Annotated in this window: 148 protein-coding genes, 1 pseudogene and 1 riboswitch; of the genes and pseudogenes, 66 read left to right on the top strand and 83 right to left on the bottom strand. The window is 74.6% G+C overall.

The features are described from left to right. Positions 1-360 precede the first annotated feature (360 nt). Both ACIQVD_RS27515 and ACIQVD_RS27510 read left to right on the top strand, forming a co-directional pair. Positions 361-1,038 carry a phosphatidylserine decarboxylase gene (locus tag ACIQVD_RS27515; RefSeq protein WP_400690072.1) on the top strand — a complete coding sequence of 226 codons (678 nt, stop codon included), beginning with the start codon at positions 361-363 and terminating at the stop codon, positions 1,036-1,038. A 13-nt stretch (positions 1,039-1,051) separates the two neighbouring features. Then, positions 1,052-1,903 carry a phosphatidylcholine/phosphatidylserine synthase gene (locus ACIQVD_RS27510; RefSeq protein ID WP_100840185.1) on the top strand — a complete coding sequence of 284 codons (852 nt, stop codon included), beginning with the start codon at positions 1,052-1,054 and terminating at the stop codon, positions 1,901-1,903. A 142-nt stretch (positions 1,904-2,045) separates the two neighbouring features. Here the strand turns inward: ACIQVD_RS27510 and ACIQVD_RS27505 are convergent, their stop codons facing one another. From ACIQVD_RS27505 to ACIQVD_RS27490, 4 genes are all read right to left on the bottom strand, one after another. After that, positions 2,046-3,485 carry a hypothetical protein gene (locus ACIQVD_RS27505; RefSeq protein ID WP_282202863.1) on the bottom strand — a complete coding sequence of 480 codons (1,440 nt, stop codon included), beginning with the start codon at positions 3,483-3,485 and terminating at the stop codon, positions 2,046-2,048. Positions 3,486-3,867: 382 nt separating this feature from the next. Then, positions 3,868-4,995 (bottom strand): alpha/beta hydrolase family protein, encoded by a 1,128-nt coding sequence (locus tag ACIQVD_RS27500; RefSeq protein WP_400690067.1) that lies wholly within the window; start codon positions 4,993-4,995, stop codon positions 3,868-3,870. Between the two features lie 929 nt (positions 4,996-5,924). After that, entirely contained in the window at positions 5,925-6,242 is a 318-nt protein-coding gene (locus ACIQVD_RS27495) for an NIPSNAP family protein (protein WP_400690064.1), read from the bottom strand. Between the two features lie 79 nt (positions 6,243-6,321). Continuing rightward, positions 6,322-6,690: a VOC family protein gene (locus ACIQVD_RS27490; RefSeq protein WP_402292012.1), complete on the bottom strand. Its 369-nt coding sequence runs from the start codon at positions 6,688-6,690 to the stop codon at positions 6,322-6,324. A gap of 63 nt (positions 6,691-6,753) precedes the next feature. Between ACIQVD_RS27490 and ACIQVD_RS27485 the strand changes: the two genes are divergently transcribed. The 6 genes from ACIQVD_RS27485 to ACIQVD_RS27460 all read left to right on the top strand — a co-directional run bounded on the left by ACIQVD_RS27485 (position 6,754) and on the right by ACIQVD_RS27460 (position 14,354). Next, positions 6,754-7,269, top strand: a complete 516-nt coding sequence (locus ACIQVD_RS27485; protein WP_402292011.1) for a MarR family winged helix-turn-helix transcriptional regulator — start codon at positions 6,754-6,756, stop codon at positions 7,267-7,269. Between the two features lie 127 nt (positions 7,270-7,396). After that, a riboswitch (cobalamin riboswitch) is annotated at positions 7,397-7,479 on the top strand. A 53-nt stretch (positions 7,480-7,532) separates the two neighbouring features. Beyond that, the gene (locus tag ACIQVD_RS27480; RefSeq protein WP_400690056.1) at positions 7,533-8,471 is read left to right on the top strand and encodes a cobalamin biosynthesis protein; all 939 of its coding nucleotides are present in this window, start codon (positions 7,533-7,535) and stop codon (positions 8,469-8,471) included. A gap of 280 nt (positions 8,472-8,751) precedes the next feature. Beyond that, complete coding sequence (locus ACIQVD_RS27475; RefSeq protein WP_400690053.1) at positions 8,752-10,299, top strand: cobyric acid synthase; 1,548 nt, start codon at positions 8,752-8,754, stop codon at positions 10,297-10,299. 35 nt (positions 10,300-10,334) lie between these two features. Continuing rightward, on the top strand, positions 10,335-12,368 hold the full coding sequence (locus ACIQVD_RS27470) for a putative cobaltochelatase (RefSeq protein ID WP_402292015.1): 2,034 nt from the start codon (positions 10,335-10,337) through the stop codon (positions 12,366-12,368). Between the two features lie 5 nt (positions 12,369-12,373). Continuing rightward, positions 12,374-12,970, top strand: coding sequence for a cob(I)yrinic acid a,c-diamide adenosyltransferase (cobO, locus tag ACIQVD_RS27465; RefSeq protein WP_282206615.1), 597 nt, complete (start codon positions 12,374-12,376; stop codon positions 12,968-12,970). Positions 12,971-12,983: 13 nt separating this feature from the next. Then, on the top strand, positions 12,984-14,354 hold the full coding sequence (locus tag ACIQVD_RS27460; protein WP_400690242.1) for a cobyrinate a,c-diamide synthase: 1,371 nt from the start codon (positions 12,984-12,986) through the stop codon (positions 14,352-14,354). Positions 14,355-14,450: 96 nt separating this feature from the next. Here the strand turns inward: ACIQVD_RS27460 and ACIQVD_RS27455 are convergent, their stop codons facing one another. Further along, positions 14,451-16,166 (bottom strand): DUF4190 domain-containing protein, encoded by a 1,716-nt coding sequence (locus ACIQVD_RS27455; protein WP_402292010.1) that lies wholly within the window; start codon positions 16,164-16,166, stop codon positions 14,451-14,453. Between the two features lie 148 nt (positions 16,167-16,314). Between ACIQVD_RS27455 and ACIQVD_RS27450 the strand changes: the two genes are divergently transcribed. The 5 genes from ACIQVD_RS27450 to ACIQVD_RS27430 all read left to right on the top strand — a co-directional run bounded on the left by ACIQVD_RS27450 (position 16,315) and on the right by ACIQVD_RS27430 (position 22,637). After that, positions 16,315-16,965 carry a GntR family transcriptional regulator gene (locus tag ACIQVD_RS27450; protein ID WP_400690047.1) on the top strand — a complete coding sequence of 217 codons (651 nt, stop codon included), beginning with the start codon at positions 16,315-16,317 and terminating at the stop codon, positions 16,963-16,965. 5 nt (positions 16,966-16,970) lie between these two features. Continuing rightward, on the top strand, positions 16,971-17,453 hold the full coding sequence (locus tag ACIQVD_RS27445; protein WP_100840195.1) for an OsmC family protein: 483 nt from the start codon (positions 16,971-16,973) through the stop codon (positions 17,451-17,453). A 170-nt stretch (positions 17,454-17,623) separates the two neighbouring features. Continuing rightward, complete coding sequence (locus tag ACIQVD_RS27440; protein ID WP_400690045.1) at positions 17,624-18,349, top strand: WXG100 family type VII secretion target; 726 nt, start codon at positions 17,624-17,626, stop codon at positions 18,347-18,349. Then, the gene (locus ACIQVD_RS27435) at positions 18,346-22,149 is read left to right on the top strand and encodes an RHS repeat-associated core domain-containing protein (protein WP_402292009.1); all 3,804 of its coding nucleotides are present in this window, start codon (positions 18,346-18,348) and stop codon (positions 22,147-22,149) included. The genes ACIQVD_RS27440 and ACIQVD_RS27435 overlap by 4 nt, the downstream gene beginning before the upstream one ends. Next, positions 22,146-22,637, top strand: a complete 492-nt coding sequence (locus ACIQVD_RS27430) for an SUKH-3 domain-containing protein (protein ID WP_400690039.1) — start codon at positions 22,146-22,148, stop codon at positions 22,635-22,637. Before ACIQVD_RS27435 ends, ACIQVD_RS27430 begins: the two co-directional genes overlap by 4 nt. Here the strand turns inward: ACIQVD_RS27430 and ACIQVD_RS27425 are convergent. From ACIQVD_RS27425 to ACIQVD_RS27410, 4 genes are all read right to left on the bottom strand, one after another. After that, positions 22,634-22,846 carry a hypothetical protein gene (locus tag ACIQVD_RS27425; protein ID WP_402292008.1) on the bottom strand — a complete coding sequence of 71 codons (213 nt, stop codon included), beginning with the start codon at positions 22,844-22,846 and terminating at the stop codon, positions 22,634-22,636. The genes ACIQVD_RS27430 and ACIQVD_RS27425 overlap by 4 nt on opposite strands. A 66-nt stretch (positions 22,847-22,912) precedes the next feature. Continuing rightward, a complete protein-coding gene (locus ACIQVD_RS27420) occupies positions 22,913-24,016 on the bottom strand; it encodes a TolB family protein (RefSeq protein WP_400690034.1) in 1,104 nt (367 codons plus the stop codon). A 102-nt stretch (positions 24,017-24,118) separates the two neighbouring features. After that, on the bottom strand, positions 24,119-25,420 hold the full coding sequence (locus ACIQVD_RS27415; protein ID WP_400690031.1) for an MFS transporter: 1,302 nt from the start codon (positions 25,418-25,420) through the stop codon (positions 24,119-24,121). Positions 25,421-25,426: 6 nt separating this feature from the next. Continuing rightward, positions 25,427-26,314 (bottom strand): alkaline phosphatase family protein, encoded by an 888-nt coding sequence (locus ACIQVD_RS27410; RefSeq protein WP_402292007.1) that lies wholly within the window; start codon positions 26,312-26,314, stop codon positions 25,427-25,429. 269 nt (positions 26,315-26,583) lie between these two features. Here ACIQVD_RS27410 and ACIQVD_RS27405 point away from each other — a divergent pair, with 269 nt between their 5' ends. After that, positions 26,584-27,009 (top strand): cobalamin biosynthesis protein, encoded by a 426-nt coding sequence (locus tag ACIQVD_RS27405; RefSeq protein ID WP_402292006.1) that lies wholly within the window; start codon positions 26,584-26,586, stop codon positions 27,007-27,009. Continuing rightward, positions 27,006-28,049, top strand: coding sequence for an Rv2231c family pyridoxal phosphate-dependent protein CobC (cobC, locus tag ACIQVD_RS27400; protein WP_400690022.1), 1,044 nt, complete (start codon positions 27,006-27,008; stop codon positions 28,047-28,049). The genes ACIQVD_RS27405 and cobC overlap by 4 nt, the downstream gene beginning before the upstream one ends. Here the strand turns inward: cobC and ACIQVD_RS27395 are convergent. From ACIQVD_RS27395 to ACIQVD_RS27380, 4 genes are all read right to left on the bottom strand, one after another. Further along, positions 28,015-28,248: a hypothetical protein gene (locus tag ACIQVD_RS27395; RefSeq protein ID WP_100840202.1), complete on the bottom strand. Its 234-nt coding sequence runs from the start codon at positions 28,246-28,248 to the stop codon at positions 28,015-28,017. The two genes, cobC and ACIQVD_RS27395, sit on opposite strands and share 35 nt — an antisense overlap. Positions 28,249-28,426: 178 nt before the next feature. Then, a complete protein-coding gene (locus ACIQVD_RS27390) occupies positions 28,427-29,203 on the bottom strand; it encodes an MOSC domain-containing protein (protein WP_402292005.1) in 777 nt (258 codons plus the stop codon). Continuing rightward, positions 29,200-29,736 (bottom strand): hypothetical protein, encoded by a 537-nt coding sequence (locus tag ACIQVD_RS27385; RefSeq protein ID WP_402292004.1) that lies wholly within the window; start codon positions 29,734-29,736, stop codon positions 29,200-29,202. Before ACIQVD_RS27385 ends, ACIQVD_RS27390 begins: the two co-directional genes overlap by 4 nt. After that, positions 29,733-30,893 carry a M48 family metallopeptidase gene (locus tag ACIQVD_RS27380; protein WP_402292003.1) on the bottom strand — a complete coding sequence of 387 codons (1,161 nt, stop codon included), beginning with the start codon at positions 30,891-30,893 and terminating at the stop codon, positions 29,733-29,735. Before ACIQVD_RS27380 ends, ACIQVD_RS27385 begins: the two co-directional genes overlap by 4 nt. Positions 30,894-31,858: 965 nt before the next feature. On the opposite strand from ACIQVD_RS27380, the gene ACIQVD_RS27375 reads away from it, so the two are divergent. Next, positions 31,859-32,620, top strand: a complete 762-nt coding sequence (locus ACIQVD_RS27375) for a GNAT family N-acetyltransferase (protein WP_402292002.1) — start codon at positions 31,859-31,861, stop codon at positions 32,618-32,620. A 97-nt stretch (positions 32,621-32,717) separates the two neighbouring features. Here the strand turns inward: ACIQVD_RS27375 and glnII are convergent, their stop codons facing one another. Beyond that, the gene (gene glnII, locus ACIQVD_RS27370; RefSeq protein ID WP_111552892.1) at positions 32,718-33,740 is read right to left on the bottom strand and encodes a glutamine synthetase; all 1,023 of its coding nucleotides are present in this window, start codon (positions 33,738-33,740) and stop codon (positions 32,718-32,720) included. A gap of 231 nt (positions 33,741-33,971) precedes the next feature. Further along, positions 33,972-34,919: an SCO1860 family LAETG-anchored protein gene (locus ACIQVD_RS27365; protein WP_402292001.1), complete on the bottom strand. Its 948-nt coding sequence runs from the start codon at positions 34,917-34,919 to the stop codon at positions 33,972-33,974. A gap of 457 nt (positions 34,920-35,376) precedes the next feature. On the opposite strand from ACIQVD_RS27365, the gene ACIQVD_RS27360 reads away from it, so the two are divergent. Continuing rightward, positions 35,377-35,673 carry a WhiB family transcriptional regulator gene (locus tag ACIQVD_RS27360; RefSeq protein WP_400690003.1) on the top strand — a complete coding sequence of 99 codons (297 nt, stop codon included), beginning with the start codon at positions 35,377-35,379 and terminating at the stop codon, positions 35,671-35,673. A 71-nt stretch (positions 35,674-35,744) separates the two neighbouring features. Here the strand turns inward: ACIQVD_RS27360 and ACIQVD_RS27355 are convergent, their stop codons facing one another. Further along, a complete protein-coding gene (locus tag ACIQVD_RS27355) occupies positions 35,745-36,422 on the bottom strand; it encodes a uracil-DNA glycosylase (RefSeq protein WP_111552895.1) in 678 nt (225 codons plus the stop codon). Positions 36,423-36,643: 221 nt separating this feature from the next. Further along, complete coding sequence (locus ACIQVD_RS27350; protein WP_402292000.1) at positions 36,644-37,729, bottom strand: amidohydrolase family protein; 1,086 nt, start codon at positions 37,727-37,729, stop codon at positions 36,644-36,646. 151 nt (positions 37,730-37,880) lie between these two features. Here ACIQVD_RS27350 and ACIQVD_RS27345 point away from each other — a divergent pair, with 151 nt between their 5' ends. Beyond that, on the top strand, positions 37,881-38,960 hold the full coding sequence (locus tag ACIQVD_RS27345) for a pyridoxal-phosphate-dependent aminotransferase family protein (RefSeq protein ID WP_402291999.1): 1,080 nt from the start codon (positions 37,881-37,883) through the stop codon (positions 38,958-38,960). Positions 38,961-38,967: 7 nt separating this feature from the next. Here the strand turns inward: ACIQVD_RS27345 and ACIQVD_RS27340 are convergent, their stop codons facing one another. Continuing rightward, positions 38,968-39,720 carry an SMI1/KNR4 family protein gene (locus ACIQVD_RS27340; RefSeq protein WP_402291998.1) on the bottom strand — a complete coding sequence of 251 codons (753 nt, stop codon included), beginning with the start codon at positions 39,718-39,720 and terminating at the stop codon, positions 38,968-38,970. Between the two features lie 150 nt (positions 39,721-39,870). Between ACIQVD_RS27340 and ACIQVD_RS27335 the strand changes: the two genes are divergently transcribed. Continuing rightward, on the top strand, positions 39,871-41,460 hold the full coding sequence (locus ACIQVD_RS27335) for a TauD/TfdA family dioxygenase (protein ID WP_402291997.1): 1,590 nt from the start codon (positions 39,871-39,873) through the stop codon (positions 41,458-41,460). On the opposite strand, the gene ACIQVD_RS27330 is transcribed toward ACIQVD_RS27335, so the two are convergent. Next, positions 41,457-43,715 carry a SpoIIE family protein phosphatase gene (locus ACIQVD_RS27330; protein WP_402291996.1) on the bottom strand — a complete coding sequence of 753 codons (2,259 nt, stop codon included), beginning with the start codon at positions 43,713-43,715 and terminating at the stop codon, positions 41,457-41,459. The two genes, ACIQVD_RS27335 and ACIQVD_RS27330, sit on opposite strands and share 4 nt — an antisense overlap. Before the next feature lie 113 nt (positions 43,716-43,828). Here ACIQVD_RS27330 and ACIQVD_RS27325 point away from each other — a divergent pair, with 113 nt between their 5' ends. Then, complete coding sequence (locus ACIQVD_RS27325) at positions 43,829-44,032, top strand: hypothetical protein (RefSeq protein ID WP_402291995.1); 204 nt, start codon at positions 43,829-43,831, stop codon at positions 44,030-44,032. Here the strand turns inward: ACIQVD_RS27325 and ACIQVD_RS27320 are convergent. Further along, positions 44,029-44,436, bottom strand: a complete 408-nt coding sequence (locus tag ACIQVD_RS27320; RefSeq protein ID WP_400689981.1) for a RidA family protein — start codon at positions 44,434-44,436, stop codon at positions 44,029-44,031. The two genes, ACIQVD_RS27325 and ACIQVD_RS27320, sit on opposite strands and share 4 nt — an antisense overlap. A 55-nt stretch (positions 44,437-44,491) precedes the next feature. Continuing rightward, positions 44,492-45,259, bottom strand: a complete 768-nt coding sequence (locus ACIQVD_RS27315) for a GntR family transcriptional regulator (protein WP_400689978.1) — start codon at positions 45,257-45,259, stop codon at positions 44,492-44,494. 290 nt (positions 45,260-45,549) lie between these two features. Between ACIQVD_RS27315 and ACIQVD_RS27310 the strand changes: the two genes are divergently transcribed. From ACIQVD_RS27310 to ACIQVD_RS27280, 7 genes are all read left to right on the top strand, one after another. Continuing rightward, the gene (locus ACIQVD_RS27310) at positions 45,550-46,722 is read left to right on the top strand and encodes an ABC transporter substrate-binding protein (RefSeq protein ID WP_400689975.1); all 1,173 of its coding nucleotides are present in this window, start codon (positions 45,550-45,552) and stop codon (positions 46,720-46,722) included. 8 nt (positions 46,723-46,730) lie between these two features. Beyond that, positions 46,731-47,690 carry an ABC transporter permease gene (locus ACIQVD_RS27305; protein WP_402291994.1) on the top strand — a complete coding sequence of 320 codons (960 nt, stop codon included), beginning with the start codon at positions 46,731-46,733 and terminating at the stop codon, positions 47,688-47,690. Next, the gene (locus tag ACIQVD_RS27300; protein WP_400689969.1) at positions 47,678-48,505 is read left to right on the top strand and encodes an ABC transporter permease; all 828 of its coding nucleotides are present in this window, start codon (positions 47,678-47,680) and stop codon (positions 48,503-48,505) included. Before ACIQVD_RS27305 ends, ACIQVD_RS27300 begins: the two co-directional genes overlap by 13 nt. Before the next feature lie 22 nt (positions 48,506-48,527). Continuing rightward, complete coding sequence (locus ACIQVD_RS27295) at positions 48,528-49,622, top strand: ABC transporter ATP-binding protein (RefSeq protein ID WP_400689967.1); 1,095 nt, start codon at positions 48,528-48,530, stop codon at positions 49,620-49,622. A gap of 166 nt (positions 49,623-49,788) precedes the next feature. Then, positions 49,789-50,451 carry an HAD family phosphatase gene (locus ACIQVD_RS27290; RefSeq protein ID WP_100840221.1) on the top strand — a complete coding sequence of 221 codons (663 nt, stop codon included), beginning with the start codon at positions 49,789-49,791 and terminating at the stop codon, positions 50,449-50,451. Further along, entirely contained in the window at positions 50,451-50,771 is a 321-nt protein-coding gene (locus ACIQVD_RS27285) for a DMT family transporter (RefSeq protein WP_400689962.1), read from the top strand. Before ACIQVD_RS27290 ends, ACIQVD_RS27285 begins: the two co-directional genes overlap by 1 nt. Before the next feature lie 53 nt (positions 50,772-50,824). Further along, positions 50,825-51,397, top strand: a complete 573-nt coding sequence (locus ACIQVD_RS27280; protein ID WP_400689959.1) for a DUF6584 family protein — start codon at positions 50,825-50,827, stop codon at positions 51,395-51,397. Between the two features lie 10 nt (positions 51,398-51,407). Here ACIQVD_RS27280 and ACIQVD_RS27275 read toward each other — a convergent pair whose 3' ends face one another. The 5 genes from ACIQVD_RS27275 to ACIQVD_RS27255 all read right to left on the bottom strand — a co-directional run bounded on the left by ACIQVD_RS27275 (position 51,408) and on the right by ACIQVD_RS27255 (position 56,256). Beyond that, complete coding sequence (locus ACIQVD_RS27275) at positions 51,408-52,658, bottom strand: glycoside hydrolase family 3 N-terminal domain-containing protein (RefSeq protein ID WP_402291993.1); 1,251 nt, start codon at positions 52,656-52,658, stop codon at positions 51,408-51,410. A gap of 122 nt (positions 52,659-52,780) precedes the next feature. Then, positions 52,781-53,464 (bottom strand): phosphonatase-like hydrolase, encoded by a 684-nt coding sequence (locus tag ACIQVD_RS27270; RefSeq protein WP_400689953.1) that lies wholly within the window; start codon positions 53,462-53,464, stop codon positions 52,781-52,783. A gap of 76 nt (positions 53,465-53,540) precedes the next feature. Beyond that, positions 53,541-54,662, bottom strand: coding sequence for a TIGR03364 family FAD-dependent oxidoreductase (locus tag ACIQVD_RS27265; protein ID WP_402291992.1), 1,122 nt, complete (start codon positions 54,660-54,662; stop codon positions 53,541-53,543). A 201-nt stretch (positions 54,663-54,863) separates the two neighbouring features. Further along, positions 54,864-55,376, bottom strand: a complete 513-nt coding sequence (locus ACIQVD_RS27260; protein WP_402291991.1) for a pyridoxamine 5'-phosphate oxidase family protein — start codon at positions 55,374-55,376, stop codon at positions 54,864-54,866. A gap of 241 nt (positions 55,377-55,617) precedes the next feature. After that, entirely contained in the window at positions 55,618-56,256 is a 639-nt protein-coding gene (locus ACIQVD_RS27255; RefSeq protein ID WP_402291990.1) for a phosphatase PAP2 family protein, read from the bottom strand. A gap of 185 nt (positions 56,257-56,441) precedes the next feature. Here ACIQVD_RS27255 and ACIQVD_RS27250 point away from each other — a divergent pair, with 185 nt between their 5' ends. The 3 genes from ACIQVD_RS27250 (at position 56,442) to ACIQVD_RS27240 (ending at position 59,397) form a co-directional block, all read left to right on the top strand. Further along, positions 56,442-56,810, top strand: coding sequence for a BlaI/MecI/CopY family transcriptional regulator (locus tag ACIQVD_RS27250; protein WP_400689945.1), 369 nt, complete (start codon positions 56,442-56,444; stop codon positions 56,808-56,810). Continuing rightward, positions 56,807-57,805, top strand: coding sequence for a M56 family metallopeptidase (locus ACIQVD_RS27245; RefSeq protein ID WP_402291989.1), 999 nt, complete (start codon positions 56,807-56,809; stop codon positions 57,803-57,805). Before ACIQVD_RS27250 ends, ACIQVD_RS27245 begins: the two co-directional genes overlap by 4 nt. Before the next feature lie 194 nt (positions 57,806-57,999). Then, on the top strand, positions 58,000-59,397 hold the full coding sequence (locus tag ACIQVD_RS27240; RefSeq protein WP_402291988.1) for a transcriptional regulator: 1,398 nt from the start codon (positions 58,000-58,002) through the stop codon (positions 59,395-59,397). On the opposite strand, the gene ACIQVD_RS27235 is transcribed toward ACIQVD_RS27240, so the two are convergent. Beyond that, positions 59,316-59,816: an SsgA family sporulation/cell division regulator gene (locus tag ACIQVD_RS27235; RefSeq protein WP_400689937.1), complete on the bottom strand. Its 501-nt coding sequence runs from the start codon at positions 59,814-59,816 to the stop codon at positions 59,316-59,318. The genes ACIQVD_RS27240 and ACIQVD_RS27235 overlap by 82 nt on opposite strands. A 303-nt stretch (positions 59,817-60,119) precedes the next feature. Between ACIQVD_RS27235 and ACIQVD_RS27230 the strand changes: the two genes are divergently transcribed. Next, positions 60,120-61,091 carry a hypothetical protein gene (locus ACIQVD_RS27230; protein ID WP_402291987.1) on the top strand — a complete coding sequence of 324 codons (972 nt, stop codon included), beginning with the start codon at positions 60,120-60,122 and terminating at the stop codon, positions 61,089-61,091. A gap of 97 nt (positions 61,092-61,188) precedes the next feature. On the opposite strand, the gene pepN (ACIQVD_RS27225) is transcribed toward ACIQVD_RS27230, so the two are convergent. Beyond that, positions 61,189-63,687 (bottom strand): aminopeptidase N, encoded by a 2,499-nt coding sequence (gene pepN, locus ACIQVD_RS27225; RefSeq protein ID WP_402291986.1) that lies wholly within the window; start codon positions 63,685-63,687, stop codon positions 61,189-61,191. Positions 63,688-63,825: 138 nt separating this feature from the next. Between pepN (ACIQVD_RS27225) and ACIQVD_RS27220 the strand changes: the two genes are divergently transcribed. After that, entirely contained in the window at positions 63,826-65,061 is a 1,236-nt protein-coding gene (locus tag ACIQVD_RS27220; RefSeq protein ID WP_402292014.1) for a TerD family protein, read from the top strand. A gap of 232 nt (positions 65,062-65,293) precedes the next feature. Here ACIQVD_RS27220 and ACIQVD_RS27215 read toward each other — a convergent pair whose 3' ends face one another. The 8 genes from ACIQVD_RS27215 to pruA all read right to left on the bottom strand — a co-directional run bounded on the left by ACIQVD_RS27215 (position 65,294) and on the right by pruA (position 71,020). Beyond that, on the bottom strand, positions 65,294-65,497 hold the full coding sequence (locus tag ACIQVD_RS27215) for a hypothetical protein (RefSeq protein WP_400689928.1): 204 nt from the start codon (positions 65,495-65,497) through the stop codon (positions 65,294-65,296). After that, complete coding sequence (locus tag ACIQVD_RS27210) at positions 65,494-65,778, bottom strand: hypothetical protein (RefSeq protein ID WP_400689925.1); 285 nt, start codon at positions 65,776-65,778, stop codon at positions 65,494-65,496. The genes ACIQVD_RS27215 and ACIQVD_RS27210 overlap by 4 nt, the downstream gene beginning before the upstream one ends. Then, positions 65,775-65,957 carry a hypothetical protein gene (locus tag ACIQVD_RS27205; RefSeq protein ID WP_400689923.1) on the bottom strand — a complete coding sequence of 61 codons (183 nt, stop codon included), beginning with the start codon at positions 65,955-65,957 and terminating at the stop codon, positions 65,775-65,777. The genes ACIQVD_RS27210 and ACIQVD_RS27205 overlap by 4 nt, the downstream gene beginning before the upstream one ends. Then, positions 65,947-66,141: a hypothetical protein gene (locus ACIQVD_RS27200; RefSeq protein ID WP_400689920.1), complete on the bottom strand. Its 195-nt coding sequence runs from the start codon at positions 66,139-66,141 to the stop codon at positions 65,947-65,949. Before ACIQVD_RS27200 ends, ACIQVD_RS27205 begins: the two co-directional genes overlap by 11 nt. Before the next feature lie 55 nt (positions 66,142-66,196). Next, on the bottom strand, positions 66,197-67,381 hold the full coding sequence (locus ACIQVD_RS27195) for a helix-turn-helix domain-containing protein (protein ID WP_402291985.1): 1,185 nt from the start codon (positions 67,379-67,381) through the stop codon (positions 66,197-66,199). 66 nt (positions 67,382-67,447) lie between these two features. After that, complete coding sequence (locus ACIQVD_RS27190; RefSeq protein WP_402291984.1) at positions 67,448-68,086, bottom strand: HAD family hydrolase; 639 nt, start codon at positions 68,084-68,086, stop codon at positions 67,448-67,450. Between the two features lie 287 nt (positions 68,087-68,373). Beyond that, positions 68,374-69,303: a proline dehydrogenase family protein gene (locus ACIQVD_RS27185; protein ID WP_400689911.1), complete on the bottom strand. Its 930-nt coding sequence runs from the start codon at positions 69,301-69,303 to the stop codon at positions 68,374-68,376. 88 nt (positions 69,304-69,391) lie between these two features. Further along, positions 69,392-71,020, bottom strand: coding sequence for an L-glutamate gamma-semialdehyde dehydrogenase (gene pruA / locus ACIQVD_RS27180; protein ID WP_402291983.1), 1,629 nt, complete (start codon positions 71,018-71,020; stop codon positions 69,392-69,394). A 360-nt stretch (positions 71,021-71,380) separates the two neighbouring features. Here pruA and ACIQVD_RS27175 point away from each other — a divergent pair, with 360 nt between their 5' ends. After that, positions 71,381-72,982 carry a PucR family transcriptional regulator gene (locus ACIQVD_RS27175; RefSeq protein ID WP_402291982.1) on the top strand — a complete coding sequence of 534 codons (1,602 nt, stop codon included), beginning with the start codon at positions 71,381-71,383 and terminating at the stop codon, positions 72,980-72,982. 93 nt (positions 72,983-73,075) lie between these two features. Here the strand turns inward: ACIQVD_RS27175 and ACIQVD_RS27170 are convergent, their stop codons facing one another. The 3 genes from ACIQVD_RS27170 to ACIQVD_RS27160 form a co-directional block, all read right to left on the bottom strand. Further along, positions 73,076-74,557, bottom strand: a complete 1,482-nt coding sequence (locus tag ACIQVD_RS27170) for an alkaline phosphatase PhoX (protein ID WP_400689902.1) — start codon at positions 74,555-74,557, stop codon at positions 73,076-73,078. Positions 74,558-74,820: 263 nt separating this feature from the next. Beyond that, the gene (locus ACIQVD_RS27165; protein WP_402291981.1) at positions 74,821-75,930 is read right to left on the bottom strand and encodes a hypothetical protein; all 1,110 of its coding nucleotides are present in this window, start codon (positions 75,928-75,930) and stop codon (positions 74,821-74,823) included. Positions 75,931-76,091: 161 nt separating this feature from the next. Next, entirely contained in the window at positions 76,092-77,690 is a 1,599-nt protein-coding gene (locus ACIQVD_RS27160) for a hypothetical protein (protein WP_402291980.1), read from the bottom strand. 378 nt (positions 77,691-78,068) lie between these two features. Here ACIQVD_RS27160 and ACIQVD_RS27155 point away from each other — a divergent pair, with 378 nt between their 5' ends. Then, complete coding sequence (locus tag ACIQVD_RS27155; protein ID WP_400689894.1) at positions 78,069-79,394, top strand: MFS transporter; 1,326 nt, start codon at positions 78,069-78,071, stop codon at positions 79,392-79,394. Positions 79,395-79,420: 26 nt separating this feature from the next. Here ACIQVD_RS27155 and ACIQVD_RS27150 read toward each other — a convergent pair whose 3' ends face one another. The 9 genes from ACIQVD_RS27150 to ACIQVD_RS27110 all read right to left on the bottom strand — a co-directional run bounded on the left by ACIQVD_RS27150 (position 79,421) and on the right by ACIQVD_RS27110 (position 86,948). Then, on the bottom strand, positions 79,421-80,005 hold the full coding sequence (locus ACIQVD_RS27150) for a hypothetical protein (protein ID WP_402291979.1): 585 nt from the start codon (positions 80,003-80,005) through the stop codon (positions 79,421-79,423). A gap of 149 nt (positions 80,006-80,154) precedes the next feature. Next, positions 80,155-80,442: a metal-sulfur cluster assembly factor gene (locus tag ACIQVD_RS27145; protein ID WP_051817190.1), complete on the bottom strand. Its 288-nt coding sequence runs from the start codon at positions 80,440-80,442 to the stop codon at positions 80,155-80,157. 139 nt (positions 80,443-80,581) lie between these two features. Next, positions 80,582-81,034, bottom strand: coding sequence for a Fe-S cluster assembly sulfur transfer protein SufU (sufU, locus tag ACIQVD_RS27140; RefSeq protein ID WP_100840242.1), 453 nt, complete (start codon positions 81,032-81,034; stop codon positions 80,582-80,584). A gap of 10 nt (positions 81,035-81,044) precedes the next feature. Then, positions 81,045-82,307, bottom strand: a complete 1,263-nt coding sequence (locus ACIQVD_RS27135) for a cysteine desulfurase (protein ID WP_100840243.1) — start codon at positions 82,305-82,307, stop codon at positions 81,045-81,047. Then, a complete protein-coding gene (sufC, locus tag ACIQVD_RS27130) occupies positions 82,304-83,068 on the bottom strand; it encodes a Fe-S cluster assembly ATPase SufC (RefSeq protein WP_400689886.1) in 765 nt (254 codons plus the stop codon). The genes ACIQVD_RS27135 and sufC overlap by 4 nt, the downstream gene beginning before the upstream one ends. Positions 83,069-83,074: 6 nt before the next feature. After that, a complete protein-coding gene (locus tag ACIQVD_RS27125; RefSeq protein ID WP_111552928.1) occupies positions 83,075-83,392 on the bottom strand; it encodes a non-heme iron oxygenase ferredoxin subunit in 318 nt (105 codons plus the stop codon). Further along, positions 83,389-84,621, bottom strand: a complete 1,233-nt coding sequence (gene sufD / locus ACIQVD_RS27120; protein ID WP_400689883.1) for a Fe-S cluster assembly protein SufD — start codon at positions 84,619-84,621, stop codon at positions 83,389-83,391. Before sufD ends, ACIQVD_RS27125 begins: the two co-directional genes overlap by 4 nt. Positions 84,622-84,681: 60 nt before the next feature. Next, entirely contained in the window at positions 84,682-86,094 is a 1,413-nt protein-coding gene (gene sufB / locus ACIQVD_RS27115; RefSeq protein WP_100840246.1) for a Fe-S cluster assembly protein SufB, read from the bottom strand. Continuing rightward, entirely contained in the window at positions 86,091-86,948 is an 858-nt protein-coding gene (locus ACIQVD_RS27110) for a helix-turn-helix transcriptional regulator (RefSeq protein ID WP_400689878.1), read from the bottom strand. Before ACIQVD_RS27110 ends, sufB begins: the two co-directional genes overlap by 4 nt. 124 nt (positions 86,949-87,072) lie before the next feature. Here ACIQVD_RS27110 and ACIQVD_RS27105 point away from each other — a divergent pair, with 124 nt between their 5' ends. The 3 genes from ACIQVD_RS27105 to ACIQVD_RS27095 all read left to right on the top strand — a co-directional run bounded on the left by ACIQVD_RS27105 (position 87,073) and on the right by ACIQVD_RS27095 (position 89,807). Further along, entirely contained in the window at positions 87,073-87,990 is a 918-nt protein-coding gene (locus ACIQVD_RS27105; RefSeq protein WP_400689875.1) for an ABC transporter ATP-binding protein, read from the top strand. Next, positions 87,987-88,757 (top strand): ABC transporter permease, encoded by a 771-nt coding sequence (locus ACIQVD_RS27100; RefSeq protein WP_402291978.1) that lies wholly within the window; start codon positions 87,987-87,989, stop codon positions 88,755-88,757. The genes ACIQVD_RS27105 and ACIQVD_RS27100 overlap by 4 nt, the downstream gene beginning before the upstream one ends. 84 nt (positions 88,758-88,841) lie before the next feature. Continuing rightward, positions 88,842-89,807 (top strand): heme A synthase, encoded by a 966-nt coding sequence (locus ACIQVD_RS27095; RefSeq protein WP_400689869.1) that lies wholly within the window; start codon positions 88,842-88,844, stop codon positions 89,805-89,807. Between the two features lie 232 nt (positions 89,808-90,039). On the opposite strand, the gene ACIQVD_RS27090 is transcribed toward ACIQVD_RS27095, so the two are convergent. Further along, a complete protein-coding gene (locus ACIQVD_RS27090) occupies positions 90,040-90,372 on the bottom strand; it encodes a hypothetical protein (protein ID WP_282202815.1) in 333 nt (110 codons plus the stop codon). A gap of 9 nt (positions 90,373-90,381) precedes the next feature. After that, entirely contained in the window at positions 90,382-91,641 is a 1,260-nt protein-coding gene (locus ACIQVD_RS27085; protein ID WP_402291977.1) for an FAD-dependent monooxygenase, read from the bottom strand. Positions 91,642-91,764: 123 nt separating this feature from the next. Here ACIQVD_RS27085 and ACIQVD_RS27080 point away from each other — a divergent pair, with 123 nt between their 5' ends. Next, the gene (locus tag ACIQVD_RS27080) at positions 91,765-92,409 is read left to right on the top strand and encodes a DUF2461 domain-containing protein (protein ID WP_400689863.1); all 645 of its coding nucleotides are present in this window, start codon (positions 91,765-91,767) and stop codon (positions 92,407-92,409) included. 24 nt (positions 92,410-92,433) lie between these two features. Here the strand turns inward: ACIQVD_RS27080 and ACIQVD_RS27075 are convergent, their stop codons facing one another. After that, complete coding sequence (locus ACIQVD_RS27075) at positions 92,434-93,378, bottom strand: heme o synthase (RefSeq protein WP_400689860.1); 945 nt, start codon at positions 93,376-93,378, stop codon at positions 92,434-92,436. A gap of 401 nt (positions 93,379-93,779) precedes the next feature. Between ACIQVD_RS27075 and tkt the strand changes: the two genes are divergently transcribed. The 5 genes from tkt (at position 93,780) to pgl (ending at position 100,646) form a co-directional block, all read left to right on the top strand. Beyond that, the gene (tkt, locus tag ACIQVD_RS27070) at positions 93,780-95,876 is read left to right on the top strand and encodes a transketolase (RefSeq protein WP_400689858.1); all 2,097 of its coding nucleotides are present in this window, start codon (positions 93,780-93,782) and stop codon (positions 95,874-95,876) included. Between the two features lie 99 nt (positions 95,877-95,975). Beyond that, complete coding sequence (gene tal, locus ACIQVD_RS27065; RefSeq protein WP_400689855.1) at positions 95,976-97,118, top strand: transaldolase; 1,143 nt, start codon at positions 95,976-95,978, stop codon at positions 97,116-97,118. A gap of 71 nt (positions 97,119-97,189) precedes the next feature. Next, positions 97,190-98,749: a glucose-6-phosphate dehydrogenase gene (gene zwf / locus ACIQVD_RS27060; RefSeq protein WP_282206612.1), complete on the top strand. Its 1,560-nt coding sequence runs from the start codon at positions 97,190-97,192 to the stop codon at positions 98,747-98,749. Then, positions 98,746-99,909 carry a glucose-6-phosphate dehydrogenase assembly protein OpcA gene (gene opcA, locus ACIQVD_RS27055; RefSeq protein WP_402291976.1) on the top strand — a complete coding sequence of 388 codons (1,164 nt, stop codon included), beginning with the start codon at positions 98,746-98,748 and terminating at the stop codon, positions 99,907-99,909. The genes zwf and opcA overlap by 4 nt, the downstream gene beginning before the upstream one ends. Continuing rightward, complete coding sequence (pgl, locus tag ACIQVD_RS27050) at positions 99,906-100,646, top strand: 6-phosphogluconolactonase (RefSeq protein WP_402291975.1); 741 nt, start codon at positions 99,906-99,908, stop codon at positions 100,644-100,646. The genes opcA and pgl overlap by 4 nt, the downstream gene beginning before the upstream one ends. A gap of 74 nt (positions 100,647-100,720) precedes the next feature. Here pgl and ACIQVD_RS27045 read toward each other — a convergent pair whose 3' ends face one another. The 11 genes from ACIQVD_RS27045 to uvrA form a co-directional block, all read right to left on the bottom strand. Beyond that, positions 100,721-101,008, bottom strand: a complete 288-nt coding sequence (locus tag ACIQVD_RS27045) for an RNA polymerase-binding protein RbpA (protein ID WP_014138616.1) — start codon at positions 101,006-101,008, stop codon at positions 100,721-100,723. Between the two features lie 162 nt (positions 101,009-101,170). Next, positions 101,171-101,404 (bottom strand): preprotein translocase subunit SecG, encoded by a 234-nt coding sequence (gene secG / locus ACIQVD_RS27040; RefSeq protein WP_100840258.1) that lies wholly within the window; start codon positions 101,402-101,404, stop codon positions 101,171-101,173. A gap of 87 nt (positions 101,405-101,491) precedes the next feature. After that, positions 101,492-102,277 carry a triose-phosphate isomerase gene (tpiA, locus tag ACIQVD_RS27035; protein ID WP_400689846.1) on the bottom strand — a complete coding sequence of 262 codons (786 nt, stop codon included), beginning with the start codon at positions 102,275-102,277 and terminating at the stop codon, positions 101,492-101,494. Positions 102,278-102,284: 7 nt separating this feature from the next. Next, complete coding sequence (locus tag ACIQVD_RS27030) at positions 102,285-103,490, bottom strand: phosphoglycerate kinase (RefSeq protein ID WP_400689843.1); 1,206 nt, start codon at positions 103,488-103,490, stop codon at positions 102,285-102,287. Between the two features lie 164 nt (positions 103,491-103,654). After that, entirely contained in the window at positions 103,655-104,662 is a 1,008-nt protein-coding gene (gene gap, locus ACIQVD_RS27025; protein ID WP_100840261.1) for a type I glyceraldehyde-3-phosphate dehydrogenase, read from the bottom strand. Positions 104,663-104,892: 230 nt separating this feature from the next. Beyond that, positions 104,893-105,873: a DNA-binding protein WhiA gene (whiA, locus tag ACIQVD_RS27020; protein ID WP_014138611.1), complete on the bottom strand. Its 981-nt coding sequence runs from the start codon at positions 105,871-105,873 to the stop codon at positions 104,893-104,895. Further along, positions 105,864-106,895: a uridine diphosphate-N-acetylglucosamine-binding protein YvcK gene (yvcK, locus tag ACIQVD_RS27015; protein ID WP_100840701.1), complete on the bottom strand. Its 1,032-nt coding sequence runs from the start codon at positions 106,893-106,895 to the stop codon at positions 105,864-105,866. Before yvcK ends, whiA begins: the two co-directional genes overlap by 10 nt. An 86-nt stretch (positions 106,896-106,981) precedes the next feature. Further along, positions 106,982-107,860: an RNase adapter RapZ gene (rapZ, locus tag ACIQVD_RS27010; RefSeq protein WP_100840262.1), complete on the bottom strand. Its 879-nt coding sequence runs from the start codon at positions 107,858-107,860 to the stop codon at positions 106,982-106,984. Between the two features lie 2 nt (positions 107,861-107,862). Beyond that, positions 107,863-109,866, bottom strand: coding sequence for an excinuclease ABC subunit UvrC (gene uvrC, locus ACIQVD_RS27005; protein WP_402291974.1), 2,004 nt, complete (start codon positions 109,864-109,866; stop codon positions 107,863-107,865). Between the two features lie 52 nt (positions 109,867-109,918). Further along, complete coding sequence (locus ACIQVD_RS27000; protein WP_402291973.1) at positions 109,919-110,365, bottom strand: Rieske (2Fe-2S) protein; 447 nt, start codon at positions 110,363-110,365, stop codon at positions 109,919-109,921. 107 nt (positions 110,366-110,472) lie between these two features. Continuing rightward, entirely contained in the window at positions 110,473-113,352 is a 2,880-nt protein-coding gene (gene uvrA / locus ACIQVD_RS26995; protein WP_400689832.1) for an excinuclease ABC subunit UvrA, read from the bottom strand. Positions 113,353-113,603: 251 nt separating this feature from the next. Between uvrA and ACIQVD_RS26990 the strand changes: the two genes are divergently transcribed. Both ACIQVD_RS26990 and ACIQVD_RS26985 read left to right on the top strand, forming a co-directional pair. Further along, complete coding sequence (locus ACIQVD_RS26990; protein ID WP_400689829.1) at positions 113,604-114,416, top strand: maleylpyruvate isomerase family mycothiol-dependent enzyme; 813 nt, start codon at positions 113,604-113,606, stop codon at positions 114,414-114,416. Positions 114,417-114,483: 67 nt separating this feature from the next. Then, on the top strand, positions 114,484-115,137 hold the full coding sequence (locus tag ACIQVD_RS26985) for an MBL fold metallo-hydrolase (protein WP_400689826.1): 654 nt from the start codon (positions 114,484-114,486) through the stop codon (positions 115,135-115,137). Between the two features lie 79 nt (positions 115,138-115,216). Here the strand turns inward: ACIQVD_RS26985 and ACIQVD_RS26980 are convergent, their stop codons facing one another. The 4 genes from ACIQVD_RS26980 to zapE all read right to left on the bottom strand — a co-directional run bounded on the left by ACIQVD_RS26980 (position 115,217) and on the right by zapE (position 120,410). Further along, on the bottom strand, positions 115,217-116,203 hold the full coding sequence (locus tag ACIQVD_RS26980) for a TerC family protein (RefSeq protein ID WP_402291972.1): 987 nt from the start codon (positions 116,201-116,203) through the stop codon (positions 115,217-115,219). A gap of 224 nt (positions 116,204-116,427) precedes the next feature. Continuing rightward, complete coding sequence (locus ACIQVD_RS26975) at positions 116,428-117,012, bottom strand: TerD family protein (protein ID WP_400689820.1); 585 nt, start codon at positions 117,010-117,012, stop codon at positions 116,428-116,430. 222 nt (positions 117,013-117,234) lie between these two features. Beyond that, on the bottom strand, positions 117,235-119,325 hold the full coding sequence (uvrB, locus tag ACIQVD_RS26970; RefSeq protein WP_402291971.1) for an excinuclease ABC subunit UvrB: 2,091 nt from the start codon (positions 119,323-119,325) through the stop codon (positions 117,235-117,237). A gap of 38 nt (positions 119,326-119,363) precedes the next feature. Continuing rightward, the gene (zapE, locus tag ACIQVD_RS26965) at positions 119,364-120,410 is read right to left on the bottom strand and encodes a cell division protein ZapE (protein WP_402291970.1); all 1,047 of its coding nucleotides are present in this window, start codon (positions 120,408-120,410) and stop codon (positions 119,364-119,366) included. Positions 120,411-120,635: 225 nt separating this feature from the next. Here zapE and ACIQVD_RS26960 point away from each other — a divergent pair, with 225 nt between their 5' ends. From ACIQVD_RS26960 to ACIQVD_RS26940, 5 genes are all read left to right on the top strand, one after another. Further along, a complete protein-coding gene (locus tag ACIQVD_RS26960; protein WP_400689814.1) occupies positions 120,636-121,424 on the top strand; it encodes a pyrimidine reductase family protein in 789 nt (262 codons plus the stop codon). Between the two features lie 121 nt (positions 121,425-121,545). Continuing rightward, positions 121,546-122,010, top strand: coding sequence for an indole-3-glycerol phosphate synthase (locus tag ACIQVD_RS26955; protein WP_100840273.1), 465 nt, complete (start codon positions 121,546-121,548; stop codon positions 122,008-122,010). 98 nt (positions 122,011-122,108) lie between these two features. Continuing rightward, positions 122,109-123,515 (top strand): UDP-N-acetylmuramate--L-alanine ligase, encoded by a 1,407-nt coding sequence (murC, locus tag ACIQVD_RS26950; protein WP_402291969.1) that lies wholly within the window; start codon positions 122,109-122,111, stop codon positions 123,513-123,515. Between the two features lie 26 nt (positions 123,516-123,541). After that, positions 123,542-123,946 (top strand): peptide-methionine (R)-S-oxide reductase MsrB, encoded by a 405-nt coding sequence (gene msrB, locus ACIQVD_RS26945; protein ID WP_400689807.1) that lies wholly within the window; start codon positions 123,542-123,544, stop codon positions 123,944-123,946. A gap of 96 nt (positions 123,947-124,042) precedes the next feature. Then, positions 124,043-126,112 carry a restriction endonuclease gene (locus ACIQVD_RS26940; protein ID WP_402291968.1) on the top strand — a complete coding sequence of 690 codons (2,070 nt, stop codon included), beginning with the start codon at positions 124,043-124,045 and terminating at the stop codon, positions 126,110-126,112. Between the two features lie 34 nt (positions 126,113-126,146). Here ACIQVD_RS26940 and ACIQVD_RS26935 read toward each other — a convergent pair whose 3' ends face one another. Next, positions 126,147-127,064: a GNAT family N-acetyltransferase gene (locus ACIQVD_RS26935; RefSeq protein WP_400692307.1), complete on the bottom strand. Its 918-nt coding sequence runs from the start codon at positions 127,062-127,064 to the stop codon at positions 126,147-126,149. Positions 127,065-127,264: 200 nt separating this feature from the next. Here ACIQVD_RS26935 and ACIQVD_RS26930 point away from each other — a divergent pair. From ACIQVD_RS26930 to ACIQVD_RS26920, 3 genes and pseudogenes are all read left to right on the top strand, one after another. Then, positions 127,265-128,543, top strand: a pseudogene (locus ACIQVD_RS26930) (DUF692 domain-containing protein). A 34-nt stretch (positions 128,544-128,577) separates the two neighbouring features. Further along, positions 128,578-129,621: a TIGR04222 domain-containing membrane protein gene (locus tag ACIQVD_RS26925; RefSeq protein ID WP_400692310.1), complete on the top strand. Its 1,044-nt coding sequence runs from the start codon at positions 128,578-128,580 to the stop codon at positions 129,619-129,621. A gap of 80 nt (positions 129,622-129,701) precedes the next feature. Further along, positions 129,702-130,463, top strand: a complete 762-nt coding sequence (locus ACIQVD_RS26920; protein ID WP_402291967.1) for a TIGR04222 domain-containing membrane protein — start codon at positions 129,702-129,704, stop codon at positions 130,461-130,463. A 52-nt stretch (positions 130,464-130,515) separates the two neighbouring features. Here ACIQVD_RS26920 and hemQ read toward each other — a convergent pair whose 3' ends face one another. Together hemQ and hemG are read right to left on the bottom strand one after the other, a co-directional pair. Then, on the bottom strand, positions 130,516-131,226 hold the full coding sequence (gene hemQ / locus ACIQVD_RS26915) for a hydrogen peroxide-dependent heme synthase (RefSeq protein ID WP_100840281.1): 711 nt from the start codon (positions 131,224-131,226) through the stop codon (positions 130,516-130,518). Continuing rightward, positions 131,223-132,626, bottom strand: a complete 1,404-nt coding sequence (gene hemG / locus ACIQVD_RS26910) for a protoporphyrinogen oxidase (RefSeq protein ID WP_402291966.1) — start codon at positions 132,624-132,626, stop codon at positions 131,223-131,225. Before hemG ends, hemQ begins: the two co-directional genes overlap by 4 nt. A 184-nt stretch (positions 132,627-132,810) precedes the next feature. On the opposite strand from hemG, the gene ACIQVD_RS26905 reads away from it, so the two are divergent. Further along, positions 132,811-133,812 (top strand): DUF4349 domain-containing protein, encoded by a 1,002-nt coding sequence (locus ACIQVD_RS26905; protein WP_402291965.1) that lies wholly within the window; start codon positions 132,811-132,813, stop codon positions 133,810-133,812. A gap of 304 nt (positions 133,813-134,116) precedes the next feature. Here ACIQVD_RS26905 and hemE read toward each other — a convergent pair whose 3' ends face one another. Next, positions 134,117-135,196 carry a uroporphyrinogen decarboxylase gene (gene hemE / locus ACIQVD_RS26900; RefSeq protein ID WP_402291964.1) on the bottom strand — a complete coding sequence of 360 codons (1,080 nt, stop codon included), beginning with the start codon at positions 135,194-135,196 and terminating at the stop codon, positions 134,117-134,119. 185 nt (positions 135,197-135,381) lie between these two features. On the opposite strand from hemE, the gene ACIQVD_RS26895 reads away from it, so the two are divergent. The 5 genes from ACIQVD_RS26895 (at position 135,382) to ACIQVD_RS26875 (ending at position 142,245) form a co-directional block, all read left to right on the top strand. Continuing rightward, entirely contained in the window at positions 135,382-136,035 is a 654-nt protein-coding gene (locus ACIQVD_RS26895) for a DUF3000 domain-containing protein (RefSeq protein WP_100840285.1), read from the top strand. Positions 136,036-136,442: 407 nt separating this feature from the next. Then, positions 136,443-137,183, top strand: a complete 741-nt coding sequence (locus ACIQVD_RS26890) for a response regulator transcription factor (RefSeq protein ID WP_100840286.1) — start codon at positions 136,443-136,445, stop codon at positions 137,181-137,183. 302 nt (positions 137,184-137,485) lie between these two features. After that, positions 137,486-138,724, top strand: coding sequence for an HRDC domain-containing protein (locus tag ACIQVD_RS26885; RefSeq protein WP_400692327.1), 1,239 nt, complete (start codon positions 137,486-137,488; stop codon positions 138,722-138,724). 174 nt (positions 138,725-138,898) lie between these two features. Further along, positions 138,899-140,116, top strand: coding sequence for a thiolase family protein (locus ACIQVD_RS26880; RefSeq protein ID WP_400692330.1), 1,218 nt, complete (start codon positions 138,899-138,901; stop codon positions 140,114-140,116). A 2-nt stretch (positions 140,117-140,118) separates the two neighbouring features. Continuing rightward, positions 140,119-142,245 (top strand): 3-hydroxyacyl-CoA dehydrogenase NAD-binding domain-containing protein, encoded by a 2,127-nt coding sequence (locus ACIQVD_RS26875; RefSeq protein ID WP_400692333.1) that lies wholly within the window; start codon positions 140,119-140,121, stop codon positions 142,243-142,245. A 135-nt stretch (positions 142,246-142,380) separates the two neighbouring features. Here the strand turns inward: ACIQVD_RS26875 and ACIQVD_RS26870 are convergent, their stop codons facing one another. From ACIQVD_RS26870 to ACIQVD_RS26840, 7 genes are all read right to left on the bottom strand, one after another. Further along, the gene (locus ACIQVD_RS26870) at positions 142,381-142,848 is read right to left on the bottom strand and encodes a hypothetical protein (protein WP_402291963.1); all 468 of its coding nucleotides are present in this window, start codon (positions 142,846-142,848) and stop codon (positions 142,381-142,383) included. Between the two features lie 4 nt (positions 142,849-142,852). Beyond that, the gene (locus ACIQVD_RS26865; protein ID WP_400692339.1) at positions 142,853-144,370 is read right to left on the bottom strand and encodes a glycosyltransferase family 39 protein; all 1,518 of its coding nucleotides are present in this window, start codon (positions 144,368-144,370) and stop codon (positions 142,853-142,855) included. A 187-nt stretch (positions 144,371-144,557) separates the two neighbouring features. Continuing rightward, on the bottom strand, positions 144,558-146,459 hold the full coding sequence (dxs, locus tag ACIQVD_RS26860) for a 1-deoxy-D-xylulose-5-phosphate synthase (protein WP_402291962.1): 1,902 nt from the start codon (positions 146,457-146,459) through the stop codon (positions 144,558-144,560). A gap of 204 nt (positions 146,460-146,663) precedes the next feature. Then, complete coding sequence (locus ACIQVD_RS26855; protein WP_402291961.1) at positions 146,664-147,923, bottom strand: sugar ABC transporter permease; 1,260 nt, start codon at positions 147,921-147,923, stop codon at positions 146,664-146,666. After that, positions 147,920-148,708 (bottom strand): ATP-binding cassette domain-containing protein, encoded by a 789-nt coding sequence (locus ACIQVD_RS26850; protein ID WP_199528041.1) that lies wholly within the window; start codon positions 148,706-148,708, stop codon positions 147,920-147,922. The genes ACIQVD_RS26855 and ACIQVD_RS26850 overlap by 4 nt, the downstream gene beginning before the upstream one ends. 153 nt (positions 148,709-148,861) lie before the next feature. After that, positions 148,862-149,956 (bottom strand): substrate-binding domain-containing protein, encoded by a 1,095-nt coding sequence (locus ACIQVD_RS26845; protein WP_100840295.1) that lies wholly within the window; start codon positions 149,954-149,956, stop codon positions 148,862-148,864. 192 nt (positions 149,957-150,148) lie between these two features. Beyond that, on the bottom strand, positions 150,149-151,318 hold the full coding sequence (locus ACIQVD_RS26840) for an ROK family protein (RefSeq protein ID WP_400692349.1): 1,170 nt from the start codon (positions 151,316-151,318) through the stop codon (positions 150,149-150,151). A gap of 163 nt (positions 151,319-151,481) precedes the next feature. On the opposite strand from ACIQVD_RS26840, the gene pepN (ACIQVD_RS26835) reads away from it, so the two are divergent. Next, positions 151,482-154,046: an aminopeptidase N gene (gene pepN / locus ACIQVD_RS26835; protein WP_400692352.1), complete on the top strand. Its 2,565-nt coding sequence runs from the start codon at positions 151,482-151,484 to the stop codon at positions 154,044-154,046. A 74-nt stretch (positions 154,047-154,120) separates the two neighbouring features. On the opposite strand, the gene ACIQVD_RS26830 is transcribed toward pepN (ACIQVD_RS26835), so the two are convergent. Next, positions 154,121-155,566, bottom strand: a complete 1,446-nt coding sequence (locus tag ACIQVD_RS26830; RefSeq protein ID WP_402291960.1) for a sensor histidine kinase — start codon at positions 155,564-155,566, stop codon at positions 154,121-154,123. Continuing rightward, positions 155,563-156,276 carry a response regulator transcription factor gene (locus ACIQVD_RS26825; protein WP_400692358.1) on the bottom strand — a complete coding sequence of 238 codons (714 nt, stop codon included), beginning with the start codon at positions 156,274-156,276 and terminating at the stop codon, positions 155,563-155,565. The genes ACIQVD_RS26830 and ACIQVD_RS26825 overlap by 4 nt, the downstream gene beginning before the upstream one ends. A gap of 174 nt (positions 156,277-156,450) precedes the next feature. Here ACIQVD_RS26825 and ACIQVD_RS26820 point away from each other — a divergent pair, with 174 nt between their 5' ends. Genes ACIQVD_RS26820 through ACIQVD_RS26810 form a run of 3 tightly spaced genes read left to right on the top strand, consistent with a single transcriptional unit; the run spans position 156,451 to position 159,001 of the window. Further along, on the top strand, positions 156,451-157,806 hold the full coding sequence (locus tag ACIQVD_RS26820) for a ferric reductase-like transmembrane domain-containing protein (protein WP_402291959.1): 1,356 nt from the start codon (positions 156,451-156,453) through the stop codon (positions 157,804-157,806). An 11-nt stretch (positions 157,807-157,817) separates the two neighbouring features. Continuing rightward, entirely contained in the window at positions 157,818-158,285 is a 468-nt protein-coding gene (locus ACIQVD_RS26815; RefSeq protein WP_400692363.1) for an FMN-binding protein, read from the top strand. A 23-nt stretch (positions 158,286-158,308) separates the two neighbouring features. Next, on the top strand, positions 158,309-159,001 hold the full coding sequence (locus ACIQVD_RS26810; protein WP_400692512.1) for an FAD:protein FMN transferase: 693 nt from the start codon (positions 158,309-158,311) through the stop codon (positions 158,999-159,001). Between the two features lie 122 nt (positions 159,002-159,123). Here ACIQVD_RS26810 and ACIQVD_RS26805 read toward each other — a convergent pair whose 3' ends face one another. Then, positions 159,124-159,345 carry a hypothetical protein gene (locus tag ACIQVD_RS26805; RefSeq protein WP_400692366.1) on the bottom strand — a complete coding sequence of 74 codons (222 nt, stop codon included), beginning with the start codon at positions 159,343-159,345 and terminating at the stop codon, positions 159,124-159,126. 21 nt (positions 159,346-159,366) lie between these two features. After that, on the bottom strand, positions 159,367-161,520 hold the full coding sequence (gene malQ, locus ACIQVD_RS26800) for a 4-alpha-glucanotransferase (RefSeq protein WP_400692369.1): 2,154 nt from the start codon (positions 161,518-161,520) through the stop codon (positions 159,367-159,369). 380 nt (positions 161,521-161,900) lie between these two features. On the opposite strand from malQ, the gene ACIQVD_RS26795 reads away from it, so the two are divergent. Next, on the top strand, positions 161,901-165,728 hold the full coding sequence (locus ACIQVD_RS26795; protein ID WP_402291957.1) for a beta-N-acetylglucosaminidase domain-containing protein: 3,828 nt from the start codon (positions 161,901-161,903) through the stop codon (positions 165,726-165,728). Positions 165,729-165,866: 138 nt separating this feature from the next. Here ACIQVD_RS26795 and ACIQVD_RS26790 read toward each other — a convergent pair whose 3' ends face one another. Beyond that, positions 165,867-166,478 (bottom strand): HNH endonuclease, encoded by a 612-nt coding sequence (locus tag ACIQVD_RS26790; RefSeq protein WP_033212661.1) that lies wholly within the window; start codon positions 166,476-166,478, stop codon positions 165,867-165,869. Positions 166,479-166,777: 299 nt separating this feature from the next. Here ACIQVD_RS26790 and ACIQVD_RS26785 point away from each other — a divergent pair, with 299 nt between their 5' ends. Further along, complete coding sequence (locus ACIQVD_RS26785; RefSeq protein WP_402291956.1) at positions 166,778-167,848, top strand: mechanosensitive ion channel family protein; 1,071 nt, start codon at positions 166,778-166,780, stop codon at positions 167,846-167,848. Positions 167,849-168,157: 309 nt separating this feature from the next. Here ACIQVD_RS26785 and ACIQVD_RS26780 read toward each other — a convergent pair whose 3' ends face one another. Next, positions 168,158-169,036: a LysR family transcriptional regulator gene (locus ACIQVD_RS26780; RefSeq protein WP_402291955.1), complete on the bottom strand. Its 879-nt coding sequence runs from the start codon at positions 169,034-169,036 to the stop codon at positions 168,158-168,160. 90 nt (positions 169,037-169,126) lie between these two features. On the opposite strand from ACIQVD_RS26780, the gene ACIQVD_RS26775 reads away from it, so the two are divergent. Next, positions 169,127-169,897 (top strand): SDR family oxidoreductase, encoded by a 771-nt coding sequence (locus tag ACIQVD_RS26775; RefSeq protein ID WP_402291954.1) that lies wholly within the window; start codon positions 169,127-169,129, stop codon positions 169,895-169,897. Positions 169,898-170,009 lie beyond the last annotated feature (112 nt).

Here is a 170,009-nt window from a genome sequence, read left to right as displayed (position 1 = left end):
GGGGGGGGGGGGGGGGGGGGGGGGGGGGGGGGGGGGGGGGGGGGGGGGGGGGCGGCCCGCCCCCCCCCCCCCCCCCCGCCTCCGCACACCGCGTGTCACACCGCCGTCACTGAGACGTGAATCACCCGTGACCCGGCACCTCTTGGGGAACCGGCTCCGCTCCGGTTACGGTCGTATGCATAGCAGGCGCTCGGCCGAGCAGGCAGGCGCAGTTCGACTAGCAGGCGGCTTGCCCATATACGGGCAGGTCCCGATAGCATCCACCCGGACAGCAGCCGTCCACACAACTCGATCCCCGCGGTGGCCCCCAGTCCAGGGGCGATTCACTGTCCCCGCGCGGGCCGCGACTAAAGGTCCTCGATGCCCATCAGCCCGTCCCCTCACACCTCCGCCCAGGGTCCCGGACCCGAGGGTCGGCGTCCCCGCGTGACCATCGCGCGCGGTGCCACCCCCTGGTTCGTTCCCACGCTGGCCACCGCCGCCGTGACGACCGCCCTCACCCGGCGTTCCGGCAAGTGGGCCCTGGCGGCCGTGCCCGCCTGCGCCCTGAGCGCTGGCATGCTGTGGTTCTTCCGCGACCCGGAGCGCGAGATCGGCGCCGGCCGAGTCATCTCCCCGGCCGACGGCGTGGTCCAGTCCATCGACGAGTGGCCGGACGGGCGCACCCGCGTCGCCATCTTCATGAGCCCGCTCAACGTCCACGTCAACCGGGCGCCGCTGGCCGGCACCGTGACGTCCGTCGAGCACATCGCCGGTGGGTTCGTCCCGGCGTTCAACAAGGACAGCGACCGCAACGAGCGCGTCGTGTGGCACTTCGACACCGAGCTCGGCGACATCGAGATGGTGCAGATCGCGGGTGCTGTGGCCCGCCGCATCGTCCCCTACATGGACGCCGGCACCAAGGTCGAGCAGGGCGAGCGGGTCGGTCTGATCCGCTTCGGCTCCCGCGTCGACACCTACCTGCCGGCGGGCGTCGAGGTCGGCGTCACGGTCGGCCAGAAGACCACCGCCGGGGTGACTCGCCTTGACCGTGACTGATCCGGAAACCCTCATGGAGCTCGACGACGAAGAGTCGACCGAGCTCCGCCGTCGACGCTGGGCCCGGGACCGCGAACTGCGCGCCCCCCGCTCCCCCCAGCACCTGTCCACCGCCGACTTCCTGACCCTCGGCAACGCCGTCTGCGGCTTCCTGGCGATCTACTCGATCACCACGGGCATCCTGATGCCGCACCTCACCGACGAGTCGACCGCCCCGGTCAAGCACAGCGCCGCCACCGCGGTCACCCTGCTGCTGATCGGCTCCATGTGCGACCTCTTCGACGGCCTGGTGGCGCGCAAGCTGCGCTCCTCCGCGCTCGGCGCCGAGCTCGACAACCTGGCCGACCTGATCAGCTTCGGCATCGCGCCGGCCTACTTCGTCGCGGTGTGGGGCCTGGTCTCCCCCGGCTCCAACCAGCAGCTGTCCGCGTTCATCGCGCTGACCGTGCTGCTGGCCGTGGTGCTGCGGCTGGCCCGCTTCTCGGCGGTCAAGATGCGGCCCGGGATCTTCCAGGGCATGCCCTGCCCGATGGGCGCGATGACCGTGCTGGCCATCGTGCTGCTCGACCCGCCGTTCGTCCCCGGCCTGCTGATGATCTTCGGCGTGGCCTACCTGATGGTCAGCCGGATCGAGTACCCCAAGCCGCAGGGCCTGCTCGCCACCGCGACGCTGGCCTGGATCGTGGTCTCCATCGGCTGCCTCGCCTCCTGGGCGGCGGGCCTGCCCGGCGGCGACACGCTGATGCACATCGGCGCGGTCGCCCAGATCGCGCTGGCCGCGATGGCGCCGCTGCTGGTCATCCGCCGCAAGGTCGGCGAGAAGGTCGGCGTGGTGCGGGCGCGACGGGCCGAGAACCGGGGCTGACGCCCCCCGCGGTACGCGAAGAGAGCCGCCCTCCCGGAGAACTTCCGGGAGGGCGGCTCTTTCCGCTGTGGCGTTCCGCGCTGTGTCGTTCCGTGCTCTGGCGTTCCGCGCTGTCGTCGCGTTCCCCTTCGCGGAGAGGCGGCTACGCGCCGCCGTTGTGCACCGAGAAGGCGCTGCGGCGGGCGGCCCGGGCCACCGCCGGGTCGGGGTGGACCGAGGCGACGGCCGTCAGGACGCTCGCGGCGCGCGGGTGGCCGGACTGGCGGGCCCGGTGGAACAGCCGGACCGGCTCGCCGGCCGACGCGCCCTCGACGTGGCCGACCAGCAGCGCGGTCTCGCCGTGGTCGAGCACGGCGGCGGCGGTGTCCACCCACAGCCAGGCGGCGTCCTCCGCGCCCAGCACGTCGGCCGGGGACACGCCCTCCTCGTCCAGCTGTTCGGCCAGCCAGAGCAGCGCGTAGGGGCGCAGAACGGCCTCCTCGACCGCGCCCCGCACGCCCTGCTCGGCGGTGGAGCCGGCCACCACCCGCAGCGCCTCGAAGGCGAGGCCGCGGACCAGCGCGTCCTCGCCGCGGGCGGCTTCCAGCAGTTCGGCGACGGCGCGGTCGGCGGGGCGGGCGGCGACCCAGGCCCGGAACTCGGCGCGGGCCGGGCCGGGGCTGTAGTCGGCGCAGGCGCTGAGCAGCTCGGCGGCGCTCTGCTCGATGTGGCCGGCGGCGGTCTGCGCGACGGTGCAGATCTCCTCCAGCTTGGCCCGGACCGCCCAGTGGCCGAGCGGGGAGAGCTCGGCGGCCTCGTCGCGGCGGCCGAGCGCGCCGACGGCGGCCAGGCCGTCGAGCATCCAGTCGAGCACGGCGGCGACGTCGGCGGGCGAGTGCGGGGTGTCGATCTGCGGCTCGCGGCAGGTGCCGCGGACGGCGGAGACCGCGAACGCGGCGTGCGGGACGGGCGACAGCGGGAAGGTGCCGGAGCTGGGGCCGAGGCGGCGCTCGTCGAGGCCGCGGCGGAGCAGTTCGAGCAGTTCGCTGTCGGCGACCGGGCCGTCCACCAGGTGCAGGAAGGACAGCAGCTGGGGGGCCTGGTCGACGGCCTGCCCGGCCAACTGGGCGAAGACGCCGCGCAGCGCGGCGGGCGGGACGGGGGCGAGCAGCGTCCAGGCGTCGAACAGCGCGGACCAGCCGCGGACCACCGCCTCATCGTCGTGCTCCCAGGCGTGCAGCCGCCAGCCGGGGCCGGCACCGCCGTCGCGGAGTTCGACCAGGCCGACCAGCAGGGCCTGGCCCCAGGCGTTGGCGGCGGCGCCCACGGTCATCGCCAGGGCGCGCCCGGCGGCGCGGGCGTCGTCGGGGAGCAGTTCGCCGCGCTTGTCGACCTCGGAGAGCTCGCCGGCCCAGCGGGCGACGCGGACGGCGTCGGCCAGCATCCGGCGGGCCAGCGGGGCGAGCTCGGAGGGGGCGGGGAAGCCGTCCGGCACGGGCGCCCGGCCGCGCCCCGGCTTCGCGGGGACCCGGCGGCGGGTGGCGGCGGCGGGTGGGGTGCCCTCCGCACGACCGACGGCCGCCGTTCCGGGCAGACGGGTCACCGTCGCACCGGTGCGGTGGGGCGGGTGCGGGGCATCACGGTCGCGCGGGTTCCGAGACGTCACGCCGTGCAGTCTTCCCCTTGTACGGGCCTTCTGTCACATCGACTGCCGCGCTGTCTCGGCCCGATGTCCGAACGACTCGAACGGTGGGGGGACGAGTCGCCGCGAAACGGGAGGAATCACTCCGCTTTTCGGCGTGGACATGGCGGATATCGTGACCGCTCCGAGACGGAGACGCGGGGGGCGGCGCTCCGGTTCCCGCCCGCGCGACGGGGTCGCGGCGGGGTCGCGGCGGCGGCGTTCGGCGGGGCTGACGGGGGCTGACGGGGGCTGGCTCACCGGCGGCGAGGGCGCACGGGAGCAGGGCTCAGAGCAGCGGGGCTCAGAGCAGCGGGGTGAGGAAGCGGCGCAGCGCCTCGGTGTACCCGTCCGGGTCGGCGTTCCACAGCGCGGCGTGCTCGGCGTGCGGCACCGGGTGCAGGCTGACCAGGTCGTCGCGGCCCTCGGCCAGGCGCCGGGCGGCGCTCCACGGGGCGACCGGGTCGTCGGGGCTGTGCAGCAGCAGCGCGGGCGAGGCCAGGTCGGCGCCGGAGGCGATCCGGGCGAAGTCGGCGAGGTCGACGCCGGTGCGGCCCTGGGCGGCGAGGGTGCCGAGTTCGCCGAGCGCGGGGGACGACCAGCTGCGGGTGGTGCCCCGGCGGACGGTCTCGGACCAGTCCAGCACCGGGGAGTCCAGCACCAGTCCGGCGATCCGGTCGCGCCAGGTGGAGCGGGCGGCGGTGTGCAGGGCGATGGTCGCGCCGACCGACCAGCCGTACAGCACCACCTTGTTGGCTCCCTGGGCGAGCGCGTACCGGACGGCGACGTCGACGTCCTGCCACTCGGTCTCACCGAAGTGGCCCAGGCCGTCGGGCGGGGCGGGCGTGCCCGCGTCGCCGCGGTAGCTGACGGACAGCGTGGGCAGCCGCAGCGCGTGCAGCAGCGGCAGCACCGGCAGCGTCTGCTCGCGGTCGGCGCCCGGGCCGTGCACCAGGACCACCCAGGTGCCGCGGATGCCGGCGGTGCGCCAGGCCGGGAGGTCGCCGAGCTCGCCGGCCACCGCGACCTCCGCGTAGTCCAGGCCGAGGGCGGTGCGCGGGTCGCCGAGCAGCACCCGCGGGGTGACCCGGACCTCGGTGCCGACCGCCAGGGTGCCGCCGTCGGCGCGCTCCAGCCGCCGGACCACCCGGTCGCCGGCGGCGTCCAGCACCTCGCCGACCACGGCGTGGCCGCCCTCTCCCCACTCCAGCGCGTAGTGGCCGGGGCGCAGGGTGTCCGGGGTCGCGGTCAGCACCACCCGCCCGGGCCCCAGCGCGTGCACCTTCACCTTCACCGGCGCGGGCCCGAACCCCCCGCGCGCCGGGCCGGGGCGCACCACCCGGTCCGACACTCTCCGGCCGAGCAGCAGGAAGGCCGCCGCTCCGGTTCCTGCGGCGGCGGCTGCGACGACGGCGGCGGTTCCCCAACGCATGGCGGTCTCCCGGGTCCTGGCGGTCCTGTCCTCCCAGTCCACCTGCCCGCAGGACGGACGGCGAATCGGGGCGGCGCGGCGGGTGACGGGACGGCGCGGTCGTCGCACCCGGGATTCACCGGGCGCGGATGACCTTCGGGTCCGGCGCTTGGCTGCTGTACGCGGTTCGCGCGGCAAGAGCGCCCGGTGGTCGAGCGGACGTGGTCGCACGGGTGGCGGCCGTCGAGCGGATCACGGCCGGCGACCGCACCCACGGGGAGGGGAGGCCGCCGGTGAACGCCCTGGAGGACGTCGCCCGGGTGGCGGTCCTGCGCGGGAAATTCGACCTGGCTCGGCGCTTCCGGCGCTTCCGGCGCGCATGCCCGCGACGGCGTGTTCCTCGACGCCCTGGAGCTGTACCACGACGAGGAATCCCGGCTCCGGCAGCGCAGCGGGGAATTCACGAAACGGACGATCGCCCACGGCGCCGACCGGGCGGCGTCCGTCCCGGACGCACGGTGCCGGGACGGTCCCGGGGCAAGCGCCGCCGCTGCCCGGGACCTCTTTCGCGGGCCGTCCGGACCGGTTGCCGAGCCGGGGGTGGCAGCTGGGGAACGGCATCCGGATGTCCAGCAAAGACGTGCGCCGGTTGCGGCAGCACGGCCATCCGGAGGTGTTCCTCCGCAGTCTGCCCCGCCTGTCCTCCACCGGCCTCGAACCGGCCTCGAACCCGCCTCGAACCTGCCTCGAACCGGCCCAGGAGATCCTCGCGGATGCGGGCGCGGACACCGGGCTGCCGGCGACCGCCCCGGTCGGATCGTGGACGGTCCGGCCGGTGGGGCGGCCGGGATCTGTCAGTCCGTCGGGCAGGAGCGGCACCGGCCGAGGCCGGCGGTGCGCCGGCGCCGGGCCGTGCGGCTGCGGGGACGCGGGAGGACGTCCGTCCCGGGTCACGGGGAGGGGTCGGGCAGGAGCGGGCGCATGAAGGTGCGTTCGTAGCGCAGGACGCAGCCGCTGTCGTCTCTGATGTGGTCCGCCTCGATGAAATCGGGATCCTTGCCGAACAGGGTCCGGTACTGCTCGTAGGCTGCGAGGCTGGGGAAGCTGAAGAGGGCGAGCGCCTTGTCGCTGGCGCCCTCCGCCGGCAGGAAGTAGCCGTGGTGCGTGCCGCCGTGGCGGTTGACCAGCTCCATCCAGCGACGCCCGAACCTCTCGAATGCTTCGATCTGCGCCGGATCGATCACGTACTCCACTACGCAGGTAATCATGCGTCGAGGCTAGCGAGTTGGCGTGTGGGGGCCATCCCCCGCTCCCGCCGGATCAGCCGCCGGCCGGTCGGACGCGGTCTCAGGTGCGGTCGTGGAGGGTGACGTGGTAGCCGTCGGGGTCGGCGAAGGTGAAGGTCCGGCCGAAGGGGCCGTCGATCGGCGCGGAGACGATGGTGTGGCCGTCGGCGGCGAGGGCGTCGTGGACGGCCTGGACGTCGGTGGCGTGCAGCCAGATCGCGGTGCCGATGCCGGGCCGGGCGGCGGAGTCGAGGTCGGTGCCGGGGACGACCTCGCGGAGGGCGAACGCGATCGGCCGGGTCGCGAAGACGACGGCGTGCGGCGGCCCGGCGGGTGAGCGGACGAGGCCGAGGTAGCGCTCGTAGAACGCCTGCGAGGCGGCGAGGTCGCGGGCCTGCAGCGAGATGAAGTCGGGGCCGGTGGCGGGCATGGCGGTGCTCCTTCCCTTTGTGTCAGATTCCTGACACGCACCAACGTATGTCAGACTGCTGACATGAGTCAAAGCGGCACCGGCCCCGGCATCGACCTGGACAGCTCACTGGGCTACCTGCTGAAGGAGGCGTCGAGCGTCCTGCGCTCGGCCATGGAGGAGGTGCTGCGGCCGCTCGGCATGACGGTGACGCACTACTCCTGCCTCGAACTGCTGGCCCAGCGGCCGGGCCTGTCCAACTCCGAGCTGGCGCGCGGCGCGTTCGTGACCCGGCAGTCGATGAACGTGCTGCTCCAGAACCTGGAACGGGACGGCTACGTGACCAGGCCCGCGGAGCCCCCGGTCGGGAAGGCCCTGCCCGCCCGGCTCACCCCCCGGGGGCGGCGGAGCCTGGAGCGGGCGAGCGCGGCGGTCCGGTCCGTCGAGGTCAGGATGCTGGCGGGCATGACCGAGGCCGAGCGGTCGGACGCGTTCCGGAGCCTGCGGAGCATGGTCCGCTCGCTGCGCGACGGCCCGGACGGCCCGGACGGTCCGGGCGACCAGGACAGCGGCGGCGCGCCCGCCGCGCACCCCGCCTGAGCTGGCGCCTTGGCCCCGGCGGCCCGTCCGGCGGCGCCCGGTGCGGGGTGTGACCAAACCCTCCGCCGGCTCGGTTGACTGCCCCGAAGCGGGCGTGGTGGGATCTTCGGGCCAAACGGAGGCAAGCAGAGGAAGCCGGTGCGAGTCCGGCGCGGTCCCGCCACTGTGACCGGAACACCCCGCGCGGGGTGACCGGAAGTCAGGAGACTCTGGCCCCCGTTCCGTCGATCCAGGGCGCGGACCCTGAGTGAGGACACAACGCCATGGGGGCAGCCCCGTACCTGGTGGGCGCGGCCGCGGGATACCTCGCGGACGCCCGGTTCGGAGATCCCCGGCGCGGCCACCCCGTCGCCCTGTTCGGCACCGCCGCGGCCCGGCTGGAGCGCCGCCTGTGGCGCGACCACCGCGGGGCCGGGGCGCTGCACACCGCGCTCGCGGTCGGCGCGGTCGCGGGCGGCGCGGGGCTGGCCGTCCGGGCGGTGCGGCGCTCGCCGCTCGCGGCGGGGGCGCTGGCCGCCGCGGCGGCCTTCACGGTGCTGGGCGGAACGTCGCTGACCCGGGAGGCCCGGACGATCGGGCGCTCGCTGGCGGACGGCGACCTGGCCGGGGCCCGGGAGCGGCTGCCGCACCTGTGCGGGCGCGACCCGTCCGGCCTGGACGAGCGGCAGGTGGCCCGGGCGGTGGTCGAGTCGGTCGCCGAGAACACCGCCGACGCGGTGGTCAACGCCCTGGTGTGGGGCGGCGTCGCGGGCGTGCCGGGGCTGCTGGCCTTCCGGGCCGTCAACACGCTGGACGCGATGGTCGGGCACCGGTCGGCGCGCTACCGGCGCTTCGGCTGGGCCGCGGCCCGGCTGGACGACGTCGCGGGCTGGCCGGGCGCCCGGCTGACCGCGCTGCTCACCGTCGCCGCGTCCGGCGCGCCCGGGCGGACCTGGCGGGTCTGGCGGCGGGACGGCTCCGCGCACCCGAGTCCCAACGCGGGCCAGGCGGAGGCCGCGTTCGCGGGCGCGCTGGGCGTCCGGCTGGGCGGGACGCTGCGCTACGGCGAGCGGGTCGAGCACCGACCGGTCCTCGGCGCGGACCTGCCGCCGGTCGGCGCCCCCGACATCGAACGGGCCTGCCGCCTCTCGCGCCGGGTCGGCGCGCTCGCCCTCGCCACGACGCTCGCCGCGCGGGCCGTCCTGGCCGGGCGGCGCGGGTGAGCCCGAGCGCGCGGGTGAGCCCGAGCGCGCGGCGCGCGCGGGCGGTGCGACCGGCTCCGGCCCCGGCACGTCTCGGCGGACCGCCCGCCTCCCCCGCCTCCCCCGCCTCCTCGGGGCGCCGGAGGGTGCCCGCTTCCCGCGGTTCCTCGCACCCCCGGCCCGTGCCGGACGAGCCACCGCGCCGCCGGCGGCCCGCGGCCCCGGCCGCCGCGGCCCGGGACTCCGGCCGACCGCCCTCCCCTCTTCCCCTCCGTCCCCTCCGTTGTGAAGGAGTCCTGCCGTGAACGGCGCGCTGCTGGTGGCCGGTACGACCTCGGATGCGGGGAAGAGCGTGGTGACGGCGGGGATCTGCCGGTGGCTGGCCCGGCAGGGGGTGCGGGTGGCGCCGTTCAAGGCGCAGAACATGTCGCTGAACTCCTTCGTGACGGTCGACGGGGCGGAGATCGGGCGGGCGCAGGCGATGCAGGCGCAGGCGGCGGGGGTGGCGCCGGAGGCGGCGATGAACCCGGTGCTGCTGAAGCCGGGGGCCGACGGGCGCAGCCAGGTGGTGCTGCTGGGGCGGGCGGTCGCGGAGGTCGGGGCGCTGGACTATCGGGAGCGCAAGCCCGTCCTGCTGGAGCGGGCGCTGGAGTGCCTGGCGGACCTGCGGTCGCGGTTCGACGTGGTGGTGTGCGAGGGCGCGGGCTCCCCGGCGGAGATCAACCTGCGGGACCGGGACATCGCCAACATGGGGCTGGCCTCGGCGGCCCGGCTGCCGGTGGTGGTGGTCGGGGACATCGACCGCGGCGGGGTGTTCGCGTCGATGTTCGGGACGCTGGCGCTGCTGTCGCCGGACGACCAGTCGCTGGTCGCGGGGTGGCTGGTCAACAAGTTCCGCGGGGACGCCCGGCTGCTGGCGCCGGGCCTGGAGATGCTGCGGCAGCTGACCGGCCGCCCGGTGCTGGGGACGTTCCCGATGCTCCAGGGGCTGTGGCTGGACGCGGAGGACTCGCTGGACCTGGCCTCGGTCGCGGCGCGCCCGGCGGCGGGCGCCCCGGTGGGGGCGCAGGTGCTGCGGGTCGCGGTGGTGCGCTTCCCCCGGCTGTCGAACTTCACGGACGTGGACGCGCTGGCGCAGGAGCCGGGCGTGCTGGTGCGCTGGGCGACCCGCCCGGAGGAGCTGGCCGACGCCGACCTGGTGGTGCTGCCGGGCACCCGGGCCACCGTCGCGGACCTGGCCTGGCTGCGGGCGCAGGGGCTGGCGGAGCCGCTGGCGGACCGGGTCGCGGCGGGGCTGCCGGTGCTGGGGGTGTGCGGCGGGTACCAGATGCTGGGGCGGGAGATCCTCGACGAGGTGGAGTCGAAGGCCGGTGCGGTGGACGGCCTGGGGCTGCTGCCGGTGCGGGTGGTGTTCGGCGCCGAGAAGGTGCTGGCCCGGCCGTCGGGGGTGGCGCTGGGCGAGCGGGTGGAGGGGTACGAGATCCACCACGGCGTGGTGGCGGTGGAGGGCGGCGAGCCGTTCGTCGCGGACGCCGCCGGCCGGCCGCTGGACGGCTGCCGCACCGGCGCGGTGTGGGGGACGACCTGGCACGGCGTGCTGGAGAACGACGCGTTCCGGCGGGCGTTCCTGGCCGAGGCGGCCCGCGCCGCCGGGCGGTCCTTCGTCCCGGCGCCGGACACCTCCTTCGCCGCCGCCCGCGAGCGACGGCTGGACGCGCTGGGCGACTTGGTCGCGGAGCACGCCGACACGGACGCGCTGTGGAAGCTGATCGAGAACGGGGCACCGGCGGGTCTGCCGTTCGTGCCGCCCGGGGCTCCGGCCCCACTGGAGATGGGGAGTGCCAAGTGACCGAGGCCCGTTATCCGTTCACGGCGATCGTGGGCATGGACGACCTGCGGCTGGGGCTGCTGCTGAACGCGGTCTCGCCGGCCGTGGGCGGGGTGCTGGTGCGCGGCGAGAAGGGGACCGCGAAGTCGACGATGGTGCGGGCCCTGGCGGGGCTGCTGCCGTCGATCGACGTGGTGGCGGGCTGCCGGTTCGCCTGCGACCCGGCGGCGGTGGACCCGCAGTGCCCGGACGGGCCGCACGCGGGGGCGGGCGAGGACGAACGGCCGGCGTTCCTGGTGGAGTTGCCGGTGGGCGTCTCCGAGGACCGGGTGGTCGGCTCGCTGGACCTGGAGCGGGCGCTGGCCGAGGGCGTGAAGGCGTACGAGCCGGGCCTGCTGGCGAAGGCGCACCGCGGGGTGCTGTACATCGACGAGGTGAACCTGCTCCAGGACCACCTGGTGGACCTGCTGCTGGACGCGGCGGCGATGGGCCGCTCGTACGTGGAGCGCGAGGGCGTGTCGGTGCGGCACGCGGCGCGGTTCCTGCTGGTCGGGACGATGAACCCGGAGGAGGGCGAGCTGCGTCCGCAGCTGCTGGACCGGTTCGGCCTGACGGTGGAGATCGCGGCGACCCGGGACGCGGACGAGCGCGCCGAGGTGGTGCGCCGGCGGCTCGGCTACGACGCCGACCCGACCGGCTTCGCGGCCCGCTGGGCCGACCGGGAGCGGGAACTGGCCGAACGGATCACCGCCGCCCGGGAGTTGCTGCCGAGCGTGGAGCTGTCCGACCTGGCGCTGCGGCAGATCACGGCGGTGTGCGCGGCGTTCGAGGTGGACGGCCTGCGGGCGGACATCGTGATGGCGCGCACGGCGGTGGCGCTGGCCGCCTGGGCGGGCCGCACCGAGGTGCGGGAGGAGGACGTCCGCACCGCCGCCCGGCTGGCGCTGCCGCACCGGCGGCGGCGCAACCCGTTCGACGCGCCCGGACTGGACGAGGAGCAGTTGGACCGGACGCTGGCCGAGCACCGGCCGGAGGAGCCGGAGGAGCCCCAGGGCCCGCCGGAGGACGACGGCCCGGACGGCGGCGGACCGGACAACGGCGGACCGGACAACGGCGACGGCGGCGGTCCGGACGGCGGTGGCGGCGCGCCGGAACCGTCCGGTCCCGACGACCTGCCCGCGCGGGAGGATTCGACCGAGGCGCCCGCCCCGCCGCGGCAGCGCCCGGGCGGCGGGCGGGAGTCGGCGCCGGTGGCGGCCGACCAGCCGTACCGCACCCGGTTGTTCAAGGTGGACGGCACCGGCCGGGGCGCCCAGGGACGGCGCTCGCCCGCCGAGACGGAGGCCGGGCACACCATCCGGGCCCGCCGCCCGCGGGGCCGGCTGTCCCGGCTGCACCTGAGCGCGACGCTGCGCGCGGCGGCGCCGCACCAGGCGGCGCGCGGGCGCAGCGGCCGGGCGCTGGTGCTGCGCCGGGACGACCTGCGCGAGCAGGTGCGCCGGGGGCGGGAGTCGAACCTGGTGCTGTTCGTGGTGGACGCCTCGGGGTCGATGGCGGCCCGGCAGCGGATGACGGCGGTCAAGGGCGCGGTGCTGTCGCTGCTGATGGACGCCTACCAGCGGCGCGACAAGATCGGGCTGGTGACGTTCCGGGGCGCGGACGCGGAGTTGGCGCTGCCGCCGACCTCCTCGGTGGAGGTGGGCGCGGCCCGGCTGGAGCAGCTGCCGACCGGCGGCCGGACGCCGCTGGAGGCGGGCCTGCTGCGGGCGCACGAGGTGCTGCGGGTGGAGCGGCTGCGCGACCCGGACCGCCGTCCGCTGCTGGTGGTGGTCACCGACGGCCGGGCCACCGGCGGCCGGGACGCGCTGCCGCGGGCCCGCCGGGCGGCCGGGCTGCTGGCCGCGCAGGGCGTGGCCGCGGTGGTGCTGGACTGCGAGTCCGGCCCCGTCCGGCTGGGTCTGGCGAGGGAGTTGGCGGCGCACCTGAACGGTGACGCGGTGAGCCTGGACGAGCTGCGGGCCGAAGGGGTGGCCTCGCTGGTGCGGGAAGCCCGGACGACCATGACGACGACGACGCGAAAGGCGGCGTGAGCGGTATGCCCAAGGGAGTGGCGGAGAACGTCCCGGACGACGGGCTGACGACCCGGCAGCGGCGGACGCTGCCGATCACGGCGGTGCACACCGGGCCGGGCAAGGGGAAGTCCACGGCGGCGTTCGGGATGGCGCTGCGGGCCTGGAACCAGGGCTGGCCGGTCGGGGTGTTCCAGTTCGTGAAGTCGGCGAAGTGGAAGGTCGGCGAGGAGAACGCGCTGCGGGTGCTCGGCGAGTCCGGGCAGGGCGGCACGGTGGCCTGGCACAAGATGGGCTCGGGCTGGTCCTGGGTGCAGCGCGACATCGAGTCCTCCGAGGAGGCGGCCCGGGAGGGCTGGGAGCAGGTCAAGCGGGACCTGGCGGCCGAGACGTACCGGTTCTACGTGCTGGACGAGTTCACCTACCCGCTGCACTGGGGGTGGATCGACGTGGCCGAGGTGGTCGGGGTGCTGCGGGACCGCCCGGGCAGCCAGCACGTGGTGGTGACCGGCCGGTACGCGCCCGAGCCGCTGCTCGAACTGGCCGACCTGGTCACCGAGATGACCAAGGTGAAGCATCCGATGGACGCGGGCCGCAAGGGCCAGCGCGGTATCGAGTGGTAGCGAGTTGAACGACGTGATACCCCGCCTGGTGGTCGCCGCACCCTCCTCGGGCGCGGGCAAGACCACGGTGGCCACCGGACTGATCGCGGCGCTGGCCGCGCGCGGGCTGGCGGTCTCCCCGCACAAGGTCGGACCGGACTACATCGACCCCGGCTACCACGCGCTGGCCGCCGGGCGCCCGGGCCGCAACCTGGACGCCTGGATGAGCGGCCCGGAGCGGATCGCCCCGCTGTTCGCGCACGGCGCGGCCGGGGCGGACGTCGCGGTGGTCGAGGGCGTGATGGGCCTGTACGACGGGGCGGCCGGGCGGGGCGAGCTGGCGTCCACGGCGCAGGTGGCGAAGCTGCTGCGGGCGCCGGTGGTGCTGGTGGTGGACGCCTCCTCGCAGTCCCGGTCGGTGGCGGCGCTGGTGCACGGCTTCGCGTCCTGGGACCCGGAGGTCCGGCTGGCCGGGGTGATCCTGAACAAGGTCGCCTCCGACCGGCACGAGACGCTGCTGCGCGAGGCCCTGGAGGAGGGCTCCGGGGTGCCGGTGCTGGGCGCGGTGCGCCGGGCCGGGGCGGTCGACACGCCGTCCCGGCACCTGGGCCTGGTGCCGGCCGTGGAGCGCTCGGCGGAGGCGCTGCGGGCGGTGCGCGAGATGGGCGAACTGGTCGGCCGGTCGGTCGACCTGGACGCGGTGCTGGCGCTGGCCCGCACCGCCCCGCCGCTGTCCGCCGCGCCCTGGGACCCGGCGGCCGAGGTCGAGCCGCTCACCGGGCCCCGGCCGCGGGTCGCGCTGGCGGGCGGCGCGGCGTTCTCCTTCTCGTACGCGGAGAACGCCGAACTGCTGGCCGCCGCCGGGGCCGAGGTGGTGCCGTTCGACCCGCTGCACGACGAGCGGCTGCCCGAGCGGACGGCCGCGCTGGTGATCGGCGGCGGCTTCCCCGAGGTGTACGTCACCGAGCTGAGCGCCAACGCGGCGCTGCGCGGGGCGGTCGCCGCACTGGCCGCGAGCGGCGCGCCGGTGGTCGGCGAGTGCGCCGGACTGCTGTACCTGGGGCGGGAGTTGGACGGCCTGCCGATGTGCGGGGTGCTGGACTCCACGGCCCGGATGACGCCCCGGCTGACCCTCGGCTACCGGGAGGCGGTGGCGCTCGCCGACTCGCCGCTGGCGGCGGCCGGCACCCGGGTGCGCGGCCACGAGTTCCACCGCACCGCCACCGACCCGGCGGCCGGCCCGTCCCCCGCCTGGGGCTGGCGCACCCCCGCCGGCCCGCACACCGAGGGCCACCTGCACGGCTCGGTGCACGCCTCCTACCTGCACCTGCACTGGACCGGCGCGCCCGCGCTGCCCGCCCGGCTGGTCCGGCACGCCGCCGCGTGGGCGGCCGGGCGGGGCTGAACCCGGACGCGGGCGGGTGACCTGGGCCGGACGCGGCCGGGGCCGGGTGACGGGGTGTCACCCGGCCCCGGCGGGTCGGCGCGGGACGCGGCGGGGTCAGACCGCCTGGTTCGAGGGGTGCTTGGCGGGCTCCTGGTCGTGGGTGGCCAGGCCCAGCCCGCGCCGCAGGTCGAGGATCAGGTCGTCGCCCAGGTGCTGGTAGCCGGCCGTCAGCTCGCGCTCGACGTCCTCGGCGCCGGTCAGCTTCCCGGCGGCCCGGAAGTGCCGGGCGGCCTCCCTGGACTCGCCCACCAGCCGGTCGACGGTCTTCCGGTCGGCGGTGGTCCACTGCGCCCCGGCGAGCAGCGCGGCCTGCTTGTCGGCGGCGGCGGCCAGCCCGTCGGCCCAGGTGCGGAACGCCGCCGGGTCGTCCGCGACGTCGAGGTCCTCGTTCGGGGCCTCGGCCCAGGCCCGGTCGAACTGGTTGGTGGCCAGCAGCAGGTGCAGCTGGTCGGAGGTCAGGGTGGTCTGGTCCTTGCGCAGCGGGGCGGTGAGCGGCTCGCTGTCGGTGAAGAAGCAGACCAGCCGCCGGCCGCCGACCGCGTCCCAGCTGTTCCGGTCGGGGTAGACGTAGCGGTAGTCCAGCGAGTCGCCGAGCGTCCAGGTGTCCATCACGTACTGGTCGACGTGGTCGGAGCAGCCCTTCTCCGCCTCGTCCTCCAGCACGCTCGTGAACGGGTAGTCGCCCGTCTCGACCGGGATGCCGGTCCAGAAGACCTCGCCCTTGTGCGGCTGCGCGCAGTCGATCCGCTTGGTCACCAGCGTCCCGACCAGGTCGAAGCACTCGCCGACCTCCAGCCGCAGCGCGGAGGCGGCCGGCACCACCGCGGAGCCGTTGCGGGTGGAGGTGGGGCGGCCGTCGCCGTCGTCCTGCCCGGAGGCCGGGTCGAGGGCGTTGGCGACCAGCACCACCGCGAAGAGCACCGCCCAGATCGAGCCGATCACGATGGCCGAGACCGCCAGGCCCCGGCCGCGCTCGCCGGTCCGCTTGATCTGGCGCAGCGCGATCGGGCCCATGATGACGGCGGCGGTGCCGAAGAAGCACAGGAAGCTCACCACCAGCGAGGCGATGGCCAGCCCGTTGGTGTACAGCGACCGCTGCTGCGGGAACGCCGGGTAGCCGGGCGCCCCGAACTGACCCGGCACCTGGCCGGGCACCTGACCGAGCACCTGGCCGGGGTACGGGCCCGGGCCGGGGTACGGGCCCTGCGGGGGCGGGAAGGCACCGCTCCCCCACGGCTGCCGGCCGTCCGGGGCGGGGGCCCACGGGTTGGCGGCGGGCCCGGCCGCCCCGGTCTCCGCCGCACCGGCCGCGGGGGCCGTGGCGCCGGGTGCGGGGGCCGCCCACGGGTTGGCGGCGGGCACGGGAGCGGGCGAGGGCACGGGAGCGGGAGCCGCGGCGGCCGCCTCGGGGGCAGCGCCGGGGGCGGGCATCGCCCATGGGTTGACCGGCTGCGGGGCGACGGGCGCGGCGGCGGCATCCGCAGTGGGCTCGGCGACGGGTACGGCGTCGGCGACGGGCTCGGCGGTGTCGCGCTTCGCGAAGGAGACGGCGGGGACGCTCCGCTGGGCCTCAGCGGTCGGCCCGGCGCCCGCCTCCGCCTCCACCTGCGCTCCCGGCCCCGGCCCCGGCCCCGCCTCAGCGGCCTCGGCGGCCACGGCGGCGGGCTTCTCCAGCGAGAGGGCAGGCGGGGCAGCCGGAGCGCCGTCCCGGGTGTCGGCCCGGGCGTCGGCCGGGCCGTCCTTCCCGGTGCCCTCCTGGTCGAGCGGCATGAATGGTCCCCCCTGCGAGTGAAACGGGTCGAGGCTGCGCGAATATAGCGGACCGGGCCGTCGGCGCCCCACCGAGTTCCCCACCTGCGGCTGTGCCGCAGGCACATGGTCATTGCATGCAATGCATGCAGCGCTCTACGCTGGCCCGGTGCAGACCGAGAGCACCCGCGTGCGACTGCGGGAACTGATCCTGGACGGCCACTACCCGCCGGGCTCCCGGCTGGGCGAGGTGGAGGTCGCCGGGACGCTGGGGGTGAGCCGCACACCGGTGCGGGAGGCGTTCCGGGCGCTGGCCTCGGACGGGCTGCTGGCCCCGGCCGGGCGGGGCGTGCGGGTGGTGCGGCTGGACGGTGCGGAGCTGGTGCACGTCTACCGGGTGCGGGCCGCGCTGGAGGCGCTGACGGCCGAGCTGGCGGCCGAGCGGCAGCGGGCGGGGCGGCTGGCCCCGGCCGAGCTGACCGACCTGGCCGCGCTCGCCGACCGCACCCACCGGGCCACCGTGGACGGGGAGTTGACCGCGGCGGTGCGGCTGAACCGGGCCTTCCACCGGCGGGTCGCCGAGCTGGCGGCCAACCCGGTGGCGCTGCACAGCCTGGACCGGCTGTGGGACCAGATCCAGGTCTCCACCCGGCGCACCCTCGGCCCGCCCGGCCGCACCGCCCTGGTCGACGCCCAGCACCGCGACCTGCTCACCGCGATCACCGCCGGGGACGGGGCCGCCGCCGCGGCGGCGGCCCGCCGGCACGTCCTGGACACCTGCGCGGCCGACCGACCGGCCGCGCCCGACGACACGGAGTGACCCGCATGGCCTTCTCCCACGACCACCACTACGCGGTCCGGGTCGAGTGGACCGGCGACCTCGGCACCGGCACCGACCACTACCGCTCCTACGCCCGGGACCACACGGTCTCGGCCGAGGGCCTGCCGGACGTCCTGGGCAGCGCCGACCCGACCTTCCGCGGCGACCGCTCCCGGTGGAACCCGGAGCAGCTGCTGCTGGCCGCGCTGGCCCAGTGCCACCTGCTCTCCTACCTGCACCACTGCGCGGTCAACGGCGTCGTGGTCCGCTCCTACGCGGACGACTCCACCGGCACCATGCGCACCGAGGGCAACGGCGGCCGGTTCACCGAGGTGGTGCTCCGCCCGCGGATCGAGGTCGCCGAGGAGTCGATGCGCGCCCAGGCGCTGGCCCTGCACGGCCCGGCGTCCCGGGACTGCTTCATCGCCTCCTCGGTGAACTTCCCGGTCCGCCACGAGCCGGTGGTGACCGTCCGTCCGGCCGGCTGACCGGCTGACCGGCTGAACGACCGTCCGCGCCGCCGGCTGACCGGACCGGCTGGGCAACCGGCTGACCGGCCGCACCGGCGCCCGCGCCGCCGGGCAACCGTTCCGCCGGTCGGTACGTCCGGGTATTTTGACACTCACGCACACGTGCAGGTCAGGAAAACGGGGGCACCATGGCGATCGAACTGCCCGGCGAGGTGGTGGACTTCCTCTCGATCATCGGCATCAACTGGCCGACGGTGAACGAGGACAAGGTCCGCGAGTTCGCGGGCCACGTGCGGGAGTTCGCGGAGAACGTGGACGCCTCGCACCAGCAGTCCACGGCGACGATCCAGCAGCTGGGCCAGGCCTACGAGGGCGCCTCCTACGAGGCGCTGCTCGCCAAGTGGGCGGCCGTCTCCGACCAGCACCTGAACGAACTCGTCCAGGCCTGCCACGTGGTGGCGCAGGCACTGGACGCGGCGGCGGACGTGATCGTGGCGATGAAGGTGGAGACCATCGCCGAACTGGTCGCGCTGGCGGCCGCGTTCGTCGCCGACCAGGCCGCCGCGATCGCCACCCTCGGCGCGGCCGAAGCCGCGGTGCTCCTGATCGAGGAGGCCGCCAAACGCCTGATCAACTACCTGGAACAGCAGTTGGAGCAGTACGTCATCGGCCAGGTGGTGGAAGCCGCCATCAACCCGCTGGTGGACACCGTCGCCAACGCCGTCCAGGGCATGGTCTTCCAGGCCGCCGAAGGCGCGCTCGGCGTCTCCGCCGGCGGCGCGGGCGGCACCGGCTTCCGCATCGACCCGGACGCCCTGGACGAACACGCCCGCACCATGCACGACCACGCCGAGACCGTCGCCGGCCACGCCCAGGTCTTCCAGTCGAAGATCGCGGGAGTGAGCTTCGAGTGAGCAACCGGATCGTCAGAGCACTCGAACACGGCGCGCAGAAGCTCGGCAGGACACTCGCCGAGGACGCCGGCAAGGCGTTGAAGTCCTTCTACCGCAAGGCCGGCGACAACCTGAGGACCGTCGCCAGGAACACCCGCGAGATCGAACAGAAGCACGTCAAGGACCTGGAGAAGATCCTCAAGGGCGAGGGCGGGGACGGCGTCCCGCACCCCCGTTCGGGCGGCGGCGGGCGCGGGTCCGCCCCGCACAACGAGGGCCGGGGCCGCGAGCGGGTGGCGGACCCGCACCGGCCGGGCCGGCCGCCCGAGTCACGCTGCCAGGGCGGCGAGCCGGTCGACGTGGCGACCGGCGTGATGTTCATCGAGCAGCAGGACGTCGCCCTGCCCGGCGCGCTGCCGCTGCTGTTCAAGCGCTCCTACGAGTCCGACCACCGGGCCGGCTGGTGGATGGGCCCGGCGTGGGCCTGCACCTTCGACGAGCGGCTGGAGATCGACGCCGAGGGCGTCGTCCACCTCACCCCCGACCGCACCGCCCAGGCGTACCCGCACCCCGCGCCCGGCGAGCCCAGCCAGGCCGGCGCCGGCGCCCGGCTGGACCTCGCGCTCGCCCCGGACGGCGGCGGCTACACGCTGACCGACCGCGCCGGGGGCCTGGTCAAGGAGTTCACCCGCCGCCCGGCCGGGGACGTCGCCCTGCTGACCGCCGTCCGGGACCGCTCCGGCCACCGGGTGGACCTCGTCCACGACGCCGACGGCGTCCCGCTCTCGCTCACCCACTCCGGCGGCTACCAGGTGCTGGTGACCGTCGACGGCGGCCGGATCACCGCGCTGCGCCTGGCCGGCGCGGGCGAGGAGGGCCGCGACCTGCTGCTGGCCCGGTACGGCTACACCGACGGGCACCTGAGCTCGGTCTACGACTCCTCCGGCAAGCCGCTGCGGTTCGGCAACGACGCCGCCGGCCGGATCACCGCCTGGACCGACCGCAACGGCACCGAGTACCGCTACAGCTACGACGCCCGGGACCGGGTCACCGACGAGGGCGCCGCCGACGGCACCCTGCGCTTCCGCTTCGGGTACGGCGAACCGGACCCGGACACCGGCCTGCGGACCACCACGGAGACCAACGCCCTCGGGCACACCACCACCTACACCGTCAACGAGCGCCACCAGATCACCGCGATCACCGACCCGCTCGGGAACACCACCCGCTTCGAACGCGACGCGCACGACCGGCTGCTGTCGCGCACCGACCCGCTCGGCCGCACCACGCACTTCGCCCACGACGGCGTCGGCGACCTGACCGCCGTCACCCGCCCGGACGGCGAGCGGTCCACCGCGGCGTACTTCGGCGACACCAGCCTGCCCACCGAGATCACCCGGCCGGGCGGCCTGACCTGGCGCCAGACCTACGACGCGGCCGGCCGGCGCACCTCGGTCACCGAGCCGACCGGCGCCACCACCCGCTACCGGTACGACGAGGACGGCCACCTGGCCGCCGTCACCGACCCGCTGGGCCACTCCACCCTGGTGCGCTGCAACCCGGCCGGCCTCCCGGTCGAGATCACCGACCGGGACGGCGCCACCACCCGCTACCGGCGGGACGCCTTCGGCCGGATCACCGCCGTCACCGACCCGCTGGGCGCCGTCACCCGGCTGGAGTGGACCCCCGAGGGCCGGCTGCGCGCCTGCACCGCGCCCGACGGCACCACCGAGACCTGGACGTACGACGACGAGGGCAACCTGCTGGTCCGCACCGACGGGCTGGGCCGGGCCACCAGGTACGAGTACACCCCGTTCGAGACGGTCGCCGCCCGGACCGACCCCGACGGCACCCGGCTGGTCTTCGACTACGACGCCGACATGAACCTGGTGGCCGTCACCGACCCGCTGGGCCGCCGGTGGAGCTACGCGTACGACGCCGCCGGGCGGCTGGTCGGCGAGCGCGACTTCGACGGCCGGACGGTCGGCTACCAGCTGGACGCGGCCGGGCAGGTGGTCGCCCGCACCACCCCGACCGGCAGCCTGGTCCGCTACGCCTACGACCTGCTGGGGCAGGTGGTCGCCAAGGACGTCGACGGGGCCGCCACCACCTACGCCTACGACCCGGCCGGGCACCTGCTGCGGGCCACCGGACCGGACGCCGAGGTGCTGCGCACCGTCGACGCGCTGGGCCGCGTCCTCACCGAGACGGTCGACGGCCGCACCCTCACCCACACCCGCGACCCGCTGGGCCGCAGCGTGCGCCGCACCACCCCGGCCGGCCACGCCAGCGACTGGGCCTACGACCCGGAGGGCCGCCGGACCGCGCTGGCCACCGCCGCCGGCACCCTGGAGTTCCGCTACGACGAGGTCGGCCGGGAACTCGAACGCTCCCTCGGCGAACGGCTGATCCTGGCCAGCAGCTGGGACACCGAGCACCGGCTGACCGGCCAGATCCTGCGCTCCGAGCGGGACGTCCTGCAGCGCCGCGACTACGCCTACCGCGCCGACGGCCTGCTGACCGGCGTCGACGACCGGCTGAACGGCCTGCGCACCTTCGAGCACGACGCCGCCGACCGGGTCACCGCCGTCCGGGCCGAGGGCTGGACCGAGAGCTACGCCTACGACCCGGTCGGCAACCTCACCGAGGCCGACTGGCCCGCCACCGGCGCCACCGAGGCCGCCCGCGGCACCCGCGTCCACACCGGCACCCGGCTCACCGCCGCCGGCCGGGTCCGCTACGAGCACGACGCCGCCGGGCGCACCGTTCTGCGGCAGGTCACCCGGCTGTCGCGGAAGCCCGACACCTGGCACTACAGCTGGGACGGCGAGGACCGCCTCACCGGCGTCACCACCCCCGACGGCACCCGCTGGCGCTACCTGTACGACCCGTTCGGGCGGCGGACCGCCAAGCACCGGCTGGCCGCCGACGGGACCACCGTCGAGGAGCGCACCGAGTTCACCTGGGACGGCTCCGTCCTGGTCGAGCAGACCACCTCGGCGCCCTACCTGCCCGGCCCGCACACCCTCAGCTGGGACCACAAGGGCCTCCAGCCGCTCGCCCAGACCGAGACCATCACCGACCGGGAGCAGGTCGACCGGCGCTTCTTCGCCATCGTCACCGACCTGGTCGGCACCCCCACCGAACTCGTCGACCCGGCCACCGACACCATCGCCTGGCGGGCCACCCCCACCGTGTGGGGCCACACCACCTGGCCCGGCGACAGCACCACGTACACCCCGCTGCGCTTCCCCGGCCAGTACTTCGACCCGGAGACCCGGCTCCACTACAACCTCAACCGCTACTACGACCCCGAGACGGCCCGCTACACCAGCCCCGACCCGCTCGGCCTCAGCCCCGCGCCCAACCCGCACGCGTACGTCCACAACCCGCACACCTGGGCCGACCCGCTCGGCCTGATGCCGGAGGCGTCCGGCGACCTCAAGAAGGAACTGATGGAGCTGGGCAAGAAACGCGCCCAGCAGGTCGCCGCCGGGCTCGGCGAGGACGAGACGCCGCCGGGCGCCTACACGGTGGGCCGCGACCGCACCACCGGCAGGACCTACTACGGTGAGAGCGGCCCGGAGACCGGGCACCACCAGAAGGTCAACGAGGCGATGCCCGCCGAGTCGCAGCGCACCGACGGCCGGCCGCCGGGGGTGTGCGGCGAGCCGCGGATGTTCACCAACGCGGCCAAGGACGGCGCGGACCCGAAGAACATCGACCTGGTCACCGTCAACACCAAGGGCAAGAAGTTCAAGATGTGCGAGAACTGCGGAAGTTGGGTCCCCCACTTCGGAGGCGAGGTACTGACCGGATGAGCGGCACCGACGGGCGCACGGGCGTCCCGGCCCTGCGGGAGGCGCTGGGCGGCGCGGCGGAGGTCGAGGTCCACCCGTTCGACCCGGAGCGGGCGTGCGCGGACTACGCCGAGGAGGGCTACCAGGTCACCGACCGGCTGCGGGAGTTCCTGGCCGCCTGGGGCGGGCTGACGGTGACCTGGCGGTTCCGCGGCGCCGAGACGGCCCTGACCACCGCGACCGGGCCGACCCTGGAGTCCACCCACGCCTTCCCGCGCAGCGTGGGGATCTGGTCCCGGCGCCTGGGGCAGCAGGTGGCCCTGGTCGGCACCGCCTTCGGCACCGAGGAGGCGCTGCTGCTCGCCGAGGACGGCGACGTGCTGCTGGTCGGCGACGCCGGCTTCCAGCGGGTCGGCCACGGCTTCGCGGAGGCGGTCCGGCGCCTGGTCGCCGCCGACTACGACCGGACGTTCTTCTGGCCCGACCCGCCGGCGCCCGCCGCCGGTTAGCTCCGGTCCGGGTATTCGGCCGGTCGGCCCAGGTCACGGCGGTGCAGGCCGGCCGGCCCGGCGGCGGCGGTCAGCACGGTCAGCGCGGTCAGCACGGTCAGCGCGGTCAGCACGGTCAGCACGGTGATCCACCGCAGCGGGGCCGCCGCGACCGGCCCGCCCGGCCGGTGCGGGAGGCGCAGGACCGGGCCGCGCCAGGAGACCGGCACGAAGACGCCGAACCCGGTCCGGCCGTCAAGCCGTCAATTTGCAAGTCTCTCGGGATGGTTGCGCCGTCAGCCCAGGTAGGCCGGGGCGACCGCGGAGCGGACCAGCAGCGCGGGCGCGCCGGTGCCGTCGGCCGGGACGGTCCACAGGTCGGAGCCGTAGTCGCCGGGCATCGAGTAGAGCAGGGTGTGGTCGTCGGACCAGAGCGCCTGGTCGTCGATGTTGCGCTGCTCGGCGGTCGCGGTCTCGGTCATGGTGGCCAGGTCCAGCACGTACAGCCGCCACGGGGCGGCCGGGTCGGCGTCGGCGACCCGCTTCTTGTAGGCGACCCGGGTGCCGTCCGGCGACAGCGAGGGGCACTCGACGTTCTGGTGCAGGGTGGTGAGCGTGCGGGCCGCCAGGTCGCCCCTGACCAGGTAGGTCCGGCCGCCGGTGGCGACCGTCGCGTAGAAGCCGCTGTCGTCGGCGAAGGTCACGCCCCAGACGTTGACGTCGGCGGCCTGCACCTGGTGCCCGTCCCGGATCACCCGGAAGTTCTCCAGGTTGTCGTAGAACGTCCAGTCGCGGGTGTCGACGATCGCGGTGCGGGTGGAGAAGTCGGTGCCCGCGTACGAGTCGCCGCTGACGAACACCGTCCAGCCGACCAGGTGCCCGGACGGGGAGACCCGGGCCCGGGTCGGGATGCCCGGGGCGGGGAAGCGCCGGACCTCGTGCAGCGCGGAGTCCAGCACCGAGGCGTGGTAGGTGTCGTCCAGCGCGCCGCGCTCGGCCTGCAGGCAGATGCCGGTGCCGCCGGCGGCGTGGAAGCGCAGGCACTTGACCCCGGACGCGGTGCGCGGCCCGTCCGGGTCGTCGGCGGGCACCGCGGCGACCTCGTCGCGGTGCGGGCCCCAGGCCAGGTTGCGGATCAGCAGCCGCCGCCCGCCGGACGCGTCCAGCGCGACGCTCCCCTCGTGCACCGGCGGCCCGCCCGCCTGCTCCTGGTCGCGGCGGTCGGAGCGCTGCGCGGCGTACCGCACCGCGACGGTGCCGACGGTGGCCAGCAGCAGCACGGCGAGCAGCAGCACCAGCAGCTTGCGCCGGACGGACGCGGGGCCGTCGGGGGCGGTCGCGGACGCGTCGGGGCCGGGGGCGGAACCGGGGTCGGGGTCGACGGCGGCGGGAGCGGTCATGCCAGTGCCCTCCGGGCGGGGATGCGGGGCGTACGGGGCGGGTCGGTGCGGGGGTCGGTGCGGGGGTCGGTACGGGGTCGGGTCGGTACGGGTGACGGCCGGTCAGGCGGTCTCGGCCGGGCCGGTGGTGGGGCGCAGCAGCCGGGTGGCGGCGAGGGCGGTCGCGGCGAGGGCCGCCGCGGTGACGGCGAGGGCGGGGCGGGGGCCCCAGACCGACCAGGCGGCGCCGAAGGCCAGTGAGCAGGTGAAGCGGGCCAGCGCCTGGCCGGTGCCGACCAGGGCCTGGCCGGCGCCCTGCCGGTCGTCGGGGACGGTGGCGGCGGTGGCGGCGGCCAGCACGCCGTCGGTGGCGGCGTAGAAGGTGCCGTGCAGCAGCAGGACCAGTGCCGCGGCGGGCAGCCCGCGCAGCGGGGAGAGGACCACCGCGTAGCCGCCGAGCAGGACGGCGTGGCCGAGCAGGAACAGGGTGCGGCGGCCGATCCGGTCGGCGGCCAGGCCGAGCGGGACGGCGAGCAGCAGGAAGACCGCGGCGGTGCCGAGCGGTAGCAGCGGGAACAGGTGGGCGGGCAGGTCGAGTTGGCGCTGGAGCAGCAGGTAGAGGAAGGAGTCGCTGACGGTGGTGAGGCCGAGCAGCACGGCGGCCAGGGTGAGCCGGCGCAGCGCGGGCCGGGACAGCAGGGCGAGCGCGTCGCGCAGGGTGGGCCGGGGCCCGGTCGGGGCGGCGGCGGCCTGGCCGTCCCGGGTGGGCCGGGCCGGGACGAACAGCACCAGCAGCAGCACGCCGAGTACCGCGACGCAGCCGGAGACCGTGAACACCGCGCCGTAGGAGGACCGTTCGGCCCGGTCGTCGGCGATCCGCAGGACCGCGAAGGCCAGCAGCGGGCCGATCAGCGCGCCGGTGGTGTCCATCGCGCGGTGCACGCCGAACGCCCGGCCGCGGTGCTCGGGCGCGGTGGCCAGCGAGATCATCGCGTCGCGCGGGGCGGTGCGCAGGCCCTTGCCGGTGCGGTCGACCGCCAGCACGGCGCCGATCAGCGGCAGGGTGTGGACCAGCAGCAGCAGCGGTTTGCAGAGCGCGGACAGGCCGTAGCCGAGCCCGGCGACCAGCTTGTGGCCGCGTCCGCCGCGGTCGGCGAAGTGGCCGCCGAGCAGCCGGACCAGCGCGCCGACGCCGTTGTTGATGCCGTCGAGCAGGCCGAAGCCGAGCGGGGACAGGCCCAGCGCGGTGACCACGTACAGCGGCAGGACCGCGCTGACCATCTCCGAGGAGACGTCGGTGACCAGGCTGACCGCGCCGAGCGCGAGCACGGTGCCGGGGACGGCGGCGCGCCGCCCCGGGCGGGTGCCCGGGACGACGGCCGCGGCGCGGTCACTCTTGGTGGAGCGGGCGTCCGCGAGGTACATCGGGCGTCAGTTCCAGATGCCGGTGATGTCGGTGGCGGAGGCGGCGTTGCCGGCGTGGGTGCTCAGGCCCGCCAGGTCCTCCAGGGTGCGCAGCACGTTGTAGTGGTTGTAGGTGGTGGAGGTGCTGGAGCCCGCGATGACGTGCTGGCCGTAGACCAGGGTCGGGATGCGGTTGCCGGAGAGGCTGTTGTCCTCGTCGAAGGTGACGATCAGCAGGCTGTTGTGGGTCTTGGCCCAGCTGGCGTACCCGCCGAGGTTGTTCTTGATCCAGGTGTCGCCGGTGGAGACCGAGCAGTCGTGCATGTCGCTGCACAGGTTCGGCACCACGAAGGAGACCTTCGGCAGCGTCGAGTAGTCGGTGGGGAACTGGGCGAAGGTGTACGCGGTGCTGGTCGGCACGTTGGAGAAGCCGAACCACGGGTTGTGCTTCTGCGCGTACTTGCCGCTGGAGCAGACCGTGGAGCCCTGGCTGGGCAGGGTCTCGTTGTACGAGCCCCAGGTCTTGCCCGCGGCGATCAGCTCGGAGGCCAGGTTGGCCGCGCTCTTCGAGCCGACGCCGACGCAGCTGTCGTCCGTGCGGCCCTGGTTGGAGCCGGAGAACAGCATGTAGTAGTTGGGCTCCGACGGGTGGGTCAGGCCGTAGGACTGGGTCAGGCTGGCGCCGCCGGCCTTGATCGTGTTGTTCAGGTACGGGGCGCTGGAGCTGCCGACGACCTGGCTGTAGGCGTGGTTCTCCATCACCACGACGATCACGTGGTCGGGGCTGGGCAGCGCGGCGGCCTGCGCGGCGGTGCCGGTGGCGGCCCACAGGCCGAACGAGGCGGCGGTGAGGGCGGCGGCACTGCCGATCGCGGTCAGGCGGCGCTTGGCGCGGCGGCTGAGCTGAGCGGACATCTCGGAGGTCCTCCGGGGGCGGGGAAGGTGCCGGACAGGGGTGGTGGAGCGCCCGAAAGGCTAGGGCGGAGTCCGTGGCCACCGGGACTTTTGACACATGAAGAACAAGCGAACGGTTGGCGGGCCGCCGGCACCCCGCCGACGCTTTTCGGCCGACCGGGCGACGCTTCTCACACCTGTCCCGATTGACCCTGCTCGGACCGACATGGTGGGATTCCAGGCGGCCCGGCGGACGACCGGCACGGAGCGGAACGGACGGGAGGCCGGGCGTGGCGGACGGCGCACCCGACCCCCCGGCGCGCGCCCCGCGGCTGGTGCTCGGCCTCGGACTGCGGCGCGGCACCCCCGCCGCCGAGCTGCTGCGCACCGTCGACGCGGCGCTGGCCGCCCTCGATCTGGACCGCACCGCCCTCGCCTTGGCCGCCACCTTGGACGGCAAGCTCGACGAACCCGGACTACGGGCCGCAGTAAGGGAGTTGGGCGTCCCGCTGACCGGTCACCCGGCCGCCGTGCTGGCCGCCGTCCCGGTGCCCGGCGGCTCCGCCCGGGTCGCGGCCGCGGTCGGCACCCCCAGCGTCGCCGAAGCCGCCGCGCTCGCCTCGGCCGGGCCCGGCGCACGCCTGCTCGCCCCGCGCACCGCCACCGCCTCGGCCACCGCCGCGCTCGCCGCACCGCCCCAGGAGGACAACAGGTGAACCAGCAGCCCGATCTGCGCCATCACGGCGACGCCGAAGTGCGCGCCGCCGGGCTGGTCGACCTCGCCGTCAACGTCCGCACCGGCACCCCGCCGGCCTGGCTGCGCGCCCGCCTCGCCGCGACCCTCGGCGACCTGGCCGCCTACCCCGACGGCACCGCCGCCCGCGCCGCCGTCGCCGCCCGGCACGGCCGGCCCGCCGCGGAGGTGCTGCTCACCGCGGGCGCCGCCGAGGGCTTCGTGCTGCTCGCCCGGGTGCTGCGACCGCGCCGCGCGGTGGTCGTGCACCCCCAGTTCACCGAGCCGGAGGCGGCGCTGCGGGACGCCGGGCACCCCGTCCACCGGGTCCTGCTGACGCCCGAGCAGGGCTTCCGCCTGCCGCCCGGCGCGGTGCCCGAGGACGCCGACCTGGTGGTGGTCGGCAACCCCACCAACCCCACCTCCGTCCTGCACCCGGCCGCCGCCCTCGCCGCGCTGGCCCGGCCCGGCCGCACCCTGGTGGTCGACGAGGCCTTCATGGACACCGACCCCGGCGAGCCGCAGAGCCTCGCCGCCGTCCGCGACCTGCCCGGCGACGTGGTCGTGCTGCGCAGCCTCACCAAGACCTGGGGCCTGGCCGGCCTGCGGATCGGCTACCTGCTCGCCCCCGCCCCGCTGGTGGCCGCGCTGGCCGCCGCGCAGCCGCTCTGGCCGGTCTCCACGCCCGCGCTGGCCGCCGCCGAACTCTGCTCCGGCCCGGCCGCCCTGGCCGAGGCGGACCGCGCCGCGCGCACCACCGCCGCCCACCGCGAGCACCTGCTGGCCGGGCTGGCCGCGCTCCCCGGCGTCCGCGTCCACGGCACCCCGGCCGCGTCCTTCGTGCTGGTCCGGCTGGCGGGCGCCGACGCCGTCCGCGCCCGCCTGCGCGAAGCGGGCTACGCCGTGCGGCGCGGCGACACCTTCCCGGGCCTCGGCCCGGACTGGCTGCGCCTGGCCGTCCGCGACCCGGCCACCACCGACGCCTTCCTCACCGCGCTGCGAGCCGCGCTCGCCGCGCGCTAGCCACCCGCCTGCGCACCCCGTAGTAGCGGGCCACCAGGATGCCGATCAGCGGCCCGAGCAGCAGCACCGGGGCCGAGAACGCGGCGGCCAGCGAGTGCCCGGTGGCCAGCGAGACGGCGAACCAGACGGCGTACACCACCAGGAAGACGAAGACGGGCCACAGCAGCGCCCGGCGCGGGGAGATCACCTGGTTGCTCATCCGATCTGTCCTTTCGAAGCGGAACGTCCCGGCCGCCGCACCCGGCGCGCCCGCCCTCCGTTCCGATCGCCCCGTCGGCGGGGGTGCCGGGCGGCTGGTACCGGTTCGGGTGCCCGGGGGCGGACGGTTCATGCCGTCCGCCCGATCGGCCGTCAACTCCCGGGCGCCCGCCGCCCCGTCAGTGCAGCGTGACCGCGTCCCCCGGTTCCACCGTCCCCGGGACGACGACCTGGGCGTAGGCGCCCAGGCAGGGCAGCGGCGGCAGTTCGGGCAGCGGCCGGACCCGGTTCTCCCGGGCGGGGCGGCGCAGCGCCTCCGGGTCGGCGGGGAGGGCGCCGTGGGCCAGGGTGGGGATCGCGCAGCGCGGGGTGGCGGCGATGACCCGCAGGCGCAGGCGGGGGCCGACGGCGAGTTCGCGGCCGATCCAGGCGTTCTCGGCGTACGGCTCGCCGTCGTGGTCGATCACCAGGTTGGGGCGGTAGCGGGCGGCGGGGGCACCGGCCAGGCTCGCGGTGGTGACCAGGTGCAGCGGGGCGAAGTCGAAGAAGCTGCCGGGCGCCGCCGCCCCGCCGAACTCCTGCACGGTGTACTCAACTTCGGCGTCGATCCCGGCGGCGAGCACCTGCTCGGGGACGGAGCGGCGCAGTGTCGCCCCGGGCGGGCGCTCCTCGATCAGGCGGACGGGGCGGCCGAGCAGGGCGGAGATCGCCGCGTCGTCGAGTGCGGCGCCGTCGGGGCCGGTGATCCGCACCCCGCCGTCCTCCGTCTCGGCCCGCAGCGTGAGCAGGCGGCGCCAGGTGCGGGGCTCCTTGGCGCTGGCGATCCGGCCGTCGGTGAGGTCGAGCAGGGCGTAGCGGCGGTCGCCGTCCAGGCCGCCCGCGTCGATCCGGGCCCGGGCGACCTCCTCGCCGAGCAGCGACTTGACCGGGTGGCGGTGCAGTGCGGCGAGTCTCAACTCCCGTTCTCCTCGGCCCAGTCGGTGAGCGCGGCGAAGTCGGCGGGGCGCAGCCCGCAGCGGTGGTCGACGGTCAGGGTGAGCGCGGGGGCCGGGTGGTGGGCGGCGATCCAGGCGGTGTCCTGCGGTTCGATCTCGTCGTCCACCCAGGCGAAGGGGCGGCCGGCCGCCCAGGCGACCAGGTGGCGGGTCTTCCAGTGCAGACCGTCGGGGTCGCCGTGGTGCATGGACGGCCAGTCGACGTAGGGGAGTTCGGGCAGGCCGAGGAGCGGGGCGAGGTGCTCGTTGGCCTCGTCCTTCCAGGTGGTCGCCCAGACGAGCTCGTAGGGCAGGGCGCGCAGCGCCGGGCCGTGCCCGGGGTGCAGCCAGACCCGCAGCGGCCTGGGGGTGCGGATGCCCGCGGCGCGCTGCCGCTCCCGCCAACTGCGCACCGGCAGGCGGTGGGTGAGGTAACCCTCGGGACGGCGGTAGGGGCGGCCGACGTACGGGGCGAGCGGGCCGTCGACGTCGAGCAGCAGCAGCGGACGGGTCACCGGGCCTCCTCGCGGGCGAGCCAGGCCCGGGCGGCGGCGATCCGGCGGCCGGTGGCGGGGTGGGTGGCGAGCAGCAGCTCGACCGCCCGGGGCGGGTACGGGTCGGCGATGTTGGCGACCGCGAGGCGGCGCTGCATGGCGATGAACTGCTCCGCGTCGCGGGTGAGTTCGAGGGCGTGCCGGTCGGCGCGGGCCTCGATCCGGCGGCTGGCGGCGCACTGCACGGGGATGCTGAGCGCGCCGAGCAGGACCGCCAGGGCGGCCAGCAGCGGGAGGGAGCGCGGGTCCTGGGCACGGTCGGCCCCGGCCGCGTCCAGCAGCGGACGCCAGGCCAGCAGAGCGGCCAGCACCGGCACCACGACGGCCGCGCCGAGCGCGCCCAGGGCGGTGCCGGTGGCGACGTCCCGGTGCTTGACGTGGCCGAGTTCGTGGGCGGCGACCAGTTCGATCTCGCGCGGTTCGGCGGTGGACAGCAGGGTGTCGTACACCACGATCCGCCGGGTCGGGCCGAACCCGGAGACGTACGCGTTCAGCGCGGTGGTTCGGCGGGAGGCGTCGGCGACCAGCACCTCGCGCACCGCGACGCCGTCGCGGCGGGCCAACTCCAGCAGCGCGGCGCGCAGTTCGCCCTCGGGCAGCGGGGTGAACCGGTTGAACAGCGGCTCCAGCACCAGCGGGTGCAGGAAGGACAGCACGACGGCCAGCAGCGCGGCCCCGACCGCCCCCGGCACCCACCAGCGGCCCGGCCAGCGGCCGATCAGCGCGTACAGCCCCAGGGCCAGCGGCAGGAACAGCGCGAGCGTGACGGCCGTGCCGCGCACCACGTCCACCGCCCAGCCGCCCCACCCCTGCGTGACCAGCCCGTACCGGGCGGACACCGCCCGCACCCGGGCCGAGAACGGCAACGCCACCACCCGGCCGAGCAGCACCAGCGCCGCACTCCCCGCCACCACCTCGGCCGCCCAGCCACCCCCGAACCAGCCACCGACCACACCCACCAGGCCCGCCCCGGCCGCGGTGAAACCGAGCACCACGCTCAGCACCAACCCGGCCACCTGCCCACCCAGCGCCCACGGCAACCGGGCCCGACGCAGCGCCCGGCCCCGGGCCAGCTCCCCCGGGGTGAAGTCGGCATCAGCGGGCGCGGTGTCGGTCATGGGCCCAGCCTAGGGCCCGCGACGCCCCTCGGGAGGGGGTGCGCGGCCCGACCGTGCACCGGCCGAAGACCGGAGCCGGTCCGAACCGGTCCGGACCGGGCAGCCCGGCGGCGCTCGCCCCGACGGGACGGCCGCCTCGGCGGGACCCTCTCCCCACTCCGGCACCCACCGCACCCCGCCCGGCCGGAGTTCCGACGCACGCAGCACACGGACGAGTTCGCACCGGTCCGGGGCCCGGGCGCAGCCCGACGGACATCCGCGCCGCCGCCCCGGCGGGAGGCCCGGGCCGGTGGAAAACCGCTCGGGGCGAGGCCCGGCCAGGCGGCCGTCCCGGCGTGCCGTCCCTGTCTTCCGCGCCGTCCGCGCCATCCGCCGCCCCGGCGGGCGACCCCGACCGACAGGACCTGACGGCCTCCACCACCGACCCGGCGCACCAACCGTCACCGACCCGTCGCCATCCGCCCCGTCCGCCGTACCGCCGCCCCCGGCGGGAGGCCCGGGCCGGTGGGAAACCCACTCGGGGCGAGGCCCAAGTAGGGCCTGACGGCCCGCACAGCCGTCCCGGCGTGCCGTCCCTGTCTTCCGCGCCGTCCGCGCCGTCCGCCGCCCCCGGCGGGCGACCCCGACCGACAGGACCCGACCGCCTCCACCACCGACCCGTCGCCCCCGACGGGCGACCCCGACCGACGGGAAACCCACTCGGGGCGAGGCCCAAGTAGGGCCTGACGGCCCGCACAGCCGTCCCGACGTGCCATCCCTGTCTTCCGCGCCGTCCGCCGCCCCGGCGGGCGACCCCGGCCGACGGGACCCGACCGCCTCCACCACCGACCCGGCGCACCAACCGTCACCGACCCGGCGCCATCCGCCCCGTCCACGCCGTCCGCCGTACCGCCGCCCCCGACGGGGGACCCGGGCCGGTGGGAGACCGCTCAGGGTGGGGGGAGGGGGCGGCCTACGATGGCCGGATGGTCGAGGAGAGCTTGCGGGTCGCGCTGGAGTTCCGTCGCGGGTTCGCCCGGCGGCAGGCTGCTGAGGTGGTGGAACTGCCGGGCGGGTTCGGGGTGTTGAGCGAGGAGTTCGGTTACTCGCACGAGCACAACCAGCTGGTGCTGGACGCTCCGCCGAGCGGGGTGGACGTGGCGGGGCTGGCCGAGGAGGTGCTGGGGCACCTGGGGCACCGGCGGATCTCGGTGTTCGACGACGCGTCCGGGGTGGCGCTCGCGCCCGGGCTGGCGGCGGCCGGGTACCGGCACGAGACCGAGGTGGTGATGGTCCACCGGGGGCCGGTGCCGTCCGGCGGGGGTGCCGGGCCGGTCGGGTTGGAGGAGCTGGCCCCGGCCCTGGAGCGGCAGTGGCGCTGCTGGCTGCCGTGGGCCGCGGACGAGTCGATCGCCCAGTTGGTGAACCGTCGCACCGCCCGCGCCGGGGGCGCCGAGCGGGTGCTGACGCTGGCCGCCCGGGACACCGACGGCGAGTTCGGCTCCTGGGCCGACCTGTACCAGGACGCCGCGGGCACCGCCCAGATCGAGGACCTGGCCACCGCCGAGGACCGCCAGCGCCGCGGCCTGGCCGACGCCGTGCTGGCCACCGCGCTGCGGCTGGCCGCCGACCGCTCCCCCGGCGGCCTGCGCTTCCTGGTCGCCGACGCCGAGGACTGGCCCCAGCGGTGGTACGCCCGGCGCGGTTTCGTCACGGTCGGCCGCACCCACGGTTTCGTCCGGATGTGACGCCCGGCGGGCACGCGGACGCAGCGGCCCCGGACGCGGCGGCGCCCGCCGTCCCCTCGCGGGGGCCGGCGGGCGCTGTCGTGCGGTACGGGGCGGGTCAGACCTGGCCGGCCTTCTCCAGGGCCTCGCAGCAGGTGTTGACCAGCAGTCGGGTGACCACGTACGGGTCGACGTTCGCGTTCGGGCGGCGGTCCTCGATGTAGCCCTTCTGCTCCACCTCGACCTGCCACGGGATGCGGACCGAGGCGCCGCGGTTGGACACGCCGTAGGAGTAGACGTTCCACGGGGCGGTCTCGTGCTTGCCGGTCAGGCGGGACTGGATGTCGTCACCGTACTGGTTGACGTGCTCCAGGACCTTCTCCTGGGAGGCGCCGAGCGACTCGCAGGCGGTGATGATGGCGTCGTAGCCCTCGCGCATCGCCTTGGTGGAGAAGTTGGTGTGCGCGCCCGCGCCGTTCCAGTCGCCCCTGGCCGGCTTGGCGTCGAGGGTGGCGTCGATGCCGAACTCCTCGGAGGTGCGGTAGAGCAGGTAGCGGGCGATCCACAGGTCGTCCGAGACGGTCAGCGCGTCGACCGGGCCGATCTGGAACTCCCACTGGCCGGGCATGACCTCGGCGTTGATGCCGCAGATCGCCAGGCCGGCGTCGATGCAGCGGTCGAGGTGCAGCTCGACGATCTCGCGGCCGAAGACCTCCTCGGCGCCCACGCCGCAGTAGTAGCCGCCCTGCGGGGCCGGGTAGCCGCCCTCGGGGAAGCCGAGCGGGCGGGAGCCCTTGAAGAAGGTGTACTCCTGCTCGATGCCGAAGATCGCCTCCTGCGCGGCGTAGCGCTCGGCGACCTCGCGCAGCGCGGCGCGGGTGTTGGTCTCGTGCGGGGTGCCGTCGATCTCCAGCACCTCGCACAGCACGAGGATGTTGTCACCGCCGCGGATCGGGTCCTTGACGACCTTGACCGGCTCCAGCACGCGGTCGGAGGCGTGGCCCTCGGCCTGGTTGGTCGACGAGCCGTCGAAGCCCCAGGTGGGGATCTTGTCCGCGTTCGGCAGCACCCGGGTCTTGGAGCGGAGCTTGGCGGTCGGCTTGGTGCCGTCGATCCAGATGTACTCGGCCTTGATCGCCACTGCGGTGATCCTCACTGCTTGGGTGGTGGGGTGCCCGCGTAGCGTCGCAAGCCGCCGTTTCCCGGTTGTTCCTCCGATGTAACGCCCATGTGAACCAACGGTCCGCAGCGGCACGCTCACCCACCGGGAGTGCCTGTCTCACGATGTGGTCACCTCGGTGAGACAGAAGGGGCGGAACGGACGCCCGCGCGGACGCCCGTCCCGCCCCCGACCAGCGGTGACGCGTCCGGGTCAGCGGTGCCGCGCGTGCGCCGCCCGGCGCCGCCGCGTCATCCACACCGCGGCGGCGCCGGCCACCAGCAGCGTCCCGCCGCCCGCGGCCAGCACCGTGCTGCCCGAGGAGCCGGTGTACGCCAGTTCCTCCTTCGCCGCCTCGGGCACCGCGCGGTTCTGCGCGGACGCCGGGGCCGCGGGCGCCTTCGACGGCGAGGCCGCGGGCGAGGAGACCGCCGCGGCCGGGACGACCGCCGCCACCGGCTTCCGGCAGGACACCGAGGCGACCGTCACCGTGCCGTTCACCTTGGCCACGTTCAGGTTCAGCGGGTTCAGCGCGACCTTCACCTCCAGCGCGGCGGCGGCCGCCGTGCTGCCGGTCACGGTCTTCTTGGCGAACTCGACGTCCACCGAGCCGATCGCCGGAACGTCCACGTGCGTCGGCGAGTTGAGACCCACCGTCACCGACTTGCCCAGCACCGTGAGCCTGGCCGGCGCGACGACGTCCGCGGTCGGCTGCCCGTCCACCGGGCAGTTCGCCTCGGCGCTCATCGCCTCCAGCCCGAGCAGCGTGGTCAGCGGCAGGCCCGGCACGTGCAGGTCGGCGTTCACCAGCTTCACGGACGCCGCGGCCAGCCGGTCGTCCGCCCTGGTGACCGACTTGCCCACCTCCGCCTTCACCAGCGTCACCGGCCGCCCGCCGTCCACCCCGTCCACCTTCGCGGTCAGCACCGCGCCGTCCCGCTGGGCCGGCGACTCCACCCGGTTCAGCGCCACGTCCACCGGCACGTTCACCGTGTTCAACAGGGTGACGTCCAGGTCGAGTCGGGCCGTGACCGCGCTGGCCTTCCCGGGCTCGGCGGGGGTGCCCCCGGCATCGGCGGCGAAGGCCGCCGGGGACGGCAGCGCGACCGCGAGCGCGGTCGCCGCGAGGGCCGAGGCGGCGACCGAACGCAGAACAGACATGGCAGGAACCCCCACACGTGGTGAACGGAAGAGCGCGTCCGCAACCTCACCCGGCGCACCGCACGGGGAGGGGACTCGCGCTCTCGACTGCCGTCAGTCTCTTCGAACAGTGCGTCACTCCAGCAACACAGAGCGTCATTTCACTCCTTCGGGTGAGGTTGACGCTCCGAGCTGACCGTTGTCGACGCATCCGGTGCGAGTTCGTTCGCGGAAGTGGCAGCCGGAATCCGGGAATTCCACATCGGCGGACCGGAACGCGCATCAGTGCGCCGGGGCGGAGCAGAAGAGGAGCGAGTCGGGCCGCCACCGAGGAGGCCCGAACCGGCCAACTGGAGGATGACCCATGGCGACCGCCCACAGCAGTGCCCGACCCTGGGCCTCCACCGCTCCCCGGCGGCGGAGCGGCACGACCGGCCGGACGACCGCGCGCCACCGGCCCCGGCCCGCGGAGCAGCCGGTGTCGGAGCGGCCTGCGGAGCAGGGGCAGCAGCCCACCGCCGAGGACTGGCGCCACCGCGCCGCGTGCGCGCAGGAGGACCCGGAGCTGTTCTTCCCGGTCGGGACCGGCGGCTCCGCCCTGCGGCAGACCGAGCGGGCCAAGACCGTGTGCCACGGCTGCCCCGTGCTGAAGCAGTGCCTGAGCTGGGCGCTGGAGTCCGGCCAGGAGTACGGCGTCTGGGGCGGCACCGGCGAGGAGGAGCGCCGCGCCATGAAGCGCCGCGCCGCCCGGGAGCGGACCCGCGGCGCGCACTGACCTCCGCGACCCCGGACTCCCCGTACCGCCGGGGGAGTCCGGGGTTCGGCGTTCGGGGTCCGGCGTTCAGGTCAGGGCAGCCGCCAGTCGACGGGCTGCCCGCCCTGGCGGACCAGCAGGTCGTTGGCCCGGCTGAACGGCCGGGAGCCGAAGAAGCCGCTGTTCGCCGAGTAGGGGCTGGGGTGCGGCGATTCGATGCTGGGGACCTGGCCGAGCCAGGGGCGCAGCTCGCGGGCGTCCCGGCCCCACAGGATCGCGACCAGCGGGCCGCCGCGGGCGGCGAGCGCCCTGATGGCCTGTTCGGTGACGGCCTCCCAGCCCTTGCCCCGGTGGCCGTTGGTCTTGCGGGCCTGGGTGGTGAGGGCCCGGTTGAGCAGCAGGACGCCCTGGTCCGCCCACGGGGTGAGGTCGCCGTTGGAGGGCGCCGGGAGGCCGAGGTCCTGGCTGTACTCCTGGTAGATGTTGACCAGGCTGGCCGGTACCGGCCGGACCTCGGGCGCGACGGAGAAGCTGAGACCGACGGCGTGCCCTGGGGTGGGGTACGGGTCCTGCCCGACGATCAGCACCCGGACGTCCGCGAACGGCTGCTGGAAGGCCCGCAGGACCTGCGGGCCGGGCGGCAGGTAGGAGCGGCCGGCCGCGATCTCGGCGCGCAGGAAGTCCCCCATCGCGGCGACCTGTCCGGCGACCGGCGCGAGGGCCTGGGCCCAGCCGGGTTCAACGACTTCGTGCAAGGGTCGAGCAGCCATGACGGCAGCCTATCGGCCGGACCGACAACCGGAGTTCACGAGGGCCCGCACGCCGACCACCGGGGCCGGGGCCGGGACCACCGGGCCGGAACGGGACGCCGGAGGCGGCGGGCGGCGGTGCGCCGGGCGGTCCGGCGGCTCGGCGCGGCGGCTCGGCGCGGCGGCTCGGCGCGGTGCGGCGCGGAAGGCTTCGCGTTCGGCACCGGGCACGGGCGCGGGGCTCACACCGGCTTCCCGTTGAGCACCACGTGCACGGGCGCGGCCAGGACCCGCAGGTCGGCGCGCGGGTCGGCCGGGTAGAGGACGAGGTCGGCGGGGGCGCCCTCGGTGAGGCCGGGGCGGCCGAGCCAGGCGCGGGCGGACCAGGTGGTGGCGGCGAGCGCCTCGACGGGGGTGAGGCCGGCGCGGGTGAGTTCCCTCGCCTCCTCGGCGACCAGGCCGTGGGCGAGCGAGCCACCCGCGTCGGTGCCGACGTAGATCGGGACGCCGGCGTCGTGCGCGGCGCCGACGGTGTCGTAGCGGCGGGCGTGCAGGCGGCGCATGTGGGCGGACCAGGCCGGGAACTTGGCCTCGCCGCCGTCGGCGAGCTTCGGGAAGGTGGCGATGTTGACCAGGGTGGGGACGATGGCGACGCCGCGTTCGGCGAAGGCCGGAATCAGGTCCTCGGTGAGGCCGGTGGCGTGTTCGACGCAGTCGATGCCGGCGGCGAGCAGGTCGGGCAGCGCGTCGGCGGCGAAGCAGTGCGCGGTGACCCGGGCGCCCTCGGCGTGGGCGGCGGCGATCGCCTCGGTGAGGGCGTCGCCGGGCCAGCAGGCGGCGAGGTCGCCGACGCCGCGGTCGATCCAGTCGCCGACGAGTTTGACCCAGCCGTCGCCGCGCCGGGCCTCGGCGGCCGCGTACGCGGCGAGGTCGCCGGGTTCGATCTCGTGGGCGTAGTTGCGGATGTAGCGGCGGGTGCGGGCGATGTGCCGGCCGGCCCGGATGATCTTCGGGAGGTCGTCGCGGTCGTCGATCCAGCGGGTGTCGGCGGCGGAACCCGCGTCGCGGATCAGCAGGGTGCCGGCGTCCCGGTCGGTGCGGGCCTGCTGCTCGCTGGTGTCGCGGTCGACGGCGCCGTGCGCGTCCAGGCCGACGTGGCAGTGGGCGTCGACCAGGCCGGGCAGCGCCCAGCCGGTGAGGGTGGCGGTGGGCTCGGCGGCGGGGCGCTCGAAGGTCACCCGTCCGTCCACGGACCAGAGTTCGTCCCGGACGTCCTCCGGGCCGACCAGTACCCGGCCCTTGATGTGCAGCACCGCGCGGTCCGTCATGCCTGGCACTGTACTCGGCGTGCTCGGCGGCACCCGGCGCACCCGGCGTCGGTCGCGGGCCGGCGGCCGATCTGCGGCAGACTGGTCGGCGGCGACCTCACGTCCCCGGCCCGCCCCGGCGGCCCTCCGCTGCACCGAAAGGCTCCCCCGCATGCTGCTCGACCTTCCCCCGCTGACCGCCGCCCGGTTCGCCGCGATCGAGGACGGGGTGGCGGCGCTGCTGCGCACCGGCAACGACGTGATCGTCACCCAGGGCGAGGCGCTGCTGCCGCTGGAGGCGGCGATCAAGGGCGCGGCGCACCCGGGTTCGACCGCGCTGAACGTCGTCACCGGCCCGTACGGGCAGACCTTCGGCGGCTGGCTGCGCGCCGCCGGGGCGAAGGTGGTCGACCTGGTGGTGCCGTTCGACGAGGCGGTGAGCGCCGAGCAGGTCGCGGAGGCGCTGGCCGAGCACCCGGAGATCGACTTCGTGTCGCTGGTGCACGCCGAGGCGGCGACCGGCAACACCAACCCGGTCGCGGAGGTCGCCGAGGTGGTGCGGCGGCACGGCGCGCTGCTGATGCTGGACGCGGTGGCCTCGGTGGCCGCCGAACCGCTGCTCACCGACGAGTGGGGCGTCGACCTGTGCGTGATCGGCGGGCAGAAGGCGATGGGCGGCCCGGCGGGCGTCTCGGCGGTGTCGGTGAGCGAGCGGGCCTGGCAGCGGATCACCGCGAACCCGGCCGCGCCGCGCCGCTCCTACCTCTCGCTGCTGGACTGGAAGGAGCGCTGGACGGACGCCGGGCGCACCCAACTGCCGCACGCTCCGGCCCAGTTGGAGATGCTGGCGCTGGAGGAGTGCCTGGCCGCGATCGAGGCCGAGACGCTGGACGCGGTGATCGCCCGGCACCGCGCCGCGGCCGCCGCCACCCGCGCGGGCGCCCTCGCCCTGGGCACCGTCGCCCCGTACGTGCGGCGCGCCGAGCACGCCGCCCCGGTCGCCACCACGCTGCGCACCGCCCTGGGCGCGAGCGCGGCCGACCTGGCGGCCGAAGTCCGCCGCCGCGCCCCGCAGTTGCCCGTGCAGGCGGGCGGTGCGCTGGCCGCCACCATGCTGCGGCTCAACCACTACGGCCCGGCGGCCAACCCGGAGACCGTGCTCGCCACCCTGGAGCTGCTCGCCGAGGCCACCGGCGCCCCGGCCGCGGCGGCGGTCGCGGCGGCCACCGAGGCGTGGGAGCAGGCGATCTGACGTACCGTCAGTGGTCGAGCCAGGAGACCGGCAGCTCTTCGCACAGCGCGTCGAGTGCCTCCCCGCTGACCGCCCGCATCGCCAGCCAGGAGCCGTCCCGCACCACCAGCAGGCCCTCCGGGCGGGCGAAGAACCGGGTGTCGACGCCGGGTTCGTGCAGGCGCGGCAGTTCGGTCCAGTCGGCGAGGTCGGCGAGGTCGGCCGGGTCGACCTCGCCCGCGTCCACGTACGCGTCCTCGTCGAGCAGCGGCTCGGTGAGGACGACGGACAGGCACTCGGTGGAGAACCGGGCCGTCCAGGGGGTGATCTCCAGCGGCACGGACGGGGCGACGTCCGGCCAGCCGACGGTGGGCGGGTCGTCCTGGCCGAGGGCGGCGAGCGGGATGCCCCAGTAGGCGCAGGACTGGTTCTCCACCCGGTGGACCAGGCAGCCCCGGTCGACGTACAGCTCCGCGGGCGGCAGCAGGGTGTCGTGGTTGCCGGTGAGGTCGGGCCGGTTGCCGATCAGCCGGTGCGCCTCGCGCAGCGCGGCGGGCAGGCGCAGGCCCAACCGGGCCTCGGCGGCGTCGAGTTCGGCGTCGAGTTCGGCGTCGATTCCGATCCCGGCTCCGGCCCCGGTTCCGGCCCCGGTTCCGACTTCGGTTCCGGCCCCGGGGCGCAGCGGGGTGCCCCAGAAGGCGGCGATCTCGGCGATCAGCCGCCAGGCGGCGGCGCGGTCGGCGAGGGCGGCGGGCAGGTCGCGGGCGAGGTCGAGCGTCATGCCCGGCAGGGTAGCCCCGGGCGGTGACAGGGTTCGGCCGCCGGTGGTCCGCCGTTCACCGGGCGGGCGGGTGGCGTACGCCCGCGGGGTCTTGGCTGGGCAGCCCGCGAAGTTGGCTGTACAACTTCCGGTACACCTGGAGGCTGCCCGATGTCCGTGCCCCACCCGTACTGGCTGCGCGACAACTGCCCGTGCGCCGACTGCCGAGACCCGCGCGGCGGGCAGAAGCTGTTCCAGATCGGCGACCTGCCGGACGACCTGGCCGCCGCCGAGGCGGTCGAGGACGCCGCCGGTCTGACGGTGCTGTGGTCCGACGGCCACCGCTCGCACTACCCGGCCGGGTGGGACGCGCCCACCGGCCCCGACGAGCGCACCGAGCACGCCAAGCGGCTGTGGGAGGCCGCCGACTTCGCCCGCGGCCTGCCCGAGGCCGACTGGGCCGGGTACCTGGCCGACCCGGAGGAGCGGATCGCCGTGCTGGCCGCCGTCCGCCGCTGCGGCTTCGCGCTGCTGCGCGGCGTCCCGGTCGAGGAGGGCCGGGTACTGGCCGTGGCACGGAGTTTCGGCTACGTCCGGGAGACCAACTACGGCGAGCTGTTCGACGTCCGGGTCGAGCCCGACCCGGCGAACCTGGCCTTCACCGGCGCCGCCATCGCCCCGCACACCGACAACCCCTACCGGGACCCGGTGCCCACCCTGCAACTGCTGCACTGCCTGCGCAACGACGCCGAGGGCGGCGACTCCGGCCTGGTCGACGGCTTCCGCGCCGCCGCGCTGCTGCGGGACGAGGACCCGGCGGCGTTCGCGCTGCTCACCCGCACGCCGGTGCCGTTCCGCTACCGCGACCGAGGCGCCGAACTCTCCGCCGAACGGCCGCTGATCGGACTCGACCCGCGCGGCGCGATCCGCGAGGTCCGCTTCAACAACCGCTCCACCGGGACGCTGCGCGGCCTGGCCCCCGCCGAACTGGACGCCTTCTACGCCGCCTACCGCCGCTTCGCCGCGATCACCCTGCGCCCGGAGCTGCGCCTGGACTTCCGGCTCGCCCCCGGCGACTGCCTGCTCTTCGACAACACCCGCCTGCTGCACGCCCGCACCGCCTTCGCCGGTGGCGAAGGCGGCGGCACCGGCCACCGCCACCTCCAGGGCTGCTACGCCGACCTCGACGCGCTCTCCTCCACCCTCGCCGTGCTGCGCCGGAACACCACCGCCCTGGACGAGTTGGAGGCCCTGTTCGAGGGCGAGGGCGCCGGCGAGTACCTCGGCGAGGCCGTCACCATGGCCGCGCACATGCTCCAGGCCGCCGCCCTGGCCCGCGCCGCCGGCGCCCCGCCCGCGCTGGTGGCCGCCGCCCTGCTGCACGACATCGGCCACTTCCGGGGCAGCGGGCTGGAGTTGATGGCCGGCACCGACAACCGCCACGGCGCGACCGCCGCCGCCCGGCTCGCCCCGTACTTCCCGCCCGCCGTCACCGAGCCGGTCCGCCTGCACGTCGACGCCAAGCGCTACCTGTGCGCCACCGAGCCCGGCTACGCCGCCCGCCTCTCCCCCGCCTCCGTCCACACCCTGGCCCTCCAGGGCGGCCCGATGCCCCCGGCCGAGGCCGCCGCCTTCGCCGCCCACCCCCACCACGCCGACGCCGTCGCCGTCCGCCGCTGGGACGAGGCCGCCAAGGACCCGGCTGCCGAGACTCCCTCCTTCGCCGAATTCCGGCCGCTGCTGCTGGAGTTGATGCGCTAACCGCGAACGAGGGCCAGCTCGAACCAGACCTTCCGGCCGGAGAAGCTGTGCTCGGCACCCCACCGGGCGGCGAGCCTGCTCAGCAGCAGCAGGCCCCGGCCGGTCCCCTCCTCGCCGTACGGTTCGACGGCCTCCAGGTCGGGCAGTTCGCGGTGGTCGTCGGTGATCTCGACCAGCAGGCGGTCGGTCGCCAGCAGGTACAGCCCGATCGGGCTCATCGCCACCCCCACCGCGTCGGTGACCAGTTCGCCGATCAGCAGTTCCGCGGTGTCGGCGATGAACCCCAGCTCCCACTCGACGAGTTGGCTCCGCACCAGCCGCCGGATCAGCGGCACGTCGCGCGGCCGGGGCCACACCTCGTAGCGGGCCGCCCTCACCCGCCGGGCGCCGTCGAACGCGGCGACCAGCACGGCGAGGTCGTCCCGGCGCTCCGCCGCGCCCGGCGCCTCGAAGGCGAAGTCGCACAGCTGCTCGGGCGACCACCCCGACCCGATCAACTTCGCGCAGTGGTCCGCCAGTTCGACCTGACGGCCGGTGCACAGCACCAGCGCGGAGCCGTCCGGCACCTCGATGGTGCGGGCGGTGAACGGGACGCCGCCGACCCCGATCGGGGCGCCGGCGGGCAGGTCGACCTCCGTCGAGCCGCCGCCGGGGTGCAGCAGGACAGGCGGCAGGTGGCCGGCCGTGGCGAGTTCGCAGGTGCGGGCGACCGGGTCGTAGACCGCGTACAGGCAGGTGGCGAGGTGGTCGTCGCCCAGGCGCTGGGCCAGGTCGTCCAGGTGCCGCAGCAGCCGGGCGGGGGGCACGTCCAGCAGGGTGAAGGCCTGCACCCCGGCCCGGAGCCGGCTCATCGCCTGGACGGCGGGCAGGCCGTGGCCCAGCACGGCGCCGACCACCAGGGCGATCCGGTTGCCGTGCAGCGGGACGGCGTCGACCCAGTCGCCGCCGGCCCCGTCCCGGTGCCCGCCCGGCCGGAAGCGGTGCGCCAGCCGCACCCAGGGCGCGCCCGGCAGGGTGCTCGGGATCATCGACCGCTGGAGCGCCCGCGCCAGCCGGGCCTCCGCCCGGTGCAGCCGGGCGCTGTCCAGCAGCAGCGCCCCGCGCTCCGCCAGCCCGGCCAGCAGCCCGGTCTCGGCCCGCCCGTACGCCGCCCGGCCCGCGCCGCCGACCAGCCGGAGCACCCCGAACACCTCGCCCCGGACGGCCAACGGCAGTGCCAGCAAAGGCTGTTCGGACAGTTCGGCGTGCGCGGGAGCGCCCTCCCGCAGGAGCCGTTCGACCTGTCCGCGCGGCACGGCGACCTGGCCGCGGGCCGGGCCGTCGGGCGGTTCCCCGGCGGCGGCGAGCCGGTGCAGGAGGACGGCGTCCGGGGTCCAGCCGTCCGGCGACTCCTCGCCGTCGACGAACGCGGTCCGCACCTCGACGGTGGCCGCGGCGGCCCAGCCCGGCACGAAGACCGCGCACAGTTCGGCGGCCGTGGTCTCCGGGTCGGCCCCGGTGCCGACCGTCCGGGCGAACTCCCGGGTGAGCACCGCCGCGGGCGACTCCAGCTCCGCCCGGTAGCCGAACTCCCGTTCCTGGCGGGCCCGCTGGGTGACCAGCGCGGCCTCGGCGGCGAGCAGGCGGGCCTCCAGCCGGACGCACTGCTCCTCGGCGTCGTGGCGGAGCGACTGGGCCCGGGCGAGTTCGGCCCGCAGCAGGTCCAACTCGCGTTTCAACGCCCGCAGTTCCTCCCGGGCGTACTCGGCGCCGGAGCCGTCCGAGCGGCGTTCCAGCCCGCCGGGGCCGGGGTCGTAGCGAGCGGCGGCCCGGTCGGCTTCCAGTTGCCGGTAGCGCTGTTCGGCCTGCGCGGCCTGCGCCTCGGTGGCCTCCAGCGAGCGCAGCAGGTGCCGTTCCCGGACGCCCGCCAGCTGGAGTTCGCGCTCCGCCGCGCCGAGCCGGTCGCGCAGCTCCTCCACCTCGTGCCGGGCCGCGTTGCGCACCCGCAACGCCGCCATCCGCAGCCGGTGGGCGTGCTCCCGGACGTCCGGGGAGACCGACTGCCCGGTGGTCGCGGCGACCTGGCCCAGCAGCTCGTCGACGAAGTCCTTGGGGGCGATCCGCGCCCCGCTCAGGTAGCGCGAGACACTGCCCTTGTCGCGGCTGCACCGGGCGGCGTACCGGGTGAGCGAGACGCCCAGGGCCCGGAACAGCTGGTCGAGGAAGGCGGTGAAGGCCGCCACCTCCGGTTCCCCGCCCGGCAGTTCGAGTGCCATCGCCCGCCCTCCCCCGTTGCCGGACATCGGCAATCCGTTGCGTCTGGCGCAACGCCCGGCCTCCCCCGAAGAGTAGGGGGAACCCGCAACGGCCCGCAGCGAAAGGCACCTTGATGTTCACCGAAGTCGTCCGCGCCCTGGCGGCCTGCCAGCGCCCGGTCATCGTGGCGCTGGCCCTGCTGCCGGTCGTCCTGGTGACGGCGGCCTGCCTGCCCGCCGTCCTGCTGCTGCCCGCCTTCCCGGGCGGCGTCCGCCAACTGGCTTTCCTACTGGCCCAGCTGCGGCGCTGGACGGAGGCCGTGCTGGCCCGCAGTTAGCCCGGGAGCGCCGCCGTCAGGTCGATCTCGACCAGTTGGCCGGTGTAGCCGAGCGCGGTGACGCCGAGCAGGGTGGAGGCGGTGGTGAGGGCCGGAGCGAGCGGGGAGGCGGTCAGCCGGTCCCAGGCTCCGGCGAGGACCTCGCTGCGGTCGCTGACCACGTAGACCACCGAACGCACCACCCGCTCGGGCCCGACGCCGATCGCGGCCAGCGCGGTCATCGAGTTGGCCACCACCTGGTCGATCTGGGCGTCCAGGCTCCCCGCGCCGACCAGCTTCTCCTCGCCGTCCAGCGGGCACTGCCCGGCCAGGTGCGCGGTGCGCCCGGCCTCCACCACGGTGATGTGCGCGTAGCCGGAGGTGGGGTGGAGTTCCGCCGGGTCGATGCGCGTGATGTCGGTCATCGGGCGATTGTCACTCCGGGCGGTCCGGCCGGCACCTGGTTTTCGGCCGTCGTGGTCAGTCGTCGTCGCGGGCGTGCCGGGAGAGGGCGGAGGAGGCCAGCGAGTTGTGGATGGAGAAGGCGACGGTGCCGGGCAGGTAGCGGTCCTGGGACCACTCGACGGGGGTGCCGGTGGGGTCGGTGGTGCGGCGCTTCTCGCGCAGCAGCGGGCTGCCGCGGCGGCAGCTGAGCAGGCGGGCGTCGTCGGCGTTGGCGGCGACCACGTCGATGGTGTGGTCGGCGTCGGTGAACAGGATGCCGTGCTCGCGCAGGGGTTCGGTGTGCGAGACCACGTCGGGCGGGAGCTGGGCGACCAGTTCGCCGACCAGGGGCGGGTAGACGGTGCGCTCGACCATGACGGGGACGCCGGAGAGGGTGCGCAGCCGGAGCGTCACGTAGACCTCGGCGCCGGGGTCGAGGCGGAGCTGTTCGCGTTCGGCGGCGTCGGCGGGGCGGCGGATCAGCGATTCGAGCCGGCCGCCGGGCTCCTCGCCCATCGAGCGGGCCCAGTGGGTGAAGGAGAGCAGTTCGGAGAAGGACTGGACCCGGGCGCTGCCGAGGACGACCCGGCGGGTGCCGCGGCGGGAGGTGACCAGTCCGTCGGCGCGCAGCATGGCGAGGGCCTGGCGGACGGTGCCGCGGGAGACGCCGTACTGCTCGGCGAGGGCGCCCTCCGCCGGCAGGCGTCCGGCTTCGCCGAACGAGCCGGAGGTGATCGCTTCGCGCAGGTCGGCGGCCACCTTGCGGTAGAGCGAGCCGGCGGCGCGGTCCTGGTCGAGTGCCACGTGCGTCGAGTTCCCTTGGCTGGTACGGAGGTTGGGCCGTGTCCTGCGCGTGACCGCGCGTACACCACTGACTGTAGCCCGTGCGGCCGGGGCGGCCCGACCCGGGCGCGACCGTTCCCGCAGCCGACCCCCGTCCTGGGCCGTCCGTTCACCTTCCCGTCACCGGCTTCGGGCGTACTTGCTTCCGGCGACGGAAGTTGGCTGGCCAACTTGGCCGGACAACCGGACGCGCCGCGCACCGCACACCCCTCGTGATCTCTGCAGCTCCACTTCCTCCAGGAGACCCTCCCGTGACCGTGCACCGCCACCGCGCCGCCGCCCTCGCGGCCGTGCTGACCGCTGCCGCGCTCTCCCTCTCCGCCTGCGGCTCCGCCGGCTCGTCCGCCAAGTCCGGCGACACCGCCAAGGACGGCGGCGCGGTGAACGCGAAGACCGCGACCTCGCTGGCCGACTTCGGCGGCATGGACGGCCTGGTGGCCGCCGCGAAGAAGGAGGGCAAGCTGCACGTCATCACCCTCCCGCGCGACTGGGCCAACTACGGCAAGCTGATGGACGACTTCAAGGCGAAGTACGGCATCGAGATCGAGGACGAGAACCCGGACGGCTCCAGCCAGGACGAGATCAACGCGATCAAGTCCCGCAAGGGCCAGGACCGCGCCCCGGACACCGTCGACCTCGGCTCGGCCTTCGCGCTGTCCGCCGCCAAGGAGGGCATCCTCGCCCCCTACAAGGTGGCCGGCTTCGACAAGATCCCCGCCACCATGAAGGACCCGAACGGCCTCCAGGTCAACGACTACGGCGGCTACGTCTCGATCGGCTGCGACGCCAAGAAGGTCGCCGTCTGCCCGAAGACCTTCGCCGACCTGCTCAAGCCGGAGTACAAGGGCCAGGTCGCGCTGAACGGCAACCCGACCAAGTCCGGTTCGGCGTTCGGCGGCGTGTACGCGGCCGCGCTGGCCAACGGCGGCTCGCTGGACAACGTCCAGCCCGGCATCGACTTCTTCGCCAAGCTGAAGCAGTCCGGCAACTTCAACCCGGTCGAGTCCACCCCGGCCACCATCGAGAAGGGCGAGACCCCGATCTCGATCGACTGGTCGTACCTGAACGCCGGCTACACCGACGAGTTCAAGAACAAGGGCATCGACTGGCAGGTGGCCGTGCCCAGCGACGGCTCCTACGCCCAGTACTACAGCCAGGCCATCAACAAGGACGCCCCGCACCCGGCGGCGGCCCGCCTGTGGATCGAGTACCTGTACTCGGCCGAGGGCCAGAACGGCTTCCTCGGCGGCTACGCCACCCCGGCGCTGTTCGACGCGATGAAGGCGGACGGCACCCTGGACGCCGCCGCCGCGGCCAAGCTGCCGGTCGTCGAGAAGCCCTTCACCACCTTCCCCACCCCGGAGCAGGTCGACGCGGCCAAGAAGGTCGTGACCGACACCTGGGCCAAGGCCATCGCGGGCTGATCACCGACATGACCACGGCTCCCACCCCGGTGCCGACCCCGGCCGCCGCTGTCCCCAGCGGCGGCCCGGGGACTCCCGGCGCCGCCACCCCGTCCCCCACCCCGCCGCCCGTCCGGCGCCGCCCGCTGCGCGGCGGCTCCTGGCTGGCCACCGTGCCGCTGCTGGCCTTCTTCCTGGTCGGCTTCGGCCTGCCCGCCGTCGCCATCGTCACCGGGGCGTTCACCGTCTCCAGCGACGCGGAGAGCGGCGCCGGCTCGTTCACCACCGCCAACCTGACCGACTCGGTGCAGGGCGCGTACTGGACGGCGCTGGTCTCCAGCGTGAAGCTGTCCGCGCTGACCGCGCTGATCGGCACCGTGCTCGGCGTCCCGATCGCCCAGGCCGTGCTGACCTCGCGGTTCCGGCTGCTGCGCGAGGCGGTGCTGACCGCCTCCGGCGTGCTCGCCAACTTCGGCGGCCTGCCGCTGGCGTTCGCCTTCGTCGCCACCCTGGGCAACGCGGGCGAGCTGACCAAGCTGTTCCACCTGACCGACCACGGCTGGTCGCTGTACAGCTTCACCGGCCTGACCGTCACCTACCTGTACTTCCTGGTGCCGCTGATGGTGCTCACCATCACCCCCGCGCTGGAGGGCCTGCGGGTGCAGTGGCGCGAGGCCGCCCAGAACAACCGGGCCACCGCCCTCCAGTACTGGCGGCACGTCGCGCTGCCGATCCTGTTCCCCTCGCTGCTCGGCGGCTTCGTGCTGCTGTTCGGCTCGGCGTTCGCCGCGTACGCCACCGCCGCCGCGATGGTCGGCGCGACCGTCCCGCTGATCAGCCGCCAGATCGCCGACGCGCTCTCCGGCAACGTGCTGGTCGGCCAGGGCAACCTGGCGCTGGCGCTCAGCCTGGACATGATCGTCGTGGCCGTCCTGGTGATGGCCGTCTACCTGCCCCTCCAGCGCCGGAGTGCCCGATGGCTCAGCTGATCTCCCGCCTGCGGGTCTGGCGCGGCGCGGTCCTGTTGCTGGCCGGCCTGTACTTCGCGGTCCCGCTGGCCGCCTCGGTCTGGTTCTCGATCGACGACGTCAACGGGATCTCCTTCGAGGCGTACACCGGCCTGCTCTCCGCCCCCGGCTTCACCGACAGCCTGGTGCTCACCCTGGAGCTGGCCGCCGTCACCGTCGTGGTGCTGCTGCTCCTGCTGGTGCCCGCGATGATCGCGGTCCGGCTCGGCTCGCCCCGGCTGCGCCCGGTGCTCGAGGTGGTCTGCACCCTGCCGCTGGTGGTGCCGCCGGTCGCGCTGACCGCCGGCCTGATCGGCGTGCTGCGCTGGGGCCCGGACCACCTGATGGACACGCCGCTCTTCCAGACCTTCGTGTTCGTCCAGCGGCCGGAGTTCCCGCTCGTCCTGGTCATCGCGTACGTGCTGATGGCGCTGCCGCTCGCCTACCGCGCCCTGGACTCCGGGCTGCGCGCCGTGGACGTGCGCACCCTGGTCGAGGCCGCCCGCAACTGCGGCGCGGGCTGGCCGCGGGCCGTCCTCTCGGTGATCGTGCCGAACCTGCGCGGCGCGCTGCTGAACGCCGCCTTCCTCACCCTGGCCCTGGTCCTGGGCGAGTTCACCACCGCCTCGATCCTCGGCTACCAGCCCTTCGCGGTGTGGATCTACTCGGTCGGCAACAGCCGGGGCCAGATGTCCGTCGCGGTGTCCGTGCTCAGCCTGCTGATCACCTGGGTGCTGCTGCTCCTGCTGGCCGCCGCCGGCCGCGAGCGCCGCCACCAGACCGTCGCCACCTCCTGACCGCTCCCGGAGACCGCCACCCATGAGCACCGCCACCGCCCCCCTCGCCCAGGACGCCGCCACCGGCGGCGCCACCGTCGAATTCCGTTCGCTGCGGCGGACGTTCGGCACCACCACCGCCCTGGACGGCCTCGACCTGACGGTCCGCCCGGGCGAACTGCTCGCCCTGCTCGGCCCGTCCGGCTGCGGCAAGACCACCGCGCTGCGCGTCCTCGCCGGGTTCGAGACCCACGACTCCGGCGAGGTGCTGGTCGACGGCGAGGACATCACCCGCATCCCCGCCCACCGGCGCGACGCCGGCATGGTGTTCCAGTCCTACAGCCTCTTCCCGCACCTGACCGCCGCCGACAACGTCGCCTTCGGGCTGCGGATGCGCGGCGTCGGCAAGGCCGAACGGCTGCGCCGTGCCCAGGAGTTGCTGGAACTCGTCGGCCTCCCGCAGCGCGCCGCGCACTACCCGCACCAGATGTCCGGCGGCCAGCAGCAGCGCATCGCGCTGGCCCGCGCGCTCGCCCTCCGGCCGCGCGTCCTGCTGCTGGACGAGCCGCTCTCCGCGCTCGACGCCAAGGTCCGGCTCACGCTGCGCGAGGAGATCCGCCGCCTCCAGCAGGAGCTGGGCATCACCACCCTGTTCGTCACCCACGACCAGGAGGAGGCCCTCTCGATGGCCGACCGGGTCGCCGTCCTGCGCGCCGGGCGCCTCGAACAGTGCGCCACCCCTTCGGAGTTGTACTCCCGGCCGGCCACCGCGTTCGTCGCCGAGTTCGTCGGCACCATGAGCCGCATCCCGTGCTCGCGCACCGCCGACGGCGGAGTCGAGGTGCTCGGCCGCCGCCACCCCGTGGACGGGGCCCTGCCCGCCGACGGCGAGCTGCACGTCCTGGTCCGCCCGGAGGACGTCGAACTCGCCCCCGCCGAGGACGGCACCGCCCTGGTGGTCGCCGCCTCCTTCCTGGGCGCCGTCACCCGCCTCACCGTGCGCCTGGCCGACGGCACCGAGATCAAGTCCGACCTCCCCACCGGGACCGCCGCCACCCTGCCGCTCGGCACCCGCGCCGCCCCCACCCTCCCCGACCGCCCCGTCCTGGTCGACCGCGCCCCGGCCGCCCGGCCCTGACCCCGGTTCCCCGCGCCCGGCACCGACCGGGGCGCGGGGAACCGCGCGGAGCGGACGGCCACCGGTCGGGGACCGCGCCCCGCGCCCCGCTCCGTCCGCCGCGCCCCGCCTGCCCCGTCCGCCTCGCACGCCCCGTGCGCCCGAAACCACCCCGTAAGGTACCGCCATGCCTGCACCCCGCCCCGCCGCCGTCCTGTTCGACATGGACGGCACCCTGGTCGACACCGAGCACCTGTGGTGGCAGGCCGCGGCCGAACTCGCCGCCGAGCTGGACCTGGCCCTCACCGACGCCGACCTCCCGGACGTCCTCGGCCGGGCCGTCGAGCACACCGCCGCCCACCTGCACCGCAGCAGCCGCACCTCCCGCCCGGAGGCCGACCTGGTGGCGCACCTGAACGACTCCTTCGCCGCCAAGGTCGGGGCCGAGGTCGTCCCCCGCCCCGGCGCCCTCGCGCTGCTCGCCGCGCTGCGCGACGCGGACGTCCCGACCGCCCTGGTCTCGGCGTCCCCGCGCCGGGTGGTCGACCTGGTGCTGCGCGCCATCGGCCCGCACTGGTTCAGCACCACCCTCGCCGCCGAGGACACCCCCCGCACCAAGCCCGCCCCCGACCCGTACCTGGCCGCCGCCGCCCGGCTGGGCCTGGCCCCGGCCGTCTGCGTCGCCGTCGAGGACACCCCGACCGGCGTGGCCTCCGCCCGCGCCGCGGGCTGCCCGGTGCTGGCGGTGCCGTCCGCCGTCCCGATCCCCGCCGCGCAGGGCACCACCGTGCTGGACAGCCTGGCCGACGCCGACCTCCCCTTCCTCGCCGCGCTCTCCCCCGCCCGCTGATGCCGTACCTGCTGCTCGCCCTGGCGATCACCAGCGAGGTCTGCGCCACCAGCCTGCTCAAGCTCACCGACGGCTTCTCCCGGCTGTGGCCCAGCCTCGCCGTCGCGGTCGGCTACGCGCTCTCCTTCGCCCTGCTCGGCCGGGCCCTCAAGCACATACCCGTCTCGGTCGCGTACGCGGTCTGGTCGGGCGCGGGCACCGCCGCCGTCGCGGCGATCGGCGCGTGCTTCTTCGACGAGGCGCTGGGCCGCCTCCAGTGGTGCGGCCTCGCCCTGGTGATCGCCGGCGTGGTGCTGCTCAACCTCCGCTCCACCCACTGACCTGCCCGAATCCGGTTGACCGCAGCCGGGGCGGACCAGCAGGATCCGGGGCCATGAGCGTCGAATCCACCCTGGTCAGGGCCGAGGCCGACCTGCGGGAGGGCCGCGAGCCGCTGGCCCGCCGCCGACTGCACGGCCTGCTGTCGAACGACCCGACCGACCTGGCGGCCCGCCGCCGCCTCGCCGACGCGTACCGGCGGACCGGGCAGCTGGACGAGTGCGGACGCTGGAGCTACCTGGACGAGGAGCTGTCCGGCCTCGAACTGGCCGCCTTCGAACGGCGCTTCCGCGACCCGGCCCGCCGCCTGGCCGTGCTGCGCTGGCCCGACCCGGCGCGCCGCCCGCCGTCGACCCCGACCGCCCGCCGCCGCCTGGCCGCCCTGTACCGGGCGGCCACCGGCACCGCCCCCGACTGGCCGGAGCACCGGGAGGACGCCGCGGCCCCGGCGCCCGCGACCGTCGGCCCGCCGGCCCCCGCGCCGGTCGCGCCGGTCGGCCGCCGACCCGCCCGGCGGCACTGCACCGAGGCCGACCTCCACCCCCAACGGCCCGCGCACGTGGCCGCGTTCCACCTCACCCTGGTGCTCGTCGCCGTGGCGGCGGTGCTGCTGGCGCTGGTGCTCTGACGGCCGTCCGCTACTTGAGCGTGCCGCGCAGTGCGTCGACCCGCTGGGCGGAGGCGGTGAAGTCCTTCCGGTCGAGCTGGCCCGAGGCCAGCGCCGAGGCCAGTGCGGCGGCCGCCGCGTCGCCCTGGGCGACGTCCCGGCCGGAGCAGAGCAGCAGGTCGACGCCCGCGCGGGCGACGGCGAGGGCGCGCTGCTGGGTGCCGCCGACCGGGTCGAGGGCCTTGGCCTCGATCGCGTCGGTGACGGTGACGCCCTGGTAGTGCAGGCGGGTGCGGAGCTCGTCGCGGACGATCGTGCCGGACATCCCGGCGGGGGTGCCGGGGTCGAGGGCCGGGTAGACCGCCCAGGAGAACATCACCAGCTGGACGCCGGCGGCGATCGCGTCCCGGTAGGGGCGTTCGTCGACGGTGCGCAGCTGGTCGAGCGAGGTGTCCAGGGTGACGGGCTGCTCGTCGGTGTTGGCCCCGGCGGGGGCGCTGCCGAGGCCGGGGAAGTGCTTGGCGGTGGCGGCCACCCCGGCGCCCTGCTGGGCCTTGAGGAAGGCGGATCCGAGCCTGCCGACGGTGGCCGGGTCGGTGCTGTAGGAGCGCTGCGCGGAGTCGGCGAAGTCGCCGGGGGTGCGGTAGACGTCCAGCACCGGCGCGAGGTTGAGGTTGAGGCCGAAGGCGGCGAGCGCGGCGGCGGCCTCGTCACCGGTGCGGGTGGCGGCGGCCGTCGGGTCGGCGGAGCGGCCGACGTCCTTGGCGGACTGCGCGGGCCCGCCGGGCACCCGCCGGACCACGCCGCCCTCCTGGTCGGTCATCAGCAGCAGCGGGCGCGGGGCGGGGCTCTGCTGCTCGGCCTCCCGCAGCCGGTTGACGGCGGTGCGCAGCGCGTCGCCGCCGTTGCCGACGTTCTCGGCGAAGAAGATCACCCCGGCGACCCGGCCCTCGCGCACCCGCTGGAGCAGCGTGTCGGGGACGGTGGTGCCGGGGTACGAGTAGACGATCCGCTGCCCGGCGAGCTGCGCGTCGCTCGGGCCGGTGGTCGGCGCGGCGCTGGACCGGGTGGGCGCGGGGGTGGGGCTGGGGCTGGGGGTCGGCGTCGGGGAGGGCGTCGGGCTGGGGCTGGCGGGCGGGCTGCTCCCGGTGGGTTGGGCGCCGCCGGTCGCCGTCCCGGCGCTGCCGGACGGGGCGCCGCCGCCGTTGCCCGAGGAGCCGCAGCCGGTGAGCAGCGCCAGTCCGAGGGTGAGCACTCCGAGCGAACGCAGTGACCGCAACATGCCATCAGATAACCACGCAAAAGCCGCGCGGACCAGTACCGCCCGGCCCCGGGGCGTCGTCGGGGCCGGGCGGTGGTGCCGGGGTGAGGCCCCGTCAGCGGGTGGCCGTCAGTGGGTGGCCGTCAGCGGGCGGCCAGCAGGGCGGGCAGTTCGGCGACCGAGGCGAGCACGTGGGTGGCGCCGTCGGCGCGCAGCCGGTCCGCGTCGTGCGCGCCGGTGAGCACGCCGGCCACCACCGAGGCGCCGGCCCGGCTGCCGGTGAGCATGTCGTAGCCGGTGTCGCCGGCCACCGCGACCTGCCGGACCGAGTCGGTGCGGGTGCGCAGCAGCGCGGTGAGGGCCAGGTCCGGGTAGGGGCGGCCGCGGCCGGCGTCGGCGGGGCAGAGCGTCAGGTCGGCGATGTCCTGCCAGCCGAGCGCGGCCAGGATGCGGTCCTGGGTGGTGCGGGCGAAGCCGGTGGTGAGCGCCACCTTCCGCCCCTGTCCGCGTAGTTCGGCGATGGCCTCGGCGGCGCCGGGCAGCGCCTCGCAGCGGCCCTGGTCGACCAGGCCCTCGTAGGCGGCCTCGAAGGCCAGGTTGGCGCCCTGCGCCCGGTCCTCGTCGCCGAACAGGTGCCGGAAGACGGAGATCTTGGACTCCCCCATGGTGGCCCGGACGTGCGCCAGCATCGCGGCGTGCTCGGGGCTCCCGGTCTCGACCCCCTGGGTGCGGGCGGCGGCGTCGAACGCCAGCTCCACCAGGCCGTCGTCGGCGACGGTGGTGCCCGCCATGTCGAGCACCACCAGGGTCACATCGTGCGCGTTCATGTCCAACCTTCTTGTCACGCAGGTACGTTGACGTCGGTGCCGGGGCCTTCCGGCCCCGGGTGCGCGGGCCGCGGGCTCAGAGGCCCGCGGCGTCCGCGGTGGTCTCGGCGATCGCCGGGGAGCAGGTCATGCCGCGCCCGCCGGGGCCGGTGACCAGCCAGGCGGTGTCGGCGAGCCGCTGGCGGTGGACCACCAGGGCGGGGTCGGTGCACTGGGCGTAGACCCCGGCCCAGCGGCGGCGGGTCCGGGGCAGCGGACGGCCGAGCAGCTCCCCGGCGACCTCGGCGAGGTGGTCGTACGGGTCCTCGACCACGTCGAAGCCGAACGGCTGGTCGTACTCGTGGGTGTCGCCGACGGTGAGTCCGCCGTCCCGGCGCTGCACCATCAGCAGCTGCATCCGGTGCTGTTCGGCGACGGGGGGCTGCGGCTGGCCGGCCCGCAGGGCGTCCAGCTCGGGTCCGGCGAAGGCGGGGTAGTAGCGGAAGGAGTCGCCGTCGGCGACCGAGGTGGTGAGCGGCTCGCCGAGCGGGTCGGTCTGCATCATCTGGAGGCGGACCCGGCGCACCGGCAGGTCGGGGGCGAGTTCGCGGACCAGGCCGCCGAGCCAGGCGCCGGTGCACAGGATCACCAGGTCGCCCTCGTGCAGCTGCCCGTGGTCGTCGCGGACGGCGCGGTCGCCGACCAGGTCGCGGACCTCGCGTCCGGGCAGGAAGGTGTAGCGGCCGGTGGCCTCCAGCGCGGCGCGCAGCGCGGGCTGGGCGACGCGGGGCTCGACGGCGGCGTCCCGGGTGCAGTGCAGGCCGGCCAGGAACTCGCCGCGCAGCGCGGGGTTGAGGGCGCGGACCTGCTCCGGGTCGAGCAGCCGGTAGCCGCGGGCCTCGGCGTCGGGGAGCTTCGACGCGGCTTCGGCGACCGCGAGTTCGGCCTCGGTGCGGGCCAGGGTGAGCGAGCCGTTGGGCCGGAACCACAGGCCGGGGACGCGCTCGCCGATCCGCTCCCACAGCTCGCGGGCGCGCAGCGCGGTCTCCAGCTCCGGCCCGGCGGCCCGGCCGCTGACCCAGACCAGGCCGAAGTTGCGGACGGAGGCGCCGCGGGCCTCGGTCTCGCGTTCCAGGTGGACGACCTCGTGGCCGCGCTCGACGGCCTGCCAGGCGTGCATGGTGCCCAGCACGCCCGCTCCTACGACGATGACTCTCATGCGGACAGGCTCGGGCGTCGAGGTGGCCGCCGGGCGTCGGGCTCCCTTCAGGAAGGTGAACCGCCCGCAAGAGTTGTCCATACAACCTGGCCACCCCGACGCGCCGGGCACCCCGCCCGCCCCGGCTCGGTCCAGCCCGGCACGGCTCGGCTCAGCGCAGCTCGGCTCAGCGCAGCACGGTTCGGCCCAGGGCAGCTCGGCTCAGCGCAGTACCCGCGCGCGCAGGTACTCGCGCCGCCCGAACCGCGGCTCGTCCACCGCCGTCAGCTCCTCCACCTGGAAGCGGTACAGCGCGGCGGGCCCCCGCCCCGCCAGGAACTGGGCGGCCACCTCCGGGTCGGCGGCGAACGCCGGGTAGCGGCCGCGGTAGGCCGTCAGCGCCGCCTCGGCCTGCCGCCCCCAGGCCTCGCTCGCGCTGCCGGTGAGCTGGATGCCGCGCAGCTGCTCGCCGTACGCGGGCGGCTGCAGGTGGACGGTGGCGGCGGCCCTGGCCTCCTCGGCCAGGTGCAGGCTGTGCCGGGTGGAGCGCTCGCTGACGAAGTACAGCACCAGGTCGGAGTCGAAGGCGTAGAAGGCCAGGTTGGCGTGCGGGCCGCGCTCGTGTCCGGCGGTGGCGAGGCTGAGCACCGTGCTGTCGGCGAGCAGGCCCTCCACCCCCTTCCCGAGCTCGTCCGCGGGCCAGTTCCCCTGGATGACGTCGAGTCGGTACGGCATGGCACGTCCCTCCGCAGAGCTGCAGGAAAAAGCGAGCCGGGCGGGGGAGTCACCCCTGCCCGGCTCACATGCTCTCCCCGGGCGGCGCGGCGGCACAAGAGGCCGACCGGCCCGGATCGGCCGGGTCACCGGCACCCCGCTCCAGGGGCTCCGACCGGCCCGTTCCCGGCCTCCGACCGGCCTCCGACCGGCCCGGATCGACCCGGGCCTCCGGGCGGCCCGCCCGGACCGCCCGGACCGCTCAGACCGCCCCGGCGCCCAGGACCGGCCCCAGCGGACCGGTCCGCAGCCGGTCGACCAGCGGGGCGGCGCGCCCGGCCAGCAGTGCCGGCGGGACGGCGACCAGGACGCCGAGCAGCGCGGCGGCCAGCACGTCGTGCGGGTAGTGCGCGCCGACCCAGACCCGGGAGGCGCCCATCAGCACGGCGGCCAGCAGGGCGATCCAGCCGATCCGGCGGTCGGCGTACCAGAGCGCGGCGGCGGCGGAGAACGCGGCCACCGTGTGGTTGCTGGGGAAGGACCAGTCGCCGGCCGGCGCGCAGGACTCGACCACGAAGCTGCCGGGGAGCTGCCGGCACGGCCGGACCTCCTCGACCAGCGACTTGAGCACCGAGTTGACCAGGTAGGCGACCACCACGATCAGCGGCGAGGCCAGCACCCGGGCCATCACCGCCGAGTCGGCGGCCCGGGCCCGCCACCAGGCCCAGAGCATCAGCAGCGCGAACACCGCCATGCCGTACGCGGACCAGGCCCTGGTCAGCTGGTCGAACCAGTGCGGCGCGGACTCGGCCCACCCGGTGACCCGGGTGTAGAGGCCGCCGTCGATGCCGCTGCCGTCGTAGGCGAGCAGGTCGGCGGGGGGAGGAACATTCGGGATCACAGGGACAACATGTACCAGAACGGACGCGGCGGGCGGTTCACCCACCGCTCCGGGGAGCGGGATCAGGGGCAAGGCTGGCGGACCTCCCGTTACGTTGGGGGGCGTCCACGCGGGGAGGCACCCCAACGTCTACAGTGTTGTAGACGTCTACAGGACTGTAGACGAATCCCGGAGGTTCGCGCGACATGACGGACACGCCCGCCCGTCGGCCCGCGGGGGAACTGGAGGCCCAGGTCCTGGCCGCCCTCTGGGCCGCCGACGGCCCGCTCACCCCGCAGCAGGTCCAGCACGCCCTCACCGCCGACCTGGCCCGCACCACGGTCGCCACCATCCTGGCCAGGCTGCACGAGAAGGGCACCGTCACCCGCACCAAGGCGGGCCGGGCCTTCGCCTACACCCCGACCGTCCAGGACGCCGACGGCCTCGCCGCCCGCCGGATGCGCACCGAACTCGACCGCGGCCGGGACCGCTCCACCGTCCTGGCCCGCTTCGTCTCCGACCTCTCCGGCGAGGACGAGCGCCTGCTGCGCGAACTGCTCGGCGAGCAGCCGTGACGATCGCCGTCTGGGCCCCGCTGCTGCTGCCGCTGCTCGCCGCCCCGCTCGCCCGCCGCCTCGCCGACCAGCTCGACCCGCGCGCCGCCGCCCTCACCCTGGCCGCCACCGCCGTCGCCCTCGGCACCGCCGCACTGGCCTCGCTCGGCCTGCTCGCCGTCACCGGCCTGCTGCGCCTGCCCCCCGCCGCCGCGCTCGCCCACCTCTCCCCCGCGCACTGGCACCCCGGCGAGCTGACCGCCCCGGAGTGGGGCCCCACCGCGGCCGCCGCCGCACTCGCCCTGCTCACCACCACCGCCCTGGCCGCCCGCACCGCCCACCACCAGCACGCCGACCTGCGCCGCGCCCGCGCCGCCACCGGCGACCCCCCGCCCGGACCACGCGCCCTGCTGCGCCGCCCCGACCCGGCCGCGCCCGCCGCCCTCACCGTCCTCACCGACGACCGGGCCGACGCGTACGCCCTGCCCGGCCGCCCGCCCCGGATCGTCGCCACCACCGGCATGCTCGCCGCCCTCACCCCGCCCGAACGCGCCGCGCTGCTCGCCCACGAGCGCGCCCACCTGACCGGCCGCCACCACCTGCTGCTGGCCGCCGGCGAGTACGCGTCCGCCTGCCACCCGGCGCTGCGGCCGCTGCGCCCGGCCCTCGGCTACCACCTGGAACGCTGGGCCGACGAGTGCGCCGCCGCCGAGGTCGGCGACCGCGCCCTCACCGCCCGGGCGATCGGCCGCGCCGCCCTGGCCGCCGCCCGCACCCCCGCCGCCCCGCACCCCGCCCTGGCCTCCGCCGCCACCACCGGCCCGGTCCCCCGCCGCGTCCGCGCCCTGCTCGCCGACCGCACCCCCACCCGCTCCCGCCGCGCCCCGCGCGCCCTCGCCGTCCTCGCCCTGGCCGGCTGCCTCACCGCCACCACCGCCGCCACCGCCGAAGCCGGCCACGACTTCCACCGGGCCGTCGAAACCGCCCAGGCCCGACCCGCCGCCGACCACGACTGAACCGGCCCCGTCCTCGCCCTGGCCGCCCCCGCCGCCGCGCCCCGCTCGCACCACCCCGCGCGCCCGGGGCGCGGCGGCGGGGAACAGGCCAGTCTGCCGCAGCCGCCGGAGCCCGCACGACTCTTTCCGCCGCCCCGGCGTGTCCGCTCCGGCCCCCCGTAGGCTGGCAGCGGGACGGGGAGACGGGGGACGGCATGCAGCGGATCGGAGGCGGCGGCACGCCGCCCGCCCGGGCACCCCGCCGACCGGTCCGGCTGCGGGCGCACGAGCACCCGCAGCGGCCGGAGGTCCGGCCGGAGATAGGGGACTCCTGGGCCCGGCTGCGCGGGCTCGGGCTGGACCCGGAGCGCGGGCGGGAGGTCCGGCGGCTGCGTCCCGGCGAGCTGGAGGAGACCCGGCACGCCACCGGTCTGGAGCAGGTGCTGCCGGTGCTGCGCGCCGCCCTGTTCACGCCGGGCGAGCAGGCGCCGGTGGTGCTCGCGGTCGCCGACCCGAAGGCCCGGGTCCTGTGGCTGGAGACCGGGCGGCGGCTGCGGCGGGACGCGGACGCGATCGGGTTCGAGCCGGGCGCGCTCTGGTCCGAGGACGAGGTCGGCACCAACGGCCTCGGGCTGGCCGCCCGGACCGCCCGCCCCAGCACCGTGCACTCCGCCGAGCACTACCTGTACAGCCACCGCAGTTGGAGCTGCGTGGGCGTCCCGATCCGCGACCCGCGCACCGGCCGGTCGGCCGGGGTGGTCGGCCTGAGCGGCCCCGCCACCGGCGACCACCCCTACCTGCGGCAGCTCGCGCTGACCGCCGCCCGGCTCGCCGAGACCGAGCTGCGGGCGGGCCACCTGGAGGCGCTGCACCGGCTGCGGACGGTCGCGGTGCCGCTGCTGGCCCGGTTCGGCGGCCCGGCCCTGGTGGTGGACGGCGCGGGCTGGACGGCCGCCGCGACCGGCCTGCCGGGGCCGCCCCGGCTGGCGCTGCCGCCCGGCAGCTGGGGCGTCGGCGGGGTGCACTGGGTGCCGACGCTGGGCGAGTGCGCGGTGGAGCCGCTGGCCGACGGCTGGCTGGTCCGCCCGGCCGCCCCGCGCCCGGCCGAGCTCGCCGCGCAGGCCGGGTCCGCCGTCCTGGAGCTGGACCTGCGCCGCCCCGGGAGCCCCGAGCTGCGGGTGCGCGGCAGCGCGGGCGCCTGGTCGCACTCGCCGAGCCCCCGGCACGCCGAACTGCTCCTGCTGCTGGCCCTGCACCGGGACGGCCTGAGCGCCGCCCGGCTCGCCGAGGCCCTGTTCGCCGACCCGGCCCGCACCGTCACCGTCCGCGCCGAACTCTCCCGGCTGCGAAGGCACCTGGGCGCCCTGCTGGCGGCCCGGCCGTACCGGCTGACGGCCGGCGCCGAGACCGCCGTGCTCGGCCCGGACGACCCGCACGACCTGCTGCCCGGCTCGGTCGCCCCGGCCGTCCGGGAGCTGCGCGCGGACTTGGCGCGCGGCGCGCTGCGGCTGCCGGGCCGACCCGGCGGGGCTCAGCCGCCGGCCAGCAGCTCGGCCAACTCCTCGTCGCTGGGCAGCAGTTCGGGCGCAGCGCCGTCCGGCACCACGGCGTAGGTGCGTTCCAGCCAGGATTCCACCTGCGGCCGGGACGCCTCCAGCAGGGCGCTGCCGTGCGGGGACTCCAGCGCCAGGTGCAGGGTCGCGCCGTGGCAGGGGCAGGACGCCGGCCACAGCTTGACGTCGCCCTGTCCGCTGAGCGATTCCAGGCCGTCGCGCAGCAGGTCCCGGGAGAAGACCCAGTCCGCCTCGTCGGGACGCCCCAGGTGGAAGGTCAGCCGCACCTCGTACGGCGCGGCGGCCGCGTACCGGAACCGGGTGCGCACCTCGCCGACCAGGTCCTGGTCCAGGGCGATCCGCAGGACCAGCACCTCCTCGACCACCGCGGGGGGCGCGGCGGCCCCGTCCCGGTCGCCGCCCGTGGGGGTGGCGGCGACCGGCTGGTCGGAAGGGGCGGGCAGGGGGTCGCACGGCATGACGATCTCTCCGAAGCGGCTGGGTACCGCACCAGCGTGCTCCGGCGCACCGCCGCTCGCAACGGTTGCAGGGGGTTGCACGGGGTGTTTCGGATGGCCTGTTCAGGCCACACCGGTGGCACCGGCGTACGCCAACTCGCCGGTCCACCACGGGACTCGATCCGGCCCACAGGTTTGGCCCGGGATCTGGCGGCCCGTCAGACCGCTGGTAGTCTCGTCCCTCCCGCCCCGTTCGTCCGGGCCCGTCCGGGCCGCGCACGGGCCGCGGCGTCGTGTGCGGACCTGTCAAGGAAGGGGAGCCCGGTGGCGCTCCGCGAACACCCCGGGCCCGTCCGCGCGGGCCGCTCCGGACGGCACGGCCGGCCCGGGCCCTTCGGCGGGCGGCTGCGGCTGCCCACCATCCGGTTCTCCGGCGCGGCGGTGGCGATGTCCACGGTGGTCGGGATCAGCCTGGCCACCACCTGGCTGCTGAACGAGCAGCAGCAGGTCGGCCGCCGCATCGGCGTCACCGTCGGCGGGCCGCCCGTCCCCAGCCCGGACGCCCCGCCCACCGGGAGCACCGCCCCCGCGCCGGGCAGCACCCTGCAGGCCGCCCCCGCCACCACCGGCGGCGCGAACGGCGGTGCCACCCCCGTCACCAGCCCGCACCCGGCCGCGGCCACCGCCTCCGCCCCGCCCGTCCGCCCCGCCGACGCACCCGCCCCCGGGCCCTCCCCCGCCGGCACCCCCGCGCCCGGCCCGTCGCCCTCGCCCTCCCTCTCCGCGCCGCCCGCGTCGTCCGCCCCGGCCGACCCGGGCCCCCGGCCGCCCTCGCTGGGCCCGAGCCCGTCGGCCGCCCCGTCCCGCACCCCCGCGCCGTCCGCCTCCGCCCCGCTGCCCCTCACCCTGCACGGCACCGGCCAGGCCGACGCGCTGGGCCCGGTCGGCACCCGGCACACCCTGCGGCTCGACCTCGACGAGGCGATGACGGCGCTCCAGGTCGAGTTCCGGCTCAACCGCCCGGCCGCCCTCCCCGGCACCACCCCCGCCACCGACCTCCCCGGCGCGGTCGTCACCATCGCCCTCGAACGCGACACCCTGGTCTACCGCTTCACCACCCCCGCGGACCTCCCGCTGCGCCCCGGCAGCTACACCTTCACCATCACCGGCGCCGCGGCCGACCCCACCCCCGGCGCCCCCGGCGCCCCCGCCACCCCCGCCACCTCCGAGACCTGGACCGCCTCCGCCTTCGCCCTCCCCACCGCCCGGGCCCTCACCGCCCGCGGCACCTTCTGACCCCACCGGCGGGCCGCACCGCCGGAGCCGGCCGGGGGCCGGGAGGGGCCGCAGGCGACGACGCGCCCGCGACCCCTCCCGGCCCCCGCGGGAACCCCTACGCCGTCCGGAACGCCGCCCGCACCGACCGGGTGCGGCGCAGGTCGTCCGTCGCGTCGGAGAGGTTGCGCCGCAGCGCGGGCGTCAGCGCGGGGTCGGCGAGCACCGCCTCGGCGGCGGCGACCACGTCGGGGGCGGCCTCGGCGACCGGGAAGAGCGCCTGGCCGAGCAGCCGGGCGACGGTGTCGGTGCGGTCGGCGGCCTCGGTGATCCGCTCGAAGAAGCGCAGCGCGTACGCGTGCTGCCGGTCCGGGTCGCCGGAGGCCCAGAAGCCGCGGGCGGTGGCCTCCAGGATCCGGTTGGAGGCCGCGTCGGGGGTGAAGAGCAGGTCCCAGGCGCGGGCCTTGGCGGCCTCCTCCGGGCGGGCGGCCCGGGCCCGGGCGGCGCCGAACTCGGCCTCGCTGCCCGGTTCGCGGGCCGTCTCGGCGGCGATCGTGTCCTCGTCGAGCGCGCCGAGCGCGGCCAGCCGGGCCAGCCCGGACCAGCGCAGCTCCGGCCCGACGGACAGCCCGTCCGGCACCCCGTCGCCGGCCAACCAGCCGCGCAGTTGGGCGAGTTGGTCATCACCGCCGCTGCTCTCGACGGCGGCGCGCAGCGCGGCCAGCCGGATGCCCTGGCTGCCGTCGCCGGCCAGCAGGGCGCGGGCGGCGCGGCTGACGGCGGCCAGGCCCTCGGCGCGGCGGGCCGGCGGCAGGTAGCGGCCGGCCACGTGGGTGCGGGCGAAGGCGAGGACCGTCTCGACGATGCTGTCGGAGGTCTCGGCGGGCAGGTGCCGTTCCATCAGGTCGAGGTACTCGGCGGGGTCGAGTTCGGCGTCCCGGACCAGGTCGCGGGCGTGCTCCCACAGGACGGCGCGGGTGACGTCGTCCTCGATCGCCGACAGCGACTCCCGGACGGCCCGCCAGGAGTCCGCGTCCAGGCGGATCTTGGCCCAGGTCAGGTCGCCGTCGTTGGGGACGACCAGGGTCGCGCCGGCCTCGACCAGGGCGGGCACGGCGACCCGGCGGCCGGGGCCGAGCTCGACCGGGACGCGGCCGACCGGGACGACCCGGCCGTCCTCGACCCGGTAGCCGCCGACCTCGATCAGGTGCGGCCGGCTGCCCTCGTTGACGACGGTCAGCGCGGTGAGGGTGCCGTCGGCGGCGCGCTCGGTCTCGGCGCGCAGCGTGTCGACGCCGCTGGTGCGCAGCCAGGCGTCCGCCCAGCCGTGCACGTCGCGGCCGCTGCTGGCGCTCAACGCGGCCAGGAAGTCCGGGAGTTCGGCGTTGCCGTAGAGGTGGTCGGCGAAGTACGCGTTGAGTCCGGCGAAGAAGGCGTCGTCGCCGAGCCAGGCGACGAGCTGGCGCAGCGCGGAGGCGCCCTTGGCGTAGGAGATGCCGTCGAAGTTGACCATCGCCTCGGCGACCGAGCGGGTGCCGTTGCCGGCGACGGGGTGGGTGGAGGCGCGCTGGTCGGCGTCGTAGCCCCAGCCCTTGCGCTGCACCGAGAAGCCGGTCCAGGTGCCGGTGAAGCGGGTGGCCTCGGCGGCGATCCGGTAGCCGAGCATCTCGGCGAACGACTCGTTCAGCCACAGGTCGTCCCACCAGCGCATGGTGACCAGGTCGCCGAACCACATGTGGGCCATCTCGTGGCAGACCACCATGGCGCGGCGCTCGCGCTCGGACGCGGTGGCCGGGGAGCGGAACAGCATCTCGTCGCGGAACACCACGCAGCCGGGGTTCTCCATCGCGCCCCAGTTGAACTCGGGGACGAACGCCTGGTGGTACTCGCCGAACGGGTAGCGCTCGTCGAAGAGTTCGTGCAGCCGGTCCAGCGAGGCGGCCGTCACCTCGAACAACTCGGCCGCCTCGCGGTCGAGTTCGGCGGCCAGCGAGCGGCGGGCGTGCAGGCCGAGCGGGATGCCGTCGTGCTCGCCGTGCACCGAGTGCAGCGGGCCGCCGACCACGGTGAACAGGTAGGTGGAGATCGGCTTGGTCGGGGCGAACTCCCAACGCCCCTCCTCCGCCCTGGTCCTGGCGCCGTTGCCGACCAGGGTCCACTCGGCGGGGGCGGTGGCGCTCAGCGTGATCGGCGCCTTCAGGTCGGGCTGGTCGAAGCAGGCGAACACCTTGGCCGCCAGGTCGGGACCGCAGGTGGCGTACACGTACACCGCGCCGTCGGCGGGATCGGTGTAACGGTGCAGGCCCTCGCCGGTGCGCGAGTAGCGCATCTCGGCCTCGACCAGCAGTTCGTTCTCGGCCCGCAGGCCGGGCAGCGCGAGGCGGTTGCCGTCCAGGGCCGCCACGTCCAGCGGCTGCCCGTTCAGGACGGCGCGCCGCAGGACGGCCGGGTCGATGTCGACGAAGCTGTCGACGCCCGGCTCGGCGCACCCGAACCGGATCACGGTGGTGCTGCCGAACCGCTCCGGCCCGCCGGTCAGGTCGAGGTCGACGGCGTATCCGCGGACCTCCAGCAGACGGGCACGGACAGTTGCTTCGGATCGTTGCAGTGCTGGCATGCCCGCATGCTCGCCGAGCCCGCCGGGGGCGGGCAAGCCGGTTCGGCCCGGATTCGCTCGCGGCGTATCCCGGCGGGCCGGGCGGGTTGGCTAGGGTGGGGACGGCGGCGATTCGAGGAGGAGCACGTGACGACTGTTCTGGCGCAGGGCGGCAACGCACCCCTGGGGTCGGCCCGGGTCGTGGTCGAAGTCGCCGCGCCCAAGCGGCTGGACGTCTCGGGGCTGCTGCTCACCGCGGCCGGCAAGGTCCGTTCGGACGCCGACTTCGTCTTCTTCAACGCCCCGCAGGGCCCGGGCGTCACGCACCGCCCGGCGGCCGGCGGCACCCCCGACGCGATCGCCGTCGACACCGCGGCGGTGCCCGAGGAGATCACCCGGATCGTGGTCACCGCCTCGCTCGACGACCGGCGGGCCACCTTCGCGGGCACCGAGCCCACCGCGACCGTCCGGGACGCCGACACCGGCCGCGAACTGTTCGCCTTCACCCCGCCGCGGCTCTCCCGCGAGACCGCCCTGGTCGTGGTCGAGGTCTACCGGCGCGGCACCGAGTGGAAGGTCCGCGCGGTCGGCCAGGGCTACGCCAACGGGCTGGCCGGCATCGCCACCGACTTCGGCGTCGCGGTCGAGGACGCGGCCCCGGCCGACGCCACCGCCGACGCCGCCACCGGTTCCTCCCCCGCCGCCCCGGCCGCCCCGCCCGTCCCCACCACGCCGCCCACCGCCCCGCCGAGGCCGAGCACCGCGCCCCAGGGCTCCGCCACCCCGCCCCCCATGCCCTCCGGCTCCCCCGCCGTCGGCAAGATCACCCTCGACAAGGGCCGGGTCAACCTGGTCAAGGGCGGCTCGGTCTCCCTGGAGAAGGCCGGCAAGCCCTTCCTCGCCTCGGTCCGGATGGGCCTCGGCTGGGAGCCCGCCGGGCGCGGCCGCAACATCGACCTCGACGCCTCCGTGATCGCCTTCGACGCCCAGCGCGCCAAGATCGACACCGCCTGGTTCATGAAGCTCTCCGTCTTCAACGGCGCGATCGCCCACTCCGGCGACAACCTCACCGGCAAGGGCGGCGGTGACGACGAGGCCATCACCGTCCACCTCGGCGGCCTGCCCCCCGAGGTCTGCGGCCTGGTCTTCGTGGTCAACTCCTTCTCCGGCCAGAAGTTCACCGACATCAAGAACGCCTACTGCCGCCTGGTCGACGCCGCCACCGAAGAGGAACTCGTCCGCTTCGACCTCGCCCAGTCCGAACCCCACACCGGCGTCGCCATGTGCAAGCTGGTCCGCCAGTTCTCCGGCGAGTGGGTGATGACCGCCCTCGGCGAGTACGTCGACGCCAAGACCGCCCGCAGCATGGTCAAGCCCGCCGCCGCGATGCTCTGACCCGCCGACCCTGCCCACCCCGCGGCCGGCTCCTCATCGGCCACGCCGACACCCGAGAGCCCCGCCGGACGCGTCGCGCCCGCCTTCACTCCTCCGCTCGACTCCCCTGCCTTGAGCTCCACTTGACGCCGGCGTTCCCCCGGGCCCGCCGCCTTCCACTTCCCCGTCCGCCCCGGCCGGGGTATGACGACCGTTACCGCCTGCGCACGCTCCGAACCTGATCCCGAACTGCTCAGCCAGGGTCGGCCGCCGTCCCCGTCGCCCGATTGCGTTCGGCGGCGATCTGCTCGGCCGTGCGGCGACTGACGCACCACTCCGGCCGCCCCATCGCGGTGATCCACCCGCCGTCAGGTCGGCGCACGCCCCACAGCGGCACGCCGTCCGGACCCCGCCGCAGCTCCTCGACCTGGTAGGCGGCCGCCTGCCGAGCGCTCACGCGGACCCCTGCAACGCTGCCTGCTGCGGGCAGGTCCCGACGTGGAACTCCGCCCAGAGGTCCCGGCGGCCGGACGACGAACTCCGACCGCCGAACCGGGCGGCGGTGCGCGAGAGCTGCTGCACGATCTCCCCTTCGAGGACCCGATCGGCACCGGTGAGGTCGATCCGGAGGCGGAAGCACGCACACGCCACCTGCCCGATCGACACCTCCCTCCCCAACACGGCGGCAAGCCGGGCGGCGTGGCCGAAGACGGCGACCGCCTGCTCGTCGGCGCTCACGCCGGACGGCGGCCGGCCAGGCCCCGCGCCGCGGCTTCGAGGTAGTCGTCCCAGCAATCGCTCGCGCCCGGATCGCGGTCGCGGCCGGTGCCGGACACGCAGCGGGAGCACTTCCCGCACGCCCGGTACGTGCCGTCCTTCCCGGTCGGCGACTCGACGCGGCGGGTGCTACCGGTCACGGCCGACCTCCAGGTGGCTGGTGCACACCACGGTGTCGAAGTCGTGCACCGCACCCGACATCTCACCGGGGACGGTGATGCCGCCGCCGGGGTGGAGCGGGGACTCGGTCGAGCCGCAGACGCGGCATGCCTCTCCCTGGAGGCGCGCAGGGCTGATGCCCCGGTCAGGCGGTGTCGCTGTCACGTCCGCTACGATCCCCGCCCGCAGCCCGAGGAAGTGACACCACCTGTGTCACTCGTCAGACGGCCTTCGCCCACCGGGCCATCGCCAGCAGTTCCTCGTCGCGGCCCCGGGTGAGCCGGACCAGGGTGGCCAGCTCCGCCCGGACCTGGCCGTGCTCGCGCACGTGCTGAGGCGCGATGCGGCGGGCGACCAGCAGGGACTCGCGGGCGTGCTGGGGGTGACCCAGCGCTACCTGCGCCCGGCCGAGGTCGATGTAGTAGTGGCTCCTGCGTTCGGCGGGCAGGTCTCGGGGCGGCACCCACCGACCGGCCTCCGCCACCGCCCGGCCCAGGCCGACCGGGTCGGCGAGCTCGACGGCCACCGCGAGCTGGTGGATGCGCACCGAGTCCGGGCCGACCGCGGTCCCGTCGTACAGCCGCTCCGGGACGTCGCGGGCGAGCCGCTCGGCCTCGGCCAGGTGCAGGCGGGCACCGTCGCCGGCGCGTGCCCGGCCGGCCACGACGGCGGCCCGCATGTGCAGGGCTGCGGCTGCGGCGGCCAGCGGCACCGTGGTGGGCGGCGGCATCCGGTCCGCGGCCTGCTGCAGTGCCCGCAGGCCCGCGCCGAGCTGGCCGGTGGCGAAGTAGATCTCGGTGCGGACGTAGGCCGTGGTGGCGGTGAGCGCCGGGTCCTCGGCGGTGGCGGCGGCCCAGCGCATCAGCTCGATCAGGCGACTGGACAGGTCGCGGTAGCCGTACTTGTAGGCCGCGGCGTCGGCGGAACGGACGGCCAGTGCGAGCAGGTGGGCGGCCCGCCGACGGCCGGTCCCGGCGGTCTGGTCGACGACGCGGAACAGTTCCTCCAGCAGCGGCGCGATGTTCCCGGCAATCAGGCTGTAACGGGAGTTGACCCGAGCCTCGGTCATCTCCTCCACCGCGGCGGCGAGTTCGCGCAGCGGCCGCACCGGGCCGTCGTCCGGCAGGTCGTAGACGGCGATCGCGGCCTGCAGTGCGGGGATCGCCTGGTGCACCCGCGAATCCGTGCGGCCCGGGCCACCGGCCAGATCCTCCGGGGTGGTGCGCAGGGCCCTGGCGATAGCAGCCAGGACGGCGTCACCCGGGCTGCGGGTACCTGCCTCGACGGCGCGGATCATGCTGACCGAGACGCCGGACGACTCGTACACCTCGCGGCGGGACAGGCCGGCGGCGGCGCGGGCAGCAGCTACGCGATACCCGAGATGGGCGGCGGCGGTACCAGGCATGCTCGGCACGGTACCCGCGCCGTCACGATCTCGGGTGCGGAACCGCCCCGGCGAGACCGGGGCGGTTCACCTTGGTTGACGGGCGATCAGGTCTGCGAGGTCCGTCAGCGAGTCGACCGTCCAGTCGGCGTCCGGCGCGGGTGTGGTCAGGCCGATCGGCCCGCGGCGCAGGTGCGCGGCCCGCAGCCCGACCGCCCGGGCTGGGGTGATGTCGTTGGCCGGGTGGTCGCCGACGTAGAGGATCTGCTGCGGGGCACCGGGCGCCCACTCGGCGATCCGGCCGAAGAACCCGGGCGACGGCTTGGAGACGCCCCAGTCGCCGCTGGTGGCGATCGCGTCGGCGGGCAGGTCGAGCCCGCGCAGCAGCTCGGCCACCTCGCGGTTCTGGTTGCCGGCGATGCCCACCCACACCCCGGCGTCGCGCAGTTGCTGTAGCGCGGGCCGGACGTCCGGGTACAGGTCGGACTCCTCGATGTGGTCGCCCTGCCCGGCGGCGTGGCGGGCGCGCCACTCGGCGGCGATGTCGATACCGGGCCGGATGAGGCGGACCGCTTCGGCGTTGTCGAGGCCACGGGCGAGGACGTGCCCGACGAGCGCTGACACGGTGTGCTGCGGGACGTCCAGCCAGCGGGCCCAGTCCGCCCAGTAGCGGGTGTCGCTGGTGAGCGTCTCGCCGATGTCGAACACCACTGCCCGGATCGTCATGCGGGCAGCGTAGCCGGGCGTCCGCGGCTGGTCAGGGTGGGCGAGCGGCCTGCACTGCCCAGGTCGACATGCCTGACAGCCTGATTGGCCTGCTGCGGATCTGGATCGCGGCGTGGACGTCCTCCCGCCGTCGACGCACGGCCCGGGATGAGCACGAGTCGGAATGGATCTCCATCCGGACTCCACGGAAGCCCGGAGCACTCGGTGAGGCCCCGAAGGGCTCGACCTTTCACGGCGTTGAGCGGCGGAGCCGGATCCGGCCCCGCCGCCGGTCACCCGGCGTGCCGTCAGCCGCGGGTGGCCATCGCGCGCAGGAAGAAGGTCAGGTTCGCGGGGCGCTCGGCCAGGCGGCGCATGAAGTAGCCGTACCACTCCTGGCCGTAGGGCAGGTAGACCCGCATGGTGTTGCCGGCCTCGGCGAGGCGGAGCTGCTCCTCGGGGCGGATGCCGAAGAGCATCTGGTACTCGAAGGAGGTGGCGTCGCGCTTGTTCCACTCGGCGAGCTGGCCGGCGATCTTGATCATGTTGGGGTCGTGCGAGGCCACCATGGGGTAGCCCTCGCCCGCCATCAGGACCTTGAGCGCGCGGACGTAGGCGAGGTCGACGTCCCGCTTGCCCTGGAAGGCGACCGACTCGGGCTCCTTGTAGGCGCCCTTGCAGAGGCGCACCCGGGAGCCCGCGTGGGCGAGGTCGCGGCAGTCGGCCTCGGTGCGGCGCAGGTAGGCCTGGAGGACGACGCCCAGCCAGGGGAAGTCGGCGCGCAGTTCGCGGGCGATGGCCAGGGTGGAGTCGGTGGTGGTGTGGTCCTCCATGTCGAGCGTCACGGTGGTGCCCGCGTCGGCGGCGGCCTGGCAGATGCGGCGGGCGTTCTCCAGGGCGATCTTCTCGCCGTCCACGGGGAGGAACTGGCCGACGGCGGAGAGCTTGACGGAGACCTCGGCGTCCGCGGCGAGGCCGGTCTCCTTGAGGGCGGTCAGCAGGTGCTCGTAGGCGAGGGCGGTGCCGGCGGCCTGGTCGGCGTCCTTGGTGTCCTCGCCGAGGTGGTCGAGGGTGACCTTGCGGCCGCTGGCGACCAGCGCCTCGGTGGCGCTCACGCCCTGGTCGAGCCGGTCGCCGGCGACGAAGCGCTCGACGATCGCGTGGGTGGGCGGGAACTTCTCGACCATGGTGCGCACCTGCGGGGAGCGCGAGGCGGCGAGGAGGGCGGAACGGAGCATCGTGGACTCCCGGCGAAGCGGATCAGCTGGTGGAGAAGGGGGGTACGGGGCGGCCGGGGTGCGGCCGCCCCGCGGGACACGGGCCCGGTCAGCCCATGTGCGGGTAGCGGTAGTCCGTCGGCGGGACGAACGTCTCCTTGATGGAGCGGCTGGAGGTCCAGCGCATCAGGTTCTGCTTGGCGCCGGCCTTGTCGTTGGTGCCGGAGGCCCGGCCGCCGCCGAAGGGCTGCTGGCCGACGACGGCGCCGGTGGGCTTGTCGTTGATGTAGAAGTTGCCGGCGGCGTTGCGCAGCACGTGCATCGCGTGCTGCACGGCTTCGCGGTCCTGGGCGATGATCGAGCCGGTCAGGCCGTACGCGGACACCGACTCCATCTGCGCGAGCATCTCGTCGTACTGGTCGTCCTGGTAGACGTGCACCGAGAGGATCGGGCCGAAGTACTCGTCCCGGAAGTACTCGGCGGCCGGGTCCTGGCAGACCAGCACGGTCGGGCGGACGAACCAACCGACCGAGTCGTCGTACGTGCCGCCGGCCAGCACCTCGACCTGCGGGTCGGCCTTGGCGCGGTCGATCGCGGCCTTGTTCTTGGCGAAGGAGCGCTCGTCGATGACCGCGCCCATGAAGTTGCTCAGGTCGGCGACGTCGCCCATGGTGAGCCACTCGACCTCGTCGCGGAAGTCGTCCTTGATCTCGGCCCAGACCGAGGCCGGGACGTACGCGCGGGAGAGCGCCGAGCACTTCTGGCCCTGGTACTCGAAGGCGCCGCGGGTCATCGCGGTCTTCAGCACGGCCTTGTCGGCGGACGGGTGGGCGACCAGGAAGTCCTTGCCGCCGGTCTCGCCGACGATCCGCGGGTAGGTGCGGTAGCCGGAGATGTTCTCGCCGACGGTGCGCCACAGGTGCTGGAAGGTCGGGGTGGAGCCGGTGAAGTGGATGCCGGCCAGCGCGGGGTGCTTGAGGGCGACCTCGGAGACGTCCAGGCCGTCGCCGGTGACCATGTTGATGACGCCCTTGGGCAGGCCGGCGGCCTCCAGCAGCCGCATCAGGTAGTGCGCGGCGAACTGCTGGGTGGGGGACGGCTTCCAGATCACCACGTTGCCCATCAGCGCGGGCGCGGTCGGCAGGTTGCCGGCGATCGCGGTGAAGTTGAACGGGGTGATCGCGTAGACGAAGCCCTCCAGCGGGCGGTGGTCGGTGCGGTTCCACACGCCGTCCGAGGAGATCGGCTGCTCGGCCAGGATCTGCCGGGCGAAGTGCACGTTGAAGCGCAGGAAGTCGACCAGCTCGCAGGGGGTGTCGATCTCCGCCTGCTGGGCGGTCTTCGACTGGCCCAGCATGGTGGCCGCGGCGAGGGTCTCCCGCCACGGGCCGGCCAGCAGGTCCGCGGCGCGCAGGAAGATCGCGGCGCGGGAGTCGAAGGAGAGCGCCTGCCAGGCCGGCGCGGCGGCCAGGGCGGTGTCGATGGCCTCGCGCGCGTCGTCCCGGGTGGCGTTGCGCAGCGTGCCGAGCCGGGCCGCGTGGTGGTGCGGCTGCACGACGTGGATCTCGGAGCCGCCGCCGAGGCGCTGCTCCCCGTTGATCGTCATGGTCAGCTGGATCGGCCCCTGGCCGCCCAGCTCCTTCAGCTTGGCCTCCAGCCGGACCCGCTCGGGGCTGCCGGGGGCGTAGCTGTGGACCGGCTCGTTCACCGGCGCGGGGACCTGGGTCACAGCATCCATGGCGCACGCTCTCCTTCTCGTCATGGGAAGCCGGCGAGGGTCGCACACCGGCCATGGAGGAACGCTATTCCCCGTCCCGGCCCGGGACTGTTGGCCGCGCCGCCAAATTCCCCCGCTCGCCGTTGTCCGCCCGGACGAACACCGTCACACTCCGGTCACGGCGACCGCGCCCTGTCCGGCTCACTAAACTCGGACCCCGGATCTTGTCCGCCCCGACGAACGCCCGACGAACGCCCGACGAACGCCCGACGAACGCCCGAGAGACGCCCGCCGGACGCCCCGACGGACGCGCCCCGACAGGCGCGCCCCGACAGGCGCGCCCCGACGAACACCGCCCGCTCCGAACCGAGGACCCCGCCGATGACCGGCCTGCCCCTGCGCCAGCTGCTGATGTCGCTCGGCGAACCCCTGGTCGAGCTCCAGGCCGCGCCCGCCGGACTGGACGTCCCGGTCCGGCACGTGGCCATCCTCGACCCGGAGGACCCGCCCACCGCCGCGCCGGGCGAACTCGTGCTGGCCATCGGCGCCCGCGGCCGGGCCGCCCTCCCCGCGCTGCGCGCCGCCGGCCGGGCCCGGGCCGCCGCCGTCGCGGTCAAGCTGGACGGGCCGGGCCAGGCGGACGCGCTGCGCGAGGCCGCCACCGAGGCGGGCGTCGCACTGCTCTCGGTGCGCCGCGAGACCCGCTGGGAGCACCTCGACTCGCTGGCCCGCACCCTGCTGTCCGGCTCCGACGGCCCGGACGGCCCGGAGCCCGGCGGGGCCGCCACCGGCGACCTGTTCTCGCTCGCCCAGACCGTCGCCGTGCTGACCGGCGGCATCGTCTCGATCGAGGACACCTCCAGCCGGGTGCTCGCCTACTCCCGCACCTCCGAGACCGACGAGGTCGACGACCTGCGCCGGCTGTCCATCCTGGGCCGCCAGGGCCCGGAGCCGTACCTGGCCAAGCTGCGCGAGTGGGGCGTCTTCTCGCACCTGCGCGGCTCCGAGGGCGCGATCGAGATCGCCGCCCACCCCGAGCTGGGCATCCGCCGCCGGCTGGCGATCGCGATCCGCTCCGGCGCGCAGCCGCTGGGCACCATCTGGGTGCAGGAGGGCTCCCGCCCGCTGACCGACACCGCCGAGCAGGCGCTGGTCGGCGCCGCCCGGGTCGCGGCCGGCCAACTGGTGCGCCGCCGACGGGAGTTGTCGGCCGACACCCGGCTCACCCAGACCCTGCTGACCGGCCTGCTGGAGGGCTCCACCGGCCCGCAGTCGCTGGCCACCCACCTGGGCCTGGACGTCCGCCGCGCGGCCACCGTGCTGGCCTACGCCCCCGCCGCCACCGACGGCCGGGACGCCGAGCTCTCCCGCGACGAGGTGATCGGCCTGATCTCGGTGCACACCGCCACCCGCCACCGCGGCGCCCTGCTCGCCCCGGTCGACTCCCGGGTCTACGTCCTGCTGCCCGAACTCCCGCCCGGCGTCCCGCCCGGCACCCTGCGCGACTGGACCCAGGAGACCGTCGACGCGGCCCGCGACCACCTGTCCATCCCGCTGCGGGCCGCGATCGGCCCCACCGTCCCCGGCCTCGCCGACGTCCCGGCCTCCCGGGCCCAGGCCGACCGGATCCTGGACGCGATGGGCCGCGGCGGGGTCGTCCCGGACGTGGCCGCGCTCCAGGACGTCCAGGCCGAGGTGCTGGTCTCCGAGGTGCTGGCCCTGCTCCAGGACCGCCCCGAGCTGCGCGACCCCCGCCTCACCGCCCTCAGCGCGTACGACGACCGCCACCACACCCGGCTCGCCGAGTCCGTCCTCGCCTACCTCGACGCCCTCGGCGAGGTCCGCACCGCGGCCGACGCCCTGCACATCCACCCCAACACCCTGCGCTACCGGGTGCGGAGGGCCGAGCAGCTCACCGGCCTGGACCTCGCCCAGCCCCAGCAGCGCCTGCTCGCCATGCTCCAACTCCGCCTGCCCGACTGACGGTTCGCCCGACCGGCGATCCGCCCGGCCGGCGGTCCGCCCGACGCCCGGGGAGTCGGCGCTCCCCGGGCGGGCCTCAGGGCCGACGGATCGTCACATCCGGTGCCACGGGCCGGTGATCGCCAGCATGATGCCCGGCTCCTGGATGTTCGCGAACAGCGTCCGCCCGTCGGGCGAGAAGGTCACGCCGGTGAACTCGCTGAACTCCGGCTCCTCGGCCGTCCCGAGGTTGAGCTCGTTGCGCGCCAGCGCGTACGTCCGGCCGTCGGCGGTGGTGCCGAACAGGTGCTGGAGGCCGCTGCCGTCCTCGGCGATGATCAGGCCGCCGTGGGGCGAGACGGTGATGTTGTCGGGGCCGTCGAAGTTGCCCCGGTCGGTCCAGACCTCGTCGTTGACGCCGAGGATGACCTTCAGGGTCAGCGTCCGCCGGGTCGGGCTGTAGAACCAGACCTGGCCGTCGTGCTGGAGCGGCGACTCCTCGCGGGCGAAGGAGGAGACGAAGTAGATGCCGCCGTCGCCCCACCACATGCCCTCCAGCTTGCGGGCCCGGGTGATCTCGCCGTCCTCGAACTGCTTGCGGATCGAGGTGGTGCGGGCGTCGCGGTCCTGGACCTTGACCCAGTCGGCGCCGTACGTGGTGCCGGGCTTGGTGGCCCGGGACAGGTCGTCGACCAGCTTGCCGCGCGCGTCGAACGCCTTCAGCGCCTCCAGCACGCCCGCGTCGGCGGCCAGGGTGCGCAGCCGGCCCCTGCCGTGCCGGAAGCCGGCCGGCGGGGTCCAGCGGTAGAACAGGCCGTTCGGCTTGGCCGCGTCCTCGGTCAGGTAGGCGTGGCCGCGCCGCTCGTCGATGACGACGGCCTCGTGCGCGAACCGGCCGAACGCCTTGATCGGCTGCGGGTCCCGGTTGGCGTCCTGGTCGTGCGGGTCGACCTCGAAGACGTAGCCGTGGTCCTTGGTGAAGCCGTTGGTGCCGGCCTTGTCCTCGGTCTCCTCGCAGGTCAGCCAGGTGTTCCACGGGGTGGCGCCACCGGCGCAGTTGGTGGCGGTGCCGGCGATGCCGACCCACTCGCGGACCCGGCGCCCGCCCTGCCCGCGGCCCTTGCCGTGCCCGTGCGCGTCGCCGTGCCCGGAGACCTCGACGACGGTGCAGCCGCCCGCCGCGGCCGGGTCGTAGACGTGGCCCGCCAGCAGCGGCACCGGGTGCGGCCAGTTCGCCCGCGGCCCGGCCAGCTCGTGGTTGTTCACCAGCAGGACGGCCCCGCCCCGCCCCTCGAACGCGGCGGTGCCGTCGTGGTTGCTCGGGGTGGACTCGCCGGTGACCAGGGTGGTCTCGCCGGTGCGCGTGACGACCTCGTACGAGAAGCCCTTCGGCAGCGCCAGTACCCCCTTCGGGTCGGACACCAGCGCGCCGTAGCCGACCGCGGTGTGCCCGCCCTTCGCGAGGGCGGCCTCCCCGCCCGCGGGGGCGGCGATCGCCCCGGGCGCGGTGGCCAGCACCTCGGCGCTGCCGGCGATCAGGACGCCGGCCCCGAGCACGGTCGAACGGTTGACGAAGTCCCGACGGGACAGCGGCATGGCGGTCACTCCTGGAGGAGAGGGCGAAGTTCGGTGACCGACAGGCTCCGGGCCGGACGTGAACCGGGCGTGAATCCGACACGGCGTCGATGTGCCGATTTACCGACCACATACCGGCCGATGACCCCGCCTTTACCTTCTCCCCGCCCGTCCCGCCCGTCCCGCCCGCCGATCCCGCCGATCCGGCCCCGTCCGCCTCTCCCGCCTCTCCCGCCTCTCCCGCCTCTCCCGCCCCTCCCGCCGGTCCGGCCCCGCAGGCCCCGCTAGCGCCGCGCCCCGTGCTGGGTCCGCTCGACCCGCCACTGCTCCCACGCCGTCAGCCAGGCGTCCTCGGTGCCCGACGGCAGCTCGGGCGTCCCGCCCGCCCACAGCCGCTCCCAGGCCCGCTGCGCGGGCAGGCTCGGCACCTCGCTGGCGAACGCCGTGTACCGGACGACCTCCTCCACGGCCGCCGCGCCCTCGACCGTCCCGCTCACCCAGTCCGCGTGGTGGGCGAGCCGGCTCAGGTGGTTGACCATCGAGGTGACCGCCCCGTCGGCCTCCTCGCGGGTCTCCGAGGCCAGCCGCATCTGCTGCCGCACCGCCGCCTCCCAGCGCAGCTGCCGGTCCTCGCCGCGCAGGTGGCGCGGCAGCCGGGCCGATCGCCCGGCGCGCAGCTGCGCGACCACCGCCGAGGCCCGCGCGATCGCCTGGACCACCAGGTCCCGGTGCGCCTGGAGGCCCAACTCGGCGGACTCCGGGCCGGGTTCGGGGGAGCGCCGGTCCGCCCGGAGCGCGGCGAGCTGCCGCAGCATCTCGGTCCGGCCCACGATGTACCGCTCGAAGTCGCCGATCCGGCGCAGCTCCACCGACCCCGGCGGGACGCCGCGCCCGGTGACCGTCACCGTCGCCCCGTGCACCCGCAGCCGGCCCGCCCACACCGTGCCGTGGCCGGCGCCCGTCCGGGAGTCCTCGTGGACCTGCACCGCGTGCGGCTCGCCGTCCACCGTGATCCACTCGCGCAGCGCCCGCAGCCGCCCGGCGGTGTCGCCCTCGTCCACCCCGAGGTGCTCGTAGACCCGGTCGCGCTCGTCCTCGACCACGTCCTCCAGGTCGGGCAGCGACCCGCTCGGCTCGGCCCCGGGCCGGTACGTCCGCACCGTCACGTACGGCCCCGGCGCGGAGCGCCAGTCCCCGGAGCGGATCTCCACCGCCTCCAGTTCCCCGTTGTAGACCTCGTACTCGGCCAGCACGTCCCACCCGGGCGCCGCCGCCCCGTGCACCCACCCGAACACCGGAAACCCCGCGCCCGCCAACACCTGCCGGCCGTACGCCTCCTGGTCCGAGTACATCGCCTCGATGTCCACGGGCCCGCTCGTGTGCTGCCTCTTCATCCCTCGCCGCACCCCCGGCCGCTCGCCACTCCAACGCCGACTTACCTTACGGCCCGGGGAACCTGTCGAGCCATCAGACGGACGTGGAGGGCTCGCGGAGAACTCGGCGGGGCCCGCCGGGGAGGGGCCCGCCGGAGAAGAGCCCCGCCACCCGCCACCCGCTACCCGGTCTGCCCGCGCAGCGACCGCGCCCGGACCGCCGCCCGCCGGGCCTCCTTGGCGACCTTGCGGTCGAGGTGCAGCTCGCCGACCGCCTCCAGCACCTCCGCCGTCATCGGGTGCGGCACCCGCCAGACCTCGCCGAAGTAGCTGGCGGGGTTGTCGGTGACGGGCAGGTCGGCCACCAGCGCCTGGAGCCGGCCGCCCTCGCCGGCGGTCAGCAGCATCACGGCGGCCATCGAGTCGATCACCCGCCAGAGCGCGACCTCGCGGTCCGCCGCCGCGACGTCCGCGCCGCGGGCGCGCAGCCACTCGCGGGCCAGCCCGCCCAGCTCGGGGTCGTCGACCGCCTCCCGCACCAGCGGGGCCGCGTCCTCGCCGAGCTCGCCGAGGCCGAGCACGCAGTAGTAGCGGCGGACGGGCGACTGCGCGTCGCGTCCGCGCGCGCCGGCCAGCAGTTCGCGGGCGGCGTCGCGCGGGTCGCGGGCGGCCAGCCAGGCCTTGAGCTCGGGTTCGGCGAAGAGCTGCCCGTTCTCGGCGAGGGCGCGCAGGAAGGCCGGGCCGTCCTGGTCGGCGAGGTCGCCGACCAGCGGGGCGTCGTAGCCGTCGGCGAGCAGCCACTCGCGCACCGCGTACTGCCCGAGCGGGGTGAGCCGGACGGTGCCGAAGCGGGCCGCGTCCTCCTCGGTCAGCGGCCGGTCGGTGTCGACCACCTCGGCGGCCTCCGCCGGTGCCCCCGTCTCCCCCTCCTCGAACAGGTCGGGGTCGATCGGCCGGTGCTCGACCAGCCCGAGTTCGGCGAGGTCGCCGAGCATCGGGTCGAGGACGACCATCAGGTCGGTGATCTCGCCGAGCATCTCCTCGTCGGGCTCCTGCCCGTCGGGGACGACCAGCAGCGCGGCGAGCACGCCCAGCGGGACGGTCTCGGCGCCGGGCTCGGCGAACGCGGTGGTCTCGTACAGCACGTGCAGCGCCTCGTCGAGGATCTCGGCGGCCTGCTCCCGGGCGTCCTCGACCTCCGCCAGGGCCTCGCCGTCGTCGTCCGGGCCGCCCTCGACCACCTCGGGGTCGACCGACTCGGCCTCCGCGGCGAGTTCCCGGACCAGTTCGGCGGCCTCGAACCAGAGGCCGAGGACGGCGGCGGGCTCGCCGGCCTCGACGGCCTCCAGGTCGGGGCCGGGGATGGCGACGTGGGTGCCCTCGTCGGTGGTGCCGGTCTCGACCAGGTCGAGGTCGCAGGCCAGGGCCCAGGCCCGCATCGCCTCGACCACGTCGTCCTCGTCCGGGTCCTCGGCGCCGAGCATCCGGGCGGCCCGGACCCGGTCGGCCTCGCCGAGGTCGCCGTGCTCGTCGACCTCGCGGTGCGGGGCGATCCAGCGGGCCAGCGCGACGACCCGGGAGATCAGCGGGACGGCCAGCGCGGCGGCGGCCAGCTCGGCGTCCGGCGGGAGGGTGATCGGCGGGATCAGGACGGCCGTGTCGTCGGGGTCCTCGTCGCCGCTCTGCGCGCCGTACAGGTCGGCGAGGTCGTAGTCGGCGGGCAGCAGCCCTTCGGCCTCGGACGGCTGCTGGTCAGGGGTGTTACGGCTACGTCCGGCCATCGCGCGCGTTCTCCCGGGTGCGTCGCAGGGCACCGCCGTCCGGTGGGCGGCCCGCCCGGGGGGCGGCGGACGCGGGGAGCGGCGGCGCGGGCCGTGCGTGTCGGCCCGTCAACCCAGCGTATCGGCCGCCACGACCGAACGCCTGAGCTGCGCGGGCGTCCGCCCGAACGAGTGGGGCGGTGCGTCCGAACGAGTGCCCGCCGGCACGTATCCTTCGGTGGGCGACGCGCACCACCCCCGCGCGCACGCCCCGGGACCCGGAGCGACGGCGCTCCGCACTCCACGTACCACGTGCACATCCGCACCGTCCGACCCGTGCCGCCACACCCTGGCCCGGCCGTGCCCGACGGTGCCCGGCCACTCCAGGAGACCCCTGCCATGGCGGACCTCTCCCCCGCCGGCCCCGGCCTGAGCACCGCTCAGTACGCCGACCGCCGACTGTCGGAGGCCCTGCTTCCGCTGGAACTCGCGCCCCGCAAGCAGCTCCAGCTCGCCGCGATCAGCCGCTGGAACGCGCTGCGCGGCATCCGCGTCGGCCTGGTGGCCGCCGCCCTGCTGCTGATGCTGATCGGCGCGAACCTCGCCACCCCGCTCTACCCGGTGCTCCAGCAGCGCCTGGGCCTGAGCCCGCTGGACACCACGGTCCTGTTCACCGTCTACGTGTTCGCGCTCGTCCCGGTGCTGGCCGCGGTCGGCCACTGGTCGGACCACCTGGGGCGGCGCGCCCTGATCCTGCCCGCGGTGGCACTGGCCGCCGCCGGGGACGCGGTGTTCGCCACCGCCGGCTCGTTCTGGCAGCTGGCCGCCGGACGGGCCGTCCAGGGCGTCGCGGTCGGGCTGTCCACGGGCGCGGCGGGCGCCGCCCTCGGCGACCTGCTACCGGACCGGCCCACCCTGGCCGCCAAGCTCACCCTGGCCTGCTCGGCGGGCGGCGTCGCGCTCGGCCCGCTGGTCGGCGCCGCGCTCACCGACGACGCGAAGCCGCTGCTCGGCCCGTTCCTGCCGCACGCGGTCGCGCTGCTGGCGCTGTGCGTGCCGCTCGCCCTGGTGCACCCGCGGATGCCCGGCCCGTTCCGGCCCCCGGCCTCCCCGCCGCGCGTCACCACCCCGGCCCACCTGCGGCCCCGGCGGCTGCGGCTGCCGCGCGCCGGACGCCGCGAGTTCCTGCTGGCCGCCGCCGCGGGCTTCGTCTCCTACGCGGTCTTCGGGGTCTACCTGGCGCTCGCCCCGGCCTTCTCCGCGACCCTGCTGCACACCCGCTCCCCGCTGGCGGGCGCGGCCGTCGCCGCGCTGCTGCTCGGCTCCTCGGCCGCCGCCCAGCTGCTCGTCCCGCCCACCTCCGACCGGGTGGTCGTGGCGGCCGGCCTGACCGGCCTGGCCGCCGGGCTCGGCCTGCTCACCACGGCCGCCGCGACCGGCACCCCGGCGCTGCTGTTCGTCGGCAGCGTGCTGGCCGGCGCCTGCCAGGGCGTGGCGTTCCGCTCCCTGTTCACCGCCGCGGTCGCCGCCCTCGACCCGGCCCGCCGCGGCAGCGAGCTCTCCGCCCTCTGGGTGATCGTCTACCTGGGCTCCTCCGCCCCGATCATCGCCGTCGGCGCCCTCACCCGCGCCTACGGCCTGCTTCCCGCCGTCACCGTCTTCGCCCTCACCGCCGCCACCGCCGCCCTCGCCCTGGCGGGCGCGGTGCTGCGCCGCCGGGGCTGACCGCGGCGGCCCGGGCCGCCCGGGCGTCAGCGCCGCAGCGCGTCGCCCGCAGCGCGGTCGGGTGCGAGGAACAGGTCCATCGCGGAGTCGGCGATCTCCAGGGCCGTGCCGCCGTCCGCGTCCAGGACGCCGTCGCGCAGGCCGGCGAGCGGGTCCGGGCTCGCGGCAGCGGCGGGCTGGTCGGCGGGGCGGGCGGCGGCGGGGCGGGCGGCGGCGGTGACGGTCGCGACCGGACGGGGGCCGGTCCGCTTCCCGGCCGAGGCGGAGGCGGAGACCGAGGCGGGGGCTGAAATCGACCTCGAAGCCGGTCCCGGAACAGCGGGAGAGGCAGCGGGAGAGGCAGCGGCCTCCGGAGCGGGCAGCACCTCCGGCGCGGCGGAGCCGGTGGCCGCCGGAGCCCCGGTCACGGCGACCGCCACCGCCGGATCGCCGTCCTTCCCGCCGCCCGCGAGGCCGAGCACGGCCGCGCCGCCCCCGCCGACCAGGGCGAGCGCCCCGGCCGCCGCCCCGGCGATCCGCAGCCGTCTGCGCCGCCGCTGCTCCCGCTCGTGCCGCTCGGCCATCGCGGCCCAGTCCGGCTGCCCGTGCCCGCCACCCGACCCGAAACTCATGGTCCGGCAGTCTAGTTCGGCCCGGCGCCCCGGAATTCCCGGAACGGAACGGAACGGAACAGAACGGAACAGAACGGAGAGGGGCGGGGACCGAAGTCCCCGCCCCTCTCCGGTACCGATTGCCGGTGCCGATTGCCGGTGCCGACCGCTCAGACGTTGAAGCCGAGCGCGCGCAGCTGGTCGCGGCCCTCGTCGGTGATCTTGTCGGGGCCCCACGGCGGCATCCAGACCCAGTTGATCCGCAGGTCCTTGACCAGGCCGTCGGTGGCGGTGCGGGCCTGGTCCTCGATCACGTCGGTGAGCGGACAGGCCGCGGAGGTCAGCGTCATGTCGACGGTGGCGGTGTCGTCCGCGTCGATGTGCAGGCCGTAGATCAGGCCCAGGTTGACGACGTCGATGCCCAGCTCGGGGTCGACGACGTCCATCAGGGCCTCCATGAGGTCCTCGGTGGAGACCGTCCCGGCGCTGGTGAACGCCCCCGGGGTCTCGGACTCCGCGGCCGCGGCCTCGGCCGCGGGGGCCTCGGCCTCGGTGGTGGTGTCGTTCTCGCTCATGAATCCAGTGTCCTAACGGGCGTCAGTCGGTGAGGGGGGGCTGGCCGCCGAGCGCCTTGGCGGTGGCGTCCTTCCAGGCCATCCAGCTGAGCAGGGCGCACTTGACCCGGGCCGGGTACTTGGAGACCCCGGCGAAGGCGACCGCGTCCTCCAGGACCTCCTCGTCGCCCTCGGACTGGCCCTTGCTCTGCATCAGTTCGAGGAAGGCCTCCTGGATCTGCTGCGCCTCGCCGACCGGCTTGCCGACCACCAGGTCGTTGAGCACGGAGGCGGAGGCCTGGCTGATCGAGCAGCCCTGCGACTCGTAGGAGACGTCGGCGACGACCGCGCCGTCGAGCCGCACCCGCAGGGTGATCTCGTCGCCGCAGGTCGGGTTGACGTGGTGCACCTCGGCGTCGCCGTCCCGCAGCCCCTTGCCGTGGGGGTTGCGGTAGTGGTCCAGGATGATCTCCTGGTACATCGAGTCGAGTTTCATGGCAGCCGCCTCAGCCGAAGAAGTTGCGGACGTGGTGGAGACCGTCGATCAGCGCGTCCACCTCGCCGGGCGTGGAGTACAGGTAGAACGACGCCCTGGTGGTCGCCGGAATTCCGTACCGCAGGCAGACCGGCCGCGCGCAGTGGTGGCCGACCCGGACCGCGATGCCCTGCTCGTCCAGCACCTGGCCGACGTCGTGCGGGTGGATGTCGCCGAGCGTGAAGGAGATCGCCGCGCCGCGGTCGACGGCCGTGCGGGGACCGATGATCCGCAGGTCGGGCACCTCGTTCAGGCGCTCGATGGCGTACGCGGTGATCGCGTGCTCGTGGGCGGCGATCCGGTCCATGCCGATCTCGGACAGGTAGTCGATGGCCGCGCCGAGCCCGACCGCCTGGGCGATCGGCGGGGTGCCGGCCTCGAACTTGTGCGGGGCGGGCGCGTAGGTGGACGAGCCCATCGTCACGGTCTCGATCATCTCGCCGCCGCCGAGGAACGGCGGGAGGTCCTCCAGCAGCTCCTGGCGCCCCCAGAGCACGCCGATGCCGGTGGGGCCGACCATCTTGTGCCCGGTGAAGGCGACGAAGTCGGCCTCCAGCGCCTGCACGTCCAGCACCATGTGCGGGGCGGCCTGCGAGGCGTCGATGGCGACCAGTGCGCCGACCGACTGCGCCTTGCGGACGATCGCGTCGACCGGGTTGACGGTGCCCAGCAGGTTGGAGACCAGCGTGAAGGAGACGATCTTCGTCTTCTCGGTGATCAGCTCGTCGATGTTCGACAGGTCGAGCCGGCCGTCGTCGGTGAGCGAGAACCACTTCAGCTTCGCGCCGGTGCGCTGCGCGAGCAGCTGCCACGGCACGATGTTGGAGTGGTGCTCCATCTCGGTGATCACGATCTCCGAGTCGGCGTCGACCTTGTACGGCTCGTCGGCCCAACCCAGCATGTTGGCCACGAGGTTGAGCGACTCGGAGGCGTTCTTGGTGAAGATCACCTCGTTGCGGCTGGGCGCGTTGACGAAGGCCGCGACCTTGTCCCGGGCGCCCTCGTACAGCGCGGTGGCCTCCTCGGCCAGCACGTGCACGCCGCGGTGGACGTTGGCGTTGTGCTGCTCGTAGTAGGCGTTCAGCGCCTCCAGCACCTGGCGCGGCTTCTGCGAGGTCGCCGCGTTGTCCAGGTAGACCAGGGGCCGGCCGTCGTGCAGCTGCCGGGACAGGATCGGGAAGTCCTTGCGGATCGCGTCCGTGTCGAGGAGTCCGGTCAGATGGGAATGGGTCACTCTGAAGCGCCGCCCTTCACGTAGCTCTCGTAGCCCTCTTCCTCCAGCTTGTCGGCGAGCTCGGCGCCGCCGGACTCGACGATCCTGCCGCCTGCGAAGACGTGCACGTGGTCGGGCTTGATGTAGCGCAGGATGCGGGTGTAGTGGGTGACCAGCAGGGTGCCGACCTCGCCGGTCGAGCGGACCCGGTTGATGCCCTCGGAGACGACCCGCAGCGCGTCGACGTCCAGACCGGAGTCGGTCTCGTCGAGGATGGCGATCTTCGGCTTGAGCAGCTCCAGCTGGAGGATCTCGTGGCGCTTCTTCTCGCCGCCGGAGAAGCCCTCGTTGACGTTGCGCTCGGCGAACGCCTGGTCCATGTGCAGGGCGGCCATCGCCTCCTTGACCTCCTTGACCCACAGCCGCAGCTTGGGGGCCTCGCCGCGGACGGCGGTGGCGGCGGTGCGCAGGAAGTTGGAGACCGAGACGCCGGGGACCTCGACCGGGTACTGCATGGCCAGGAAGACGCCGGCCCGGGCACGCTCGTCGACGGACATCTCCAGCACGTCCTCGCCGTCCAGCAGCACCTGGCCGCCGGTGACGGTGTACTTGGGGTGGCCGGCCAGCGAGTAGGCCAGGGTCGACTTGCCGGAGCCGTTCGGACCCATGATCGCGTGGGTCTCGCCCTGCTTGACCGTCAGGTCGACGCCCTTGAGGATCTCGCGGGGACCGCCCTCGGCCTCGACGGTGACGTGCAGGTCGCGGATTTCAAGCGTTGCCATGGGTACTCAGTTCTCCTGGTTGACGGAGACGAGCACATCGTCCCCTTCGATCTTTACGGGGTAGACGGCGACCGGCCTGGTCGCGGGCAGCCCGGACGGCTTGCCGGTGCGCAGGTCGAAGCTGGAGCCGTGCAGCCAGCACTCGATCATGCAGTCCTCGACCTCGCCCTCGGACAGCGAGACGTTGGCGTGCGAGCAGGTGTCGTTGATCGCGAACACGCCCTCGTCGGTGCGGACGACCGCCACCGGGACGCCGTTCAGCTCGACCTTCTTGGGCACGTCCTCCTGCAGGACGCTCAGCGCGCAGGCCCGGACGTAGCTCATGCCACGGCCGCTTCCAGCTCGGCCTCGATCTTCTCCAGCAGCCGGTCCTGGATCTCGGCGACGCCGATCTGCTGGACCAGCTCGGCGAAGAAGCCGCGCACCACCAGGCGGCGGGCCTCGTCGGCCGGGATGCCGCGGGACTGCAGGTAGAACAGCTGCTCGTCGTCGAAGCGGCCGGTCGCGGAGGCGTGGCCGGCGCCGACGATCTCGCCGGTCTCGATCTCCAGGTTCGGCACCGAGTCGACCCGGGCGCCGTCGGTGAGCACCAGGTTGCGGTTGAGCTCGTAGGTGTCGGTGCCCAGCGCGGCGGCCCGGATCAGCACGTCGCCGATCCACACCGCGTGCGCGTCCTGGCCCTGGAGCGCGCCCTTGTAGGCGACGTTGGAGCGGCAGTGCGGGGTGTCGTGGTCGACGACCAGGCGGTGCTCCAGGTGCTGCCCGGCGTCAGCGAAGTACAGGCCGAACAGCTCGGCCTCGCCGCCGGGGGCGGCGTAGTTGACCCGCGGGTGCAGGCGCACCACGTCGCCGCCGAAGGTGACGACCACCGACTTGAACGAGGCGTCCCGGCCGACCAGCGCGTTCTGCTGGGCGACGTGCACCGCGTCGCGGTCCCAGTCCTGGACCGAGACGAAGGTCAGCTTGGCGCCGTCGCCGACCAGCAGGTCGACGTTGGCGGCCCGGGTGCCGGTGCCGGTGTGGTTGAGCACCACGACGGCCTCGGCGAACGGCTTGACCTCGACCACCAGGTGGGCGAAGCGGACGCCGCCCTCGCCGTGCACGTCGATCCGGACCGGCTCGGTGAGCGCGGTCTCCTTCGGGACGGTCACCACCAGGGCCTGCTCGAAGGCGCTGAACGCCTGCGCGGCGACCCGGTCCACCGGGGTGCCGGCCCTGCCGACCCGGGCGTCGTCCCGGCCGACCAGCTCGGAGGTGACGCCCTCCGGCAGGCCCAGCTCGATCTTGTCCTCGCCGGCGGCCGCCTCGGCGGCCTTGCCGTCGTGCAGCCCGCCGAGGCGGTGCAGCGGGGTGAACCGCCAGTCCTCCTCGCGGCCGGTGGGCACCGGGAAGTCGTTGACGTCGAAGGACGGCTTGACCGCGACCCGGGCGTCGATCGGCTGCCGGACGGTGTCGCGCCCGGTGCCCGGACCGGCGAGCTGCGCGCCGGCGCCGGCGGTTCCGACCTCGATCGAGCCGGCGGTGGTGGAGCCGGGGGTGTTCTGCTCAGCCATGGCTGTTCGTGTTGCTCTCTTTCGGGAATGGTCGACGGACGGGCGGGGGCTGACGGCGCGTCAGCCGACCGCGCCCTCCATCTGCAGCTCGATCAGCCGGTTCAGCTCCAGCGCGTACTCCATCGGCAGCTCGCGGGCGATCGGCTCGACGAAGCCGCGGACGATCATCGCCATCGCCTCGAACTCGGTCATGCCCCGGCTCATCAGGTAGAACAGCTGGTCCTCGGAGACCTTGGAGACGGTCGCCTCGTGGCCCATCGACACGTCGTCCTCGCGGACGTCCACGTACGGGTAGGTGTCCGAGCGGGAGACGGTGTCCACCAGCAGCGCGTCGCACAGCACGTTGGACTTGGCGCCCTTGGAGCCCTCGCCGATCTCGATCAGGCCGCGGTAGGAGGTCCGGCCGCCGCCGCGCGCCACCGACTTGGAGACGATGTTGGAGGAGGTGTTCGGCGCCATGTGGACCATCTTCGCGCCGGCGTCCTGGTGCTGGCCCTCGCCCGCGAAGGCGATCGACAGCGTCTCGCCCTTGGCGTGCTCGCCCATCAGGTAGACGGCCGGGTACTTCATGGTGACCTTGGAGCCGATGTTGCCGTCGATCCACTCCATGGTCGCGCCCTCGTACGCCACGGCGCGCTTGGTGACCAGGTTGTAGACGTTGTTCGACCAGTTCTGGATGGTCGTGTAGCGGCAGCGGCCGCCCTTCTTGACGATGATCTCGACCACCGCGGAGTGCAGCGAGTCCGAGGAGTAGATCGGCGCGGTGCAGCCCTCGACGTAGTGGACGTAGGCGTCCTCGTCGACGATGATCAGCGTCCGCTCGAACTGGCCCATGTTCTCGGTGTTGATCCGGAAGTAGGCCTGGAGCGGGATGTCCACGTGCACGCCCTTCGGCACGTAGATGAACGAGCCGCCGGACCACACCGCGGTGTTCAGCGCGGCGAACTTGTTGTCGCCGGCCGGGATGACGGTGCCGAAGTACTCCTTGAAGAGCTCCGGGTGCTGCTTGAGCGCGGTGTCGGTGTCCAGGAAGATGACGCCCTGCTCCTCCAGGTCCTCGCGGATCTGGTGGTAGACGACCTCGGACTCGTACTGGGCGGCCACGCCGGCGACCAGGCGCTGCTTCTCCGCCTCCGGGATGCCCAGCTTGTCGTAGGTGGCCTTGATGTCGGCGGGCAGGTCCTCCCAGGACTCGGCCTGCTTCTCGGTGGAGCGCACGAAGTACTTGATGTTGTCGAAGTCGATGCCCGACAGGTCGGAGCCCCAGGTCGGCATGGGCTTCTTGCCGAACAGCTTGAGGCCCTTGAGGCGGAGGTCGAGCATCCACTCGGTCTCGTTCTTCTTCGCCGAGATGTCGCGGACCACGTCCTCGCTCAGGCCGCGCTTGGCGGCGGCGCCGGCGGTGTCCGAGTCGGCCCAGCCGTACTCGTACGTGCCCAGGCCTTCGAGCTCGGGGTGTGCGATGTCAGTCATGCGAGGTTCCTCCGCGCGGACGAGCCGTTCTCGATGGGGGACGTACCGGCAGTCGGCGCGGCACCGGGCGTCCGGGGGGACGACGGTGCGGCACCGGATGCCGGCACATACGTGGTGCAGACCCCGTCGCCGTGGGCGATGGTGGCCAGCCGTTGCACATGGGTACCCAGAAGCTGCGAGAAGACCTCGGTCTCCGCCTCGCAGAGCTGCGGGAACTGCTCGGCGATGTGCGCGACCGGGCAGTGGTGCTGGCAGAGCTGGGCGCCCGCCGGTGCGGCGGGCGCAGCGGCGGCGGGCGGAACGCGCCGCACCGTGGCAGCGTACCCGTCGGCACTGAGCGCCTCGGCCAGTGCCTCGGCGCGCTGTTCGGCGCCGGCCTGGTCGAGGGCGTCCTGGTACTTGAGGCCCTGCTTGGCGAGCCGGGCCCGGGCGAAGGCGGCGACCGCCTCCTCGCCCGCGCTGCCGCCGCCGGCCGCGTCCGAGATCCAGCGCAGCGCGTCGGCGGCGAGCTGGTCGTACGCCTGGTAGAAGGCGCTGCGGCCGCTGTCGGTCAGGGCGAACACCTTGGCCGGGCGGCCGCGGCCGCGACTGCCGTGGACCCGCTGCTCGCGGGACTCCACCAGCCCGGCGGCGGCCAGGCCGTCCAGGTGGCGGCGGACCGCGGCGGAGGTCAGGCCGAGGCGGCCGGCCAGGTCGGCGGCCGAGGAGGGCCCGTGGTCCAGGATCGAACGGGCGACCCGGTCCCGGGTCGCCCGGTGGCCCTCGGCGAGGGCCTCCGACGCCGCCGCGGGCACGGCGCAGCCGGGAGCCTCGGGCTCCCGGTGCTGGGCGTCGTGCTCGCGGATGTTTTTCACAACACGATTGTTGCTTAATTCGTCCGGCGGAAACAAGCCGTGACCCACGCCTCACCGGTGTCGTCCATCACGAAAGGCAAGCCTTACCTGAAAGGGGCCGTGAGCTGCTCCTAGACTCGCCGCTATGCATGCAGACCCCGCCGTCGAGGTGACCGGACTGGTCAAGCGGTACGGCGACAAGACCGCCGTGGACGGGCTGAGCCTGGCCATCGCCCGCGGTACCGTCACGGCGGTGCTGGGCCCCAACGGGGCCGGCAAGACCACCACGATCGAGACCTGCGAGGGCTACCGCCGCCCCGACGCGGGCACCGTCCGGGTGCTGGGGCTGGACCCGGTGGCGCAGGCCGGGCGGCTCAAGCCGCGGATCGGCGTGATGCTCCAAACGGGGGGCGTGTACGCCGGGGCGCGCGCCCTCGAAATGCTCCGGCACACCGCCGCGCTGTACGCGGACCCGCTGCCCGTCGGCCCGCTCGCCGAGCGCCTGGGCCTGGACTCCTGCGGCCGCACCCCCTACCGCCGGCTCTCCGGCGGCCAGCAGCAGCGCCTGGCCCTGGCGATGGCCGTGGTCGGCCGCCCCGAGCTGGTCTTCCTGGACGAGCCCACCGCCGGCCTCGACCCGCAGGCCCGGCGCGCCACCTGGGAGCTGGTCACCGAGCTGCGCGCGTCCGGCGTCACCGTCGTCCTCACCACCCACCGGATGGACGAGGCCGAGCAGCTCGCCGACGACGTCGCGATCGTCGACCGCGGCCGGGTGATCGCCCAGGGCTCCCCCGACGAGCTGCGCGGCACCGACGCCCGGCTGCGCTTCGACGGCCCGCCCGGCCTCGACCTGGCCGCGCTGCGCAAGGTGCTGCCCGACCGCGCCGCCGTCACCGAACCCGCCCCCGGCTCCTACCGGGTCGAGGCCGAACTCGACGCCGCCCTGCTCGCCGCCGTCACCGGCTGGTGCGCCGCGGCCGGGGTGATGCCCGACAAGCTCGCGGTCCAGCGCCGCAGCCTCGAAGACGTCTTCCTCGACCTGACCGGACGTGACCTGCGATGACCGCCACCGACCTCACCCCCCGCCCGGGCGCCGCCCCGGTCGGCCGGATGCTGCTCGCGCAGACCGCCCTGGAGACCAGGATGCTGCTGCGCAACGGCGAGCAGCTGCTGCTCACCGTGGTCATCCCGACCGTGCTGCTGGTGCTGTTCTCCGCGGTCGACGTGGTCGCCGTGGACGGCCCGGGCCGGCGGGTCGACTTCCTGGCCCCGGGCCTGCTGGCGCTGGCGGTGATGTCCACCGCGTTCACCGGGCAGGCCATCGCCACCGGCTTCGAGCGCCGCTACGGCGTGCTCAAGCGGCTGGGCGCCACCCCGCTGCCGCGCTGGGCGCTGCTGGCCGCGAAGACCGGCTGCGTGCTGGTCACCGAGCTGCTCCAGGTGCTGCTGCTGTCCGCGATCGCGCTGGCGCTGGGCTGGTCCCCGCACGGGAACCCGCTGGCGGTGCTGCTCCTGCTGGTGCTGAGCACCGCCGCGTTCTCCGGCCTGGGCCTGCTGATGGCGGGCACCCTGCGGGCCGAGGCCACGCTGGCCGGCGCCAACCTGGTGTTCGTCCTGCTGCTGCTGGCCGGCGGCGTGGTCGTCCCGCTGTCGAGGTTCCCGGACGCGGTGCGCCCGGTGCTGGAGCTGCTGCCGATCTCGGCGCTCTCCGACGGCCTGCGCTCGGTCCTCCAGCTCGGCGGCGGCGTGCCCTGGTCCGACCTCGGCGTGCTGGCCGGCTGGTCGGTGCTGGGCCTGGCCGCCGCGGCCCGGTTCTTCCGCTGGGAGTGACGTCCGCCACCGGCCGCCGGGAGTGACGCGCGGCACCGTTCTCCCGGGGCCGGGGCGCCGCGTAAGCCCGCCTACGATGGTCCGGTGACCAACCCGCTCTCCCTCCTCGCCGACCGCTGGCACCCGACCACCCGGACCGTCCGCCGGGCGGCGCTGACCGCACTGGTGATGAGCGTGGTGATCGTGGTGACCGGCGGCGCCGTCCGGCTGACCGCCTCCGGCCTGGGCTGCACCACCTGGCCGCGCTGCACCGCCGAGAGCCTGACGCCGACGCCCGAGATGGGCATCAACGGCGTCATCGAGTTCGCCAACCGGATGCTCACCTACGTGCTGTGCGCGGCGGTCGGCTGGTTCATCCTGGCGGCCCGCTGCGCCAAGCCGTGGCGGCGCCCGCTGACCCGGCTCGGCTGGGCGCAGTTCTGGATGGTGATGAGCAACTCGGTGCTGGGCGGCATCACCGTCCTCACCGGTCTGAACCCGTACATCGTGGCGGCGCACATGGTGGCCGCGATGGGCCTGGTCTGGGTCGCGGTGCTGTCCTGGGAGCGCGCCGGGGAGGGCGACGGCCGGCCGCGCGCCCTGGTCGCCGAGCCGATCCGGCTGCTGGCCCGGGTCCTGGTGGCGGTGATCGGCCTGCTGGTGCTGGCCGGCACGCTGGTCACCGGGGCGGGCCACCACCCGGGGGCCTCCGCCAAGGACGGCAAGCCGGTGTACCGCATCCCGGTCGACTACGACCGCCTGGTCCAGGCCCACGCCGACCTGGTGTTCCTCTCGGTGGGCCTGACGCTGGCCGCGCTGCTGGTGTTCGCCGCGGTCAAGGCCCCGCCGGCCGCCCGGGCCCGGGTGCGGGAGCTGTTCGTCCTGCTGCTGCTCCAGGGCGTGCTCGGCTTCGTGCAGTACTTCACGGACGCGCCGGAGCTGATGGTCGGCCTGCACATGCTGGGCGCCGCGCTGATCTGGGCCGCCGCGCTGCGCGTCCCGCTGGCGCTGCGCAGCCGGGCCGGCGTGCCCGCGCAGGCCGGCGCACCGGCCGCCGAACTGGTCGGCTGACCCGCGTCACCACCCGTCCCGGCGCGGGACCTCCGCCCGCACGGGACGGACGCGGCCCGGCCTCGCAGCGGGCGCCGGGCGAGCGACCGCGGGTCGACCGCACCGTGACGACCGTGACGACCGGGATGCCGCGACGGCCGGAGCGGGCCGGCCCCGCCGAACGCGCAGGAGCGCGGACGGCTGTCCGCGCTCCTGTGGAAACTCCCCGTCCCGGACGGACGGCCCCGGCCGGTCAGACCTGGATGCCCGCCATCCGCTTCCACTCGTACGGGCCGGTCCGCACCTTGAGGCCCAGCTCGCCGTCGAACTCGTCGTGCAGGGTGAGCCCGGCGAGCTCGGCGGCCCGCAGGCCGATCGCGTAGCTCGGCGCGACCTGGTCGCCCCAGGTGCCGTCGGCGCCGACCAGGACGATCCGGGTGGCGATGGAGCCGACGTACTCGACGACGCCCTCGGCGCTGCCGCCGTGCTGCGCGGCGAAGCTGCTGAGGTGCTTGGCAATGCGCTTGGCGCGGCGCTCGGCGCGGGCGTCCGGCGCGGTGGTGGTGGCGGTCTCCGCGGTGGTCATGCCCGCATGCTACCGACCGGTAGCGCAGCTGGCGACGGCAGCGCGCTGTGCCGGCGGCCACACGTCCGCCACGGGCAGCGCGCCGGCCCCCGCGTAGGCCCGGGCGAACTCGGCCGCCTCCGGGCCGGGCCGGGCGATCCGGCGGATCCGCTCCAGCCGCAGCCGCAGCGCGAACTCGCGCTGTTCGGGCGGCAGCCCGGCGGGCAGGTGGAGCAGGTCGAGCAGCCGGTCGGAGAACTCCTGGGTGCGCCAGGCCGCCGCCAGCCGGCGCTCCTGGTAGCCCTCCAAGGCCGCCCCGCCGCCCTCGCCGTCGCCGCCCTCGGCGCGCAGTTCCGCCAGCAGCGCCCCGGCCAGGTCGGCGGCGTCGGCGACCGCCGAGTTGAGGCCCTTGGCGCCGGACGGGGTGACGGTGTGCGCGGCGTCCCCGGCCAGCAGCAGCCGCCCGTGCCGCATCCGGCGGGCGACCCGGCCGCGCATCCGCAGCACCCCGGTCTCCAGCAGCTCCCCGGGCCGCGGGTCGCCGCCGCCGAGGCCGAGGCGCCGGGCCAGCTCGGCCCGGATCCGGTCCGGCGGCCACCCCCCGACCCGCTCCCCCGCGGGCACCTCCAGGTAGAACCGCCCGACGTCGGCGGTGCGCGGCATCATCCCGGCGTACCCGTCCGCGTGCACCGCGTACCGCACCGCCGCCACCGGCCGGTCGATCCGGGCCAGCACCGTCAGCCAGTCGTACGGGTAGCGCCGCTCCGGGCCCGCCGCGCCGTCCGGGAAGGCGGCGGCGACCACGCCGCGCGCGCCGTCGCAGCCGACCGCGTACCGGGCCCGCAGCTCGCCGCCGGCGGTGCGCAGCACCGGGTGCCCGGCGCGGTCCGGCGCCACCGCCAGGACCGGCGAGCCGAAGGCGATCGTGCCGCCGTCGCGCTCGTAGGCGGCGATCAGGTCGCGCACCAGCAGCTGCTGCGGGTACACCCAGTGCCGCACCCCGCCGGAGAGCGCGCCGTAGTCGACCACCACCCGCTCGCCCAGGCAGCTGATCTCGCACCGGCCGTGCCGCTCGCCCTCCGCGGCCAGCCGGTCGGCCAGGCCGAGCGCGCGCAGGTACTCGACCACCCGGTGCTCCAGCACCCCGGCCCGGGCGGTGGCCTCCAGCTCGGCCCGGGACAGCCGCTCGTGCACCGCCGCGTCCACCCCGGCCCGGCGCAGCGCGTGCGCGAGGACCAGCCCGGCGGGCCCGGCGCCGACGATCGCGACGGTGGTGGTGCGGGGCGTCATCGGCGGCCTCCAGCTGCTCCCCGCGCGCCCGGTGCGCCCGGCGGTCGCCTGGCAACCTAACACTGACGCGGCGTCAGCCCGCCGCCGGGCGGCGGTGCCCGGACGCGGGTGAATACTGTCCGGGTGAACGATTTCCGTGGCTGGCCGGCCGAGGCGCTGGAGTTCTACGAGCACCTGGAGGCCGACAACTCGAAGACCTTCTGGGCCGCGCACCGCGCGGTGTACGACGAGGTCGTGCGGGCCCCGATGGAGGCGCTGCTGGCCCGGCTGGAGCCGGAGTTCGGGCCGGGGAGGATCTTCCGGCCGCACCGGGACGTCCGGTTCTCGGCCGACAGGTCCCCGTACAAGACGCACATCGGCGGGTACCTGGAGTCCGGCGGCTACGTGCAGCTGTCCGCCGATGGGCTGGCCTGCGGGCTGGGCTACTACCGGCTGGCGAGCGACCAGTTGGCGCGCTACCGGGCCGCGGTGGCCGAGGACGTGCCGGGGGCCGAGCTGGAGCGGGTGGTGGCCGGCGTCCGGGCGGCCGGGCCGCAGGTGGTCGGGCGGGACAGCCTGAAGACCGCGCCGCGCGGCACCGCCAAGGACCACCCGCGGATCGAACTGCTGCGCCACAAGGGCCTGGTCGCCTGGCAGGAGTGGGAGCCCGCGGCCTGGCTGGGCACCGCGCGGGCGTACGACCGGATCACCGGCTTCCTGCACGCGGCGGCGCCGCTGCACGCCTGGCTGGAGAACCACGTCGGCCCCAGCGAGCTGCCGCCGCGCTGAGGCCGAGGGGGTGTGCGGGGGGCGTCAGCCCACGAAGGGGTCGATCGCCACGACCAGGAACAGCAGGGTCAGGTAGGTGATCGACCAGTGGAACAGCCGCATCTCCTTGAGCTTGGCGCCCACGATGCCGGCCTTCGCGCGCGACTGGAGGGCGTAGGCCTCCTTCATCCACAGCGCGCCGAGGACGGCGGCGGTGGTCGGGTACAGCCAGCTGGTGTGCGCGGCGGGCCACAGCAGCAGCGAGGTCGCCACCATCACCCAGGAGTAGGCGACGACCTGCTTGGCGACGCCGATGTTGCCGCGGATCACCGGCAGCATCGGCACGCCGGCCTTGGCGTAGTCGTCGCGGACCTTCATCATCAGCACCCAGGTGTGCGGCGGCGTCCAGAAGAACACCACCAGGAACAGCACCACGGCCGCCCAGGACAGCGAGTCCGTCACCGAGGACCAGCCGACCAGCACCGGCATGCAGCCGGCGATGCCGCCCCAGACCACGTTCTGCGAGGTGCGCCGCTTGAGGCCCAGGGTGTAGACGAACACGTAGAACAGCAGGGCGCCCAGGGCGAGCGCCGAGGAGAGCCAGTTGACCAGCAGGCCGAGCCAGAGGGTGGAGACCGCCGCCAGCACGACGCCGAAGACCAGCGCCTCGCGCGGGGAGACCATGCCGGTGACGATCGGGCGCCGCTCGGTGCGCGACATCACCGCGTCGATGTCGCGGTCGATGTACATGTTGAGCGCGTTGGCGCCGCCCGCCGACAGGTAACCGCCGACCACCACCGCGAGCACCCGCCACAGGTTGGGCACCCCGCCCTGGGCCAGGAACATCACCGGGACCGTGGAGATCAGCAGCAGTTCGATGATCCGGGGTTTGGTGAGGGCCACGAAGGCCCCGACGCGGGCCCCGAACGGCCGGGGCGCGGTCCTCGTCCCTACCACCACCCCAGCGGGGCGGGATTCGACGGCGGTCACGGACACCTCAACAGTCGATGAACTTCCACAGGCGACCCGGAGACCCGCAGGGTGCCCGCCGTCCGCTCTGCGCGTACCACGCAACCATAGACGTTCCATATCTCCCGATCCGCCCCGGGGTCCCCCGGCGAGCCGCGTCCGCTCCCGTCTTGCCCCTCGGACGGGCAAACCCTCCCTGGAGGGGTGAAGGTAGGACAGACGAGTTGACGGCCCGGCAGGGGGAATGCGACGCCTCGGACCCACGTTGCCCGGCACAGAGGGTGAGGTGCCCCGCTAACGGTAGGCTCGCACAGAGAAGCGGGATCAACCCTCCGTGATCGGCACCAGCCACAGCGGCGTGGCCGACCGGTCCCCTTCACGGGGTCACACTTCACAGAATCCGGAAGGAGCCCTGAGTCAGGGTGAGCACCACGCGGAACGTTTTTGAGTGGAGCGAGTTGGACCAGCGGGCCGTCGACACGGCCCGGGTCCTGGCCATGGACGCCGTGCAGAAGGTGGGGAACGGACACCCCGGCACCGCCATGTCCCTGGCCCCCGCCGCCTATCTGATCTTCCAGCGCTTCCTGCGCCACGACCCGACCGACCCGGCCTGGGTCGGCCGCGACCGCTTCGTGCTCTCCCCCGGGCACACCTCCCTCACGCTGTACACCCAGCTGTTCCTGTCCGGCTACGGGCTGTCGCTGGACGACCTGAAGTCCTTCCGGGTCGCCGGCAGCCGTACCCCCGGCCACCCGGAGCACGGCCACACCGCCGGCGTCGAGACCACCACCGGCCCGCTCGGCCAGGGCATCGGCAACGCGGTCGGCATGGCGATGGCGGCCCGCTACGAGCGCGGCCTGTTCGACCCGGAGGCCGCGGCCGGCGCCTCGCCGTTCGACCACACCGTCTGGGCGATCGTCTCCGACGGCGACCTGGAGGAGGGCATCTCGGCCGAGGCGTCCTCGCTGGCCGGCCACCAGAAGCTGGGCAACCTGGTCGCGCTCTACGACGACAACCACATCTCGATCGAGGGCGACACCGAGACCGCCTTCTCCGAGGACGTGCTGGCCCGCTACGAGGCGTACGGCTGGCACGTCCAGCGGGTCGCCCCGAAGGCCGACGGCGACATCGACGTGCCCGCCCTGGCCAAGGCCCTGGAGGCCGCCCGGGCCGAGACCGGCAAGCCGTCGATCGTCGCGATGCGCACCATCATCGCCTGGCCCGCGCCGAACGCCCAGAACACCGGCAAGGCGCACGGCTCGGCCCTCGGCGACGCCGAGATCGCCGCCACCAAGAAGGTGCTGGGCTTCGACCCGGACAAGACCTTCGAGGTCACCGACGAGGTGCTCGCCCACACCCGCGAGGTGGTCGGCCGCGGCCAGCACGCCCGCGCCGCGTGGGAGGGTCGGCTCGCCGACTGGCGCGCCGCGCAGCCCGAGCGCGCCGCCGAGTTCGACCGGATCCAGTCCGGCGAGCTGCCCGACGGCTGGGAGAAGGCCGTCCCGGTCTTCCCGGCCGGCAAGGACGTCGCCACCCGCAAGGCCTCCGGCGACACCCTGAAGGCGCTCGGCAAGATCGTCCCCGAGCTGTGGGGCGGCTCCGCCGACCTCGCCGAGTCGAACCTGACCACCATCGACGAGGAGTCGTCCTTCCTCCCGGAGGGCAACCCGCTCAAGAGCGCCTCGCCGTACGGCCGGACGATCCACTTCGGCATCCGCGAGCACGCCATGGGCTCGATCATGAACGGCATCGCGCTGCACGGCCGCACCCGGATCTACGGCGGCACCTTCCTGGTGTTCTCCGACTACATGCGCCCCGCGGTCCGGCTCGCCGCCCTGATGAAGCTGCCGGTCACCTACGTCTGGACGCACGACTCGATCGGCCTCGGCGAGGACGGCCCGACCCACCAGCCGATCGAGCACCTGGCCGCGCTGCGCGCCATCCCCGGCCTGGCCGTGGTCCGCCCGGCGGACGCCAACGAGACCGCCGTGGTGTGGCGCACCCTGCTGGAGCGGCAGACCAGCCGCCCCGGCCCGGTCGGCCTGGCGCTGACCCGGCAGGGCGTGCCGACCTACGACCGCGAGGTGTTCGGCTCCGCCGAGGGCGCGGCCAAGGGCGGCTACGTGCTGGCCGAGGCCGCCGGCGGCGTGCCGAAGGTCATCCTGATCGGCACCGGCTCCGAGGTGCAGATCGCCGTGGCGGCCCGCGAGGTGCTGGAGGCCGAGGGCGTCCCGACCCGGGTGGTCTCGCTGCCCTCGGTGGAGTGGTTCCGCGAGCAGGACCAGTCCTACCAGGACAGCGTGCTGCCGCCCGACGTCAAGGCCCGGGTCTCGGTCGAGGCGGGCATCGCCCAGGGCTGGCGCGAGCTGGTCGGCGACGCCGGCCGGATCGTCAGCCTGGAGCACTTCGGCGCCTCCGCCGACTACAAGGTGCTGTACGAGGAGTTCGGCCTCACCGCCGAAGCGGTCACCACCGCCGCCCGTGCCTCGCTGCGCACGGTCGAAGCCGTCTCGCGCTGACGCGCTGATCCGCCCGGCCCGGGGTATCCGCACCGCCCCGGGCCGGCGCCCCGGACTCCCCACGCACGCCCGAAGAGAAGAGAAGAGGGACTGAGCACCATGACCGACGCATTGAACCGCCTCAGCGAAGCAGGCGTGGCGATCTGGCTCGACGACCTGAGCCGCGAGCGCCTGAACTCCGGCAACCTGGCCGAGCTGGTGCAGGAGAAGCACGTCGTCGGCGTCACCACCAACCCGACCATCTTCCAGAAGGCCATCGGCGGCGGCAGCGCCGCCTACGACGGCCAGCTGACCGACCTCGCGGTGCGCGGCGTCACCACCGAAGAGGCCGTCCGCATGATCACCACCTCGGACGTGCGGGACGCCGCCGACGTGCTGCGCCCGGTCTACGACGCCTCCAACGGCCGCGACGGCCGGGTCTCCATCGAGGTCGACCCGCGCCTGGCGCACCGCACCGACGCCACGGTGGCCGAGGCCAAGCAGCTCTGGTGGCTGGTCGACCGCCCGAACGTGCTGATCAAGATCCCCGCCACCATGGGCGGCCTGCCCGCGATCAGCCAGGTGCTCGCCCGGGGCATCAGCGTCAACGTCACGCTGATCTTCTCGCTGGAGCGCTACAAGGCCGTCATCGACGCCCACCTGACCGGCCTGGAGCAGGCCAAGGCCGCCGGCCTGGACCTCTCGCAGATCGAGTCGGTCGCCTCGTTCTTCGTCTCCCGGGTCGACACCGAGATCGACAAGCGGCTGGACGGCGTCGGCACCGCCGAGGCCAAGGAGCTGCGCTCCAAGGCCGCGCTGGCCAACGCCCGCCTCGCCTACCAGGCGTACGAGGAGGTCTACGGCTCGGTCGACGGCGGCAAGCCCGCCTCGGCCCGCTGGGCGGCCCTGGAGGCGGCCGGCGCCAAGCCGCAGCGCCCGCTGTGGGCCTCCACCGGCGTCAAGGACCCGAACCTGCCGGACACCCTGTACGTGACCGAGCTGGTCGCCCCGGGCACCGTCAACACCATGCCCGAGGCCACCCTGGACGCCACCGACGACCACGGCGAGGTCACCGGCGACACCATCACCCCGAACTACGCCGACGCCAAGGCCGTGCTCGACGCGATCGCCGCCGCGGGCGTGGACTACGACGACGTGGTCCAGGTGCTGGAGGACGAGGGCGTGCAGAAGTTCGAGGCGTCCTGGACCGAGCTGCTCGACACCGTCAGCGCGGCGCTCGCCGCGCACGACAAGAAGAACTGACCCCTGCTCACGAACTGACGCAACGGAAAGCGGAGCACACCACAGTGAGCAACACCCAGCCGTACCCGGATGTGGAGGGCACGGAGCCGGCCGCGGGCGACACCCCGGACCGGCCCGTCAACCCGCTGCGCGACCCCGCCGACCGGCGGCTGCCGAGGATCGCCGGCCCGTCCGGCCTGGTGATCTTCGGGGTCACCGGCGACCTCTCGCGCAAGAAGCTGATGCCGGCGGTCTACGACCTCGCCAACCGCGGCCTGCTGCCGCCGGGCTTCTCGCTCGTCGGCTTCGCCCGCCGCGAGTGGGAGGACGAGGACTTCGCCAACGAGGTGCACGACGCCGTCAAGGAGCACGCCCGCACGCCCTTCCGCGAGGAGGTCTGGGAGCAGCTCGCCAAGGGCATGCGCTTCGTCCAGGGCGACTTCGGCGACGACGACGCCTTCGACACCCTGCGCCGCACGATCGAGGACCTCGACCGGGCGCAGGGCACCGGCGGCAACTTCGCGTTCTACCTGTCGGTGCCGCCGAAGTTCTTCCCGACCGTGGTCCAGCAGCTCAAGAAGCACGGCCTGACCGACCCGGCGCCGGGCTCCTGGCGCCGGGCGGTGATCGAGAAGCCGTTCGGCCACGACCTGGCCAGCGCCCAGGAGTTGAACCGGATCGTCCACGAGGTCTTCCCCCGTGACGAGGTCTTCCGGATCGACCACTACCTGGGCAAGGAGACCGTCCAGAACATCCTGGCGCTGCGCTTCGCCAACCAGATGTTCGAGCCGATCTGGAACCGGTCGTACGTCGACCACGTGCAGATCACCATGGCCGAGGACATCGGCATCGGCGGCCGGGCCGGCTACTACGACGGCATCGGCTCCGCCCGCGACGTCATCCAGAACCACCTGCTCCAGCTGATGGCGCTGACCGCCATCGAGGAGCCGGCGTCCTTCCACCCGAAGGCGCTGGTCGCCGAGAAGCTGAAGGTGCTCAGCGCCGTCAAGCTCCCCGCCGACCTGGGCGCGCACACCGTGCGCGGCCAGTACGCGGCCGGCTGGCAGGGCGGCGAGGAGGTGCTCGGCTACCTGGACGAGGACGGCATCGACCCCGAGTCCAAGACCGACACCTTCGCCGCCATCAAGCTGGAGATCAACAACCGCCGCTGGGCGGGCGTCCCGTTCTACCTGCGCACCGGCAAGCGGCTGGGCCGCCGGGTCACCGAGATCGCGGTGGTCTTCCAGCGGGCCCCGTACCTGCCGTTCGACTCCTACGCCACCGAGGAGCTCGGCCAGAACGCCCTGGTGATCCGGGTCCAGCCGGACGAGGGCGTCACCGTGCGGTTCGGTTCGAAGGTCCCCGGCACCGCGCTGGAGGTCCGCGACGTCACGATGGACTTCGCCTACGGCGAGTCCTTCACCGAGTCCAGCCCGGAGGCGTACGAGCGCCTCATCCTGGACGTCCTGCTCGGCGACGCGAACCTCTTCCCGCGGCACCAGGAGGTCGAGCTGTCCTGGCAGATCCTCGACCCGATCGAGCAGTACTGGGAAGCCAACGGCAAGCCCGCGCAGTACCCGGCCGGCACCTGGGGCCCGGTCGAGGCGGACGAGATGCTCGCACGAGACGGCAGGAGCTGGCGCCGGCCATGAAGATCGACCTGACGGACACCACGTCCAGCAAGATCAACGCAGCCCTGATGAACGCCCGGCGGGAGAGCGGCTCGACCGCCGCCGGCATGGTGCTGACCCTGGTGATCGTGACGGACGAGGGCAGCGCGTACGACGCGCTCAAGGCCGCCAACGACGCCTCCCGCGAGCACCCCTCGCGCATCCTGGCCGTCATCAAGCGGGCCGGGCGCTCGCCCCGCGCCCGGGCCGAGACCCGGCTCGACGCGGAGATCCTGGTCGGCACCGACGCGGGCAGCGGCGAGACCGTCATCCTGCGCATGCACGGCGAACTCGCCGCGCACGCCCAGTCCGTGGTGCTGCCGCTGCTGCTGCCGGACGCCCCCGTGGTGGTCTGGTGGCCGGACAACGCGCCGCTCAACCCGGCCCAGGACCCGCTCGGCGCGCTCGCCCAGCGGCGGATCACCGACGCGGTGACCGCCGAGTCCCCGGTCGGCCAGCTCGCCCAGCGGGCGGCCGGCTACACCCCCGGCGACACCGACCTCGCCTGGACCAGGATCACCGGCTGGCGCTCCATGCTGGCCGCGGCCCTGGACCAGCGCGACGTCACGATCACCGGCGCGGTGGTCGAGGGCGAGTCCTACAACCCCAGCGTCGAACTGCTCGGCCTGTGGCTGAACAACCGGCTGCGCGTCCCGGTCGAGCGGGTCGTCACCGGCGGCCCCGGCATCACCGCGGTGCGGCTGCACACCGAGGACGGCGACATCACGCTCGACCGCCCCGACGGCCTGCTCGGCACGCTCTGCATGCCCGGCGCGCCCGACCGGATGGTCGCCCTCAAGCGCCGCGACACCGCCGAGCTGATCGCCGAGGAACTGCGCCGCCTCGACCCCGACGACATCTACGCCACCGCCGTCCGCACCCCGGTCGACCGGCTGCGCGAGCGGATCGCCGGAGTCGAGCACGCGGGCCCCGGCGGCACCGTGGAGGCCGCGGCCCCCGCGGCCGCGGAACCGGACGCCAAGGTCGTCGAGGCCGCCGTCGCCGCCCCGGCCCGGGTCAGCGCCAAGCTGCCCGGCAAGGCCGCCCCGGCCAAGAAGGCGGCCCCCGCCAAGAAGGCCGTGACGGCCAAGAAGGCCGCGACGGCCGAGAAGACCGCCCCGCGCAAGCGGAGCGGCCAGTGAGCACCGACCGGGTCCTGGTCCACCGGGACGCGGCGCTGCTCGCCCAGGCCGCCGCCGCCCGGCTGCTCACCGCCGCGGCCGACGCCCAGGCCGCCCGCGGCACCGCGCACCTGGTGCTCACCGGCGGCCGCAACGGCAACGCCCTGCTGGCCGCGCTCGCCGCCCACCCGGCGCGCGACGCGGTCGACTGGGCGCACGTCGACCTGTGGTGGGGCGACGAGCGCTACCTCCCGGCCGGCGACCCGGAGCGCAACGCCGTCCAGGCCGCCGCGTTCCTGGACGCCGTCCGGCCGCTCGGCGCCCGGGTGCACGAGATGCCCCCGGCCGACGGCACCACCACCGCCGAGCGGGCCGCCGAGCGCTACGCCGCCGAACTGGCCGCGGCCGCCGCCCCCGGCGAGCGGCTGCCGCTGTTCGACGTCCTGCTGCTGGGCGTCGGCCCGGACGCGCACGTCGCCTCGCTCTTCCCCGGCCACCCCGGCACCGAACGGAGCGACGGCACGGTCATCGCCGTCCACGACTCCCCCAAGCCCCCGCCCACCCGCCTCTCCCTCACCCTCCCCGCCCTGCACCACGCCCGCCAGGTGTGGCTGCTGGCCGCCGGCGAGGACAAGGCCGACGCGGTCGCCCTGGCCCGCACCGCCCCCGGCGCCACCACGGCCCCGGCCGGCGCGGTCACCGGCACCGAGCGGACCCTGTGGCTCCTCGACGAGAAGGCGGCGGGGAAGCTCGCCTGACGCACCGGCGCGAAAAGGAGCCGCCCACCCGGAGGACTCTCCGGGTGGGCGGCTCTTCTCGTACTGCCGTGCGCTCAGATCTCGCCGCGCAGCTTGGCCAGCGCCTCGGCGAGGATCGCCTCGCCGTCGGCGTCGGTGCGGCGCTCGCGGACGTAGGCGAGGTGGGTCTTGTAGGGCTCGTTGCGGGCCGGGGCGGGCGGGTTGTGCTCGTCCTGGCCGGCGGGGAAGCCGCAGCGCGGGCAGTCCCAGGTGTCCGGGATCGCCGCCTCGGCGGCGAAGCTGGGGCGGGTCTCGTGCTTGTTGGCGCACCAGAAGGAGATGCGGTTGCGCGGGGCGGATTCACCGCGCTCCGCCTCGCCCATCGGGCCGGCGCCGACTCGGCTGCCTCGGATCGCGTTGCCACTTGCCACGGTCTGACTCCCTGCGTGCTGGTGCCGTCCGGCCGCGGCTGGGCGGACGGTGGCGAAGTCGTCCTAGTGTAAGCGCGAGTTAAGCCGGCGCCACCATCGCCCGCCGACTTCCTGTCAGTTGTTCTTGAGCAGCAGCCCGAGCACCACGATGCACGCGAACCACGAGATCCCGAGGATCACGGTGATGCGGTCGAGGTTGCGCTCGGCCACCGCGGAGCCGCCACCGGTCGAGGCCGCGCCGCCACCGAACATGTCGGACAGGCCGCCGCCCTTGCCCTTGTGCAGCAGCACCAGCAGGATCAGCAGCACGCTGAGGACGATCAGAGCAATCTCGAACCCGAGAACCACGACGGACCAACTCTCTCGAATCTTCGGCGAAGGGGCCGGGCCCGCTCCTCGCGGTCCGGCCCCAAAGCCTACGTTGCTGCAGTGGCGTTAGCCTACTGCCTGCTCACGGTAGCGCACGATCTTGACGAACTCATCGGCGTCCAGGGAGGCGCCGCCGATCAGGCCGCCGTCGACGTCGGGCTTGGCCATCAGGCCGGCCGCCGACGAGGACTTCACCGAACCGCCGTACAGCACGCGGACCTTGCCGGCCAGCTCGGCACCGTACAGCTCGGCGAGCCGGGCCCGGATCGCGCCGCAGACCTCCTGCGCGTCCTCGGGGGTGGCCACCTCGCCGGTGCCGATCGCCCAGACCGGCTCGTACGCGACGACGACGCTCTCGGCGTCCGAGGCCGGGACGCCGTCGAGGGCGCCGTCGAGCTGGGCCAGGGTGTACGCGACGTGGGTGCCGGCCTTGCGGATCTCCAGCGGCTCGCCGATGCACAGGATCGGGGTGATCCCGTTGCGGTAGGCGGCCTTCACCTTGGCGTTGACGATCTCCTCGTTCTCGCCGTGGTACTGGCGGCGCTCGGAGTGCCCGATCACCGCGTAGGCGACCTTGAGCTTGGCCAGCATCGGGCCGGAGACCTCGCCGGTGTAGGCCCCGCCGTCGTGCTGCGAGATGTCCTGCGAGCCGTACTTGAGCTTCAGCTTGTCGCCGTCGACCAGGGTCTGCACCGAGCGCAGGTCGGTGAACGGGACCAGGACGGCGACCTCGACGGCCTCGTAGTCCTTGTCGGCCAGCGAGAACGCCAGCTTCTGGGTGTGCTGGATGGCCTCGAGGTGGTCGAGGTTCATCTTCCAGTTGCCCGCCATCAGCGGGAGACGCTCAGTCATGTCTTTCTCAGTCCTCCAGGGCGGCGAGACCGGGAAGGGTCTTGCCCTCCAGGTACTCGAGGCTCGCGCCACCGCCGGTCGAGATGTGTCCGAACTTCGCCTCGTCGAACCCCAGGGTGCGCACCGCCGCCGCCGAGTCGCCGCCGCCGACCACGGTGAACGCGTCGGAGTCGAGCAGCGCCTGGGCGACCGCCCGGGTGCCGTCGGCGAACGCCGGGTGCTCGAAGACGCCCATCGGGCCGTTCCAGAACACGGTCTTCGCGTCGGCGATCTTCTCCGCGAACAGTTGGGCGGTCCTCGGGCCGATGTCCAGGCCGAGCGCGCCGTCCGGGATCGCGTCCACGTCGACCACCGCGTAGTCCTCGACCGGGGCGCCGGTCTTGACGTCCGGGAAGCTGCCGGAGACCGCGGTGTCCAGCGGGACCACGAACTCGACGCCCTGCTCGGCGCCGCGCTTCAGGTAGTCCTGGACGACCGGGATCTGGTCCTCCTGGAGCAGCGAGGCGCCCACGCCGTGGCCCTGGGCCGCGATGAAGGTGTACATCATGCCGCCGCCGATCAGGATCCGGTCGGCCTTGCCGAGCAGGTTCTCGATCACGCCGACCTTGTCGGAGACCTTCGAGCCGCCGAGCACCACCACGTACGGGCGGGCGACGTCCTCGGTGAGGCGCTTGAGGACGCCCACCTCGGTGGCGATCAGGTCGCCGACCGCGTGCGGCAGCCGGGCCGGGAGGTCGTAGACGGAGGCGTGCTTGCGGTGCACCGCGCCGAAGCCGTCGCCGACGTACAGGTCCGCGAGGGCGGCCAGCTCGTCGGCGAACGCGCCGCGCTCGGCGTCGTCCTTGGCGGTCTCGCCGGCGTTGAAGCGCAGGTTCTCCAGCAGCGTGACCTCGCCGTCGCCGAGGGCGGCGACGGTGGCCTTCGCGCTGTCCCCGACGGTGTCGGTGGCGAACGCCACCGGACGGCCGAGGATCTCGCCGAGGCGGACCGCCACCGGCGCGAGGGAGAACTTCGGGTCCGGCTCGCCCTTGGGACGGCCCAGGTGCGAGGCGACCACCACGCGCGCGCCGCGCTCGACGAGCTTGGCGATGGTCGGCGCGACGGCGCGGATCCGGCCGTCGTCGGTGATGGTGTCACCGGACAGCGGCACGTTGAGGTCGGCGCGGACGAACACCCGCTTGCCGGAGACCTCCAGGTCTTCGATCGTCTTCACGGTCTTGCTCCTCAGGGGGTGGAACGGTGCGCAGACGGCGACACGACGGCGGGCCACCGGTATCGGGGAGTGGGACGGACGAGGGTGGGCGCAGCGGCAGGGCCCGGTCGGCGGTGACAGCCGTCCGGGCCCTGCCCCTCACGTCACGTCGACTACCGCCGGGGTCAGAGCTGGTCGCCGACCAGGGAGACCAGGTTGACCAGGCGGTTCGAGTAGCCGAACTCGTTGTCGTACCAGCCGAGCACCTTGACCTGGTTGCCCTGCGCCATGGTCAGCTGCGAGTCGAAGATGCAGGAGTGCGGGTCGTTCACGATGTCCGAGGAGACGATCGGGTCCTCGGTGTACGCCAGGTAGCCCTTGAGCGGGCCCTCCTGCGCGGCCTTCTGGAAGGCGGCGTTGACCTCGTCCTTGGTGACCTCGCGCTCCAGGGTGACCACCAGGTCGGTGATGGAGCCGGTCGGGACCGGGACGCGCAGCGAGGTGCCGTCCAGCTTGCCCTTGAGCTCCGGCAGGACCAGGGCGGTGGCCTTGGCGGCACCGGTCGAGGTCGGGATGATGTTCTGCGAGGCGGCGCGGGCGCGGCGCAGGTCCTTGTGCGGGAAGTCCAGGGTGACCTGGTCGTTGGTGAAGGCGTGCACGGTGGTCATCAGGCCCTTGACGATGCCGAAGTTCTCGTGCAGGACCTTCGCCATCGGCGCCACGCAGTTGGTGGTGCAGGAGGCGTTGGAGATGATGTCGTGCGCGGCCGCGTCGTACTTGTCGTCGTTGACGCCCAGCACGATGGTGATGTCCTCGTCGGTGGCGGGCGCCGAGATGATGACCTTCTTCGCACCGGCGGCGAGGTGCTTCTTCGCAGCCTCGGCCTTGGTGAAGATGCCGGTGGACTCGACGACGATGTCGGCGCCCAGCTCGGCCCAGGGAAGGTTGGCGGGGTCGCGCTCGGCGGTGACCTTGAAGGTGTGACCGTCGGCGGTGATGCTGTCCTCGGTGTGCGAGACCTCGCCGGGGAAGGTACCGAGAGTGGTGTCGTACTTGAGCAGGTGAGCCAGCGTCTTGGTGTCGGTCAGGTCGTTGACACCGACGATCTCGATGTCAGCGCCCTGGGACTTGACCGCACGGAAGAAGTTGCGGCCGATGCGGCCGAACCCGTTGATGCCTACCCGGATCGTCACGAACCGATCTCCTCTTAGGTACGCCGGGCCGGAGCCCGACGGGGGTGAAATTTGGGTTGTCCCCGACCACTGCTGACCCTACCTCGCCCAAGTGTCGCAAGGCACATCGCCTCACCGGTAGGGCGCGGCGGCCCGGACGTGCGCAGGGGGCGTGCGCGACGGGCGGCGGCGGGTGCCGCTGCCTGCCGCGCACGCCCCCTGCGGTGCGCCTCGGGACGGTTGACGGGCCGTCAGTTCAGGGCCATCTCCTCGGTCAGGTTGGCCTCGGTGTTCGGCAGGCCGAGTTCGGCGGCCCGCTTGTCGGCCATCGCCAGCAGCCGGCGGATCCGCCCGGCCACCGCGTCCTTGGTCAGCGGCGGGTCGGCGAGCGCGCCGAGCTCCTCCAGCGAGGCCTGCTTGTGCTGCATGCGCAGCGCGCCGGCCGCGGCCAGGTGCTCGGGCACCTCCTCGCCGAGGATCTCCAGGGCGCGCTGCACCCGGGCGCCCGCGGCGACCGCGGCCCGGGCCGAGCGGCGCAGGTTGGCGTCGTCGAAGTTGGCCAGCCGGTTGGCGGTGGCCCGCACCTCGCGGCGCATCCGGCGCTCCTCCCAGGCCAGCACCGACTCGTGCGCGCCGAGCCGGGTGAGCAGCGCGCCGATCGCGTCGCCGTCGCGGATCACCACCCGGTCGACGCCGCGCACCTCGCGGGCCTTCGCCGGGATGCCGAGCCGGCGGGCCGCGCCGACCAGGGCGAGCGCCGCCTCCGAGCCGGGGCAGGTGATCTCCAGGGAGGAGGAGCGGCCGGGCTCGGTCAGCGAGCCGTGGGCGAGGAAAGCGCCGCGCCAGGCGGCCTCCGCGTCGCAGGTCGCCCCGGAGACCACCGCCGGGGGCAGGCCCCGGATCGGCCGCCCTCGTCCGTCCACCAGCCCGGTCTGCCGGGCCAGCAGCTCGCCGTCCTTCACCACCCGCACCACGTACCGGCTGCCGCGTCGCAGCCCGCCGGGGGCCATCACCACCAGATCCGAGGAGTGTCCGAAGATCTCCAGGAGGTCCTTGCGCAGCCGCCGGGCCGCAATGCCGGTGTCCAGCTCCGCCTCGATCACGATGCGGCCGCTCACAATGTGCAGTCCGCCCGCAAAACGCAGGATCGCCGAGACCTCCGCCTTGCGGCAGCAGGCACGGGTGACGGGAAGCCGGGAGATCTCGTCTTTCACCGCTGCCGTCATCGCCATGGGCCGATCCTTCCATGAGTCCGGAAAATCCGGTCGTACGCGGCGGCCAAGAGCTCCGCGTCGTGTCGCGGCGTCCCGTCGTCGCGGGCCACCGAGTCGAGCACCAGGGCGGCGCCCATCCGCTCGGCGGCCTGTTCCAGGCCGGCCAGGTCGGCCACGCCGAAGGCGCCGCCGCTGACCGCCCGCTCGTCCACCAGGATCGCATCCACCGCCAGGCCGGGGGCGTGGTCGGCGATCACCTCCAGGTGGCGCTGCGGGGTGAAGCCCTCGGTCTCGCCGGGCTGCGGGGCGAGGTTGAGGGTGAGCAGGCGGCGGGCCCGGGTCTCGGTGAGCGCCTTGGCCAGCTCGGGGACCAGCAGGTGCGGCAGCACGCTGGTGAACCAGGAGCCGGGGCCGAGCACCACCCAGTCCGCCTCCAGGACGGCCTGCACGGCCTCCGGGACGGCCGGCGGCCCGTCCGGCAGCAGCCGGATCGACTGCACGGTGCCGGGCGTGACCGCCACCGCGGCCTGGCCGCGGACCGCGGACACCTCGCCGGGCCGCAGCGGGTCGTGGCCGCGGACCTGCGCCTCGATGTCCAGCGGGACGGCCGACATCGGCAGCACCCGGCCCTGCACGTTCAGCAGCCGGCCGACCCAGTTCAGCGCCTCCACCGGGTCGCCGAGCTTCTCCCACAGCGCCACGATCAGCAGGTTGCCCACCGCGTGGCCGCCGAGCTCGCCGGTGCCGGCGAAGCGCTGCTGGATCACCTCGGACCAGGTCCGGCCCCACTCGTCGTCGCCGCAGAGCGCGGCCAGCGCCTTGCGCAGGTCGCCGGGCGGCAGCACCCCCAGCTCGGTGCGCAGCCGGCCGCTGGAGCCGCCGTCGTCGGCGACGGTGACCACGGCGGTCAGCTCGGTGGTGAGCCGGCGCAGCGCGGACAGCGACGCGGACAGGCCCTGGCCGCCCCCCAGCGCGGCGATCTTCGGCACGCCGGGGCGCGGCTGGACGGCCCGCTCGGCCGGTCTGGTCCGGAGCTGCAGCCGCGCTGGCAGGTATCCCGTCACGCCGACCCCATGTTCCTGTCTCGTGCTCGGCCGGGGCGGCGGTGCGGGGGTTCCCCGGCCGCCTACTCCCGGCCCATGTCCCGGTGGACCAGCACCGTCTCGACCCCGTCCGCGATCAGACGCTTGGTCAGCTGCTCGGACATCGCCACGCTGCGGTGCTTGCCTCCGGTGCAGCCTACGGCAAGCGTCATGTAGCGCTTCCCCTCCCGGCGGTAGCCCTCGGTGACGATCCGCAGCAGCTCGGTGTACCCGTCCACGAACTGCTGGGCCCCGGGCTGCTGGAAGACGTACTCCGCCACCTCCGGGTCCGTGCCGGTGCGGGCACGCAGCTCGGGCACCCAGTGCGGGTTGGGCAGGAAGCGGCAGTCCACCACCAGGTCGGCGTCGACCGGCAGGCCGTACTTGAAGCCGAAGGACATCACGGTGGCGCGCAGCTCCGGCTCGTCCTGGCCGGCGAACTGGGCGTCCATCTTGGCGCGCAGCTGGTGCACGTTGAGGTTGGAGGTGTCGACCACCAGGTCGGCCTCGCCGCGCAGCTCGCGCAGCAGCTCGCGCTCCTGGGCGATGCCGTCGACGATCCGGCCGTCGGCCTGGAGCGGGTGCGGGCGGCGGACCGACTCGAAGCGGCGCACCAGCGCGTCGTCGGAGGAGTCCAGGAAGACCACGCGCAGCCGCACGCCGCGCTTCTCCAGCTCCTCCAGCGAGGTCAGCAGGTCGTCGAAGAAGGTCCGGCCGCGGACGTCGACCACGACGCCGATCCGCGGCACCGCGCCCTGCGAGCGGGCCCCGAGGTCGACCATGGTGGGGATCAGCGCGGGCGGCAGGTTGTCGACCACGAACCAGCCGAGGTCCTCCAGGCACTTCGCGGCGGTGGAACGACCCGCCCCCGACATGCCCGAGATGATCACCAGCTCGGGGGTGGTCTCCCCCCCGTTGGACACTGTCACGTCTCTTCCCCGCTTCTCGGTACTGCTGTGGCCGTGCTGTCTTCGATGATCTCGCCGGTCGCGGTGTTGACCGCGAATGCGGCGGGTGTACGGGAGGCCAAGGCTGCGGCAACAGTCTCGGCGGTGCGGCGCCCGACCCCGGGGACCTCGCACAGTTCGTCGACGGTCGCCGCCCGCAGCTTCTTCAGCGAACCGAAGTGCTTGAGCAGGGCCCGGCGGCGAGTCTCGCCCAGCCCGGGGACCGAGTCCAGCTCCCCCGCCGTGAGCCGCTTGGCGCGCTTGGCCCGCTGGTAGGTGATGGCGAAGCGGTGCGCCTCGTCGCGGACCCGCTGGAGCAGGTACAGGCCCTCGCTGGAGCGCGGCAGCACCACCGGGTCGTCCTGGCCGGGCAGCCACACCTCCTCCAGCCGCTTGGCCAGGCCGCACACCGCGACGTCGTCGATGCCCAGCTCGTCCAACGCCCGGACGGCGGCGGCGACCTGGGGCTGCCCGCCGTCGACCACCAGCAGCTGCGGCGGGTAGGCGAAGCGCTTGGGGCGGCCGTTCTCGTCGAGCGGCGAACCGTCCTCCTCCGGGGCCTCCTCGGGCACCGCCCACTCGCCGGTGTGCTCGCGCTCCTGGAGGTAGCGGCGGAAGCGGCGGGTGATCACCTCGTGCATCGAGCGGACGTCGTCCTGGCCCTCGAAGCCCTTGATCTGGAACCGGCGGTACTCGCTCTTGCGGGCCAGGCCGTCCTCGAACACCACCATGGACGCCACCACGTCCTCGCCCTGGAGGTGCGAGATGTCGAAGCACTCGATGCGCAGCGGCACCGAGTCCAGCTCCAGCGCCTCGGCGATCTCCTGGAGGGCGCGGCTGCGGGTGGTGAGGTCGGAGGCGCGCTTGGTCTTGTGCAGCGCCAGCGCCTGCTGGGCGTTGCGCTGCACGGTCTCCATCAGGTCCTTCTTGTCGCCGCGCTGCGGGACCCGCAGGTCGACCTGGGCGCCGCGCAGGCCGGTGAGCCACTCGTGCACGGCCTCCTCGGGCAGCGCGGGGACGAGCACCTCGCGCGGGACCTGCTCGCTGCCCTCGCCGTACAGCTGCTGGAGGGCGTGCTCGACCAGGCCCGCGGTGTCGACGTCCTCGACCCTGTCGGTGACCCAGCCGCGCTGGCCGCGCACCCGGCCGCCGCGGACGTGGAAGATCTGCACGGCGGCCTCGAGTTCGTCCTCGGCCAGGGCCAGCAGGTCGGCGTCGGTGCCGTCGGCGAGCACCACCGCGTTCTTCTCCATGGCGCGTTGCAGCGCGGCCAGGTCGTCGCGCAGCCGGGCGGCCTTCTCGTACTCCATCTCGGCGGCGGCCTGCTGCATCTGCTGTTCCAGCCGGCGCAGGTGGCCGCCCGTCCGGCCGGCCATGAAGTCGCAGAACTCCTCGGCGAGTTCGCGGTGCTCGGCGGCGCTCACCCGGCCCACGCAGGGCGCCGCGCACTTGCCGATGTAGCCGAGCAGGCAGGGGCGGCCGACCTGCTGGGCGCGCTTGAAGACGCCGTTGGAGCACGTCCGCACCGGGAAGACCCGCAGCAGCAGGTCGACCGTCTCGCGGATCGCCCAGGCGTGCCCGTACGGGCCGAAGTAGCGCACGCCCTTCTTGTGCGCCCCGCGCATCACCTGGACCCGGGGGAACTCCTCGTTCAGGGTGACGGCGAGCTCCGGGTAGCTCTTGTCGTCCCGGTACTTGACGTTGAACCGCGGGTCGAACTCCTTGATCCAGGAGTACTCCAGCTGGAGCGCCTCGACCTCGGTGGACACCACCGTCCACTCCACGGACGCCGCGGTGGTCACCATCGTCGCGGTGCGCGGGTGCAGGTTCGCCACGTCCTGGAAGTACGAGGAGAGCCGCTGGCGCAGGCTCTTCGCCTTCCCCACGTAGATGACCCGGCCGTGCGCGTCACGGAACTTGTACACCCCGGGCGAGAGCGGGATCGCCCCCGGCGCCGGTCGGTAGGTGGACGGGTCTGCCATGCCCCTACCGTACCGACTGGCGCGGACACTCCGCGGCGTCCGGCGGGGTTCGTCAGCTCTTGGTGACCTGGAGGTTCCCGTTCTGCACCGCGACCCGGTAGGCGGGCAGCGGCGCGGGGGCCGGGCCGTCCTGCACCGCGCCGTCGGAGATCCCGAACCGGCTGCCGTGGCACAGGCACTGGATCTGCTCCTTGACGACGCCGTTGACCAGGCAGCCGGCGTGGGTGCACTTGGCGCTGAACGCCTTGTACTCCCCGGCGGTCGGCTGGGTCACCACGACGCCCTGCTCCCGGTACACCTTCCCGCCGCCGACCGGGACGTCCGCGGCCGCGCCGAGGTCGACCGGGACGGCGGACGCGCCCTTGCCGTCGCCCTCGGTGGCGGACGCGCCCTTGCCGTCGCCCTGGGCGGCGGAGGAGCACCCGGCCGCGGTGGCCCCGGCGAGCGCGACGGCCGCGCAGCACAGGACGGTCCGGCGGGAGGCGGTGGGCTCGGGCATCGGGACTCCTCGGTGCGGGAAGGGGCGCCGAGCAACGTAGCACGCGCGCAGCGGACCGCCCGGGGAGCGGCCTGCGCTCCCCGGGCGGTCCTCGCTCGCCCCCGGTGCTACTTCCTGCGCCGCTTGGCGGCGGGCGCCGCGTCCGAGACGCCCGGCAGGATGTCGCGCAGGAACTTGCCGGTGTGGCTGGCGGTGGAGGCCGCGACCTCCTCCGGGGTGCCCTCGATGACCACGCTGCCGCCGCCGGAGCCGCCCTCGGGGCCCATGTCGACCAGCCAGTCGGCGGTCTTGATGACGTCGAGGTTGTGCTCGATGACGATGACGGTGTTGCCCTTCTCGACCAGCCCCTCCAGGACCTTGATCAGCTTGCTGATGTCCTCGAAGTGCAGGCCGGTGGTGGGCTCGTCCAGGACGTAGACCGTCCGCCCGGTGGAGCGCTTCTGCAGCTCGGCGGAGAGCTTGACCCGCTGGGCCTCGCCGCCGGAGAGGGTGGTGGCGGGCTGGCCGAGCCGGACGTAGCCGAGGCCGACCTCCTTGAGCGTCCTGAGGTGGCGGGCGATCGCGGGGACGGCCTCGAAGAAGTCGAGCCCCTCCTCGATCGGCATGTTCAGCACCTCGGCGATGGACTTGCCCTTGTAGTGGACCTCCAGCGTCTCCCGGTTGTAGCGGTCGCCGTGGCAGACCTCGCAGGGGACGTAGACGTCCGGCAGGAAGTTCATCTCGATCTTGATGGTGCCGTCGCCGGAGCAGTTCTCGCAGCGGCCGCCCTTGACGTTGAACGAGAACCGGCCGGGCAGGTAGCCGCGGACCTTGGCCTCCTGGGTCTCCGCGAACAGCTTGCGCACGTGGTCGAAGACGCCGGTGTAGGTGGCCGGGTTGGAGCGCGGGGTCCGGCCGATCGGGGACTGGTCGACGTGCACCACCTTGTCGACCAGGTCGGTGCCGGTGATCCGGGTGTGCCGGCCGGGGACGCTGCGGGCGCCGTTCAGCTCGCGGGCCAGGTGCGCGTACAGGATGTCGTTGACCAGCGTGGACTTGCCGGAGCCGGAGACGCCGGTGACGGCGGTGAAGGTGCCCAGCGGGAAGGCGACCGTGACGTCCTTGAGGTTGTGCTCGCGGGCGCCGTGCACCACCAGCTGGCGTTTCTTGTCGCGCGGGCGGCGGGTCTCCGGGATCGGGATGGCGCGCTTGCCCGACAGGTACTGGCCGGTCAGCGACTCCTCGTTGGCCAGCAGCTCCTTCAGCGAGCCGGAGTGCACCACCTTGCCGCCGTGCTCGCCGGCGCCGGGGCCGATGTCGACGATCCAGTCGGCGGTCTTGATGGTGTCCTCGTCGTGCTCGACGACGATCAGCGTGTTGCCGATGTCGCGCAGCCGGACCAGGGTCTCGATCAGCCGGTGGTTGTCGCGCTGGTGCAGGCCGATGGACGGCTCGTCCAGCACGTACAGCACGCCGACCAGGCCGGAGCCGATCTGGGTGGCCAGCCGGATGCGCTGGGCCTCGCCGCCGGAGAGGGTGCCGGCGGCGCGGTTGAGCGAGAGGTAGTCGAGGCCGACGTCCACCAGGAAGCGCAGCCGCTCCAGCACCTCCTTGAGCACCCGCTCGGCGATCTGCTTGTCCCGGCGGTCCAGCCGCAGCGCGCCCAGGAAGTCCGCGCAGTCGCTGATCGACATCGCGGAGACCTCGGCGATGGACTTCTCCATCACCGTCACGGCCAGCACCACCGGCTTGAGCCGGGTGCCCTTGCAGGTCGGGCAGGGCACCTCGCGCATGTAGCCCTCGAAGCGCTCGCGCCCGGCGTCGCTCTCCGACTCGGAGTGCCGGCGGGTCACGAACGGGACGACGCCCTCGAAGGCGGTGGTGTAGGAGCGCTCGCGGCCGTAGCGGTTGCGGTAGCGGACCTCGACCTGGGTCTTGTGGCCGTACAGCAGCGCCTTGCGGGCCCGGACCGGCAGCCCGGCCCACGGGATGTCGGTGCGGAAGCCGAGCTCGCCGGCCAGCGCGTTGACCAGCCGCTGGAAGTACTCCTTGGTGGCGCCCTGCGACCAGGGGTGGATGGCGCCCTCGTCCAGCGACTTCTCCTCGTCGGGGACGAGCAGCTCCGGGTCGACCTCCATCCGGTTGCCCAGGCCGGAGCAGTCCGGGCAGGCGCCGAACGGGGAGTTGAAGGAGAAGGAGCGCGGCTCCAGCTCCTCGAAGGAGACGTCGTCGTACGGGCAGTAGAGGTGCTCCGAGAACATCTTCTCGCGCTCGGGGTCGTCCTCCGCCAGGTCGACGAAGTCGAGCACCACCATGCCGCCGGCCAGCTTGAGCGCGGTCTCCACCGAGTCGGTGAGCCGGCGCTTGGCGCCCGCCTTCACCGTGAGGCGGTCGATGACCACCTCGATGGTGTGCTTCTCCTGCTTCTTGAGCACCGGCGGCTCGGTCAGCTGGACGGTCTGCCCGTCCACCCGGGCCCGGGCGTAGCCCTTGGACTGCAGGTCGGCGAAGAGGTCGACGAACTCGCCCTTGCGCTCCCGGACCACCGGGCTGAGCACCTGGAACCGGGTGCCCTCGGGCAGCTCCAGCACCTTGTCGACGATGGCCTGCGGCGACTGCCGGGCGATCGGGCGCCCGCAGTGCGGGCAGTGCGGCTTGCCGATCCGGGCGAACAGCAGGCGCAGGTAGTCGTACACCTCGGTGATGGTGCCGACGGTGGAACGGGGGTTGCGGCTGGTGGACTTCTGGTCGATCGAGACGGCCGGGGAGAGGCCCTCGATGAAGTCCACGTCCGGCTTGTCCATCTGCCCGAGGAACTGCCGGGCGTACGAGGACAGCGACTCGACGTAGCGCCGCTGGCCCTCGGCGAAGATCGTGTCGAAGGCGAGGGAGGACTTGCCGGACCCGGAGAGGCCCGTGAAGACGATGAGGGAGTCCCTGGGCAGGTCGAGCGAGACGTTCTTGAGGTTGTGCTCACGTGCACCACGGACGACGAGGCGGTCTGCCACTGCTACTGGCGCCTTTCTCCGGGTCGAAGGGAGGAGGGGGATGTGCTTCTTCGTGCTTCTTCCAGGATGCGCCCGCCAGCGTACTGGCTCATTCGTTCGAATCTGAGCCGGTCGGCCGGAGCCACCCGGACGGGTGAACGGCACCCGCGCTCGACGGTAGCGTCAACGACTGACAACCGGCCCGGGCAACGCCCCGGGCCCGCACCGCACCGCCTCGACCCGTTTTCCCGACCGTCGAAAGGCCATGCCCGATGAGCGACGCCACCACCGCGGCCACCACCGCCGCGGCCGCCGCAGCCGAGCGGCTGCGGGCCACCGCGGAGAGCACCGACCTGCTGCTGCACACCCTGGCCGAGCTGGAGCCCGCGGCGGTGTTCGAACCCTCCGCCCTGTCCGGCTGGACCCGCGGGCACCTGCTGACCCACCTCGCCCGCAACGCGGACTCCCTGGTCAACCTGCTCACCGGCGCCCGCACCGGGCGGCAGGTCCCGCAGTACGCCACCCCGCAGACGCGGGACGCCGACATCGAGGCCGGGGCCGGACGCCCGCTGGCCGAGCAGGTCGCCGACCTCCGGGAGAGCCAGCGGCGCTTCCAGGACTTCGCCGCCGGGCTGGAGCCCGAGCACTGGGCCGCCCCGATCACCCACCGCGACGGCACCGTCTTCCCGGCCTGGCAGGTGCCGGGGAAGCGGCTGATCGAGCTGGAGTACCACCACGTCGACCTGAACGCCGGCTACACCCCGGCACACTGGCCCGAGCCGTTCGCCGTCGCCGAGTTCCAGCGGCTGGGCGCGCGCCTCGCCGCGCGGGACGACCTGCCCGACCTGCTGCTGGTCGCCGAGGACGCCGGGCTCCGGGTCCGGCTCGGCGGCGGCGGTGACAGCAGCGACGGCACCGGCGCCGGCGACGGCGGGGCGCCCGGGCTGGTCGCCGAGGGCCCGGTGCGGGCGCTCACCGGCTGGCTGTCCGGCCGCTCGGACGGGGACGGCCTCCAGGTCCACCGCGGCGACGAGGGCCTGGTCGACCCCCGCGGCGCACTGCCCGCGCTCCCCCCGATGGGATGATGGGCTGCGAGTGGACGGAATTGACGGAATCGGCGGAACAGCCCGGCGGCGAGCGAGGAGCGGCGTGATGACGTACCACGGAGCGGTGAAGGTCGGCGGGGCACCGGACGTCCGGGAGCTGGCCCACCTGATCATCACCAAGGTCGCGGTCGGACCGCACGACAACAACGCGTACCTGCTGCGCTGCCGGGCCACCGACGAGCAGCTGCTGATCGACGCCGCCGCCGACGCGCCGGTGCTGCTGGAGACCGTCGGCCCCCGGCTGGCCGCGGTGGTCACCACCCACCGGCACCGCGACCACTGGGGCGCGCTGGCCGAGGTGGTCGCCGTCACCGGGGCCCGCACCATGGCCGGGCGGATCGACGCCGAGGGCATCGACGTGCCCACCGACCTCCCGTTGGAGGACGGCTCGGTGGTCCGCTTCGGGCAGATCGAGCTGACCGTCCGCCACCTGGTGGGCCACACCCCCGGCGCGATCGTGCTGCTCTACGACGACCCGCAGGGCCACCCCCACCTGTTCACCGGCGACTGCCTGTTCCCGGGCGGCGTGGGCAACACCTGGGGCGACCCGGCCGCCTTCGACTCGCTCTTCCGGGACGTCAACGAGAAGGTCTTCGACCGGCTCCCGGACGAGACCTGGGTCTACCCGGGCCACGGCGACGACACCACCCTGGGCGCCGAGCGCCCGCACCTGCCGGAGTGGCGCGAGCGCGGCTGGTGAGCACGACGGCCCGGGGCCCCGCCGCAGCAGTGCGGCGGGGCCCCGGGCGGGCACGACCGGATCAGGGCCGCGGGCCGGATCAGGCGTCGATCTTCGCGGGCTCCTCGGCCCGCTCGGCCCGCTGCTGCTTCCGCGCGGCGACCAGGCTGGTCACGGTGGTGACCGCCAGGGTCAGCACGATGAAGCCCAGCGAGACCGGGATGCTGATCTCCGGGACGTGCACGCCGCTCTCGTGCAGCGCGTGCAGCACCAGCTTGACGCCGATGAAGCCGAGGATCACCGACAGGCCGTAGGAGAGGTGGACCAGCTTCTTCAGCAGGCCGCCGATCAGGAAGTACAGCTGGCGCAGGCCCATCAGCGCGAAGGCGTTGGCCGTGAAGACGATGTACGGGTCCTGGGTGAGGCCGAAGATGGCCGGGATCGAGTCCAGGGCGAACAGCACGTCGGTGGTGCCGATCGCCAGCATCACGATCAGCATCGGGGTCATCAGCCGGCGGCCGTTCTCCCGGATCAGCAGCTTGGTGCCGTGGTAGCGGTCGGTGGACGGGAAGCGTCGCTCGATCGACTTGAGCAGGCGGTTCTCCTCGAACTCCTCCTCCTCCTCGTCGGCCCGGGCCTCCTTGATCAGCTTCCAGGCCGTCCAGACCAGGAAGGCGCCGAAGAGGTAGAACACCCAGGAGAAGTTCGACACCACCGCCGCGCCGCCGGCGATGAAGACCGCCCGCAGCACCAGGGCGATGATCACGCCGAACATCAGCACCCGCTGCTGGTAGATCCTGGGCACCGCGAACTTGCCCATGATCAGGATGAACACGAACAGGTTGTCGACGCTGAGCGACTTCTCGGTGATGTAGCCGGCGAAGAACTCGCCGGACGGCTTCCCGCCGCCGTACCACCAGAGGAAGCCGCCGAACAGCCCGGCCAGGGCCACCCAGACCGCCGTCCAGATGCCGGCCTCCCTCACGGAGACCTCGTGCGGCTTGCGGCCGCCGATGAAGAAGTCGGCCACGATCAGGGCGATCAGCACCGCGATGGTGCCGGCCCACAGGCCCGCGGATACGTCCATGTCTGCTCCTCCGGCAGATAGGCGAACACTCGTCACTGCCGGAGGTCTCTTCCGCCGCGCGGCCCGCTCCCGGCGGGTGCCGCACGGCCAGCGCCCCGGGGCGCCGCGATGGGCGCCCGTGATGACGGGGTCGCTGAACGGGGAATACTCCCCTCCGCTCCCAGAAGGTTAACAGGAAGCCCAAGGAAAGGTAAAGAAGGTAAAGAAGCCCCGCTGTCGAAGGGTCAGAGGAACGGCTCGATGAAGGGCAGCATGTCCCGGAAGGTGCGGCCGCTGGCCGGGGCGCCGATGGCGGTCATCCTCCAGCCGCTCTCGCCGTCCCGCTCGACCTTGGCCATGATCTGCCCGGTGTGCGGGCCGCCGCCGGTCAGCTCGTAGCGGGCCAGCTCCTTGCCGGTGGTCTCGTCGACCAGCCGGCAGTGCGCGTTCTGCACCTCCATGAAGTTCTGGCCGCTGTACGAGCTGACGGTGAAGACGATCTGGGTGACCCGCTGGGGCACCTTGGTCAGGTCGACCAGGATGCTCTCGTCGTCGCCGCCCGCCCCGACCCCGCCGACCAGGTTGTCGCCGGTGTGCCGGACCGAGCCCTCGTTGCTGACCAGGTGGGAGAAGAACACCACGTCGCTCATCGCCTTGCCGTCGTACAGCAGGGCGGACGCGTCGAGGTCGATCTCCTTGGGGCGGCGGCTGAAGAAGCCGCGCTTGCCGGGGGCGGACTTCCACCCGAGGCCCATCCGGACCACGGACAGGGTCTCACCGGTGGACTTCAACAGGCTCACGCTCTGGCCCTTGGCCAGGTTCACGGACACGCTGCCGACCTCTGCTTCCTCCGGGCCCCGCCCGGCGTCCTGTCGCACCTCCGGCCGTACCCGGAACATCCCGGCCCCGGGCAGACCGCGCCCCACCCTACGCCGACGCACCGCCGTTGCACCGCCGGTGCGGCGCCGAAGGGTCGGGCTGTGGCCAAACTACGACACAACGGCACCCGCCGGACGGGGAATCGCCCCCGTCCGGCCGCGGGTGACGCCGGATCAGGCCATTCCCGCCTCGCGCATCTGGCGTAGCTCGCGCTTGAGCTCCTTGACCTCGTCGCGCAGCCGGGCCGCCACCTCGAACTGCAGCTCGGCCGCGGCGGTGTGCATCCGGTCGGTCATGCCCTGGATCAGCTCGGCGAGTTCGGCCGCGGGCAGGCTCTTGGCGGGCTTGCGCTCGATGCCCAGCGCCGGGACCGGCGCCTTGCCCTTGCCCTGCTGCCGGTAGCCGGTGGCGAGCAGCTCCTCGGTGTCGACGTCCTCCCCGGCCATGGTGGAGAGCAGGTCGCCGATCTTCTTCCGCAGCGGCTGCGGGTCGATCCCGTGCTCCTCGTTGTACGCCTGCTGGACGGCGCGCCGGCGGTTGGTCTCGCTGATCGCCAGCTCCATCGCCGGGGTGATCTTGTCGGCGTACATGTGCACCTGGCCGGAGACGTTGCGCGCGGCGCGGCCGATGGTCTGGATCAGCGAGGTGCCGGAGCGCAGGAAGCCCTCCTTGTCCGCGTCCAGGATCGCAACCAGCGAGACCTCGGGCAGGTCGAGTCCCTCGCGGAGCAGGTTGATGCCGACCAGCACGTCGTACTCGCCGGCCCGCAGCTCGCGCAGCAGCTCGATCCGGCGCAGCGTGTCGACGTCGCTGTGCAGGTAGCGGACCCGGATGTCGAGGCCGAGGAAGTAGTCGGTAAGGTCCTCGGCCATCTTCTTGGTGAGCGTGGTGACCAGGACGCGCTCGTCCTTCTCCACCCGCTGCCGGATCTCGTGCACCAGGTCGTCGATCTGGCCCTCGGTCGGCTTGACGATCACCTCGGGGTCGATCAGGCCGGTCGGGCGGATGATCTGCTCGACCTGGCCGTCGCCGCGGGCCAGCTCGTACTTGCCCGGGGTGGCCGACAGGTAGACGGTCTGGCCGATCCGCTGCTGGAACTCCTCCCACTTCAGCGGCCGGTTGTCCATCGCCGAGGGCAGCCGGAAGCCGTGCTCGACCAGGGTGCGCTTGCGCGAGGCGTCGCCCTCGTACATCGCGCCGATCTGCGGGACGGTGACGTGCGACTCGTCGATGACCAGGAGGAAGTCCTCCGGGAAGTAGTCGAGCAGCGTGTTCGGCGGGGAGCCGGGCTCGCGGCCGTCGAAGTGCATCGAGTAGTTCTCCACGCCCGAGCAGGTGCCGATCTGGCGGAGCATCTCGATGTCGTAGGTGGTGCGCATCCGCAGCCGCTGGGCCTCCAGCAGCTTGCCCTGCTTCTCCATCCGGGCCAGCGTCCGCTCCAGCTCGGCCTCGATGCCGCCGATCGCCCGCTCCATCCGCTCCGGGCCGGCCACGTAGTGCGAGGCGGGGAAGACGTAGACCGAGTCGTCCTGGCTGATCACCTCGCCGGTCAGCGGGTGCAGCGTGTACAGCGCCTCGATCTCGTCGCCGAACATCTCGATCCGGACGGCGAGCTCCTCGTAGACCGGGAAGATCTCGACCGTGTCGCCGCGGACCCGGAAGGTGCCGCGGGTGAACGCCAGGTCGTTGCGGGTGTACTGGATGTCGACGAAGCGGCGCAGCAGGGCGTCCCGGTCGACCTCCTCGCCGACCTTCAGGCGGACCATCCGGTCGACGTACTCCTGCGGGGTGCCGAGGCCGTAGATGCAGGAGACGGACGCGACCACGATCACGTCCCGCCGGGTGAGCAGGCTGTTGGTGGCGGAGTGGCGCAGCCGCTCGACCTCCTCGTTGATCGAGGAGTCCTTCTCGATGTAGGTGTCCGTCTGCGGGACGTACGCCTCGGGCTGGTAGTAGTCGTAGTACGAGACGAAGTACTCGACCGCGTTGTTCGGCAGCAGCTCGCGGAACTCGTTCGCCAGCTGGGCGGCCAGCGTCTTGTTCGGCGCCATCACCAGGGTGGGGCGCTGCAGCTTCTCGATCATCCAGGCGGTGGTGGCCGACTTGCCGGTGCCGGTCGCGCCGAGCAGGACGACGTCCTTCTCGCCGGCGCGGACGCGGCGCTCCAGCTCGGCGATGGCCGCCGGCTGGTCACCGTTGGGTTGGTAGGGGCTGACGACCTCGAAGGGCGCCACGGACCGCTCGATACTCGTGATGGGACGCACGCCCTCCACGGTACGACCGGCCACCGACAACGCGGTGGTTACTTCGCGGAGTCCCGGGCCAGCGCGACCAGCCGGGAGACCGCCCGCAGGTACTTCTTGCGGTAGCCGCCGCGCAGCATCTCCTCGGTGAACACCCGGTCGAACGGCACGCCCGAGGCGGTGACCGGCAGCTCCCGGTCGTACATCCGGTCGGCCAGCACCACCAGCCGCAGCGCGGTCGCCTGGTCGTCCACCTGCCGCACCCCGCGCAGGAACACCGCGCCCACCTCGTCCAGCAGCGCGCCGTACCGGCTGGGGTGCACCTCCTTCAGGTGCTCCAGCAGCGCGTCGAAGTCGTCCAGCGACGCGCCCGGGGTGCGGGCCGCGCGGGCGGTCACCTCGGCGTCGGTGTACGGCGGCGGGGCGTCGGGCAGCCCGCGGTGCCGGTAGTCCTGGCCGTCGATCCGCACCGGGCGGAAGTGCGCGGACAGGCCCTGGATCTCCCGCATGAAGTCGGCGGCGGCGAACCGGCCCTCGCCGAGCTTCTCCGGCAGCGTGTTCGAGGTCGCGCACAGCTTGACGCCGTTCTCCACCAGCCGGCCCAGCAGGGTCGAGACCAGCACGGTGTCGCCCGGGTCGTCCAGTTCGAACTCGTCGATGCAGAGCAGCCGGTGCGAGCTGAGCGTCCGCACCGCGCCCTGGAAGGTCAGCGCGCCCACCAGGTTGGTCAGCTCCACGAACGTCCCGAACGCCTTCGGGCCGGGCACCGCGTGCCAGAGCGAGGCCAGCAGGTGCGTCTTCCCCACGCCGTACCCGCCGTCCAGGTAGATCCCGGCCGGCCCGGTGGGCGCGGGGGCGGCACGGCGGAACCAGCCGCGCTTCGGCGGCTCGGCGGCGCTGTTCAGCCCGGCGGCGAAGGACTCCAGGATCTGGACGGCCTCGTACTGGCTCGGCTGCGAGGAGTCCGGCAGGTAGCTGCCGAAGCTCACCCCGGCGAAGCGCGGCGGCGGCACCATCTCGGCGACCAGCCGCTCGGCCGGCACCACCGGGCGCCGGTCGGTCAGGGCTATCGCGGTGTGAATATCGGACTCCGAGGCAGCAGACACGGAACAACAGGGTACTCGCGCCACGAGAACCGCTGCGCGACAGGGCGAAGGCAGAAGCGCGGGGAACTGCGCGGCCGACCGAGCACGCACCGCGAGATCGCGACGCGGGACGGGAGCCTGCACCGTGCCGCGGCCTCGCTGACGCGCTCCTCCCGCAGCGCGCAGTTCCCCGCGCCCCTGTTGCGCGCTCTCCGGCCGAACGCTTCCGGCTGAGAGACTCGGAGCATGAGGCAACTGATCGGCGACACCCCCGGCCCTCCCGGCAGCCCCGAGTGGCTGGCGCAGGCGTACGCGTACCCGGCGGAGGGGGCGTGGCTGCGGGCGAACATGGTCACCTCGCTGGACGGCGCGGCCCGGCTGGACGGCCTCTCGGAGGGGCTGTCCGGCGAGGCGGACAAGCGGATCTTCGGGGTGCTGCGGGCGCTGTGCGACGTGGTGCTGGTGGGGGCCGAGACGGTGCGGGCGGAGGGCTACCGGCCGGCCCGGGCCCGGGCCGGCTTCGCGGCGCGGCGGGCCGCCGCGGGCCAGCTGCCGGCGCCGGTGATCGCGGTGGTGTCGCGGAGCCTGGAGCTGGACCTGTCGGCGCCGCTGTTCACCGAGCCGCTGGTGCCCACGGTGGTGGTCACCACCGTCGACGCGCCGGCCGACCGGCTGGCCGAGGTCGCCGCCGCAGCCGATGTGATCACCGCAGGAACGGGCTCGGTGGACCTCCCCCGGGCGGTGGCCGCGCTCACGGAGCGTGGCTGGCGCCGCCAGCTCACGGAGGGCGGGCCCCGCCTGCTCGGTCAGCTCGCGGCGGACGGCCTGCTGGACGAGTTGTGCCTGTCGGTGGCGCCCCTGGTGACGGCGGGTGATTCACCGAGGATCGTGAACGGGCCGGGAATCCCGGACGTCCGACCGATGCGGCTGGTGTCATTGATCGAGGAGAAAGGTTTCCTCTTCACCCGCTATCTGCGGCCGACCGATCCGGACCGCTCCCCGAGCGTCCCAGCCCGCACCCGAGCCACATCCTGACCGATGTGGATCATGTGATCCGTGTGGCGCGTGTGCAGCGTGAGGAATCCTTCCTCCGGGCACTATGAAGGAGGGGAGCAGGGAGCCGGACCCGGGGGCCCGCACCAGCGAAGGGACTCACGTGTTCAAGACCGTACTGATGATCGAAAAGGCGCTCTCCGACGCCGACGTGGAGCTGGTCACCACGCTCCACGGCGAGGAGAAGGTCTCCTTCGTCGTCCTGATGCAACCCCGCGGCAAGCAGGACGAGCTGCTGCGTGCCCTGGACGACGTGGCCCTCGGCCATCTGGACAAGGCGGTGCACGAACGCGACGAGGGCGAGGAGGAGACGCCGACCCTCGCGGGCGAATCCCTCGAACACAGCCTGCGCCACCTGCGGCGCGCCGGGGCGGAGGCGGTCGGCGAGGTGGTCGAGGCGCACCCGCTGGTGCGGCTGCGCGAGGTGGTGGAGGAGAACCGGGCCGACGAGGTGCTGGTGCTGACCTCGCCGCACTTCGTCGAGGAGTTCTTCCACCGGGACTGGGCCTCCCGCGCCCGGCACGAGGTGGGCGTCCCGGTGCTCAAACTGTTCGCCAGCGAAGCCTGACCGCCCTCCCGGTTAGGGCAGAATCGTCCCGTAGTCCCGTAGACGTTCCACGGAGCTACGGGACGATCCCACCTCCTCACGCCCGTACGGAGCCAGCCTTGAACGACGCCGCCCACGACCTGCACGCCCCGCACTTCATCGGCATCGGCGGCGCCGGCATGTCCGGCCTGGCGAAGATCCTCGCGGTGCGCGGCGCGACCGTCTCGGGGTCCGACGCGAAGGAGTCGGAGACCGTGCGGGCGCTGCGCGAGCTGGGCGCGACGGTGTTCGTCGGGCACGCGGCGGAGCACCTCCCGGCCGGGACCAGCAGCGTGGTGGTCTCCAGTGCGATCCGCGCCGACAACCCGGAGCTGGTGGCCGCGCGGGAGCGCGGCGTCCCGGTGGTGCACCGCTCGGACGCGCTGGCGGCGCTGATGGGCGGTCGCCGGGCGCTCGCGGTGGCGGGCACCCACGGCAAGACCACCACCACCTCGATGCTGGCGGTCAGCCTGGGCGAGCTGGGCCTGGAGCCCTCGTACGCGATCGGCGGCGACCTGGACGCGCCGGGGTCGAACGCGCACCACGGGGCGGGCGAGATCTTCGTCGCGGAGGCGGACGAGAGCGACCGCAGCTTCCACAAGTACGCGCCCGAGGTGGCGATCGTGCTGAACGTGGAGCTGGACCACCACGCCAACTACGCGTCGATCGAGGAGATCTACGAGTCCTTCGAGACCTTCGTCGGCCGGATCCAGCCCGGCGGCACCCTGGTGGTCTCCGCCGACCACGCGGGCGCCCGCGAGCTGAGCCGCCGGGTGGCCGGGCGGGACGGGCTGAACGTGGTGACGGTCGGCGCCGCCGAGGACGCCGACCTGCGGGTGCTGAAGGTCGAGGCGCGCGGCATGACCAGCGAGGTGACGGTCGAGCTGGACGGCGAGCCGCTGACCTTCACCGTCTCGGTGCCCGGCCGGCACTACGCGCACAACGCGGTCGCGGCGCTGGCCGCGGGCATCGCGCTGGGCGTCCCGGCCGACGGGCTGGCGAAGGCGCTGGGCGCGTACACCGGGGTGCGGCGGCGGCTCCAGCTCAAGGGCGAGGCGCGCGGCGTGCAGGTGATCGACTCCTACGCGCACCACCCCACCGAGATGGCCGCCGACCTGGAGGCGATCCGGGAGGCGGCGGGCACGGGCCGGGTGCTGGTGGTCTTCCAGCCGCACCTGTTCTCCCGCACCCAGCAGCTCGCCGAGGAGATGGGCGGGGCGCTGGCGCTGGCCGACGCCTCGGTGGTGCTGGACATCTACCCGGCCCGCGAGGACCCGATCCCCGGCGTCACCGCCGAGCTGATCATCGACGCGGCCCGCCGGGCCGGCGCCGACGTCCGGGCCGAGCACGACTTCGCCGCCGCCCCCGCGCTGCTGGCCGCGCTGGCCGCCCCCGGCGACCTGGTGCTGACCATGGGCGCGGGCGACGTCACCAACCTGGGCCCGGAAATTCTGGCCGCCCTGGCCGACGTTGCACCTGCTGTCTGACGTCCCCGTCCGAGCTGGAGAGTGCCGTGAGCTACGAGGTCCAGAAGTCCGACGCCGAGTGGCGCGCCGAGCTGACTCCGGAGGAGTACCACGTGCTCCGCGAGGCCGGCACCGAGCGGCCGTTCGTCGGCGAGTACACCGACACCCGGACGGTCGGCGTGTACAGCTGCCGGGCGTGCGGCGCGGAGCTGTTCAGCAGCGAGACCAAGTTCGACAGCCACTGCGGGTGGCCGTCGTACTACTCGCCGCTGGCCGGTGACTCGGTGGAGTACCTGGAGGACAGCAGCCTCGGCATGCGCCGGGTCGAGGTGCGCTGCAAGAAGTGCGGCAGCCACCTGGGGCACGTCTTCGAGGGCGAGGGGTACGACACCCCGACCGACCAGCGGTACTGCATCAACTCGATCTCGCTGCGGTTCGAGCCCGCCGAGTAGGCTCCGCGCCCGCCCGCCCGCGTGGAAGACTGGATCTTCTTCCGAACGGTCTTGGACGTGGGTGGGGCGGGCGTGGCACGGCGGCGGTCTTCCGGGGTGTGGTCGGTACTGGCTGAGGCGCAGCGCGAGCAGCATCGCCGCGCGGAGGCCCAGCGCAAGGCGGCCGCCGCCCGGCAGCGCGAGAGCGAACGGGCGCAGCGGGAGGCGCAGCGGGCGGCCGCCCGGGGTGAGCGCGAGGCGGTGAAGGCGTACCAGCAGGGGCGGGAGTCGGACGCCGCCCGGCGCAGCGCCGAACTGGACGGGCGGGTCGCCGAGTTGCGCGGGGTGCTGGCGGCCGGGCTGGCCGGCCCCGGCTTCGTGCTGGCCGGGGGCGGGCGTCCCGCGGTGCCGCCGTTCGACCCCGGTCCGCTGGGCGTGCCGGTGCCGATGCCCGACCAGGACTGGTACCTGGTGCCGCCCCCGTCCGGCCCGCAGGCGTACCAGCCGGGGGCGCGCCGGCAGTGGGAGGAGCAGTCCGCGCAGGCCCGGGCCAGGTTCGAGTACGACTGGCAGGCCGCCTGGGCCGCCGAACAGCACCGGCAGCGCCAACTCGCCGACTACCGCGCCCAGTACGACGCCTGGGCGGCCGAGCGGCACCGGCTGCTGGCCGGGCGGTCCGCCCAGGCCGGCGAGCTGACGGCGCGGCTGCGGGCGGGCGAGCCGGCGGCGGTCGCCGAGTACTTCGAGGCGGTGGTCGACTGGCGCGAGGACTGGCCGGACGGCTTCCCCGCCGACGGCGAGACCTCCTGGGACGCCTCGACCCGGCGGTTGGTGGTGCGCTGGGAGCTGCCGCCGTACGAGGTGGTGCCAAGCGTCGGCCGGTACCGCTACGTCCGCTCCGAGGACCGCGAGGACGAGGTCGCCCGGCCCGCCGGGCAGCGCCGGGAGCTCTACCGCGAGGTGCTGGCGCAGTGCGCGCTGCGGGTGCTGGCCGAGGTGTTCCGGGCCGACACCGACGGCCTGCTCGCCTCGGTGGGCCTGAACGGCGTGGTGGTCGCCCCCGATCCGGCGACCGGGCAGCAGGGCGAGCGCTGCCTGCTGACCGTGGAGGCCGACCGCGCCGCTTTCGAGGCGCTGGCCCTGGACCGGGTCGCCCCGCTGGACTGCCTGGTCGACGCGCTCGGCGGCCGGATCTCCGCCCGGCCGGAGAAGGGCGAGGCCGTCCCGGAGCTCCCCAGCGCCTTCGCCGCGGCCGGCGAGGAGCCCGACCTGTTCGCCATGGACCCGCTGGAGTTCGAGCGGTTGATCGCCGAGCTGTTCCGCCGCCGGGGCCTGCGCACCAGCACCACCGCGCGCAGCGGCGACGAGGGCGTGGACGTGCTGGCCGAGGACCCGGACCCGATCACCGGCGGGAAGATCGTCATCCAGGCCAAGCGCTACCGGCACACCGTCTCGCCGGGCGCGGTGCGCGACCTGGAGTCCACCATGCGCCACCAGGGCGCCAACCGGGGCATCCTGGTGACCACTTCGGGCTTCGGCCCGGGCTCCCGCAAGCACGCCGAGAACAAACCGCTCACCCTGGTGGACGGCCCGCTGCTGCTCGCGCTGCTCCGCGAGCACGGCCTCCCCGGCCGGCTGGGCCCGGCCCCCGCGGCCCCCGCCGTCGCCGTGCCGCGCACCGCCGCCCCCGCCGCCGAACTGGTGCCGGGCCAGAACCTGGTGCTGCCCGACGGGGAGCTGCGGGTGGTGTTCCGGGCCGGCGGCGCGGAGGCCGACCTGACGCTGCTGCTGCTCGACGCGGACGGCAAGGTCCGGCACGACGGGGACTTCGTCTTCTACCACCAACCGGAGGCGGAGGGCGGCGCCGTGACGCTCCGTCCGGACGAGCGCAGCGCGACCGTCCGGACCGGGCGGCTCCCGGCGGCGGTGCGGCGGGTGGCGGTCTCGGTCAACCTGGACGCGGACGGCGACGGCAGCTGCGCGGACCTGGTCGACCCGGTGGTGGAGCTCTCCTCCGGCGACGGCAGCTGGCTGTTCCGGCCGCCGGCCGACCCGGCGGTCTCCGCGATGCTGGTCGCCGAGGTGTACCGGCACCCGGCCGACGGCTGGAAGCTGCGCGCGGTCGGCCAGGGCTGGTCGGACGGCCTGGCCGGCCTGGCCCGCGACCACGGCGTGGACGTCGCCTAGGGGCGCTCGGCGCCCGCGCCCCCGGGCGCCGCGGTCACCGCCCGAGCGCCTTGGTGTGCTTCCACTCCGTCGCGCAGGCGCGGTAGCCGAACCAGTCGTTGATGGCGAGCATCGGGGCGTTGTCCGCGTCGTTCTGGGTGTACGCGGCGGTGAGGCCGCGGGCCTTGGCGCGGTGCAGGGAGTGCGCCTTGGCGAGTTTGGCCAGGCCGCGGCCGCGGTGGGTGGAGCGGGTGGCGGTGAAGGAGGACCAGTAGGTGCGGTGGCCGTCGGTCTGGGCGGCGGAGAACGCGACCGGCTCGCCGTCGGCGAGGACGACCGCGGTGAGGGCGTGCTCCTGGTCGGGGCGCTGCCAGATCTCGGCGAGCCAGCTCTCGTAGGACTGGTCGTCGAGGACGAGGTCGCCCGGCTCGGCGCGGGTGCCGTCGATGTCGACCAGGTAGATCGGGTACGGGTCGGCCAGGAAGTCGGCGGCGGTGCGCAGTTCGACGCCGGGCGGGGTGGGCGGCAGCGCGGGCAGCGGGGCGGTGAGGTCGAGGCCGGAGAAGCGGCCGGCCCGGCCGCGCCGGTAGCCGCGGGCGGCGGCGAAGCCGAGCGCCTCGGGGGTGTCGTCGGCCCAGCCGTGGGCGTCCCGGGTGCCGAGGGCGGCGAGTTCCCGTTCGGCGGCGGTGAGCAGCGCGGTGCCGATGCCCGCGCCGCGGTGCTCGGGGAGCACGCTGACGTTGAGGAAGCCCTGGTGGGGGGTGGCGCTCTCGGCCACCGGGCCGAACCGGGCGGTGCCGACGACCCGGCCGCCCCGCTCGGCGACCAGCAGGTGGTAGTGCGGCAGGGCGGCCAGCCAGGCGGTGACTTCGGGAGTGGTGACCAGGTGCGGGCGGCCGGCCCGGTAGGCTTCGGCGGCCCCGACGGCGTCGGTGGAGGCGAACGGGCGGATGCGGTACGGCGAGGAAGTCATAGGCATGTCACGTTAGTCAGTCGTCCGTCCGTGCGCCGCCGAATTTCCCCCCACCCGCGCGGAAGTTCGGCCGGTGCGGCCGAACCTCAAGTTCAGCTCTGAGTTTCCGTTGTCCCGCTTGGCATCGGTGCCCGGCGGATACATCCTCGGCAACGGGGAGCCGGGCCTTCCGAAAGGCCCGCCGGAAAAGGGGGTGGAATATGTCTTCGTCCGGTATTCCACGATTGGGCACCGGCATCGGCTGGCGCCCGGAGATCGACACCGCGGTGGAGCGGCTGGACGGCCTCGACTGGGTCGAGGTGGTCGCGGAGAACGTCTGCGCCGAGCACCTGCCGCCCTCGCTGGCCGAGTTGCGCTCCCGCGGCGTCACGGTCGTCCCGCACGGCGTCTCGCTCGGCCTGGGGGACGCCGCCGAGCCGGACCCGGCCCGGCTGGCCCGGCTGGCGGGCGTCGCCGAGGCGCTCGGGTCGCCGCTGGTCAGCGAGCACCTGGCGTTCGTCCGGGCGGGCGGCCTGGAGGCCGGGCACCTGCTGCCGGTGCCGCGCACCCGGGCGGCGCTGCGGGTGGTGGCCGCCAACGTGCGGATCGCCCAGCGGGAGCTGCCGGTGCCGCTGGCGCTGGAGAACATCGCCGCCCACCTGGCCTGGCCGGGCGACGAGTTGACGGAGGCCCAGTTCCTCGCCGAGTTGGTCGAGCGCACCGGCGTCCGCCTGCTGGTGGACGTCGCCAACCTGCACACCAACCGGGTCAACCTGGGCGTCGACCCGGCCGCCGAACTGGACCGGCTGCCGCTGGAGGCCCTCGCCTACGTGCACGTGGCCGGCGGCGTCGAGCGCGACGGCGTCTGGCACGACACCCACACCCACCCCGTCACCGCGCCCGTGCTGGAGGTGCTGGCCGCGCTCTGCGAGCGGGCCGACCCGCCCGGGGTGCTGCTGGAGCGGGACGGCGCGTACCCGCCGCCCGCCGAACTGTCCGCCGAACTCGACGCCATCCGCCGCGTCCAGCGCCTGCACCGGAGGGAAGCCGCCCGTGTCTGAGCACCACGAATACCTGATCCGCGACCGCGCCGACGCCGAACTCGCCCTCGCCCGGGTCGAACTGGCGCACCGCCAGGAGGAGTTGCTGGCCGCCCTGACGGCCGGCGGCCCGGCCCCGGCCGGCTTCGACCCGGAGCAGCTGCGGGTCCAGGCCGCCGGCCTGCTCGCCAAGCGCCGGGAGACCGTCGGCCACCTGATGCCGGAGCTGCCCGACCTGCTCGGCCCGGACTTCGCCCCGCTGTTCGACCGCTACGCCGCCGTCCGCCCGCTCACCGGCGGCTACCGGGCCGACGCCCGGGCCTTCGCCGAGTGGGCCCTGGACGGCGCCCCCGCCGCCGCCGACTGGCAGCCCGCGCTGCGCCGCCTGCTGCGCCCCGCCGCCTCCCGGTGGAGCCGCCTGCTGCCGCGCCGCGACCGCACCGCCAAGGCGCACCCCTGACCGCTCCGCACCGCACAGAAAGGAACCACGGGGGATGTTGGACTTCCGGTTCTTCCTGGCGTTCGCCCTCGTCGCGTGCGCCGTCACCGTCTCCGCCGTCTTCAACCGGCGCAGCCGCCGGGTCACCGACGTACGGGGGCTGCCCGGGCGCGGCCTGCCCCTGCTGGACGCCGCCTTCCTGGCCGGCGGGCCCGCCCGGGTGGTCGACACCGCGCTGGTCCGGATGGAGCGCGAGGGCCGGTTGGTGATCTCCCGGGCCCACCGGGTCACCGTCACCTCCGACCGGACGTCCGACCCGGTCGAGCGGGTGCTGGTCACCGCCGTGGGCGGCCGGGCCGGGCGCGACCTGTCCGTGCTGCGCACCTCCGTGATGGGCAGCCCCGAGGTGCAGCGGATCGGCGACGGGCTCGCCGCCCGCGGCCTGCTGCGCAACCCGGCCGCGCTGCGGGCCGCCCGGCGGGCCCACCGGATGGTGCTGCCGGCGCTGCTGGTCGCGGTGGTGCTCGGCGCGGTCTCCACCGTGCGCTGGCTGAACGGGCCCTGGGAGTCCGCCGCTCCGGCGTTCGTCCCGTACTTCCCGCTCGTCCTGTTCACGGTGCTCGCCCTGGTCGTCAACCGCCCGCCGCGGAGCCGGATCACCCCGGCCGGCCTGCGCCAGTTGCAGCTGATGCGCGGCGGCAGCGCCTGGCGGCCCCGGGAGGTGGAGCGGGAGCACGCCCGGCTGGTCGGCGCGTTCGCCCTCGACGGCACCGCCGCGCTGAGCGGCTCCGCGCACCGGGCGCTGCGCGAGGCGCTCGACGGCACCGCCGCCGCCCCCGCCCGACCGGCGCGGGGTTCGCGGCGCGGCCGGGCGGGCGGCGGCACGGAGTACGCGGCCGGGGCGGGGGCCGGGGCCGGTGCGGGGGCGTGGTGCGGGACGTCCAGCGGCTCGTCCTGCGGGTCGTCCGGCCATTCGGGCGGTTCGCACCACTCCTGCGGGAGTTCGTCCTCGCACTCCTGCGGCGGCTCCTCGCACTCCTGCGGGTCGTCCAGCTCCTGCGGGTCCAGCTGCGGCGGGGGCGGGTGCGGTGGTTCCTGAGGCCCCGCCGAGTCACAGTTCGGTATCGCGGCGCGGGTACCCGTTCCGCTTCCGGCCCGCACAGGACTAGAACGAAGGGCATGTGGGTGTTGCTGCTGATCCCGTCCTGTGCCGCCGCGGTGCTCTCGTGCCTGCGCCTGGTGCGGGTCGCCGCGGTCGCGGACGCCCTCACCGGGCGGGCCCCGCACCCCGCGCACCGGCCCTCCGGGGTCGGCCTCTACGAGACCGCGTACCTGGCCGGGGGCCCCGCCCGGGTGGTAGACCTGGCCCTGGTCCGGATGGCCGCGCTGGGCCGGCTGCACCTCGCGCACACCGGTTGGACCACCGTCGTCGACCCGCAGGGCCGGGGCCGCCTCGAACGGGCCCTGATCGGTGCGATCGGCCCCGAAGGCCAGTGCCGCACCGCCCAGTTGAAGGAGGCGCTGGCCGCCCACCCCACCGTCCGCGACATCGGCGACCGGCTGGCGCTGGCGGGGCTGGCGACGCCGGCGGTGGTCCGCGACCGCGCCCTGCGGGCGATCCGGCAGGTCCGCTACGCGCTGCTCGGGGCGGCCTCGATGCTGCTGCTGACCGTCCTGCTCACCGCGCCCGACGGCACCGCCGCCCGCACCGCGGTGGCCTGGTACGCGCTCCCGCTGGTCCTCACCGGCGGGACCCTGCTGATGGCCCGGGTCGACGTCCACGCCTACACCGCGTGGGCCGCGCCCGCCGGCCAGACCCTGCTGCGGGCCCTCCCCTGCCGCCACACCGTCGCCACCGACGACGACCTGCTCACCGCCGTCGCCATCTCCGGCCCCGCCGCCGTCCGGGACCCGCGGCTGCGCGCGGCCCTCGGCTCCTGACCCGGGGGGGCAGGGGCCGGTCCGGCCGCGCGCGGCGGGGTGCGGCCGGGGCCTAGTAGAGGCCGGCCAGCAGGTCGGCGACCGGCTTGCGGCGGCCGGTGAAGAAGGGGACCTCCTCGCGGACGTGCAGGCGGGCCCGGGAGGGGCGCAGGTCGCGCATCAGGTCGACGATGCGGTGCAGTTCGTCGGCCTCGAAGGCCAGCAGCCACTCGTAGTCGCCCAGGGCGAAGGAGGCGACGGTGTTGGCGCGCACGTCGGGGTAGCCGCGGGCCATCATGCCGTGCTCGGCGAGCATCGCGCGGCGCTCCTCGTCCGGGAGCAGGTACCACTCGTAGGAGCGGACGAAGGGGTAGACGCAGACGTACTCGCGGGGCCGCTCGTCGGCGAGGAACGCCGGGATGTGCGACTTGTTGAACTCGGCGGGGCGGTGCAGCGCCATGTTGGACCAGACCGGCTCCAGGTGGCGGCCGAGCCCGGTGCGGCGGAAGCGGTTGTACGCCTCCTGGAGGTCGTCGGAGTCCTCGGCGTGCCACCAGACCAGCAGGTCGGCGTCGGCGCGCAGGGCGGAGACGTCGTAGGTGCCGCGGACCACGACGTCCTTGGCGGCGAGCTGCTCGAAGAGGGCGTCGACCTCCGCGGCGAGGCCGGTGCGGTCCTCGGGGAGGGCGTCCTTGAGCTTGAACACCGACCACATGGTGTAGCGGATGACCTGGTTGAGGTCGCGGGCCTTCTTCTTCACGGGCTGCTCAGTGCTTTCGGTCATGAGCCCATTGTCCCTTCCGTGCGGGCGGCGCCGGTGCCGGGGGTGAGGTGCTCGGCGGCGCGCCGGGCACCGGCGATGACGGCGGGGACGCCGACGCCGTCGTACGCGGCGCCGCAGACCGCGATCGCGCCCAGGGCGTCGAGGCGGGCGCGGATCCGGGCGACCCGGTCGAGGTGGCCGACCGGGTACTGCGGGAGCCCGGCCCGCCAGCGGGTGACGGCGTGGTCGTACGGGGTGGCGCGCAGGCCGACGGCGGTGCGCAGGTCGGCGAGCGAGCGGGCGACGAGTTCGGCGTCGTCCAGGTCCAGGGCGGCGTCCTCGCGGTGGCGGCCGAGCGAGGTGCGCAGCAGGAAGGCGTCGGGGGCGGAGCGGGCCAGCCAGCCCCACTTGTTGCTGGAGAAGGTGGACGCCTTGATGCTGCGCCGGTCGACCGGCGGGACGAGGAAGCCGCTGCCGGTGAGCGGGCTGTCGGCCAGGTCGGCGCGGCGGAAGGCCAGGGTGACCAGGGCCATCGAGGCGTACTCGACCTGCCGGAGTTCGGCGGCGGCGCCGGGGGCGTCGGCGGCGAGCAGCGCGGCGGCCTGCGGGGCGGAGACGGCCAGCACCACGGCGTCGGCGGCGAGTTCGCGTCCGCCGGCGGTGATCCGCCAGCCGTCGGGGGTGCGGCGCAGGGCCTCGACGGGGTGGCCGGTGAGCAGGTCGGCGCCGCGGGCCCGGTCGTGGGCGGCGACCGCCTCGGGGAGGGTGCCGAGCCCGCCGTCCAGGCCCTGGAAGACCGGTCCGGTGGCGGTGGCGCGGCTGCTGAGTTCGCGGATGGCGGCGGTCAACGACCCCGGCTGGTGGGCGAGTTGCAGCAGCTGCGGGACGGCGGCGCGGATCGAGATCTCGTCGGCGTGCCCGGCGTACACGCCGCCGAGCAGCGGCTCGACCAGCCGGTCGACCACCTCGCGGCCGAGCCGGTCGGCGACGTAGCGGCCGATCGGGGCGTCCTCGCCGAGCGGGGCGGGCCGCTCCCGGCGGGCCCGCTCCAGGCCCTCGGGGGTGAGCACGCCGGACGCCTCCAGCGCGTCCAGGTCGCCGGGGACGCCCATGAGTTGGCCGCCGGGCAGCGGGCGCAGGCCCTCCCTGGTCCAGATCGCGGCCCTGGCGGTGGTGGGCGGCTCCAGCCGGTCGCCGAGGCCGACCCGGCGGGCCAGCTCGACGGCCTCGGGGCGGCGGGCGAGCACCGACTCGGCACCGAGGTCGACCCGGACGCCGCCGACCTCGCCGCCGCGCAGTTTCCCGCCGAAGCGCCCGGACGCCTCCAGCACGGTCACCCGCACCGCCGCGTCCCCGAGGAACGCCGCCGCGGCCAGGCCCGCGATCCCGCCACCGATCACCACGACGTGAGGTTTCGCCATGCCGACCAGTCTCCCAGCCCTTATCCGGATCGCCGGGATCGGCCCCGGAGCGCCCCGAGACCGGGGTGAGTCCACAGCGTGATCGTTCCGGTACCGTCGGTGCGGGTCCGCTCCCGGGGCCGCCGCGTCACAGTCTCGTGGGGGCGGGCGGACGGCCCGCCCCGGAACACGGGGAGGGAACCGAATGGACCTGCGGGTACGCAGAGCGGGCGCGGTCGGGGCGCTGGCCGCGGTGCTGCTGCTGGCCGGGTGCAGCGCGGGCGGCGACCACGCGTCGAGCTCGGCGGCCGTCGCCGACGCGAAGGGCGGCGCCCGGGCGCCGGGCGCGGCGGCGGCCACCCCCGGCAAGGGCGACGCCCCCGCCGGGGCCGGGGGCGCGGCCGGGACGGCGGCGGCGACCGCGGCCGCGGCGGACCGTCAGATCGCCTACCAGGCGAAGCTGACGCTCCGAGTGGAGGACGTCGGCGACGCGAGCGCCAAGGCCGTCGACCTGGTCACCCGGGCCGGCGGGTACGTCGCCGGGGAGGACCTGCGCGGCGGGACGGGCGACAGCACGCAGTCCACGCTGACGCTCAAGGTCCCGTCCGCGGCCTACCAGGCCACCCTGGACGGGCTCGGCGGGCTCGGCACCCGGCTCGGCCTCAGCAGCCAGGCCGAGGACCTCACCGCGCAGATCGCCGACACCGACAGCCGGGTCAAGTCCATGCAGGCCAGCGTGGACCGGGTGCGGGCGCTGATGGCGGACGCGAAGAGCCTGGCCGAGGTGGTGTCGCTGGAGAGCGAGCTGACCCGCCGCGAGTCCGACCTCGAATCGCTCCAGCACCAGCAGCAGCAGCTCGCCGCCCGCACCTCGCTCTCCACCGTGACCCTGGACCTGGTGACGGCCCGCCAGGCCGTCCGGGTCGAACCGGAGAAGAAGCAGACCGGCTTCTGGGCCTCCGTCGGCCACGCCCTCGCCGGCGGCTGGCACGCGCTGGTGGTCCTGGTCCGCGCCCTGCTCATGGTGCTGGCGGCCCTGGCCCCCTTCCTGCTGGTCCTGGCCCCGTTCGCCTGGCTGCTGCGCAGGCAGCTCCGCAAGCGCCCCCGGACCCCCCGCGGCCCGGTCCGGCACGCCCCGCACGCCCCGCACGCCCCGATGCCGCCCGCCCCGCCCCGTCCGACGCACACCCCGGACGGCGAGGAGTAACCGAGGAGCACCGGACCACCACGGAGGCCGGGGAGCGGCGGGCCACGACCCGCCGCTCCCCGGCCTCCGGCCGTCAGAGCCGCTCCACCGCACGCCCTCGCCACCCGGACCGCGGCGAGGACCGCGCGGGGCACCGCCACCAGCGCCGCAGAGCGCGGCGTGGGCGCCCTCGTGGTGGCGGGCGGCGTTCACGGTGGGGAGGGCGGTGAGGGCGGGACGGCCCGGGGCTGCTCGAACGCGGAGACCCGCCGCCGCGTCCTGGCCGTCCCCGCCCGCCCGGGCGGCGGGGAGCCGGCCGGGGGCCTCAGCGGGCGCTGGCCTCGTGGACGAAGGCGACCAGGCGGGTGAGGGCGTCCGGGTCCATGGTGGGCATGACGCCGTGGCCGAGGTTGAAGATGTGGTGGCTGCCGCCGAGGGCCTGGGCGGCGTGCAGGACCTCGCGGGCCTTGGTCTCGACCACGTGGGTGGGGGCGTAGAGGACGGCGGGGTCGAGGTTGCCCTGCAGGCCCTTGCCGGGGCCGACCCGGTTGGCGGCCTCGTCGAGCGGGACGCGCCAGTCGACGCCGACGATGTCCGCGCCGGCCTGGCCCATCAGGCCGAGGAGTTCGCCGGTGTTGACGCCGAAGTGGATCCGCGGGACGCCGTAGGGCTCGACCGCGTCGAAGACCTTGGTGCTGGCGGGCAGCACCGAGCGGCGGTACTCGTCGGGGGCGAGCGCGCCGGCCCAGGAGTCGAAGAGCTGGACCGCCGAGGCCCCGGCCTCGATCTGGATCTTCAGGAAGGCGGAGGTGATCCGGGCGAGCCGGTCGACCAGTTCGGCCCACACCTCGGGGGCGCCGTACATCATCGCCTTGGTGTTCTCGTACGACTTCGAGGGCCCGCCCTCGACCAGGTAGCTGGCCAGCGTGAAGGGGGCGCCGGCGAAGCCGATCAGCGGGGTGGCGCCGAGTTCGGCGACCAGCAGGCCGACCGCCTCGGTGATGTAGGGCATGTCGTCGGGCTCCAGCGGGCGCAGCCGCCGGAGGTCGGCCGCGGTGCGGATCGGGTCGGCGATGACCGGGCCGACGCCGCCCTTGATCTCGACGTCGATGCCGACCGCCTTGAGCGGGACGACGATGTCGGAGAAGAAGATGGCCGCGTCCACCTTGTGCCGGCGCACCGGCTGGAGGGTGATCTCCTTGACCAGGTCGGGCCGCATGCAGGCGTCGAGCATCGGGACGCCCTCGCGGACCTTCAGGTACTCGGGCAGCGAGCGGCCGGCCTGCCGCATGAACCAGACGGGGGTGTGCGGCACCGGCTCGTTGCGGGCGGCGCGCAGGAAGACGGAGTCGTACGCGGCGCCGCGGGGCCGCTGACCGGACTGGGCTGCGGGGGTCTCACTCACGGGTCACATCCTCGCACGCGGCCGGTGGGCCCCCGCCCGGACGGACCGCCCGGGCAGGCAAAACGGACACCTCGGGCGGTGGCCGCCGGGGCGGTGCGCACGGCCCGCCCGGTTTCCGGGTTTTCGGCACGCCGGAGGCACGAAAGTGCTCGGCTTGCGGGTCCGCGCCGCCTAGGCTTCCGGTCATGGCAGCGGTCGGCGGGCAATCCGCGCAGGGTGGAGGAACGGGCAGGGAGTCGGCGCCGATCGAGTTCCGCGACGCGGTCGAGGCGCTGACCGGGGCGCGGCTGCGCCCCGAGGTGCGGCTGTCCCCGCAGCCCGCCCCCCGCCGGCTGGCCCCGCACGCCTTCGCGCTCTCCGCCTCGGTGGAGGTGGACGGCGAGGAGCTGGCGGACGGCACCCTGGTGCTGCTGCACGACCCGGCCGCGCCGGAGGCGTGGAACGGCGACTTCCGGGTGGTGACCATGACCCGGGCCGACCTGGAGCCGGAGATGGCGGGCGACCCGCTGCTGTCCGAGGTCGGCTGGAGCTGGCTGCTGGACGCACTGCAGGCGCAGGCCGCCGGGTACGCCGAGCCGTCCGGCACGGTGACCAGGTGCCACTCCCAGTACTTCGGCGCGCTGGCCGAGCGCGGCGCGTCCACCGAGATCGAGCTGCGGGCGTCCTGGACGCCGGCCGACCGCCGCTTCGAGCGGCACCTGGCCGCCTGGGCGGACCTGCTGTGCGTCTGCGCGGGGCTGCCGCCGTCCGCGCCCGCGCCGCTGGCGGCCGACGGGCCGGGCGGGCTCGGCGGCGTGGTGCCGATGCCGGCCCGCCGCCGGCCGCGCAACTCGCACTGACCGGCCGTCAGGCGTCCGGGCTCCCCGCGCGGCGGCCCGGCGGCGTCGCACGGACGCCTCGGCAGGCACCCCGGCAGACATCCCGGCAGACACCTCAGGGGGACAAGCCCGCGTCCCGGGAGCGGCGCCACCCGCAGGGCTGACGGAGTGTGACTTCCCCTCCACTCCGGGTCAATTACCTGCACGTTTGCGATCGTCGCGTCGCCGTTCCCGATCGAATGTGTGCGATTTCCAAGCATGTCGTACCGGTCACCTGCACGATTTGTCCGTATTGTTACTCACCAGATCGTGATCACCCGCTAAAGCCGGGCACGGTTGATGCCGAAGGTGTCAGTGACCCTTTCCAGACGCGGAACGCTCCGACCGCCCCCTCGGGGTTCGTCCGCCACTCCCCCCGGAGGCCTCAGGTGTCGGTCCTTCTCGAGCACCCCGCAAGCGTGGTCGCCTACCGCCCGACCAAGCCCACCGCCATGGTGGTCATCGCAGATCCCCGGGTCCGGAACACGGTGACCCGGCACCTATGGGCACTCGGTGTCCGCGACGTCATCGAGGTGTCCTCGATCGCCGAGGCCCGGCCCCGGGTCTCCACCCCGCGCGACATCTGCATCGCCGACGTGCACCTGCCGGACGGCTCCGGCCTGACCGTCCTCGCCGAGACCCGCGCCGCGGGCTGGCCCAACGGCCTGGCGCTGTCCGCCGCCGACGACATCGGCGCGGTCCGCTCGGCACTGGCCGGCGGCGTCAAGGGCTACGTGGTGACCGGCACCCGGACCAACATGCCGATGCCCGGCCGCCCCGGCCTGCCGATCGGCGCCGGCCTGGCCGGCCGGATGCGCCGCCCCGGCCTCCCCGGCCACCACCACCCCGGTGCGCCCGGCCACCACGGCGCCCCCGGCCAGCCCGGTGCCGCCCCCGGCGCTCCGGGTGCGCCCGGCGCCCAGCCGTCCGCGTACCGCGAGCTGTCCGGCCGCGAGGTGGAGGTGCTGCGGCTGGTCGCCGAGGGCCAGTCGAACAAGGCGATCGGCGTGGCGATGGGCCTGTCCGCACTGACGGTGAAGAGCCACCTGGCGCGCATCGCCCGCAAGCTGGGCACCGGCGACCGGGCCGGCATGGTGGCGGTGGCTCTGCGCACCGGCATCATCCACTGACCCACATCGTCGCTGGTGGCGGCCCGGAGGAACGTTTCCTCCGGGCCGCCGCCGTTCGCCCTGCTGCTTCCCTGCCGCTTCCCCGCTACTTCCCCGCCGCTCTCCCGCCGCTCCCCCGCGCACCCCGGCGTGACAGCCCGTCAGCGGCCCCCCGCCGCGCCGCGGACATCCGGCGGGCACCCCGGCGCACCGGGACCGGGCGGCCCGGCGGCGGTCGGCCGCCCCCGGCTGGCATATGTCAGAACATGGTCCGACCAGTCAGACAACACTCCCGGCGGCGACACACGACGTACCCTTGGGGGGTGACCGACGCCGTAGCCTCCATCCCCGAAGAGACCGCCCCGGTACCGCTCCTCGAGCCCAGGGACGGACTCCCACCGGTGGTGGCGGACGAAGCGGCCCTCGCCGCCGTCGTCGAGGGCTTCCGCCGCGGCACCGGCCCGGTGGCCGTCGACGCCGAGCGCGCCTCCGGCTACCGCTACGGCCAGCGCGCCTACCTGATCCAGCTGCGCCGCGAGGGCGCGGGCACCGCGCTGATCGACCCGATCGCCTGCCCCGACCTGACCGGCCTGAACGCCGCGCTCGCCGACACCGAGTGGGTCGTGCACGCCGCCACCCAGGACCTGCCCTGCCTGTTCGAGGTGGGCATGCACCCGGGCCTGCTGTTCGACACCGAGCTGGCCGGCCGCCTCGCCGGGTTCCCCCGGGTCGGCCTGGGCCCGATGACCGAGAACGTGCTGGGCCTCTCGCTGGCCAAGGAGCACTCGGCGGTCGACTGGTCTACCCGCCCGCTGCCCGAGCCCTGGCTGCGCTACGCGGCGCTGGACGTCGAGGTGCTGGTCGACCTGCGGGACGCGCTGGAGGCCGAGCTGGAGCAGCAGGGCAAACTCGACTGGGCCCACCAGGAGTTCGCCGCCCTGGCCGCCGCGCCCCCGCCGGCCCCCCGGGTCGACCCGTGGCGCCGCACCTCCCAGCTGCACAAGGTCCGCCGCCGCCGGCAGCTGGCCGCCGTCCGCGAGATGTGGCTCACCCGGGACCGGATCGCCCGCGAGCGGGACGTCTCCCCCGGCCGGGTGCTGGCCGACGCCGCGATCGTGAACGCCGCGCTGGCGATGCCGGCCAACGCGCCCGCGCTGATCGCCGTCCAGGGCTTCGGGCCGCGGATCAACCGCCGCCAGCTGGAGCAGTGGCTGGCCGCGATCGAGCGCGCCCGCGAGATCCCGGAGTCCGCGCTGCCGCCCGCGACCGCCCCGCACGACGGGCCGCCGCCGCCGCGCGCCTGGGCCGAGAAGGACCCGGTCGCCGCGGCCCGGCTCAGCGGCGCCAGGGCCGCCGTCGCCGCCCTGGCCGAGCGGTACCACCTGCCCGCGGAGAACCTGATCACCCCCGACCTGGTCCGCCGGGTCTCCTGGGAGCCGCCGGCCCGCCCGGACGCCGACGCGGTCGCCGACGCGCTGCGCGCCCTGGGCGCCCGCGCCTGGCAGACCGAGCTGGTCGCCCCGGTCCTGGCGGAGGCGTTCCGGACCGCGGCGGAGGGCTGAGGCCGGTCCCCGGACCCCCGCCGGGGCGGGGGGACCGGCGGCGGGGAGGGGCGGGGCGGCGTGACCGCCCTCACGGTCCTTGCCGGGCGTTGTTACTCGTGGGTAGATTGGTGGGCGCAGCAGCGCCGATCCTGGGCGCGCTCATCGTCATGTCCCCCTGGGAGGAGAGCCCCCGTGCCTCGTACCGCGAGGGACGTCGTCTTCGTCGACGGCGTCCGCACCCCGTTCGGCAAGGCCGGCCCGAAGGGCATCTACCACGAGACCCGCGCCGACGACCTGGTCGTCAAGTGCATCCGTGAACTGGTGCGCCGCAACCCGAGCCTGCCCGTCGAGCGGATCGACGAGGTCGCCGTCGCCGCGACCACCCAGATCGGTGACCAGGGCCTGACCATCGGCCGCACCGCCGCGCTCCTCTCCGGCCTGCCGAAGTCCGTGCCGGGCTACGCGATCGACCGGATGTGCGCCGGCGCGATGACGGCCGTCACCACCACCGCGGGCGGCATCGCCTTCGGCGCCTACGACGTCGTGGTGGCCGGCGGCGTCGAGCACATGGGGCGGCACCCGATGGGCGAGGGCGTGGACCCGAACCCGCGGTTCGTCTCGGAGAAGCTGGTCGACGAGTCCGCCCTGTTCATGGGCATGACGGCGGAGAACCTGCACGACCGCTTCCCGCACCTCACCAAGGAGCGCTGCGACGCGTACGCGGTGCGCTCGCAGGAGAAGGCCGCGAAGGCGTACGCCAACGGCGACATCCAGCCGGACCTGGTGCCGATCGCGGTCCGCAACACCAACCCCGAGATCGGCGAGACCGGCTGGGGCCTGGCGACGACCGACGAGCCGATGCGCCCGGGCACCACGATGGAGTCGCTGGCCGGCCTGAAGACCCCGTTCCGCCCGCACGGCAACATCACCGCGGGCAACGCGGCCGGCCTGAACGACGGCGCCACCGCCTCGCTGCTGGCCGCCGAGGACGTGGCCCGCGAGCTGGGCCTGCCGGTCAAGATGCGCCTGGTGAGCTACGCCTTCGCGGGCGTCGAGCCCGAGGTGATGGGCATCGGCCCCGTCCCGGCGACCGAGAAGGCGCTGGCCAAGGCCGGCCTGACCATCGAGGACATCGGCGCGTTCGAGGTCAACGAGGCGTTCGCCGTGCAGGTGCTGGCCTTCCTGGACCACTACGGCATCGCGGACGACGACGAGCGGGTCAACCCGTACGGCGGCGCGATCGCGTTCGGCCACCCGTTGGCCTCCTCGGGCGTGCGCCTGATGACCCAGCTGGCCCGCCGCTTCGAGCAGCGTCCGGACGTCCGCTACGGCCTCACCACCATGTGCATCGGCTTCGGCATGGGCGGCACCGTCATCTGGGAGAACCCCCACTTCGAGGGTGGTAAGTGACCATGAGCACCACTGAACTGCTGCAGCGCGCCGCCGAACTGTTCCCCGGCGAGGTCGTCACCACCGCGCACGTGCGCCACCTGGACCTGCCGCTGCAGGCCGGCAAGCTGGCCCTGATCACCCTGGACAACGGCTTCGACCACACCAAGCCGACCACCTTCGGCCCGGGCTCGCTGGCCAAGCTCTCCGCGGCGCTGGACCAGGTCGAGGCGGAGGCCGCCGCGGGCGAGGTGGTCGCGGTCGCGATCACCGGCAAGCCGTTCATCTTCGCGGTCGGCGCCGACCTCAAGGGCGTCGAGATCCTCACCGAGCACTCCGACGCGCTGGCCATCGGCAAGGGCGGCCACGACGTCTTCAAGCGGATCGCCGCGCTGCCCGTCCCGTCCTTCGCGTACTACAACGGCGCGGCGATGGGCGGCGGCGTCGAGGTCGGCCTGCACTGCGGCTACCGCACCGTCAGCGCGGGCGTCCCGGCGTTCTCGCTGCCCGAGGTCTTCCTCGGCCTGGTGCCCGGCTGGGGCGGCTGCACCCTGCTGCCGAACCTGATCGGCCCCGCCAAGGCGGTCAAGGTCATCGTCGAGAACTCGATGGCGCAGAACAAGCAGCTCAAGGGCAAGGAGGTGTTCGAGCTCGGCATCGCGGACGCGATCTTCGAGCCGGCCGACTTCCTGGAGCAGTCGCTGCTGTGGACCGCCAAGGTGCTCAAGGGCGACGTGGTCGTCGAGCGCGAGGAGTTCGACCGCGGCAAGGCGTGGGACGACGCCGTGCTGTGGGGCCGCTGGGTCGCCGACGCCAAGGTGCACGGGGCCGCCCCGGCCGCGTACAAGGCGCTGGACATCATCCAGCAGGTCAAGGACGGCGACCTGCAGGCCGGCTTCGACGCGGAGGACGCCGCGCTCGCCGACCTGATCATGAGCGGCGAGCTGCGGGCCGGGCTGTACGCCTTCAACCTGGTGCAGCGCCGGGCCAAGCGGCCGTTCGGCGCGCCGGACAAGTCGCTGGCCCGCCCGGTCACCAAGGTCGGCGTGGTCGGCGCCGGCCTGATGGCCTCCCAGCTGGCGCTGCTGTTCGCGCGCCGGCTGGAGGTGCCGGTGGTGCTCACCGACATCGACCAGGCGCGGATCGACAAGGGCGTGGGCTACGTCCACGCCGAGGTCGACAAGCTGCTGGAGAAGGGCCGGATCGGCAAGGACAAGGCCAACAAGCTCAAGGGCCTGGTCTCCGGCCACCTCGACAAGGCCGTCGCGTTCGGCGACGCGGACTTCGTGATCGAGGCCGTGTTCGAGGAGATGGGCGTCAAGCAGAAGGTGTTCGCGGAGCTGGAGGCGGTGGTCTCGCCGACCACCGTGCTGGCCACCAACACCTCCTCGCTCTCGGTCACCGAGATGGCCTCCAAGCTCCAGCACCCGGAGCGCGTGGTCGGCTTCCACTTCTTCAACCCGGTCGCGATCCTCCCGCTGCTGGAGATCGTCCGGGCCGAGCGGACCGACGACGCCTCGCTGGCCACCGCGTTCGGGGTCGCCAGGAAGCTGAAGAAGACCGCGGTGCTCACCAAGGACGCCCCGGCGTTCGTGGTCAACCGCATCCTGACCCGCTTCATGGGCGAGATCCAGAACATCATCGACGAGGGCACCCCGTTCGAGACCGTCGAGGCCGCGGTGAAGCCGCTCGGCCTGCCGATGTCCCCGATCGCCCTGCTCGAACTGGTCGGCCCCGCGATCGCCCTGCACGTCTCCGAGACCCTGCACGGCGCGTTCCCGGACCGGTTCTCCGTCTCCGCGAACCTCGGCAAGGTGGTCGAGGCCGGCAAGCGCGGCTTCTACGTCTGGCAGGACGGCGCGCAGGTCCTCGACCCCGAGGTGCTGGCGCTGCTCTCCTTCGGCGACACCGTCCTCACCGAGGAGCAGGTGCGCGCCCGCGCGCTGGAGGCCGTCGCCCAGGAGATCGGCCTGATGCTGGACGAGGGCGTGGTCGGCGAGGCCCAGGACATCGACCTCTGCATGATCACCGGCGCCGGCTGGCCGTTCCACCTCGGCGGCATCACCCCGTACCTCGACCGCGAGGGCGTCTCCGAGCGCGTCAACGGCAAGAAGTTCCTGGCCCCCGGCCTGGCTTCGGTCCCCGCCTGACGCAGCCTCGACACCACGCCGCCGGGCGGCACCCCCTTCCACCGAACGGGGGTGCCGCCCGGCGGCGTTGCTATGCTGCGCTCTTTCACGCGACGAGGGGGTGCGGGCGTGCTCGTGCTGGTGCACGGCGGGCTGTCAGTCGTCCCCGGTGAGCCAGGACTCGGTGCGGCGGTGGCGGCCGAGGCCGACCGCGTCGAACTCGTCCCGGTGGCCCTCGCCGCTCACGCCGAGGTGCCGCAGGGCCCGGGAGATCGCGGACGGGCCGACGGGGGTCCGGTCGGTGAGCGGACCGAGGGTCAGGGCGCCGCCGGTCCAGGCCAGGGCGTACTGGTCGCCGGTACCGCCCCAGATGTCGGCCTCGACGTAGGCCACCGGCCCGTCCGCGGACCAGGCGGCCAGGGTGTGCTGGAAGCCCCGGGGAAGCCGCTGGAACGGGCGCAGGCGCTCGGCGACCGGGTCGGTCAGCGCGTCGTGCAGCGCGTCCGTCATCGGGATCAGCGCCAGGCCCTGGCGGAGCGGGACGACGTGGGCGTCGGGCAGGTCGGCGGCGGCGGCGCGCAGCAGGGGTTCGGCGGCGACGACCGCTTCGAGGTAGTAACCCACCGGCCTACCTCTTCTTGAGGCGGTAGATCACCGTGTCGCCGGTGACGCCGACGACCTCGTAGTAGGTGTCGAGCAGGCTGGCGATCCGGGGGACCTTGTCGGGCTGGTAGGGGGCGGTGCCGGAGTCGTCGACGAAGACCTCGGGGAGGCCGTTGGCGGAGATCTCGTGGTCGAAGGTCTGCCAGGCGTCGGAGACGGAGTACTCCTCGCCGACCTTCTCGCCGCCCTTGCCGCCGCTGAAGTTGGTGAGGAAGCCGGCGGTGAGGTAGCGGCTGGCGGGGCGGCGGTCGGCGAGCCAGTAGAGCTCGGGGTGCATGCCCCAGACCAGGACGGTGTCCTTGGGGGTGGTCTGGGCGGCGACGGCGGTGGCGACCTCGGTGGTCTGGGTGAGGCGCTGGCCGGGCCAGAAGACGGCGAGGCCCCAGAAGACGGTGCTGGCCAGGGTGCAGTAGGCGACCACGGGGCGCCAGGGGACGGCGGAGGTGGCGACCGCGCCGACGCCGAGCAGGACCAGCGGGGGCATCAGCTGGAGGTAGTAGTGGCCGAAGAAGTGGAAGCCGACCGAGACCGCGACGACGGAGGAGAGCAGCCAGACCCAGAGGTCGGCGGTGGAGCCGCGCTCGGGGCCGCGGGCGGGGACCGGGCGGCGTCGGCGGCGCAGCCACAGGCGGTGGGCGTAGGGCAGCAGGAAGGCGAGTCCGGCGCTCAGCAGGATCGCGGAGTTGCCCAGGGCGCGGCCGATCATCTGGGGCCAGTTGGAGCCGAGCACGGCGTAGTCGCCGGAGCCGGTGACGACCCAGAACAGGAAACCCTTGGGCTTGGTGAGGATGGCGGCGACCAGCGCTATCGGCAGGGCGAAGCCGAAGCCGATCTTGGCGAGGGCCGGCGGCCAGGGGACGCCGCGGCGGCGGGTGTCCTGGAGCAGCATCCAGAGCACGGGGAGCATGACGGCGCCGCCGGTCTGCTTGGTGAGCGAGCAGAGCGCGACGGCGATGCCGGCGGCCAGCCAGCGGCGGCGCTCCGCGTAGCGGAAGGCGAGCACCATGGCGGGCAGCATGAAGACTTCGAAGGTGGCGGCCTGGGTGTCCTCCGGGGAGAGCCCGATGGAGACCAGCAGGTAGAGGACGCCGGCGTAGCGGCCGGCCCGGTCGCCCCAGCGGCCGCGGGCGGTGGAGGCGAGCAGGACGGCGGTGGCGAGGTGGGCGCCGATCGCCAGCAGGCGCAGCGGCCAGAGCGAGACGGAGCCGAAGAGCGCGAAGCAGGCTTCGTACAGCCAGGGCAGCAGCGGGGGCTTGCGGTCGACGACGGTGTCGTAGAGGACGCCGCCGTCGGCGAGCATCCGGGCCTGGGTGGCGAGGTAGCCCTCGTCGGGGCTCCACACGGGGCGGAGGAAGGAGGGCAGGTGGGTGACGGTGGCCAGGACCGCGAGCAGCGGGACCAGTCTGGTCCAGTACCCGGCCCGGACGTGCCCGTGGAGGCGGTCGGCGAGGGCGCGGGGGCGGCTCGTGGCGGTGTGGGGCACGGGTGACAACCTACCGGGCGCGAACGGGCGGAGGAGTGCCAGTCCAGGAATGAGTGTGACGGTCCGACAATAGCCGCACCGCCGGGGGCCGGCGCTGCGGCTCCCGGGCGGTGCGTCCACGGAGGTTGCGGGCGGCCCCGGCGGGGCGGCCGGCCCCGGGCGGGGCGGTCAGCTCCGGGCGGGGCGGTCAGCTCCGGGCGAAGGAGCGGGCGTCGACCAGGGCCGCGATCTTCTCGGCGATCGCCGGGGCGGTCAGCCCGATCTCCGCCATGATCTCGGCGCGCGAGGCGTGGTCGAGGAACTGCTGCGGGATGCCGAAGTCGCGCAGCGGGACGTCCACGTCGGCGTCGCGCAGCGCCTGGGCGATCGCCGAGCCGACGCCGCCGGCCCGGCCGTTGTCCTCGACGGTGACCACCAGGCGGTGCTGGGCGGCCAGGCCGGGCAGCGCGGCGTCCACCGGCTTGACCCAGCGCGGGTCGACCACGGTGCTGGTGACGCCGCGGGCGGCGAGCAGCTCGGCGGCCTCCAGGCAGACCGGGGCCATCGCGCCGACCGAGACGATCAGCACGTCGGCCGCCTCGTCCGCGGAGCCGCCCTCGTGGCGCCGGAGCACGTCCATGCCGCCGACCCGGTCGACGGCGGGCACCGACGGGCCGACGCTGCCCTTGGAGTAGCGGACCACGGTGGGGGCGTCGGTGACCTCGACGGCCTCGCGCAGCTGGAGCCGGACCTGCTCGGCGTCGCGCGGGGCGGCCAGCCGCAGGCCGGGGACGACCTGGAGGATCGACATGTCCCACATGCCGTTGTGCGAGGCGCCGTCGGTGCCGGTGACGCCGGCCCGGTCGAGCACGAAGGTGACGCCCAGCCGGTGCAGCGCGACGTCCATCAGGACCTGGTCGAAGGCCCGGTTCAGGAAGGTCGCGTAGACCGCGACGACCGGGTGCAGGCCGTTGGTGGCCAGGCCGGCGGCGCAGACCGCGGCGTGCTGCTCGGCGATGCCGACGTCGAAGATCCGGTCGGGGTACGCCTTGGCGAACGGGGCCAGGCCGACGGGGTGCAGCATCGCGGCGGTGATCGCCACGATGTCGCGGCGCTCGCGGCCGAGCGCGACCATCTCCTCGCCGAACACGGACGTCCAGTCCTTGCCGGCGGTCTTCACCGGCAGGCCGGTGTCGGGGTGGATCACGCCGACCGCGTGGAAGCGGTCCTCGTCGTTGTTCTCGGCGGCGTGGTAGCCGCGGCCCTTCTCGGTGATGCAGTGCACGATGACCGGGCCGCCGAAGCCGCGCGCCTTGGTGAAGGCGGACTCCAGGGCCTGCAGGTCGTGGCCGTCGATCGGGCCGATGTACTTGAGGCCGAGGTCCTCGAACATGCCCTGCGGGGCGATGAAGTCCTTGAGGCCCTTCTTGGCGCCGTGCAGTGTCTCGAACATCGCCTGGCCGACCACGGGGGTGCGCTGCAGCGCGTCCTTGCCCCAGGACAGGAAGCGCTCGTAGCCCTGGGTGGTGCGCAGCGTGGAGAGGTGGTTGGCGAGGCCGCCGATGGTCGGCGAGTAGGACCGCTCGTTGTCGTTGACGACGATGACGACCGGCAGGTCCCGGCTGTCGGCGATGTTGTTGAGCGCCTCCCAGGCCATGCCGCCGGTGAGCGCGCCGTCGCCGATCACGGCGACCACGGGGCGGTCCTTGTGGCCCTGGATCTTGTTGGCCTTGGCCAGGCCGTCGGCGTAGCCGAGGACGGTGGAGGCGTGCGAGTTCTCGATCACGTCGTGCTCGGACTCGGCCCGCGAGGGGTAGCCGGACAGGCCGCCCTTCATCTTGAGCCGGGAGAAGTCCTGGCGGCCGGTCAGCAGCTTGTGGACGTAGCTCTGGTGGCCGGTGTCGAAGAGGATGCGGTCGCGCGGGGAGTCGAAGACCCGGTGCATCGCGAGCGTCAGCTCGACCACGCCGAGGTTGGGGCCGAGGTGGCCGCCGGTCTTGGAGACCTCCTCCACCAGGAAGGCGCGGATCTCCTCGGCGAGCGCCGTCAGCTGCGCGGGCGTGAGTCGATCGAGATCGCGCGGTCCCCGAATGCGGGTCAGCAGGGCCACCCGTTCCTCCTCGTCCAAGTTCTCGCGCCCGCATGGGCCCGGAGGGCGTACGCCCCGCTCGAGTCTAATGTCCATTACCGGGGCGTAGTGCGGCGGGCGACCCGACCAGCTCTTCGGGTGGCCCCGGGCCGAACGCGCCGGACCGCGCGACCGGCCCCTGGTATGGGGGCGCCGGTCGCGCGGTCCGGGTGGTGGGGCCGGGGGTCAGCCGCGGCCGTGGGACTTCTGGGTGCGGCGGGAGACCGAGTCCAGGACCACCGCGGCGAGCAGCACCGCGCCGGTGATCATGTACTGGATGGCCTGCTGGGCGTGGATCATGTCCAGACCGGTGGTGATGGACTGGATGACCAGGATGCCGAGCAGCGCCGACCAGGTCTTGCCGCGGCCGCCGAAGAGGCTGGTGCCGCCGATGACGGCGGCGGCGATGGCGCTCATCAGCACGTTGCCGCTGCCCAGCGCCTTGTCCGCGGAGCCCTGCTGGGAGGCGATGAACAGGCCGCCGAGGCCGGCCAGGCCGGCCGAGATCATGAAGACCGAGATCCGGACCCAGGCGACGTTGATGCCCGCGCGGCGGGCCGCCTCGATGCCGCCGCCGACCGCGAAGATCTGGCGGCCGTAGGCGGTGCGGCGCAGCACGAAGTCGCCGAGCGCGACGATGCCGACGAAGATCACCAGCGGCAGCGGCAGGCCGCGGTCCTGGTTGAGCATGTAGGCGGCGACCAGCACCACGACGCCGATCACGCCGGTGCGCAGCGCGATCTCGCTGATCGGGCGGGCCGGCAGGTTGGCGGCGCTGCGGCGGCGGGAGTCGAGCAGCTGGCCGGCGGCGAACAGCACGATGGTGACGATCGCGAACAGCCAGGCCCAGATGACGTCGCCGTCGCCCAGGAAGTAGGTGTCCAGGTTGGCGACCACGCCGTCGATCGGGTTGTTGACGGTGCCGAGGTTGCCCAGCACGAGCATCTGCAGGCCGTTCCAGGCCAGCATGCCGGCCAGGGTGACCACGAACGCGGGGACGCCGATCTTGGCGAAGAAGTAGCCGTGCAGGGCGCCGATGGCGATCGCGGCGACGATCGCCAGCACGATGGCGAGCCACTCGTTGAGGCCCTGGCGCACCGAGAGCACCGAGGTGATGGCGGCGGTGGCGCCGGCCACCGAGCCGAGCGAGAGGTCGATCTCGCCGAGCAGCAGCACGAACACCACGCCGACCGCGATCAGGCCGGGGCCCGCGATCCACTTGGTGATGTTGGTGAGGTTGTCGGCGTTGAGGAAGGTGCCGGTCTTGATCTGGAAGATCGCGGCGATCACGATCAGGCCGATGACCACCGGCAGCGAGCCGAGCTCGCCGCTGCGGATCTTGCGGACGAACTCGTCGAAGTAGCCGGCCAGTCCCTCCTTGCGGACCAGCAGGCGCGGGTCCACCGCGGGGGAGACGGGGGGCGTGGTGGGGGTCTCGGTGCTCACTTGGATTCCTCCGCGATTCGGGCCTGACGACGTGTCACCGCGTTGTCGGTGGCGCCGGTGATGGCGGAGATGATCTCCTCGTGCGAGGTGGTGGCCACCTCGAAGCTGCCGTTGTTGCGGCCCAGGCGGAGCACCGCGACGGTGTCCGCGACGGCCTTCACGTCGGCCATGTTGTGGCTGATCAGGATCACGCCGAGGCCGCGCTGGCGGAGCCGCTCGACCAGGTCCAGGACCTGGGCGGTCTGCTCGACGCCGAGGGCCGCGGTGGGCTCGTCCAGGATGACGATCTTGGGGTCGCCGACCAGGGCGCGGGCGATCGCGACCACCTGGCGCTGACCGCCGGAGAGCGAGGCGATCGGGATGCGGACGCTGGGGATGCGGATCGACAGGGTGTCGAGGAGCTCGCGCGCGCGCTTCTCCATCGCGACCTCGTCCAGGGTGCCGAAGCGCTTGATCTCGCGGCCGAGGAAGAGGTTGCCGACCACGTCGAGGTTGTCGCAGAGCGCGAGGTCCTGGTAGACGGTGGCGACGCCGAGCTGCTGGGCGTCCTGCGGGCGGTTGATGGCGACCGCCTTGCCCTCCCACTCGATGACGCCCTCGTCGATCGGGTGGACGCCCGCGATGGTCTTGACCAGGGTGGACTTACCGGCACCGTTGTCGCCGACCAGGGCGACGACCTCGCCCGCGTGGACCTCCAGATGCACGTCGGTGAGTGCCTGGACGGCACCGAAGCGCTTGGAGACCCCGCGCAACGCCAGTACGGGTGCGCCTGTCACGTGAACCAACTCCTTGAGTCCCGTGCCGGACCTGACGTTTCCGGCACGGCCGTCCCGCGTGCCGGGCCGGGCAGGCGGGGTAGTGCTGTGCTGTGGTGCTGAGGGGTGGAGCGACGCGGGCGGGGGCTCCCGGATGGTCAGGGAGCCCCCGCCCGGCGGGTGTTACTGCAGGCCGGCCGCGGTGCAGGCGGCGGCGAAGTCGGCGGTGCAGATGTCGGCGACCTTGTACAGGCCGTCGGCGATCACGGTGTCCTTGATGTTCGCCTTGGTGACGACCTTCGGGTCGAGCAGCTGGGCCGGGATGCCCTTGTCGGTGTCGCTGTCGATGGTCGAGGTGGCGACGGACTTGATGTCCTTGCCCTGCAGCAGGTTGACGGCCAGCTGGGCGGCCGAGTCGGCCAGCGGCTTGTACGCCTTGTAGATGGTGTAGGACTGGGTGCCCGCGACGATCCGCTGGATCGCGTCGAGGCCCGCGTCCTGGCCGCCGACCGGGACGTTGATGCCCTGGGACTGCAGCTGGGTGATGATCGCGGCGGCCATGCCGTCGTTGGCGGAGTAGACGGCCTGGAAGCCGTCCTTGCCGAGCTGGGTGATGGCGGCGCCGACCTTCTGGCCCGCGACGGTGGGCTTCCACTCACCGCTCTGCTCGTAGACGACCTTCTTGACCTTGCTGTCGAGCACCTTGTGGGCGCCGGACTTGAACTTGCCGGCGTTCGGGTCGGCGTCGTCACCGTTGATCATCACGATGTTGGCGTCGGCGGCCTTGTCGCCCAGCGCGTCGACCAGGGCCTGGCCCTGGAGCTCGCCGACCTTCTCGTTGTCGAAGGAGACGTAGGCGGAGACCGGGCCGGTGGCCAGGCGGTCGTACGCGATGACCTTGACGCCCTTGCCGGCCGCCTCGGTGACCCACGCCTGGGTGGACTTGGCGTCGAACGCGTCCAGGATGATGACCTTGACGCCCTGGGCGATCAGGGTGTCGAACTGCTGCTTCTGCTTGGCCGCGGAGCCCTCGGCGTTGTTGTACTCGACCTTGCAGTCGGCGCAGAGTTCCTTGACCTTGGCCTCGATGAACGGCTTGTCGAAGGACTCGTACCGGGTGGAGGACGCGTTCTCCGGGAGCAGCAGGCCGATCGACTTGTTGTTGCCCGAGGCAGCGCTGTCCTTCTTGTCGTCACCGGCCTTGCCGCAGGCGGCCATGGTCAGCGCCATCGAGACGGCGACGGTTCCGACGGCGAAGCGACGCATCATTGCGTTCATGGTGGGGGGAGCCTCCCTGACAGAGCCGCGAACGTTGCGGCGAGGTGGGCAGGAGTCAACCCCGTGACGCATCTTGTCGTCAATAAGTAAAACCGGAGGCCCCCGAATCCAAACCCTTTCGTTATCTTCCTGAAGGCTCACCCGATACCGAGCGAGCCCCCGGACCCCCCTCCGGCGGAGTGCCGGGCCCGGTCAGAGCACCCCGCTCTCGCCCATCTCGCTCATCACCAGGGCGAGCGCGCCGAGCACCTCGGCCCGGCCGCCGAGCGTCCCCGGGACCACCGACAACTGCCGGGCGGCACTGGGGATCGCGTACCGTGCCACCGAGTCCCGGATCGGGGAAAGCACCAGTTCACCGGCCTCGGCGAGATCGCCGCCGAGGATCACCCGGCGCGGATTGAGCAGGTTGCACAGGGTCGCCACGCCCATCCCGATCTGCCGGCCGGCGTCGGCGATCACCCGGCGGCAGCCCAGGTCGCCCTGCTGGGCCAGCTGCACCACCTTGCCCAGGGTCAGCTCGCCGGGGTGGTTGGCGTTCAAGAGGTTGAGCAGGTAGCGGGAGCCCACGAAGGTCTCCAGGCAGCCCCGGTTGCCGCAGCGGCACACCGGCCCCGCCTCGTCCAGCGTGATGTGCCCGATCTCGCCCGCGGTGCCCCCCGGACCCCGGTAGATCTGGCTGTTGATCACCAGGCCGGAGCCCACGCCGCTGGCCACCTTGATGTACGCCAGGTCGCCCAGGCCCCGCCCGGCGCCCCACACCAGCTCGCCCAGCGCGCCCAGGTTGGCGTCGTTGTCCACGTGCACCGGCATGCCCAGCCGCCCGGACAGCTCCTGGCCCGGCATCACGCCCGTCCAGCCCGGCAGGATCGCGGTCGAGCCGAGCGCCCCGGTCTCCACGTCGATCGGGCCCGGCACGCCCAGGCCCACCCCGATCACCTTGTCGGCCGGGAAGCCGGCCTGGCCCAGCAGCCGCTCCACCATCCGCTCGGCGCGGTCGAAGCCCTGCTGCGCGGAGACGTCCACGTCCAGCGGCTCGCTCTCCTCGGCGAGCACCCGGTGCGCCAGGTTGCCGACCGCCACCCGCAGGTGGGTGTGCCCGAAGTCCACGCCCACCACGATCCCCGCGTCCCCGCTCAGCGAAACGCTGCGCGCCCGCCGCCCGCCCGAGGAGGTGTCGGCCACCACCACGGTGCCGGACTCCTTCAGCTCGCGGACGATGTTGGACACCGTCGCGGCCGACAGCCCCGTGCCCCGGGCGATCTCCGCCTGGGTCAGCGATCCGGCCATCCGCACAGCCCGCAGCACCCGTTCGAGATTGGCCCGGTGCAGCGAGGACTGCGATCCCGGTGTGTCCGTCGACATGTTCCACCCTCCAGGGCGCACTTGCTGTTCCTGAGAAGTTCAGCTTCAACTTCTGAACTCTATGCTCCGGTACTGCTCGGAGGGGGAGTCAAGCACGAACACGGATCGTTACGCGCATGGGAGGATTCCCGGTAACCCGAGCCCTGACGAAGGAGTCCTGCGAGTGCCTGGCACCAACTTGACCCGTGAGGAGGCCCGCACCCGGGCCGCACTCCTGGCCGTGGACGCGTACGAGATCGAGCTCGACCTGAGCTCCGCGCGCGAGGGCGGCACCTTCCGGTCCACCACCGTGGTCCGGTTCAAGGCCGCCGAACCCGGCGCCTCCACCTTCATCGACCTGGTCGCCCCCGCCGTGACGGAGATCGTCCTCAACGGCCGCGCCCTGCCGCTGGAGAGCTTCGCCGACAGCCGCATCGCGCTGCCCGGCCTGGCCGCCGAGAACGAGCTGCGGGTGGTCGCCGACTGCGCCTACACCAACACCGGCGAGGGCCTGCACCGCTTCGTCGACCCCGCCGACGGCGAGACCTACCTCTACACCCAGTTCGAGGTCCCGGACGCCCGCCGCGTCTTCGCCAGCTTCGAGCAGCCCGACCTGAAGGCCACCTTCGCCTTCACCGTCACCGCCCCGGCCGGCTGGGTCGTGGTCTCCAACTCCCCCACCCCCGAGCCCGCCGGCGACGGCGACACCCGGGTGTGGACCTTCGAGCCCACCCCCCGGATGTCCACCTACATCACCGCGCTGATCGCCGGCCCCTACGTCGGCGTCTTCGACAGCTACGACAACGGCGCCCAGCACGTGCCGTTCGGCGTGTACTGCCGCCCGTCGCTGCGCGAGTACCTGGACGCCGACGCGATCTTCGCCGTCACCCGGCAGGGCTTCGACTACTTCCAGGAGAAGTTCGACTTCCCCTACCCGTTCGCCAAGTACGACCAGCTGTTCGTCCCGGAGTTCAACGCCGGCGCGATGGAGAACGCGGGCGCCGTCACCTTCCGCGACCAGTACGTCTTCCGCTCCAAGGTCACCGACGCCTCCTACGAGGCCCGCGCCGCGACCATCCTGCACGAGCTCGCCCACATGTGGTTCGGCGACCTCGTCACCATGGAGTGGTGGAACGACCTGTGGCTGAACGAGTCCTTCGCCACCTTCGCCGAGGTCGTCTGCCAGGCCGAGGCCCCCGGCTCCAGGTGGCCGCACTCCTGGACCACCTTCGCCAACCAGATGAAGACCTGGGCCTACCGGCAGGACCAACTGCCCTCCACCCACCCGATCATGGCGGAGATCAACGACCTGGAGGACGTCCAGGTCAACTTCGACGGCATCACCTACGCCAAGGGCGCCTCGGTGCTCAAGCAGCTGGTCGCCTACGTCGGCCAGGACGCCTTCTTCCAGGGCGTGCGCGCCTACTTCAAGCGCCACGCCTGGGGCAACACCCGGCTCGCCGACCTGCTCGGCGCCCTGGAGGAGGCCAGCGGCCGGGACCTGCGGACCTGGTCCAAGGCCTGGCTGGAGACCGCCGGCATCAACGTGCTGCGCCCCGAGCTGACCGTCGCCGCGGACGGCACCGTCGAGTCCTTCGCCGTCCTCCAGGAGGCCCCCGCCCTCCCCGCCGGCGCCCGCGGCGAGGCCGTGCTGCGCCCGCACCGGATCGCCATCGGCCTGTACGAGCTCACCGACGGCAAGCTGGTGCGCACCGACCGGATCGAGCTCGACGTCGACGGCGAGCGCACCGAGGTCCCGCAGCTGGCCGGCCGGGCCCGGCCCGCCGTGCTGCTGCTCAACGACGACGACCTCTCCTACGCGAAGGTCCGGCTCGACGCCGACTCGCTGGCCGTCGTCACCGAGCACCTCGGCGACTTCGCCGACTCGCTGCCGCGCGCGCTGTGCTGGGCCTCCGCCTGGGACATGACCCGCGACGGCGAACTCGCCACTCGCGACTACCTCTCGCTGGCCCTCTCCGGCCTGCCGCGCGAGAGCGACATCGGCGTGGTGCAGTCCGTCCAGCGCCAGGTCAAGCTCGCCCTGGAGCTGTACGCCGACCCCGCCTGGCGCGAGAGCGGCCTGGAGCGCTGGGCCGCCGCCGCGGAGAGCGCCCTGCGCGCGGCCCCCGCCGGCAGCGACCACCAGCTCGCCTGGGCCCGCACGCTGGCCGGCGCCGCCCGCACCGACGAGCAGCTGGCGCTGCTGGCCGGGCTGCTGGACGGCTCGGTCGAGATCGAGGGCCTGGCCGTCGACACCGAGCTGCGCTGGAGCCTGCTGGTGCGGCTGGTCGCCACCGGGCGCGCGGACGAGGCGGCGATCGACGCCGAACTGGCCCGCGACAACACCTCCTCCGGGCAGGAGCACGCCGCGACCTGCCGGGCGGCCCGGCCCACCGCCGAGGCCAAGGCCGAGGCGTGGGCGTCGGTGGTCGACTCCGACACCCTGACCAACTACGTCCAGGAGGCCGTGATCGCCGGCTTCCAGCAGGCCGACCAGCGGGAGCTGCTGGCCGCCTACGCCGAGAAGTACTTCGCCTCGGTCAAGCAGGTCTGGGAGACCCGCAGCCACGAGATCTCGCAGCAGATCATCGGCGGGCTCTACCCCTCCTACGCGGTCTCGCAGGCCACCCTCGACGCCACCGACGCCTGGCTCGCCGCCGCGGACCCGTCCCCGGCCCTGCGCCGCCAGGTCGTCGAGGCCCGGGCGGGCGTGGAGCGGGCGCTGAAGGCGCAGGCCGCCGACCGCTGACCGCTGACGCGGGGTCCGCACGGACGGGACGGCCGGGGGCCGGAGGCGACGCGTCGCCTCCGGCCCCCGGCCGTTCAGTGCTTTCCGAGCGTCACGGTGACGGTGGTCCGGCCCGGGGTGCTGGCGAGGGTGACGGTGCCGTGGTGGGCCTGGACGACGGCCCGGACGATGGCGAGGCCGAGGCCGGTGGAGCCGGTGCGGCGGGAGCGGGCGCGGTCGCCGCGGGTGAAGCGGTCGAAGACGTGCGGGGCGAGGTCGGCGGGGATGCCGGGGCCGTCGTCGGTGACGGTGAGGCGGCCGGCCGGGTCGAGGCGCAGGGTGACGGTGGTGCCGTCGGGGGTGTGGGTGCGGGCGTTGGCCAGCAGGTTGGTGACGACCTGGGCGAGGCGGTGCGGGTCGCCGGGGACGGTGACGGGTTCGGCGGGGAGTTCGAGCAGCCAGCGGTGGCCGGGGGCGGCGGCCCGGGCGTCGGCGGTGCAGTCGAGGGCGATCCGGGTGAGGTCGGTGTCCTGGACGGCCAGCGGGCGGCCGGCGTCCAGGCGGGCGAGCAGCAGGAGGTCCTCGACGATGGTGCCCATCCGGCGGGATTCGGCGCTGATCCGCTCCAGGGAGTGCCGGACGGGTTCGGGGACGGGGCCGGGGTGCCGGAGGGCGAGTTCGGCGTGGCCGCGGACGGTGGCGACGGGGTTGCGCAGTTCGTGGCTGGCGTCGGCGGCGAAGGCGCGCAGGCGCTCCTCGACGTTCTGGCGGCGGGTCAGCGCGTCGGCGACGTGGCCGAGCATCCGGTTGAGCGCGGCGCCGACCCGGCCGACCTCGGTGCGGGGGTCGTCGTCGGGGACGCGTTCGCCGAGGTCGACGGCGCCGTTGGCGAGCGGGAGGGCGGAGACCCGTTCGGCGGTGGCGACGACCCGGTCGAGGGGGCGCAGGGCGAGCCGGACGGCGAGGGTGCCGCCGGCGGCGGCGACGGTCAGCGCGGCGGCGAAGACGGCCAGTTCGATCAGCAGCAGGCGCTGCACCGTCTCGTCGACGGGGTGCAGCGGCAGGCCGGTGACCAGGGTGTCGCGGTCGTCGCCGGGGACGGCCGCCACCCGGTAGCGGCCGAGCGCGGAGAGGGTGAGGTCGCGGGGGCGGCCGTCGGCGGGCAGGTCGCGCAGGTCGGCCAGGTCGGCGGCGTCGAGCGGGACGGCGGCGTCGGCGCCGTCCCGGGCGAACGGGACGGGGTCGTCGTCGCCGGGCGGGACGCCGCCGACCACCGCGGCGCGGGTGACGCCGCCGTCGACCAGCCGGGCGCCGAAGGTGCCGGGCGACTGGGCGCAGATGTCGTGGCCGGGGTCGTCGAGGCCGGCGGCGTAGCGGCCGCCGGCCGCGGAGAGCTGCCGGTCGAGGCGGTCGACCAGGAAGTGCCGGAGCGCCTCGCAGGTGACGACGCCGATGCCCGCGCAGATCAGGGCGAGCAGGGCGATCAGGGCGGCCACCAGGCGGGCCCGCAGGGTGCGCGGGCGCGGGGCGGGGCGCCTCATCCGGTGGCCGCGCGCAGGACGTACCCGGCGCCGCGGACGGTGTGGATCATCGGCGGGCGGCCGGCGTCGATCTTGCGGCGCAGGTAGCTGATGTACAGCTCGACCACGTGGGCCTGGCCGCCGAAGTCGTAGGACCAGACGGCGTCCAGGATGCGGGCCTTGCTGAGCACCTGGCGGGGGTGCTCCATCAGGTGGCGCAGCAGGGCGAACTCGGTGGGGCTGAGGTCGACGGGTTCGCCGCCGCGGCTGACCTCCCGGGTGGCGGGGTCGAGCCGCAGGTCGCCGACGGCGAGGGTGCCGGGGGCGGCCGGGCCCGGGGGCGCGGTGCGGCGGAGCAGGCCGCGCAGGCGGGCCACGACCTCCTCCAGGCTGAACGGTTTGGTGACGTAGTCGTCGCCGCCCGCGCTGATCCCGGCGATCCGGTCCTCGACGGCGTCGCGGGCGGTGAGGAACAGGACGCGCACCTCGGGGTCGGCGGTGTGGACCCGGCGCAGCACTTCGAGCCCGTCGAAGTCGGGGAGCGTCACGTCGAGCACGATGGCGTGCGGGTGCCAGTCGGCGGCGGCGGCGACGGCGTCCAGGCCGCCGGTGACGCCGCGGGCCTGCCAGCCCTCGTAGCGCAGGGCGCCGCAGAGGACCTCGACCAGGTCGGGCTCGTCGTCGACCACCAGGACCCGCCAGGGGGTGTCCGCGTACTGCATGCGGCCCATTCTGCCGTTCCGGGATGAGAAAGCGGTGAGATCGTCGGACCGCCTTCCGCCCAGGTACGGCGGGTCCGACCTGCGGGGACGTCCCCCCGGAGCGGCCCGGTCGGACGATCGGTTCATAGGGAACTGAGAGTTTCCGGTGTCACCGTGGGGCCCTGACCGGTGAAGGAGGGCCCGTTGGCCGCACTGTCCACCCCCACCCGGGCCGCCCGGCGCACCGCCCCGGGCCGGGCCCTGCCCCCGGACGCCGTCCGCCGCGGCGCGCTGGCCCTGGTCGTGCTCGGCGCGCTCGGCGTCCTCGCCCTCTGGTGGGCCGACACCCCCCGGGTGGCGGGCGCCGCCGGCTGGCTCACCGGCGCGGGCCGGATCACCGGCCTGCTCGCCGGGTACGCCGCCCCCGTCCTGCTGCTGCTGATGGCCCGGATCCCGCTGCTGGAGCGCGAGGTCGGCGCCGACCGGCTGGCCCGCTGGCACGCGTACGGCGGCCGCTACCTGGTCTCGCTGGTCACCGTGCACGTGCTCACCGTCGTCTGGGGCTACGCGCTGACCGACGGGCAGGGCCTGTGGGGCCAGACCGTGGAGATCGTGTTCCACTTCCCCGACATGCTGAAGGCCACCGCCGCGACCCTGCTGCTGCTCGGCACCGGCGCGGTCTCCGCCCGGGCCGCCCGCCGCAGGCTCGGCTACGAGACCTGGTACTACCTGCACCTGGCCACCTACCTGGCCGTCGCGCTCGGCTTCGCCCACCAGCTCACCACCGGTGCCGACCTGTCCGACGGCCCCGCGAAGGCCGGCTGGTACCTGCTGTACTTCGGTACCGCCGCCGCACTGGCCCGGTACCGGCTGCTCAGCCCGTACCTGCGCGACCGGCGGCACCGGCTGGAGGTCGCCGAGGTCCGGGCCGAGGGTCCGGGCGTGGTCTCGGTGTTCCTGACCGGACGGCGCCTGGAGGAACTGCGGGCCGAACCCGGGCAGTTCTTCCGGCTCCAGTTCCTCGCCCCGGGACTGCGCTGGGCCTCCCACCCGTACTCGCTCTCCGCTCCCCCGCACCCGCGCTTCCTGCGCTTCACCGTCAAGGACCTGGGCGGCCACAGCGCGGCGCTCGCCGCGCTCGCCCCCGGCACCGGGGTCCGCGCCGAGGGTCCGTACGGGGCGTTCACCGCGCGGCGGCACCGCGGCGGGCCGGTGCTGCTGCTGGGCGCGGGCGTCGGCGTCACGCCGCTGCGGGCGCTGGCCGAGACGCTCCCCGGGCAGCTCACCCTCGTCCAGCGGGCCCGCCGCCCCGAGGACGTGCTGTTCCGCCGCGAGCTCGCCGCCGTCGCCGCGCAGCGCGGCGTCCGGGTGCACGAACTGCTCGGCGGCCGGGCCGAGGTCGGCGACCTCGGCGCGGCCCTGCACCGGCTCGTCCCCGGCCTCGCCCGGCACGAGGTCTACCTGTGCGGCCCCGAGGAGTTCACCGCCGACGCCGTCCGCGCCCTGCGCGCCGCCGGGGTCCGGGCCGACCGCGTCCACCACGAATCCTTCGCCCTCTAGGAGGCCCCGCCATGCGACGCGCCGTCATCACCGCCTCCGCGACCGCCGCCGGGGTCGTCCTGCTGCTCTCCCTCAAGCCCCACGACCCCGACCCCGCCCCCGCCCTCTCCTCCGCGAACACGGACTCCGGCACCGGCACCGGCACCGGCACCGGCACCGGTTCCGGCGTCGGCACGGACACCGCGCAGAGCTCCGACGGGTCCGCGCGGACCGTCACCGGCAGCGCGGTCGACACCCGCTACGGGCCGGTGCAGGTCAAGGTCACCGTGGCCGCCGGGAAGATCAGCAGGATCGACGTGGTCCAGTACCCCACCCGCGACCGCCGCGACCAGGAGATCAACGAGTACGCCATCCCCGTCCTGAACCAGGAGGCGATCGCCGCGCAGAGCGCGGACATCGACGTCGTCTCCGGCGCGACGTACACCAGCGACGGCTACACCCGCTCGCTGCAGAGCGCCCTCGACCAGGTGGAGAAGTGACCGCCGGGCACGTCGAGCACGTCATGGGGACGGTCTTCTCCTTCGCCGTCCGCGACCCGGGGCCGGAGACCGGCCCGGCGATCCGGCGCGCCGTGCGGCGGCTGCACCGGATCGACGCGCTGTTCTCGACGTACCGGCCGGAGAGCGGGATCAGCCGGCTCGACCGCGGGGAGCTCACCCTCGCCGAGGCCGACCCCGAGGTGCGGTGGGTGCTGGAACGCTGCGCGGAACTCGGCGCGGAGACCGGCGGCTACTTCACCGCCCGACCCGGCGGACGGCTCGACCCGAGCGGCTACGTCAAGGGCTGGGCCGTCGAGGAGGCCGCCCGGACGCTGCGCGAGTCCGGCTCCGCGCACCACTGCGTCAGCGGCGGCGGGGACGTCCAGACCGCGGGCGGCCCCTGGCGGATCGGCATCGCCGACCCGCACCGCGCGGGGGCCGTCGCCCGCGTCGTCACCGGCCACGACCTGGCCGTCGCCACCTCCGGCACCGCCGAGCGCGGCCCGCACATCGTCGACCCGCACACCGGCCTGCCCTCCGACTCCTACGCCTCCCTCACCCTGGTCGGCCCGCGCCTCGCCCGCCTCGACGCCCTCGCCACCGCCGCGTTCGCGATGGGCGCGCCCCGGGCCCTGCCCTGGCTGGCCGGGAAGGGCGTCCGGGCGCTGGCGATCCACCCGGACGGGCGGCAGGAGACGACGGCGGGCTGGAGCTGAGCCGGACGTGCGCGCCGGGGCCCGGGGGACGGCGGGCCCGCGCGGACGTGCGACGGCGACCGCCGGATCCCCGAGGCTGGTCGGGGATCCGGCGGTCGCCGTCGTCGGGGTGCGGGCCCGGGTTACTTCTTCTTGCTGCCCGGGATCAGGCAGAGGCCCGCGATCACCGCGAAGGCGACGATCGGGAGGGCGACGAACAGGCCCAGGGTCTGACCCACGCTCAGGCCCTTGCCCGGGTTGTCGCCGTCGTCACGCACGTAGGCCATGGCGGGCGACGACATCAGCATCATCAGCGTGGCCGCCGCGGTGACCGCACCGGCGCGCATTGCGTTCCTCTTGTCCACGTTTCCCAAGGTACCGGCCTCCTACGCCGCTCCGCCCGGCGGGGTGCGCCTGTCGGCGTGTCCCGCCGGTGCCGGGGCCAGCGGGGCGAGGGTGGCGGCGATGCCGGCGGTGCCGGGGGCGGCGGCCAGGTCGTCCAGGGTGCGGGGGGTGCCGGTGGCGTCGGCGACCGGCAGGCGCCAGTTGGGGTACTGGTCCCAGGTGCCGGGGAGGTTCTGCGGGCGGGGGTCGCCGACGGTGTCGGGGAGCCAGACGCCGACCAGCTTGGCGGGGGTGGCCAGCAGGTAGGCGTAGAGCGCCTCGGGGGTGGGCGGCTCGCCCTCGGCGAGCAGCCCGATCCGGACCAGTTCGCGCTGCCAGTCGGCGAGTTCGGCGGCGGCCGCCTCCTGCTCCTCGGCCAGCGGGCGGGCCAGCAGGCCCAGGTGGTGGCGGAGTTCGACGTGTTCGCCGCTGAGCCGGGCGGCGGTGGAGGGCAGGTCGTGGGTGGTGAGGGTGGCCAGGCAGCCGGGGCGCCAGCGCTCGGGCGGCAGCACCGCGCCGCCGGCCCGCCAGTCGCGTTCGAACCAGAGCACCGAGGTGCCCAGCACGCCGTGCTCGGCGAGGCGTTCGCGCACGCCGGGCTCGACGGTGCCGAGGTCCTCGCCGATGACGGCCGTCCCGGCCCGGTGCGCCTCCAGGGCGAGGACGGCGAGCATCGCCTCCGCGTCGTAGCGGACGTAGGTGCCCTCGGTGGGGCGGGCCCCCTCGGGGACCCACCAGAGCCGGAACAGGCCCATCACGTGGTCGATCCGGATCGCCCCGGCGTGCCGGGCGGAGGCCCGGATGAGTTCGGCGAACGGGGCGTACCCGGCCTCGGCCAGCGCGTCGGGCCGCCAGGGCGGCAGGCCCCAGTCCTGGCCGTGGGCGTTGAAGGCGTCCGGCGGGGCGCCGGTGGAGATCCCGGTGGCCAGCACGTCCTGGAGCGCCCAGGCGTCGGCGCCGTCGGGGTGGACGCCGACCGCGAGGTCGTGGATCAGGCCGAGCGGCATGCCCGCGTCGGTCGCGGCGCGCTGGGCGGCGTGCAGCTGCTCGTCGACCAGCCAGGCCAGCCAGCGGTGGAACTCCACCCGGTCCTTCAACTCGGCCCGGGCGGCGGCCACCTGCGGGTTGGCGGGGTGGCGCAGGCCCTTGGGCCAGGCGTGCCAGCCGGCGCCGTGCACCTCGGCCAGCGCGTTCCAGAGCGCGTAGCGCTCCAGCCACTCGCCCTCGCGCCGGACGAACGCCCGGTACGCGGCCTCCCGGCCGACGCCGCGCGGCACGGTGTGCAGCAGCTCCAGGGCCCGGCGCTTGAGCGACCACACCGCGTCGCGGTCGATCAGGGCGTCGTGCTCCAGCACCTCCTCGCGCAGCAGCCGGGCCCGGCGGGCCAGGTCGGGGGCCTCCTCGTGCCGGGTGTACTCGGGGACCGCCTCGATCCGCAGGTGCACCGGGTCGGCGAAGCGGCGCGAGGAGGGGCGGTAGGGGGACGGGTCGGAGGGGGCGCCGGGCATGCCCGCGTGCAGCGGGTTGATCTGCAGGAAGCCCGCGCCGAGTTCGGCGCCCGCCCAGCGGGCGAGTTCGGCCAGGTCGGCCAAGTCGCCCATGCCCCAGGACTGTTCGCTCAGCACCGAGTAGAGCTGGGCCAGGAAGCCCCAGCTGCGCCCGGTGGGTTCGGGAATCCGCGGCGGGGCGGCCAGCAGGGCGGCCCGGGCGGTGCGCCCGTCCGCCCGGACGGTCAGCAGGTGGCGGCCGGGCGGCAGGTCCGCGGGCAGCGGGTGCGGGTGGCCGCCGGTCGACTCCCGGATCTCGCCGCCCTGTTCGAGCTCGATCCGGACCTCCGCCCCGGCCGGCAGGTCGAGCGCGGTGCGGCGGCCCCGCCAGGCGACCACGGTGGGCGGCAGCAGCCGGGCGGCGCGCTGCGCGCGGTGCCGCTCCAGGGCCGCGGCGGCCAGCTCCGGCGTCCCGGCGTCGACCCCGAGCGCGGCCAGCACGGCGGTCAGCGTCCGCGCGCCGACCTGCACCGGGCCGGAGCCGGCGTCGTAGCTGGTGTCCACCCCGTGGGCGTGCGCGAGCGCCGTCAACTCCGGTGGGGCGGGCGGGTTGTCCGCCGCCGGTACCTGCTCGGATCCCGCCTGCTCGCGGTCAAGGTATGCGGCCACCCAGCGCACTCCGTCCTCGGGGCTCCCGAATCGTCGACAGCCACAGTCCTACCCGCGCCGCCGCCCGGCGACCCCGACCGACACGGCCCGCGCGCCGCACCGGTCGGGTGAACGTCCCCGCGCGCGGTTGCCGACCCGCCGCCGGCCCCTCGCCGGTCCGCCGCCGACCCCGCCACCGACCCCGCCCCCGATCCGCCGCCGGCCCGGTCCCGTCTGGCGCCGGACACCCCGCCGATAACGGTCGATAACGGACATAGCCGCCAGGGGCGTTGACAGGGACGCGGGGAGCTGGTGGGGTGGGCGGGCCGGACGGCAGCGGGGGGCTGGGGCCGGGGCGGCGGGGGGCCGGTGAGCTGGGCGTTTCGGGCGAGGAGGCTCCGGTGCAGGCGCGGGTTTCGGTGGCGGCCGGACGGCGGCTGCGACAGCGGTTGGAACAGAGCGCGGCGCTGCGCGAGGTGCTGTACCACCCGGCGGCGCTGGCGGCCCGCCGGACGGCGGCGCGGACCGCCCGCCAACTGGCGCCGCGGGCCGCGGACAGGTTCATCGCGGACGTCAAGGGCACCGCACCGCTGCTGGCCTCGGTGCGGGCCGAGCGCCGCACCGGCCGACGGGGCAGCGCGCTGCGGATCGCGGCGACGCTCTCGGCGGCCGCGGTGGTCGGCGGGCTGCTGCTCCCGGCCCCGGGCTTCGCCGCCGAGGCGGGCCCGCGGACCGGACCGGGCACCGCCGCACCGGACGTCGCCGAGCCGGCCGCGCCGGTCGCGGAGGCCCCGCTGCCGCTGGGCTCGCTGACCGACCCCCAGGTGTTCCCGCGCCCGCAGGAGCTGCACGCCGGCGGCGGCCCGGTGGCGGTGCCCCGGCAGGTGCTGCTGGTGCTGGCGGACGCCGCGGACGGCCCGGCGGTGGACGCGGTGCGCGCGCTGCTGGCCCGGGCCGGCGCGACCGAGGTGCTGAGCGTGCCGGAGGCCCCGGCGCAGCCCGCCCCCGGCACGCTGGTGGTGTACGTGGGCGGCCCGTACGAGGGCGCGGGCGGGACGACCGACCGGGTGCTGCGGCAGCTCGCGGTGGCGAACGGGCTGAAGGACACCGAGGTGCCGCAGCTGACCGGCCTGCCCTCGGGCGGCCACCTGCTGGCGTCCGGCCGGCTGGCGACCCCGGGCGGCTCGTACGGCGCGGTGGTGCTGGCGGGCATCGACGGCGCGGGCACCTACTACGCGGCGCAGAGCCTGGCCCAGCTGCTCTCCCCGGTCGCCCCGGGCCAGGGGCAGGGCGGCGAGGGCGACAAGGGCTTCCCGGGCGTGCTGGTGCGGGACTGGCCGACCGGCGCGGCGGTGCGCGGCACCGCGGAGTCGTTCTACGGGGCGCCGTGGAGCGCCGCGCAGCGGCTGGCGGTGGTGGACTTCCTGGGCCGCACCAAGCAGAACTACTTCCTGTACGCGCCGGGCGGCGACCCGTACCGGACGCAGCGCTGGCGGGAGCCGTACCCGGCCGAACAGGCCGCCGAGCTGGCCGAGTTGACCGCCCGGGCGCGGGCCGCGCACGTGACGGTGGCGTACTCGGTCGCCCCGGGGCAGTCGTTCTGCTTCTCCTCCGGCAAGGACGTCGACGCGCTGGTCGCCAAGCTCGACGGGCTGCGGCGGCTGGGCGTGCGGGCCTTCCAACTGGACTTCCTGAACGTCTCCTACGACGAGTGGCACTGCGGCGCGGACCGGCGGAAGTTCGGCACCGGGCCGGTGGCCGCCGCCCGGGCGCAGAGCGGCCTGATCGCGGCGGTGCAGGAGCGGCTGATGGCCGGGCACCGGGAGCTGGCGCCGCTGTCGGTGGTGCCGACCGAGTACCTGAAGCAGGGTTCGACCCCGTACCGGGCGGCGCTGGCGGCCGGGCTGCCGGGCCCGGTGCAGGTGGCCTGGAGCGGCGGGTCGGCGATCCCGAAGCAGGTGACGGGCGAGCAGATCGAGGCCACGGCCGGGCTGTTCGGGCGGCAGCTGATGACCATGGACAACTACCCGGTGAACGACTCGGCGCCGGACCGGCTGTTCCTGGGCGGCTACGACGGGCGCGACCCCGAGGTGGCGCGGCGCTCGGCGGTGCTGCTGACCTCGGCGATGAGCCAGCCGGTGGCCTCCCGCATCCCGCTGGCGACCGCCGCCGACTTCGGCTGGCAGCCGGACGGCTACCGCCCGGACCGCTCGCTGGCCGGGGCGCTGCGGCTGCTGACGGCCGGTCCGGCGCAGCGGGCCGCGGCGGCGGCGCTGGCCGGCAACAGCGCCTCCTCGCCGCTGGGCGGCCAGGAGTCGGCGTACCTGGCGCCGCTGGTGGAGCGGTTCTGGGCGGCGGCCGAGCCCGCCTCGGGCGCGCCGGCCGACCCGGCGCGGCTCCAGGAGGCGGCGCAGCCGCTGCGCGAGGCGTTCACCGTGATGGCGGACGCGCCGCGGACCCTGGCGGGCGACCCGCTGGCGGCGGACGCGGCGCCGTGGCTGGCCCGGCTGTCCGCGTACGGCGCGGCGGGCCGGGCGGCGGTGGACATGCTGCTGGCGCAGCACGGCGGCGACGGCGCGGCGGCCTGGCAGGCCCGGCTGGAGCTGGGCCGGCAGCGCGGGGTGCTGGAGCAGAACCCGGTGACGGTCGGCAAGGGCGTGCTGGACGCGTTCCTGGACCGGGCGGCGAAGTCCGCGGACACCTGGTCGGGCATCACCGCGGGGGCGTCGCCGACCACCACCCTGGGCACCGCGCACGACCACGGCCCGGCGCTGATGGCGGACGGCTCCGGGCAGACCTTCTACTGGTCGTCCGCGCCGCCGCAGGTCGGCGACAGCTTCGGCCTGGACCTGGGCACCCCGAAGCCGCTCGGCTCGGTGACGGTGCTGATGGGCTCCTGGGGCGACGACCCGGACGCGGCCCCGGCGGCGGACGACTACCTGCGCGACGGGGTGCTGGAGTACTGGAGCGGCTCGGGCGGCTGGCAGCGGCTGGCCACCGTGCACGGGCAGCGGACGGTCAGCGCGACCGCCCCGCCGGGCGCGGTCGCCAAGGCGGTCCGGCTGCGGGCCACCGCCGGGCAGCAGACCGCCGTCGCGGTGCGGGAGTTCACCACCGCCGCGCCGGACGCGGTGGACGCCTCGGTGTCCGGCCCGCCGGCCGCGCCGGGCTCCTCGCCGCAGGCGGTGCTCTCCGGCGACCCGGACTCGGCGTTCCGGGCGGCCGCGCCGCCCGCCGCGGGCGACGCCCCGCTGACGGTGGAGCTGGGCTCGGCCCGGCCGCTGGACCGGCTGACCGTGCTGACCGACCCGACGGTGCGGGCCGAGGCGACCGCGCAGGTGCGCCGCCCGGACGGCAGCTGGGCGGACCTGGGCCCGGTGCGGCCCGGCTACAACGAGCTGAAGGCCGACGGCGGACCGGTGGAGGCGCTGCGGCTGGTGTGGCGGCCGGGCGGCGAGGCCCCGGTGGTCAACCAGGTGATCCCGTGGTGGGCGGACGCGCCGGCGGCCCGGCTGACGCTGGCCGAGCCGGCCCTGGACGTGGTGGCGGGCGCCGCCGCCCCGGCCCGGGCCCGGGCCACCGTGGAGTCCGGCCGGCCGGACCCGCTGACCGGCACCCTGACCGCCGAGGTCCCGGCCGTGGCCAAGGGCCTCACGGTGGCCCCGGCCCCGGCGGTGACGGTGCCGCGCGGCGGCCAGGTGGGCGCGCCGCTGCTGGTCACGGCCGCCGCGGACACCCCGTCGGGCAGCTACCGGGTGCCGGTGGTGTTCACCGCGGGCACGCTGACCGTCCGCCAGGAGCTGCTGGTGCACGTCGTCCCGCCGACCGGCGGGCCGGACCTGGCGCGGTCGGCGGCGGCCTCCTCCTCGGGCGACGACAGCGCGAAGACCCCGGCGGCGGCGGTCGCCGACGGCGACCCGGGGACCTCCTGGAGCTCCCCCGCCGAGGACGGCGCCTGGGTGCAGCTGCGGCTGCCGCAGCCGGTCCGGCTGGGTTCGGCGGTGCTGCACTGGGGCGCGGCGTACGCCTCCGCGTACCGGCTGGAGACCTCGGCCGACGGCGTGGTGTGGACCACCGTCGCGGAGGTGGGCAACGGGCAGGGCGGCACCGAGACGGTCCGCTTCGACGCGCCGGGCGCGCGCTACCTGCGGGTGCAGGGCGTGGGCCGGGCCACCCGCTACGGGTACGCGCTGTCCGGGGTGGAGCTGTACGGCGTGCAGGCGCCGTAGCGCGGCACGGCGGGCGGGCGCCGTGGCACGCGGCGTCCAGGTGCCGTGGCACGCGGCGGGCCGCCGACGCTCCCGTCGCGGGGGCGCCGGCGGCCCATGAGGCGTACCGGTTGTCGTGTCGGGCAGGCCCTTGTCTGTTCAGGCGGAGAGCGGAGCGTGCTGCTCGCCGCGGCGGATCGGACGGGTGCGGACGGGGGCGGGCAGGACCGTCTCCGGATGGTCGTGGTGCTCGAAGTCCCGGAACTGGTCGAGGCCGCCGTACGGCTCCAGGTAGGGCCGCCAGCGCGGGTCCTTGATCCCGGTGCCGATGACCCGCCAGGCCAGGCCGCTGGGCGCGGCCGGGGGGCGCTTCATCCGCCAGCCGAGGTCGGCGAGGTGCCGGTCGGCCTTGGTGTGGTTGCAGCGGCGGCAGGCCGCCACCACGTTGTCCCACCGGTGCTGTCCGCCCCGGCTGCGCGGGATGACGTGGTCGACACTGGTGGCGGCGGCCCCGCAGTACACGCACCGACCGTGGTCGCGGGCGAACAGCGCCCGCCTGGTCAGCGGTACGGGGCCGCGGTAGGGGACCCGCACGAAACGGGTCAGTTTGACGACGGACGGCGCCTGGACGGCACCGGTGGCGCTGTGCAGAGTGGTGCCCGCATCCTCCAGGGCGATCGCCTTGTGGTTGAGGACGAGGATGAGAGCGCGTCGCATCGAGACGACACCGAGTGGCTCGTACGACGCGTTGAGGACAAGGACATGCGGCACGGGGCCTCCTTGGACGCCTGCGGCGCGTGGCTCGCGCCGAGTCGAGCGGGTGACCGCGGCCCTCGCGGGACGTGATCTCCCTCAGTGTCGCCTTACGTCGTCGTACGACGCCACCATTTCTCCGTGAACGGGCCGCGCGCGTGCGGTGAGCCCCCGCGCGTTCCGCCATAGCCGGTATGCCCAGCTCGCGGCCCTCCTGCACGTACCGTGCGGGTGGTGCTGCGGTGCGTGTCCGGAACCGTTCGCAGGCCGTCCGAGCGGGTGAACGGGGCCCGGAACAGGCTCGCTACAGTGGGGCGATGCTCGCCGATTCCGCTACCGACAGCACCAGCACGCCGACGTTCACGCTGCCCACCAGCACGGCCGATGTGACCGACACCACCCGGCAGGCGGCCGGCTGGCTGGACGACAACTGGCAGGGCTGGGTCGTCTCCGGGCTGCGGATCGTGCTGATCCTCGGGCTGGCCCTGGTGCTGCGGGCGGTGGTCCGCAAGGTGATCGAGAAGCTGGTCACCCGGATGGGCCGCCCCGCGGAGGGCGACGGCGACCACGGGGTGCTCGGCGGGCTGCTGGCCAACACCGGCGTGGTCAACACCGAGCGGCGCCAGCAGCGCTCCGAGGCGATCGGCTCGGTGCTGCGCTCGGTGGCCTCGTTCGGCATCCTCGGCACCGCCTCGCTGATGGCGCTGTCGGTGCTGGGCGTCGACCTGGCCCCGCTGCTGGCCTCCGCGGGCGTGGCGGGCGTGGCGATCGGCTTCGGCGCCCGCAACCTGGTCACCGACTTCCTCTCCGGCGTCTTCATGATCATGGAGGACCAGTACGGCGTCGGCGACGAGATCGACACCGGCGTCGCCACCGGCACCGTGCTGGAGGTCGGCCTGCGGGTCACCAAGCTGCGCGGCTCGGCGGGTGAGATCTGGTACATCCGCAACGGCGAGGTCAAGCGGATCGCCAACATGAGCCAGGGCTGGGGCACCGCCACCGTCGACGTGCAGGTCGGCTACAAGGAGGACCTGGAGCAGGTCGAGGCGCTGATCACCGAGACCGCCGAGCAGCTCGCCAAGGAGAGCCCGTACGACGAGCTGGTCTGGGGCCGGGTCAAGGTGCTGGGCGTGGAGTCGGTGGCCGTGGACTCGGTGCAGCTGCGGGTCGAGGCCCGCTGCACCCCCGGCAAGTCCGCGCAGGTCGCCCGGGCGCTGCGGCTGCGGCTCAAGGCCGCCTTCGACCTGGCGGGCGTCAAGCTCAGGGAGGAGGCCGCCGCCACCGTCCCGGCCCAGGCCGCCGCCCCCGAGATCCTGCCGCCGTCCGCGCTCTCCGACCCCAACTCGGCCCGCTCGCTGGCGGCCAAGCCGATACCGACGCAGAACTGACCCGCCAGCCCCGGCCCGGCCGGACGCGCGGACGGGGCGGACGGGGCTCCCGGACGGGCCTGCGGCGGGGCGTGGGGCTCGGGCCGGGCCGGGCTCGGGCTGCGGGCGAGGGTGGTGACGGCGGTGGTGGGTGCCCGGGTCGCCGTCCTCGCCGTCCTCACCGTCCTCGGGCCGCGGACCGTCGGCGGCGTCGGACTCGCGCCACAGCTGGAAGACCGCGCCGGGCCGGCGGCCGGACCCGGGGTCCACGCCGCGGGCGTCGGCCCCGGCCGGGGTCCGGTGGTGCGGCGGGCCGCCCCCGGCGGGCCGTCAGGAGACCGGGCTCCCGGCCGGACCCCCGGCCGGACCCCCGGCCGAGCTCCCGGTCGCCGTCCGGAGCAGGGCGGCCAGGGCGCGGGAGCGGCTGTCGGGGGGCCAGGCGAGGAGGGTGGTGACCTGCGGGGCGTCCGGGACGGGGCGGACGGCGACGTCGTCGCGGAGCTGGCTGCGGGCGGAGTCGGGCAGGACGGCGTAGGTCCGGCCGAGGGCGATCAGCTGGTAGAGCTGGGCGTGGTCGCGGATCGCCGGGCCGGGGCCGTCGCGGTGGGTGCCGTCGGAGCGCGGGTAGCGCGGGGCGGGCAGGTCGGTCAGCTCGGCCAGGTCGGCGAGGCGCAGTTCGCGGCGGGCGGTCAGCGGGTGCCCGGCGGGCAGCAGGGCGACCTGGCCCTCGGTGCGCAGCTCCTCGGTGTCCAGGCCGGCCGCGGAGTCGAACGGCAGGTGCAGCAGCGCCACGTCCGCCTCGCCGCGCCGCAGCAGCGGCCCCTGCTCGCCGTACTGGCACAGCCGGACGTCCACCGGCACCGCGTCGGGCTCGGCGGCGTAGGCGGCCAGCAGCTTGGCCAGCAGTTCGGTGGACGCGCCCGCCTTCGCCACCAGCACCAGGCCCGGCTGCCCGGCCCGGCGGGTGCGGGCCTCGGCCGCGGCGACCGCGTCCAGCACGGTGCGGCCCTCGCGCAGCAGCACCCGGCCCGCGTCGGTCAGCGCCACGCCGTGGCTGTCGCGGGTCAGCAGGACGGTGCCGAGCCGGCGCTCCAGCCGGGCGACGGCCCGCGACAGCGGGGGCTGGGCCATGCCGAGCCGCTGGGCCGCCCGCCCGAAGTGCAACTCCTCGGCGACGGCGACGAAGTACCGCAGTTCCCGGGTCTCCATCCGTCCAGCCTACGGCGATACCCGCCGGGTATCGCCGGGGTGCCGGATCGGTCCTGGCCACGGCCGGGGCGGCGGGCCGAGCATGGCGGTATGAACGAGAAGAACGAACAGCACGAGCAGCACGAGCAGCACGAGCAGGGCGCGCCGACGGTGGCGCTGGTGACCGGCGCGAACAAGGGCATCGGGTACGAGATCGCGGCGGGCCTCGGCGCGCTGGGCTGGCGGGTGGGCGTGGGCGCCCGGGACGAGGGGCGGCGGGAGGCCGCCGTCGAGGCGCTGCGGGCGGGCGGGGCGGACGCCTTCGGGGTGCCGCTGGACGTCACCGACGACGCCTCGGTGGCCGCGGCGGCGGAGCTGCTGGCGGACCGCTTCGGGCGGCTCGACGTCCTGGTCAACAACGCGGCGGTGACCGGCGGTTCGCCGCAGGAGCCGACCCTGGTGGACCTCGCGGAGGTCCGGCTGGCGGTGGAGACCAACGTGCTCGGCGTGATCCGGGTGACCAACGCGCTCCTGCCGCTGCTGCGCCGCTCGGCCTCGCCGCGGATCGTCAACATGTCCAGCGGGGTGGGGTCGCTGACCCTGCAGTCCCGGCCGGGGGAGGAGACCGGCCCGATCTCGGCGGCCTACTCCCCGTCGAAGACCTTCCTGAACGCGGTGACCGTGCAGTACGCGAAGGAGCTGCGCGACACCGGCATCCTGATCAACCTGGCCTGCCCCGGCTACTGCGCCACCGACCTGAACGGCCACCGCGGCGTGCGCACCCCCGCGCAGGGCGCGGCGATCGCCGTCCGGCTGGCGGCGCTGCCGGACGGCGGCCCCAGCGGCGGGTTCTTCAACGAGGACGGTCCGCTTCCCTGGTAGGGCCGGTCCCGGGGCGGGGGGGGGGGGGGGGGGGGGGGTTGGCCCCCCCCCCCCCCCCCCCCCGGGGGCCCGCCACCCCCCCCCCCCCCCCCCCCCGCCCCCCCCCCCCCCC

The sequence above is a fragment of the Kitasatospora sp. NPDC090308 genome (assembly GCF_044769485.1).
GTDB lineage: Bacteria > Actinomycetota > Actinomycetes > Streptomycetales > Streptomycetaceae > Kitasatospora > Kitasatospora fiedleri.
Note: the sequence above shows the minus strand (reverse complement) of the source record. Positions and strands in the feature narration are given on the sequence as shown.

What these genes read in the sequence shown, in the direction of transcription:
- ACIQVD_RS27515 (WP_400690072.1), top strand. Translation starts at nt 361, where the DNA reads ATGCCCATCAGCCCGTCCCCTCACACCTCCGCCCAGGGTCCCGGACCC.
- ACIQVD_RS27510 (WP_100840185.1), top strand. Translation starts at nt 1,052, where the DNA reads ATGGAGCTCGACGACGAAGAGTCGACCGAGCTCCGCCGTCGACGCTGG.
- ACIQVD_RS27500 (WP_400690067.1), bottom strand. Translation starts at nt 4,995, where the DNA reads ATGCGTTGGGGAACCGCCGCCGTCGTCGCAGCCGCCGCCGCAGGAACC.
- ACIQVD_RS27495 (WP_400690064.1), bottom strand. Translation starts at nt 6,242, where the DNA reads ATGATTACCTGCGTAGTGGAGTACGTGATCGATCCGGCGCAGATCGAA.
- ACIQVD_RS27490 (WP_402292012.1), bottom strand. Translation starts at nt 6,690, where the DNA reads ATGCCCGCCACCGGCCCCGACTTCATCTCGCTGCAGGCCCGCGACCTC.
- ACIQVD_RS27485 (WP_402292011.1), top strand. Translation starts at nt 6,754, where the DNA reads ATGAGTCAAAGCGGCACCGGCCCCGGCATCGACCTGGACAGCTCACTG.
- ACIQVD_RS27480 (WP_400690056.1), top strand. Translation starts at nt 7,533, where the DNA reads ATGGGGGCAGCCCCGTACCTGGTGGGCGCGGCCGCGGGATACCTCGCG.
- ACIQVD_RS27470 (WP_402292015.1), top strand. Translation starts at nt 10,335, where the DNA reads ATGGACGACCTGCGGCTGGGGCTGCTGCTGAACGCGGTCTCGCCGGCC.
- cobO (WP_282206615.1), top strand. Translation starts at nt 12,374, where the DNA reads ATGCCCAAGGGAGTGGCGGAGAACGTCCCGGACGACGGGCTGACGACC.
- ACIQVD_RS27455 (WP_402292010.1), bottom strand. Translation starts at nt 16,166, where the DNA reads ATGCCGCTCGACCAGGAGGGCACCGGGAAGGACGGCCCGGCCGACGCC.
- ACIQVD_RS27445 (WP_100840195.1), top strand. Translation starts at nt 16,971, where the DNA reads ATGGCCTTCTCCCACGACCACCACTACGCGGTCCGGGTCGAGTGGACC.
- ACIQVD_RS27440 (WP_400690045.1), top strand. Translation starts at nt 17,624, where the DNA reads ATGGCGATCGAACTGCCCGGCGAGGTGGTGGACTTCCTCTCGATCATC.
- ACIQVD_RS27430 (WP_400690039.1), top strand. Translation starts at nt 22,146, where the DNA reads ATGAGCGGCACCGACGGGCGCACGGGCGTCCCGGCCCTGCGGGAGGCG.
- ACIQVD_RS27420 (WP_400690034.1), bottom strand. Translation starts at nt 24,016, where the DNA reads ATGACCGCTCCCGCCGCCGTCGACCCCGACCCCGGTTCCGCCCCCGGC.
- ACIQVD_RS27415 (WP_400690031.1), bottom strand. Translation starts at nt 25,420, where the DNA reads ATGTACCTCGCGGACGCCCGCTCCACCAAGAGTGACCGCGCCGCGGCC.
- ACIQVD_RS27410 (WP_402292007.1), bottom strand. Translation starts at nt 26,314, where the DNA reads ATGTCCGCTCAGCTCAGCCGCCGCGCCAAGCGCCGCCTGACCGCGATC.
- ACIQVD_RS27395 (WP_100840202.1), bottom strand. Translation starts at nt 28,248, where the DNA reads ATGAGCAACCAGGTGATCTCCCCGCGCCGGGCGCTGCTGTGGCCCGTC.
- ACIQVD_RS27380 (WP_402292003.1), bottom strand. Translation starts at nt 30,893, where the DNA reads ATGACCGACACCGCGCCCGCTGATGCCGACTTCACCCCGGGGGAGCTG.
- ACIQVD_RS27375 (WP_402292002.1), top strand. Translation starts at nt 31,859, where the DNA reads ATGGTCGAGGAGAGCTTGCGGGTCGCGCTGGAGTTCCGTCGCGGGTTC.
- ACIQVD_RS27365 (WP_402292001.1), bottom strand. Translation starts at nt 34,919, where the DNA reads ATGTCTGTTCTGCGTTCGGTCGCCGCCTCGGCCCTCGCGGCGACCGCG.
- ACIQVD_RS27355 (WP_111552895.1), bottom strand. Translation starts at nt 36,422, where the DNA reads ATGGCTGCTCGACCCTTGCACGAAGTCGTTGAACCCGGCTGGGCCCAG.
- ACIQVD_RS27350 (WP_402292000.1), bottom strand. Translation starts at nt 37,729, where the DNA reads ATGACGGACCGCGCGGTGCTGCACATCAAGGGCCGGGTACTGGTCGGC.
- ACIQVD_RS27345 (WP_402291999.1), top strand. Translation starts at nt 37,881, where the DNA reads ATGCTGCTCGACCTTCCCCCGCTGACCGCCGCCCGGTTCGCCGCGATC.
- ACIQVD_RS27340 (WP_402291998.1), bottom strand. Translation starts at nt 39,720, where the DNA reads ATGACGCTCGACCTCGCCCGCGACCTGCCCGCCGCCCTCGCCGACCGC.
- ACIQVD_RS27335 (WP_402291997.1), top strand. Translation starts at nt 39,871, where the DNA reads ATGTCCGTGCCCCACCCGTACTGGCTGCGCGACAACTGCCCGTGCGCC.
- ACIQVD_RS27330 (WP_402291996.1), bottom strand. Translation starts at nt 43,715, where the DNA reads ATGGCACTCGAACTGCCGGGCGGGGAACCGGAGGTGGCGGCCTTCACC.
- ACIQVD_RS27325 (WP_402291995.1), top strand. Translation starts at nt 43,829, where the DNA reads ATGTTCACCGAAGTCGTCCGCGCCCTGGCGGCCTGCCAGCGCCCGGTC.
- ACIQVD_RS27320 (WP_400689981.1), bottom strand. Translation starts at nt 44,436, where the DNA reads ATGACCGACATCACGCGCATCGACCCGGCGGAACTCCACCCCACCTCC.
- ACIQVD_RS27305 (WP_402291994.1), top strand. Translation starts at nt 46,731, where the DNA reads ATGACCACGGCTCCCACCCCGGTGCCGACCCCGGCCGCCGCTGTCCCC.
- ACIQVD_RS27300 (WP_400689969.1), top strand. Translation starts at nt 47,678, where the DNA reads ATGGCTCAGCTGATCTCCCGCCTGCGGGTCTGGCGCGGCGCGGTCCTG.
- ACIQVD_RS27295 (WP_400689967.1), top strand. Translation starts at nt 48,528, where the DNA reads ATGAGCACCGCCACCGCCCCCCTCGCCCAGGACGCCGCCACCGGCGGC.
- ACIQVD_RS27290 (WP_100840221.1), top strand. Translation starts at nt 49,789, where the DNA reads ATGCCTGCACCCCGCCCCGCCGCCGTCCTGTTCGACATGGACGGCACC.
- ACIQVD_RS27285 (WP_400689962.1), top strand. Translation starts at nt 50,451, where the DNA reads ATGCCGTACCTGCTGCTCGCCCTGGCGATCACCAGCGAGGTCTGCGCC.
- ACIQVD_RS27280 (WP_400689959.1), top strand. Translation starts at nt 50,825, where the DNA reads ATGAGCGTCGAATCCACCCTGGTCAGGGCCGAGGCCGACCTGCGGGAG.
- ACIQVD_RS27275 (WP_402291993.1), bottom strand. Translation starts at nt 52,658, where the DNA reads ATGTTGCGGTCACTGCGTTCGCTCGGAGTGCTCACCCTCGGACTGGCG.
- ACIQVD_RS27270 (WP_400689953.1), bottom strand. Translation starts at nt 53,464, where the DNA reads ATGAACGCGCACGATGTGACCCTGGTGGTGCTCGACATGGCGGGCACC.
- ACIQVD_RS27265 (WP_402291992.1), bottom strand. Translation starts at nt 54,662, where the DNA reads ATGAGAGTCATCGTCGTAGGAGCGGGCGTGCTGGGCACCATGCACGCC.
- ACIQVD_RS27260 (WP_402291991.1), bottom strand. Translation starts at nt 55,376, where the DNA reads ATGCCGTACCGACTCGACGTCATCCAGGGGAACTGGCCCGCGGACGAG.
- ACIQVD_RS27250 (WP_400689945.1), top strand. Translation starts at nt 56,442, where the DNA reads ATGACGGACACGCCCGCCCGTCGGCCCGCGGGGGAACTGGAGGCCCAG.
- ACIQVD_RS27240 (WP_402291988.1), top strand. Translation starts at nt 58,000, where the DNA reads ATGCAGCGGATCGGAGGCGGCGGCACGCCGCCCGCCCGGGCACCCCGC.
- ACIQVD_RS27235 (WP_400689937.1), bottom strand. Translation starts at nt 59,816, where the DNA reads ATGCCGTGCGACCCCCTGCCCGCCCCTTCCGACCAGCCGGTCGCCGCC.
- pepN (WP_402291986.1), bottom strand. Translation starts at nt 63,687, where the DNA reads ATGCCAGCACTGCAACGATCCGAAGCAACTGTCCGTGCCCGTCTGCTG.
- ACIQVD_RS27195 (WP_402291985.1), bottom strand. Translation starts at nt 67,381, where the DNA reads ATGCCTGGTACCGCCGCCGCCCATCTCGGGTATCGCGTAGCTGCTGCC.
- ACIQVD_RS27190 (WP_402291984.1), bottom strand. Translation starts at nt 68,086, where the DNA reads ATGACGATCCGGGCAGTGGTGTTCGACATCGGCGAGACGCTCACCAGC.
- ACIQVD_RS27185 (WP_400689911.1), bottom strand. Translation starts at nt 69,303, where the DNA reads ATGCTCCGTTCCGCCCTCCTCGCCGCCTCGCGCTCCCCGCAGGTGCGC.
- pruA (WP_402291983.1), bottom strand. Translation starts at nt 71,020, where the DNA reads ATGGATGCTGTGACCCAGGTCCCCGCGCCGGTGAACGAGCCGGTCCAC.
- ACIQVD_RS27175 (WP_402291982.1), top strand. Translation starts at nt 71,381, where the DNA reads ATGACCGGCCTGCCCCTGCGCCAGCTGCTGATGTCGCTCGGCGAACCC.
- ACIQVD_RS27170 (WP_400689902.1), bottom strand. Translation starts at nt 74,557, where the DNA reads ATGCCGCTGTCCCGTCGGGACTTCGTCAACCGTTCGACCGTGCTCGGG.
- ACIQVD_RS27165 (WP_402291981.1), bottom strand. Translation starts at nt 75,930, where the DNA reads ATGAAGAGGCAGCACACGAGCGGGCCCGTGGACATCGAGGCGATGTAC.
- ACIQVD_RS27160 (WP_402291980.1), bottom strand. Translation starts at nt 77,690, where the DNA reads ATGGCCGGACGTAGCCGTAACACCCCTGACCAGCAGCCGTCCGAGGCC.
- ACIQVD_RS27155 (WP_400689894.1), top strand. Translation starts at nt 78,069, where the DNA reads ATGGCGGACCTCTCCCCCGCCGGCCCCGGCCTGAGCACCGCTCAGTAC.
- ACIQVD_RS27150 (WP_402291979.1), bottom strand. Translation starts at nt 80,005, where the DNA reads ATGAGTTTCGGGTCGGGTGGCGGGCACGGGCAGCCGGACTGGGCCGCG.
- ACIQVD_RS27145 (WP_051817190.1), bottom strand. Translation starts at nt 80,442, where the DNA reads ATGGAGGCCCTGATGGACGTCGTCGACCCCGAGCTGGGCATCGACGTC.
- sufU (WP_100840242.1), bottom strand. Translation starts at nt 81,034, where the DNA reads ATGAAACTCGACTCGATGTACCAGGAGATCATCCTGGACCACTACCGC.
- sufC (WP_400689886.1), bottom strand. Translation starts at nt 83,068, where the DNA reads ATGGCAACGCTTGAAATCCGCGACCTGCACGTCACCGTCGAGGCCGAG.
- ACIQVD_RS27125 (WP_111552928.1), bottom strand. Translation starts at nt 83,392, where the DNA reads ATGAGCTACGTCCGGGCCTGCGCGCTGAGCGTCCTGCAGGAGGACGTG.
- sufD (WP_400689883.1), bottom strand. Translation starts at nt 84,621, where the DNA reads ATGGCTGAGCAGAACACCCCCGGCTCCACCACCGCCGGCTCGATCGAG.
- sufB (WP_100840246.1), bottom strand. Translation starts at nt 86,094, where the DNA reads ATGACTGACATCGCACACCCCGAGCTCGAAGGCCTGGGCACGTACGAG.
- ACIQVD_RS27105 (WP_400689875.1), top strand. Translation starts at nt 87,073, where the DNA reads ATGCATGCAGACCCCGCCGTCGAGGTGACCGGACTGGTCAAGCGGTAC.
- ACIQVD_RS27100 (WP_402291978.1), top strand. Translation starts at nt 87,987, where the DNA reads ATGACCGCCACCGACCTCACCCCCCGCCCGGGCGCCGCCCCGGTCGGC.
- ACIQVD_RS27090 (WP_282202815.1), bottom strand. Translation starts at nt 90,372, where the DNA reads ATGACCACCGCGGAGACCGCCACCACCACCGCGCCGGACGCCCGCGCC.
- ACIQVD_RS27085 (WP_402291977.1), bottom strand. Translation starts at nt 91,641, where the DNA reads ATGACGCCCCGCACCACCACCGTCGCGATCGTCGGCGCCGGGCCCGCC.
- tal (WP_400689855.1), top strand. Translation starts at nt 95,976, where the DNA reads ATGACCGACGCATTGAACCGCCTCAGCGAAGCAGGCGTGGCGATCTGG.
- opcA (WP_402291976.1), top strand. Translation starts at nt 98,746, where the DNA reads ATGAAGATCGACCTGACGGACACCACGTCCAGCAAGATCAACGCAGCC.
- ACIQVD_RS27045 (WP_014138616.1), bottom strand. Translation starts at nt 101,008, where the DNA reads ATGGGCGAGGCGGAGCGCGGTGAATCCGCCCCGCGCAACCGCATCTCC.
- tpiA (WP_400689846.1), bottom strand. Translation starts at nt 102,277, where the DNA reads ATGACTGAGCGTCTCCCGCTGATGGCGGGCAACTGGAAGATGAACCTC.
- whiA (WP_014138611.1), bottom strand. Translation starts at nt 105,873, where the DNA reads ATGGCGATGACGGCAGCGGTGAAAGACGAGATCTCCCGGCTTCCCGTC.
- uvrC (WP_402291974.1), bottom strand. Translation starts at nt 109,866, where the DNA reads ATGGCAGACCCGTCCACCTACCGACCGGCGCCGGGGGCGATCCCGCTC.
- ACIQVD_RS27000 (WP_402291973.1), bottom strand. Translation starts at nt 110,365, where the DNA reads ATGCCCGAGCCCACCGCCTCCCGCCGGACCGTCCTGTGCTGCGCGGCC.
- ACIQVD_RS26990 (WP_400689829.1), top strand. Translation starts at nt 113,604, where the DNA reads ATGAGCGACGCCACCACCGCGGCCACCACCGCCGCGGCCGCCGCAGCC.
- ACIQVD_RS26985 (WP_400689826.1), top strand. Translation starts at nt 114,484, where the DNA reads ATGACGTACCACGGAGCGGTGAAGGTCGGCGGGGCACCGGACGTCCGG.
- ACIQVD_RS26980 (WP_402291972.1), bottom strand. Translation starts at nt 116,203, where the DNA reads ATGGACGTATCCGCGGGCCTGTGGGCCGGCACCATCGCGGTGCTGATC.
- ACIQVD_RS26960 (WP_400689814.1), top strand. Translation starts at nt 120,636, where the DNA reads ATGAGGCAACTGATCGGCGACACCCCCGGCCCTCCCGGCAGCCCCGAG.
- ACIQVD_RS26935 (WP_400692307.1), bottom strand. Translation starts at nt 127,064, where the DNA reads ATGACTTCCTCGCCGTACCGCATCCGCCCGTTCGCCTCCACCGACGCC.
- ACIQVD_RS26925 (WP_400692310.1), top strand. Translation starts at nt 128,578, where the DNA reads ATGTTGGACTTCCGGTTCTTCCTGGCGTTCGCCCTCGTCGCGTGCGCC.
- ACIQVD_RS26920 (WP_402291967.1), top strand. Translation starts at nt 129,702, where the DNA reads ATGTGGGTGTTGCTGCTGATCCCGTCCTGTGCCGCCGCGGTGCTCTCG.
- hemQ (WP_100840281.1), bottom strand. Translation starts at nt 131,226, where the DNA reads ATGACCGAAAGCACTGAGCAGCCCGTGAAGAAGAAGGCCCGCGACCTC.
- hemG (WP_402291966.1), bottom strand. Translation starts at nt 132,626, where the DNA reads ATGGCGAAACCTCACGTCGTGGTGATCGGTGGCGGGATCGCGGGCCTG.
- ACIQVD_RS26905 (WP_402291965.1), top strand. Translation starts at nt 132,811, where the DNA reads ATGGACCTGCGGGTACGCAGAGCGGGCGCGGTCGGGGCGCTGGCCGCG.
- ACIQVD_RS26895 (WP_100840285.1), top strand. Translation starts at nt 135,382, where the DNA reads ATGGCAGCGGTCGGCGGGCAATCCGCGCAGGGTGGAGGAACGGGCAGG.
- ACIQVD_RS26875 (WP_400692333.1), top strand. Translation starts at nt 140,119, where the DNA reads ATGAGCACCACTGAACTGCTGCAGCGCGCCGCCGAACTGTTCCCCGGC.
- ACIQVD_RS26845 (WP_100840295.1), bottom strand. Translation starts at nt 149,956, where the DNA reads ATGAACGCAATGATGCGTCGCTTCGCCGTCGGAACCGTCGCCGTCTCG.
- ACIQVD_RS26840 (WP_400692349.1), bottom strand. Translation starts at nt 151,318, where the DNA reads ATGTCGACGGACACACCGGGATCGCAGTCCTCGCTGCACCGGGCCAAT.
- ACIQVD_RS26830 (WP_402291960.1), bottom strand. Translation starts at nt 155,566, where the DNA reads ATGAGGCGCCCCGCCCCGCGCCCGCGCACCCTGCGGGCCCGCCTGGTG.
- ACIQVD_RS26825 (WP_400692358.1), bottom strand. Translation starts at nt 156,276, where the DNA reads ATGGGCCGCATGCAGTACGCGGACACCCCCTGGCGGGTCCTGGTGGTC.
- ACIQVD_RS26815 (WP_400692363.1), top strand. Translation starts at nt 157,818, where the DNA reads ATGCGACGCGCCGTCATCACCGCCTCCGCGACCGCCGCCGGGGTCGTC.
- ACIQVD_RS26810 (WP_400692512.1), top strand. Translation starts at nt 158,309, where the DNA reads ATGGGGACGGTCTTCTCCTTCGCCGTCCGCGACCCGGGGCCGGAGACC.
- ACIQVD_RS26785 (WP_402291956.1), top strand. Translation starts at nt 166,778, where the DNA reads ATGCTCGCCGATTCCGCTACCGACAGCACCAGCACGCCGACGTTCACG.
- ACIQVD_RS26780 (WP_402291955.1), bottom strand. Translation starts at nt 169,036, where the DNA reads ATGGAGACCCGGGAACTGCGGTACTTCGTCGCCGTCGCCGAGGAGTTG.
- ACIQVD_RS26775 (WP_402291954.1), top strand. Translation starts at nt 169,127, where the DNA reads ATGAACGAGAAGAACGAACAGCACGAGCAGCACGAGCAGCACGAGCAG.